Origin of the sequence: Aquibacillus koreensis (genome assembly GCF_025154055.1) — a bacterium.
Classification (GTDB): domain Bacteria; phylum Bacillota; class Bacilli; order Bacillales; family Amphibacillaceae; genus Aquibacillus_C; species Aquibacillus_C koreensis.
The window spans coordinates 1-193,676 of the sequence record NZ_JAOALK010000031.1; the positions used below are offsets into that span (position 1 = coordinate 1).

A 193,676-nucleotide genomic window follows, 5' to 3' on the forward strand; every position below is an offset into this window, starting at 1 on the left:
TTCGGACATCAATAACGCGTGACTGCCATTCAGAGTCAGAATCTCCCACTGATTCGGACATCAATAACGTGCGACTGCCATTCAGAGTCAGAATCAAGCTTGGCCGCATTAAGGTATGCCACCTAAAATTGAGTATTTTAGCGTTACGACGCATTTTACTTCAAGTCCGACGCTATGAAAGCATTACTGCTTACAAAGTAGCCTAGTGGAAAATGTTTTCTAGGTATTTACCTATTTTTATTTTATTCCCTTCCAAAAAGGACTTGAGAACATAGTCTATAAGTGGAATAAATAAAGGAGGTTTTTTCATGAGTGCAGAATATGGAACTGGGTTTGCGTTAATCGTAGTATTATTTATCCTATTGATCATTGTAGGAGCTTCTTTTGTCGGAGGATATGGTGCATATTAATTAATAGTTGTGAAGGATAGAAAGAGATTTGCTTCTTTCTATCCTTTTTAACTCTTTATCCCTGTTTTTTTCCACAAAGCGGATTCATCTATTTAATGTTTCTAAGTCTAACGTGGTATCATAGAAAATATGATAAAATGATGAAAGTAAAAAGCAAGTTACTATTTATGTAACGAATAATAATGTACATATAGTTAGAAAGGGAGTTACTGTAATGATTACGCGAAAAAGTACAAGAGAAATTCAACTAATGCAAAAAGCTGGTGCACTTCTAGCGTCCTGCCATAAAGAAATTGCAAAATTAATAAAGCCAGGTATAACAACGAAGCAAATTGATTCGTTTGTAGAAGAATATTTATCTAAAAATGGGGCGACCCCTGAACAAAAAGGGTATAATGACTATCCCTACGCAACTTGCGCATCTATAAATGATGAGATCTGCCATGGTTTTCCAAGAGATGAAAAACTTGTTGCTGGCGATATTGTTACAATTGATATGGTTGTAAACCTTAATGGTGGATTAGCTGATTCTGCTTGGACGTATGTAGTAGGAGAAGCTGATGAAAAAACAAAACAATTCTTAGATGTAACGAAAACATCTTTGTATAAGGGTATCGAACAAGCGAAGGTGGGAAATCGGATTGGTGATATTGGTCATGCAATCCAACAATATGCGGAAGCAGAGGGATACGCTGTTGTTCGTGACTTTACAGGACATGGAATAGGACCAACTATTCATGAAGCACCACATATCCCTCATTTTGGAGAGGCTGGTAAAGGTGTACGTTTAAAAGAAGGTATGGTAGTTACAATTGAGCCAATGCTTAACGAAGGTGATTGGAAGAGTAAAATGGACGCAAATAATTGGACGGCAAGAACTATAGATGGTAGTCGTTCAGCACAATTTGAACATACAATTGTTATTACTAAAGATGGACCGATTATCCTAACAAATCAAGATGATGTTTAAGCTTATGGGTAGTCACATGTGATTTTATCTGTCTATTTTTTACTATGTTTTGATTCACGGATAAAGATTTGGTTAGGTTATGAAGAAGGGGAATTTTTGAAAGATGACAACAAAGGTTATAGAGGGAACCCCCTCTACTAAAGTAACACAAATTCAACGGGGTATAACGACAGGAATTCCTATTATGCTTGGCTATTTACCAATAGCGATTGCATATGGAGTATTAGCAAAACAAGCAGGATTATCCATTTTTGAATTAACGATGATGAGTGTTTTAGTATATGCAGGTGCAGCCCAATTTATGGGGGCGGGCATGATTGCACTTGGAACAGGTGCGATTGAAATTATCGTGGCAACCTTTGTTTTGAATTTTCGTCACTTTGTTATGAGCTTATCATTTATGAATAGGTTAAGGGGAATAGACTTGAAGTGGAAGGTACCACTCTCATTAGGTTTAACCGATGAATCCTTTTCTGTTGCATCTCTGCATGGAGATAAAGCAAAACAAGAAAATGGTACATATTTTTATGCTGCATTAATGCTTACCGCTTACCTTTCTTGGGTAATTGGTTCTTGTGTCGGTGGGTTGCTTGGAGACATTATCCCAGAGACTTTAAGTCAAAGTATGGGAGTAGCTTTATATGCGATGTTTATTGGGTTATTAGTACCTTCCGTGAAAAAAGAAGTAAGAATGGGGCTTATTGCAATTATTGCTATGTTAATTAATTATATTTTCAGCCAATTTGTTGCACAAGGTTGGGCAATCGTCATTGGAACTGTAATTGGTGGACTAGTTGGGATCTATGTGCTTAAGGAGGAAAAGGTATGATGCTACTTATTATCGTAGGAATGGCATTGGTAACAATGATTCCACGTTTTGTTCCGGCATATATTGTCGACAAAGTTAATTTTCCTAACTGGATGAATAAATGGCTCCAAGCAATTCCTTATGCTGCCTTAGGTGCACTTATCTTCCCAGGTATTTTAACTGTAAAGCCCGATCAACCACATATTGGTTTACTAGGTGGTATAGTAGCAATTTTACTGGCCTTTTTGGGATTGAATATTATTTTAGTAGTGATTGGGGCGATTGCTACAGTATTTTTGTTAACTACTTTGTAGTTATTTCCATTTAAATAGGGGGCGCTATTCATGTATCAAATTAGAAAAGCAAAGTTAGAAGATGCTGAGAAGATTGCTGATATTCACGTAAAAAGCTGGAAGTCTACCTATTCTGAATTGATTAACGAAAAAGATATGTCTAATATTACTTATGAAAATAGAAAAACATTGTGGGAAACCGTATTGAGCATGCCTATGCATGGTCAAGTAGCTTTGGTTGTTCTGGACCAGCATAATCAAATTGTTGGATTTATTTCTGGAGGAAAAGAAAGAACCAAAAGATTTGGATACGATGGGGAGATTTACGCTATCTATTTATTAGATGCTTTTCAACGTAAAGGTCTCGGAGCAATGATGCTTGAAGCATTTGCTAAAGAGATGAATGAACTAGAGTACAAGTCACTTCTTGTATGGGTACTTACGCAAAACCCATCAAGTAAGTTCTACATCGATCATGGTGCAAAACAAATAGAAGAAGAAGAGACTACAATTGGGAAAGGAACTTATCAAGAAACCGCTTTTGGTTGGGAAAGCATAGACGCATTATTGAAGCGATTTGAATGAAAAAAGACGTGCGCATTAATTAGCGCATGTCTTTTTTTTTAGGCTATTTTTTATAAAATGTGGAGAAAAAATGGTAATACGTTATGCGCCTGACCTTGAGATCTAACTCACGACACATATGCGCCCAAACACGGAATAAATGCGCTCTCCCTTCTATACATAAAGCGGAAAAGTCCTTATTGGGATCAATTCGTGCCTATTATTAAAATAGCTATTTCTTATTACCCGCTTCGGGTGTGTATGGTTCAATATGGATGTGTGCATGTGGTACATCATGTTTTTCATCAAGTAACGATTCAATATTTTCTGTTATATCATGGCTTTCTTGAACAGTGAGTTCAGGATCCACATAAATGGTAACCTCTACTAAGGTTTGATTTCCATGTAACCGTCCTTTTACATCTTTTACTTCTTCCACTTCCGGGTGCTTTGCAATACTCGATTTTATCTCTGCTAACTCAGCTTCATCAAATCCATCTGTTAACGTGTGACTTGCGTCTCGAAAGATTTCCCATGCAGTTTTACATATGATAATTCCAACAGCTAAGCCTGCTATAGGATCTAGCCAAAATAAACCGAATTGGGCTCCGGTAATCCCAATAAATGCACCTAAACTTACAAGTGCATCTGAACGATTATCTTGGGCAGCTGCATATAGCGAACTACTTTTTATTTTTTTGGATAGGTTCAAATTGTATCGGTAAACAAATAACATAACAAAAGCCGCACCCAAGGCTGTCCAACCCGTTAGCATATCAGGTTTGATATAGTTATTTGCGATAATAGATTGAATTGTACCGAATATAACCTGCAGGCCAACACTGACCATGATAAATGCAGCTATTAAAGATGCGATCGTTTCAGCGCGAAAATGACCGTAATGGTGATCCTCGTCTGGAGGTTTTCTGGAGATACGCAAGCCGATTAATACAGCAACAGATGCTACGACATCTGTTGTGTTGTTAAGACCGTCTGCACGAAGGGCTTCTGAGCTTCCGATATAAGCCACAAACAGTTTAATGGATGCAAGCGAAAGGTAAGCAAAAATACTAATCCAAGCTCCACGTTCCCCTTTTTTTAAGTTATCATATTGGCTCATCTAAATGCCTCCGCTTCTTCTTCCTAGCATGTTTAGCTTATCAAACAATAATTGGATGGGTCTAGAGAAACATAAATGCTTTAATCAATTTAAATTGCTAGTGCGCAACGAACTTTCCCTAAGCTAAATTTAAATGTAATTACTAATACATTCATTTTGTGCAAGATAACGGAAGCAATACGAAAAACTTTACGATGTTTCGGCAATTTCATTTCAGAAAAATTGAATGAAATTATTTCCTGTTGTTTATACTATCTGTGTTAGAAAGGAGAATATACAATGACTAATATTGCAATATTTTACTACAGTTCAACAGGAACAAATTATCAACTATCGAAATGGGCAGAAGAAGCGTTGCAGGAATCAGGGGCTGAAGTAAAAGTTCGAAAAATCAAGGAATTGGCACCTGAAGAAGCTATTGCTCAAAATCCGGCATGGAAAAAACATTATGAAGAAACGAAAGATGTTCCTGAAGCATCGATGGATGATTTAGAATGGGCTGATGGAATAATTTTTAGCGTTCCTACGCGATTTGGAAATGTGCCAGCACAAGTAAAACAATTTATGGATACTGCGGGTGGACTGTGGGCACAAGGGAAAACTGTAAATAAAGTAGTTAGTGCAATGTCTTCTGCACAGAATCCACACGGTGGACAAGAAGCAACCATCCTTCATTTATATACTTCTATGTTCCACTGGGGGGCAATCATTGCAGCACCAGGATATACGAACCAGGAGCTTTTCGCAGCTGGAGGAAATCCTTATGGTGTAAGTGTTACCGTTGATCAAGATGGCAACATGGTCGAAAATGTTGAAAAAGCTGTCAAACACCAAGCTAGAAGGACTTTGGAAATTACAAAGAAAATCGTTAATGGGTAGGACTAAAAAACTCACCTCATGGTGGGTTTTTATACGTTAAGAATGTTTTTTTTCATAGAAGCTCAATTCAACAGAATATAGTCAAGATAAGATGAAGGAAATAGTAATTTATTTAAATTTGTAGAATGAAATATATAAAATTTAGGACAATATTAGGGACGACTACTTAGAAAGGATTTTATAAATGACTTCTACTCTTGACTCCAAAAACACAGGAAAGCAGCAAGATGAAATACATGAAAAGCGATGGGCTATTGTGTCATTGGCGTCTATTCCATTAATCATGACTTTAGGAAATTCCATGTTAATACCAGTCCTTCCTTTAATGGAAAAGGAGTTAGATATTTCAAAGTTTCAATCTAGCCTTATTATTACTGTTTATTCGATTGTCGCTATCTTTTTAATACCATTGGCGGGATTCTTGTCTGATCGTTATGGAAGAAAAGTTGTTATTATTCCATCGTTACTTTTATCTGGTATCGGCGGACTTATCTCCTGGTATGCAGCATGGAAACTGGATAGTGCTTATCCGATCATATTACTTGGCCGTGTACTGCAAGGTGTAGGGGTGTCCGGTACAGCACCTATTGTATTGCCACTTGTCGGTGATATGTTTAAGCGAGAAAAAGATGTAAGCTCTACTTTAGGATTAGTGGAAACTGCTAATACATTTGGAAAGGTATTAAGTCCGATTCTTGGTGCGTTATTAGCAGGGTTTATCTGGTATTTACCATTCTTATCTATTCCTATATTTTGTTTGTTCTCGGCGATATTAGTCCTATTATTAGTTAAAAAACCAAAGAACGACAAAAAAGGGCCTAAACTTCATGACTTTTGGTTAAATACAAAAAAAGCTTTTCACAAACATGGAAGTTGGTTATTTGCAGTTTTTATAATTGGGGCCATTTTAATGTTCATTTTGTTTGGTGTACTTTTTTATCTTTCCAGTGTTCTTGAGGACACGTATAAGATAGATGGAGTTAAAAAAGGATTTTATTTGGCTGGTCCGTTAGCTGCATTATGCTTGGCGTCGTATATTACTGGAAAAGTGATTAAAGATAATTTAGTGAAAATGAAATGGATCACTTTTTTTGGGATTATGTTGTCTACTGGTGCTGTAATTGCGGTTCAATTCTCTGAACAATTTGTGTATCTTCTAATCGTTTTCTTGATCTGTGGAGTAGGGATTGGGGTAAGTCTTCCTTGTTTGGACGCCTTAATAACAGAAAGTATCAGTAAAGCAGTAAGAGGAACTATTACATGTATTTATAGTTCTGCAAGGTATATGGGTGTGGCTGCAGGCCCACCTGCGACTGCATTGTTTATGAAGACAAATTTAATTTGGATGGTCGTAACTTTTGCGGCACTAGCTTTTATAGCAGGACTATTAGCATTTAGGACAATTAAACCCCAAGGAGGGGGAAGCCAGTCGTCTAGTTCCTTATTTAATAAATTTGAAATAAAAAAACCTGATTAACACCTTTACGGTGGATATTCAGGTTTTTTACATAAATTTAAAAGAGATCATCTGCCTAATGGGGCTCGTCTTATCTAACATAAAGTTAGCAAGAATTTTGTTAATGGTGTTTAACAATTAGATCTATTGGGAATTGTCTTATATAAATATTCAGAAAATTACAGAAAAATCATTGCAAAAAGTTGCAAAATCTAGGATAATAGAAAAAAGGAACAAGGGGGCGTGTTCCATGAAAAAGCATAAGGTAAGTTACAAGTTAAAGGTTTTTAGTGTAAAGAAGGTATCTAGGATCGCAGCAAAGAGAGAAATTTCCTATGAAATTAAGCTTGCATCAAAATTAATACTTGATGAATTATGTTTTAACTGGAATAAGGCACGCTTAGAAGAAGAGATCAATGAAAGTATTGACTCAAACGACAAAGAAAAGTTTTTAAAACTTAGTAAGAAGTATCAATTGTACTCTTGGGAGCATTAATTTTTAAAAATCCTTGTCAATATGGCAAGGATTTTTTCGGTTTTTGAACCTTAAATGAAATATAAGTGAATTGGAAATTATTGAATAATAGATGTTTAATCTACTGAAAAACCTAAAATATGTTATAGTTTTAAAGGGGAACATTCTATAAATAATGCAGAAATGAAGGGATATTATGAGGAGATTTATGCATTTATTAGTCTTTATTTTAATAAGTGTTGTGCTTTTTGGCTGTCAACAGGATGAACAATCAATGAATGAAGTCAAAAACAAACAAGCTAGTGTTGACGATAAAGAAGAAATGGAAGTAAACGAACAGGAACAAGTGGACCAACCGGAAGAGCAACAACAAGAAGAAACAGATAAAGAGGAAGAGACTGAAACAACAAATCAAGAAACGAATGAAAATAACAATGAAACGACAAATAATGGGTTAACAGTCGTTGATAACCCAGATAGTATTGAAGTTTTTGTTAATAAGCAACGCAAATTACCAGATGGTTGGAATCCTAAAAACCTTGTCGTGCCAAATGTGCCATTCTACTTTGATGAGAACCTACCAAAAAAACAAATGAGACAGGAAGCTGCTACTGCACTTGAACAACTATTTCAGGCTGCAGAAGAAGAAGGACTAGCGCTTGTTGCAGCATCTGGCTATCGTTCATATGAACGTCAAAAAACCATTTATGAACATAATGTTAATACGAATGGACAAGCTCATGCAGACCAATTTTCAGCTAAACCAGGAACAAGCGAGCATCAAACTGGCCTTGCGATGGATGTAACGACTGCAGAAGTTGCATTCGCCTTGGAACAATCGTTTAAACAAACGAATGAGGGTAGTTGGTTAGCTGAAAACGCGCACCAATTTGGTTTTATTATTCGTTATCCTGAGGGGAAAAGTGATATAACTGGTTACGCATATGAGCCATGGCATTTGCGATACGTAGGAACAGAAATAGCTCAAGAAATATATGAAAGATCCATTACGCTAGAAGAATATTTTGGTTTCGGTTATTAATCAGAAAGAGGAACACAATACTTCAGGTATAGAAGAATTGTGTTCCTCCTTTATTTTACGTTACGAAGTATAAATTTTAGCTAGTAAGTCTTTCGGCTGAAACAATGTAAGCGAATGCGAGTTTTTCTAAAGTACACACAAAAAAAGACCTCTAATTAGATAGAGATCGAAAACCTACTTCAAGATACATGTGAGAAAGAATAAAATTGTGCTTTATTCTCCTCTCCTTAGAAGGTAACCTTATTATAGCATGTCGTCATGTGATAAATTTGAAATTTTTATAATTACCAAAATTTTTAGTAGTTTCCATTTATATGTTTTTGTGAAAATTTGATACAATAGAAAAGGGATATAAAACTTTAGGGAGGAATCAACATGGACTTTCGTATTGAAAAAGATACGCTAGGGGAAATAAAGGTACAAGCAGATAAATATTGGGGTGCTCAAACGCAAAGAAGTAAACAAAACTTTCCGATTGGTGAAGAATTAATGCCTAAAGAAATTATTGATGGCTTTGCTATATTGAAAAAGAGTGCAGCTATTGTAAATAGTGAATTAGGATTAATGGAAGAAGAAAAAGCAAGAGCGATTACATATGCAGCAGATCAGATTATTGCTGGTGAACTAGTAGATCATTTTCCATTGGTTGTTTGGCAGACCGGAAGTGGAACACAGTCAAATATGAATGTGAATGAGGTCATTGCGTTTGTTGGTAATGCGTGGCTAAAAGAACAAAATAGTTCACTTACACTACATCCAAATGATGATGTTAACAAGTCACAAAGTTCAAATGACACGTATCCAACAGCCATGCATATTGCAGCCGTTATTAAATTAGAGGATACGGTTTTACCTGCACTGGGAACGCTAAAAAATACATTAAAAGAAAAAATGGAAGCGTTTAAAGATATAGTTAAAATAGGAAGAACACACCTACAAGACGCTACGCCACTTACATTAGGTCAAGAAATCAGTGGGTGGCATCGTATGCTTGAAAAGACGGAGCAAATGATTAATCAAAGTCTTTCCTATGTAAGAGAGCTTGCTCTTGGTGGTACGGCAGTAGGAACAGGTTTAAATGCACATCCAGAGTTCTCTGAAAGAGTTGCAAAAAAAATATCTGAAACAACAAATAAAGCGTTTGTTACGGCACCAAATAAATTTCATGCTTTAACAAGTCATGATGAGTTGGTCTATGCACATGGTGCACTAAAAGCACTTGCGGCAGATCTAATGAAGATTGCTAATGATGTGCGTTGGTTAGCGAGTGGACCTCGTTGTGGAATTGGAGAGATTAATATTCCTGCAAATGAACCTGGTAGCTCAATCATGCCTGGAAAAGTAAATCCTACTCAAAGTGAAGCAGTAACAATGGTTGTAGCACAAGTTATGGGTAATGATGCAACGATTGGTTTTGCGGCTAGCCAAGGAAACTTTGAATTAAATGTCTTTAAACCTGTCATTGCATATAACTTTATTCAATCCGCTCAATTATTAGCTGACAGCATGCTTTCCTTTGATGAGCGATGTGTACAAGGCTTAGAACCAAACTACGAGAACATCGAAAAGAATTTAAATGATTCTTTAATGTTGGTTACTGCACTTAATCCACACATTGGTTATGAGAATGCAGCAAAGATAGCTAAAAAAGCTTTTGAAGAGAATTCTACTTTAAAAGAAGCAGCTATTGCAACAGGGCTACTTACGGGTGAACAATTTGATTCCTATATAAATCCAAAAGAAATGACATATCCAAAGTAATTTTTATAAAAGATATATAGCTCGACAACCGTCATAAAAGGTTGTCGAGCTTTTTCTATATTTTCCCACGAAAAAAATACTCATAAAATAAGAATTACCTGCTCACAATACTGAGTACAGGAGGTGATAAGACATGCCAAGCAACAACAATTCAAATCAATTGCTAGTACCTGGTGTAGAACAAGCACTAGACCAAATGAAGTATGAGATTGCACAAGAATTTGGCGTGAATCTTGGAGCTGACACAACTTCTCGTGCTAACGGTTCTGTTGGTGGCGAGATCACTAAACGACTAGTTCAAACTGCTGAACAACAATTTGGTGGTCAAACGAGATAATAGAGCAAGTGTCTTAGTAATTTCACCACTTAGTAAGAAATTACCAGTAAAAAAGACTCATAAGTTCTTGAAAATCTGGTTAACTTAACAAATACAGGAGGTGAAGAAGTCATGGCACAAAGCAACAATTCAAATCAACTAGTAGTACCTGGCGTACAACAAGCATTAGACCAAATGAAGTATGAGATTGCACAAGAGTTTGGTGTTAACTTAGGTGCAGATACAACTTCTCGTGCTAACGGTTCTGTAGGTGGCGAAATCACGAAGCGTCTAGTACAAACTGCTGAACAACAATTTGGCGGTCAAATTAAGTAATAAGTAAGATGTGAATCAGATATTACCAAATAAATTATTATAAAATCTATAGGAGGCGAATTTAATCATGGCACAAAACAACAGTTCAAACCAACTAGTAGTACCTGGCGTACAACAAGCATTGGATCAAATGAAGTATGAGATTGCACAAGAATTTGGTGTTAACTTAGGTGCAGATACAACTTCTCGTGCTAACGGTTCTGTAGGTGGCGAAATTACAAAGCGTCTAGTACAAACTGCTGAACAACAATTCGGCGGTCAACAACAGTAATAACCAAAACTAAATATCTGAATGGCCAGGAGGCACCTGTGAAGGTGTCTCCTTTTTGTAGATTTTCTAAGCATCCTTCTTCATGTGACAAACTTTGTGTTCATTATAAGTATATAATCAACCAAAACTTCCCTTTTATTCGTATATATGAAAAAATTTACAGACGAAAGCCAATTTTTGTTATGGGTAGGTATGAAAAGAAAGAGAAACCTAATAATAAGTATTAGGCTTGGAAGAGAGGTTATACAAATGTACGTATGCCCAGTATGTAATGGACTAACTGCAGTGACACAAACATGTCCAAAGTGCCAACATTCGATGGATCATCAGGGGAGGTTGGTTGACTTTATGGGGGATTATATCGCTTACTTAGAATATGAGGGCACAAAGCTAATAGATGGTGATGAGGAGTCCACAAATCAACATACTTGTGTGCATTTATATGCTTGCCCGTCTTGCGGTGAAGAATTGGATATATCCATAAAAGAAGTTAGAGAGTAACAAGCATGTAAAAAGGCTACAAGTAAATACTTGTAGCCTTCCTTTTTTATTATCTAATTGCTTGTTCTGAATCTTTATCGAAGAAATGAGCTTTATGCATATCAAATGCTAACTCAATTGATTCTCCGCCTTTAATGTCTGTTCTAGAATCAACACGCGCAATGAAATCTTGATCGTTGAACTTAGAATATAGGTATGACTCAGAGCCCATTAATTCTGCTACGTCAATTTCAGCGTTGATTTTTGATCCCGGGTTTGCATCGATAAATACTGGCTCATCGTGCATATCCTCTGGACGTACACCTAGAACAACTTCTTTTCCAACATAACCTTGGTCACGTAACACTTTCATTTTACCTTCTGGAATATCAATAGAAGTTTCCCCACACTGAATTTTACCATCTGTTAATTCACCAGTGAAGAAGTTCATCGATGGTGCACCGATAAATCCAGCAACGAAAATGTTGTTTGGCTTATCATATACTTCTTTAGGAGCACCTACTTGTTGGATTACACCGTCTTTCATAACAACTAGACGAGTTGCCATTGTCATCGCTTCTGTTTGGTCGTGTGTAACGTAAATTGTAGTTGTTTGCAGGCGTTGGTGTAACTTTTGAATTTCCGCACGCATTTGACCACGTAGCTTTGCATCCAAGTTAGATAAAGGTTCATCCATTAAGAATACTTTTGCATCACGTACAATTGCACGTCCTAAAGCAACACGCTGACGTTGACCACCAGAAAGTGCTTTTGGTTTACGATCTAAGTAAGCTTCAAGACCTAGAATCCTTGCAGCGTTATCTACACGCTTTTTGATTTCGTCTTTTTTGAATTTACGTAACTTTAACCCGAATGCCATGTTGTCATAAACGTTCATGTGTGGGTATAGTGCGTAGTTCTGGAATACCATTGCGATGTCACGATCTTTAGGAGCAACATCGTTCATTAAAGTATCGTCAATATAGAATTCACCATCTGTAATTTCTTCAAGACCAGCGATCATACGAAGCGTTGTTGATTTACCACAACCAGATGGACCTACGAATACGATAAACTCTTTATCTTTGATTTCAAGATTAAAGTTATCTACCGCTTTATCTGTACTATTGTCATAAATCTTATCAATATTTTTTAGTGTTATTTCTGCCATTTTAAATTACCTCCCGTTTTTGAAAACGTTTTATTTAACCTGTGTTTAGTTTACCCAATTATGATGGACAGGTAAATGGCAAGAGTGCACAAAATTAACAGTCTAGTTTGTGCACGCTTACATAATGTTGATTTTAGTTTTAAGTTCCATTTAGAAAGAAACAAGAAATATGGCTGAAATAGTCAGGTTTAGTACTTATTCTTAAGCAACAGTGTGAGATACACAGAAAGAGCACCTTCGAATTGCTTCACATCAATCCCTGTTTTTTCAATGAATTTATCAACTCGGTATTGAAGGCTATTGCGATGCATAAATAATTTTTTGGCAGCTAATGTAGCATTAGAATTACATTCTAAAAATATTTGAATCGTTTGTAGAAGTTCTTCTTCCTGAAGCGTTTCCTGAAAAACGGATTCAATTAAATTAGAAACTGCTTGTTCATCTAAGGGTTCTAAAATTAAGTATGGGACTGCTTGCACATAATGAATTACCGCTCTTTTGTCATATCGAATTACTTTGTGATAGCATTGCTTAACCCAGTTATAGTACTTTTGAGCCAATGCTATATTATTGATATATGGTCCGATATAGATATGAACCTTCATGTAAAAGTCACTCATTAAAACATCAATAATATCATGGTAAGAAACCAATTCGTCCCCAGAGTATTTATATTCTTCTATTATGACACCTTCATGTGAATTTTCCCAAATAATCGGTACACGACTAGGAAATAACCCATGTATAGCTTCAGTGAATGAAGTTGGATCCATCATATCATCCGATAAGGAAAAATAGACAAACCGATAATGTAAGCTTTGATCGTTACTGAGATCAATAGATGAATCATTATGAAACAATACTTTTATCCATTGTTCTTCTCGGCTTGTGACTGGCGGTTGATGAAAATTATAAGGAGTTAAAAAACTTTCGAGTAGTATCTTATCCTTTTCATTGGTCTCTTCTTCAAGAATGCCGATAACTTTATTATCGTTTGTACTAAACCATAAATATTGCTGTGGATCGACACTTTTGTCAGGGTTTTCCTCTACAAGTGAGGGGAAAACTTGTCTTAGTTTTTCAATCATGACGTTTCCTCTTTCTTTACATTTTCTCTATTATAACAAAGCCTAAATGAATTAGAGGATATTTGCAATTGCAACCTAAATAAAAAAGACTAACGCACAAATGAAAAAATATGCGTTAGTCTTTATATGTTGGAAAAGAGTAAAGAATTTAACTTTCCTCAGGGAATGGTTCATCCTCTTCAGGTAATTCTCTCGCTTGTTCAATTTGCATGCGGCCATGAATAGAGTAAGTTGTACCCCCAGCCATACCTTCACTAATCATACGATCTACATCTAATTCATGCTCTTTTCGATCTTCATAAGGGTCTTGATCATACTTTTTCTTTTTATCCATAGCGAAGCCTCCCTTCTTCTTTAGTTTTTACAGAAAGAAGGTAAGTCATGCGTTACAGTGCCTTATTTAACCTCATGTTATGAAGGTAAAATGCATATTTGTAGAGGTGAGAAAAGACCTCACTTGCTTTTATTTCTAGCCTTGGGTGATCAAAAATACTGAATCCGGGCTTCGCATTTGCTTCGAACAACCATACTTTTCCTTCCTGATCCATTCCTAAATCAAAGCCTATTTCACCGATGGGATGGAAAATACTTTTCTCAATGGCATTTGCTAGGTGTACTGCGGTTTTGGCAAGCTTTGAAGTCATTCGATCTGCTTGACTTTTAGGAAACAATTCTTCGACGACATGAATGCTTCCACCACGTTGTACATGTGTAGTTAGACTTCCTTTACCGGCAAATTTAGCCCCAATTAAAGTTACTTCCCAACTATTTTTATGATTTTTATTCGTATGCACACGAAAGTCAATAGCGCTTTTGCCCTTCTTGAGTAACGGAATCTCTTCTTGCACAACATAGCCTTTTAGACCATTAGGAAATAGTTGTGTAAACAGACTTTCCTCATCTGTATAACGATTAATTTTTGGTTTATCATTTTGATAAAAATGACATTCTATTTCTCCGGTACTTAATTTCTGACATTTTACAATTCCGTCACCGCGACTACCGTGAATTGGTTTTATATAGATTGGGTGATGTGTTAATAGTTGCATTACTTTTTGTTTGGATGGGTGTAATATTGTATCTGGTAAAAGGTAAGAACAACTAGGGTTTTTCATTAAATTATCATATATTTCCCATTTGTTAAAAAAAGAATCGTTAAAGATTGTGGCTTCAAGACGAATAATCTCCATTACTTGCATTACTTCAGGGTGGTGCTCAATTTTTCTGTTCGGAATTCGATTGTAGACAACAGTTGGAAAATCAAATATGTCTCGCTTCCATTCATTATGTTGAAAGTAGAAACCGTTTATTTTCCTTTTGTTTTGTAAAACATGTTGGTAGCCAAAGAAAATCGTTTGAAAACCCAATTTCTCTCCAGCCTTACTCATCTGTTCAAATAGTTTTGTACGGTTCCCGAGCGGGAATTGATCTTTTTGAAACCCAGCAAGAAAAACACCGAATGTAAGTGGAATAACGCAAGTATTCCCATGAACATAGAGGCTTAGCTGTTTGTTTGATGATAAATTTATTGTTGATTTTAACGGAGAAGATATGTAAATTGTATGGTTATTTTTCTGATGAGCTAAGCATTCAACGGTCGTCTTATATGGTCCATAATCAATGGTGTTAATCGAATGGAAATGTTTATAATACTGTTGTGGGACAATCATTCGTTTCTTTTTTCCAGGATAAAAGGTAACATCAAAAGTAAATGTATTGATTACTTGTCCCTCCTTCTTGTAATTTATAGAATATATATGATACATAATGTAAACTCATGACTAGTCCTTATTGATCGGTAAAATTTATTAGATGTTTGTAACTACTGAACAGAAGAAAGAGAGAGGCGATTGAAAATGTCAGCAATTTTTATTATTAGCATGATGATCGTAATTGGAGCAATTATTGGGGGGGTAACAAACTCCTTGGCGATAAAGATGTTATTTCGGCCATATGAACCAAAATATATAGGGAAATGGAAGGTTCCTTTCACTCCAGGCTTGATTCCGAAAAGAAGAGATGAGCTTGCGAAACAACTAGGCAAAACAGTAGTAGAGCACTTATTGACTGCGGAAGGAATGAAGAAAAGGTTAAATCAAGAAGCTTTTAGACAACAATTAATAACATGGTCAAAAAGTGAAGTAGAACAGATGCTTTCCTCCGAGGCAAGTGTAAAGGAAATGCTCGAAGGTTTTGGGGTGAATCTAGAGGAAGAAAATTTAAGACAAAAGGTCGCAACTTGGTCTGAAAGTTATTATGAAAGAATTATGGAACAGAACAGGCATAAATCAATCCGTTCGCTACTAGATGAAGAATGGATTAGTAAGGCAAATAAAGGAGTAGACAAACTGTCCGGGTATGCGCAAGAGAAACTGATTGACTTTGTTTCAAGTGATGAGGCTAGAAACAAGATGGTGGAGTTAGTCGAAACATACCTAGCTGGAAAAGGGTTCTTTGGCAATATGATCGCATCTTTTATGGGAAATGAAACGCTTGTTGATAATATCCAGCCAATGTTAGTACAATACATCCGAACAGAAGAATCAAGGCAGTTAATCAAGGATGTTTTAGCAAATGAGTTAGAGCAGTTGTTAGATAAACCAGTTTCAGAAATTGAAAATAAATTAGGAGAAGAAGCTACTAAAAAAACGGTTGGGCGTATGATTGCATTAAATCTTCCGTTAGACGTTTGGTTGAACAAACCAATAACTGTATTGTTTGAATCTCTAAAAGTAGTAGTGCTTAACAAAATCACTCCAACCATTATTGAAAAAGTATTGAGCATAGTAATGCAACGAATGGATGTCATTATGTCGAGCATTCAATTAGAGGATATTGTGGAAAAAGAGGTAGCTTCTTTTCCAATTCAACGCGTAGAAGAATTAGTGCTTAATATATCCAAAAAAGAATTTACCTTAATTACTTATTTAGGTGCTCTACTTGGAGGAATTATTGGATTTATACAGGGGATTATTGTCTTAACGTTTGGATAAGTGCTTTACGTTTGTTATAGTTGGTTGGTAGGTCTGAAGTGAACTTAATGAAGGAGGAATATAAAATGGCAAATATTTATGATAGTGCGTATGATTTAGAAAAGGCAGTAAGAGAGAGTCAGGAATTTCAGGATTTAAAAACAGCATATGAAGCTGTAATGGCGGATGAGATAGCGAAAAAAATGTTTGATGATTTCCGTAATACGCAATTAGAGTTGCAACAAAAACAAATGCAAGGTATGGAAATTACAGAGGAAGAAGTAGAAAAAGCCAAAAAAGTGGTGGAATTAGTTCAACAACATGATCAAATCTCAAAGCTAATGGAACAAGAGCAAAAATTAAATGTGTTAATCAACGATGTTAGCCGAATTATCACAAAGCCGCTTGAAGAATTATACGGAGCACAAGAACAACAATAAGGAAAAAACCTTGCTTGACTTTAGGATAGCAAGGTTTTTTAATGCATTTTTATCTCTTCTATCCAAGAACAAGGATGTATTTTAGTGTTGATTAATGGTGATGTTTGATAAACGATTATCGGTGAAATAGCAGAAGTTTACCGTCTGGAGAAACAAACCTATGGGTTTGATTCGAATAGCCAGTTTCTTCTAATCGGTCCTTACAAAGTTCCATTGCTTCCTTTTCGTGATTTGCTTCAAAAGATTCATTCAATAAGATACTTCCATCTTTCTCAAAAACAGTTAATGAAAACCCATCCATAGCTAAATCACCTCCAGTTCTTAATCATCATTAGGTTATATGTTTGTACTATATATATTTATGTAAGCCTCAATTATGTTGACCTAGCTGACAAATACCTTTATAAATATTTCACAACAATTATGCAACTCTCATTACCCTTATTAGTTAACTTCAAAACCATGATATTTGGTACCTTTTTTACAAATGCTATTGACATATAACCATGAATCGCATAATATATCGGTGTGCGATATATTGATGTTCGATATATCGATAGGAGATATAAAGGAGTTAGATATGACAAGCCCCAAAATTATAAATGATTACTTACCATTAACTCATACCACATATTATATATTACTAGCATTACATAACCCACTTCATGGTTACGGTATAATGCAAAAAGTGGAGGAAATGAGTGAAGGAGAAGTTCGATTAGGACCAGGTACTTTGTATGGTGCGTTAAGTAAATTAGAAAAACAAAAGCTAATTGAAAAAACTACTGTAGAGGATCGTAGAAAATGCTATGTCTTAACATCTATTGGAGAACAAGTGGTAATCGGGGAATATACACGATTAAAAAGGTTGCTTGTTAATACCAAACAGGTAATTACGAATCTGGGTGGTGAGGAAACATGAAAAAACGTGTGTGGAAATTTTTTTTCGTCTGGCAAGATGAAAGTGAAGAAGCGTGGTTAAGTCAAATGGCTGAACAAGGGTGGATATTTAAACATTATCGCTTGTTCTACTATGTCTTTGAAAAGCAATACCCCAATCAGCTTCTCTATAAATTAGATTACCAGGTAAATATAAAGGATTTTCCTGGTTATGTGAATTTATATAAAGATGCTGGTTGGGAATATGTTACCTCATATCTTGGATGGCATTATTTTAAAGGACATAAAGATGGAGTATACACAGAAGAGCTTTATTCTGATCAAAACTCGTATATTCAAAAATATCGAAGGATTATCCAAACATTGTTTCTTGCACTTTGGGTTGTTGTGATTCTTAATTTGCCTACTATCATTCATCCACCATTAGAAATGAAGTGGATATTGTTCATTCCAGCTTTTTCAGTGATTTTACTTGTCGTAGCCATTATTTTTGTCCGAAGAAAGATCATGAATCTCACACGTGCTTTATAAATAAACAGAATAGGTTGAAACTTTTACACAAAAGTTATCGTAGATACAGTATAAGGAGGGGAATTAGCAATGACATTAAAGTTAACTAATGTTACGAAGAAATTTGGAAGCTTTACAGCAGTCGACCAATTATCAATAGAAATTCCTGAACAACAAATTTTTGGATTTCTAGGTGCTAACGGTGCTGGGAAAACGACTACTTTTAGAATGATATTAGGTCTGTTAGATGAATCAAGTGGAGATATTTCATGGAATAATGAGCCGGTTGATTACAGTAAAAGTAATTACATCGGTTATTTACCAGAGGAAAGAGGATTATATCCTAAATTAAAAGTTAGTGATCAAATTGTGTACCTCGGAAGGTTACGAGGTATGAAAAAGAATGATATTTTACAAGAGTTAAAAAAATGGTTAGAACGATTTAAAGTAGAGGATTACTTTGATAAAAAAGTAGAAGAGTTATCAAAAGGGAATCAACAAAAGATCCAATTTATTTCAGCAGTCATACATAAGCCAAAGCTTCTGATCTTGGATGAACCTTTTTCTGGCTTAGATCCAGTGAATGTTGAAATGTTAAAACAGGCGGTAGTGGATTTAAAGAATGAGGGCACGTCTATTGTCTTTTCTTCACATAGAATGGAGCATGTCGAAGAGCTATGTGAACATTTGTGTATTATGCAACGCGGAAAGCCTGTTGTGCATGGTGCGTTAAAAGAAATTAAACGTTCCTTTGGTAAAAAGAACTTATTCATACATGCAGATTTTGATTTGAACTTCCTAAAGGATTTACCTGGTGTCGTTGGATTTAAGGATTTTCCAGAAGGATGTAAATTGCAGATTGAAAGTGAAGAAAAATCTCAGGATATTTTGACAGCTATACAAGGTAAAGGATTTATAAGAAGATTTGAATTAGAAGAGCCTTCACTAAATGATATATTTATTGAAAAAGCAGGTGAATCTTATGAACAATAAGTTTTGGATTGTACTTTCTCATACGTATTGGAGTCGTTTTAAAACAAAATCATATATGATCACAACGGCACTTATTCTATTATTCATCATTGGATTAGCAAATGTTCAGAGTATTATGGAATTGTTTGCAGGTGAGGATGAAGCGGATCGCGTAGCCGTGATCGATGACACAGGTACTATTTTCGATTCATTAGTAGCTAATTTGGAGAGTACGGATAGTGATATTGAATTAACTAATTATGAAGGAACAGTTGAAGAAGCAAAGGAAGAAGTATCCGCAGGTACATTTAATGCTGCCCTTCATATTACAATGGAAGATGACATGCCTGCAGCAAGCTATCATTCGAATCAAGTATCTGCTTCAGGGTTGGCTAATCAGTTGGAAAATAGCATGCAACAAATTAAAATAGCGATGGCAACTAACGCAGCCGGAATTGACCAGGCTACAATTGAACAAATTTATGCGCCAATAGCTTTTGAAACAGTAATGATTCAAGGCGAAGGCGATGATGGTCCACAGAAGTCAGAAGAAGACTTAAATAGTGCGCGAGGCCTTGTTTATGTGATCTTGTTCTTATTGTATTTTGCTGTGCTTACCTATGGCAATATGACAGCAATGGATATTGCCAATGAGAAGACATCAAGAGTAATGGAGATCTTAATTTCAAGTTCTTCGCCAGTAAGTCAAATGTTTGCAAAGATTCTAGGTATTGCTTTACTAGGACTTACACAATTTGGTTTGATTGTAATTGTAGGCTACGTATTAATTCAGCAGAAGAAAGATGAAATGGTTGGTGGTTTCTTTGATTACTTTGGACTGGAAGACATACCAGTTTCAACATTCATCTATGCGATTGTATTTTTCATATTAGGATACCTGCTATACGCTACATTATCTGCAATGCTTGGTTCACTAGTAAGCAGAATTGAAGATGTGCAGCAGCTGATGATGCCAGTGATTTTCCTAATTATAATTGCATTTATGATTGCGATGTTTGGCTTAAATGCACCAGAAACTAGCTTTGTGAAAATTACATCCTTTATCCCATTCTTTACACCATTGTTAATGTTCCTTCGAGTAGGGATGTTAGACGTTCCATTTTGGGAAGTTGGATTAAGTATTATCATTATGGTAGTTACTATCTCTATTCTAGCTGTACTAGGTGCTAGAGTCTATAAAGGCGGAGTATTGATGTATGGACGCTCTACTTCACTCAAGGACTTTAAGAAAGCCTTACAGTTATCAAAGAAAGAGTGACAAACAACTGAGGTAATATAAGTGAAACCTGTAGCACGAATCACAACGCTTTGTGATTCGTGCTATTTACGTTTTATATGCTATAAATAATAGCATATAATCGAACGTGCATTCGTTTTTCTAATCTGCTAAACTATAACCAAGTACTAATATAAAAGGAAAGGAATTTTAAAATGAGTAATAAAGTTTCCTTTATTCATTGTGCTGATTTACATATTGATAGTCCTTTTAAAGGATTAAGTAATGTTGATGAGAAGCAATGGAATGATATGAGAGAAAGTACGTTCCAAGTATTAGATAAAATAGTAGATCTTGCAATTCGTAAAGAAGTAGATTTTATTTTAATGGTTGGGGACCTTTTTGATCAAGACCAACAGAGTATAAAAGCGCAATCAAGGCTTACGAAAGCCTTTGAAAAACTTAACCATTATAACATTGCAGTCTACATTTCGTATGGGAATCATGATCATATTAGTGGTCGACTATTCAATTATGAGTATCCTAAAAATGTGCACGTATTTCCTTCCGAGAAAATAAGTACATTTACATATTATAAGCATGGGGCACCTTTAGTTGATATAGCTGGGTTTAGTTATGAACAACGTGCGGTGATCGATAACAAAGCAAATGAATTTAAGGCAACAGGAGATACACCTTACCATATTGCAATGCTACATGGAAGTGTACATACAAATTCTGAACATGACGTGTACGCTCCTTTTCAACTAAGTGATCTCACACATAGTGGCTATGATTATTGGGCGCTTGGACACATTCATAAGCGTGAGGTATTAAAGGAAACACCAATGGTTGTCTATCCCGGAAACACACAAGGTAGATCGATCAAAGAATCAGGAGAAAAGGGCTGTTACTATGTCGAATTAACAAAACAACAAGCGGAGTTAGAATTTTGTCCACTTCAAGCTATTCGATTTGAAGAGATGGATTTGAAATTGGATGACTGTGAGCATCCCCAAGAGATAGAATCGATTCTTGAAAAACAAATGGAAGAATTAAGAAAGCAATATGGGAAATGTGTTGTTCGATTACATGTAACAAGTAATACAGATCAAATGGAACAATGGTTACGTTCCGGATATATCGATGAATTAAAGGATTTTATAAATGAAGAATTTGCAAAGTATAGTCCATGGGTCATTATTCAAGATATTAAAGTGAAACAGGTAATGAAAATAGACAAAAAGGCGTTGAGGGAAAACCAACCATTCTTTGATGAGCTATTGCAATGCTTTGAAGCAGACGAAACACTCTATGAGGACCTAGATTCATTGTTTCATCATAGACAAGCTAGGAAATATATAGAGCCTTTTAGTGAGGAAGAAAAAGCTGAAATTAAGCAATTAGCGGAAGACTTATTAATCTATCAGCTAATAAAGGATTGAAACCTATGAGAATAAAACATGCATATATATATGGGTTTGGCAAATGGAAAGATGCAGAAATACACTTCTCAGATCATCACCCGTTTATATTTGTTTCTGGGAGAAATGAATCTGGTAAAACAACACTTCGTAAATTTTTCTTATTTATGTTATTTGGGTTACAACCGAAGCAACGTTTATATTATATGCCAAAAACAGGTGGCCAGATGGGTGGAAGGTTAACCATTACCCTTCCAGAAGTCGGTGATTGTACAATTGAACGGTTACACGACCGGAATAATGGAGAAGCAACCTGTTATCTGAGAGAGGGACAGGTGTATGATGAGGAATGGTTAAAGACACAATTAAATGGAATGAATAGGCAGACGTTTTCATCCATCTTTTCTTTTGACTCGAATGAATTACATCATATAAGACAAATAAAGTCAGAAGAATTAGGTAATGTGTTATTAGGTGTTGGAATGACGGGAACGGAACAAATATACGAGTCGGAAAAGTGGCTTAATCAGGAAATAAGCCAGATATTTAAACCACAAGGCAAAAAGCCGGTTATGAATAAAATTCTTGTAGAGGTAGAAACGATTCATGAAAAACTAAAAATGTTGGAAGAAAAAGAAAAGACCTTTAACGAAAAGCTTTTAACAATGGAGGAACTTTCCAACCGTATTCAGGAGTTAACGGATAATTGGAATCAAGCAACTGTTCACCGTGATAAGCTGGAGAAACAACTTCACGCATATCCGCAAGTACAAAAGTTATATGACTTGCTGCAACAGGCAAAACAATATCCAAGCGAATTAACCTTTCCAGAAAACGGCTTGCAACGGTATCAACATGTAAAAGATCAAATGTTACCAATAAAAAGTGAAATGACTATTGTAGAGGGAAATAGAACGAATACCAGACAAGAGATAGAAAAGGTTCACGCACAATTGTTATCATCTGATACCATAGATGATCTAAAAACAATGGTAAATAAGCTTCCAGATTATCAGCGGTTAAGAGATGAACAACAATATAAAAGACAGGAGAAACAGCAGCTACATAATGAGTTGTTACATGAGCTAAAGAAGCTAGAAATTAATTTAAGTGTAGACGATGTATCTGATATATTTTTTCCGTTTCATATTGAGGACTTATGGAATGAATTAAAGGATGAATCTATGCAAATACAATCTGAAACAGAAAAGATAAATGCAGATTTAGCTATGATTGATGAACAAATGGCTTTACTAGAAGGAAAAAAGAGTCTGCTTAAGGAGCAGGCCATAGACTCGGAGCGAATAGAGGAACAACGAAATAGACTCAAGCAATTTGCCAAAGCAGAGAGCATACGAGAAGCTGACCAACTTCAACATAATCAATCAAAGAAATTAATGAGTTTATATAAACGTAAGTCAAAAAGTGCGACACGTCTTTTTATTATTGGAATCGCACTTAGTGTAATTGTTTCGATTATTGCTATCTTTTTATCTATTCCCTATGTGCATCTGTTTAGTGTGATTACAATTCTTTTTGTTATTGTACAAAAAATGGTGACGGATCGTTCTGCTCGTTCCATAGAAGCACTTTTACTCCATACCAAACAAGTAGAGGGAACAGCCAATGCTTTTGATGAAAGGGAAATGCGGGAAATAGAAGAAACCATACAAAAACAAGAAAAGCTCTATCAGCAAATAGAGCAGATAGAGCATCAATGGAATCAGTTGCAAATCAGTAGGTTGAAATTAGAAGAAAGAAAAAGCTTTTTTGACCAAAAAGATATACAGTTAGAAAGAAGGATAGACGAGCAAAAGAAACAATACCCTTTTTTAAAAAGCATAACTGTTGATTATTGGTCAATCCTTTATCATCATTTAAAAAAATGTGTATCGTTGTCAGAAAAGATTACTACCTATACAAAAGACATAGAAAGAACGTCTATTGAGATAGAAGCATTTGAAAAAGAAATTGATGTAACGCTAACAGATGGATTAATTTTCGAACCGGATATAGATATCCAAAATAAACTGGATAATATGAAAAACGTCTATGAGCGTCAATTGAACTTGCAAAATAAGTTGCAACAGCATGAAGAATGGTTAGATCAAATTCAATCACAAATAGAGATGTTGCAAAATAAGTTGAAACCTTATCAAGATGAAATGAATCAGTTGTGGCAATTAGCGGATGTAACAGATGAAGAAAGTTATTTGATAAAAGGAAAGAGATATAAAGAAAAGGTTGAGTTAGAGCAAAAAATCCAAGATTACTCCCAGCAATTATCACATATCTTTGATCAATTACTACTACAATTATTGCAAGAGAAAGGACAAATTGATCAATGGGAAATAGAGGCAAACTTCAAACAGGCAAAGGAAGAAGTAGAACAAATCTTCAGTGAATTGGAAGAAAGCCGTCAACAACTTTCGGATGTGAAGTCGTTAATAAATCATATGGAAAATGCAGAGGATTTCTCCATCATGAAACATCATTATCACACCAAACGTGAGGAATTATATAAGATTGCAAAACAATGGGCGGTATATCAAGTAGCTAAGGAAAAATTAATGCATGCAAAGAAGATGTACCAGCAAAACTTTTTGCCGAAGATAATGGACCAGACCACCATGTATTTTGCTATGTTAACTGATCAGGAATATAGGAAGGTTTATCCTCCGGTAGATGGCAATGGATTACAAGTGGAAAATCGTATGGGAATTAGATTTCAAGTTGATGAACTTTCTCAAGGAACAAAGGATCAACTATACATCTCACTTCGAATTGCTTTAAGTGAAATAACCAGTAAGAAAAACAAGATGCCGTTTTTTATGGATGATGCGTTCGTCCATTTTGATAAAGATAGACGTAAGCAAATGCTTGAGGTGTTACTTGAAGTATCAGAAAATCAACAAGTATTATTATTTACATGTGACGATTCACTTCACACTTTAGTAAACAATAAGAAAGTAATGATTGAGAACATATAATCATTCTACCATTCGTTCGCATTATTGTTATAATAATGATAAAATACTTAGGAAATTAATTAACCTAAGAGAGTAACGAATAATTTGGGATAGAACCTATTCTAAAATAGAGTGGTAGTTGGAGGTATTGGCATTGCCTAATAAGGAAAGGACGCAAGAATGGACAGACTATGAAGAAATTATTGAAAAGTTTGTACAAGTTATAGCAAAAAACATGAACCTATATGGAATAACCCCTTCTGTAGGCAGATTATATGGTGCTTTGTATTTTAGTGATGGACCGATGACATTAGATGATATGCGCGATGCTTTAGAAATGAGTAAAACAAGTATGTCTACAGGGGTGCGATCGCTATCAGAAATGAAGATGGTCGAGCCAGCCTATAAAAAAGGTGTAAGAAAAGATCTATATAAATCGGAAGAGGATTGGTATAAGTCTTTTACATCCTTATTTGGTAATAGGTGGAGACATCACACAGAAACAAACATTGAAGAAGCGGAAGAAGCCATCCAGGAACTAGAGTCAATCAAGTGTGATACAAAGGATCAACACCTTTCAGAGCAAATTGACCGCGATATTGAAAGGCTGCGTTATGCGCAAAATTATTATCGCTGGCTCATGCGATTTATTCAAGTGGTGGAATCTGGTGAAATATTTAAGTTTGTTCCAAAACACGATGATCAAAAATAAAGAGTATTGCCCTTACTACATGATTTTTGTGGTAAGGGTTAATTAATAGAAAAATGTATCAGTTCGAGAGGAGGAAAGAATTTGAAAAAAGGTATTGGATTTTATAATGTAGGGGAAATATTTGATTATTTTATGTTAATTAAATCTGCAACTAAAGGGGTTGCAAGTAATGGAAAACCCTTCCTGACACTCATTCTTAAGGATGTTACAGGTGAAATTGAAGCGAAATTATGGGAAGCAACACCTGAGGATGAAGAATTGTTCCAATCAGAGCAACTTGTCAAAATTTCCGGGGAGGTTAATCAATATCGAGGAAGATCCCAGTTGAAAATACATGCAATTAGACCTGCTCAACCAACGGATGGCGTACATGCTAAGGATTTTATCGAAAAAGCTCCTGTTGAAAAAGAAGAATTAATGAGTAGATTGACGGAGATTATTTTTGAAATGAAGAATCCTAATATTCAACGAATAGTACGTTACTTTATTAAGAGATATCAAGAAGATTTGTTGGTTTACCCAGCAGCAGTAAAAAACCACCATGAATATGTATCTGGCTTAGCTTACCACACTGTTTCGATGTTAAATATCGCCAAAGAACTTAAGAGACTGTACCCGGAAATAAATGCTGATTTGTTGTATGCAGGGGTTATTCTTCATGACTTAGGAAAATTAAAAGAACTATCTGGTGTAACAGCCCCCTCTTATACGTTAGCAGGAAAGTTAATCGGACATATTCCAATGATGGTAGAAGAAATTGGACAAGTTGCAAGAGAACTAGAAATAGAAGGGGAAGAAGTAACAATCCTTCAGCATATGGTTCTTTCCCATCACGGAAAAGCGGAATGGGGAAGTCCAAAACCCCCGCTTGTTCGCGAAGCAGAGCTATTACATTTAATCGATCTTATCGATGCAAAGATGAATATGTTGAACCGGGCTTTAGAAAAAACCAAGCCAGGTGATTTTACCGACCGTCTGTTTGCGATGGATAATCGTTCCTTTTATAAACCATTATTTGAAGAATAGGTAGACAACTAGAACGGAGAGAACAACATGAAGTGGAAAGATTGGGATAGGAATTTAAGGATTAGATTATTTGGTGAAGGTACGATGAACTTCTTGTTCTGGTCCTATTTTCCATTTATGACAATTTTTTTTGAACGGTCGTTTGGAAAAGATAAAGCAGGTTGGTTATTAATTGCTTCACAGGCATTTTCGGTTATCGCTAGTTTAGTAGGTGGTTATTGTGCTGACTGATTTGGACGAAAACGAATGATGGTAATTGCAACGACTGGTCAATGCTTAACATTTCTTCTATTCGCTTATGCAAATTCTCCTTGGTACACCTCACCTATTATTACGTTTGTGTCTTTTTCTTTGTTAGGTGTATGGGGAGCCCTATATTGGCCAGCATCACATGCGATGGTTGCAGACGTTGTTAAAGAAAAACATCGTGCATCGGTGTTTGCGGTGTTTTATACGTCTATTAATATAGCAGTCGTCGTTGGTCCAATAATAGGTAGCTTTATATTCTATCAATATCGGTTTGAAATGCTTCTTGCAGGCGCGATTTTGACAGGAGTTCTTACTTTCGTGCTTCAAAAATACTTAGCAGAAACAGTTACCTTGAAAGAAAGAATAGAGGAAGCTGAAAAAACCTGGTATCGTTCTGTATGGAATGAGCTTCGTGTATATCGGGTCATTGCAAAAGATAAAGATTTTCTGCTTTTTATTATTGCTGGGGTTTTAGTTGCTCAGACATTTATGCAATTAGATATATTAATTGCAGTGTACACAAGTGAAGTTATTCATAATCAAACCTTGTTTAAACTAGGTGAATTCCACTTATCAGTAAGTGGAGAAACTGCATTTGCGATTGTATTAGCACAAAACGGATTTTTGGTTGCACTATTTACGGTTTATATCACACGAGTGATGACGAGATTTAAAGAGAGTAAAGTGTTTATAACTTCTAGTATTTTTTATGCTTGTGGAATTTCCTTATATGGCTTCACACAAAATATCTGGATGTTTTTCTTAGCAATGGCTTTATTTACATTAGGTGAATTAATGGTTGTAGGTATTCAGGAGAGTTTTGTGGCTAAATTGGCACCTGAAGATATGCGAGGACAGTACTTCTCTGCAGCTAGCTTGCGATTTACTGTGGGTAAACTAATTGCTCCTTTAAGCCTTGTGTTAACAAACTATTTATCCTATAGTATCGTATTTATGACCTTAGGCATCCTAGCTTTAATCAGTGCTTACGTCTATTATGTGTTATTTAAGAAGATGGAACAAAAGGTGAATACAACAGCGACCTAATTGAACATATTAAACTCTAAACTACGACGCAGTAGATATAAACTCCGTCGTAACTAAAAATGGAATATTGCTCTACCGTTCCGGAAATACACTTCGCTTTCCGTGGGGCGAGCGCCGAGCCGCTTCGTCGCTTTGCTCCTGCAGGGTCTCGCCTGTCTCGCAGATCCCACAGGAGTCTACGCGTATTTCCTCCACTGGCTTTTATGTACAATATAAAGATAGATTTTATTCATGTAGGTGTGTTCATGAACTTTGCTTATATAATAAGGTCACTCATTTTCAAGACGCAGTTACTAGCGAATCAAGTTAAATTAGCGACACTCCTGCGGGAACAGCGCGAGCCGAAGATCCACTCAGGAGCGCTCTTTGCTACTGAGTTAGCTGAGGCCGTGCCCGCAAGAGGAATCTGAACTTAGAAAAATCCGGGTTCTGGGATTTTTCGTGATTCCTCCGCGGAAAGGGAGCCAATTTCACTTGAGTAGCGGGTCAGATAGTTACGACAGAGTTTATGTAAAGTGCGCGATAACTTTTGGTTTTTTTGTGAATGAAGTGAGTTCTAACAAAGAAAGATTAAACAATATAAACATAAACAGCAAAGCTTGTGCATATATTTAAAGCAAACGTGGACAAGGGGGATAAATATGTTGATATTAGGTATCCCATGGTGGGTATTTATGTTTATATTGTTTATATTTATTAGTGGTTACATGGCCTTTCGAGCAATGGTGGCGGAGAGAAGATTGGAAAAACAGTTTATTGAAAGCCAAGGGCAAGTCTATATGGAAAGAATTGAAAAAGAGCGAATTCAGAAGAAGCAACCAAAGAATACTGAACAAATATCAGGATAAAAAAAAGCTTTTCTATCATAATTAATGATAGAAAAGCCTTTTTATTTATTCTTCAGTAGTTGCTGGTTCTTCGGTTGCTTCTTCAAGTTCTTCAAAATTGAAGATATCTTCTAATCCTTCAACATTAACGTCAACATTTGCATCTGTAACAAATTGTTGTAATTTTGCAGTCGCATCAGCATCTTCAACTTTACTATTAGCTATCTCTGTGCGTAGTTCTTCTTTCATATCTTCCAATGATTCTACATCTTCAGCAGAACGCTTGTCTGTAACTTTAATGATATGCCAACCATTTTGTGTTTGGACGGGATCACTTACTTCTCCAACTTCTAGAGCATAAGCAGCATCTTCGAATTCAGGTACCATGGATGGTGTTTCTGGTGAACCAGAGAAATAACCAAGATCTCCACCTTGTTCAGCTGTTCCGTCAGTTCCAAACTCTTTAGCTAAGGCTGCAAAGTCTTCCCCTTCATCTAATCTTTGCTTTAGTTCCTGTGCAGTTTCTTCACTTTCTACAAGAATGTGGCTAGCTTGAACTTCTGTTTCGTAACGTGCATATTTATCTTGTAATTCTTCATCTGACACTTCTACATCATCTGTGATTGCTTTGGTTTGTAATAATTGCATGTATAGTGCTTCGCGGAATGCATCTTCGTCTTTAAAGCCACTTTGTTGTAGCACTAGTTCAAACTGATCGCCGAATTGATCTTTAGATTCTGCGATTTTATCATCTAATTCAGCATCAGAAACCTCAAACTTGTCTTCTAATACTTTTGTCAATACCATTTGTTGCAATACTTGTTCTCCGTTAGAATTCTTTAATTCCTCGTAAAACTCTTCTTTTGTAATATCTCCAGCTTCCGTTTCTACAACTGTTTCAGGGTCTTCAGAGCAAGCAGAAAGTGCTAAAATCCCTGCTGCGATCGATGTTGCGATGACTAGCTTTTTCATTATTTAAAACACTCCTAATCTAAGTTCTTTGGCTACGGCTGTACATGCCCATGAAATAATATAACACACTTTTGTATAAAAATAATAGTATCGTCCGAAATTACTTACTTTTTACATAAATTGAGTCAGGTGCCTATCCAAAACTAAGGCATACTGCATAAGCTATATTAAACAGGGTAAGGAGGTGTTTTCATGGGTGCAGCATACACTGGTGGATTTGCGTTAATCGTTGTGTTGTTTATCTTGCTAATTATTGTAGGTGCAGCATGGCTATAATTATAAAGGAAAAATAAAAAAAGGATGATAAATACAATTTGTATTTATCATCCTTTTTTTGTTATGGAAGAAGCTTATGTACAATTGGTCAGAAAAACTTTGACACTCGTTATTCATTATTGATGCTAAAACAAGCGTCAAAGTTTTTCCAAAAGGACATCCTTTTGAACCAAGATGACTTTATGTGTATAAGACTTCTATATAAGAAGAAATAAGTAATATTGTAATAAGTATATTAATCGTCCGAAAGACATTTGATTGCTTCTCCTTAGCCATCTCGGTTTGTAAACAGAGTCTTAACGTCAATGAGTTGAACAAAAACAAAACCAATAAAGCAAAGGGAACAAATATAATTGTCACATGTATGACCTCCTTATACCTATGAAACTACTTTATCAAAAAAAATTGAAGTTGAACAGTTTAAGATGGAAAAAAATAAGCACCCTATTAAAGAGTGCAGTAATTCTCTAATGTTGCTTATTATCATACCATATTTTATTTCACTTATCATCTTGATATACATGTTAATTTACTAGGATGTCGTACCCATCATCGTCATTTTCAACAATACATTTCTTTGGGGCACGGAGTAACTTTGCGACATAGATATAATCAGTAAACGACAATCCGATATTGATTGCAGTTAAAATAAGAAAATAAGCGAAATAATCAGCAAAAAGATAACTACTTACTAAACCAGGTATCGTAATAAATAAAGTTGGAGCTAACAGTGTTATGATTGATGTTTGTTTAGACATTTTTGTCTTTGTTGAAAGAAAGAATACAGGTAACATACCCATTTTTAGCTGCCATTTTAATTTCACTTTTCTATTTGCAATAATTAGAGGCACAATGTGCATAAGTTTATGCACCAGAGGCAATAATGCTAACCCAAACAATAAAGGGAATAGACCATGGTCCTTAAAGTCATTTGATTGATGAACAATGGAGAATGGAATATAAAGAAAAATAAACGATAACAGTCCTAATAATAAAGAAATAATATATATGCGATTGATGCCAACTTCTCTGTAAACATTTACTGTTTTCCAGCAGTTCATCATCAATTCCCCCTTTAGTACAATGTTAGTAGATTAGTTGCTTTAGGGATTTTATCCTTCAATGACTATAGTATGTTTTACTGGAAAAATCAATAGATATTTTAAATGAAATGCAATAATTCATAACCGTGTATAGTAAATCATATGTTAAAGGGGTCACATTGTATGGGCAAGAGTGCAAAATATGAAGATTTGCAATTTAAGGTTGATCTATTATTACATATTTGTGACATGAAAAAGTATCCATTTTCAAAAATGGTTATCGTAAAAGAATTAACAGAAAAGGAATATAAAGAAGTTATGGTGTTAATTGAGGATTTAGATAGAAGTTTTAAGGAGCAGAAAGAAGAAGGACTTTTAAATTTCGAGTCATTATTGATTCAATTCGTTGGCTTGCTTCCTGAGAAATTACACGTGGAAAAAACGTTACAAGCATTAAAAGAGGAAGGGTATGCCCCTTCCTTAATGAAGATTTTAATGGAACATCATCAACAGTTTACGAAAAACTCATGACTGTTTGATCGGTTTAATTTCTTTAAATGCGTGTTCAATTGATTGATGAAATGTAATCATATCCTTAATACGCGTATATAAAGTATCTATTTCCTTACTTTCTGCTCCGTTACTGTTGGTGTGAAAATCTTCTTTTAACATTAATTCAATTTCTTTTAGGGACTGTTTTTGCCTGGAAGTAGCATCGATCCATTTGTGAATGTAAGTATTCATAAATTTCCTATACAAATGCGCATCAGCCATGTATAAGTCTTTTCTTACCCCTTTTCTCCAAACTCGTTCCACTAGGTTTTGATCTACCAAGTTTCGGATACCAGTACTTACAACTGTCTTACTTTTACCTAAAGCATCGCTCATTTGGTCTAATGTCATTGGAGTCCCTTCGATGTATAAAATAGCAAATAGTCGCGCCTCTGAAGGGGAGATATCAAACATTTCTACCGTTTTTGCAAATTCTGAAACTATTAGGTTATGAATATTTTCTAATTGGTTTTCAGACATATAAACCTCCCTCAAAACCGTTGGTACTCTAAGGTTACAATAAATCGGTAATAAAGGAAAATTGGCTTTTGTAGTCTAAATAGGAGTAAAACACAGTAAATCAAAGGAAAACATGTTTAAACTTTGTACAGTATAAACTGTACGTAAAATACAAACCAAAATAAATGTATTTATCGTTTGAACTTTATATACAAAACAGGCTATAGTATAAAAGGATTGTTCGTTCTGCGTTTTACATTGCAACAAAATATGTATGTAATTCTCGTTTTTTCTATTTATATATGAAAATAGACTATTTGAAATAAGAGAGGTGAATGTAATGCCGGTTATTAGTGTAAAAGACTTATCTAAAGTATTTGGGAAAAATACAAAAGAAGCATTAAAACTATTAGAACAAGGTAAGTCCAAAGAAGAAATATTAAAACAAACTGGCAGTACAGTAGGGGTTAATCGTTCTTCTTTCGATGTAGAAGAAGGGGAGATCTTCGTTATCATGGGTTTATCGGGAAGCGGTAAATCAACGTTGGTACGTTTACTTAATCGATTGATTGAGCCTACTGAAGGCAGTGTTCTAGTAGATGGTGAGAACTTATCTACGATGAATAAAGAAGATTTGAGACGTGTTCGTCGTGAGAAAATGAGCATGGTATTTCAAAAGTTTGCATTATTTCCACACCGTTCGATTATGGAAAATGCAGAATTCGGCTTAGAAATACAAGGGATGGATAAAGAAAAAAGAAGCAAAAAAGCGCGGGAGTCTTTGGAATTAGTTGGATTAGGAGAATATATCCACCAATATCCAAGTCAGCTTTCCGGAGGTATGCAGCAACGTGTAGGTTTAGCACGTGCACTAGCAAATGATCCAGAGGTGCTTTTAATGGATGAAGCATTTTCAGCGTTGGATCCATTAATTAGAAAAGATATGCAAGATGAGTTACTTGATCTTCAGGAAACAATGAAGAAAACGATTATCTTCATTACACATGACTTAGACGAAGCACTCAGAATTGGGGATCGTATTGCCTTAATGAAGGATGGATCTATTGTACAAATTGGTACACCAGAAGAAATACTCGTAAATCCAGCCAATGATTATGTAGAACGTTTCGTAGAAGATGTGGATCGATCTAAAGTATTAACAGCAGAGCACATTATGAAACGTCCAGAAACAATAAACATTGAGAAGCATGGACCGCGTGTTGCGTTAGAACGAATGAAAGAAGAAGGTCTATCTAGTATTTACGTAACAGATGGTAAAAGAAATCTAAAAGGATACGTGACAGCAGATGATGCATCTGATGCACGTAAAAATGAGGTAAGAGATTTAAATCAAATCTTAAAAACAGATGTACCTACCGTTTCCAGAGAAACATCGATGCATGAGATCTTTGAGATTATTCATAATTCACCAGTACCTATAGCAGTAGTGGATGAAGGGAAACTAGTAGGTATTATCGTACGCGGTGCAGTAATCGCCGGTCTTGTTGGCGAGAGTGAGGTGAATGAAGATCATGCTTGATTTTATGGATACTATACCAGTCGGTCCTGCTGTAAAGTCAGCTACGGAATGGATACAAGATACATTTGCATTTTTATTTGATCCAATTAAAAACCAATTTGGTGACTTCATGGATTGGACAGCAGAAAAGCTAGCTGAATTACCACCTATTCTAGTCATTCTACTTGTTGCAGTGTTAGCATTCTTTATTACTGGAAAACGAATAGGCTTACCAATATTTTCAATAGTTGGCTTATGGTTTGTTTATAACCAAGGACTATGGGAACAACTAATGCAAACATTCTCATTGGTTCTAATCTCTAGTTTATTATCTGTTATTATTGGTGTTCCTTTTGGAATATTGATGTCTAAAAGTAAAACGGCAGAAACAATAATTACTCCGATTTTAGACTTTATGCAGACCATGCCGGCATTTGTTTATTTAATTCCAGCGGTTGTGTTTTTTGGAATTGGAATGGTTCCAGGTATATTTGCATCATTAATTTTTGCTACACCACCAACCGTACGTTTTACTAACCTTGGAATAAGGCAAGTGTCAAAAGAATTGGTTGAAGCAGCTGATGCATTCGGTACAACCGGCTCACAAAAGTTATTTAAAGTAGAGCTGCCAATGGCTAAAAGCACAATTATGGCAGGTATTAACCAGACAGTAATGCTTTCACTTTCAATGGTTGTAATTGCTTCTATGATCGGTGCGCCTGGTTTAGGTAGAGAAGTTCTTTCTTCACTGCAAAGGTCACAAATTGGACCAGGTTTTGTTGCCGGGATTGGGATAGTAATTTTAGCGATTATTATTGATAGATTTACACAGAGCCTAAATAAGAAACAAGTTAACTAATTTGTTGGAAACTTTTCAGTAGAAAAGTTAACCATAGATAAAAAATGGAAAAGGGGAGATTTTTAGTTATGTTAAAACTACAATGGAAACATTTCGGTTTAGTAGCCGTACTTATCTTAGCGTTATTCCTAGCCGCTTGTGGTGGCGATGAGGAAGAAACAGAAAATGAAGGCACTACGGACAACACTGGTTCAGAAAATACAGAAGAAAATACAGAAGAAAACACTGGTGTTGCATTAGGCAATGAAGAATTGGAGCTTGTGTACGTGGAATGGGATTCAGAGGTTGCATCTACACACGTTATTGCTAACGTACTTGCATCACAAGGGTATGATGTAGAAGTTACACCAGTAAATAACGCTGCTATGTGGGAAGCTGTAGCAAGTGATGAGGCTGATGGTATGGTTGGTGCTTGGTTACCTGGCACACACGAAGCGCAGTTTAATGAATTTGGTGAAGAAGTAGTACAACTTGGAGCTAACCTAGAAGGTGCTAAAATTGGTTTAGTAGTTCCTGCTTACATGGAAGCAACTACAATTGATGATCTTGCAGACTTTGCTGACGATTTAGATAACAAAATCACTGGTATTGAAGATGGTTCAGGTGTTGTAGCAGCTTCAAGAGATGCGATTGCAGACTATGGACTTGAAGGATGGGAAGTACAAACTTCTTCTAGTGGCGCAATGACTACTGTTCTTGGTGAAGCAATTAGCAACGAAGAACCTATCGTTGTAACAGGTTGGACACCGCACTGGAAATTTGCTGAATATGACTTGAAATATTTAGAAGATCCTGAAGAGTCATTCGGTGGAGCAGAAACGATTGAAACAATGGTACGCCAAGGACTTGAAGAAGATAGCCCAGCAGCATACCAAATTTTAGATAACTTTGAGTGGACTCCAGCTGATATGGAATCTGTTATGTTAGAAGTTATGAATGGAACGTCACCTGAAGATGCTGCAGCAAATTGGGTAGAAAATAACCAAGACACTGTTGACGAGTGGACTGCAGGTTTAGAATAAAACAAAAACTATCTTAGGATCTTATCCTAAGATAGTTTTTTTTATACGTTCATATTCCATTGTTTTTGTGAATAAGGGTTGGCATTAACAAAGGATGCTTTACTCGGAAATTATAGACGAAGGGGAATTAAGGGCCATGTCCTACGGTGCTTAAGAAATGTAGAGATACTCTACAACATGTAGCAACGTCTACATGACCATTGTCTGTGATGAGTTTGCTTTTTATTTCTTTGTTTTTTCCTCGAGTTCTTTTAAACTTTCTTCAATCTGTGCTAAGTGTTTTTGAATATTTTTTTGGTGTGGTTCAATTGTATTTCTCCACGATTCCAGTGATGTTTTTACATCGGCAGAGAGCTCTTTAATTAACGCTGCACCTTCTTTTGAGGTATTCGCAATTTGCTCCGTTAGCAGTTTCCCCTCATCTTTCATTTTATCTACCAACCCAGCAAGTTCTTCGCTCTTAACTTTTAAGTCAGTCCTCAACTGTTTTCCGGACTTTGGAGTACTAAATAATGTTGCAGTAGCGCCGACAGCTCCTCCAACTAAGAAACCAAGTAATAGTGATTTTCCATTCGCCATTGCCTACACTCCTTTCACTCTTATTATACTATTTTCTCGTATTTTGTAGGTATAAAACATATAAAAGATAAAAAAAACTTAATAAAAATGATAACGCTTTCTTTTTGGGTGAGATTGTATAACTGGATTGTGATGGATTGCATATCATATAGTTCCCAACATATCGCAACATAAAACCTTTTTCAATATTAGAATGCCAGATGTATTAGAGAGAAAGCCCCTGTATAGGTAAACAGAGGCAAATCTTTTAATTTTACTTGATTTTTTGATTAATGTCACTTGCAATGTTAGCTAAATCCTCTTGACTGTATTGGTCATTGTTTGTCTTCCATACAGCACCAAATCCGTCACCTTTACCGTATCTTGGAATTAAATGAATATGTACATGAAATACAGATTGACCTGCATCTTCTCCATTATTATTTAATATATTTAATCCTACTGGCTGATACGCTTCTTTAATAGCGTTAGCAATTTTAGGGACACGGCTAAATAAATGTTGTGCCACTTCAGCAGGAGTCTCGTAAATATCTTTTGCATGTTGCTTAGGAATAATTAAAGTATGTCCTTTTGTTACTTGACTAATATCAAGAAATGCATAAACATGTTCATCTTCGTACACCTTTGCTGATGGGATTTCACCTGTAGAGATTTTACAAAATAGACAGTCGTTACTCATGATATCGCTCCTTTATTCATATATTAGTATAATTGTAATGATATTCAAGGTAGTATGTAAAGTGGAAAGAAATTTTAAACTGAAGAAAAAACAAGCGGGTTAGCCCCGATCCAGTTAAGTCTATTGACTCATCTGTATGGGACAACCCGCTGCCTGAAGGAGAAGGTCATTCATCTACACTTGTCTTATTGAACCAGGGGAATGATTCATTCAGAAATCAAGTAAAAACCTGCTGTCAACACCTCATTTGTCTAGAGTTGTTGCTTTACTTCTATTTACAGAAGTGGTTTTTATTTCAGATGTTTGTCTTTCACCGACACCTCATTTCGTGGATTACCACTTGCATGATTGTGACGAAAAAGTAAATCCTTGCTCCTTCACTACGTATTCTGTACAAAATGAAATCATTTTATACGATTAATTTTTGGCAATAATAAGCTTAGATGGTAAAATTTTAACTATAACAGTTGACTTGAGGAGGGGATTACAATCGATCCTTTATTACATATTGAAGATTTAGTCGGAGGATATACGCAAAAAAACGTTCTGCATGGCATTTCTTTCAATGTCCATCCCAATGAGATCGTTGGATTAATCGGACTAAATGGTGCAGGAAAGAGTACGACTATTAAGCATATTATAGGGCTTATGCAACAGAAAAAAGGAAAGGTTGAAATAAAGGGAAAAACGTTTCAACAATCTCCAGAAACATATAGAGGCAATTTCGCTTATATTCCTGAGATGCCGCTTTTGTATGACGAATTAACTTTGTATGAACATTTGCGTTTAACAGCTATGGCTTATAACATTGATGAGCAAACATTTAAAAAACGTTTAGACCCATTATTAAAAGAGTTTCGATTAGAGAAAAAGTTAAAGTGGTTCCCGGTTCATTTTTCAAAAGGTATGAGACAAAAGGTAATGATTATGTGTGCTTTTTTAATAGAACCACCACTTTATATTGTGGACGAGCCATTCGTCGGACTAGACCCGCTTGGAATTCAATCTTATCTTCAATTGATGAACGAGATGAAGGAAAAGGGTTCGGGTGTGCTTATGTCTACCCATATTTTAGCTACAGCAGAAAGGTATTGTGATCGGTTTGTCATCTTACATGACGGAAAAGTAAAAGCACTAGGAACATTAAAAGATTTACAAAATGAGTTCAACATGCCTAGAGCAACATTGGATGATATCTATGTACAATTAACAAAGGAAGAAGATAGCTATGTTTGATGCACGTCAATTTTTCATGGAGCGCTTTTCTACCCATTTAAAAGAAACGAGTCGTTATTTGAAATATATTTTCAATGGCCACATAGCTATTGCTATGTTATTTATAGTATCAGCACTTGCTTTTTACTATCAGCAATGGCTGGCAACAATTCCAGACAATTTTCCAACTGCGATCATTATAGCTATTGGATTTGGTTTTATCGCTAGCTATAGTCCTGTTCGTACCTTACTAAAGGAACCGGACATCATATTCTTATTGCCTGCAGAGCATAAAATGAGTGCTTATTTTCGCTTTACATTACTATATAGTTTTATCATTCAAGTTTATTTGGTATTGTTGTTAGCTGCAGTACTTGGTCCACTTTATTTTGCATCATACCCTAATCAAGCTGGAAGCCAATATTTGCTTATTGTTTTGGTGCTGTTTATTTTAAAGTTTTGGAATTTGTTAGCTAATTGGTGGATGTTGAAAATAAGAGATTATAAAAGTAGATGGACTGATCAAATCATTCGATTTGTACTAAATGCGGTTACCTTTTACTTTTTTGTGAAAGCAGAGTTATTACTAGCAGGGATTACAACAATTCTTTTGTTTTTGTTATTCGTTTACAATTACTACCTGTCCAAACAACAACCCGGTATTGCTTGGGATTTACTCATTGAAAAAGATAACATGCGTATGCGTACGTTTTATCGGATAGCAAATATGTTTACCGATGTTCCTCACCTGAAGATGCAAGTGAAAAAACGTCATGTTCTTGTTTCGTTTTTAACAAGTAGAATTGCTTTTCACCAGGACAAGTCCTTTGATTATTTATATCGAATTACCTTAGTTCGAAGTGGAGACTACTTAGGGATGTATCTTCGTCTGATCTTTATTGGAGGGTTAGCGGTTTATTATGTACCTAATATTTGGTTGAAGGTAATTTTCACATTATTGTTTCTTTATTTAAGTGCCTTTCAATTAATGACATTATGGCAGCATCACCGTACCATTACCTGGTTAGATTTATATCCTGTCTCAACAGAAACGAGGCAGAAGGCTTTGGTAAGTTTACTCATGTCGTTAATGCTCATTCAAGTTGTCGCATTTTTGTTCTTATTTTTGGTGATTGGCCAGATGATAGGATTGATCACTGTGGGTATAACTGGAGTTGTATTTAGTTATTTATTTGTGCATGGGTATGTCAAACCACGGTTAACATGAGGAGGTCACTGGTGTGTATAATTTGACCTATGAACAACAGATGCGTAAAGAAGCGGAGCGTTATTCACGATCGGTGAGAAAAAAGTCATCAGTTATACAACGCACATCAAAAAAGGTTCAAACAAAGGTTAATCATATGATTCCTGATAAAGTCCATTCCGTTGTTACGGAGAGTATAAAGAGGATGATTCAACTAGCCCTTACATCCTCAGAATATATTCGCCCTGTTAAAGTTGATCGTGCTTGGAATTTTGAAGAGCGTGAAAAACAGGTGAAGATCCGTTTAGTGCAAGCCAAAAAGACTGCAATGATCGAAGGTGCAGGTACTGGAGCTGGCGGAATTTGGTTAGGGCTTGCTGACTTTCCCTTATTACTTAGCATCAAAATGAAATTTTTATTTGATGCTGCGCAACTATATGGATTTGATGTAACGAAGTATGAAGAGCGGATGTATTTGCTTCATGTCTTCCTATTGGCTTTTTCTAGTGATGATCATCGAAAAGAAGTGTTACAAGTATTAATGGATTGGGATCAACAAAAAGAGTATTATGCTGAAATTGATTGGAAGACACTCCAATTAGAATATAGGGATTCATTGGATTTTGTGAAAATGTTTCAGTTAATCCCAGGTTTTGGAGCGATCGTTGGGGCAGTTGCAAATAGAAAATTACTGGAACAGCTCGGAGAAGCATCGATGAATATGTATCGTCTACGAATGCTAAAAGAATAATCATAAAAAAAGCAGTTCACTCGAACTGCTTTTTTTACTTTTGGTATAGTTTTACCGTATTAATTAATGTTTTTGCCGCAATTATCATTGCTCTTTCATCGATATCAAACTTTGGATGGTGGTGTGGATACACATGTCCTTCTTTTTGTGCTCCTGTAAAAAAGAAAGCACCAGGCTTCTTCAATAAGTAATAAGAAAAATCTTCACCAGTCATACTCGGAAGAACTTCTTCAGCCTTTTGAACGCCATCCACTTCAGCTGCTGCTCGTAAGACAAGTGCAGCTTGTTCAGGGTGATTAACGACAGGTGGATAGCCTTTTTCATAATCAAATGAGTAGGTAGCATCATAGCTAGTGCATGTACCTTTCGTGATTTTCTCCATCTCATCAATGATTCGATCTTGTAAGTTAGGATCGAATGTCCGAACCGTTCCTGTAATCGTAGCTTTGTCAGCGATGATATTAAATGTTGTTCCTGCTTGAAAAGTACCTATTGTTAGTACTGCTGTGTCTAGTGGATCAACACGTCGACTTATAATGTGTTGCAAATTAGAGACAAGTTGAGAGCCAATCACAATGGCATCGTTTGTTTGTTGTGGCATTGCGCCATGTCCACCTTTTCCTTGAATCGTAATAGAAAAGCGGTCTGCGCCTGCCATAAATTCTTTTGGAGATGTTTGCACCGTTCCATATGGAGTATTGGACCATAGGTGGGTGCCAAATACAGCGTCTAGGTTATCTAACGCGCCTGATTCAACGATTGATTTTGCTCCACCTGGTGCTAATTCCTCTGCATGTTGATGGATAAACACAACGGTTCCTTTCAAATCTGATTGATACGCTTTTAATGCTTTAGCTATGGTTAAGAGTGTTGCGGTATGTGCATCATGACCACAAGCGTGCATCACACCATCTATTTTTGATTTATAGGAAACATTTTTCTCATCTTGAATTGGTAGTGCGTCAAAATCTGCACGCAACCCAACAGTCTTTCCAGGTTTTGCACCTGTTAACGTTGCAATAACACCATTTCCTCCAACATTCGTCTGATATGGGATATCCAGCTTTTCATATTGCTCTGCAATAAACTTTGCTGTTTTTTCTTCTTGAAAGGATAGTTCAGGATATTGGTGTAAATATCTTCTGATTTCAACTGTTTCTTCAAAAAGTGAATCAATGGATTTAAGTATGTCTGCCCACAAAATGATGTTCCTCCCCTACGATATTATTACTCTATTATAACATAGGAAGGTTACGTGCTATTTCATGAAGCATTGTGAGGTAGAGATTTTATTGATTTAAGAGGCTCGTTTCTAAACCATTGTTGCTTATTAAATGTCGGACAGATATAAAATCCGCAGTAGTTCTTGATTATCAAAATGAAGTTATCGCGTTTGAAATAGAGATATTCAAACGCGTCAGAGAGCGAACCTTGAGTTAACACGTTTGAAAGAGATGTATTCGAACGCGTCAGAGAGCGAACCTTGAGTTAACGTGTTTGAAAGAGAAGCATTCGAACGCGTCAGAGGGTGTACCTTAAGTTAACGCGTAAGTTAATAGAGTTTCCGTTGATTTTGGCTGAACTTATTCATACCACTCAAATATGTAGAGATGGATAGTAAAGTTACGTCGCACTTTATAGAAAATTAGTAAAAGCAACAGTCTTTCAAAGAACCAATAAAAAGAGCTTTGTATCAATGATACAAAGCTCTAATGAATTATTTAAAGAAACTGGAGTCTGCTAATAGTCTGTCTGCTTCTTCTTTATGACCAGTTTCATCTGCAATCATGTCCTCTAATTTGACCACTAATTCTGTTAAACCTAATTCTTCAGCTTGTTGCTTTCGCTTTTCATAACGAAGAATAGTGTCTTCTTCTGCTTTTCTTGTATCCTCTAACATATCTTTTGCATCTTTATACTGGTTTACTTTTGCAGGTGTTGTGGTAGGCGTGCCACCTAGTGTCTTAATCTTTTCGGACAGATAAAGCGCATGTCCAATTTCATCATTTATTTCATTCTCAAAGAAAGGTTTTAGTAATGGTCGATATAAACCAGAAACAACAGAAGTATTATACGTATACATAATCGTTGCAGCATACTCATTTGCTAAATCTTCATTTAAGCCATCAATAAGTTCTTCCAATTTACTTTGATCCTTGATTTTTCTTACATTGCTTGCCATGTGAACATCCATCCTTTCTTAATTTTTTGCTTCTAAATATCTACTTCCCTGATGAAAAAAATATAAACGTAATGAAGTAGAGATTCAATTTTCCCTTAGGTATTGCTTGTCTTATTTCTTGTTGTTTTGCATAAACTAATAAGGTGAATATGTAATAGATGAACAGATAGGAGGCAGATCATGAAAACATACTACTATTACGTATCGTTTTTTATACTTGCATTGGTTGTAAATGTTTTACTTCTGATACGTGTAATAGGTGAGGGAATGCCGATGATCGATAGGTGGTCATCTCCTATGGTTGAAGGATTGGATGGTACAACTGTTTTCACTGTTTTTCGGTGGATAACGGAATTAGGTTCGGGAACGTTTCTCATACCATTTAGTATAGTGTTCGCCATTTTTCTTTGGTGGTACGCTCGGGATTGGTTAGCGGCAGTTATGCTACCGTTAGGAACACTTCTCGGTTACCGAGTAAATCATTGGATAAAGATTAGCGTTAATCGGGAACGACCAAGTATATTTGAGGAAGCAGAAGGGGTAGGGTATAGCTTCCCATCTGGACATGCAATGGTAGCTCTAATTGCTTATGGTTTGTGCATTTATTATTTAATTAAATATACCGAATCCAAAAAAATAGCTTTATGGATTAATATCATTGGGATATCGTTAATTCTACTTATTGGTATGAGTCGCTATGTCATTCATGTGCACTATTTATCTGATGTACTAGCTGGGTTTGGGTTTGGCATTATGTTTTTATTTTGTTGGATTGGACTTTATCATCTAATTGGAAACTGGAAAGTTAAATAGTGTACAGAAGATTGAAGATTTCAGTCCTAAGACGGAGACAAAACCATTCCGCCGGTCGTTATAGATCGGCGCTTTTTTATTTATACTACATATAAGTTAGACAATAAATTGTGGAAGCCGTTATAGAATTTTTGTTACTTGTGTCTTACTTTTTAAATTTCAGTAGGTGTTCCTATACCGTATATTATATTATTGTAGGGCCTTTTGGATCAATTATTGTTATAATAAATAGTTGAATCAAGAGAATAATAAATTATTCTATAGATTGATAGTTTGAAAAGAGGACTTTATCCATTTATTACGAATAGAAAATAAGTATAAATAAAGGGTGAATGATAATGAAACACAATTTTGTACGAAATATAATAGCCATCATCATAATTCTCCTGGGAATAGCGTTGGTGCTGACGAATGTCGGTGTCGTAGACTGGGAATTTGCCGAAGCATGGAGTTATATCTATCCAACATTCTTTGTCCTGTTGGGGCTAAAGTGGATGTGGGATGGATTTAAAGGTAAAGGAGGCTTAACTGCGGGATCCTTTCTCACCATTTTTGGTGGACTATTATTACTTGATCGATTTGAGATCATTACATTCACTTTCGGTGATGTGTACAAACTTTGGCCATTATTGATTGTATATATAGGGTTTAGTATTATAGGAACTTCAAGTAAAAAGAAAAAAAAGAAGAAGTTTCAGTTTATATTTGATTCAGATGAGCATGAAAATAGCGAAAAAATGCATGGGAAAAAACAGAAGTTTGCCATCGGTGACCATAAATTTAATACACCTAACTGGAAAGTTGAACCGATGGAACTTTGGAATGCGGTAGGTGACTACCACTTAGATTTTACGAAGGCGTTTATTCCAGATAAAGAAATACCAATAAGAATTCAAGGTTGGGCAGGAGATATACGAATTCTTATGCCTGAAAATCTGGAGTTCTCTTTAGAAGCACATGTGAAAGCCGGTGACATCCATGTGTTTGGTGAGTCTTCGGAGGGAATAAGTCGTGAATTATCTTTTGTAACACCAAATTACGATGAGTCAACGCGTAAGTTGAATATATATTTGAATTTAAAGGCTGGTTCGATCCGAGTAGATAAGGTGTAAGGGGGAATCTATTTGTTAAAACGGTTAAATTCGATCCGATATGCTTATATAAAATCTCATTTTTATGCATTATTTTTAACAACTGTGACGTTACTCGCGATATTACTTTCAATTTTTGTATTATTTGAACCGACTTGGTTAAGTGCGACTGGAATTTTTGTTTTTATTAGTTTATATGTAGTGTTAGCTTTTCTGTTTTCCGTTTATGTTGGATTTAAATCAAGTGGGGATATGAAGGATCGACTAGATTATCTTTCCGTCCTAATAGCCCAGCTAGCTCGAGGGAATTATTCATCGAGGGTTTATGATAACGATGATGATGAAATATCGAGAATTGGTTCTGAGTTAAATGGACTAGGGGAAAAAATGCAAGGCCAAGTAAAGTCATTACAGCGATTAGCTGATGAAAAATCTGAATATGCCAAGTCTGCACATAAAGCTGCTACGATTGAAGAGAGGCAAAGGCTTGCTCGAGATCTACATGATGCCGTTAGCCAGCAGTTGTTTGCATTAACAATGATGTCTCAGGCTTCTTTACGATTATTTGATCGAGATCCAGAACAAGCGCGTGAACAAGTAAAAGAAATGTCAGGAACGGCACTAAAAGCGCAAACAGAGATGCGTGCACTTTTGTTGCATTTGAGGCCTGTAGATCTCTCAGGAGAACCATTACAAATAGGAATACATAATTTAATAGAAGAATTAAAGCAGAAATGTCAGATTGATTTCCATCTGCATTTAGAAGAGGTACAGGGTTTATATGAGACTACAGAGGAACACTTATTTCGCATTGTACAAGAAGCTTTATCGAACATCTTACGGCATGCGAATGCAACTGAGGTTACACTCGATATAGTGAAGCGGAATAATGAGTTATTCGTACATATTGCTGATAATGGTAAAGGATTTGAGTTAGACAATCATCACCAAAAGAAAACATCCTATGGGCTAAAGACAATGAGGGAGCGTACTGAGGAAATCGGAGGTACATTTGCGATAAAGTCCAAAAAAGGCGAAGGAACACATATTGATATTAGAATTCCATTAAGATAGGGGGAGGGATCATAGATGATTAGAGTTGTAGTTGTAGATGATCATGATGTTGTTCGAAAAGGCGTTATTGCTTACTTAATGACAGAACCTGATTTAGAAATAGTTGGGGAAGCATCAAGTGGGAATGAAGGGGCAAAAGTTGTGATCGATAAAAAGCCGGATGTCGTTTTAATGGATTTGATTATGGAAAACGGTACTGGTATAGAAGCAACAGAACAAATCATGAAAGCACATCCAGCCTGTAAGGTTATTATTCTGACAAGCTACTATGATGATGAACAAGTTTTTCCAGCTTTAGAAGCGGGTGCTTTTAGTTATATGCTTAAAACGTCATCTGCAGATGAAATAGCAACGGCAATTAAAAAAGCATTTAAAGGGGAAACAGTAATCGAGTCAAAAGTAGCTAATAAGATGATGACAAGCTTTCGAAATCAAACAAGTAAACCACATGAACAATTGACCGAACGAGAGCTGGAAGTTCTTATGTGTATTGGGGACGGCTTAACGAATCAAGAGATTGGCGATAAGCTATTTATCGGAATTAAAACCGTAAAAACCCACGTAAGTAATGTACTAAGTAAATTAGCTGTTAATGATCGAACACAGGCAGCTGTGTATGCGCATAAGAATGGATTGTTTAAAAAATAATAAATGGATCGAGGAGGCGGTTTGCATTTTGTACCCAAAGTGTAAATCGCTTTTACTTGTTTTATAACTTATGAAAATTAATTATAGTAACTGATAATCTTACTTGGAAGAAATACATAGGAAAAGTGATAGCTTCGAAATGGTAAGGTTTTTCTCTGGACAACTTATTTTTGATAGCATATCTTTAAATAAGTGATAATTAACTATTTCTATTTAAAAGTGTAGAAAGGGAATTGGTATGAAAAAGTCTAAAGAACAAATTTTATTTATTGTTTGGGCGCAGAGTGTGATTGCGACGCTAGGTAGTTTATATTTTTCTGAGATAATGGGCTTTATACCATGTGAATTGTGTTGGTTCCAGCGCATTTTAATGTATCCGTTAGTAATTATATATGGGACAGCATTAGTTAAGAAAGATTGGAATATTGCTTTACCTGGTTTATTTATGAGTGGAATAGGAATTGGTGTATCCTCTTACCATTACCTGGTTCAAAAGCTTCCGAAGCTCAGTGAAGCCGGTGGTTCCTGTGGAATTATTCCTTGTAATACAGAGTATATTAATTACTTTGGGTTTGTTACCATTCCATTTCTTGCATTCGTAGCATTTGTAGTTATTTTTAGTCTTCATATCTCAATTCTTATACAGCAAAGGAGAAAAGATCAATGAAAAAAATGATTATTTTTACGGTAATCGTGGTTCTATTATTCGGAGCCCTCATTTATGTCAATAATTATAAGAATAAAGAAGCTTCAGAGGGAAATCCCTATAATAAATCAACGCTAGACCAAGCAACGATAAAACAATTGGACGACCCAAACTATCAAAATCAAATATTGCCAGATGACCTAGAAGAAAAACTAGTAAATGGTGAAGATGTAACCGTCTATTTTTATAGTCCAACTTGTGAATATTGTTTAGAAACTACTCCGAAAGTTGTGCCGTTAACAGAGGAATTAGGAATTGATTTAAAGAAAGTAAATTTATTAGAATTTAATGCTGCGTGGAATACGTTTGGTATTGAGAGCACACCGACATTGGTTCGATATGAAAACGGAGAAGAAGTAGGGCGTATTGTAGGCGCACATCCCGAGGAGAACTTTGAAGCTTTCTTTAATGATCATGTACTAGATTAACATGTAAAACAAAAAACTAGCCTAATCCATTAGAGATTAAGGCTAGTTTTTGTTTTGTAGAGCACTGCTCCTTAATTGAAAGCTAGCTTTAAAATAAATAATTAGATTCGTCAATTGAATGCAGTAATCGACGCTAAATAAGGAAAATGTCGAAGGGTTTTTGTGTTTTCGTGAATATTCAACCTTTTCAAATAAATATTAACAGAATATAATGATAAATGATAACGTTTTCAAATTGTGTTGCAGATACGGATATTTTACATAATTATTAAACACAAAATTTAGGAGAAAGAAGGGGGAATTAATCTTCTTAAATGATCTGTATATTTTTTTATTCTTTTAGGAAATCGGTTTCTTAATTATAGGGTAATTATACGTATATTATGGTTGTATATAGGATGTATCTCCTAATAAACAAGTGAGTACATTATATATTTTTGATCATTTAGGAAACCGGTTTCCTACAAGTGGATGTCAATTACTCTACATTTTGATAGGAGGAACATATGTTGAGACTAAAGAAAACCAATATTTTAGTTGTCATTGTATTAATCATCGGGTTATTTAGTTATATGCAAGTGCCATCAGCTACTTATGCAGCTGAATCAGATTATGATAATTTAATTGTAAACAAGGCAAAAAAACCTTCAGAAGCTGGGGCTCTGCAAATAATTGATCATAATGGGCAAAAGACATTAGGTGATCAAAATGGTAATCCAGTTCAGTTAAGAGGTATGAGTACCCATGGATTACAATGGTTTCCGGAAATTATAAATGATAATGCTTTTGCAGCACTTGCGAACGATTGGGATGCGAATGTTATTCGTCTGGCGATGTATGTAGGGGAAGATGGTTATGCAACAGACCCTGATGTGAAACAACAAGTTATTGATGGTATTGAGTTCGCAAAAGAAAATGATATGTATGTCATAGTGGACTGGCACGTACACGCTCCTGGCGATCCAAATGCGGAAGTTTACAGTGGAGCGATGGATTTCTTTGAGGAGATTTCTAACTTATACCCTAATGATCCAAGTATCATTTATGAGGTAGCAAATGAGCCTAATAGTAATGAACCTGGGGTCACGAATGATGAGGCTGGTTGGGAAAAAGTTAAATCCTATGCGGAGCCAATCATTACGATGCTACGTGACAATGGTAACGACAACTTAGTCATTGTAGGTAGTCCAAATTGGAGTCAAAGACCCGATTTAGCTGCTGATAATCCGATCGACGATGATAATACAATTTACGCGCTTCATTTCTATTCTGGTACACATATGCCGAATGATGGGGAAAGAGACGAGTCAAATGTGATGAGTAACGCGCGATACGCACTTGAAAATGATGTAGCTATTTTTGTATCGGAGTGGGGAACGAGTGAAGCAAGTGGTAATAATGGTCCTTTCTTAGAGGAAGCAGATGTTTGGATAAATTTCTTAAATGAACATAATATCAGTTGGGTTAACTGGTCATTAACGAACAAAAATGAAACCTCAGGCGCTTTTATGCCGTTTGAGCTTGGTAAGCAAGAAGCGACTAATCTTGATCCAGGAAGTGATCAAGTATGGGAAGCAAAAGAGTTAAGTGTTTCGGGTGAATATGTTCGTTCACGAATCAAAGGAGTTTCTTATGAGCCAATTGATCGCACAATTGAAGAATTTAGCACAGTTATATGGGATTTTAATGATGGAACAACGCAAGGTTTTGGTGTAAATGCGGATAGTCCGTTACAAGATATTACTGTTGAAAATGAAAATAACGGGTTAAAGATTTCTGGACTAGATGATAGTAATGATATTTCAGAAGAGAACTATTGGACGAACGTACGTCTTTCTGCTGACGGTGCAAATCCTAATGTAGATATATTTGGAGCTCAAGCGTTATCTATGGATGTAATTGTGGATGATCCTACTACAGTTTCCATCGGAGCTATTCCACAAAATGGACCGCATGGTTGGGCAAATCCAAATCGTGCTATACAAGTAGTAGCAGACGACTTTGTAGAGCAAGAAGATGGAACGTTTAAAGCAACCTTAACAATGACAAGGGAAGATTCTCCAAACCTTGGAGCAATTGCAACCTCTGAAGATAATACTGTACTAGAAAATATCATTCTATTTGTTGGTACGGAGAATGCAGATACGATTATATTAGATAATATTACGGTATCTGGTGATCGAACAATTGTGGAAGAGCCAGTTGTCCATGATGAGTTGGGTGAACCTACATTACCATCTGACTTTGAAGACGGTACACGTCAAGGGTGGAATTGGGACCAAGGATCCGGCGTGAAAAATGCATTAACCATTTTAGAAGCAAATGGATCTAATGCAATTTCTTGGGATGTTGCTTATCCAGAAGTAAAGCCTTCTGACGATTGGGCATCTGCTCCACGTATTATGCTTGGTGGTATTAATGCGACAAGAGAAGATAACAATTATCTATTATTTGATTTCTATCTAAGTCCTGTTAGAGCTAACTCGGGTGCATTATCTCTGAATCTAGCATTTGCACCACCGAGTCTTGGCTATTGGGCACAAGCTGTGGAGACGTATGATATTGATTTAACTTCTCTTCAAGATCAAGCGAAGACAGAAGATGGGTTGTATCATTTTGAAGTAGCATTCGACTTAAATAAAATTAGGGATGAGAAGGTTATTGATGCCGATACGGTTCTTCGAGATATTACGCTTATCGTAGCAGATGTTGAGAGTGATTTTGCGGGGAAGATGTTCTTTGATAATGTAAGTTTTGCAAAAGAATTGCCATCTGAACCGGATCCGGAACCAAATCCAGAGCCGAATCCAGAGCCGAATCCAGAACCAAATCCAGAACCAAATCCAGAGCCAAATCCAGAACCAAACCCAGAACCAAGCCCAGAACCTGAACCAGGGACAGGTGAAGATGATGAAACGCCTACACCAGGAACAGGTGATGAGGAAGATGAAACACCAGAACCAGAAACGGATGAAGAGGGCAACGAACTACCAGAAACAGCTACAAATTATTATACGCTTATCATGTTAGGATTCATGCTGATGGCTACGGCTATGGTCATATTAGCTGTTAGAAAAAAAGTAACAATTAAGTGATTTAGTAAATGGTAAAAAAATTGCCTGATGTTTATTACAAGCATCAGGCAACTTTTTGATTCATTATGTTTCTTGGTTTTAATAATGATTATTTTACAGATAATCAGTTTTCCTTATCAAAATCTACCATATGATAATTTGTTACATACGATGGTCCTGCTGCATAAGGTGCTTTTTCTTTTTTACCTGATTTAGCATGAGACTTTGCGAAGGAATCTGAGTTCTTCCACTTTTCATAGCTAGCCTGATCACGCCATTGAACCATTACAACATATTTGTTTCCTTGTACAGGTCTTAAAACCCTTAATGCATAAAACCCTGGAGTATTCTCAATCATCCCAGCTCTTTGTTTAAACTGGCTTTCAAAGATCGGTTTCCCTTCATCCGTAACAGGGATATTATTCATGACGACAAAGCCATCCTCTCTCAAATCTCCATTGCTTACAACAACTTCAAATTTCCTAGCAGTTTCAAAAATAGTTGGTTTCATGTCTTCGTAATAGACTACCGTTTGGTCTTCTGCTTGCATGAAAAAAAGGTGAAGATTTGGATGTTTATTAGCAATTTTGACTAAAAAGTCTAACGTACCACTTGTCATATAAGCATTCACTTTAGACCACCCCTATTACAGTATATGTACTTCTTTAAGTTTAGCAATCTAATCTGTTCATTTGCAAGTTTAGCTAATTGCTTTTCTTTATGTTCCACAATTTCTGTCGTATAATGAGAAAATATTGCTTTTTATATAAAAGCACAGTAAGAGGTGATTTAAATAATCAACATAGAACAGATCAAGAGCTGGTCACATAAAAGTAAATGGCTATTCGTCATTTTATTTGCAATTATTTTATTAGGACTTATTGGATACTTATTTATCATTTTTGGTGGGAAATTTGTTGTAGATGAGCGGAATTTAATATTGCCTTCCACAACAACTATAGTTACACAAGATGGCGAAGTAGTAGGGGAAATGTATGAGGAAAACCGTCAACTTGTTACGATTGATCAAATCCCAGATCATGTGGAAGATGCCTTTTTAGCAATCGAAGATAACGGTTTTTATGACCATGCAGGTGTTTCCTTTTCTGCTGTTATGCGTGCGCTATATAGGGATGTTATTGCAATGGCGAAGGTAGAAGGCGGAAGTACGATTACGCAGCAATTAGCTAAAAATTTGTTCTTGGAAAATGACAAAACATGGATGCGTAAAACAAAAGAAGTGATGGCATCGATTTACCTCGAAAGGACATTTAGTAAGAAAAAAATCTTGGAGCTATACTTAAATGAAATTTACTTTGCTCATGGTATTTATGGCGTCGGGACTGCGGCTACGTTTTATTTTAATAAACCAGTAGAAGCGCTAACTGTACCAGAAGGTGCGATGTTAGCTGCAATGGCAAAAGCGCCAAACACGTACTCCCCACTTAACAATCCAGACAAGGCAAAAGCCCGTAGAGATCTCGTTTTGCAACAGATGAATCGGTTTGATATGTTAGCTACAGAAGAAACGATGGAGCTTCAAGGCAAAACGCTTGGTATTAACCAATCAGAACAATTAGAGAAACCATGGTTGGATGATTATCTTGATATTGTGATAAAAGAAGCGAGTGATAAATATCAACTAACAAGAGACGAACTAAAACGGGGCGGCTATCAGATCGAAGTATTTATGGATGAAACGGCACAAGAAATTGCATATGAGACATTACAAGATGATAAGAATTTCTTTGGATCTACGGAAGGAGTTCAAGCATCTTTTGTGTTGATGGAACAAAACACAGGGCAATTACACGCAATATTAGGCGGGAGAGATTTTAGGCTAGGTGATCTGCATCGAGCTAAGGTTCCAAGGCAACCAGGTTCAACGATAAAGCCGATCGCGGTATATGGACCTGCCTTAGAGCTAGAGCAATATAAACCCTATTCCTTGTTAGAAGATAAAAGCCTTAGCTATGACGGTTATACAGTTTCTAATGCAGACGGTTCATTTGATGGAGAGGTTACGATGTATGACGCAATAAAGTCATCCAAAAATACAACGGCTGTATGGTTACTAGATCAAGTAGGAATTGGTTATAGTAAGAGTTACTTAGAAAAAATGAATATTTCATTACCTGATCAAGGTTTGGCAATTGCTTTAGGCGGTTTAGAAGAGGGCTTAACCCCGATTCAATTAGTGGAAAGCTATCGTCCTTTTATCCACGGTGGAGAATGGACGGATGCACATACTATTGGTCGTATTTATAATCGGAATGGTGAGGTAATTGGGGAAGTAAATCCGGAAAAAAATCAGGTGTACACACCACAAGTGGCTTGGGATATGCTTCGCATGTTGGAAGCAGTAGTTGTGTCAGGTACTGCACGTGCTGGAGATATAAGTATCGACTTAGCAGGGAAAACGGGCTCTACGCAACATCCTAATGTACCAAGTGCGATTAAAGACGCATGGTTTGTAGGAATCACACCAGTTTATGTTTCATCCATGTGGATGGGATACGATCAGACAGATGAAACACAGTATCTGTCGAAAGGTAGTGAAGCGCCAACCATTGCTACAAAGGATATTCTAAATGAATTGAGTAAACAACAGCAACTGGACCAACATTTTGAAATACCCGATGGTGTAGTGGATTTACAAAAACCTATTTCACTACCAACAATTAATGATTTAGATGCTACTTATCAAATAGGAGGATTTTCACTTCTAAGAGGAGAGCTAACCTGGACGGAGTCAGCCGATGAAAGAGTAATTTACCATGTTTACAAAAAAGAAAATGGAGATGACGTGAAAGTTGGAGAAGTGAAAGGTAAAGGAAGTTATAAGATAGATTCAGTTAATATTTTTCAATCTGCAACTTATTACATCGTCCCTTATAATACATTAACGGATCAAGAAGGAACCCCGTCAAATGAAGCAAATTTGTCGATTGATTTTTAAAAATGGTTTAAGATACTAAGTGACAACTATTATTTATTTATAATAATTACAATTTAGTGACAATTGAGCGATGAAGCTATACACACAGTTTGATAATCGGTATAGTGATTATTGGAGTGGACTAGAGATGAAGGGTGAAATAAACATGTCGAAAAAATTAAATGACACGATGCTAAAAGCTTTTAGAGGAGAGCCGACGGACTACACACCAGTATGGTACATGCGTCAAGCCGGTAGATCTCAAAAGGAATATCGTGAAATCAAAGAAAAATATTCGTTATTTGAAATTACACATCAACCTGAACTGTGTGCCTATGTCACACGTTTACCAGTTGAGATGTACAATGTGGATGCAGCTGTCTTATATAAAGATATTATGTCTCCTTTGCCTGCAATTGGTGTTGATGTAGAAATAAAGTCTGGAATTGGCCCGGTTATTGATCGTCCAATTCAGTCAATGTCAGATGTAGAAAAGCTCGGTACCATTGATCCAGAATCAGATGTACCATTTGTTCTAGATACAATACGTTTGCTAACAAAAGAGCAATTAAATGTTCCACTTATTGGATTTAGTGGTGCACCTTTTACGCTTGCTAGTTATATGGTAGAAGGTGGACCTTCTAAGAACTATCATAAGACAAAGGCTTTGATGTATAGTGAACCAAAAACATGGTTTGCCTTAATGGATAAACTTGCTGATATGATCATTACTTATGTAAAAGCACAGGTTAACGCTGGAGCGCAAGCCATTCAAATCTTTGACTCATGGGTTGGTACGTTAAATGTACCGGATTATCGCATGTTTATTAAACCTGTTATGGACCGTATTTTTACCGAATTAAAACAGGAAGTAGATGTTCCTTTAATTATGTTTGGTGTTGGAGCTAGACACTTAATTATGGAATGGAATGATCTACCAGTTGATGTATTAGGATTAGACTGGCGTATGTCTATCACAGAAGCTAGAGAACTTGGAATTACAAAAACATTACAAGGTAATTTAGATCCTGCAATTCTATTATCGGATTGGTCAGTAATAGAAGAACGTGCTAAAGCGATCTTAGACGAAGGAATGAACCAACCGGGTCATGTATTTAACTTGGGGCACGGTGTAACGCCAGAGATTAATCCAGAAACATTGAAAAGACTAACAAGCTTTGTGCATTACTATTCTAAAAAATGAGTGTTTAATAAATAGAGAAGGGGTGCTTTAGTGTGGCAAAGAAAAAAGTTGGATTACTAGTAATGGCGTATGGAACGCCATATAAAGAAGAGGATATTGAAAGGTATTATACAGACATTAGACATGGAAGAAAACCAACCCCAGAGATGCTTGCAGATTTAACAGAAAGATATCAGGCAATTGGAGGTATTTCTCCATTAGCAAAAATTACACAGGAGCAAGCAATTGCTTTAGAAGATAAATTAAACAGTGTGCAAGATGAAGTGGAATTTGTTTATTATTTAGGTTTAAAACATATCGAGCCGTTCATTGAGGACGCTGTAGAGCAAATGGCAAACGATGGTATTGAAGAAGCTGTATCGATCGTTTTGGCACCACACTACTCTACGTTCAGTGTTAAATCATATAATGGCCGTGCCCAAAAAGAAGCGGATAAACATGGAAAGCCAGTTATTACTTCAGTGGAAAGCTGGTATGATGCGCCTGGATTTATTCAATATTGGGCAGATGCAATTAAAGATGAGTATGCAAAAATGACGGAAGATGAAAAAGCGAAAGCCGTTTTAGTCGTCTCTGCACATAGTTTGCCAGAAAAAATACTTCAAAATGGTGATCCATATCCGGATCAATTAAAGCAAACAGCCGAGTTAATCTCGGAAGCGACAGGGATAACAGATTATGCGTTAGGATGGCAAAGTGAAGGTAACACTCCTGATCCATGGCTAGGACCAGATGTACAAGACCTTACAAGAGATCTTTATAATGAAAAAGGATATCGTACCTTTGTTTATGCACCTGTTGGGTTCGTTGCAGACCATTTGGAAGTGCTTTACGATAACGATTATGAGTGTAAGGTTGTTTGTGATGAGCTTAATGCAAGCTACTATCGTCCTGAAATGCCTAATTCACATCCAACATTTATTGAAACATTAGCGGATGTTGTAATGAACAAACTAAAGGCTAAGGAAACGGTTAAGTGAAACAAATTGCGATAATAGGTGGCGGTATAACAGGCCTTACTGCTGCTTATTATCTACAAGAACAAATCAAGGAACAACAACTCCCGTATGAAATAAAACTAATAGAAGCTAGTGATCAACTAGGTGGAAAAATAAAGACCGTACAAAAAAACGGCTACACCATTGAACGAGGACCTGATTCTTTCTTAATTCGTAAAGCTTCCGCGGCAAAGCTAGCAAAAGAAGTTGGTTTAGCTGATGCACTTGTTAAGAATGGTAGTGGTGGTTCGTATATCCTTGTTAATGACAAGCTACATAAAATGCCAAGTGGATCATTCATGGGGATTCCAACCGAAGTGCGACCATTCCTTTTCTCTAGTCTTTTTTCGTGGAAAGGGAAGTTCAGGGCCGCCTTTGATTTTATTTTGCCGAAGGGAGAACCTGTTAGTGATCAATCATTAGGGTTATTTTTTAGACGTCGGTTTGGTGACGAATTAGTCGAGAACCTAGTGGAACCACTCCTGTCCGGTATTTATGCAGGGGATATCGATGATTTAAGTTTGATGGCAACCTTCCCTAACTTTTATCAGTTAGAGCAAAAACATCGTAGCCTAGTCAAAGGCTTAAATGTAATGATGCCGAAAAAGAAGCAAGCAAAGGGTGTTAAAAAGCCTAGTATGTTTTATAGCTTAAAAGGTGGATTACAAGCATTAGTTGAGGCAATTGAAGTCCGATTGAATTCAGATGCAGTAATGAAAGGTGTGTCTGTTGATCAAATTGAACGAATGGACGGTCGATACCATCTTTCACTCGATGACGAAAGTGTTTATGAGGCTGATGCTGTGGTAATTGCTTCCCCCTATTTTGCTGCACAAAATATGTTGCGCCAGTACACATTTATGGATGCATTCAATGATATGAGAGCTACCTCGGTCGCAAACGTTGTATTGGCATTTGATCAAGCAGCAATCAAGCAAGATATCGATGGTACAGGTTTTGTTGTGTCTCGTAATAGTAGCTATCGAATAACTGCCTGTACATGGACGCACAAAAAGTGGCCAGAAACAGCAGCGCCAGAAGGCAAAGCTCTATTACGATGTTACCTTGGTAAACCTGGCGATGAAGATGTTGTTAACTTATCAGACGAAGAGTTGGAAGAAATCGTGTTAAACGATCTGAATAAGACCATGCATATTACCGATAAGCCAGAGTTTTCCGTTATCACAAGATGGAAAAATGCAATGCCGCAATACAGTGTCGGTCATAAGGAACGAATACATTCCGTGATGGAGCAAATGAAAGAACATACGCCTGGTGTATTCTTAGCAGGTGGTTCATATCAAGGTATTGGGATTCCTGATTGTATTGACCAAGGAGAAGCTGCCGTAACGAAAGTGTTAGAATATCTAAAATCATAGAAAAAGCATTTCTGTATGTGAGCCTTTCGCGTATAGGAATGCTTTTTTTATGTTTTAGAAATGTAGATAGTACGTTATTTATATAAACTCCGCAGTAACAAGGAGAAATTAGTGATTTCTGTGCAAGCGGCTATACAGTACGCTATACCAATAAATTGCCAACGAAATCATTGAAATCAGGACAAATAAGGGCTCTGGTAGCCGTTAAAATCATATATTCTAAGATTTTAGGCAAATAAGGGATCACATAGCCGCCAAAATCATCTATTGATTTCTTAGCGGGAGAGCAAGTTGCGGCACAGTATTCATCAATTACATAGATACTAAAGCCTAAATTTAAAAGAAGCTATTGCTAAATGATGGAAAATGTTATATAGTACATTACAACAGTAATGCACTATATCTGTGAGTGTGGGAGGTGGGCTATTGATTCTTCATGGTGATGGAACAAAACCAATTTATATTCAAATAGCAGAATGGCTTGAAACACAAATACTAAGTGAGTCGATTAAATCAGATGAAAAAATATATTCGCAATATCAGCTTGCTGACATGTTTACTATAAATCCAGCAACGGCAGCAAAGGGACTAAACATACTTGCAAATGATTCCATTCTATATAAGAAGCGAGGTCTAGGAATGTTTGTAGCGAGCAACGCAAAAACACTCATTGTCTCTAAGCGTAAAAGCCAAACGTTAAAACAGTTAGTGGCTGATCTAGTACAAGAGGCAAATAGACTTGATGTTGGTGAAGAAGAATTGATCGAAATGATTAAAGCGGAAAGTAATAGGAACAAGGGGGAACCAGAATGAGTGTGATTAAGTGTGAAAAACTGACCAAGTCATACGGTGAAAACAAGGCGTTACATGAACTGTCGCTTACGGTTGAGGAAAATAAGATTACTGGATTAATTGGCAGAAATGGTGCCGGTAAAACTACGTTACTAAAAATAATTGCAGGTTATTTACGTAAATCCTCTGGCAATATTGAAGTTTTTTCAGAACAGCCTTTTAATAATTTAAAAGTATCTAGCAATATGATTTTTGTCGATGATCAGATGAATTTTCCAACAGCGTTACATTTAAAAGAGCTATTATATGTTGCGAAAGATTTTTACCCAAATTGGGATATGGATCTGGCGGAAAGGTTATTTGATTATTTTTCTTTCCATCCAAATGAAAGGCATCATAGACTTTCAAAGGGAATGAAGAGTACCTTTAACATGATAGTTGGTTTAGCATCCAGATGCCCTTTAACCATTTTTGATGAACCAACTACTGGAATGGACGCATCAGTAAGAAAAGACTTCTATAGAGCTCTACTTAAAGACTACATTGCCTTCCCAAGAACCATCATTTTATCCAGTCACCTACTAAACGAAATGGAAGACATCCTAGAAGATATTCTATTAATAAGAAAAGGAGAAAAATATCTCCATATGCCAATTTCCGATGTAAAAGCATATGCGTTTGGTATTCGGGGCGAATCTAGCGCCATCAAGGAGTGGTCTTCGGACAAAGAAATACTACATCAAAAACAAATTGGAGACGGAAGTAGTTATATCGTTGTTACAAACACTTCCTACAAACTAGCGAAAAGTGCAAAGTTAGAACAATTTACTATCTCTCCAGTTGCTGCAGAAGATGTATGCATTTACCTTACGCGTAACGAAAAGGGGGATATTGATCATGTATTTAACAGAGGTTAATACCTTACAAATTATTCGAAAACAATATCAGTTTAAGTTGAAGGCATATGTTGGGGCATTCACATCTCTTCTTGTTATGCAAGTAACGGCCATCTTATTTTCACTTGGTGGAACAGGAGGGATGAGTAGTTCGGATGGTTATCTTTATATTTCAGGAACTCAATATAACGGTTCTATTGTCATTGCCTTTACGATGCTGTGGGCATTTATTAGTTCTATTCTAATTACGACAAAAGCATATCGAAATGATGATTTTACGTTCGTAACAAATCGCTTCACAAGTCATGTATCCAACATATATTTTCTGCTAGCAGCAAGCATCTTTGGTGGAATTACTGCCATGTTATCTGGTTATCTGTTAAAATTGATCGCTTATCTTTTTTATAATTATGATGCTATTCTTGTCACGGAACATGCTATATCTAGTATTTTAGTAGGGGCAACATCTACTATTTTCTATATCCTGTTATTTTCAGCACTGGGATATGTAATTGGTGTACTGGTTCAATTGAGCAAGTTATTTATCATTCTTATTCCTGCGTTTGTAATAGGAAATCTATTTCTACAAGCAGGTGAAAGAGTGAGTCCATTAGTCGATTTTAATAAAGTTGTTCACTTTTATATTAGTGAAAGCTCCATCTTGTTATTTATGGTAAAGGTAAGTGTGACAATCCTTGTTTTATTCTCACTATCGATCTTCATTACCAATCGAATGGAGGTTAAATAAATGTCGGATCTATTTGTATTTATACCGCTTATTATTATTGTAATGTTAGCAGGGTTCATCGTTATTGCTATGGGGAAAAATAGTATTCGTTTTGTAAAGGTACCGCACATTAGATGGTTTCTTACCGGCTACTTATCTATCTTAATCATCGTGACAGTCGTGTTCTATTTCTTGCCTGAAGATAAGTTCGCATCTATTGATCCAAGTGAGTTAGGAGCACGAGAGCCCCTACAACAAGAGTTCAGAAGTACCGCGCATGAAGGGAATTTAAGTGAAACAGAACATGTGTATATGAAGGAAAAGTGGGAATTTTCCTCTGAGGGGAAGACTGTACAGGTAGTGTCTGATAGTGAAGCGTTTGACCGAGGGATGGTTTTTGCTGAAACGAAGGATTCAAATGATGGTAAGATTGAGGTAATAAAATACGCGTTAAGACCTACATTTAAAATCGATGAAGACTACGAAGGTTTTCAAGTGGAATTCGTAGATAATAAGTTAAAGGTTATAGCACCAACACAGACTTCATTTGAATACCCTATTTTTCAAAATGAATTTACTATTACACAATTCACCGGCGAGCAAGGTGGGCATGTATCTATTTATGATGTACTTGAAATTGAAGTCATTCATGTAAGGGTGCCAAAAGGTGTGGAGTTAATAGGTGAAGTGTTATATGTAAATGACTGATTTGGCAGCTTTGAATGTTAAAAAACCACAGGGCCACGAGGTCCTGTGGTTTTTTAACAAATTCGTAAAACAAAAGCAAGCTATAAACTGTTATAATACAAAAAAAGCAACGTAAGAAACGTTGCTTTATACCAAATCGAATTATTTTAGATTATAGAGCTGGATGATCGCAATTATCACATAAGTTACCGTAACAATCAGCTTTCTCAACAATATCATTACCACATTTTGTGCACTTTTTTCGTGGAAGATTTCTGAAAAACTCGACGATACTTATCATAAGGATCCCCCCAAATTTTATTGTAACTCCATTGTATTATAACAACTGTAAATTTTCAATAGTCTGTTTTATAACAATTGTGACATTTGTATGACAAAGTTTTGAGAGGATGGTAAATAGTGAAATTAACAGTGATTGGTTATTGGGGAGCATATCCTGAACAAGAGAGTGCTACTTCTTGTTATTTGTTAGAGAGTAATGGCTTTACGTGTATTGTGGATTGCGGAAGTGGTGCACTCTCTCGGCTTCAAAAGTATGTAAATCTTATGGACATTGATGCAGTAGTTTTATCTCACTATCACAACGACCACGTAGCTGATATTGGTGTATTACAGTATAGTTGGCTTGTTCAAAATGCTATCCATCAAACGGAAAAAGTGTTACCTATTTATGGGCATGCAGAAGATCAAGAAAAATTTAATGATCTAACGCACAACTATACGAAAGGCATGGAGTATGACCCTAAAAATGGACTGGAAATTGGTCCGTTCCGGTTTAAATTCCAAAAAACAAGCCACCCAGCACCTTGTTATGCAATGCGAATAACAAATGGGGAGAAAACAATTGTATATACTGCTGATACAAGTTATATGAGTAACTTAGTATCCTTTAGTGAGGGAGCCGACCTAATTCTGGCGGAATGTAGTTTTTATGAACATCAAGATGGAGGTAAAGCAGGACATATGAATAGCAAAGAATGTGGCGAACTAGCAAGAAAAGCAAATGTGCCAGAATTAATCTTAAGTCATCTCCCGCATTTTGGAGAGTTAAACCAACTTGTTGAAGAAGTTGAAAATTATTATTCAGGTGACGTCCAGCTAGCAAAAGAAGGACTCACTTGGGGAGATTAACGTAAGTGTATTGCTTTGCCTTATATATAGGTTTATTTTATACTAAACAAGATAGGACATAAGTTGCAAAATGTAACGAATAAAAGGGAAATAAAGGAGTTTTAAACGATGAAGTTTATTGATAATGAAGGGATTACAGACCCACATATTAACTTGGCAATTGAAGAATATGTGCTTAAGAACTTCGGTGAAGAAGATACATATTTATTATTTTATATTAATGAACCTTCGATTATTATCGGCAAAAATCAGAATTCTGTCGAAGAGATTAATACGAATTATGTAGATGAAAATGGAATTCACGTGGTGAGACGTTTGAGCGGTGGAGGAGCTGTATACCACGATCAAGGTAATTTGAATTTTAGTTTTATTACAAAAGACGATGGAGACAGCTTCCATAATTTTGCTAAGTTTACCCAACCAGTGGTCGAAGCATTGCAAAAATTAGGAGTACCTGCAGAACTAAAAGGCCGTAATGATCTGGTTGCGGATGGTAAGAAAATTTCAGGTAATGCACAATTCACAACCAAAGGAAGAATGTTTAGCCACGGAACATTAATGTTTGATTCTGAAATTGAAAATGTAGTTTCAGCTCTAAATGTGAGTACTGAGAAGATTAAATCTAAAGGAATTAAATCAATCCGAAGTCGTGTAACAAACATTTCTGATTTTATGGAAGAAAAAATCTCCATGGAACAATTTAAGGAACATATTTTAAAATATATCTTTGATGTAGAAGATGTGAAAGATGTTCCTCAATATAAGCTAACAGAAGAAGACTGGAAAAATATCAATGAATTATCAAAAGAACGCTATCAGCAATGGGACTGGAACTACGGGAAATCACCTAAATTCAATGTGAAGCATTCGCATAAGTTTGATGCAGGCCTTGTAGATGTTCGCTTAGATGTTGAAAAAGGTGTCATTAAGAACTTTAAAATTTATGGTGACTTCTTCGGCGTTGGTGATGTGAGTGAGATAGAACAAAAGCTAATCAATACACGTTATGAGCGCCAAGCAATGGAAGAAGCGCTTCGTGATGTAGAGGTTTCTCACTACTTAGGTAGAATTTCAAGAGAAGACTTTATTAACCTCATTTATTAAAAATAATCCCTTGTCATTTGACTGACAAGGGATTATTTTTAAAGTGCTTTCGCTTTTAATCCCATTATCCGAGCATATACTTAGATGATAACAAAATGCTATTGGATATGAGAAAAGTATTGCATCTTTCAAATATGTTTAACCTAGAAATAATATTATGCAGAAGGAGGGTTGGAATGAGAAAGGTGATTAATGGTTATCTTATTTTCTTAATTGGTATATGGTCGTATTTCATTTTCTTTTATCCTTTGGAAACGTTAGGTAATTCAAACTATGCTGCATTAGCTCATGCTGTATTTTTTTCGAAATTACCACTAGAGTGGATACTCCTCTATAGCTTAATAAAGAAAAAGTGGTCCGTAGCATGGGTGGATTTTATTGAAAAGTACACGAAACTAGAAGTTTTTAAGACTGCTTTTTTCTCGTTTCTATTAGTATTGTGTTACGGTCTGATTCAATTGCCGTTTAACTTACTATGGTTTTACATCACGCACCGGGAAGGCACGAGTCACCAACCATTAGGTGATTGGTTTATGGAGATGGGTCTGGATTTAATGCTTTACTGGGTGGCACTGTCGGTCATCATTTACATAGGGCGATTAATTATGCAAAAAGCAAAAAGGTTCTGGTGGTTATTTTTATGGTTAATTTCACTTCCTATTGCAATCTTTGTTGTCTATATTCAACCTGTATGGATTGACCCATTGTACGAGGATTTCTCGGAGATGGAGCAGGGGCCAATTAGAGATGAAATTGAAGGTTTTCTTGTGCATGTAGGAATAGAAGACGCAACCTTATTACAAGTGAATATGAGTGAAAAAGTTACAACGTTTAATGCTTATGTTACAGGGATCATGGGAAATGCAAGAATAGTAATGTGGGATACTACACTAGAGGGAATGGAAATGGCAGAGATTATGTTTATTTTAGCGCATGAAATCGGGCATTACGTGATGCACCATGTATATATTGGTGTGGCAGGTTATCTTGTTTTAAGCTTTTTTCTACTATTTCTTACAGCTTTCATTTATCAAAAAATTTGGTTGCAAATTCGAAATAAACAAGAATATAAAGGCCTACATGATTTACGAGTACTCCCGATCCTTTTACTTATCGTTTCTGTCCTAATGACCATGACACAACCTGTATCGATGTATGTCTCAAGACAAATGGAACGTTCTGCAGATGCGTATGCTATTCAACATACAGAAAATCTAGAACCCGCAATCGAAGGTTATCTTCGGATGGCTAGACAATCTAAAACGGATATTGATCCGGTTTTCTGGGTCAAATGGATGCGATCAAGTCATCCGTCAATACAGGAAAGAATCAATCGAATAGAAAAAGAGATCGAAAAACGTGAAACGAAAGTAAACACCTCTTCGTAAATATAGAAGAGGTGATTTATTTTGGAACAATATCATGAACGTTTAATTACAGAAAAGGAAAAAATGCGTGAGTTAGAACGGTTAAGCAGGCAAGAGGGAAAGCTAAAGCAAGAGTTAGACGAGCTAGAATCGAAGGAATTTCGATTGAAAAAACAACTAGATGAGGAAAAAATAGATGTAGAAAAGCTAGAAGGATTTAGTTTAGAAGGTGTGTTTCTTTCTGTCTTTGGGAGAAAGGAAGAGAAGTTAGAACAAGAAAAACGAGAAGTCCTTGCAGCGCAATTAAAATGGACAGAAGCAAAAGAAGCGAGACAAGATACAGAAGAAGAATTAATCGATCTAAGAAAAAGAATGCAAAGTCTCGGTGACCCAACACAAAGATACAACGAATTGTTAATGGAAAGGCAAAATCAATTAGTAGAGAATAATCATGAGGCAGGGGAGAGGGGGATTGCGTTACTCGAAAAGATTGCTGACCTTCAAGCAGATCAAAAAGAAATCAACGAGGCAATCCATGCTGGAAAACAAGCGCAATCAACATTGTCACGTGCAATCCAAGCACTAGAAAAAGCAAGGAATTGGGGAACGGTGGATATGTTTGGTGGGGGATTGATTAGCACATCGATCAAGCATAGTAATATTGATACCGCTAAAAATCATGTCCATCGTGCACAATCGCTTCTTCGCACGTTTGCTAGGGAGTTAGATGATATTGGACATACGTTCCATGCTGATGTTTCCATTTCTGGTGGATTAACATTCATGGACTACTTTTTTGATGGATTAATCTCAGATTGGCTTGTTCAAGATCAAATTAATAATTCCATGGATCAAGTGCAACAAATGAATCGGAAAACTGGTAGAACACTAGAACAACTCAATCGTTTAGAAAGTGATACTGGGCAAACGATTCAGCAATTGAGAGTGGAATGGGAAAAACTTATGAGTGCTGAAAAGTGATCTATACAATAGGTTAAGATCTCGATAAGGAACAATAACGGAACGAGGATCCGGAAATTTCAACACTTGGATCCTCGTTCCGTTATTTCTACTCAGGAAAGATTATACAACTATAATAGTATAAGTGCTTATTGAGGTTTGTCATACGTAATTAAGAATTCATCATTGGTTATATAAAAATGATGTTTTGGACGATGTTGAAGAAGGTTTAGCGATTCTAACTTATGGAAGCTTACCTTTTTGTAAGGATCCCCTTGGATGACTGGTAATTCATCTGTTTGTCTCATATACTTATCAACAGCTTGTTGTACTGCATCTATTTCAAGTGCCAGCTGATAGTCGTTCTCTTCAAATATCTCGTACGTTTCCTTGGACATGTAATAGGTTTGTTTAGGGATACCCTTTAAAATTGGTGCTAATAATTGATAGTCGATGGTTAGATCTTCGTTGATGATCACGCTAAGCGGAATATCTCCTGGAAGTTGCCTGCTATAGTCTTGGATAGCTTTTTTGAATACATCTAAGGTGATATCGACAATTGGATATTCTTTTTCTTCTTTTGGTTTAGTTTCCTTCTTTTTTTTGAATTTTTCCCACATAGTACATCTCCTTATTTTAATTATAGATGATGAAGCCTTTTAATAAAAAGGCGAAACACTGATAGTAACCTTGCTACCCTTTTCTTTTCATTCTTAATCTAAGTATAACAAATCCATTATAGATTTATAAATTGTGACAAAATTAAGTACAAATCGATATTTTTCTACCAAAAATTGCAATATTATGGTAAATTCTTCTTAGGCCTTTTCTTGCTCACTATTGAACAAAAATTCCAGTAAATATTCCAGTAGAAGGGTGATAGAATGATCAAGGATATTAAATTAAATTATGAAGTAAATCCAGAAACGTTGGCAGTAATAGCTAAAGAAATTAATGGCCAATATATTTCAGAAATAATGGAAAATGGTGAACTTGCAGATTACTATGTGAATCAGTCCCCTCGTAAAGTGATGGACTATGCATGTAAGTATTTTGGTAGTAGTCTAAAAGGTAGACAAGACGGAACGAAGAACGTATGTGGTATTACACATAAAGCGCCGATTTCCATTGATTATTCTAGTGGGATGTACTTTTTCCCAACAACTTCTCCACAGAACCCCAACTGCTCATGGATTTCTCACTCGCATATTGATCAAATTATGAAGGGACCTGAACAAAGCACGAAAATTATATTCAAAAATGGAAGATCAGTAACGTTGAGTGTCTCCCATGGTTCTATTATCAATCAAGTACATAGAACCGCACAGTTTCGTTATTTACTCCAAAATCGTATTCAGTATGTACTAAAAGCCTAAAATAGTTTGAGTAGCCATTATAATATAAGCGCTTACATATAGAGGGGAGTAAAAGGCCTGATGGAAATAAAAACGCTCCTATATGTTTAAAAATACCATATTTGACGAATGCTAACAATATGGAATTTCTAGTAGCCTGGAAGGAGCTTATACATAATGGATGTATTGTCACAACTTGCGACTGACTATCCTATTTGGAGTATTCTATTTGTTGCGATTGCCGTTATGTTTGTGATTAGCATTGTAAGATCATTATTCAAAATGGCAATGGTTGTAGTCGTAATAGGTCTGGTCTTAGTTGTGTTTTTTGACTTTGAACCAACGGAAGTGATGGATAAAGGAAAAGAATTTGTTCATACCGGTAAAGATGTGTTAGAAAATAGCATTAGTAGTGACTTGCTTAAAGCATTGTCTGAAGAAAATTTTTCCATTAAAAAAGAAAATGGTCAAACACTTATTGAAGTTAAATCATTAGGGTTATCCTACAATTTAAATGATTTGTTTGAGCAATTAAATAATGAACAGCAACATGAGTTAGAAAAGCTGTTAGAAAAGTGAGAGAAGTGTGGGATTAAGGACACTTCTCTCTTATTTAATCGAAGAGTGTACTTGACTACTGCCTAGTAAAGCTCTTTGCATCAGTTCTTGTAAAATGTTTTCCACTTTCTTGCGAATGGCTGGGTTAAAATAATTTCTTTTTTCTTCGCGTCCTTTACAGATAAATAAAAAGGAGGAGAAAGAGTCATTTTTACTTAGCGTTACGACTTGCAATTGCATTTTTTCCATGCGAGCTCGTAAATCTCTCCGTTCATGTATCGCTCGGGTCTCCATTTTTCCTATCAATTCAACATAAGGTTCTTTAATTTTAAATGTTGTTCCCTTCTGGATGTTTTGTGCGTCACGTTGCATGACAACAATGGCCATAGAAAGGAATAAAAAGCGTGAAGCTATTGCGTACTCTTCTTCACTTAAATAGCGCAATAAACTCTCCTCCTATAACGAACATATGTTCTAGTATATCCTAAATATATGATTTATAAAAGAAAAATATGTATGGAAAAAGATGGTCGGAAAGTGATACCTAAGGTTAAAAAATTAACAAAATAATGATAAAATCAGATAAAAAATAATTAAAATTGTAATATTAGGCAATTTATCTTGTTTACATTAAAATAAAATGAGGGAAACTGTTAAAGAAAGTTTTGGATAAGATTGAGGAGTTTTGACATGTATGAATTAGGGATGGAAGAAATAGAGATAAAAGAATTGGATATGTCCGAAGTAAGAGATCTAATTGAAAGCGATCAATTTGGTGATTTAATTGTAGAATTATTGAAAAGCTATGAAAATCTTGGGCCCTTACCTGGTATTTTATTACCATTTATCGAAGCTTTTTTCTCTTTCTTACCATTAGTGGTATTTGTCATTACGAATGGGGCAGCCTATGGACTCGTTAAGGGGTTTCTATATTCTTGGATAGGTGCGAGTGCAGGAGCACTTTGTGTATTTATTATTATTCGTAAATTAGGAGAAAAGCGTTTTTTAAAATGGATCAAGAATAACAAGCAGGTACGACGTGTTACGAAGTGGTTAGAAAGACACGGATTCGGTCCTTTGTTTTTACTTATGTGTTTTCCGTTTTCTCCATCGGCAATTATTAATATTGTGGCTGGATTATCGAAAATTAACTTTCAGCAGTTCGCTCTTGCTGTTTTGCTTGGTAAAGCGGTTATGATTCTGTCCATTGCGACAATAGGAGATAGCATTATGTCTTTTGCGAAAGAACCGTTAAAAACGATATTAATTGGGGTTGGAATTGTTTTGTTTTGGATTATTGGTAAATACATAGAAAAGCGCTTACAAAAAAGGGCGGATGCCCATCAAAATATTGGTAAAAAAGGTGATTAAAACGTTTCCAAAAGGGTAAAATATAAGTAGTAGACCCTTGGAGGAAAGCCTATGAAAAAAATAAGGTTTTGGCCGATTTTTAGAACAATATTGATTGCTACTATTTTGGCAGTATTTTTTCGCTCGTATTTATTTGCTAGTTATATAGTTGATGGGAAATCGATGGAGCCAACGTTACATGATGGCAATCTACTGATGGTAAACAGAATGATTTATGATTTCGCAGATATTGATCGATTTGATGTCATTGTGTTTCATGCTAACGAAGAAGAAGATTATGTGAAAAGAGTTATTGGAGAACCAGGAGATTCAATTGAATATATAAATGATACATTGTACGTAAATGGAAAGGCAGTAGATGAAGCTTATTTAAAACCTTTTAGACAAAATGACGGTACAATTTTGACAAAAGATTTCACATTAGAAGAAATAACTGGTAAATCAACAGTACCTGCTGGGAAGTTATTTGTATTAGGAGATAATCGCAGAAAGAGTTTAGATAGTCGTAATTTTGGTTTTATAGATGCAGATTCTGTAGTAGGAAAAGTTGATATTCGATACTGGCCAGTTTCAGAAGTTGGATTTAACTTTACAAAATAATCCCAAATAAAAAAACGTTACGCCGTGTAACGTTTTTTTTATTTGGGATTTTTCTAACCAATGTTGTTTTTTGGGTTGTCGCATTTGATATAAAATGCGACACAATTATTGCTTATTATAATGGAGCTATCGCGTTCGAACGCGTCAGAGGATGAAGCTTGAGCTAACGCGTTCGCAAGAGTTGTATTCGAACGCTTCAGAGAGCGAACCTTGAGCTAACGCGTTCGCAAGAGTTGTATTCGAACGCGTCAGAGAGTGAACCCTGATTTAACGCGTTAGAAAGCAGTGCTTCCGTAATAGCTAAGTTACTACGTCGCACTTTATATAAAATGCGCACTAGCGTTTTGTTATTCTGAAATGAGATGTGTCACGAATACGAGTACTCCAAAAGTAAGTGGGATCATAATAATTACGAACGAAAAAGAAATAAGTGATGCTAGGATGGATCCTATACTAGCCCCAATCAGCAATACAAAAGAATAGACTGCGACTGCAGTAGACTTACGAGCTTTGGCAACGGCACCAACGAGTAACACAACCATTGGAATGGAAAGAGATGTTGAAGCAATCATCATGATCGATGCAATCATCAGACTGGGTACTGTTAAGGAAATGATCGGCGCCATGAATCCAATCATCATAAGAATTAAAGAAAATCGAAGTACACGAATAGCGCTAAAATGCGCTATAAGACTGCTAGCAAAGAAGGCGGGAATAATACCGATTAAACTAATAAGACGAAATAGCTGTAGCGAAAAAGGAAAGTCAGTCCATTGGTTAAATAAATAAATTTCAAATGATCCATAAAATAACATTATCGTTAATAGTAGGAAAAACGTGATACTATAGAGCTTTTGTAAGGATTGATTTTTAAAACATGATAGAATAGTATAGAATAATTCTCTTAGTGGGTAGGATTGTTTCGTTTTTGATGGTTGTAGTGTTATAAACAATCCAATAAAACAACTAAGGTAAAAAAAGAAAAAAGCTGCAAACATTCCATTATAGGTAAATAAATTCGAAAAAAATGCGGAGATCATTTGGCCGAATACACCTGCAAATAAGAAACCGGTGTTAATCATGGCAATAGCGAACGCTTGCATGGGGCCGTTAAAATGACGGAAGCAGTATGAAAATGTAACTGGCGCAAAGCTTGCCGCGAATATACCTTGTAAGATACGAAGGGTAAGCAAGCTATACACAGATTCACTTAATGCTAATAAACCTGTAAACAAGGTTAAAAAAGCCATACCAACAAGTAATATCGAGCGCAGTGAGAATCTGTCAGCAAGCATACCGAATAACAATAACCCTAATGCATAGGGAAATACAAATAAAGTGCTAGATAACGAGATAAAACCTAGAGAAACATTAAACACCTCTGCTAACCTAGGTTGCAGTGGGATCATGACATAAATACTACTAGCAATAAACACAGAACAATAAATAAGTACACTGGCAGTATAAGATTGTTTCATTTAAACACCTCACAGATGTGCAATAATGAATAATTGTTTTTTTAGTAGTCTGTAAGTATTTCATAAAGATGAACGCGTAATTACTTTAAAAGGCTATCCATTTTTACAAACTAGTCTATTGTACTATATGAAAATGGAAACCAGATGTGCAGCTAAAGGAGAGACGATCATGGGGATTCGTTTTTTGATTGGAAAAGCAGGGACCGATAAGAGCGGGCAGTACTTGAAGGAAATACAAGAGAAATTAAAAGAAAATCCACAAGGAGCACCAATCATCTATCTCGTTCCAGATCAGATGACTTTTCAACAAGAATATGCATTACTGAATAATCAGGAAGTAAACGGAAGTATTCGAGCACAAGTGTTTAGTTTTTCGCGTCTTGCGTGGCGTGTGCTACAAGAGACGGGTGGAGGAACTAGAAAGTATATAAGTTCTACTGGTGTGCAAATGATGTTAAGGAAAATTACAGAAGAAAGAAAAACAGAATGGAAAGTGTTTCAGAAAGCAATTGAAAAGCAAGGGTTCATGGAGCAATTAGAAGGTATGATTACTGAGTTTAAAAGATATCGCATCACACCAGAAATGCTCATGGCTCACCTTGTAAATATGGATCAGTTTCAACATAAGTACACCGGTGAAGTAGCGTTGAAAAATAAACTAGAGGATCTTAGTTATATATACGAAAAGTTAGTGTTTGCACTGAAAGATAACTATATAGATAGTGAAGATCAGTTACAACAATTAGCTGATAAGATAGAAGAGGCATATTTTCTAGAAGGAGCAGAAGTTTACATTGATGGATTTCATCGGTTTACGCCTCAAGAGTTGTTAGTAATTGAAGCACTTCTCAAGAAAACTAAACAGGTTTCTGTTGCTTTAACCATTAATAAGACGGAAGAAAGTAATATATCGGAATTAGATCTATTTAGCCAGACAAAGGAAACCTACCAATCTTTAATAGAGATAGCCGATGTAAACAATATAAAATTAGAAGAGAACAAGATATTAAGCGAAGAAGACGGTGTATTTCGAAATCGTCCTTATTTTTCTCATTTAGAAAATTACTTTGATATACGTCCTGCGCCTGCATATGAGGGAGAGGTACCTATTCAAATCGCACAGGCGGTCCATCCACGAGCAGAGGTAGAAGGTGCTGCGCAAGAAATATTACGACTCGTCCGTGAAGAAGGATATCGTTATAAAGATATAGCGATATTGCTTAGACAAACAGATGTTTATCATGATCTAGTGGAAACGGTGTTCTCGGATTATCAGATCCCTGTGTTTATTGATGAGAAACGAACGATGATGAATCATCCACTAGTAGAATTAGTCCGATCTATGTTAGATGTGATCGAAGGAAATTGGCGGTATGATGCTTTATTCCGCGTGTTGAAAACAGGATTTATTCCAATTAGTGATAAACGCTATCCACTAAATGAAGATGCGATGGATGAGCTTGAAAATTATGTCTTAGAATACGGCATACGTGGTAGAGATCGTTGGATGAATGATCGTGAATGGGTATTTCAACGCTTTCGTGGTTTTGATCAAATTACCCAAACAGATGAGGAAAAAGAGACACAAAAGCGAATAAACCGATATCGCGCAAAAGTTGTAAGAGCGCTTAATCAGGTAGATCAAAAATTGAGACAAGCCAAAACAGTTAAAGAAAAAGCAATTGCGATGTTTGAATGGCTTGAGTCTATGGACATACAAGAAAGGTTAGAGACTGTAAGGGATCAACTAGATGAACAAGGGAAAATTGAGCGAGCTAGAGAACAAGAGCAGGTATGGGATGCTGTCATTCAGTTATTGGATGAGATGGTAGAAGTGGTTGGCGATGAACCGATATCTTTACAACTATTTAGAACAACAGTTGAAACAGGATTAGAATCGCTAAAATTCTCGCACGTACCACCTAGTATGGATCACGTTGTGACGGGTACGATTGACCGATCGCGTATGCGAGGGGTTAAATGTGCTTTCCTTCTAGGAGTTAGTGAAGGCGTATGGCCAATGAAACCGTCTGGGGATGGCATGATTTCGGAAGAAGAAAGGGATTTATTAGCAGAGCAAGGAATGAAATTAGCTGATGGTAGTAAAAGGAGACTTCTTGATGATTGGTTCTATGTCTATTTAGCCTTCACGAGCGCAACAGATAAGCTTTGGATTAGTTATCCGTTAAGTGATGAAGCAGGCAAAACCAAAGTGGCATCTCCGTTAATCAAACGGATAGAAGATTTATTCCCGGTTACGAAAAATCAGTTATTGTTGCAAGACCCAGAAGAAATGGTAGACGCAGATCGTTTTGTTACGACACCAATCAAGTCGAGATCTGCCTTAACAGCTCAACTAGCAAGGTATCTTCGAGGTTATCCGATTGACGATATTTGGTGGAGTGTATTGAATTGGTATATGAAACAAGAAAGCCAAGCAAGTGCAACGCGAAAGATATTAAGTAGTTTATTTTATAAAAATAAACCAAAATCGTTAGCACCATCAACAGTAGAAAAAATCTATCCGAAACAAGTGAATGCAAGTGTCTCCCGATTGGAGATGTATCACCGCTGCTCCTATCAACACTTTGTCCGCTATAGTTTAGGGTTAGAGGAAAGAAGAACCTATAAACTCGATGCGCCAGATATAGGACAGCTATTCCATGAAGCATTAAAGAAAATAACGGAATGGATTCAAGATGACGGAAGAGATTTTGCAGACATAAATCAAGAGGATTCAAAGACCTATGCAAGAAAAGCGGTAAATAGCTTAGCTCCAATTTTGCAACACCAAATCTTGCATAGTTCAAATCGATACCAATATATCCAGAGAAAACTTCAAGAAATTATTGCACGAGCTGCATTTGTTCTAAGTGAACAATCTAGGCAAAGTTTGTTTTCCCCTGTAGGGTTAGAGCTAGCGTTTGGAACGGGAGATAGCCAACTATCCCCCATCCATTTAAAGTTGCCAAACGGTTATGAGCTTGTTTTACGTGGACGGATTGACCGTGTGGATCGTGCTATAGATCAAGAACAATTATTTTTAAGAATTATTGATTATAAATCAAGTGCCAAAGGATTAAAACTAGTAGATGTATATTATGGATTAGCATTACAAATGCTTGCATATTTAGATGTTGTGCTAACCAATTCTGAGAAATGGTTAGGAGAGAAAGCAACACCAGCAGGGGTTTTATATTTCCATGTGCATAACCCGATGATTTCTGGTAATACGAAATTAGATGAATCGACAATTGAAAAAGAGATCTTTAAAAAGTTTAAAATGCAAGGTTTACTCGTGGAAAATGAGAACATTGTCAAAATGATGGATACGACTTTAGATAGTGGAACGAGTCAAATCGTACCAGCAGGCCTAAAACAAAATGGAGAGTTTAGAAAAGGATCAAATACAGCGGAACCAGAAACTTTTCAACAATTACAGAATTATATTCATGATTTAATGGTTCATGCTGGAATGGACATTACCAATGGGGCTGTTCATCTAAATCCTTATCAACAAAAACAACAAACAGCTTGTACACATTGCTCGTTTCGATCGGTTTGCCAGTTTGATCCGACTTTGGATGAAAACAATTATCGTAAGCTTCAAGATTTTAAAGATGATGAAATATTACAACGAATAATTAGAAGGGAGGAAGGCTAATGCCTACATGGACGAAAGAGCAAGAACAAGCAATCTATACGAGTGGTACAGACATCCTTGTTGCAGCAGCTGCAGGTTCTGGAAAGACAGCTGTTTTAGTAGAGAGAATTATCCAGAAGCTATTAAACAAACAACAACCTGTAGACATCGATTCTTTATTAGTAGTGACCTTTACCAATGCAGCTGCACAAGAAATGCGTAATCGTGTAGGGGAAGCTTTAGAGGCAGCATTGAAAGCTAATCCTTCCTCTAATCACTTGAAAAAGCAGTTATCTTTACTACAACGGGCATCGATCTCTACGCTTCATTCATTTTGTATGGATTTAGTAAGACGTTATGCTTACCTGCTAGATCTTGATCCTGGATTTCGGATTGCAGATGATGTAGAAGCAGATATGATCCGTCAGGAAGTCTTAGAAGATCTGTTTGAAGAATGGTATGGAAAAGAAGGAGAAGAACAAGAAGCCTTTTTTGCTGTCGTGGACCGTTTTTCTAGTGATCGTAGTGATTTGGACGTTGAAGAGTTGGTTTTGACTTTATTTGACTTTTCCATGCAAAACCCTTGGCCAGATCACTGGCTAGATGCAATGACCAACATGTATCATGTACAGGCAGAGGTTGATGAAACAAACATTCCATGGTTGTCGATTCTAAAACGGGAAGTATCTAGTCAATTAGAAGCCATGCGAGCAGAAGCAAAAGCAGCGATGGATCTAACGAAAGAAAACGATGGTCCTTATCATTATGCGGAAGCGATTGACGCAGACTTTCTAATGATTAACGAAGCAGCCGCGAGCATTCAAACTTCATGGGATCACACACAAGCCACTTTTTCACAAGGGAAATTTAAGGCTCTATCACGGAAAAAAGTAGAATGTGATGAAGATAAGAAAGAGAAAGTAAAAGCACTTCGAAATAGTTATAAAAAAAGATGGAATGATCTTGCGTCAGATTGGTTTTCTAGGAAACTATCTTCCTATATGGCCGATATGGCAGCACTTTATCCAACAATAAAACAATTAACCGTATTGGTGAAAGACTTTAAACAACGATATGCACAACTAAAAAAGGAAAAAGCGATCGTTGATTTCTCTGACTTGGAGCATTATGCATTAAATATTCTCGTAGATGAAGATTCAACAGTGGACGAGGTTAAAGCATCGCAAGTAGCGCTAGAAATGCAAAAAAAGTTTACCGAGTTACTAGTCGATGAGTACCAAGATACAAACCTTGTTCAAGAAACGATTTTAACCCTCCTATCTGATCAAGAAGGAAATGGTAATATGTTTATGGTAGGGGACGTGAAGCAAAGTATTTATCGATTCCGTCATGCAGAACCAAGTTTGTTTTTAGATAAGTACAAGCAATTTGCAGAAGCAACACACCCAGCAAAGCGGATTGATTTAGCAAGAAACTTCAGAAGTAGGGAACAGGTACTATCTGCGACAAATTATATTTTTAGACAATTGCTCAATGAAGAAGTCGGAGAAATGAATTATGAAAAAGAAGCTGAACTCATTTATTCGAACCCGATATATGATGAATTAACATTACCGAATACAGACGCAGAGCTACTCATCATTGACCGTGAAGCACAAGAGGAAGATGCATCTGTTTCTGAAGATGAGTCGTACCAAGATTTAGAGAAAGCTCAAATTGAAGCAAGAGCGTATGCGCGAATGATTAAGGACTGGATTGGTCACGGGGAACATCCACCATTGCAAGTAGTAGACAAAGGTTCTGGAAGACAGCGAGATATTCAGTATCGTGATATTGTAATTTTACTTCGCTCGATGACATGGGCACCAACCATTACAGAGGAACTGAAACAGCAAGGTATCCCTGTATATGCAGAATTATCTACCGGATATTTTGAGGCAATTGAGATTAAAGTAATGCTTAGTTTGCTTAAAGTAATTGATAATCCAAAACAAGATATACCTTTAGCATCCGTATTACGATCACCAATAGTAGGATTGGATGAAGATGATTTAGCAAAAATCCGATTATCTAAAAAAAGAGTTAGTTACTATGACGCATTGCATTCTTTTGTGTTAGAAACAGAGGATGAGTATAAGGAACAACAAGTAAATCAATTCCTAGAACAACTTAGAAGCTGGAGGGAACTTGCAAGACAGGGAGCACTTTCAGATTTGATTTGGCAAATCTACCGTGAAACCGGCTATTATGATTTTGTTGGTGGTATTCCTGGTGGTAGACAACGCCAAGCCAACCTTCGCGCTTTGTATGATCGTGCAAGAGCATATGAATCAACTTCATTTAGAGGGTTGTTTCGCTTTTTACGTTTTATTGAACGGATGGAGGAAAAAGGCGATGATCTAGGGGCAGCACGTGCACTTAGCGCGCAAGAAGATGTTGTTCGTATTATGACTATCCATAAGAGTAAAGGCCTGGAGTTTCCAGTTGTCATTCTTGGGGCAATGGATAAACAATTCAATCAGCAAGATTTACGTCAGAAGTATTTGTTGCACAAAGATTTGGGTTTTGGTAGTAAGTACATTGATCCGGAGAAACGAATCGTGTATCCAACACTTGCTTACCACGCACTAAAGAAAGAGAAACAACGGGAACTTTGGGCGGAGGAAATGCGCGTGCTTTATGTCGCAATGACACGAGCCAAAGAGAAACTTGTGATGGTTGGAAATGTTGCTTCCTTTGAGAAAAAACAAGAAAAGTGGCAAGAGGTAATCGATCATCATGACTGGGTATTACCCGCTCATTATCGCTTAGAGGCAAATTCATACCTTGATTGGGTTGGACCCGCGTTAATCAGGCATGAACAGAATGAAGTGCTACGTCCAAATATAGAGGTAAGTGTACAAGTGCCAGAAGAAATTCGTACCGATAAATCCAGCTGGCTTGTGGAATATAAACATGGTAGTTCATTTGCTAATGTCTCTAATCACGAAAATAAATCAGAAATGTCATTAAAAGAAACGATTCAAAGTTGGAAGCCGATTGAGTCAATCGATGAAAATTTAGATGATATCGTAAATCAACGACTTACGTTTGTTTATCCGCACCAACATGCTTCTACATTCCGTGCAAAGCAGTCTGTTACGGAGATAAAAAGGCAGCGTGAAGTAAAGGATGATTATAGCGACGCATCATTAGTGCGCCCATATAAAGCTCCAATTGCAAAAAGACCTGCTTTTATGCAAAAGGAAAAGCGAATATCGGCCGCGGAAAAAGGTACGATCTTGCACACGGTCATGCAACATTTACCACTAACGAAACAGTGGAAAAAAGCAGAAATAGCAGAATTTATTGAATATATGGTCACAAAGGAGATCTTAACTTCAACAGAAGCCGAAGTCGTTGACTTGTTAGCAATTGAGCGTTTCTTCCAAACAGAGATAGGGAAAAGGCTGATTAGCTCTAGTGAAGTACACCGCGAAGTCCCTTTTAGTTTAACGATTAATGCTAACGATGTGTATCATGCTTGGGTAGAGGAAACGGACGAACGGGTACTAATTCAAGGGGTTATTGATTGTCTAGTTCCAGTGGATGATGGGTTTTTATTATTGGATTATAAAACAGACACGATAAATGGAGATTTATCCCCTGCTCTTACCGAACAGTTGAAAAATAGATACAAGGTGCAATTGGAGCTATATGCAAAAGCTGTAGAAGAGATCTGGAAAATGCCTATAAGGGAAAAATACTTGTATTTCTTTGATCAAGCACTGCTAATTGAAGTGGAGTAATGAAAAAAAAGGTACTGGGTGTGTAAAACATCCCGTACTCTTTTTTGTTTGTTCGTTTCGAAAGCGTATGTACGTGAAAGAATAACGGACAAGGGCAATTACTGTAATTAAAGTACAAATGATTTAGTCGTAACAATATTCGTATGAGAATAGTAAGGCGTGCCAATGGAAAATATGGTGATTGACACACAATTGAACTTTTTTAAAAAGTATGAAAATAAAATACGTACAGAGTAATAACTTTTACTCTGCACGTTACGCATTTCCACCCACAACCTGATCTACTGCATCAGGATCGATTGCATTGGTCGCGTTCATTCCGTTATTCGTATTAATGAAATCACCGGTATTAAAGGCACCAGAACCCGCAGCGGTTTTTGATGCACTTTTTGGGGATAGATAAAAGCTGTCGCCAAAATTAACAACACCACCACCGACACTATTAATTTTAATTGGTCCAACAATGGATGGCATGTTACACACCCTTTACTTAAGTTTTTCCTATGATAGAAGATTAAGCATTACCACTTACAATCTGGTCAACCACATCAGGGTCAATTGCATTCGTTGCGTTCATTCCATTATTCGTATTAATGAAATCACCGGTATTGAAGGCACCAGAACCTGCGGCAGTTTTTGATGCACTTTTTGGAGAAAGGTAAAAACTATCACCAAAATTGATGACGCCTCCATCCACACTATTAATTTTAATTGGTCCAACTACAGACGGCATAAGTAGTACACCTCAATTTATAAAATTTTGATACTGCTAGTATATTCCACATCATTTATTTTGTTCCTTCTTCCGTTATCCGAATATGCTTTATTCTAGATTCAGCTTCAAGATGTCTAAGACTTCCTATTTGTACAAATGATGAAGCAGTAATCCCAGTAACATTTACATTATTGACATAGATATGGCGGTTGTGGTGTATATGCTCTTGTCTAACCGTTTCGTTGTCAGGAAGTGTGTTGGCTTCTCTTGCAAAAATGTCAAATTGACCGAAGTCGAAGCCTGTATCTGATTTTACCCCGCCCTGCCTTTGAACGGCAATGGCATGTGAAATTGGTGTAGCTACTTTGACGTCTCCAATATCAAAAATAGAACTATAAGCAATTGAATTGACTCGAATTCTTTTCACATGTGCAGTACGTTTATTCATCAGTATTTCCCTCTGGCTGCATAGGTCTACTTAAAGGAACCAAAGAGCCAACAATATAGGAGTCTGGAGGTGTATCATAAAACGATGAGAGTTTAATCGTTTCATTGTCTCCGATTAAGAAAACGGAGGAAGCGGTCACCCCTGTAACTTCAATGTTACCAACGTGTACGTCCCAATTATGCACTTCATGTTTCATGTTATCTATTCCCCTTTGGATTGATCTTGCTCAAAGAATTTTTTTAATGAGTAATCAATTTCACGTTTGATTTGATCAAAAATATAGTGACGTGAGTCCTTTTCAGTTGTTACATGACGATTATTGTGGGCCTCTTCTTCATAATATTTTATTCGCTCTGGCAGTTGTTTCCTCACATCATCTAACATTAATGCTTGGAAAGAATCGTTCATTGGGTAATTATAATTGTTAGCATATTGTTGGAGTAAGTGTGGTCCTTGTTCATTTAAGTAAATATCTAAATCAGCAATCAGTTGATGCTTCATTGCAGATTGATTATTTGGAATACTAGTTGGAGGTGATTGCGGAAAAGCTACATCATCAATTTTGGATAGATCATCAGGTGAGATACCTATATGCAATGTTCCATCTAATCTCTCAATCTTTAATTGATCAAAGTTATATTCTAGCTTTTCTATAGTTGTATGATGTTTGTTCGTTTGATCGTTCTCTAATTTGTGTACTCTAGCTTCCAGTTGCTCTAATTTTTTGGTTTGCTGTTCGACATATTGTTGTAATTGAGATAAATATTCCGACCAAGGATCTGTATATCTCATTAGGAAACCTCCTAGGCTATGACCTAATTACTACTTAGCCTATGCAGAAATATAGCGCTTGTTACTAAGAAGGAGGAGCGAGTGGAATAAGTGGTACTTCAGCGCCTTCTGGCTCCACAGGTTCTGCAAGTTCCGTGTATCCACCTGTGTTATATAGGTCTGCGGTTGATTGAATACTTCCGGCACTACCAATCTGTAAAACTGACGAATTTGAGACACTGCCAACCTTTAACATATGAATATTAATGGCTTGATGAACAGTTAAGTGCATGGATATCCCCCTCACAACCCTGTAACTACTTGATCTACATTGTCTTTATCGTAAATGTCTGTATCCGATTGATACAAATCTATTCTAATGCCATCTCCCGTGTTAAATGAACCGCCTCCAGCAAATGTCTTTGCAGATGAATAAGGGCTCATTGCATATACATCACCGATATTAAAAATACTTGATGACCCAATCGAGATAACCTTTACGGCTCCTACAATAGCAGGCATAGCGATTCCTCCTTTACATAATTAGTTTATGTATAAAAATTGTTTCTGTTAAATAATTTGTATGGAAATAGCAAATTAATTGATACAATGGAAATACATAGTTTACGTAAGGTTGGAGGAGAATGACAATGAAAGAAGTAGGATCACCACTAAGGGAAAGTCAAAGGTTACAATGGATTGATGCAGCAAGAGGATTTGCTATCCTAGGAATCTTTATGGTTAATGTGCCAGCGTATAATGCACCGTTTTTCATATATGGAGGAGGAGAGCAGTATTGGAATTCTTCCATGGATCGTGTTGTACAAGCTGGTATTGATATCTTTTTCCAAGCAAGTTTTTATACCTTATTTTCTTTTCTATTTGGGTTTGGGATGCAAATCATTGTAGAAAAATTGAGCGAGAGACAATTGCATGTCAATACGTTTGTATTACGTCGTTTAGGTATATTGATTATTTTTGGATTGATTCATGCGTTTCTCATTTGGCACGGCGATATTTTACTCAGTTACGGCATTATAGGTCTATTATTAGTGTTTTTCTTTAAAAGAAAGAACCTAACATTAGTTATCTGGGCACTATGTTTACTACTTATACCGACGATGCTATTTACAGGTTTATTATTTTTGTCTAGTTTATTTGGGCCGATTGATTTAGTTGATGAAGTGTTAATTAATCAGTCTTTTGAGAATTATGGGAATGGTACGTTGATGGACATTTGGCAACAAAACTTACAGGATTGGTTATATGCGAATGATGTGTTTACCTATTTTCTGTTAGCTTGTAATTTACTTCCTTTATTTTTATTGGGTATGTTTACAGCAAGAAAAAAATGGTTGCATGACGTTAACCAACATAAAAGCATCTTAAAGAGAGTGTGGATTTTTTCCTTCCTTATTTTTATGTTGCTAAAGGCAGGACCTCACTTCTTTGGTAATCCCTATTGGTTTACAATGGTTCAAGACTATATAGGAGGATCAACTTCAGCCATATTTTATCTGACGACAATCACGTTAGCTTTTCAAAAAGAAAGTTTTAAAAAGATACTTTATCCATTAACTTATGTTGGAAAAATGTCGCTTTCTAATTATATTTTTCAATCAATCGTATGTTTTATTGTATTCTATTCTGTAGGGTTTGGCTTATATGGAAAAGTGAGCCCATTGGAAAGTGTGTTATTTGTACTTGTTGTATTTACGATTCAAGTCTTTTTAAGTAAATGGTGGTTAACATACTATCAATTTGGTCCGCTAGAGTGGGTGTGGAGACGTCTTATGTATCTTTCCAAATTAGATAACAAAAGACAAATGGATCGGGAACAGAAGAGAGCTTAACAAAAGAGGCATGAAATATATGAAATTTCAAAAGAAAAATGGTATGATATGCTTGACCTTGGAATAGAAGGAGGAAAAATAATGGCACATTTACATATTACAGCATGGGTGCTAGCATTAATTTTGTTTTTTGTAGCAAGAGCGTTTTATAAAAAAGAAAGCAAAGCAGGAAAGATCCTGCACATGATTCTTCGTTTGGATTATTTGTTAATCTTGTACTCAGGTGGTAGCTTATCTACTGATTATTTTGCAGAAAGCTATATGTTAGGTGAATTAATTGTCAAGATGCTTGCGGGTATATGGGTGATCGCTTCATTAGAAATGATCTTAGTGAAAACAGCAAAAAACAAGCCAACCAAAAGCTTTTGGATTCAACTAGCAATCTCGCTCGTCATTGTATTGGTGTTAGGCTTTGGTCGTCTACCAATGGGTATTTTACCAAATTAATAAATGCGTATAAATCTCTTAACAAAATGTTGTTAAGAGATTTTTATATTATTTATGATCCCGTTTAAAAATGATAACGACGGAATGTATATATAGTGCGACGTAACAAGGAGAAATTAGTGAATTCCATGCAAGCGGCTATACAGTACGTTATTTTATCAAATTGCTAGCCAAATTAATGGAATTTGTGCAAATAAGGGCTCTGGTGACCGCTCAAATCATATATCCTTAAATTCGAGGCAAATAACGGATCTCATAGCCGCTAAAGTTATCCTAGATTTTTGAGCGGCTATGAGATCCGTTATTTAACCTTTTTAGACCGTTTCTTAATCTGAGCGGTTATACAGTACGTTATTTTATCAAATTGCTAGCCAAATTAATGGAATTTGTGCAAATAAGGGCTCTGGTAACCGCTAAAGTCATATATCCTTAAATTCAAGGCAAATAACGGATCTCTTAGCCGCCAAAATCACAAGCGACTGTGATAGTTACGCCGCATTATATATATCCACTCCGAACTAGTAATGGAACAACTTCCTCAATGATTTACATCAAAAATCATCACATCTTTCACATTCTAGGCACATATAACATATGAATATAAAGTGGTGTACTAAGGAAGAAAGGATGTTGGATGAACTTATGTGTGGTATTACAGGATGGATTGATTTTAAGCGAGATTTATCCAAGGAAGTAGATAATGTAAGAAAGATGGCAAATGCAATTCAACATCGAGGTCCTGATGAGCACAATGAATGGATTTCCAATCACGTTGCTTTTGGTCATCAACGACTGATTGTGGTTGACCCTGAAGGCGGAAAGCAGCCCATGGAGTGTCTAACAAATAATAATAACTATGTGCTTGTGTATAACGGTGAACTTTATAATACAGAAGATATTAGACATTCACTACTTAATAAAGGATGGACATTTAACTCCCACTCGGATACGGAAGTATTATTAAAAAGTTATATCGAATGGGGTGAGGACTGTGTTGACCATTTAAATGGTATTTTTGCTTTTAGTATCTGGGATCCTAAAAATGAACAACTATTTTTGGCTAGAGATCGTTTAGGTGTGAAGCCATTATTCTACACTGAACAGGATGGCGGTTTGTTGTTTGCATCTGAATTGAAGGCATTGATTGCACATGAAGATATTGAGCCCATTCTAGATCAAGATGGTTTGTGTGAGGTATTAGCTTTAGGACCATCAAGGACTCCTGGGCATGGTGTATTTAAAGGCATCCATGAATTGCGAGCGGCACATGTTGGTATCTTTGATAAGACTGGATTTCGTACAAGAAGATACTGGAATGTGATGAGCACGGCACATACTGATGATGTAGAAGAAACGGCTGACACAATTCGCTATTTGTTAACGGATGCGGTCGAACGTCAATTAGTTTCGGATGTTCCTTTAGGGACATTTTTATCGGGTGGAGTTGATTCTAGTGCGATTACAGCTATTGCAGCTAATTATATGAAAAAAAATAATAATGCACAGAATCAATTAAAGACGTTTTCCATCGACTATGAAGATAATGACAAATACTTTAAGAAAAGTGACTTTCAACCGAATAGTGATCAAGACTTTATTGGAACTGTTGTAGATGCTCATGACACCGACCATTATAATTTTGTAATAAATAATAAAGAACTAGCAGACTTGTTAAAGGAAGCAGTCGAATTACGTGATTTGCCAGGCATGGCAGATGTTGATTCTTCTTTACTTTGGTTCTGTAGAAAAACGAAAGAAGAGGTAACGGTAGCCTTATCTGGTGAATGTGCAGATGAGATTTTTGGTGGTTATCCATGGTTTTACCGTGAAGACGATTTAAAAAGAGAAGGTTTCCCATGGATTCGTTCCTCTGAGGTGCGAAAGTCACTTCTTACGAAAGAGTGGCAGGGTAAGCTTGATTTACGTGGCTATATGCTCGATAAATACCAAGCAACCATAGATGAAACACCAGAATTTGAAGGAGATAACGAGCTAGAGAGACAGCGAAGACAAATGTTTTACCTCAACATGCATTGGTTCATGCCGACATTGTTAGACCGTAAAGATCGCATGAGTATGGGAGCAAGCTTTGAAGCGCGTGTTCCATTTAGTGACCATCGTCTTGTTGAATATGTATGGAATATTCCTTGGGAGATGAAAACCTACAAAGGACGAGAAAAGGGGATCTTGCGGAAAGCGTTAGAGGGTTTATTACCAGATGAAATTTTATATAGAAAGAAAAGCCCATACCCAAAAACGCATAATCCAGCGTACAAGAATGCTGTCGTTGCTTGGATGAAAGAAATTTTAGATGATAAGCATGCAAGACTTTTCGAAATTTTTGATAAAGAAGCGGTTCGCAAACTAGTCGAAAGTGAAGGGGAAGAAATAGATGCACCGTGGTTTGGTCAGCTGATGACAGGACCACAGTTGTTGGCACACCTTGGACAAATGGACCATTGGCTCAGAAAATATGATATTAAAATTGAACACTAGATAAGTGCGTGTGATTTCCAATTGGAAATCACACGTTTTTTGATTAGAATCCTTAAATATTTGACAATAAAGATAAGACTAGGATAATAATAGAAGTCGAGAAGAAAGCAAACAATGTGGAGGATTAGACATGAAAAAATATACAAGCCTATCGATAATACTTTTGGTCGCATGGATTGCAGTGATGTTACCTAAAGTAGAAGTGCAAGCAGAATCAATGGAAGAAGAGTCCGTTTATTATATAATGGTCGATCGTTTTGTAAATGGGGACGTTAGTAATGACCGTAATGTTGATGTGGAAAACAACGAAGCGTTTAACGGTGGTGATATTCAAGGAATAATCAAAAAACTAGATTACATAAAACAGCTAGGATTTACAACTATTAACATCAGTCCTATCATGAGTAATGATGCTTACCATGGTTTCTATATTAATGATTATCGCTCGATTGACCATCGCTTCGGTACGGTAGACGACTTAAAGGAGTTAGTAGCAGAAGCACATAAAAGAGATATAAAGGTAATTATCGATATGGTACTAACGCATGTAAGTAAAACACACCCCTGGTTAGGTTCACAGCCAAATTGGATCGGGGATAGCATTAGTAATAGTTGGGGGGATGATCTCGCTTCATTAAATACTGATAATCCAGATCTACAAAGTTATCTAATAGAAACAACATTGTACTGGATGGAAGAGACCGATATAGATGGTTACCGCATTTACGTAGATGATACAACACCAATAACATTTATTGAAAGCTTGCAGGAAGAAGTGCATTTAGTTCATCCAAATGCCATTTTATTTGTAGATTCTTTTCACCCAGTGGAAAGCAATCCTACACCTATAATTAATGACAGAGCATATAAAATATCAACAACTGTATTTAGTAAGTCAGGGAATGATTTACAACCTTTAGTAGACCTTTGGGACAGTCAATCGAATAAGGACGGTGTCTATCTAGATAATCAAGAGACAACTCGATTCACTCGGGAGGCTGTAAAGGAAGGAGAAAACCCAACTACTCGTTGGAAGTTGGCTTTAACATATCTCTATACTACTCCTGGCATTCCAGTTATTTACCAAGGAACAGAATCTACAATGGACAATGGGATGGATTTACCAGACCATCGTACCGCACAATTAAATAGCGGTGATGAAGATCTAAGAAATTATATGGAACAACTTGCTGCAATACGTGAGGAATTTCCTGCTATCTCTCATGGGGATATTGAACTCGTAGAACATAATAATGCCATGACATTGTATAAACGAATGTATAAGGACGAGACAGTATATGTAGCAATTAACAATGATACAACAACAAGAGTTATAGGAATAACAGACATACCAGAAGGAATGCAATTGAATGGATTGTTACAAGATAATATTGTCAGAGAGCAAAAAGATGGCGAATATAAAATTGCATTACAACGAGAAACCGCAGATATCTTTGTCATACAAGAAGATCAAGGAATGAATTGGTTGTTTATCTCGTTTGTTGTTCTTGTACTAGGTGGATTTGTTGTTACGGTTATCTTATTAAGTAGAAAGAATAAACAGAACGATGAAGAATGAAAAAGAAAAGCCTCACCGCAAAATGACGCGTTGAGGCTTTTCCGATATGCTTAAGCAGAAGCTTCTTCTTGTTCTTTTTTGACATATGCTTTTCGAACCCATACCTTCGACCTCCATCTCCGAAGCATGAGGATTCCTCTTAACCATTCATCTGCGATAAATGCAATCCAAACCCCAACCAGTCCTAGACCAAGGTAGATCCCAAAGAACCAGGCAAAAGTGACACTAACTCCCCACATGGAAATAACACCAATAAAGACAGGGAATTTCACATCACCTGTCGCACGTAATGCATTAATGACAACAAGGTTGAATGCTCTTCCTGGTTCTAATATAACTGTCAGAAGTAAAAGTAATGCACCCTTTTGTAAGATGGTCGTATCATCAGTAAATATTCCTAACAAGAAATCACTAGAGAAATAAACAATGATTCCACAAATAAGGCTTATGACAATAGCTATTTGCAAGCTCTTAATACATCTTTTATAAGCTTTCTCGATGTCACCTGCTCCAATCATGTGACCAATTAATATTTGTGATCCTTGCCCAATGGCGATGGAAAATAGGAGGATAAACATCATGATATTTTGAACATAGACCTTCGTTGTAATAGCGATCGTACCAAGTTGTGCGATAAAATACGTGATGACCATTTGACTAGCATTAAAGGAGATTTGTTCTCCTGCGGATGGCACGCCGATCCCAAGTAAATCCTTTACATGCTCTTTCTTATATTTAAAGAAGGAAGCAAATGGTAATTGTTTGTTGCTTCTTTTAACTAGAAGAATTAATATAACTATAAATCCTAAGAATCTACTAATCATTGTAGAGTAAGCGACACCTTCTACTCCTAAAACAGGGAATCCAAATGGACCGAAAATAACAAAATAGTTTCCTATTACATTCACAATATTCATACCAATAGTCACATACATCGTGTCTTTGGTAAAACCATAACTTCGTAGAATTGCAGAGACAGTCATGATGAGTGCTTGAACGAAAATAAATCCACCAACAATTTGCATATAAACGTCTGCTTCAGCTAGTAGTTCTGTAGGTAGGTCCATGATTCGTAAAATATGCTTACTATATATAAATAATCCTAAACTTAGTAACAAAGAGAACCATAGGTTTAAACTAATCGAAGTGACAGCGATCTTACCAGCAGTAACCGTTTGATTAGCTCCTAGATTCTGTGCCACTAAAATGGAAGCTCCTGCCGCAACAAATCCAAACATTACAATGACAACTGATATAATCTGATTTGTGACACCTACTGCTGCTACCGCATTATCGGAATATTGACTTAGCATAAGTGTATCAGCATTCCCCATTAGCATGTGAAGTAAAATTTCAATAAAAATAGGCCATGTTAATGCGAACAAACTTAAATTCTGTTTTTTTGTTTCGCTCATTGATGATTACGCTCCTCTGGGTGCACAATGTTTGAAGAAAGGAGACAACCTGATACAATAAAAAGGCGAGGTACAGGTAGAAAAAATCTATCATTAATTGTGCTACCATATCATTTCCATAAATAGTTTAATACTTTAATACTTTACTCCTATACCCATTAAAACGCAACTGGTTTATCGATGCGTTAAAGTATTGACTAAATTGGTAATGATTGTAGAAATTAGGAAAGAGAAGTAATTTAGAATTAAATCACTTCTCCTCACGTTGTTTAATATTTAAAATCATCCATTCACAATACTCCCACCGTTTACATGCATCATTTGACCAGTAACATAACTAGAATCGTTACTTGCTAAATATACATAAGCTGGAGCTAACTCATATGTTTCCCCCGGTCTGCCCATTGGTGTCGTAGATCCGAATTCAGAAACCTGTTGTTCATCGAAGCTTGCGGGAATCAGAGGTGTCCAAATTGGTCCAGGTGCAACGCCATTTACGCGTATTCCTTTCTTTGCTAATGATGAAGAAAGAGATCTTGTGAATGTAGTAATAGCCCCTTTCGTACTTGAATAATCAATAAGCATATCATTCCCTTTATAAGCTGTAATGGAAGACGTATTGATAATGCTACTGCCTTTCTTCATATGTGGAAGGACTGCTTTGGTCATATAAAAGAATGAAAATATGTTTACTTTAAATGTTTTTTCGAGCTGTTCGTCTGTTATGTCCAAAAAGTCTTTTTGAGGATATTGTACGGCAGCATTATTGACTAGTATATCGATGTGATTAAATTCCCCAACAATGGACTGTACAGAAGAATAACAAAAATCAGCATCGCTAACATCGCCGCTAATAAGTTTGCATGTTCGTCCTTCCTTTTCTACTAACTTCTTCGTTTCCTCTGCATCTTGATGCTCATCAAAATAAATGATAATTACATCTGCGCCTTCTTTAGCAAAATAAATACTAACTGCTCTACCAATTCCACTATCTCCACCAGTGATAATAGCTACCTTGTCCAATAATTTATTGCTACCTTGATAGTTGGGATCCTCAAATTTGGGAAGTGGATTCATTTCATATTCAAAACCAGGCTGTCTGTTTTGATGTTGTTTTGGTAAAACTTGTTTTTTGTTATTAGAAGTCATCAAAATCCTCCTTGCATTTTTCACATACTATATAATTAGTCATTCCCAGAACAAGGAGAATAAAACAGAAAAGAATGGAGAAGGTGGAATTAAAAGAGGGAAGGTTTTTGTTACATGAAAAAAGAGAAACAATGTAATGATTGTTCCTCTTTTACAAATCTATTTTATTTATATTCACTATTTAAGAAAAATAAAGCGATCGTTCCTGGCCCTGCATGTGCGCCGACTGCTGAACCAACCATTTCGATATGAAATTCCTCCGTACCAAATTGTTCCTTAATCATAGCGGCTAATTGTTCTGCTCTTTCCAGATCGTCTCCATGACTAATACCAATTGGTTGATTCTTTAGATCAAATCCACGTTCTTCCATTACTTCTAACATACGTTTTAGTACCTTTTTAGAACCACGAATCTTTTCAAGAGGAACTAACTTTCCACCTTCAACATGTAATAATGGTTTAATTTTTAATAAAGAACCTATAAATGCAGCTGTTTTACTAACTCGTCCTCCACGTAGTAAGTATTCTAGGTCATCTACTGTAAATATATGCTCCATATGTTCCGCATGATAATTGCTCAATTCTATTATTTCGTTTAGGCTAGCACCTTCTTTTGCTAATTGTGCTGCACGAATAACAACTAAACCATAACCAGTAGATGCGCATTTGGTATCAATGATTTCCAACTGCCAATTTGGATATTGCTCTTTTACTTCTTGCTCTGCAAGCTTTGCAGATTGATATGTGCCAGAGAGTTCAGATGAAAAAGCAAGGTACACACTAGCTTGCTCATTTTTAGCATGTTGTTCAAATAGCTCTTTAAATGCTTGGGGTGTTACTTGTGAGGTCTTTGGAGACTTACCTTCACGCATTGCTTCATAAACAGTTTTTGCATAAATTGTCTTTCCATCTTCGTAATTATTTCCATCTAATTGAACCGTTAGCGAAACCATATCAATGTCGTACTGGTCAAATTTATCCTTAGACAAATCACAGGCAGAGTCTGCAATGATTTTAACTGTCAACGGATCCACCTCCAAAAATTATATGTTAATGCTTATAGTGAACATAATTCTATCGTATGTATAGAAGAGAAATAGTAAACAATAAGCACGGACTAGCATGCTTATTCCTAAAACGCTTTCTAAATCTAGTTTAATGTTACAGAAGCGGTTAGTCAAAGTTTATTTTTCATACTGATTTACATAACAGTGGATTATACTGTAACATTGGTGGGTATGTGATTAAAAAGCTTTCAGCATGAAAGTAAAGGAGGCATCTTATGTTTTTATTTGAAGCAAAACGAATCATAATTGTATTAATAGGTGCACTGTTAAATGCTATTGCGCTGAACTTCTTCTTAATATCCGCGAATGTCTATGCGAGCGGCTTTACAGGCATGGCTCAAATATTGTCTAGTGTTTTTTCTGATCTGTTACATATTCAAGGATTGAGTACAGGTATTATTTTATTAATATTAAATATACCGGTTGCTATTCTAGGTTGGATAAAAGTAGGAAGAGGCTTCACCATTTATAGTTTTATATCTGTTTTATTTACAACTATTTGCTTAGAAGTATTGCCTATCGTGCAAATCTCTCCAGATATCATGTTAAATGCAGTCTTTGGCGGTGTAATTGCTGGGGTAGGAATTGGGATAACATTAAAATGGGGTGCATCTACAGGAGGTTCTGATATCGTTGCGATGGTATTATCCCGAGTGAAAGATAAACCGATTGGGACTTATATGATGGTCATCAATGGAGTTATTATTTTACTAGCTGGTATTATTTATGAACCTGAAAATGCGCTATACACCTTATTAGCACTGTATGTAACAACACGTGTAATTGATGTCCTGCACACACGTCATGAAAAAGTAACTGCAATGATCGTAACGACCAAAGCAGATGACCTTCAAAAAGAGATTCATAATACGATGGTAAGGGGAATTACCATTCTTCCAGCCCGTGGTGCTTATTCCAAAGTAGATAAGAATATGCTTTTTTTAGTTATTACACGATATGAACTATATGATTTAGAGAGAATTATACAAGAAGTAGATCCTAATGCATTTACAAATATTGTTGAGACGGCAGGAATATTTGGATTCTTTAGGAAAAACGATTAATATTGCCGTAACCTTTTTCTCCTAATAACGACTGATTAAGTAAATAGGAGAAAAAGGAGTAGATCGAATGAAAGCTTTCCTTTATATATTATCCGCTTTGCTTTTTTTAGTATTAATGGCTTGTGGTACGAAAAATGATGAAGAGTATTCTCAGGGGAGTATGGGAGATGGAGATCCAATCGAACAACATGAAATGGATGACTCGATAACGCAAAATATCTCTGCAAATCAAGCAACTAGCCCAGACGTGCAAACACTCATAGAACAATTAGAAATGAAAGTAGATGTAACAACAACAGGAGAAAAAGTTGTTTTTACTATGCAGTTGAAAAATACGGGAGATGAACAAATAGAGTTAAGTTTTTCGTCAGGCCAACAATTTGAAATAGAAATATTAGACGAAACAGACGATGAAATATACGTGTATTCCGAGGGGAAGATGTTCACGGAAGCATTAGTGTATGAACCACTAGCACCAGGTGAACGATTAGAATGGCAAGAAGAAATTGATATAGTTGAAGAAGGGTTAACAGAGGGAGTGTATCAAGGTACTGTTACTTTGTTACCTACTGAAGTTAATAAACAATTATTAGAAGACAATCCTTTCACTGAAACAATTTCAATGACGATAGGAGAAAACCATTCAGAGCCTTTACTTCCTAAAGCGGATGATACGCACCCTGATAGCTTTCGTGATGTAGAAGTAACTGGAACAAACGGAATCTACACCGTAACGGGAGAAGCATATACTAGCAATGATTTTTTCTATCATGTGGAAGATGGGCATATGGTTTTAGTTGAAGAAACAAAGGTTGAAAAAGAGGTTGAAGGCTGGGAGTCATTTCAAATTGACTTATCAATCGATGAGAAAAGACTACCCGAAAACGGAGCTGTTACTATCTTTTTCTATGAGAAAAACCTAGAAGATGGAATGGAAATGAATGGCAAAGCTTATCCATTGGAACAATTTTAATGAAAAGAAGACATCTCACTGTAGATGTCTTTTTTATTGCCTTTTCTTCCTTGAGCTTTGTTGTTATTGTTGCACAGTAGATTCATACTGTACAGTAACTAAAGATGATAATACTGCTTTACCGTTCCGGAAATACACTCCGCTTTCCGTGGGGCGAGCGCCGAACCGCTTCGTCGCTTCGCTCCTGCAGGGGCTCGCCTGTCTCGCAGATCCCACAGGAGTCTACGCGTATTCCCTCCACTAGCATTTATGTACAGTATAAAGATAAAGCTTTCATTTAGGTGTTTATCGATGATCTGCAATACGTTTTTAGTTAATGTAGAAAAGAAAAAAACACTTATGGTTTAGTAACCATAAGTGTTTAAGATGTCCTTTACTTGAGGAGTTAAGTTGTCCCATTCGACATCAGCCTTTTTATTTACAGTAATAAAATTTTGGTATCCAAAAACATTATCAACGCTTTCTATAGCCATTAGATCATTTAAAATTTTATGTTCACTTGTTTGTCCGGGCATAACAGAAATACTGCTATTTCCTTCAAATATTAGTGAATCCGTTGTGAATTTCATTGCATTTGGGTTTGGTGTAGCTTCTACATGAATGCTCATCATTATTTCCTCCTAGATATCTTCCTTATATGTCTATGATAGCAGAAAAGTGCTCAATACAAAAGAAACTTCATTAAATTGTAATTTGAAAAGATAGAGACCATAGGGGTAAAAAAGTTATAATAGAAGTAGTAAAACTTTCACGAAAAGAAAGGACGATCTGATGATAAGACGGGCTATTTGGATGGGAACTGTTGCAGGAGGTGTTTTGGCGTGTTTTCTATGGGTAATGGAGAGTCTAACAGGTATCAAGGTTTTTACTTTGTTATTAAACGTTGACTTTATAATAGAACGTAAACTTCCCGTTTTTCTCGAGTTACTTTTTCACTTTATTATTTCCTGGGGAATATGCTTGGTTTTTGTCGTACTCTTGAATCGAAAAGGATCAACAACGCCTATGTATCGATTGGGAATTGCACTTTTATTGAGTATGATCGCTGCCATTTCTTATTTTCCATTGACTAGCCTAGCAATAAAAGAGACACCTTCCGTTACAGACTGGCAAGGAATTACGTATTGGATAATAGGACATCTGATCTACGCTTTTATCATGCTTATTATGCCATTCCGCTTTAATCAGAAGCACAAGTTTTTATTTTATTAAATAATACCATATTTCGACACACTTCAACTATGATAAAATAAAGTAAGAGATTAGGTATGTGTAGTGAACGTTTGGAACATACAGTTATCGTCAACGGTTTTATAAAAGTGGAAACAAAGTAGGAGTGAAAATCTTGAAGAAGTATCAATCTATGTTTCTAAAACGGTATAAACATATGCTTGACGAGTGGAAGCAGAAGCCATCTGTTTCGAATCAAGAATTATATCGTTTTTTACATTCAATTAAAGGAACTGCATCTTCGATCGAACTTCATCATTTAACAGAGACGTCGAGTGAGTTGTTGGAACAAATTGATAAGGACAAAGAATCCATTTGGAAAATAGACGAGTGGGTAGACTTTATCCAACCACTAGCCTTGTTATTTGATGAGGATATAGAAGATCCAATTCAAGTAAAAGGTGCTGTAGATGACCAAACATCACAAAAAACCATTTTAGTATTAAATAATGACATTGATCTATTGAATTACATAAAAGAAAACCTTGAAGACAATAACTACAAAGTATTTATTGCAACGACTTTAAATCGTGGAACACAGCTTTTTTACGACCGTCATCCAGATCTAGTTATTTGTGACTACCATATTAAGAATAAACGTGGTCTTGATTTTCTGAAAAATATTGAAAAGAATGTACTAAGTACATTTACTCCAGTATTGATAATCAGTGATGATGTAAGTCAAAAGGTGAAGAAAAAAGTATATGATGCTAATGCGTATGATTTCATTGAGAAACCCATTCAGATGGACGTCTTCTTAAGTATCATTCGGAATCGATTAAGGCAAAAAGAAATGTTCAAAAAAAGAGTCATGGTTGATGAGCTAACGAGCGCGTATAATCGTGTATTTCTAAATGATAAATGGAAAGAACTTCATAAAAATTTTAAAGAAAAGGGAACACCGTTTAGTTTTGCGTTATTAGACTTAGATCGATTTAAACAAGTTAATGATAAATATGGACATGCAGTCGGGGATACAGTTCTAGCAGAATTTTCTCAATTTATCTTACGTAATATTCGCTCATCGGATAACCTTGTTCGTTACGGTGGGGAAGAATTTTTATTGATCTTACAAGAAACTAAACAAGATGACGGTATTCGGATTGTTCAACGCCTACTTGAAGAGTTTATGGCAGAAAAACAAATCGTAAATGGGATTAGCTTGTCGTTAAGTTTTACTTCCGGCGTTTCCGAGATGAAAAAGTCTATTCAATCATTGGAACAACTTATTATACAGAGTGACCTTGCCTTGTATTACGGAAAACAAAATGGTCGAAAGTCCGTGCATGGATACCATCCAGAGTTGCAGAAGAATAGTGAATTAGTTAAAAAGCATAACTTATTACGGATAGCGATCGTCGATGATGATCGTGTTATTCAACAATTGCTCCAAGATTATTTGTCCAAGATGACTATTTCAAACTTCCATATTGAAGTAAGGGCCTTCCGAGAAGGTGAATCCTTCTTAGCCACAAGTTGGTATAAACAAGCGGGGAACTATATTATATTACTTGATGGCATCATGCCTGGTATGGATGGGCTAGAAGTATTAAGTGAGCTGCGAAAAACAGAGAATGAAAAAGATATGGGTATCATTATGCTCACCGGACGACAGAAGGATGAAGATATTGTAAAAGCTCTAGAATTAGGTGCAGATGATTATATAACGAAACCTTTTAGTCTACAACAGTTAGAAGCTAGAGTGAAAAGATTAATTAACAGGTTATTTTAATTAACAATCAAAGGGGTTTAGTTATGGCGAAAATTTTAGTAGTAGATGATGAAGAAGTACTTCGTATGCTTCTGATGGATACCTTGGAAGATGAAGGACACGATGTCCTAGAAGCTATAGATGGTAGACATGCCTTAAAACTTCTAGAAGAAAATGGTGATATAGACTTAGTTATACTGGATAATATGATGCCAGGATTAACTGGAATAGAGGTAGCCAAACAACTCGATGAAGAGTGGAAGGAGAAACATCCCATTTTGATGTTAACGGCTAAAACACAACAATCTGACTTAGATGAGTCAAGAGAAGCAGGTATTCCTTATTATATGGCAAAGCCTTTTAGTCCTGCTCAACTTGTATTATTGGTGGAGGATATTTTGAATGCGTAAATTGTTTAAAAATACGATTCGAAGTCGATTCTTTATTTTATTAATGACAATATCGATTACAGCATTAGTAGGAGTTGCGGGTATCTTATTGTTTACACAATCTGTTAAATCAGATTATTTGGAACAACGGGAGGTACTTACGGATAAAGGTAATGTTCTCAGAGACATGGAGCGTAATGTTACCCAGATGGTCGTTCATATGCGTGGTTACGCAGCATTTGGGAATGATAACGAACTAGTGAAATCGGAACAATTTAAACACAAATTGGAATCGGAAATTGTGGCATACAAGCAGTTGGGCTTATCTGAACAGGAAAATATACTTGTTGATGAAATGGAAATATTTGTTGATAAGTATTGGAATGATTTATTGCCACTTATGAAGCCTTTTATACAAACAAATAATTATGAATCACTTAAAGAAGCTAGTAAATATACATCATCCACAATCATTGTAAGTAATCTTTTAGATGAGATTGCTGAAGGAACGGATGACATAGAGCAACAGCTAAGTAATAGTCATGAATCTTTTTTAGAAACAGTTGATAACATGAATTACTTGCTCATTTTATTTCTAGCAATTATTTTTCTTGTTTTAAGTCTGGCATCGAGAAACCTAACAAAGCTGATTGTCACACCAATGTCAGACCTATCAAAGGCATCACAACGATTAGCAAAAGGTGAACCGATTTCGATTGATCGCCTTAATCGAACAGATGAACTTGGAACACTTTCAAATAGCTTTGCAGATATGGCAAGTCAAATTAAGAACAGAGAAGATCATCTTTCCGAACAAAACAAACAATTGACACTCCAGGCGGAACAACTAGTGAACACAAAAAGAACACTGGAAAGGTTCAATCAGATGAACCATGCCTTGTCCATCACGCAAAACGAACAAGAGTTATTAGACCAGGTGATTGGTGATTTGGCCGTAATTTATCGTTTCGATCTAGGTATATTGTTTACGATAGAAAATGGCACGTTTGCAACTGTCGGGATAGATCGTGAAAAGTATAGAAATGATGTTGATACATACTTTTCAACTGCTATCCATCGACTTCAACAAAATGGTCAAGCATTTGTTACGAAAAGACAAGTGGAACAAGGGGAGGCAGGTTATTACTTTGAAGAAAAATCTTATGACCTCCACGCACCGGTCATTAATGCAAATAACGATTTAATTGCAGTATTAGTATGTACAAGAGTAGCCAACCCGTTTTCTTTGTCCGAACAAGAAGAGATCAAAGGAATTTTAAATCGTGTGTCCTTATCATTGGAAAAAATTAATTATTTCGTTCAAACAGAAAATAGTCGACAGCTTAATCAAGATATTATTGACAATATTAACGAGGGAATCCAGTTCATTGATGAAGAGGGATACTTAGTTCAATATAATCAAAAATGGCTAGAATTTTTCTATTTATATAATGGGGAAATGGAAACAGACTTACATCTCGAGCAACGATGTTCTTGGTTAGAAAAAGTAGCAGTACATGTAAAAAGCAGAGATGCCTTTATAGCATATATTGAAAAAGTAATACGGACGGAAGGGCAAGGTGGCACAAATTATCAATTTGAAGTAAAAAATGGGACAAGTAATGTACTTACTGTATATGCTGAGGCTGTTTATCGACAAGAAAAGCGAATAGGGACATTATTTGTGTACAGAGATATAACAGCAGAGTATGAAGTAGATCAAATGAAATCCAACTTGGTAAGTACAGTAAGTCATGAGTTAAGAACGCCGCTTGCAAGTGTATTAGGTTATACGGAATTAATGATTAGCAAAGAGCTTAAGCCAGAGCGCCAAGAACGTTATTTGAAAACAATTCACAAAGAAGCGCTGAGGTTAACCAACCTTATCAATGACTTTTTAGATCTGCAACGGATGGAGTCAGGTTATCAAGAATATAAAATGGAAAATGTAAATATGGTCGAACTAGCAGAAGATGTACTTGACCGTTTCCGTATTAACAACCCGGACCATACACTGCGAGTGATTGATCATAGTAATTTCTCATCCGTACAAGCCGATCCGCAAAGTATTGTCCAGTTGTACACTAATTTGATCAGTAATGCAATTAAATTTTCACCTAATGGAGGAGATGTAGTCATCTCGTTCAATAATAGCAATAACCATCTTTATATTCATGTATCAGATAAAGGAATTGGTATACCTGACAATGAATTGAAAAGACTATTTACAAAGTTCCATCGAATTGATAATTCTAGTCAGAGGAAAATAGGTGGAACAGGGTTAGGATTAGCAATTTGTAAAGAAATAGTAGAAGCACATAATGGAAAGATTGCTGTCCGCTCTGAATTGGATAAGGGGAGTGTATTTACAGTAACATTACCTCTTGACCCAACCATAAGCCGATCAACCGTTAAAGTTGAAAATCAATTATTGCCTGAAATAGTCTTGATTGAAGATGATACAAGTCTATCCCAGTTATTAGAAGATGAATTAAAAGATTCTGGATTCTATGTTAGAAAGTACGCAAATGGTGAGGATGTGTTACGACATTTGGAGCACTTATCACCTGATGGTATAGTTGTTGATCTTATGCTAGGGGATGGAATAGATGGTTGGGAAATTATTAAAGCAGTGAAAAATCACCATCATTTAGAAGAGATCCCTATTTTTATTTCTTCTGCATTGGAACAAAAAGAAAAAGGGGAAAAATTAGGGGTCGATCATTATTTAACAAAACCATATCCACCTAATAAATTATCTACTGTCATCTTACAAACAATGCTTCAGTACGAGAAAAGAGGACAAATTTTATACGCAAATGAAGATGAAGATATAAATAACAATCCCCCTTCCTAGAAGGGGGATTGTTATTAGGGGTTATTTTAATTCATTTTGTTGTTGAAGTTGCTGTTCTAACTGCTGTAACTCCTGTTGTTCTTCAGGAGTAGCATTCGTGTAGGCTGATTGGATCGCGTTTTTTGCTGCTTGCTTGTCATTTTCGTCAAAGCTTTGACCGTTTGCTAAACGGTTCACAGCATCTTTAGCCTGTTGGAATAAGTTATTTGCCATGTTAGCCATTGTTAAAAACCTCCTAAAGATTGTTCATCTGCTTTTTCTTTTGTTTTTTCTGCGTCTGCTAAACGTTCATGATAAGGAAATCGTTGGTCATGTTGCTTTACGGAATCTACACCTTGTTGAGTAAAACGTTTTGATTTACTTTTTTTACTCATGCTACATGCCTCCCAAATGAAAAACTAAAATGAAAAAGCCTGAACGTGTGGATTACGTTCAAGCTTAGTATGGAACACTTATAGCTAATAAATGAAAAGTATTTTTTGGTAAATTATTGTTTTTCTACTTGTAAGCTTAAGTAATTTTCAAGAAATATTCCAATTCCATCCTCTTCATTTGAGCTGGTTACATGTTTTGCCACCGATTTAAGTTGCTCTATTCCGTTTTTCATGGCCACACCAACACCAGCATATTCAATCATTTCAAGGTCATTATCCTCATCACCAAAAGCAATAATGTTTTCTTGCGGAATGTGATAATAGTGCGCAATTCTTTCTAGGCCGACTGCCTTATTCATTCCTTTACGAACAATTTCAATAACATTCCAAGGAGCACCCCATTTTCGATGCTCAATGACTTCTGCGTGCTTATCATTTAAGTGATCCCTTAGCTCTTGGACGTGATCTTTACGCGGGTGAATAAGTATAGAAGTAGGATCTTCACTTAATTCATTTTTTAAACTACCTATTGTTATTTTTTGATTTTGATCTGATCCATGGAAAATCTCTAGCAGTTCTTCATCATATTGATCAAGATATAGGTCATCTTTAATCTCCGCTAGAATATTATGTACTCCTAAATCATAGCATGTTTGAATTATTTTTTTTGCTGTGCGAATCGGCAATGGGCTATGAAGTGCTTCCCATTTTTTATCCACTGGATGGTGAATAAGTGCACCATTAAAATTCACCATAGGTGTATCCAATCCTAATTCGTGATAATAATTAATACTAGCACGATGAGGACGACCTGTTGCTATGATAACGATATGTCCATCTTTCATCGCTTGAAATAAGGTTTGTTTGGTTCTAGCACTAATTGTTTTTTTGTCTGTTAGTAATGTACCATCAAGATCTAAAGCGATTAAATGTCTGTTGTTTGTTTTATTCAAATTTTTCACCTCTTATCAATAATTATAGTGTAAAGAGAAAAAGAAAATATGTAAAGGTTTTGAAATGAATAGCCTATTTTTTGCATGTTTTTTTATGAGATTATATGATAGTAGTAGAACAAACAATAACAATCTTTATATAACAGTAAATAAGAATGAAAGGAACTAACCACCATGATAGGGATTTATAAAGAATATTGGAATGAAATACCTGTATTAGTTGTAGTTCACTCAGAATACAAAGACCAAGCTTTACCGGTTCTTACTTACATACATGGGTTTACGAGTGCGAAGGAACACAATCTACCTTTAGCATACTTGCTTGCAGAAAAAGGTTATCGTGTAGTGTTACCTGATTGTATTTTTCACGGGGAACGACAGGACAATATTACAGATGCTGAAAGACAGTTACAGTTCTTTAAGATTGTTGAACAAAACTTACAAGATTTACTAACGATTAGAACAGTTCTAATGGAAAAGAATTTAATAAAAGACAATCGCTTTGGCTTAGCTGGTACAAGTATGGGGGGGATAACGACTGCCGCCGCTTTAACGCAGTATGATTGGATTAAAGCTGCAGCCATCTTAATGGGATCTCCGAAGATTACACAATTCGCTAACGAGTTAGTAGCAGGGTTAAAAGACCAACACACGCAACTACCTATTACAGAAGATGAACTGTCTGCTATATTTAAATCTTTAGAGCAAATCGATCTCTCCAAACAAAAGAAGAAGCTTGATGGTAGACCGTTGTTTTTTTGGCACGGCGAGAAAGACCAAGTGGTCCCGTTCAATCACTCCTATAGCTTTTATGAAGAGGTCATTTCTCTGTACAAAAACCCTGAGAACATTCGTTTCTTAAGAGAAATCGGACGAGGTCATAAAGTTAGTAGGTTTGCGATCACGGAAACAGTTAATTGGTTAGAATATCAACTTTAAATGAAGTTTATCCTAAAATGATGTCGATTAGTGATGTAGATCATTTAATTTTTTTGTTATTTATGTTTATAATATGAATATGTTGTATGTTATTAAAGGAGGTAAAGGGTATGGATGAAGCATTACAAGAAAATCTAATGGGTGCTCTAGAGAATGTAATTGATCCGGAGCTAGGTATAGATATCGTGAATTTAGGGCTTGTTTATGGTGTAGATCTTAATGATGAAGGACTAGCTACTGTTACAATGACGCTTACAGCGATGGGCTGTCCTTTAGCTGGACACATTGAGTCTGATGTGAAACGAGTATTGGAGGATATTCCTGAAGTACAAGAAACAAAGGTGGATATCGTTTGGAATCCTCCTTGGTCAAAAGACCGTATGTCTCGTTATGCGAAAATTGCACTTGGAATTCCAGATTAATAGTTGATCTTCAGCCGGTTCAGGTGTTTATGAACCGGCTTTTCATTTTTGGAACATACCTTCTGTTTTCCTATAGGTAATTATAATTTATAATAAGTAGAAAAGATAAATAAGAATACATATACATGTAGATGTTTTTAGGAGGGGAATACATGGTTTGGTGGCAAATATTACTTATTATTGTGGTTCTTACGGTAGTAATAGAATCGGTTGTGCAATTTTCCACAAGAAAAATGGATAAAAAAAAGAAGGGGAAAATTGGATCTATTGTTTGGTTAAGCGTAGCGGGTCTTTTTTTACTTGTTTGGCTATTTGTTAGGATGACTTAATGAGTATTTTATTTTCAGTACGCTACACTCACGTGACCATGATGAAAGGTTCACGTGTTTTTTCTGTGTAAAGCTATAAAAGTTACTTTAATATTATAATTCTGTAGTTTCTGCTATAATTTTTACAAGGGTAAGGAGACAAGATAGTTCATCTTAATTCTTTACCTAGCATAGTAATATTTAGTAGTTATATTTATATTTCTGTCAAATTCACATTAAAGAATTGGGGGGCGATACATGATTACGCTTGATAATGTTATGAACAATTCTTTCCTTCTTGTTGCTATATTATTAATTATTGGGGTATTAACAACAAAATTTTCCTCGCGTATAGGTTTACCTTCTCTTGTATTTTACATAATTGTCGGCATGGTTTTATCTAACTTTATTTATTTTGACGATGTGAATTTAACGCAAACCTTTGGAATTCTGGCCTTAGTAGTCATTCTTTTCGAAGGTGGTATGCAAAGTGATTGGAGTCAAATAAAGAAAGTGATCAAGCCCTCTGTTTCCATGGCTACATTTGGTGTACTTATTACTACGATTGTAATTGGTGTATCAGCTAAGTTTATACTTGATATTTCTTGGCTTGAGGGGTTATTATTTGGTGCTATTGTTGGTTCAACTGATGCAGCAGCTGTGTTTGCCGTTATTGGTAATAAAAATATAAAAAATAAACTCGCGTCGACACTAGAAGCAGAATCCGGTACCAATGACCCAATGGCTGTTTTCCTTACAATCACTTTAATTGCATTGATCCAACAACCGGATGCAAATTTATGGATAACCTTGTTTAGTTTTGTATGGCAAATGGGATTAGGATTGGTTGCGGGTCTCTTAATGGGGAAAATAACTGTATGGAGTATTAATAAGATTAACTTAGATTCCTCTGGCTTATACCCAATTTTATCAGTCGGTTTTGCATTGGTAACCTATAGTTTTACAACGATATTAAATGGAAGTGGCTTTTTAGCAGTATATATTATGGCACTCATTGTTGGGAATTCCGAATTAACGTACAGGCATTCTATCTTCAGGTTTAACGAAGGTTTTGCTTGGATGATGCAAATACTAATGTTTATTTTACTGGGATTATTAGTATTTCCTAGTCAACTGAAAGATATTATATGGCAAGGGCTAGCTTTATCCTTACTATTAATGTTAGTAGCAAGACCAATTGGTGTGTTTTTAAGTACAATTAACATGGGATTTGATGTAAAAGATAAAATTTTCATTTCAAGTGCAGGCTTAAAGGGAGCAGTTCCAATTGTACTCGCTACATATCCGATGATTGCGGGTCTGGAAAACAGTCAATTGTTATTTAATGTCGTGTTTTTCGTTGTGCTAACGTCAGCACTTGTTCAAGGAGCGTCAATCACGCCACTTGCAAATAAACTTGGGCTATCAGGTGGTGAAAAAATCACATCTCCTCATACACTTGAACTTGTTTCCATAGGGAAATCTACTTCTGAAATCATCGAAATTCAAGTGGATCAAGATGCAGCAGTAATAAATAAAGCATTATCGGAAATAAAACTACCGAATGAAACGCTCATTACTGCTGTCATTCGAGGTGATCATGTGGTAACACCATCCGGTAATACGAGGCTACAAGAAAAAGACATTATCTATGTATTAACCACAAAGGTAAATAGAAAAAAAGTAACGGATATGTTTACTTCTGAGCAAACAGAACCCGGTACAAATTAGCTGAAAAGGAACTTGTTAATGAAGACAAGTTCCTTTTTTAATGCAACATGTTTAGGTTAGTACAATAATTCTTGCTCTAATGCGTCTTTATCAATAACGATATTACCTTTAGAATTGGTTGTAATTAAATTCTCCTTTTTCAACTGTGTTAAGGTTCTGCTTACTGTTTCTCTGCTTGAACCGATCATGTTAGCAAGTTCACGGTTTGAAAAGTTTGATTTGATAGCATATTTCCCGTCTTTCACTAACTCTCCGTGGTTCCTATTTAATCGAAGCAATAGCATAATAATTTGCTCATATGTATTATGCAATATTTGTTCTTCTAAACGCTTCTGCAAATCTACAATTAAATCACCTAACACCTTGAATAGTTTTACACAAATGGCAGGGTTATTCATAAGAAAATTTTCAAATAGATGAATGGGAATATAAATTAACGTAGCATCTTCAATAACTTCCGCGTGCGCAGGGCATTGATCTTGACGAAAAAAGCCTTGATGGGGAAACATATTTCCGGATTGAAGTACGTTTACAATTTGCTCTTTCCCATTGAAGTCTGTTTTATAAATCTTTATTTTTCCAATGTGAATAAAGTACACATTGGTTAACGGATCACCTTGCATGAATATGTGCGTTCCACGACGGTATGTTCTGGATTGCGCTAAATCTATAATCGGTTGAATCTCATCGTCGGTTAAATCCTTGAAAAGGGGAAATGTCTGAAGTAATTCTTGGATTGATTTTGAATTCAACTTCTTCATCCTTTCTGGTTACTACACTAATGTCTACTTATATCATACCCGGAGCTACATGAAAAGCGTGTGATTAATATCATATGCGGATGTGTTTTTTATCACTAAGTCACAAATAAACCTTTAGTATGCTAATGTTAGTTAGTTGATACAGGGGGGACTTTGGCATGAAAACACAAAACGATAGAATAAAAATATACGCACCTGACATTGAGCCGAGAATGCGGCATAAACGTATATTTGATATATTTGATGGCTTAGAGATAGGCATGTGTCTTGAACTTACAAATGACCATGATCCTAAGCCGCTCTACTATCAGTTTTTATTCGAGCGTGAAGGATTATTTGACTGGAAGTATGAACTTGATGGACCAACAACCTGGCGAGTGACAATTCGAAAACGATAAGACTAGTTTCGGTTCAATATTTCTAAACTAAGATGTGAAAAAAGTCACATATTGTATCCGTTAATTAATATAAAATGGTATTAGCTTATAAGTTGATGGAGGCGTTTAGATGAAACCACGAGATTATAATAAGAACCCTTTTATTGTTATTTGGGAACTTACACGTGCATGTGAGTTGAAATGCTTACATTGTCGAGCGGATGCCCAGTATTTACGTGATCCTAGAGAATTAAGTTTTGAAGAAGGTAAAAAGTTGATTGATCAAATAAAGCAAATGAATAATCCGATGTTAGTGTTTACCGGTGGTGACCCTCTCATGAGACCGGATGTATTTGATATTGCAGCCTATGCTATAGAAAAAGGGGTACGCGTTTCCATGACTCCTTCCGCTACACCTAACGTGACAAAAGAAGCGATGAACCAAGCTAAACAAGTGGGATTGTCAAGGTGGGCATTTAGTTTAGATGGGCATTGTGCAGAAGTTCATGATCACTTCAGAGGGACAAATGGATCATTTGATTTAACCATCAATGCTATAGAACATTTGCATGAGTTAGAAATGCCGCTTCAAATTAACACGGTTATCTCCAAATATAATGTGGATTATTTGGAAGAAATGGCTTCGCTTATGGAAGAATTGAATTGTGTATTGTGGAGTGTGTTTTTCTTGGTTCCGATCGGAAGGGGGCAGGAGAAAGATATGATCTCGGACGTAGAACATGAACGTGTCTTTAGATGGTTATATCAACTATCAAAAAACGTATCATTTGATATAAAGACGACAGCAGGGCAACATTACAGACGCGTTGTTATTCAAAATAAAATGCGAGAAAGTAAACAAATGAATCGGGATACGATCCAGTATCAAGATGCACTTATGAATGGAACGACTGGTAGTATTGATGGATTGGGGAGAGCACCAAAGGGAGTTAATGATGGAAATGGTTTTATTTTCATCTCTCATATTGGTGATGTATATCCGAGCGGTTTGTTACCTGTAAAGGTTGGTAATGTTAGAGAAAAGCCACTGCAAGATATATATCGAAACTCTCCAGTTTTACAAGACCTTCGAAATCCTGATAAATATAAAGGCAAATGTGGCGTTTGTGAGTTTCGCCATGTGTGTGGAGGTTCCAGATCCAGAGCCTATGCGATAACAGGTGATTATATGGAAAGTGAACCGTATTGTGTTTATATTCCAAAAGCAATGCGTCAGAAAAAGAAAGTGACTTAAAGGGTAACTAATTATTGAGGCCTATTGAAGTCAGTGAAGAGCATGATCACTGACAAGAAGTTGATCCGAGTGCCTATTGAAGTCAGTGAAGAGCATGATCACTGACAAGAAGTTGATCCGAGTGCCTATTGAAGTCAGTGAAGAGCATGATCACTGACAAGAAGCAGATCCGAAAGCCTATTGAAGTCAGTGAAGAGTGTGATCACTGACAGGAAGCAGATCCGAGTGCCTATTGAAGTCAGTGAAGAGCCATGATCACTGACAGATAGCTAGTCCGCTGCGAAGTATCAAATATATGTGTTACGTCGCTATTTAAATCAACAATGTATAAAGCATAAAGCAAACAAAAAAATCCAGCAGCCATGCTGGATTTTTTGCATTAGTCAATGCTACATAAAACAAGAGGACAATCCTCACAATTAATCTCATCCTTTAAATGTTGTAAGTCGTGGATGATGATCTTATTTTTTTCCATCGATAAAATATTGTTTCTTTTTAATTCATTCAATAATCGGTTTACGCTTTCTCTAGAAGTTCCGCAAAAGTTGGCAAGTTCCTGGTTGGTTAAAACAATATCAATAAGAATGCCATCTTTTTGTTTAACCCCATAACTATTAGATAATCGGATTAAAGTAGAGTATAACGCACCCTTTTTTCCATGTAGTACCAAGTCACGAAATTTCGTTTGATCTCTTCGATAATTAAAACTCATTATTTTCATGAACTCAATTGCGAGCCAATTATTTGTTAATAACTTTTCCTCAAGCGTATTTTTTTTAATTACTGCTAATTCACAATCTTCCGTAACTTTTGCATTTAATAGGTATTTGACATTTTCATCAAATACGGATAGTTCACCAACAATATCGCCTTTTGAGCAAATTCGAAGTGTTAATTCCCGTCCGTCGGGTGAGATTTTTCCAATCTGTATCCTGCCAGATAAGATGATGTATAGCTCTGACACTTCTTCTCCTTGTTGGAAGAGAAAAGAGTTTTTGGTCACTTTTGTTGTATGGTCAATTGTTGATAAAATATTAGCAAGGTCATCGGACATCCCATGATTTTTTAGTATATCTTTCATATCATGAAGCCTCCTAGTAGCTATAACAATACACTACATTTTAATTTAAGTATCACATTATAACAGTAGATAAGCAAGCGCACCAACGATGAAACAGTAAAAAGCGAAGTATTTCAAATTACCTCTTGCCATAATGTTCATAAACCATCTCAAAGAGTAATAAGTGGCAATAATCGATGTGATAAATGCAAGTGCGTAAGGAATCCACATCGTATTAAAGTCAGGATCAGATACGATATCCCCAACTTTTAAAACTAATGTCCCTAGACTCACTGGAATGAATAATAGGAAAGAAAACCTTAGTGCTGTTTCTTGTTTCATTCCCAACAACATTGCAGCAACAATGGTTGATCCGGATCGACTTATGCCAGGTATAAGAGCGACGGATTGAGCGAGACCAACAATCACGGCATCTTTTAAGGTTAGTGCTCCATCATTTTTACTTCCTCTTAGGTTTCGGATAATCCATAAGGCAATACCAGTAACAATTAGGGTAATCCCGATTATTTTATTTGTATCAAAAATTTCACCTATTTGTTCCTCAAAAAGGACGCCAATAACACCAGCAGGAACAGTTGCAACGATCAAGTAAAAGATAAAATTAAAATCATCTTTTGCTTCTGGTTTTTTCGTTGTTATGTAACTTACTCCGTTTTGAATTAAACGTAATAAATCTTTTCGATAGATAATTAATACAGCAATCAGTGATCCGAAGTTAACTAAGATCTCAAAAGATAAGTTATCCATTTTGAGATCAAATAAATTTTGTACAATAACGAGATGTCCACTAGAAGAAATCGGAATCGGCTCGGTAAAACCTTGTACAAAACCAAAGAAGATATATTTTATAAGCAAACCTAATTCAACTATGTTATCCATTTCTTTTCCCCCGATTTTAATTATTTCTAACTCCGCTCTTGTCACAAATATAGGAAAACCTGAATAGGTTACTAGTGAGAAGGAGGAGTTTGAAAGTGAATCGCGCACATAACTATCATCATATGTATGACGAATGCAAAAAGCATATTCATTCCTATGTATTAGTGAAGCTAAATGATGGTACTAGCTTAGATGGAATTATTACTGGTTTAGATGAGGAAAATGTATATTTAGCAATTCCTAATTTTGGAAATGACCGACGAGAAGATCGTGTCTATCCTTTTGGTTATCCAGGCTATGGTCCGTACCCATACCCACCAATTCCATATGGCCCATCTCGTTTTAGGAGACTCGTTTTGCCTTTAGCGGCTTTAACTGCAATTAGTCTTCTTCCATGGTACTAAGTTAATAAGTTAGCCTTACCATTTTGACTTGAAAGGCTTTGGCGGGTGCTATAATAAAACCCTTGCCATTCCTTGTCGGCAAGGGTTCAACACACCTTTATTTTTTTTCTTCTTTTAATATACCATCGCCAATAATAAAGATAGTAAGGGCGAAAAATAAAGCAATAAAGAAAATAGGTGTAAACGTAAATGTTTCACCAGCCATACTAGTAAGTACATAGGATACCAAGAAACTAATTAATACTGCCCATAATAATGTAAAGAAATATCGCAAATAAATCACCTCGTTTTTTTCACATTCTTTTTATAGTTTACCAAAAGGTTATGAGAAAATAAATAATATTTATCTAGATGATGTCAATGTATTAAATAGTGAGGTGGAATGTATGTATGTTATTGTAGGTTGTAATCATTGGATTGGTTACCATTTGGCAAATAAATTGTTGGATGAAGGTAGCTCTGTCATTGGTTTGGACAGTGATAAGGCACAAGAGCAGCAAGATCTCGTATTATTCTTTGGAAGAAACAGTGCTTTTGAACATGTACAGAGTGTAACAGAATTATATAAACAACATAAGAAAGAAAAGTTTGAGGCGATTTTTCAATTGTTCCAAGTAGATAACAAAAAGCAATTTGAAAAATTTGATGCAAAGAAATGGTTCCAATTACAAATAGAAGATTCTATAGATCAGGCAAAACAAGTGGAACTACCATTATTATATGGAGAATGGATGCCTAGAGAGAAAGATGGTTTTTATAAAAGTGAAACATTCTATTCCTTCTCTTCAAAAGAATTTCAACGTGACGGTGTTTATATAGGAGACTTCGTTGAGGCACTTATTCAATTATCCAAATCAAATCATGCACAAGAAACTATATCTTTTAAACCACTTAGAAAAGATGTGCAGCCAAATCGAGAGGAAAAGAACACGATTTATATACGAGAATCTTTGCCTTTAGAACAAAGATTCAAAAAACTACAACAACACTACAAGCAATTTTCATCTTTATATCCTTAATGTCGAAGCTTCTTATAAGAAACTACTAAAAGATATAGTAATTTATAAACCATGTTATAGAACTTGCATTTATTATCTCCAATCAAGTTAATCATAAGGATTATTCCCTTATTTATATTTTACGTTGATGGAGGAGTATGACCGGATACTTCTTGATGCTCCGGTAGTTTCTTTCTAATTGCACAAAAAAGATTAGAAAGTAACAAAATAAGGGAAGATGTCCATGGACTTAGTGGTATTTGTAAACCTGTTACGTGAGTGGTTAAATAAATTCAAATATTTATCTTTCCACACCAAATGGAATGCCAATGTAATATAACAAAATAAACACTTTTTAACCCTAATTGTTGCAATTGTGAATAAAATTCATGATTGTAATAAACTTGTAATCCTAAAATACATTTACGTGTCCAAGTTTAAACGGTAGAATAGTACTAGACAGATTCCTAGTGAACAGGAGTGCGGGTGTTGAAAAAACATTTTGTTTTCATACATATACTTGTGATGAGTTTTGTAGTATTAACTGGTTGTAATTCCTTTGAAAAAGGGGAAATACAGAAGGTGGGCATGCTAGTTGAAAACTCAGTTAGCGATCAAACATGGGGAAATAAAGGATATAAAGGGTTAGTTGAAATAAAAGAAGAATATAATGTTGATGTTTATTTTAAAGAGGAAATGAAAACACAACAAGATGTCAATCGGGCTGTGGAAGAGTTTTCTGCTAAGGGAATTAATCTAATATTTGGTCATAGTAGTATTTATGGAAAAATGTTTGATAATATTAGTGACTCCTATCCAGATATACACTTTGTTTACTTTAATGGAGGTTATTATAATAATGATAACTTAACTAGTCTTAATTTTAATTCTCATGCAATGGGGTTCTTTGCCGGGATGATTGCAGGGGAGATGACGAAGACAAATAAAGTTGGACTTATAGCAGCATTTGAATGGCAACCCGAAGTAGAAGGTTTCTATGAAGGTGTATATTATCAAAATAGAGAAGCAAGTGTATCAATGGACTTTGTGAATAGTTGGGATAACGAAGAACGTGCGATTCAACTTTTTGATCGAATGAATGCGCAAGAGGTGGATGTTTTTTACCCAGCTGGAGACGCTTTTAGTTTTGCTGTATTAGAAGAAGTGAATAAAAATGATAAGTATGGGATTGGATTTGTTACGGACCAGTCTCATTTAGGAGATCATGTTTTAACAAGTACCATTCAGCAAGTGAATGAATTATATCTGTTAGCAGCAGATAAGTTTAACAACGAAAAGCTTAAAGGAGGTTACTATACATTTGACTTCCAAGAAGGTGTCATTACGCTTGGAGAGTTTAGCCCGGAAGTTCCTAATAGCTTTGAGAGTAAAGTAAATAAAGATTTAGAGAGCTATATCGAAACAGGTTTACTACCAAATGAATTAGGTGACCTACCAAATGATTTATGAGAAGTGAGACGCACAATAATCATCACGATATATAAAAAGGACAGGAGTGCATGCGCATGCTCCTGTCCTTTTTACATAGAATAAACTTTAAGATTTAAATTTCTTGAAAATTCCTGAAGCACCTTTCACATAAGGAGATAGTTGTTTATACGTTTCTGCCATTGTTTGAGCTGTGTTAAAAAGATCAAACGAATTATCTTCATCATTTGTCTTATTTCCCTTCGAAGAATCTTCTGTCTTTGTTTCAGAATCTAGCCTTGTGCGTGGTCCACCAAACATCATTTGATCAAATGGGTGTTTACGATTAACTTTTTCTTCTTTTTTTCCTTCCATCGTGACACACCTCCTTCCTTTTATTCTATTTATAAATACGAAAAACGATAAGGCGCATGTCATGTTCCTCAGTTCTTACTTGATTTAGTTTCTGTTTTGTTTTAAAATTAGTACCAAGTCTTAATAATTGATATTAAAGTTAATACTTCCTTGAGAGGATGATATACATGAACGCAGGTATTATTGGAACTGGCCATTATGTGCCAGAAAAAATTGTGACAAACGCAGATCTTGAAAAAATAGTAGATACAAATGACGAATGGATTCGTACACGTACGGGAATTGAAGAGAGAAGAATTGCTGACGAAACGATGAATACTTCTGATATGGCATATTTTGCATCAGTTCGTGCACTTGAGGATGCAAATATTAATGCGGAAGATTTAGATATGATCCTTGTTGCAACGATTACTCCGGATACATCATTTCCGTCCGTTGCTTGTATGCTACAGGATCGCTTAGGGGCGAGAAAAGTAGCAGCAATGGATCTTAGCGCAGCTTGCTCAGGTTTTATGTATGGTGTAATTACGGCTAAGCAATTTATTGAAACTGGTGCATATAAGAATGTATTGGTTGTTGGAGTAGAAAAACTATCGAAAATTACGGATTGGAACGACAGAAATACTTGTGTTCTATTCGGTGATGGGGCAGGAGCAGCGGTGATTGCTCCAGTAAGTGAAGGAAAAGGAATACTATCTTTTGAGTTAGGTGCAGATGGAAATGGCGGTAAATATCTGCTTCAAGAAAAAGATTATATTAGTATGAATGGTAGAGAGGTATTTAAGTTTGCAGTAAGGCAAATGCCTGAATCATCAGTTAACGTAGTAGAAAAAGCGGGTTACAATAAAGAGGACGTTGACTATTTAATTCCACACCAAGCAAACATCCGTATTATGGAAGCAGCCCGAGAAAGATTAGGAATAGCAGAGGATAAAATGGCCACATCTGTTAGAAAGTATGGCAATACATCCGCAGCTTCTATTCCAATAGCGCTTTCGGAGGATGTAAAGAGTGGTAAAATTAAAGATAATGATTTAGTCGTACTAGTTGGCTTTGGTGGAGGATTAACATGGGGAGCTGTAGCTCTTCGTTGGGGTAAATAAGAAAGTTAGTTAGAATTGATATAACCACACCATAGTTAATAGATTTGATAAGGAGGAAAACCTAATGGACAAAAAACGAGTAGTAGTTACTGGACTTGGAGTAGTTTCGCCACTTGGAAATACAATCGATGAACTTTGGAATAATTTAATTCAAGGTAATTCTGGAATAGATTTTATCACAAAGGTAAATAAAGATGATTTTCCTGCGAAAGTATCAGCAGAAGTAAAAGATTGGGATCCAACCCTTTACATGGATAAAAAAGATGCAAAACGTATGGATTTATTTACACAATATGCAGTAGCATCAGCTAAAATGGCTGTTGAAGATGCGCATTTGGAAATTACAGAAGAGCTTGCACCAAGAGTTGGTGTTTGGATTGGCTCAGGAATTGGTGGTATGGCTACATACGAAGAGCAATTCCACAAGTTTTTGGAAAAAGGCTATCGTCGAGTAAGTCCATTCTTCGTACCAATGCTTATTCCGGATATGGCATCTGGTCAAGTTTCTATTCAGTTAGGAGCAAAAGGTATTAACAATTGCTCTGTTACTGCTTGTGCATCAGGGACGAATTCCATTGGGGATGCCTTTAAAGTCATCCAACGTGGAGATGCCGACATTATGATCACTGGTGGAGCGGAAGCACCGTTAACGAATATGGCATTTGCTGGTTTTTCTTCAGCTAAGGCGTTATCGACTAATGATGATCCAAAGACTGCTAGTCGACCTTTCGATAAAAATCGTGATGGATTTGTTATGGGTGAAGGTGCAGGAACATTAATTATTGAATCGTTAGAATCTGCACAAAAACGCGGTGCAAAAATATATGCTGAAATAGTTGGATATGGTTCAGCAGGTGATGCATTTCATATCACTTCTCCAGCTCCTGAAGGTGAAGGTGCAGTTAGATCAATGAAACAAGCGATTGAGGATGCTGGATTAGAAGCTACTGCGATCGATTATATTAATGCTCATGGTACAAGTACCGAGTTAAATGATTCGTTTGAAACGAAAGCAATAAAACAAGTTTTTGGAGAGTATGCATATAAGCTCTCGGTTTCATCTACGAAATCGATGACAGGACACCTATTAGGTGCAGCGGGTGCAGTAGAGGCAATCGCGAGTATTAAAGCGATTGAAAATAGCATTGTGCCACCAACTATTAATTATGAAACACCAGATCCTGAATGTGATCTAGATTATGTACCAAATGAAGCGAAAGAAAAAGTGGTGAACGTTGCTTTAAGTAATTCTTTAGGCTTTGGTGGCCATAATGCAACGTTAGTTTTTAAGAAATATCAGTAAATATTTATAGCAATAGCTCTAGCTACGGGTATCGTAGTTAGAGCTATTCTTTATGTTTATTAATGATGCATGTAATGGAATTGAAGTATTACAACACATTTTACTTATCTACTCACAATAAGAATGGTGTAGAGATCTCTATAAAAAAATACACATGATCTTTAACACTCTATCATATAACTTAGTATATAGAAGAAGGACAAGCAGGGGTGATAGAGCAATGATCTATTTATTTTTCTTTTTAATAGGATTTGGCCTTACAGTATCAGGAGGGATTTCGATCATTCTATATCTAAACTTCATTCCTGCGGGACTAACATTTATTGACTATCTTATTTATATACAAGGTAGAATAGAATGTTACTCTTTTTTTCTCGGCGTTATAATTATGGCAATCACCATTAATAAAGTGTCAAAGATTACTGTTAAAAAATAGGTTGAATAGAATAAATTTTCCTTTCTATGGTCATAATGTTTATTAAAAGATCCAAATCAAGAAGCGAGGGTTCAACACATGTTATATTTACACGATGTATGGGTGAACTGGTTTGAGGGTGAAGAAAATGGGTACAATGTCTGTCATTTTCATGAATGGCGAAAAGAAGATGGTATCGAACTGTTAGATCAAGTTCCGATATTATACATAGATGATTTGTTGTACCATTATATTGAAAATGACTTGCAGGATTTACCACGACCCTTGTTAGACAGTATTTATAAACGCGCTTATTTAAGAAAAAATCAAGAAAGAATGTCACTGGAATACGCTTGCGTCGTTACAAATGGTAAGTCTATTATTGCTTTTGATACGATGGGATACAATCTACCAATTAGAAAAAGCAGGCTAATTCCAAGACAAGAGCGCCTTGTTTATGAAATGATCGAGGGTACGAAAACCCATGAATTTTCATTTTCTCCCGATGCAAAAGAAGATAAAGAGTACCATATTTTATCTTTACCTCCCGGTTCTATGTTAGGCCTTACTAGGAAAGAAAGACAATTAAAGCAATTATTAATGATGGCGATTGACCAACTTGGAAGTACAAAAAACAGTGAAGAAGTTCGCTATTGGTTAACAGAATGGGATCCAGATCGGTATGCGGAAATTAGAAGTATGAATTTTGACCAAGCGTGGGATGCATTATATCAAGGTGTAGTGGACGGTTGGAGTGTTGCTCATGAGGAGTTGTGTGGAAAGTTAATCAAAGGGCAACCGTTTTTCGAAAAAATGTGGGAACTAGAACAAGATACAAAGGAATATAATACGTATAAACGTATGATGTGAATGATGCTAGGGGAGGACATGAGAAAGTAAATGATCTAAATTAGATGATAAACAAAAGCGTGTGAAAAATCACACGCTTTTTGTTTACTTTTTCTTTTTTACTCGACCTAGTCCCATTGCCTTTTTTGCCTTAGCTAACATTTTATTTGCTGTAAAAGCAGCTTTATCTGCACCATTGTCTAAAATATCATCTAATTCAGTAGAAGTAATTAATTCATGGTACCGTTCTTGAACAGGTCTTAGTGTTTGAATAACAACATTTGCAGTATCCTGTTTGAAATCACCGTACCCTTTTCCTTCATATTTCGCTTCTAATGCTTCAATCGATTCACCTGTACAACTCGCATGAATCGTAAGTAAATTACTAATACCTGGTTTATTTTCTTTATCGAATTTAACAATTCCTTCCGAGTCGGTCACTGCGCTTTTAACCTTTTTCTCGATTGTTTTCTCATCGTCCAACATAAATATAGATGCTTTTAAGTTTTCATCTGACTTACTCATCTTCTTCGTTGGTTCCTGTAACGACATTATTCTTGCCCCAACTTTAGGAATACTTATCTCAGGGATTGTAAAGATGTCATTAAACTTGTTGTTAAAACGTTGCGCTAGGTTACGAGTTAATTCTAGATGTTGCTTTTGATCATCGCCAACTGGTACTATATCAGTTTTATATAGAAGAATGTCGGCTGCCATCAGTGGTGGATAAGTAAGAAGGGAGGAAGAAACACCTTCTTTACCACTAGCTTTATCCTTAAATTGTGTCATTCTTTCTAGCTCACCAATGTAACTGATCGATTGCATCATCCAACCCAATTGGGTATGTGCAGAAACTTCCGATTGAATAAACAAGGTAGATTTATTTGGATCAATACCTGATGCGAGGTATAACGCTGCTAAAGAACGGATGTTATCTCTAAGCTTTAATCGATCTTGGGGAACCGTAATCGCATGTTCGTCTACTATACAAAAATAACAGTTATTTTCATCTTGTAGTTCCACAAAATGCTTCATTGCCCCTAAGTAATTACCAATTGTTAATGTTCCGCTTGGTTGAATTCCTGAAAATATAGTTTTCATGTCCAATCACCTCTACTGATTTAATTTCTATTTGTGCATTTCGTGCATTCATGTTGCAAACACGTCTGTTTACACTTGCTATATCATTAAATGAAAACACAAAAAAGGCCATTCTATTCCCTGTAAAAGGGACGAATGAACCGCGGTGCCACCCTAATTATCTCAAAACTTGAGATCGCTTAATGCCTATTGGCTTCAGTTAACGCCTGAAATACGGTGCTATGTAAAAACACTGCTCCAAAGCCCAATTCCAATATTCCTTGGTATCTGTTTTCACCTACCACAGACTCTCTAAAAACCATTGGGAATATGTACTCATCTTTTTCATTGCATCATTTTAAACTGTTGTTAAGGATTATATATAATTTTTTAGTTTATTGCAAGAAAATACAAGTAATAATCTTAAGCAAGCTAAAATGCGATTTTTTTAAAAATGATTAAATATACAGAATTGTAAGAAATTTATCAAAACATAGCAAAGTTATTATATATAGAAGATAAACAACATTACGATCATTATTAATGTAAGTGAAGCACCTTGAAAAAATAGAAGACTCAAAAAGGATCGACTTACTTTTTCCGAGGGTAAGGGTTCTTCTTCCCATTCATCTAAATAATCTCTATTCTTCGATACTTTATTAATTACTCTGCGAAAACTATAGGTTATACCATCAAAAAAACGCTTGCTTATAATAAATAGAAGAATAGAGATCATAAGGTAACTATAACCAATATAGAAAAAAACATTAATAAGATGCATGAATTGATGGTTTGGGGCGAATAGTAAAAAGAAAAGAAGACAAACAATAATATTAATGGTGAGAAACACCCAGTTACTTTTTCGTTTCAACATGAACTTCATCCTTTCGCTCTAATTTCATTATCGTATAGCTCATTCACTTTTATACATCTTTATACACAGTGGCTTATAAATGAAAACACACATAAAAGAGATTATAGCATGAAAGGTGTAGTGTTTGTCTTTATTTTTGTAAGAAAATATGACAATGTATTATGCAGGCTAATGGGTAATTAGAACTATTTTGTTTATTGAAAATGCATTGTATATGCAGTTTTCCATATTTTTATGAAAAAAAAGTAATGCAAAATTGTGAGAAAACTTGTATAATTCATTTTGTGGATAAAATATCTACAAAAAAATCAGAAAATTTAAGGGGAGGTCATTGCTTCATGAGAAACAAAAATTGGCTATTATTAGTACTAGCTATCATGTTAAGTGCCGTTCTTGTTGCTTGTTCTGATGGTGGAGACACTACAGAAGAAGATCCAGGAACAGACAATGAAGAGACTGAAGGAACAGAAACAGACAACGAGGGTACCGAGGGTGAAGAAGCTGCTGGAGAAGAAAAAATTCTTCGTATCGCTGAAACTGCAGAGATCCCATCTATGGATCCAATCTTAGCGGAGGATTCTTCAAGTATCCAGTATCAAGATACTGTATATGAAGGTCTATATCGTTTAGGTGAAGACGGTGAATTAGTATCTGGTATCGCAATTAAAGAAGAAACACTAGTAGAAGAAGAAGGCCTTAAATGGACTTTCACACTACGTGACGACGCAGTTTGGTCAAACGGTGAGCCTGTAACTGCTAACGATTTCGTTTATGCATGGCAACGTGCGATTGACCCAGAAAATGGTTCATTCTATGCACCATACTTAATGAACGGCGTTATTAAAAACGCACAAGAAATCGCACCTCAAGAAGAGGGCGTAGAAGCTACAATGAAACCTGAAGATTTAGGAGTATCTGCTCCAGATGATCATACATTAGTAGTTGAGCTTGAAAAGCCAACTCCATACTTTGAGTCATTTGCTGCTTTCCCTACATTCTTGCCATTAAACCAAGAATTCGTAGAAGCACAAGGTGATCAATTTGCTCTTGAAGTAGAAAACATGCTATTTAACGGACCATTCGTTATGACTGAATGGGCACACGAAGAGAGCTGGGAACTTGTTAAAAACGACCAATATTGGGATAAAGACAACGTAAGTCTTGATGGAATCTCAATTTCAGTTGTTAAAGAAAATTCTACAGCTGTAAGTATGTATGAAACTGACAAAATTGACCGTGTAGGTCTTAACGCTACAAATATTGATCAATTTGCAACTAGCCCAGAGTTAATCTCAATTCCTGAGAATGTAACTTTCTGGTTGAAAATGAACCAAGATTCAGCTAATTATTCTGAGTACATGCAAAATGAAAACTTCCGTCGTGCAATTGCACAAGCGGTTAATAAGCAAGCGTTTATCGACACAGTTTACGGTAACTCATCTAAACCTGCGAACTATTTAGTTCCAGAAGGATTTGTTTCACACCCTGATTCTAGTGAAGATTTCCGTGCTGCTAACGGAGATTTCTTAGAATTTGACTTAGAAGCTGCTCAAGGATATTGGGAAGCTGCTAAAGAAGAAATCGGTTTTGACGAAGTTACAATCTCATTTATTTCTGGTGACACTGACACAGGAATGCTTATTACAGAGTTCTTCCAAAATGAATTGGAAACAAACCTACCTGGTTTAACTCTTGAACTTAAAAACGTACCATTTAACGAGCGTTTAGAGATTCAAAAACGTGGTGAATTTGAGCTTGTATTCTCTGGTTGGGGTCCTGACTATGCAGATGCGATTTCATTCATTGATATGTTCGTAACTGATGGTCCAAACAACGAAATGGGTTACAGCAACCCTGAGTATGATAAACTTGTTAAGCAAGTTAAAGGTGAATTAGCACTTGATCCTGCTGCACGTTTTGAAGCAATGCAAGAAGCTGAAAGAATTCTTTTAGAAGAAGATGCTGCACTTGCACCGATTTTCCAACGTGAGCGTGCTCTATTATCAAAACCTTATGTTGTAGGTATGGATGAGTTAAACCCATTCGGTCCTGACTATAGCTACAAATATGTAGATATTCAAAAATAAGTTAAAATGATAATAGAATATTAATAAAGAAGAGAGTATATGTCGTGTCATAATAGGACATATACTCTCTTTTCCCTTGAGAAGAAAGATTTTGAATATTGAAGAATTTTCAAACAATGAACTAGGAGGTGTGGAAAATGGGCAGATTTTTACTACAACGTATCGTTTATATGATTATTACGTTATTTATCATTGCAACAGCAACTTTCTTCTTGATGAAACTGTTACCTGGTACCCCTTTTTCTGATATTGCCACGAAAGCTTCTGATGCACAGTTAGAAATATTACAAGAAAGGTATGGACTTAATGACCCTGTACCTGTCCAATATGCAAATTACATTATTGGTATTCTGCAAGGGGATTTAGGGGTGTCATTCCAGTTTGATAATCGAAATGTTACCGACCTAATCATGGACCGTATTGGTCCGTCAGCCCAGTTAGGTCTACAAGCAATGGTGATTGGAACTGTTTTAGGTATTATGCTTGGAATGGTGGCGGCGCTTCGCCACAATTCATTACTTGATTATAGTGCAAACATTGCTGCTGTTATCGGTATTTCAATACCGTCATTTATTTTTGCAGGTTTACTACAGTACTATCTTGGTGTTGAATTAGGTTGGTTACCTGTTGCCCAGTGGGATGGCATTCAGTACACGATCATGCCAACCATTTCATTAATGATTTTCCCAATGGCAATCTGTGCTCGTTTTATGAGAACGGAGATGTTAGAGGTACTTGGATCCGATTATATTGAACTTGCACGAGCAAAAGGTGTTAATTCTGCATCGATCCTATTTAGACATGCTATGCGAAATGCGTTAATTCCTGTTATTACAGTTATTGGACCAATGGCAGTTAGTTTGATGACAGGTACTTTAGTTATTGAACAAATTTTTGCTGTTCCAGGTCTAGGTGAACAGTTTGTTCGTTCTATTAACATGAATGACTACCCAATGATTATGGGTACGACTTTATTTTTCTCAGTATTATTTATAGGTGTCGTATTGCTTGTTGATATTTTATACGGAGTTATTGACCCACGTATCCGTGTTTCGGGAGGGAAAAAATAATGGCGAAAGATGACAAAAAGCTATCAAAAGATTTGTTTGAACCAATTGAATTGTCAGCCGATAAAGGTGAAGAACTAACTCGTCCCGAAATTTCTTTCTGGAAGGATGCATGGCTCCGTCTAAGAAAAAATAAAGCGGCGATCGTTGGATTATTCCTTCTAATCTTTATCGTATTCATGTCACTAATTGGACCAATGATGAATGATTATGATATTGACCAAGCAGATTATGATGCGAAAAATTTAACACCAAAAGTTAAAGGCCTTGAATGGATGTCTATGTTCGATGGAAAGAAAACATGGGAAATTGAAGGAGTAACAGTTGAATCTGCCACGGAAGCTGGTTTAAGAGCGTATGAGGTAGATGAACAATTCGTAGAAATTGAAGTTATTAGTCAAGGTAATCCAGATAACAATGAATATGCAAAGATTGAAATGCATGTGGATGACTACGCTAATAGAGGTTATGATGAAACGTATTTCTGGTTTGGTACCGATCAGTTGGGCCGTGACCTATGGACACGTACATGGAAAGGTACACAAATATCTTTATATATCGGATTATTAGCAGCGATTATTGATATGATTGTTGGTGTTATCTACGGTGGTGTATCAGCTTATTATGGTGGACGAGTGGATAACTATATGCAACGATTCATTGAGATATTAGTTGGTATTCCGAACCTAGTAGTAGTTATTTTGATGATTATTTTATTAAAGCCAGGTTTATTGGCTATCACAATTGCATTAACAATTACGGGGTGGACAGGTATGGCTCGTATTGTCAGGGGTCAGGTATTAAAACTCAAAAATCAAGAGTTTGTGCTTGCTTCAAGGACACTTGGTGCGACCGATCGGCGAATATTGTCGAAGCACTTAATTCCAAACGTTACAGCTATGATCGTTATTAATACGATGTTTACCATACCAAGTGCGATTTTCTTTGAATCATTCTTAAGCTTTATTGGACTAGGTTTACAACCACCAATTGCATCATTAGGTACTTTAATTGATGCTGCTTTTGATTCTTACAGAACATATCCGTACATGTTAGTGTTCCCAGCAATAATTATCTCTGTTCTTATGATTGGATTTAACATCGTTGCCGACGGTATCCGTGATGCATTAGATCCTAAAATGAGAAAATAGAAAGGCAGGTGCAAATGATGGAAAAAATACTTGAAGTTAAAGATTTAAATGTTACCTTTGATACGTATAGTGGTAGTGTCAAAGCGGTTCGTGGTGTTACCTTTGACCTTAAAAAGGGTGAAACATTAGCTATTGTGGGTGAATCAGGTTCTGGGAAATCTGTAACAACAAAAGCATTAATGGGGTTAATACCAAAACCAGCTGGTAAAATACCAAAAGGTGAAATTTTATTTGATGGTAAAGACTTAACGAAGTTATCTGATAAGCAAATGTCCAAAATACGTGGACGTGACATTTCGATGATATTTCAGGATCCGATGACGTCGTTAAACCCAACGATGAAAATAGGAAGACAAATCATGGAAAGCTTAATCAAACACCAAAAAATGAGTAAAGATAAAGCGAAAGAGCGTGCAATTGAGTTACTTGAATTAGTAGGAATTCCAAACCCTAAGGATCGTATTGATCAATACCCTCACCAATTTTCTGGTGGTATGCGTCAAAGGGTTGTTATTGCCATTGCACTTGCTTGTAATCCTAAAATATTGCTTGCTGATGAACCAACAACGGCACTTGATGTAACAATACAAGCTCAGATTTTGGAGTTAATGAAAGATATTCAAAAGAAGACAGATTCTTCAATTGTCTTTATTACACACGATTTAGGTGTAGTAGCAAACGTAGCAGATCGTGTTGCCGTAATGTATGCTGGTAAAATTGTTGAAATCGGAACAGTGGATGATATTTTCTATAATCCAAAACATCCATATACATGGGGTCTTTTAGGTTCTATGCCTACATTAGATAGCGCAGAGGAAGAATTGATTGCAATTCCTGGTTCACCACCAGATCTAACAAACCCACCAACTGGGGATGCATTTGCTCCGCGTAATCCATATGCAATGAAAATAGATACAGAAATGCAACCTCCAATGTTTAAGGTTTCAGATACTCATTATGCAGCAACTTGGTTGCTTCATGAAAATGCACCAGAAGTGGATCCACCTGAAGCAGTTAAGCGTCGAATGAGAGATTTTGCAGAAGGTTCTATGGAGAAGGGTGATAGATCATGAGTGAAGAAAAATTATTAGAAGTTACTAATCTGAAGCAACACTTCCAAACTGGTCGTCACAGTATTGTAAAAGCTGTGGATGGTATTACCTTTGATATTAAGAGAGGTGAAACCTTCGGACTTGTTGGTGAATCTGGTTGTGGTAAATCAACTACTGGTAGAACAATCATTCGTTTATATGATGCGACGGATGGAAGTGTTAAATTTGCCGGTGAAGATGTGCATGGAAAAAAATCAAGAAGTGAGTTAAAAAAGTTTAATCGTAAAATGCAAATGATCTTCCAAGATCCATATGCGTCGTTAAACCCAAGAATGACAGTTAAAGAAATTATATCTGAGGGCTTGGACATTCATGGTCTAGTTGCTAATGATGAAGAACGTACAAAGAGGGTCCAAGATCTTTTAGAAACAGTTGGATTAAACAAAGAGCATGCAACACGATACCCACACGAATTTAGTGGTGGACAACGTCAAAGAATCGGAATTGCTCGTGCTTTAGCTGTGGAACCTGAATTTATTATTGCAGACGAACCGATATCGGCACTTGATGTATCTATTCAAGCACAAGTTGTTAACTTGTTGAAAAAACTACAAAAAGAGCATGATTTAACTTACTTGTTTATCGCGCATGATTTATCTATGGTTAAATATATTAGCGATCGTATTGGCGTTATGTATTTTGGTAAAATGGTAGAATTGGCTGATAGTGAAGAACTATACAAAAATCCGGTTCACCCGTACACGAAGTCATTACTTTCTGCAATTCCTTTACCAGATCCAGATTATGAGCGAAACCGTAAGCGTATTATTTATGATCCAAATAATCATGACACTAGTGAAGAACCAGAGTTCCGTGAAATAAGACCAAACCATTGGGTGCTCTGTACAACCAAAGAATTCGAAGCTTATAAAGAAGAGCTAAACAATTAATGGATTCCTTTATTAGCTATTGAAGCTGAAAACAATTACGATTTTTATAAATGACCCTTACCTTTTTAGGTGAGGGTTTATTTACATATTATTTTGTTATTTACCATGTAATCCAATTTAAATAATCTTCACAAAGCATAAGAAAGAATAAATGTTGCACGCTAAACGAAGTAGAATTAGTTAAAAAAGAAGCAAAATTATAAGGTTAAACAAAAATACACATAACATAATTCGTCAAAAAAATATAGTGATTTCTGTAAAAAATTCACAAAAAAAGTTTGTTGATTTTCATACTATTCTAACGAAATCTTTTATATAATATAGTTAAAATACATCATTGGGAGATTGATCTTATGGAGAAAAAACGACTACATTCAATCATAGCTTTTTTTGCGATTCTCCTTCTTGGACTAGCATTGATTCCAAGTACACTTCAGGCAGAAGAGACAGAAGCGTTAAAGGGGAAGTTACACCAAAAACGAACTGCGTCATTAGCTAAATATGAACTACCTGAGACAATAAAACGATTTGAGGTATTTGATTCGGGTTTAAACTTTGCATATCCTGATGCAGTAAGAGGCATATACCTCACAGGACACTCTGCGGGAGGTAGTCGTTTTGAGAAGCTAGTTAATTTCGTAGACACAACGGAATTAAATGCCATGGTTATTGACATTAAAGACGATCATGGGTACATCACATTTAAATTAGATGAAGGTCATCCATTTGAGGAAATGGGAAGAAATTTCATTAAAGATCCTAGAGAAGTCCTTGAAGTACTAGAGGATAAAGGCATATATCCAATCGCTCGGATTGTTGTTTTTAAAGATACAGAACTAGCGAAAAATCGACCGGATCTTTCCTTTACAGAGAATGGAAAAGTATGGGCGAATGGTAAAGGCGATTCATTTGTAAGTCCATTCCAAAAAGAAGTATGGGAATATAATGTAGAAGTTGCAAAAATTGCTGCTGAGCTTGGATTTAAAGAAATTCAGTTTGACTATGTTCGGTTCCCAGAAGGATTTGAAAAAAGAGATAAAGAACTTCAATATGATCAAGGTGAATATAAAGATTCTGAACTAAATGACGTGAAAAAGCGTGTAGAGGCTGTAACTGACTTTGTTGCGTATGCAAGAGATGAACTAGAAGAATATGGTGTAGATGTTTCTGTTGACATCTTTGGTTACGCTGCAACAATAGAAGAGACTCCTGGTATAGGTCAAAACTTTACGAAGATCTCTGAAAACGTTGATGTTATATCATCGATGATTTATCCAAGTCACTGGACACCTTATTTTGGAATAGATAATCCTGATGAAAAACCATATGAGTTAGTAAATGAATATGCAAAGGTTGAAAATGAAGTGTTAGGAAAATTAGAAACACCGCCGACTTCTAGACCTTGGTTACAAGATTTTGAAGCTCCTTGGTTATATAGTGGTCCTGCGAAGCAATATGGAGTAGCAGAAGTTGAAGCGCAAATAAAAGCCCTAAATGAGAATGGAATAAATGAATTCTTATTATGGAATGCAGGAAACACTTATACAGAAGGTGTAGATTATACACCATAAATTAAATAAAAAGAGTCTTCACTTTGGTGAAGGCTCTTTTTCGGATGTAAAGTGGTTAATCCATCTATGAGTTATTTCATATCGAGTAAAGTAAGATGTAAGTAATCCATGCTAAAATAAGCGTGACGCATTGTTCAATGCCTACACTAGTTAGTATTTGGAAGCATAAGATATCAAATAGAAGTAATATTACCTTAACTACTAAAAAGCTCGGTTAAAATCAGAAATGATGGGTATAAATAAAAAGACATCATAGATTACGGGTTTAACATGAGAGTAGTTTTTCTATATAATTAAGGAGACTACGGTAAAAAAGGGAGTAAACTATGAATTGGTATGAAAAATTAAATGAGTATTTTCCGGTTGAAGAAATGAAATCAAAAGAACACATGGAAATGCTATTAAAAGAAAAAGGGGATGTTTATCACAAAGATGAAGGTCCTCATCATGTATTAATGTATGCGGAATTTAAAACATTCATTTTTATTGATTATGTATATGTCTCGACTGCATCTAGAGGGCAAGGGCTAGGTAATAAGTTGCTTACAAAGCTGAAAGAAAAAAATAAACCAATCATACTCGAAGTAGAACCATTTGATTATGAAGATACAGATTCAGAAAAGCGACTACGCTTCTATCAAAGACAAGGCTTTGTGCATGCTCAATCGATTGGGTACAGCAGAAGATCGTTAGCTACAAATGAGGAGAACACTTTAGAAATATTATATTGGTCTCCTGGAAATGATAATGAGGAAGAAATATATGTACAGATGAAAAAAATGTATGAGGATATTCACACATATAAAGACCAACAACTATATGGTAAAGCATATCAACCAGTTGATGAAGTTTTAACTTATGATAATGATAGAGAAGCTGAAGACATTTTTGAAGCGCTAAATAGTAAAGAAAATGCACAACAATAAACAAATGTATGATGGCAGCGAACATTCCCTGTTACCATTACACGGAGCAGGGAATAATTTTTTAAAAAAAGGTTTTAACGGTGAAGATAAAGGGTATTTGATGCTATGAAACATATAATTTGTAAATTAGCAAAAATCTTTAAAGATGGTCTGTTCTCGAGTTGACAAATGTAGTATACTAATACATATGAAGAGTTATTTAAAGTAATTTTAATCTAATAAATTCTTCAATCTTGTAGATAATGAAAGTCAAATAAATTTGAATTTTGAGGAGTGAAGTTTCCATGGTAACACTTTATACCTCACCGAGTTGTACATCTTGCCGGAAAGCAAAAGCTTGGTTAGAAGAACACAATATTCCATTTCATGAAAGAAATATATTCTCAGATTCTCTTACGTTAGACGAGATTAAGGAGATACTTAGAATGACTGAAGATGGAACTGACGAGATTATATCAACAAGGTCCAAAGTTTTTCAAAAGTTGGATATGAATCTTGATCAATTGCCATTGAAAGAACTTTTTAACCTTATTCAGGAAAATCCCGGCCTGCTTCGTCGTCCAATTATACTCGATGAAAAGCGACTTCAGGTTGGATATAATGAAGACGAAATAAGAAGATTCCTACCAAGAAAAGTTCGTACTTTCCAACTACGAGAAGCACAACGAATGGTTAATTAATCCGTCAAAGCGCAGATCTTTTTATAGACTAAGATCTGCGCTTTTATATATCTCATGAAGAGAACGGATTACGTGACAAAAAGTTATAGTTACGTTACAATATGTATTTAATAAACCCATTTGTGATAGGAACCCTTTTTTCTGATTTCTAGGTTTTTCTATTTTCATTTTATGCTAAGATATCATAGAATAGAAATAGAAAGACTATATGTTCTTTAAAGGATTGAACTATACTCTTTTTGGGTAAGTTGTATTTAGGAGAGTTTATAACTAGGTGAAGTAATCCCTTCCACCTAATTATTTTTTAGAAGGGAGAGTATAAGAATGGAGATAGAAAGAATTAATGAAAACACGGTTAAATTTTATATTTCCTATTTAGATATTGAGGACCGTGGCTTTGATCGAGAGGAAATCTGGTATAATCGCGAAAAAAGTGAACAACTTTTTTGGCAAGTAATGGATGAAGTTAATTATAACGAGGACGACTTTAACATAGATGGACCATTGTGGATACAAGTGCAAGCACTTGATAAGGGCTTAGAGATTGTTGTAACAAAGGCACAAATTTCTAAAGATGGCCACAACTTAGAATTACCAATGGAAAATGGAAAAACGATTGATATGCCAGTAGATGAAAAGATTGAATCCTTATTGGATGAGAAATTTGGCAGTCATGATGATGAAGATTCAGAGGATCACGAGCAAGATGATTTATCTTTCGTTCTGAGTTTTGCAGATTTCGAGCACGTCATTCAACTAAGTCATTATTTTGATACTGTTGAAGGGTTTAGTAATTCCTTATATCACTTCGATAATAAGTACTTCCTTCAATTAGAATTCGATGCTGAAGTGTTAACGGATGAAGAACAGGAAAATATCCTTAGTCAGCTATTAGAATTTGGTCAGGAATCAAGTATCACCATTTATCGCCTTGCAGAGTATGGGAAAGTCATCTTTGAAGAAGATGCAATGACGCAAGTAAAGCAATACTTTTCATTATAGGAACAGGCACTCGTATTGTCGGGTGTCTGTTTTTTTGTACCTGCGAAGTAGGATTTCTTATACAAATTGCGTAGTAGATCGATACTGTGTAGTAAACAATTTCTTTACTTCCTTACGGTCTTTATTTAGTGAGTGCTAATACGCCGCCGCTTCGTCAGAATACTTCGCTTTCCGCGGGCACGGCCTCAGCTAACTCAGTAGCAAAGAGCGCTCCTGAGTGGATCTTCGGCTCGCGCTGTTCCCGCAGGAGTCTCCGTATTCTGACTACGCTAAGTTATAGCCTTCTAATTGAAGTAAGTAGAACATAAGAATTTATTCATTATCTTTCTCTACTTGAAAAGAAAACCGATTAAAGCGAGTGTTTTTCCGCAGCGGCGATATAGCTCTCATCCCCAAAAGACCGTAAGGAAGTTGCTGCGCACTTTATGAAAACTGCGAAAGTAGTTAAATTTTTAATAAAAGTCACAGAAAGTTAATATAGTGATAGAAAACAATAGAGGATTTTGTCGTTCGATGTAGAATTAGATATGGAAATTAAAGGAGGCGATTATTTATGCTGCAAGCCATTAATGACAATGGTGAAAAGGTTACCTTAGCTCTATTATCCAAAGATGATATTCAATACCAAAAAGAGAATCATAACTTTTTTTGCCCAGTTTGTAACGAGGCTCTGATTGTTAAAGCTGGTACCAAAATGATAGCTCACTTCTCACATCAGTCAAATACATCCTGTCCTAGTCACTATGGGGGAGAAGGAGAATATCATGAACGAGGAAAGCTTGATTTATACCAATGGCTAAAAGAACAACGTATAAACGTATCATTAGAACATTACATACCCAAAATAAAGCAAAGACCAGATCTTTTTATCAAGATTGGTAACAAACAAATTGCAATGGAATATCAGTGTGCAAGAATGTCCTCAAAAGAATTTTTAGAACGTAATAGCGGTTATCGCCGACTGGATATAACACCTATTTGGATTCTTGGAGGTAACCGAATGAAACGATCAAAGTCCTCCAGTTTGCTCCTATCATCTAATGACCTTCTGTATGTACATCAATTTTCTTCCGGATTTCCCTTAACCATGTATTTTTACTGTCCAAATTCGCATTATTTTGCTATCTATCAGCATGTTCAAACTACTGGAACTAAACAAACGATAGGAAGTATAGTGTTCCATAAACTAAGGACGTTAAGGATAAGAGACCTTTTTCACCATTTACCGATAAACCCATCCTTCTATTCATTATGGAAAAACAAAATTTTTCATGTAAGAACCAAACCAAGACAACATATATCCAATCAAGAGAAAAGTTGGATCCAATGGCTTTACCTTCAACGCGTACATCCTACATTGCTTCCTTCCATTTGTTTTATACCTGTTTCATCACAATGGATGATGAGGACGGCTATATGGATATGGCAAAGTAAAATTGTAATCGGCTTACTAAGGTATAACAGATCATTCACCCTACAATTATGCAAAAACCTACTATCTGATCAAATGAATTCTTCACATACATTTCCTCTTATTCAAGGTCAAAAAAATCCAATCATGGAATATCTAGATATATTAGAGAATCTAAAAATTATAGTGAGGACGAATGCAGAATCGTACCGTGTAATGAAGCTAATTCAAATACCCAAAAACATTGATTTGGCTAATCAACAAGATGACCAATTGATACAACAATTAAGATACAGTTTATATCCAGATTTGACGCATGATTCTTCTATAGATACGATATAATATAAAGGTATGAAAAAAAAGGATATCTTGGAAAATGTATAGAATCTATGAGTGAAGTTTATTTTTAATAAGCTTTTAGAAGGAGGATATTATTGTGGGACAATCAACAAAAGAGTTAAAAAGCCGTGATCAAGTTTCTGTAGAGAATACTTGGAAGCTAGAAGATATTTTTGCTACAGACGATGTATGGCATAACGAATTAGAGGAATTAAAAAAACAAATACCAACATTTAAAAAGTTTCAAGGTACGTTAGAGACATCAGCACAACAACTATTTGACCTTTTAACTTTACAAGATGAAGTATCTCAACGTCTTGGTAAACTATATACATATGCACATATGAGATATGACCAAGATACGACGAATTCTGTTTATCAAGCGATGAATGCTAAAGCGGAAAATGTTATTACACAGGCTTCCAGTGCAATGAGTTTTATTGTACCTGAGATTCTTTCCATCGATGAACAGAAGTTAAAGAGCTTTTTAGAAGAAAAAGAGGAATTAAGCTTATACAAACACGCTTTGAATGAAATTACTAGAAATCGTCCACATATATTAAGTCAAAAAGAAGAAGAATTGTTAGCAGAAGCTTCCGAGGTGTTAGAAAATTCCGCTCAAACGTTTGGCATGTTAAATAATGCTGATTTAACGTTTCCAGCAGTTAAAGATGAAGAAGGAAACGAAATAGACCTCACGCATGGGCGTTATATTAACTTTTTAGAGTCAGACAACCAAGAAGTAAGAAGAGACGCATTTAAAGCGATGTATGACACGTTTGGAAGCTTTAAGAATACATTCTCTTCCACACTATCAGGTGCAGTGAAAAAGAATAATTTTTATGCGAAAGTTCGAAATTATGATTCAGCTAGGCAGGCAGCCTTAAATAACAATAACATTCCTGAATCAGTATATGATAACTTAGTTGAATCTATAAACGAAAGAATCTCTCTACTTCATCGTTATGTTTCTTTGCGTAAGAAGGTCCTAAAGCTAGAGGAACTTCATATGTATGATCTATACACACCATTAGTAAAGAATGTAAATATGAAGGTAAGCTATGAAGAGGCTAAACAACATGTCTTAAAAGGATTAGCCCCACTTGGTGATCAGTATGTAGAACGACTTAAAGAAGGTTTTGACAACCGATGGATTGATGTTGAAGAAAATAAAGGAAAGCGTAGTGGTGCTTATTCTTCTGGTGCATATGGAACCAATCCTTATATTCTTATGAACTGGCAGGATAATCTAAATAACCTTTTCACCCTTGCACATGAGCTAGGACATTCCTTGCATAGTTACTATACGAGAGAAAATCAACCTTTCCGTTATGGAAACTATTCGATTTTTGTTGCAGAGGTTGCTTCTACTTGTAATGAAGCGCTGTTAAATGAGTATATGATTGAACAAACGACTGATGAAAAAGAAAAGTTATTCCTAATTAACCACTTCCTTGAGGGATTTAGAGGTACGGTGTTTAGACAAACGATGTTCGCCGAATTTGAACATAACATTCATATCCTTGCACAAAATGGAGAAGCGTTAACTGCTGATAAATTAACAGAAGTTTATTATGAATTGAATAAAAAATATTTTGGTGATGAGCTAACTGTAGACGAAGAGATCGGACTAGAATGGGCTAGAATCCCACACTTCTATTATAACTATTACGTGTATCAATATGCGACTGGTTATGCAGCTGCACAATCCTTAGCGTCACAAATTCTCAAAGAAAAAGAACCTGCAGTTGAGCGGTATATGAGTTTCTTAAAAGCAGGAAGTAGTGACTATCCGATTGAAGTGTTAAAGCATGCTGGTGTCGATATGACTGAAAAAACGCCTATATTATCTGCATTAGATGTATTTGAGGAAAAATTAATACAAATGGAGCAGTTATTAGAAAAAATGGAATAAGAGTGGTGTCATACATGACATGCTCACTTCATTAAATAGTACCTCTAGTTGTTGATCTTTATGATCTAACAATTAGAGGTGCTATTTTTACATGCCTTTATTTAAAACCCCGGAAAGCACTTTTATGCGTGAAGGAAAAGATAGTTAAATAAATGGATATAAATAGAAGTGGTAACGTTATAATCATTGGCATAAGACGCATCAATCCAAGGATATTAAAGAAAAAGGCAACAAAGGTCAAGATCAGAAAGAAAAAAGGGAAAAAGCGTTGTACCACAACAGTACCTCCTTGTTTATAAACCAAGCTATTAATATGTATGAGGTTTATGAAGTAAATAGAAGTGTGACATTTTTGTGAAATGATGAACAGTTCTATTGCGAAATAGGTAGTGCCTTGTTATATTATATATGTGAGATGTTTAACAAACAAAAAACCCCTTTGTTTGACCTGAAACTTTCTCCCATCCCCCCTTGTCTAGCGATAGGCATGGAAAAAGGATATGTCTATGGCATATCCTTTTTGTTATTATAGCTAAGGAAAATAAAAAATCCCTTGCTATGAACAAGGGAATAATTACTGTACATATTTCCAAAAGCAACCATACTTTACCGGCACTTTCTCAACTGTTTGTTTTAGCTGTAATTTTTTCATTTCTTTTTCTGTTTTTTCAATTGACCAATCGTAAACGACTGCGATTTCCTTTGTACCAACAAAATCATAATGTAATAAAAAGTCCTCAAGTGGAGGTTTCTTTGCTGGAGAAGGTTCTTTTTGTAACATTTGTTTTAAAACCCTAACATAAATATCATAAGGATAAAGTCCGGAAAGCTTCAAACCTTCTTCTTCTTCCGACTCATTAAAGAAAACAAGTGTTGGAATATATTCAACATCCATCTCTTTAGTTAATTTAAGATCACATTGTAGTGCCTTTTTCGATGAACTTGAGTAAAGATCGTTTTTAAATTCATCTACGTCTAACTTGGCCTCTTCTGCACAAGTAAGTAATACAGCCTCTTTAGAAACGTCCTTCTTCTCTAAAAAAACATATTCTTGCATCTTCCGTAGAAACTTCCTACCTGCTTTCTTGCCTTGAAGCTCTGCAGCCTTTATCGCAAGAGAAGCAATCCAAGGAAAAGAAATTGGATTCTCTATCCATAAATCTCCATCACAGCTCATACCGGTACGACTTGCCGTTTTCTCCCAAATGTCCTTGAGCTGCTTCGGTTTGTCAAATTTATCTTTATTCAGCGTAGTCAACTGACCACTTAAAATCGTACGTATGGTAAAGAATCTACCATATTCAATAAAAAGTTTTTTTAGATATGGTTCTAGAGACCAACATTCGGGACAAAGTGGATCAACAAAAACATAAATCTCAATTGGTTTTTTGAGTAAATCTAAAAAGCCATACTGCGCCGTAGTATTCGTCTCCTGTTTGTTTGATGGCCCAGATGGGTTCCAACTCACATCGATTCTCCTTTCTGTTCTTCAGGTGTATTCATCATATGTCCAGCAGTTAATGTTAGTCGTTCAAACATCGCACTTCGATACGGCTCTTCAATGGCAACTTCTTCTAAAGCGTCTTCCATGCAAGATAGCCATGCATTTTTTCTAGAAGGCGTTATAGGAAAAGGTAAGTGTCTTCTTCTTAACATTGGATGACCATGTTCTTCGATATATAAAGCAGGACCGCCAAAAAACTGTGTTAGAAACTGTTTTTGCTTTCTTGCTGTTTCCGTCAAATCATCTGGAAATATTGGAGTTAATTGTGGATGTTGTGAAACACGCTCATAAAACGCATCTACCAATGCACTGATGGTTTCGTATCCACCAATTGCATCATATATTGTATCTGTCATATATAACAAACCCTTCAAATCGTTGGTGATATAGAACTGTTGCTTATTTGTAATATATTGTAACAGTGCATGGATAGATAGAGCAACTTATCTGATTGAACAACTATTGATCTTCTTGAATTATTCTATAATTATTCTGTTACAGAGTAGAATAAAACCGTTGAATCTTATTTGGTGTTTCTCTCTTTGGGATCTTATGGTCATGTAATAATTCATCAAAAATTTGTTGCCCAGATGCTTTTGTTTTTGCTTCAAGTTCTAATTCGTAATCTAATTCATCATTATACGTACTATAGTCTAACACGACAACGACATCTTTGAAAGCGGTTTCTAAACGATGGGTTATTAGTGATCCACCGTAACGCAGTTGTGCAAAGTCAATTCCTAATTCGTTTAGTTGTTTTGCTACATGAGGTTTGGGAACAATCGTACCATTTATCCATGATTCCGCTTCTGTCATCGTCAAGGTGTCGTGGGTTTCTAGTAAACCTTCTGGATGAGGTTGTTTTAATGTTAGTTGGAATAAATCGTTTTTCTCTCTAATCCTTAAGGCAGATTTTGCTTGTTTTAGTTGAAAGTCATTTGTTTCGAAATAATGATTAGTTTGAACAATAGCCTGACTAGGGCTGAGATTAAAATGGCTCAACAGTTGATCGTATTCTTGTTTTGTTAACAAATTTTTAAATTCAATTTCTATTTCTTGTGGCATTTAGCTTTCCCCCTAAAAGAAGTATTACCTTATATTTTGTTGAATTACTAACGAAAATGCAAAAGTTAACTATTATAATGTTTTTCAAAAGTGATTTATTACGAATTTATCCATACATAAAAACAGTTGAATCATACGAAATAACTACTAATATGATACAATTATGTAGGAACATCGTTTATTTTTATACTTAATTACATAAGATACCCAACCGAATTTTCAGGGTAACTGTATTACATAATAAAGTGTTGAGGTGATGTATGCTGTGAATTGGGAAGTGTTTTTAGCACCATACGTTCAAGTGGTAGAAGAATTAAAAGTTAAGCTTAAAGGAATGCGAGCACAATTTGAGTACGAATCCAAACACTCTCCAATTGAGTTCGTAACCGGAAGAGTAAAACCGGTAACTAGCATATTAGAGAAAGCAAGGACAAAAGATATTCAACTGAATGAGTTAGAAAGTGAAATCCAGGATATAGCTGGTGTAAGAGTTGTTTGCCAGTTTGTTGAAGACATCTATACAATAGTGGATATGCTACGTTCACGTAATGATTTTACCATAATAGAAGAGAGAGATTATATTCAAGAAAAGAAAGATAGTGGTTATCGCTCTTATCATATGATTATAAGATATCCAGTTGCAACAGTTCGAGGAGAAAAACAAATCATAGCAGAAATTCAAATCAGAACGTTAGCGATGAATTTCTGGGCTACAAATGAACATTCCCTTAACTATAAATATGATGGCCAGATCCCAAAAGATATTAAAGCTCGACTTAAGCGCGCAGCTGAAGCTGCCTTTCGATTAGATGAAGAAATGTCAAAAATAAAAGATGAAGTTCAAGAAGCACAACGTATATTCCATCAAAATAAAAAGAAACACAAATAGAAGGGGGCAACATAGAGATTATGAAATTTTCCATCACTTCTAAGGGCGATTCAAAATCAGAACAAATTAAAGAAAGATTGATCCAATATCTAAAAGACTTTGATTTGGAATATAACAAAGATGAACCGGATTTAGCTATTTCCGTTGGTGGTGACGGTACTTTTCTCCAAGCTTTTCATACCTATAGTCACCGTTTAGAACATACTGCTTTTATTGGTATACATACAGGTCATTTGGGTTTCTATGCTGACTGGGTTCCGGAAGAAGTAGAAAAGTTAATTATTGAAATTGCCAAAAATCCTTTTCAGGTTGTAGAATATCCTTTATTAGAAGTAAAGATTCATCCGCAAAATGGAGGGAAAGAAGATCGTTACTTGGCATTGAATGAGTGCTCGGTTAAAACAGCAGAAGGTTCTGTTGTCCTCGATGTGAACATAAAAGGGGAGCATTTTGAAAGGTTTCGTGGAGATGGTTTGTGTATTTCAACGCCTTCAGGTTCAACAGCATATAATAAGGCTCTTGGGGGAGGAATCATTCATCCAGCGTTGGAATCGATCCAGGTTACAGAAATGGCTTCTATTAACAATCGTGTTTTTAGAACAATTGGCTCACCATTAATCTTACCTAAACACCATGTATGTGAGCTGATGCCAATTCACGATAATCGTAGTTTCTTGATTACCATTGATCACCTTACAAAAACATATACAAATGTGAAGTCAATTGAGTGTCGAGTAGCGGATGAAAAAATTCGATTTGCGAGATTTCGTTCTTTCCCTTTCTGGAAAAGGGTGCATGACTCCTTCATTTCTGGCGAAAGATAAATAGAGATTAAATAATGAAACGAAGATGCTTATTAGAAAGGTGACGGCAAGTTGAAATGGATTGTAGCAAAAGAGTATGATGATATTTTATTAAGAGAATATTTATTGCAAATTAGAGGCCTTTCACGACGTATTTTAAAGGTCGTTAAATTTAAAGGTGGAGATTTGCTTGTAAATGGGGAATCATCGTCTGTTCGTCGTAAACTCCATACAGACGATGTTGTAGAGGTGGTGCTTCCTCCAGAAGAACGTGGTGCATCTATGGAACCTGAGGATATACCATTAGATATTGTTTATGAAGATGATGATGTGTTGGTGATTAATAAACCACCTGGAATGGCAACAATCCCATCGCTTAATCATACAACAGGCTCCCTTGCTAATGGGATCTTGGGTTACTATGAGAAGCATAATCTAAACTACACTGTTCATGTAGTAACCCGATTAGATCGAGATACATCAGGTTTATTGCTAGTAGCAAAACATCGCTACAGTCATTCGATTCTTTCTCGTGATCAAAAAGAAGGCACTGTTAATCGAAGATATTATGCTGTTATTCAAGGTGAATTAGAAGAGAAGCAAGCAACGATAGATGCTCCGATCGGTAGGAAGCCTGGATCTATAATAGAAAGAATGGTTACTGATGAGGGACAACGATCTGTTACACATTACAATGTAGTTGAAACATCCCCATATTATTCACTCTTGGATGTAAAACTAGAAACAGGTCGAACACATCAAATACGGGTTCATTTTGCCTATCTTGGATATCCTTTAGTTGGTGATAACCTGTATGGTGGAAATACAGAAAAATTGAAACGACAAGCTTTGCATTGTAAGTCCCTTGCATTCTATCAACCGATTACCCGTGAACGGTTAACCTTCAAGTGTAAGATGCCAGAAGATATGCGTTCACTTTTTACTAAGCAATAGAGCTCATTCTGTTAAAGAGTGAGCTTATTTTATGCTTAATATTAGCTAAGAAAGCAACAGATTAAAGAGCGAGAGAGGTGAATATCTATTGTATTCACAAGTTTTATAAAAGCAATCAAAAAGAAACCTCTAACAAAAAGAAAATGCCTTAATCAAAAGTTTGAAACTTCTCCTCTACCAGCTGTTGTTTGGAGGGTACAGATACTGTTTCTTCCTCAGGAAGTCTAAAAGCGGTTAGCGCATTTCCAAATACGCAACCGGTATCAATGTTAATTGTTTTATTAAGGATTCGTGGTTTTTTTACTGGGGTATGTCCGTAAACGATCCACTGTTCACCTTGATAAGATTGTGCCCAATCTCTTCGTACAGGTCTCCCATCTGGGTGTGTTTCACCAGTAATGTCACCGTAAAGGACAAAAGTTTTTACTTTTTTATTCGTTTTTCCAATCAAATCAGCAGAAATTCCGGCATGAGCTACTACTGCATTTACTTCTGGAAGTACAACATATAAATCAGCTTGCTCATAGAGGGTCATAAAATGGTGTTGTATTACTTTTTGTTGTTTAGCATCTAAAGCCTTCCATTCTGCAACAGTAGTTTCTAAACCGTGTTGCTGCTTTACATTATTACCTAAGAAATAACGATACAGTTTATTGCAGTGGTTACCAGGTACATAAATGGCTCTCTTATGTTCTACTACCATCTCATACACAAGATTAATTACAGCTATGGAATTAGGTCCTCTGTCTGTTAAATCCCCTACAAAAGCAGGTATTCTGCCATCAGGATGAAAAGGTATATTGTCTTCCCATTGATAACCTAGAGCATGAAATAAATCATGGAGTTCTTCTATACAACCATGAATATCACCAATGACATCTATTTTCAAAATAATCTCCTCCCAAATGCAAACGTTCGGTTATTAAATAAAAAAGGTGGATGCTAATTATTAGCATTACCACCTGCAATCATCTTAATCAAACATATATGTCTTCGTTCTAAACTTTATATTTAATACAATTCCAATAGCCATTAAATAGGTTAGTGTTGAACTACCACCATAACTAATGAAAGGTAACGGTAAACCTGTAATTGGCAACAGTTGAACAGACATACCGATATTTTGAAAAATTTGAAATGTAAACATGCCAATAATACCAGTGACTAAAAAGCTACCGAATTGATCATTACTTTGCAAACCTATATGGATTAATCGATAGATAAGCAGGAAAAATAAGGTGATCACGAAACTTGCGCCTAAAAAACCAAATTGTTCTGCGATAGCAGAAAAAATCATATCGGTATGGCGTTCAGGAATATAAACTTCTAAATCGTGCATTCCTTTTCCTGTTAACTGACCAGAACCAATGGATAACATAGCTCGAATCAATTGATAGCCAGAATCACCATAGGCTTCGGGATATAGCCAACCTAAAAACCTACTTTCAACGTGGCCAAATCCTAGGTTATTCACAATCTCTTTGGTTTTGTCAGGATAATTAATATATCCCCAGACTACAATGCCAATACTCACAACCATGGTAAGCATAATGGTAAGTAGTATTCGCCATCGAATGCCAGAGACTAAAGTCATGCACGCAACGATTGCGCATAAAACCAAGAATCCTCCCAAGTCAGGTTGTGTTGCAACCAAGCCCATTGGAGGAAGTGATAGAACTAGGATTTTTAATAATAGCCATAGATCACTCTTAATGGTTCTTATTTTAAACTTTTCGTTATGACTCACCATCACGTGAGCTAACATGTTGATTAAAAAAACTTTCATAAATTCAGCTGGTTGAATCGTACCAATTCCAGGAAATATAAACCAACTTCTAGCTCCGTTCACTTCATGAATAATAGGAGCAGGAACATTGAGAAAAAGCATAAGTAATGTTATCATACCTATTCCGTATAAAATCCAACTAACCTGTCGGTAACGATCATAATCAACAAGCATCATGACTACAATCACCATGGAACCAAGGATATACCATACAATTTGTTGTAGAACAAAGTTAGTCCCTTCATACATCGACGGTAAGAATGGTTGTACAGTGTAAATGGCAAAACAACTTACAATGGCTAATAAAAGTATAATAAACACTAATGTGTAATCGAAATTAGAATTTGGTGTATTTTTTGAACTCATGTTTGTTTCCTTTCTTTCTATAAATTTTTTGTAAATAGAGTTCACTATGATCCCAAATGAATGAAACGTATATTGGTATATTGTTGTTTACAACTGACAAGAAACTAAATTATTATAATAAGGATAAGGAACACAACGTAAATGTTGTCTGTTTTGTAGTTTTTCATTTAGAATAATATTTATCCAATGTCGCGATGATCATGCAGATTAATTGAAACAGTATTAGACTAAGTTTACAACATATTTCTACATTTTTTAAGCATAGTATGTTTATTCTCGTAAAGCAATCCTTTTTATAAATATTCGCTTAATTACCATTAAATAATAACTAGTAAAATTTCTTTTATATAGATAAGGAGGGTGTGTGATGGAACATTTAGATACGAACGAACGACAATTAATATGGGAAAGAATACAAAAAGCCTTAATCAATGAACAGATTGACACGTTCCGAGCAGAGTTTCTAGAAATGCATCCTTATGATCAAGCGAAAATCTTTGAAGAACAACCGGAAGATATTCGCTTAATAATATATACGTATTTGTCTCCCGAAGAGACTGCAGAAGTAATGGAACATGTGGAACGAGATCAAGTAGAAGAATTGGTTGCAGAAATGAATCCATCGTATGCTGCAAATGTCTTAGCTGAAATGTCTACGGATGATGCCGTTGATATATTAAACGAATTAGATAAGAATAAAGTTGCAAGCTTTTTAACAATTATGGATAAAAATTCTTCTGATGAAATTAAAGCATTGCTTCATTATGAAGAAAAAACTGCCGGAAGTATCATGACGAATGAGTTTGTTGTTGTTCAAACAAAACAAACTGTAAAAGAAGCGATGCGTCATCTAAGAAAAGAAGCTCCAGAAGCAGAAACGATTTATTATATTTATGTTGTAGATGTTGAAAAGCGCTTAGTTGGTGTAATTTCATTACGTGATCTGATCATTGCAGAAGGCGACTGGCTTATTTCTGATGTGATGAGTGATCGAATTGTATCGGTACCTGTTGGGGAGGGGCAAGAGGATATCGCACAAATGATGCGTGATTACGACTTTCTTGCTTTACCAGTTGTTGATTTCCAAAATCATCTACTTGGAATAATTACAGTCGATGATATTATGGATGTTATGGAACAAGAAGCAAGTGATGATTACTCCAAGTTAGCTGGGGTTTCTGATATGGATGGTAGGGACGAAAACTCATTTGTCTCTGCTAAAAAACGATTGCCATGGTTGATAATTCTTCTATTTTTAGGTATGTTTACGGCGAGTATTATTGGAAGATTTGAAGCTACATTAGATCAAGTAGCAATCCTAGCTGTATTTATTCCTCTTATAGCTGGAATGGCAGGGAATACTGGTACTCAAGCGTTAGCTGTTGCAGTTCGGGGTATTGCTACTGGTGAAATTAATAACAGTAGTATTTCAAAAATATTAGTAAGAGAAGCAGGGACTGGAATAATAACAGGTATAAGCTGTGGTGTATTAGTAACACTTATCGTTTATGTTTGGAAAGGCGATGTGTTTTTAGGGTTGTTGGTTGGAATTTCTATTATGGCTACATTGGTGGTAGCGACAATTGCTGGTGCACTTGTACCAATCATCATGAACCATTTTAAGATTGATCCTGCTGTTGCTTCAGGGCCTTTTATTACAACAATCAATGATATTATTTCTATATTAATTTATTTTGGAATGGCGACTGCATTTATGCACTTATTAACTAGTTAAAAAAGGGAGGAACTTTTATGGAACACGCAGAGTCGGTTAGCTCACTCGTAATTGTCATATTAGCTGCGTTTTTAACACCGATCCTTATGCATCGGTTTCGTTTAAAAATGATTCCAGTAGTAGTGGCAGAAATTATTGTTGGGCTAATTATTGGTCATAGTGGATTTAATCTGGTGGATGAAAGTACGTGGCTAGAAACATTATCTACATTAGGTTTTATCTTTTTAATGTTCTTAAGTGGTCTGGAAATAGACTTTTCTATATTCGCTAATAAAAAGACAGCTAAAAAGTCTAATAAAAATCGCGGTAACAAACTACCCAATCCGGTTGCCTTAGCTTCTGTGGTATTTGTTGGTATTTTCGCACTATCTCTACTATTATCATATTTGTTTGTACTCGCAGGCTTTATTGATAATGTTTTCTTAATGACTTTAATCATCTCAACTATCTCTTTAGGTGTGGTTGTGCCAACATTAAAGGAAGCGCAAGCGATGAAAACGAATATTGGTCAAACAATATTATTAATTGCTGTAATTGCTGACCTTGTAACGATGATTCTCTTGGCCGTTTTTGTCTCTTTTTATGGAGATGGTTCAGGCAATATGTGGCTATTACTTCTTCTATTTGTTGTTGGTGTATTGCTCTATTTCGTTGGGAAATATTTCAGAAATCAAACGTTTATTGAAACGATGTCGAGAGGTACGATACAAATTGGTACGAGGGCAGTGTTTACCCTCATTATATTCTTAGTTGCCTTGTCTGAAACAGTTGGGGCAGAAAATATTTTAGGAGCGTTCTTAGCCGGCGCATTAGTTTCCTTATTATCACCAAATCAAGAACTTGTGCAGAAGCTAGATAGCTTTGGTTATGGTTTTCTTATACCAATATTCTTTGTAATGGTTGGTGTAGAAATTGATATTTGGTCTCTATTTGGTGACCCAACTGTACTAGTGTTAATCCCATTATTATTTATTGCACTGTTAATCTCAAAGTTATTCCCAGTTGTCTTTTTGAAAAAATGGTACGATTGGAAAACAGTCATTAGTTCAGGTATGATTTTAACTTCTACGTTATCCCTTGTTATAGCTGCTGCTACAATAGGAGAGCGTATGGGGGTTATAGACAGTCAAATGGAGAGCGCGCTAATTCTAGTAGCTGTTCTTACTTGTTTAATAACGCCACCAGTGTTTAAAAAGTTATTTGAGCATAAAGATGAAGGGGCACAGAAACAAGTTATTTCCTTTGTCGGTTCTAACCAAGCAACTCTTCCTGTTGTAAGGGAGTTAGATGCTTCTTCCTTTGAAGCACATTTGTACCATACAAAACAAGATAAGATTGATGAACATATTACAAGATCCGTGTTTGATATCACACAGTTAGAAACGTATGACTTAGAAAAATTAGAACACGAAGGAGTTTTTGATGTCGATATGGTAGTTGTTTCTACCGGAGACGAAGCTCTAAATGCAGAAATTTCTACCTATGCAAAAGAACAGGGTGTTGGTCGCGTTATAGCTAGAGTTGAATCATCTAGAATTGATCAAGAATTAAAGGATAAAGGTATAGAAGTGTTCTCTGTACTTCTTTCAACAAAAACATTGCTTAAAGCATTAATTACTGCACCAAGTGTAGTTGACATTCTTACACAACAAGAGAGTGCATTGTATGAAATTCATATGAACAATCCAATGTATACTGGTATTATGCTTCGGAAGTTTCCGTTCACTGGAGATGTGATCATTGTTCGTATCTTTAGAGGAAAAGATTCCATTGTACCCCATGGTGACACTGAGTTACGCTTAGGGGATAGAATTATTGTTACAGGTTCACATGAATATGTAGACGAATTACAATCTACTTTAGAATACGGTATATAAGCAGCGGACTTGCATTCTATTTAAAATAAACTTGAGCATCGAATTGTTAAAACAATTTGATGCTCTTTTTTAAATTCAAGCGCTCCATGTACATAGCTATTAAAAGATAATCCGATAGGGGGAAATGGCAAGAAATATAGTCATACATAATAAAATAAGAAATAAAATTGAGTTTTATTCTATAATGAGATAAGATAGCACTAGGTACTAATAACAAGTATAAAATTAAAACGATTTACCATAGGAGGATGAGTGATGAATTTTTCACTAGAAGGTCGTACATATGTGGTGATGGGAGTTGCTAATAAGCGTAGCATAGCCTGGGGAATTGCACGTTCCTTGCATGAAGCAGGTGCTCGACTAATATTTACTTATGCAAGTGAGCGATTTGAAAAGCCAGTAAAAGATCTTGTTTCCACTTTAGAAGGACAAGATGCCTTATTTTATGAATGTGATGTAACTAGTGATGAAGCAGTCACTGCAACTTTTGATCAAATTAAACAAGATGTTGGAACAATACATGGCCTAGCTCATTGTATAGCATTTGCTAAGAAAGAAGATTTACAAGGTGAATTCGTAGACACAAGTAGAGATGGTTACCTATTAGCTCATAACATTAGTGCTTATTCTCTTGTATCTGTAAGTCGAGCTGCACAACCGCTAATGTCAGAGGGAGGCGGAATTGTAACTCTTACATATCTTGGCGGAGAGCGAGTTGTCCAAAATTATAATGTAATGGGTGTAGCAAAAGCTAGTCTAGATGCAACGATGAAATATCTAGCTAATGATCTAGGTAAACATGGTGTACGTGTAAATGCAATTTCGGCTGGGCCGATTCGTACATTGTCTGCAAAAGGTGTTGGTGACTTTAACACGATCCTAAAACAAATAGAAGAGAAAGCACCATTACGTCGTACGGTTACGCAAGAAGAAGTAGGTGACACTGCTTATTATTTATTAAGTGATCTATCTAGAGGAGTTACGGGTGAAATTATACACGTGGACTCTGGCTATAGCATTTTAGGCTTATCGTAAAGCTTAAGAAAAAGGGTTTGATTCTTATATAGAATCAAACCCTTTTTATATTGGATTCAGTGCATAGATGATCAGCACATTTCATAGGCTCACACATATAATGTTTTGAAGAGTATTGTGAAAGGGGAGGAAGAATCACTCATGTCTAGAAGAAAAAAACGGTTTGCTCAGAATCCAATGCTATATATTACACAGCCAAATCTAAAAGAGCCTAAGGCATCCATGCAATCTGATTATAGAACACCAAGAAAGAAAAAAGATAAATTAAAACCTGATACAAGCGAAGAAAACAAGAAAAGTATGAAAATCAGGACACCAAAGCCGTTGGCCGGAGAAAAAGAAGTAGAATATGGTAACCAAGATGATGTGATTGAAGCAATAGAAGATAATCATGAACAGCAAAATAAAAATAAAAAGCACGAGAAAGAAGCAGGTGAGGATAAAAGCATCCACCCGAGAACAAGTAGAAAGAGATTTAAGGATATGACGAATGAGGAGAAAGTTGAGTATTTTGTTGGATTACCTTCACAGATTCCTAAAATGAAATGCGAAGTAACCACAGAGACAGAACGGCACCGCGGAGTCATCATTGATTATAAGGATGGTCAAGTGAAAATGGTTACATTTAAATCACCAAGAAACAGGGAAATTCCACTTGATGAAATTGTTCATATAAGGTTATTGAGTTTTTAAACTTTATAGTAAACAGATAGACTTAATGTTCAAATAAGGTCTATCTGTTTTCCTGTTGTTTGTTTTAAATTTAGAATAAAATGAGGATCTGCTCAAAAAGAGCAGATCCTCAAGTGTAAATTAGTCTAATGCATTGATTGCTGGCAGGCAAGTAACGTGGCAGAAGCAGTCTAAATCGACTGTAATGCATACGCCTGTTACTTCTAAATCACTTGTATCTTGATCTACTGGATCGTGTGGATTTGATTCATCTCCAGGTTCACGTAGTAATTCTAGAACAGCACAGTTGTCTTCATCTACAGATTTAACACGGAAATAGAAACTTGAGAATACAAACCCAAGATTTGGTCTTCTAGCACCGTACCCCTTGAATGGTTTACAGTTACCTTTACAATATAGGATTACTGGTACCGTATCAAAATTATCCGCTGGAGAAGCTTCCCCTAATAAATCTGCAATCGATTGTTCACAGCTAGTCGTACAATCACTCACTAGGTCCGTTTGTGCATCTGCAATGTCTCGTAGAATATCCGCTACACAGTTACCTGAATCGTATTTACTTCCACATGTCATTGTATCTAACCCCTTTCAAAGTGTATTGACTTATTTGTCACTATATAGAATATGTCTTTATGTCCTTGTTGTGTGGGCGACCAACACAGATATATAAATTGATGAAAATGTCATATAAAAAAAGAGGTATCCGGGCGAATGTCCATTGCCTTTATTAGACAGTTACATAGAATAGTAGCGATCAAGTTTTATATAAAGGGAGTGGAAATCTGTATGTCTGAAAAGAAAAAAGTCATCTATGTTAAGGACTTAGTGATAAAAGCAGATAATGTGGTTATTGAATCAAAGAAGCCTGAGCCTCGTCGTGTAGATCCGTTTTTCGGACCTGGTCCAAAAAGAGATGAAGTTGTAGCGGATGAAGTGGAAGAGGAAAAGTACGATAAAGATGACGATGATATCGAAGCAGTTGAAGATCATGAAGATGACAAAGATGATAAGAAAAGACCTTTTTCTTGGATATAGTAGGTAGATAGACAAAGGTAGCTCATTAAGAGCTACCTTATTTTTCGATTAGGAGGGATAATGTGAAAAATGGATCAGCGTTTCATCAGAAAATAATCAAAAATCTAGGTGTTTTTGATAAGCACTTAAATAAAAATGAAAAATGGTTACAACGTCCAGAAAGAAAGATGAAAGAGTTAGAGAAAGAGATGACCGAGTGGGAAGGTGAAATGGTGGGGCAAATGAATAATTTAGAACAAATGATGGGTGAACGAAGAAAATCCAAGTGATGAGCATGCTTACGATGCATATTTTATAGAAGAAAAGGGTATAGATTACTATAGGATCATAAAGGGAGTGGTTTTAGGATGGGATATGTTCTGCCGGTTGATAATTATCAATACCAACAATATCAAAATCGTGTAGTTAAAACGAAACAAGATCCTTATCCAATAGAAAAGCCTTTTAAAACGCAACTTAGTATGTCCTACATGGATCAGGAAAAACAATTGGAAAAACATGTAGAACATAAGAAAAAAACAAACGTAACTGGGCATGCTGTAGACTTTGTTTATACTGAAATGACCGGAAAAGGTTATTTTATAAATGAACGTATATAATTTGGTTGGTTTTTGTTATGGTATTCGATATTCTTAAGTTAACCAATTAATTGTAAAGGGGTTCCTATATGGAGTTAATTAGAATCAATGAGTCGTGTTACTATTTCCATGGAGCTGTGAATATCGGATACGTACATAAAGGATCCAAAGGGATGTTAATTGACGCTGGTATTGATAAGTCAACAATGAAGAAAGTTATAAGACAGTTAACGACAGAAGATTTACCGATTACACATCTTTTCATTACACACGCGCATACAGATCATTTTGGCGGAGCATCGTATCTTCAAGATCAAGGGCAAGTAGTGACCATTGCTCCTTATTTAGAAGAAGCTATTATGAGGTATCCAATCTTAGAGCCTACCTATTTATTCACTGGAAACGACCCTTTACCAGAGCTTAGAAATAAGTTTCTAGAAGGAAATCCGATTACAATCGATCATGTTATAAAAGAAGGACACCATCAAATTGATCCATTTCTATTTGAAGCATATTATCTTCCTGGTCACAGTTATTATCAATTAGCAATTAAGATCGATAATATATTATACGCAGCAGACAGTTATTTTGCTGAAGAGCAATTACACAAACATAAGATTCCGTTTTTAACGGATGCGCAGTTAACAATCAACAGCCTACATTTGCTAAAAAATATCTCCTGTGACGGAGCAGTTCCTGGCCACGGGCCGTTTGAAGAAAATTTTTACGATACGGTAGATAAAAATATCGCGTACCATCAAAGCTTACTTAAATGGTTAGAGTCTAGAATTATACAAGAGCCTAGTGGGATAACGCATGAAACCGTAGTCGGGGCAATGTGTGTGCATTTTGGAGTACAACCTAAACAACTATCACAATGGATCTTGTTTCGAACAGCCGTGACTGGATATATTGTTTCATTAATAAAGCAAGACAAAATTAAAAGTGAAATAGTGGGTGGAATTTGGAGGTTATATAGTAAATAGTCGTTGGGATTAGTGCAGTGCAGGGTTGATGAAAAATCTGTCGTAACTAAGGTACGTTAGAGTTTTCCGATTTTCGGGAGGCGAAGCTGGATTGTTATGAAATTAAGGGATCTCATGACCGCTAAAAATCAAAGTAGATCTTGGCGGCCATGAGATCCCTTATTTACCTCATATTTAAGATTTTACGTTTTTAGCGGTCACCAGAGCCGTTATTTGCCCTAATTGCATTGATTTCGATGGCATTTTATTAAAATAGCGTCCTGTATGACCGCTCAGATTCAAAATTGGTCAAAAAACATAAAAATAAGGGATCTCATGACCGCTTGTGTTGTACTTTTGCATTATGTCGCACTTTATAGCAATTCCGTACTAAGAACAACCTTCGAAGAAAACAGCCTTAATAAAAAAAGGAGCCCTAAAATGTTTGCACATATAGAGCTTCTCCTTTTTTATATTCGGCATAAAATACATCTTTGTAAGAATTGATATTTTGTTTTTGTAACTCATTGGTTAACCAGGTGTTATCTTTTCCAACTTCTTTTAAACTGTCTTCAATAATTTCTCCGTCATTGATTAACATAAAAGGTAGTGCAACTTTTTGTTCCATTAAATTCATGTCATGTCTTGTAGGTGACTGGTTTAATGATTTTTTAAGAACAGATAATGAACCGTCTGTTTCTAATATTGCATAGTCCACTTCTTTTACAGAAAAAGCATCTTTTGCTCTTAATAAATGTAGCAATTGGTTCATATCTAATTTACTTTTTCTCATTTCTTCTCTTTGTAGTTTTCCTTTATGTATGATCATATTAGGTTTACCTTCGAATATACTTCTCGTCCTCTTAAATCTTTGCGTTAGGAATTCAGTGACGTACAATAAAGCCCCCCACAAGAAAACAGCAAAAGCTATTTCTTTAATCCCTGCTTTGTCATCGAAGATTGCATTCCCAACTAATTCCCCAAAGATTAAGGCAGAGATAAAGTCAAAAGCCGTTAACTGAGATATCTGTGTTTTCCCTATCACTTTGGTAATAACAAATAATGCTACAAACCCAAAAAAGGTTTCTACTAAAATAGAACCTGTTGTCCCCATTTTGCTTCATCCCCTCGTACAATTATATTTAGTAGCATTGACGTTTTTTTGATAAATCATACAAGATAGAGTAAGCTCTTTATTATCCTGTCCGGTTAAGTTGATTCTATTGGATCATTCGTTTTAACTACTAGATTCTGGCGTGTTAGCATAAGATTAATTAAAGGAGGTGTGAGAAATGAAAGGTATGAACCTACTAAAAAAAGAATTGACCTTAAGCGGCTGGATTGGATTCACGATTAGTTTTTCCTTTCTACAGTTCTATAACTTATATTTTTTTCATGGACACATATTACATCTCTTCGTTTTTACCCTCCTATTACTTTTCTTGATGGGACTAATTTCTAGAATTAGTTCTAAGTTATTAAAACAAAAGGATAAGCGTATTTCTAAAATCAATCTTATCTACTCCATTATTGTTGTGACAATCGTTATTATAGGAATGGATATAGCTATCATACTTTTGTAGAACAATGTAATCTCCCCCAAAAAGGGGGGGCAAGCTTATTGTTCTGTTAGGTGATCTACCGAAACGCTTTGTTTGTTTTCGGGTTGATGTAAAGTATGGACCGTAGCTTTTCCAACTTCTTGATCTACATGTTCAATGTAAACTTTTGCCCCATTAAAAGAGACATTTGCCATTACTGGAGAAGAAGCAATCTCTTGTGCTCGTTGTGCGTCCACGTTATCCACCACCTATCAATATCGTATGATTTTAAACATGTGTACTATTTGTATCCTTGAGAAAAATATACAAATTCTACTTTTTTACTATTTTGTGAAATAGACCTTTGATTTTTGTTATATTTTTTAATATTCATTAAACAGAATGATGAAATATGTCGATATAAGAAGAAATATACAAAAAAGGGTTGATCATGTGGGGAATGATGGAGTTCAATACCAAGCACTTTTACAAAAAAATAAAATAATGTTAATTATGCTTTCTATCTCAGTAGTTTTAGCGACGATCGTAGAATTTTCAATTGATGCAGCATGGAAGAATATAGTAACTATTCTAATTGGAGGTTTAATCCTAATAGCAGTAGTTGCCATTGCTCATTTTAAGAAGGTATTTGTGAAGGTAACCCCTTTTATTGCAATAATTGGTCTGGCAGCTATTCTTGGGACCATTATGCATTTTTCAATCTCTGATCAGAATGTGTTTATCGTGTACTATTTGATCGCATGTTCTGTATTGTATTTGGAGTATAAAATTTATTTTGTTGGGTCTATTTTAGCAATTGGGCTAGTAGGGTCCTATTATTTTATGTATGGTGAACAATTGCAGACAGAAATAACGAATACGTTACTTATTTTAGGTCTTGTATTAATTGTTTTCTTTTTGCAGATGAAGATTACAAAAAAACTAGCTAACAATATAGAAGCACTTACAAAAGAAAATCAGCTTCGTTTCGAAGATGAACAAGCAAATAGACAAGGTTTACAAGCGAAGACAAAACAAATTGCTAATGAGTTGCAAGTAATTAGTGAATCAAGTGAAATGAACCATCATTCTTTTGAGGAGATGAACAAAGCTGTTCAAGAAGTAGCCTCAGGTACCCAAACACAGAGTGATAGTGTAAATGATATTACAAATTCTATTGAGAATTCGACTAAAATGATTAAACAAATGCTTGAGAGTACAGAGGTTATTATTTCTGAAACGGGACGTGCAGGAGAAAGCTCTGAATTAGGTAGATTAAAGATTCAACAATTGCAAAAACAAATACATAGTTTTAAATCACTAGTAACTGAAATGGCTAAAAATATGGATACACTTAGTAAACATGTAGGTGATTCAGTTTCTTCCTTACATTCTATTAAAGAGATCACTTCCCAAACGAATTTGCTCGCATTGAATGCTTCTATTGAGGCTTCAAGAGCGGGTGAAGCGGGAAGAGGATTTGCAGTTGTAGCAGATGAGATTCGAAAATTAGCGGAGTTAACGGAAAAAACTACCGAAGTGATCTCCAATAATCTAGCTGAGATCAGTGAAAGTAATGACAAATCGCAAATACAAATGACTAGTATTGCGAAGGAAATGGATGAGAACATTCGTGAGACGGAAGAGACGACATCTATTTTTGAGAACATCAATCATGCGATCCAGAATCTTGGAGAAGAAATGAAGCAGTTTAAAGTACTCGCAATCAATATAGGAGAAGACACGTCAGCGATTGAAATAGCTATCAATGAGTTTGCGGCTGTCGTCGAAGAGGCAACAGCTACAATCGAGGAAATATCTGCATCCGTTCAGCACCATACGGATCAAAATCAGGATGTGGTAAAGCAAATTGAACATATCAACCTTGCAGTGATAGCATTAACAAAAGAATGATTAAAAGAAAAGAGTAGCTTAGAAGTCTAAGCTATTTTTTCTTTATGTGCGTGAAGAGTAATAAAGTATTCCTAGAAGCCTTTCGACGTAGTAAAAATATTAGTGGGACATATATATTAAAAAGTATAGGGAAGGAAGTTTTGTTTCAACTTATTCTTTTTGTCTCGGAATTTGTTGTATTTAGATACCAAGTCATGGTTTCTTTTAGTGCTTGCTCATGAGGGGGAATATCTAAGGAGAACTTTTTATCAATTTTGTTATGATTAACAATGTCCCAAAACTAACATGTAAAATCTCTTTCCATATACCATCGTCCTTTCGTTATCGATCATTATATATATTACTAATTTGATCGTATGATTTTATATATTGGAAGCCAACATATATTTAATCTGGTAAATAAAAAAGAGGCTAATCAATATCTGCCATAGATTAACCCCTTTTGCTATTATAATAATTTAATCATCGTAACATGCGGAATTCCCGCATCCATAAATTCATCTGAGATCGTTTTATATCCCAATGACAGATAAAACGCTTCTGCATGTGTTTGTGCGTTAAGTTTGGCTTTTGGATATCCTTTTTCTTTGATAACACGTTCCATTTCAGAAATAATTTGCTTGCCAAAAGATAAACCTCTATATGGTTTAAGTACACAAACGCGCTCTAATTTACCATAATCATCTACTAGGCGTAAACGTCCAGCAGCTATTGCTTTTTCTTTGTCGTATCCAACAAAATGAATTGCTTCGTTCTCTAATTCATCTATTTCGATCTCAGGTGGGACGTTTTGTTCTTCAACGAATACTTCTCGTCTTACAGCGAAAGCATCCTTTTGTTGTTCATCCGTTTCTACGATATTGGTTTTCATTCTGCCATGACTCCTTATTTGAATGTAAATGTTTCATACACCGTCCAAGCACCGTTTTCTAATTGATACATGAGTTGGAACCGATCAATTGTTTCTTCCATATCAAAACTTTGCATTTTTAAGCTACCAAAAACATCAGAGAATTCATCATCAGATAGTTTTTGTGCGATTGTAATGTGTGGTACAAAAGCATACGTTTGCTCATTTGGTAAGTTCCCGCTGTGAAGCTTTTCGTTTAATTTAAGTAATTCATCCACAGGCTCTACTTTTAAGTAGATCGTATTCGTTACTGGTGAAAAAGAACTTACCTTTCTCACAGACAGTGGAAAAGGTTCAGTTGACTTCGCTATTTCTCTTAATTCAGAGATGGTAGCTTCAAGTTCCTTATCCTCTAAGACAAACGGTTCTTTCACCGTAATATGTGGTGGAATTAATGCGTAATGTGGATCATACCGTTTACGGTAAGAATTAGCTTCATCTTGCATTTTTTTGGAAGGGAAAATGGCAACACCGTATTTCATTTGAATACCTCCAATCATTTTTGTTGTACATTTCGATCATAAAGTTTTCATTTTTTATTATAACAAAAAGTAATTAAAGTTTTCACATTATCATGTTAATCCCACCTAAACATCGTAGTTAGAGCACGAGGCAAGTCATCTTGCCAAGCTTTCCACGTATGTTTGCCAGGTAATTCATGATAGATATAGGAAGCTTGCTTTTGTTCCATTAGTTTTTTTAGAGCGCGATTTGGAGTTAAGAAATTTTTTGTTTCACCAGATGTAGTGACTACATTTTCTTCATCTGTTCCAATTGTATGATAGATAGTGAGTGTATCTAACGATGTTGATTGATTTATTATTTCCATTATTGTTTCATTTACATATGGAGATTGCATGATAACTTGGCCAATTAAGTTTGGATGACTTACGGCAACTTGTAGGGCCAATGTGCCAGCCAACGAATCTCCCATTAATGTTCGTCCACCTGCTACTTGATGCGTTGGCAAGGTATCTTCTAAGAATGGTAAAACTTCCTGCGTTAGGAATCGGATATATGCAGATTGTTTTTTTCCACTGGGATGATATTTATCCTGCCGATCATACTTGTCGTTATAATGAATACCAACGAATATAGTGTTTTCTATCTCATATTCATCATGCAACCGGTCACTAAGTGTAGCAACTCTTCCCATCTGAAAGTAATCGTCACCATCTTGCATGATGCACAGATGGTATTTATTTAAGGGTGTAAAAGCTTCTGGCTGATACCACTTCAATGTGATTGTTTCGTTAAGGAACTTACTATCAATCTGTTCTTCTACCATTTTTCCCTTTCTTCGCATTTGAACACCTCTTATGTATGGAATAAGCTAAGTGTAGCATAGGGTAAGTAAAAAAATGAAAAAATGCGCTTCCAATTATAAAGTGTGTCGTAGTGAACGATTAGTCTATGTAAAAGTAAAGAATCGCTTTTCATCTGAATTCACTATAAAATATAGTAAAGGAGGGGAAGAAATGAGGCATGTAGCCATTGTGACAGGAGCATCAAGCGGGTTTGGATTACTAACTACACTGGAATTAGCAAAAAGAGGATTTCATGTGTTAGCTACGATGCGCGATATTCAAAAGGCAATTATTTTTAAAGAGCATGTGAAAGAGCTTTCCCTATTGGATCGGATAGAAGTATATCCACTTGATGTGACGAAGCAGGAAGATATTGAAGCATTTCAGAAAAAAGTGGAGGAGTTCGATCATGTTCGTGTGCTTGTAAACAATGCGGGCATAGCAATAGGTGGATTTAGTGAACAGATAGAAATGGAAGATTATCGTAGGCAGTTTGAAACAAATGTGTTTGGTGTTATGGCAACCACACAAGCTATCTTACCGAAAATGAGAGAACAAGGAGAAGGAACCATTATTAATGTAAGCAGTATAAGTGGTTTAGTTGGTTTTCCTGGATTGTCTCCATATGTAGCTTCTAAATACGCTTTGGAGGGTTATTCAGAAAGTCTCCGGTTAGAAATGATGCCCTTTGGCGTACAAGTTGCTCTAGTGGAACCTGGTTCTTTTAGTACGAATATTTGGTCTTCAGGTATGGAGATTGCTGGCGGGGTTAACAATGACCAATCTCCGTATGCTACATACATGGAAAAATTAATGGCAACGATGGAATCTGGTAAGAATAAACATGGAGATCCACAGCTTGTAGCAAAACTAATTTGTGAGATTGCGATGATGAAAGAAGTAAAAAAGCTTCGCTATCCAATTGGCAGAGGGGTAAGAGCGCAATTGATGTTAAAACGTTTATTGCCATGGCACAGGTGGGAAAGAATCATTATTAATACGATCTTGCAAGAAAAGTAGTTTATTTGTTGTGTTTTTGTATTATAATAATGCAGTAAAAGAAATTTGTAGAGGAGACAGTTACATGTCTAGTGAAAAGAAATTAAGTACGCAAGAATTAGTAAGGCAGCAATTAGAAAAGAAGAAACAATCCCAAGCTAATGGAAGTAGTAAAATGAATGGAAACAATGCTGGTCACAAAATGAAAAGCCAGCAAACGAAGAAAACGAGTACTACGCGTAGAAAAATGGGAAGCTAAAGCTTCTTAGAAATAAATAAAGGCGATAACACTTTTGCTGTTATCGCCTTTTTTTTATCTAGTATTAAAAAGTAGTGAACCCCACTGATTATTTTGCGAAGCGGTGATTCCCAATGGTGGTTGTAACTTCTCTAGATAAAATCCACTTACTTTTTGCAGTTTCTGGATTATAGAAGTAGAGAGACCCACTTCCTTGGCCTCGAAAAGCAATAGCTTCATTAACAGCTCGTTTAGCTTCTGCATTTGCCGGCTTATTTATCGCCCCATTTTGTATTGGTGTAAAAGCATAATATCCACCAGCAGAACGTTGATTGATAACACTATTAATCGTGTTTGGAAATTCCTTGTGATCCACACGATTTAGAATAACCGTTGCCACAGCGACTTTTCCAGCATAGGATTCCCCTTTAGCTTCTGCATGTACAAGTCTTGCCATTAGATCTTTCTCCGCATTTGTTACCGTATCAGGAATTATTAGTGTTTCCCCAGCGTATAACATGCTTCCTGTACGATTATTTGTACTTAGTAAACTTGATAAAGGAACACCAAATTTATTGGATATTTTCCAAAAAGAGTCCCCAGATTGAACTTTATAGGATGCAGCGTCTGCCATGTTTGGTAGTGCCAAAACACCAATCGATAATGTAGCAGCGATCATGATCTTTTTAAGTTTTTTCATTTGTGAATTACCTCCTAGTAAACTAGTTGTCTACCTAGAAGGTTAGCAGTTGTAACATTGTTTAGCATTAACCAATAAATAACAAAATCAGTTAACTAGAAACAAACATAGATATTTTAATAACCTTAGGGGGAAGAGGAAATATATTCTATCAATCAAATCCAACCATCTATTTCAAAGAATGGCAGAAAACGGTGCTAGTATGACAGATGTTACGTTCGTGTAACGGAAAAGTGTTAGGGAGATTGGAAGTTAAAATTCGAAGAAGAGGATAAGACATTGCATTTCAACTATTGTTAGCGAAAGACAATGTCTGTGGGAACATCAAAAGAGTAAAAAAGAAATAGCATAAACCCAATCGAAATAGCAATTGCAACCAATGGCTTACTATGATGGATACGTAAAATGACAAGCATTACAAAAGAAAAGAGTACAGACCAGGAGAATGTCCAACCATGATCGTACACTATTCCACCTAGTTGGAGTGTAATCCATTCATTAAAAGCGATAATAAATGTCCAAAGGCAAATGTAGCCGAATTGTTTACCGAATGTTTTGGGAAATTGATATAGATACACAAGCATTATGGCTGGATACTTGATGATCATAATGGATAGTGAAATTTGTGTATGTGTGACACCGATTTCATCATCGATGCCATACGGTTGGAATTTCCACATTGGATAGAAATCAACGAACAACCATTGATACAGTATATCTCCAGTAATAAAAAATAATATAGTAGGATAATATTTTCTCCAATTTCTCCAATCTCCCCAGATGATGACAAGTACCAAATAAAATAATGAATAGAAAACACCCAAAAGACCACTACCTTAAAATAGATAAATATAAATACTTATTTAAGATAATGTACTTAAAAGCTATTTTTCATACCTAATTTCCAAATAAATTCCATTTAATTAGAAAAAACTTGTTGAAGTTGCGGATCTTTATGTAAAAGCTCTATTGCTTTATTTTGATATGTTTCATCGTGTAAATAAGTAAACCGATTTGGTTTAATACTTGGACCGAGCTTAATGGCTTGTTCATACTCATCCTTATTTAAAGGAATTTCTTTTATATAATTAAAAAAACCAGTCCGAGAAAAAACTTTATTCATCCGCTCCACACGATGTTCTTGAACTTTTGCGATAAGATAAGTAGCGATTCCGACTTGAATTCCGTGCATAGCTGGATTTGCAGCAATCTTATCTAGTGCATGTGAGATAAGGTGTTCAGATCCACTAATTGGAGCGCTATTACCGCTAATGACGGTTGCAATACCTCCCATCGTTAAAGAACTCACAAGCTCTTTTAGAAAAATCGGATTTTTGATATCATCCATTGGTGTACGAATAAAGCTATTGACTGCTTTTTTACTTAACATTAGTGCAAAGTGGTTTACATTGCTCACCCCATTTTCCTCTTCAAACTCCCAATCATATAAGGCGGTGATGTTAGACATTAAATCACCGATCCCAGCTAAAATGAAACGGTCAGGCGCTTGCTTGATAATGTCCAAATCAGCAATAATGCCATATGGAACCTTGGCAGGTACAGTCGTTTTCTTTTGGTTAACAATTAGTGAACAATTGCTACTTGCAAAGCCATCGTTGGATGGAGAGGTTGGGACACTGATAAAAGGAATGCGGCGTGAAAAGGCAATATACTTCCCATAATCAATAACAGTACCCCCACCAACAGCTATAACAACATCATGACGCTCGAGGGAAAAAGCTAGTGAAATAAGGTCTTTGATGTCTAAGTTTGGCTCCATTCCAATAGTATTTACTTTGATCGATGATAAAGAATCCTTAATCGAATGTTCAAAGTTATCAAAAGTAAATGCATCAAATAAGATAACAACATTGGAAAAATAATGTTTTCTTAAGATTTTTTCTAATTGATAAACGGCTCCATTATTGATTTCTAGTATTGCAGGGATTGGGATGTTGGTAATTGGTTGTGACATAAATGCAATATCTCCTTTACATAGCTATGTATTGTATCTTTTGTACCTATCATATAGGTGTAGTGTCTGTTAATCAAAAAAATTCATTAAAAAACTTCCACATTAGGGAAAAATATGTTAACCTATTTTTTGTTAGGTTAACATTAAGAGGGGGATTTATTATGAATTATACGAATTCTAAACTTCGAGTTATTATTATTTGTGGAATATTTGCAGCACTAACAGCTATCTTAGCGCAAATTACAATTCCGATTCCAGTTGTTCCAATTAGTGGACAAACATTAGCAGTTGGTTTAACTGCGACTATTATCGGAAGCAGGTACGGAGCAATTGCAATGATCTGTTATGCGTTATTAGGAGCTGCAGGTGTGCCTGTTTTTGCTGGACTTAAAGGCGGGGCGCAAATATTGCTTGGACCTACAGGAGGATACATATTTGGATTTATATTAACTGCGTATGTGACGGGTTTAATATTGGAAAAAACAAAATACACGCTAACGATGGCGATGATTGCAAATACAGTTGGAATGCTCATTACATTGATTTTTGGCGCGATACAGTTGAAATTCGTGTTGGACTACACATGGGCACAAGCAATTGGAACGGGCGTATTCCCATTTATCGTAGTTGGATTAATCAAAGCATTCTTAGCAAGTTGGTTGGGGTTAGCCGTAAGAAAGCGACTGCTACAAGCGAAGCTACTACCACAGTTCCATAAAGCGGCTTAAGGTATTGCTGAAAACACACCTTATCTTCGGTAAGTTGAGATAGGGTGTGTTTGTTGTTTAAATGGTGATATTTGATATTGACAGATTTATGGTGACCGATTATATTAATACTTACTTAGTTTAATATTTTTCATGATTCCGTAGCTCAGTTGGGAGAGCGCTACCTTGACAGGGTAGAGGTCGCTGGTTCGAGACCAGTCGGAATCATTGCAAGAACCTTTGATATTAAAGGGTTCTTTTCTTTTTGTTTCCACCTAGTTTATGGGGTGGAAATGATAGTTGGGGACGATTTGGGGACGAACGAATTATTATCATAACCCACCACTAATTATTTGAACTTTCAGAAAATAAGCCTGAGATATAAAATTTATGATACAATTAGTGTGTAACGAGAGAATACAGGGTAATAATAGATATTATTAGATTTTTCTCTTTTTGAAAAGGGTTTTTCTAAAGTTTGTCGAAATAAATTCGGACAAGCATGATTTGGAGGTAGAATAATGCCACATATAACCACATTCATTTATTCAGAAGAAACAAAAAACACACCTAATAACAAGTTAAATGTTATCAATCCTTTAAATGTTTTTCGACCAGCATTTGTCCCAGGGATGTTTTCATTTTCGGTTACATTCGGTGTTATTGGGATAGACGTCACTGAAAAAGGTCATACTGTCCGCATTAAGTTTAGTTCATCTGATAAAAGGGATGAACCAATAATTGATACAGAAGATCTCTCACTTGAGAACATACCATCAGAAACAGCTACTTTGCCACCAAATTTAAGGGGTATTATGGGAAGTTTAGATTTTAGGAATGTTGTGATGAGAGCCGAAGGTGAGTATTTCACAGAAATTTTTGTTGATGGCGATAAATTGGGTGAGTATCCGATTTATGTATTGGCAGGTGATCAAGGATGACTGTAAGCGAACTTACTATTCAAGATATACCAAACCAGAATAATAACACATCTTTTGAAAAATCTTATGGTGGTATGGGGAATAAGTTAGGATCCTTTGTTTTAGCAGGTAGATTAAATCCATTCCTATCTGCTTCCATTGATGTGCCGAAAGAATCAATAATTAAATTTTTTGACGGTCTAACAAAAGGAACTATTGACTACTTTGAATCAACTAAACCTAATCAGTTTGTTTTATCTGTGATTAAAACAGGAGTTAATGAATACACTAATAGTAGCTCGCAAGTAATGCTAGATGCCCAGGAGGCGATTAGTGTTATGAATAAAAAAGATAGAAGTATTGATATTGATATCGAATATTGTGTTGAAGCAATGGATTCATTTAATAATATCCCAATTATCCCACCTAAAGAAATAAAAAGTATGAAAATCTCCTCAGTTCAAAGAAAAGAGAAAATTATACTACAACCAGATGCAGATGATTTTATTTATAATTCATCTGAGTTTGATGAATTATAACGAGGTATATAATGTCAAACAATTGGTATGAATTGGTTAATGATGATTCTTTGGAACAAGGGGATATTTTTAAAGAAGTGAATGTTGTAATTCCTACAACAGAATTATTAAATGGGGATTCTGATACAATAGATGTAATTGCTTATGATGTTATAATACTGACTCAATCGTGTGATTTAGACAACAGTAAAACACCTTGGGTACAAGTGACGCCTATAACTCCATTAAGTGAGATGCAAAAAATTAGTGAAGTATTTGGTCATAAGAAACCGTTAGAAAGTCTACGAAGAGGACATGAAGCAAAGTATCACTTAATAAATGAGTGTACTATTAGTGGATATGAAGAAGAGATATGTCTAGTTGATTTTAGGAATGTATTTACTGTTCCATTCAATTATATAAAAGACAAAGCTTCTATTGGAAATAATAGATTAAGATTAAAATCACCTTATAAAGAGCATCTTTCACAAGCATATGCCAAATTTTTTATGAGGGTAGGATTACCAAGCGACATACCATCTTTTCGTTAATAAAGCACGCTCCTAATTTAATAGGACGTGCTTTTAGTTTGTATTCGATCAAAAATACTATCCAATTTGTTAGCAGCTTCTTGATCTGCTATCTCTAAAGCATGACCATACGTATCCATTGTAATCCTTATATCTGCATGTCCTAATCTTTCCGAGATAATCTTTGCATGAACCCCTTGGTTAATTAATAGGGTTGCAGATGTATGTCTTAGATCATGTAGACGGATATAACGTACTTTCGCTTTTGTAGTAAATCGTCTCCACCATGTAGTAGGCGTTGTTGGATAAAAGTGTTTTCCGTCAATATTGCAAAAAACAAATTCATGTTCATTTTCTATCCATGAATCTCCAGCATCATCTCTTTCAGTTTCCCAATGCGACTTATATTGTACCAATTCTATCATGACTGAAGCAGGTAATGAGACAGTACGCGCCTTTCCAGACTTGGTACTTTTGATAATTGGTTTATTATCTTTACCTCTTCCTATAGACTGTCGTACATGTACTTTGTTATTTTCAAAATCAATATGTTTCCACTCAAGACCCAATAACTCACCGCGTCTTAATCCAGCTGCTAAAGCTAAAGAGGTAAATACTCGCCAATATAGTGGTTGATTCTGAGCATGTTCAAACAATTCTTCAATTTCTTTGTTAGTGTAAACATTCACTTCTCGCTTATCTTCTTTTGGCTTTTTTACATTTACTAATGAATTACTGCTTATTAACTGCCACTCAGTTGCACGCTCCATGATGTTTCGCATAACACGGTACACATACTTTTTTGTAGAAGAAGATAACTGATTTTCCGTTTTATCTGTGCGCTTCAGATCATCTAACCAGTTTACTATGTGGATCGGTTTAATTTGGTCTAACCTTTTGTGCGAAAATGTGGGCAGTATATGATTCTTTATGTGAGTTTGATAAATTGTTAGAGTTTGTTCCCCTAATTCCTTACTAGCGTACTTTTTTCCCATTCCTTAACAAAATCACCAAATAGTAATTTCTCAGGTTTTATATATTCACCTGCTTCCACTTCAATTTTGAATTTTAGCAGTTCTTCATCTAAGTAGTTTTGCAGTCTTTTCTTTGTTTTTAATAACGCAGCATCTTCAATACGAATAGATTTACTTCGTTTTATTCTTTTGCCGTTAGCATCGTATCCTGCTTCTACTATTAATCTCCACGAATTTTCACCTCTTTTTTCATAACTAGCCATCGTTCGAACCTCCCCAGTCTATGAAACTAAATATCTATCCATATAAATGACTTCCTTTACATCCACCACTCGTATAATAAGTTGATTTATATCCTCACTTATACACCCTTCATCTATTAACCTAGATTTGATGTTTTCTAGATTTACTCCGAAAAAATTCTTCTTATCCTCATTGACAACCAAATCACTAATAAATACAGATACACTAAATTCCATATCGATAAAGTTCTCAATATCATCCTTTTGAGCGTTTTTATCTATTTCCAGATAAAGAGTTTGTTTGCTCCAATCAATATTTTTCACTACAAACCATTGAATCGTTATTGTTAACAGTTCTTCCTAGTAAAGTCATTCATACTATAGGGACTACATCTGGTAACTCTAAACATGATTTGGAAAGCAAAAGGGTAATGGAGATCAAATTCAATAGAGGAGCAGTTCCTTCTATAGATTACGAACTTGTAGATGAAAAAAGGGGAGGAATATTCTGGATCCTATAATCTAGAAGACCACCGTGAAAGTTTTTTATATTTGTTTAAGTTATTTATCTTATGGAATACTGATTCATCTATAAAAATGAAAAGAGAATTACTAAAAGATAGATAATCAAAATATGAAGGATTACAAAAAAAGTAATAGAGTTGAAGAGGGAGAGGGGTTTTAGATCCTCTCGATCTCCTGGATTTCTTGAATTTCTTTATAGCTATTTATAACCCTTTCAAAAACGAGAAGAATAAAAAAATATAATAAAGAGATCCTGACCAAGGTATGGACTGAATCATAGTAATTATGATATGCACAAGTGCTATTAAAGAATAAGATGTCCATAATCCTAATTTTCGTTTTGCCTTAATTAACTTTTGCTGATCAGTATTTTCTGGTATTAGATATACACGGATGAACAAATAGATAGCACTATGAAATACTGCTGCAATAGTAATGTAGTTAATTGCATATTTTGTAAACTCTGCCTGCCAAATAATATTCGCAATAGCTTCTGCGGTGATAGCACTTGCGAATGATATATATAGCAAAAAGAAAAAGAACTCAACTAAAAATTTAAATGAGTCAATCTTAGGAAAAGAGTCACTATAAATAATGAAAACTTTAAGGATGTTCTTTGAGAAATTATACTTCTGGTTAAAAAAGTTTTGCATTAGAACCAGTAAAAAAGGAAGCATAATCACTAAAGGGATTTTAAAAGTACTAGCATCAATATCCACTGATGGAATTAATGTTGATAGGGTTACTGATATCGCAATAAATATAATGTAAGAAACAAATATTACAAAAACTATTGATACCATTCGTGCAAAGAATAAAGTGATTAATCCTTTATTTTCTAGTAAGGATTCTTCCATATTTGAAAATTATTCAAGTAAATGCGTTAATGTATGTCTCATTTTCCACCTCCGATATTATTATCGGATTAATGCACATATTTTTAAATTGTTCTACCGGCACACTGGAGGACACTGATTAAGTAAGTTGCACATGCAGCTGCTTAGTTGGTGTCCTTTTATTTTGAGAAAAGTAGTGGTTTCATGCACGGAGCTATTATTTTTCTTTCTAGCTATAACTTTTATCGCTTGTTTTCGGCCCGTATATGTTGTCGTGATCAAGATTGCTGGGTGGATGATAAGTGAGCGAACAAATGAGGAAAGAACTAACTAAATGGTCTGAAAACAAGCACAAAAAGAAAAATAAGAAGAAGCGAGAGAACCTGTCAAAATCTGATTTAATAGAATTAATGGGTACCGATCGACCAATATACAAACGTGGTAAAGGCGGAGCATTAAAACAAAAATAAGAGGAGTTGGTTGTATATGTCTCAAATAACTTTTTAATTTACCAGAGATCGATAGAGAAGCGACTCGGAATGCAGTTGAGAAACTACTGGAGAGATACAATATGTATTTACTTATGGATCCAATAGATATGCAACCAAAGATCACCACTTCATTTACGATTACACCACCGACATTCACCAATCAATTCCATTCTAAAACTGAAAACTTAGTTGTAAATAAAATTGATAAAGAAAAGGAACGCCATGACTTCATAAGTAAGATTCAAAAAGCAGTAAACCGTCTAGCATACAATGAGCGATCAGTAATCATTAAAAGGTATATGGAGCCTGTTAATATCTATGATTACGAGGTTTATAATGATCTAGGTTTCAGTGAAAGAAAATATTATAGATTAAAAGGCCGAGCGTTCTATAAATTGGCTTTTATCCTAAGAGTAGAAGTTTATTTGTTTGGTGTTCCAACTGTGGAAACAAGAATAGTCAAAACAGTTTATGTGAAGTTTGTGAAGAGGAGGTACTAAGCAATGAATGTAGTGCAACCGATTAGGGACTTTGAAACACTAGAGGGAATGAAGAGAAGTTTAAAAACAAGTAATGAGCGAAACTATATTCTTTTTATGATGGGTTTGTACACGGCACTTCGAATATCCGATATTTTAAGAGTAAAAGTTTCTGATATAAAAATGATTATATAAACATCAAGGAAAAGAAAACATCCAAGTACAGAAGAATATATCTGCATCATGATCTAAAGAAAGCACTTAAGGGTTATGTCGCTAAGAAAGAACCTCATGAGTACCTTATAAAGAGTCGAGAAGGCGTCAACAAACCTATAACAAGAGCAATGGCTTATAACATACTAAATGAAGTTGCTAAAGAGTTTGGATTAGACTCCATTGGTACGCATTCATTGAGAAAGACATTTGGTTACTGGGCATATAAAGATACAAAGGACATAGCAGCACTACAGAAGCTATTCAATCATAGCTATCCAGAAGAAACATTACGATACATTGGTATTGAACAAGATGGTGTGGACCAACTATTGAAGAATGCATATCGAAGAGCAGGAGATTATTAGATGGTTCTGACGACCATCTTTTCTTTATAACCTTATTAATTAGCTTCAAAACAGGGGTGTCAAACTCATTTAATAGCAATTACTAAAACCATTGTCATATCTAGGCTTAAGTGCTATTGTTGAATTTGACAAACCCACTATTATATTAAACTCAATAACTAGTATTAGGGGTGATTTATTTGAAGATCCAGAAGGCTAAAGAATTGAATGTTGAACTACAAGAATATGTAAAAGCATATGAGTCATATCAACCTAAAGATGTGAAGGAGGAAGCAGTAAAGCTTTATGCAGAATTAGAAAATGTAAATATGGTTGCAAAAGAACTGAATGAAAAAGGGTATCGAAAAGATGGGAAGTTAGTAGCTGGTAAGGTGAGACAAATGAAGATAGAAAGTAATGATGTTACAGCTATGTTAGATAGCTCTTCCAATCCCGGAGACAGATTACATGAGATTGTTAAAAAAACATTAAGTAGAAACAGGAAGCGGAAAGGTATAAGTTAGGCAAGAATTAGCGAATGAATATTGTTAGGTTAGGGTAGTTTCTAAGATATGGAGAAATTATTTAAGGAGTGAATATCTTGAATACACAATTTGATACTTTTTTTGAATTAAGTAAAGAGGAGTATAAACAACTCTGGAAGGAATGTATATTTGTATTTGATGCGAATGTCTTATTAAACTTATATAGATATACTGAGTCCACTAGAAATCAGTTCTTAAAGACAATAAAAGAAGTAGAGGATAGAATTTGGATCCCGTTTCAAGTAGGTTTAGAATTCCAAAAAAACAGACTAACTGTAATTCAGGATCAGTTAGATTCATATGGTAAGATAACTAATACAATTCAAAAAAAATCTGCAGCTATGTTGTCAGAACTTGATGAGGAATTAAAAGATTACAAAAAAAGACACCCAAGTCTTGATTTGTCCAATATAAAAGAGCGAATTAATAGTACATTTCAGGACCTAATATCTGATATAAATAAAGCCGAAGAAGATCACCCAAACCTTATGCAAAATGATGTAATTTGGCATAAGATAAACAATTTATTTCAAGGTAAAGTGGGTGAGCCTTTTGATCAAGAAGACTTAGATGAAATATATAAGCATGGAGAAAAAAGGTATAGTTATAAGATACCTCCGGGTTATGAGGATTTGAAAGAAAAGAAAGGGAAAATAAAGTACTTTAATGGATTGTACATAAAAGAAGAATTTGGAGATTTAATACTTTGGAAGGAAATTCTTAAAAAGGCTAAGACTGAAAATAAACAGATCATTTTTGTTACAGATGATGAAAAAGAAGATTGGTGGGAGATAGTAAAGAGGAGAGTAACAATTGGACCTAGATTTGAATTAATTAATGAATTTAAATCGGAGGTTGGAACAACTTTCTATATGTATAAAACACATAGGTTCTTAGATTATGCAAAGGAATACTTGCAATCTGAAGTTGATATAAACGCTATTAAAGAGATAAAGAATTTCAGAGAATCACAATGGGATAAGTATTTAAGTGAATTAGATAGCACGGAAAAAGATGAGCTAATAAAAGAGCTAAAATATAACGATGAATTAAGTGAATATTTAAATGAATATATAAATGAAAATTTTACTCATGAAGAGCAGTTTGATATGTTATCAAATACTAGTAAGCGAATTCTAAAGAAACGCAATAAGTCACACTATAACCATGAATATAAAGTTGGCGATTTTGTAAAGCATAAAAATTGGGAAACAGGTGAAGTATTAGCTACGGCAATAAATCCTAATAATGGTTTACAAGAAATAACTGTTGAGTTTGATACAGTTGGTACAAAAAGACTTTTAGCTAAATATGCACCAATAGAAAAGTTGAACTATAAATGATGGCAGACTTATGGCAGAAAATGTGCAGAATAAATATATCTAGATAAGTTAGTATTTTAATAGGTGAAGAGTATGAAACCATATGCAAAACAATTCTATAAATCTAAAGCGTGGCGACAATGTCGTGACGCTTATTTTATTTGTCAACATGGATTGTGCGAGAGGTGTGGTGATCCAGGCTTGATTGTACACCATAAAGAATACATTACTCCATCCAACATTAACGACCTAGATATTACATTGAACCATGATAACTTAGATTTGCTTTGTCAAACATGTCTCAACCAAGAACATCATGGTGCAAAGCAATCTGTTGTTAGAGATGATGTAATGTTTGATGAACGTGGCAACCTAATTGCAAAGTAATGTGCTATAGTCCCCCCTAAAAATAATAAATTACGTGGTGCCTCGGGACCGAAGGGGACTTAACTTTAACGCACGAGTCGTTCCACATGAGGGGGCAATAAATTATGGCGAAATTGAGTAAGGTAAAACAAGATGAAAAAATTTCCGAAGAGATAGCACGAATTACTCAAATCTTTAAATCTATACCAGAAGATAAAAAGAAGGTAGCTAGTCGATTGATTGAAAGGGTAGCCTTCATGACTATCACTTTAGATACTCAACATATTATACAACGAAATTGAAATATCTAACGAGATCATTATTGGAGAAAATTATAAATTAAGTCCTTTATACAGTGAAATCTCAGTTTTTTGAAGGCGATAGCATATGTCACATATGTCATGGGACAAGTGCTAATGATGGATTAGACGAATGGGCTGGAAGAATAGGCAGAAATAATAATATGGATTGGGTGAACGCTGGAATAAGCGGTGGTACAGTGACTTATGTTGATGATACAAGGCACACAATTTCACGCTCAATAGGTGCTATTAGATCGGATGCAGAGTATATCATCCTTTAGGATTTCTATATTTCGTAGTCGTAGCAAACATAGAACATAAACAAGATTTAAAAAATGGGAATGAACCTAAAACAGAAGAAGAAAAAGATAGAGAGTGGTTAGATGACCAATGGAAGTAGTATTACTGTGCTTGAAGAAAATCCGTAACAAATATAGAGTGAACAGAAGCCGAATAAGAGGCTTATTTTGTTTAAGATGGGGTAAAATAGCGTAATTCTTGATTTTTGCTTAAGAAGGTGAAAACAGATATGAAAGTTTTCCGGATCAAAGCAACTAGTGTTGGTTATGGTGAAGATGAAGCTATGATAGTTGTTGCAGAATCTGAAAAACAAGTCTTAGAAATCGCTAATCAAAATCATTCATGGAAAGAATATGGAAGAAAAAATTTAGCAGGTAGAAAAACAGACTTTGTTACTAATAGAATGTTTTGGAATTTTAAAGATTGGCAGAAATCTTTGATAGTATATGAAATTAATCTTTCTAAGCCAAAGTCTTACAAGTATCTACATTAGGAGACTAAAAGGAGAACAGTTTTTCTTTGTTCTCCTTTTAGTTTATTCATATTCAATACTGCTGCCTTTAACAACACAGAAGTTATCTACATCACGGGAGATTGATACAGCATTTTGTAAATTAACTTGGTTGGTCGGTTTATACTTAACATTTAAGTTGAATTCCCTAATTAGTGAAAAAATCAACTCGTGTGCAATTTGTCTAACTATTGCAAAGTGTAAGTATTTATACGGAATGCCTTTTTGATAAGGATCTTGGTCTATAGGTTTGTTAGTTAAATAAAACATACTTTCAGTAGCCTTAGAAATCTTGTAATATTTTTCAACAACACCTTCATCAACATGGGTGCCACCATCTTGATTGGCCATGAACCATATCATTTCAAATCTTGTAAACGTCAAATGATCACTGACTATAATCTTTTTGTTCCACCATTCATCAAAGCCCATCCATCTGTTGCCTAGGTATTTTTTCGGTTTGAATATTGGTAGAAATATCGGTTCGCTTATAATCTTGTTTGTACTTTTGTCTTTTGTACGAATTACACACATGAAAACCATGCTTAGAAAATATACAGCGTTTTTTGGTAAAAAAGAAGTGTTGTAAAATTTCATTTTATTCTGCATATCCAAATGAGTTAACAAGCTTGTTGAAGCTCTTGTTTGATTAACTAAAGTTCGTATATAAGTAGCTAATTGTTTGGAGGCATTGAACTTTCCATTATCATATTTTTCGCAAGCTTCAACCATAAATTCGACTTGTTCTTTCAATATATCAATATAATCCGATTGTTCGCGTTTAATTCTTTCTTGTTTAGCTATTTTATCCACCTCCAATCTACAAATAATGCCAATTATATCGTATACATGGAGATTTTTGTTCTTTTAGAAGGGAAGTGACTCTGTCGCGATCAAAAATGAAGGACTCTCTCATACTTTGTTGAATTATATTCATAGAAGGAGGGAGTTTTTTGATTGTTAGTTTTATAATTTTAATTATTTTTTTGATTTCTGTGGGTTCAATGCAATATTATTTCTTTGAATTTGATTTGAATTTTTATGAAAGTATAGCTATAAACCTAATTAGTAGCGTTATTATGATATTTCCAACTGTGTTTATTTTAGAAAAGTTGATTAAAAGACATAATAAAAAGGTACTAGAAAAGAATGAAAAGAGTCAATATCTTAATACTTTAAGTACCAGGCATAATATATTAACCTCACAGTTAGAAATGATTTTCATCCATTTTGTTACTAAAAAACCTGCAGATATAAGGGATGAATATAGGGATATAAAATTAACTTTAAATAAATTAGATAATTATGTTGATGAAGATTTTTTAAGGAATGGCTATAAAATACATGTCGTTGATCCGAGTAATACATTTAATTTTCAAGAGATCAATTTATCTTATCAAAAATTTTGTAAATATGAGTTTAAGGACAAAACATTTAATATTATTGCGGACTATACTAGCAGGTATGTGGTATTTATTCCGAAAGCAGTATTGGAATCATTATTTAAAATAGAGGATACAATAAAAAATAATATTTTTACGGTCCCAGAAGATCATGGAAGTGATTTTGATATTAGTAAAGCGAAGTTTAATCCAAATCAATTTATCCAAGAAATAAGAACCATAGGTAATGAAATTGTAAAAATGAAGAAATATGAAGGTTAATGTTTTTAAAAGCTCACTATCCAATAGGCTATTACTTATGTATATTTATCCTGGAATATGTCAGTCATAAAAAAAGAAAACCCTTCGGACTTCGTCAAATCTGGGTTTGGACCCCGTGTAACGATTTGATAGTTTCCTGGCAGGTTATCTTATAGTTATTGCCAAAATTAAAATTAAATATACATACTTTATTAAAACGGATTAAGCTAGTAAAAATTAGGAGCCTTGGTTAAGGCTCCTATAACCAGTCTTTATCAATTATATCGATATTGTCTAGAAAATAAGAGACAATTTCTGAGAAAGAATATTTCGTGTCTCCTAAAACATAACCTATATTGCCACTATCATCTCTGTCATTACCTCTGTTGAAAACTGGTTTAACGTTATTGTTTTGGATTAAGGATTTTGCCAAGTCTATTGCAACTCTTTTATTATCGTCCATAATTAACACCTCCTATTAGAAGATATTTGGACTAGCTTAAATTTATGCGATTTTTATGTACCAAATGAGGTGTGTTTTTATGATAAAAAAGGAGAGGAAGGAATGGAAGAAGCTCTGTCATAAGTGAATGAAGAAATAAAGAGCCCACAGGTGGTTACCCCCAAAAGTTAGAGTTTTTATTATGCTGCAGATTGGCTGAATTGAGTTCGGTATTCTACTGGACTCAATCCAGCCAATTTTTCTTTTGATCGTTCATTGTTGTACCAGTTGATATATTCTTCAATCCGTCTTTTTAATTCTTCAAAGGGCAAACGTTATATGCACACATGCGAAAAGATTCTAGAGGTGTTCGTGTAGGTGACCAGGTAAAACAAAAGCAACAAATTGGTGTGATGGGCGATACAGGACATTCTTCTGGTCAACATTCCTATTGAATCCAGGTATAAATCCTAACAATTTACAAATCGGGCCTTGTCCCTATTTTTATAAGCAGAGGGAGCATCTGGTCCCAATGCCTAATCTTCAAACCCTCTTTCTGTAACATAGCCTTCCACACTCCATATGTTAAGCTGTTGTTCCTTTGCGCGATTCTGTGCCTTCATTAATCTGTCAAAATTCGTATAAGGTGGATCATAGATATAAGCTAATCGTGCGAATCCTTCTTCTAATAGCAGTTCGTTGAATAATTTATCCTCGACCCACAAATAAGCCAAAAGTCGATCATATTTGTCTCTTCTAGGACCATCATATTCGAGACGGACTTTTTGCCCTGTTAATTCATTTTCTGCAAAACTACTCGCTTCAGGACCATATTTTTGGACGGGGCGATCTTGTGCTTTTGTTTCTGGCGTGTCCACTAGTAATAAACGAACAGTTTCTTCCTTACCATCTATATTCACTTTCATTGTATCGCCATCGACTACTCGATTTACCTTTGCATCAACTAGCTCGGATTGCGTTGTTTCATTTTGTGCGGTCGTAGTGTTTTCCTCTTCAGGAACTGGACTCTTTTCGTTTGTTCCAAGTTGATTGGTCATACATCCACTTATAGAAATTCCAAATAGGATAGCGAAAAACAATTTTTTAAACATAATGATTGCCTCCAATTCTTCCTTGTTCATTGTAAGGTAAATGGCTAAGCAAGGGAAGAAAATCATTTAGAAGGAAAATAATTGAAATTATTTTTGAAAAGAAGCATGAATTAATTGTGATGTTACATACAATATGTAGTGATTGTTTAACGATTTTATGTTTGAGGTATGAATAGTCTATGAAAGTAACATACTATCAATAAAAGTGAGAGAAGGAAGTGTATCTATGAATATGGTGATGATAATCTATGGGGTAATTGTCCTAATAGCTTTTTTTGCGAGTTATAAATATGTAACGTATATGATGAACGAATCCGATATAAACCTAAGTACGAATGTATTTGTTTCGAGCATGATCAACTTGGCTGCCTTTACACTCATAGCGTTTAGTTGGTTTATATATCTTGGCACAGAAGGAATTTCTACATTTCTGAATGGACTGGAGATGGGCGCTTGGGTGTACTTAAGTAGCGAAGTAATCTTGATTGCTATTCTGCTATACAAATATAAGAAAGAAGAGATAACTACTGGTGCAACGGTATGCTGGGATTTTATTAGAACAAATAGTTTAAAAGCGTACGAAACAATGAAAACAGTAATGGAAAACCTCGCTCTTTTTATAAGAAAAAGAAAGCATAATAATTAAATGAGATAAGGTGCCTGAATCGTTGCGATCCAGAGCACTTTATCTTTATTGTTGTTCCATTTGGAATCTAATTTTTTTCATTTGTTCTTTGAATTGAGCTTCTTCTTCTTTTGAAATCTGTTTGTTTCCATATCTTACATTTTGATACAAATCGATTCCTTCTAACGGTAGTTGAAGTCGTTTAAACCAATCGGTGAGGCTTTCTCCCCGTTTTCTTCCACATCCTCGTTTGTGACTGAATTTCTCTAAATCAAAGATTTCTTTTCGAATCATATTGTTCGGTTTTTTTACCACGAAAGGAAATTTTGCTTTGTCTTGTGTTTGTAATGCTGGCAATTTAGATATTGTTGCATAGACATTTTTTTCTGTTGCAATTTCTCTGTGCATGATTTTCCGGAAGATGACGAATGAGGCGATTACAACCAAAATGATAAGGAAACTATTTAAGATCCAGTAGCTAATTTCTGTAATGTTCACTTCATTAGCCGTAGCTACTGGATTCATTTCATTTTGTTGAAATCTAGTAAGGTTCCCCTCCATATTGTCCTTAAGCTTACGTTGTTCATCCTCATAGGAAGACATATCAAGATGTATCCATTCGTCTAATAATAGAAAGGACCACGTTGTAATAGTCACAAGTATCTTGCCCAAGAATACATAGACCCATCTGATAAAATCAAAGAGTAACCATAGCAAGGTGCCTACAATAAACGGGCTAGATAAAAGAAACAAGATTGCTTTTTTATTGAATCTATTATTTTGATTCTCAATGAAGTAATTGCTAAATGTAGCCCCACCTACTAGAACAAAGAATTGTAATAAAACAAGAAAAATCACACCTGTATCATTAGAGAAAACTAAAATTCCCATTACGATCATGAATGTTAGGACAAATAGAATAATCTGATGATTATGATTGGCAATTTCTTGGTGTGCAATGTATCTCCAACAAAAAACGATGGCGACTAGTAGACTTATAAATAAAGGGTAATGTAATAGAAAATATGCACAACAGGCTATTAGAAAAGTTGTTATTACAATTGGACCAAACTTATTTGAATGTTTTCCTACTAGAGTGTAAGTCGTAATCGATCCAATCGTTAAACTCAAATAAAGGACCAAAGAGAAAGTCTCGTTTGCTAGAAAAAATAAAAGCAGGAGGATAAAATAAAACACGATCATCTCACTAAGCCATTGATAAATTCTAGTTATCAAAAGGTTTGCTTCCATCAGATTCTCCTCCTATAACCGTTTAATCCAATATAGATCTTCTGTATCTTGAATGGCAAAAACTTGTGTACCTTTTTTCTTCCATGCATGCAGATAGGAAAGATCGTGAACATTTACTTCGCCAATATAAATAATAGTTCTATGTTGGTGTATCTGTTTATTTAATTGATGTAACAATTTACGAAAGGAATAAAGTCTGTCACTCGATTTAACTCTAGCTAAGAGATTTAACAACCTTTTTAGATGGATTTTTCCTTCACCTTTGCTTGTCTTCATGTATCCAACTGAACCAGCTGATTCTATATTTATGTGTAATTCAAACGGTAGTCCTTGCTGGGTGGCTGTATAGCACAATTGTGTAGCAACAGAAAGGTAGTCTTCTAACTTTTTTGAAATATAGGCATTTCCAATTCTGCTAAACTCTTCTGTATTGATCACGATCGTCCAAGACATATCCCATTTACGTTCAAATGTTTTTGTTTGTAATTGCTGCATCTTTGCACTTGCTTTCCAATGAACGCTTTGAAGAGAATCAGACATGACATAATTTCTAGTACCAATGTTTTCGGACAAATCTTCAAAAGGGGAAATTGGTGCCCGATTATTCCCATAGTAATGAGTCATAATTTTTTCCAAACCGTGAACAGACTTCGCCTCAGGATAGACAACAAGTTCTGTGGCAGGCAATGTATGTAGTTGTAACGTAATATTTTCAAAACTGAACATATTAGGAAATGTGTAATATAAATGAGAGATCTTGGTTACCCCTCGTCGTTCGGCTTTAAAAGCACAAGTAACGACAACTTTACTAGTCCCAGGTATGGATAGTGGGAGGGATGTTATCGTTAAGTCATCTACTCCTTTTGTTTGTTTAAAATTCTGTTCCTTCACAGTTGCATTCGTAGCAAAAGTAAACCATCCATTTTGAATCGGAATTTTTGAATGGTTTTCGAACGTTAACGGAATTTCAATTTGATCCCCAGGACGCATTTGGAATACGCCTTTATCAGCATCCATGACTAGCTTCGTACCGACAAATCGATTAAATAAGATAGTCAATAATCCAAAAGCAAGGATAAAAGCGGCAAGCAAATATAATATTGATCGGTCAAACATGATACCGAAAACGATACAAATAATCCCAATATCTATAAGAAGTGCGGTTTGCTTTTTGGTAGAACTTTGCTCTTTCTGAAATAAAATCATTCTTTTACCTCTAGTTCAACAGGAACATCTACGGCTTTCACCAATTCTTGTACGACTTGTTTGGTTGTTTTTCTTAGCGCTGCTTCCATTGTAAGAACGAGGCGATGACCGAAAATATCCATCATTAGATTTTTTGCATCATCAGGAGTGATATACGATCTCCCTTTTATGAAAGCACGTGCCTGGCATGCGCGCATCCAACCAAGCACTGCCCGGGTACTTATTCCTACCTCAATATCAGCATGTTCTCTTGTTAATCTGGCTATGTGTAACATATAGTCCACAACTGTCTCTGTTACTTCTATTTCTTTCACTTTTTGCTTCAAGATTGCAATTGTTTCTAATGACAATTCCGTTTCCAAGTTATCTAATGGCTCCATGATACGATACGTCTCAAGGATGCTTTTTTCTTCTTCAAAAGATGGATAAGCCATTTCTAGTTTGAATAAAAATCGATCGAGTTGTGCTTCAGGTAATGGAAAGGTCCCGTGATTATTGTCAATTGGATTTTGTGTTGCAATCACGAAAAAAGGTTTTGGTAAGGTGATTGTTTCGCCATCAATAGTTGCTTGATGTTCCCCCATTGCTTCTAGCAAACTAGATTGTGTTTTTGGTGTTGCTCTATTTATTTCATCAGCTAGCAGAATGTTAGTAACTACTGGGCCAGTTTTTAATTCGAATTCTTGCTTTTTAGGATTGAACAATTGAATGCCTGTAACATCACTTGGCAATACATCAGGAGTAAATTGTATTCTGCTAAACTTGCCGTTAAGGATTTTAGCAAAACTCGTAGCTAGCTTTGTTTTTCCTGAGCCTGGAACACTTTCTAGTAAAACATGTCCATCTGATAACAAGGCAATAAATAATTTCTCAACGATCTCTTCTTTGCCTATAATCACTTTACCTATTTCTTTTATTGCAACTTCTACAGCCTTTATCGATTCATTCATCATCTTGTTGACTCCCCTAGCTAAAATTATATATTTTACATATTTTATCACAGAAGGGGTGGAGAGTGCCTAGTTTAATCACTGTATTAGAGGGAATTAATATAGGTATATTTTAGTAAAAAAGGAACCAAGATAGGTAATAATTGTTCGCCAAAATGTAAAAAAGGCAGGCGGTCGTAATTAGTCAATCAGAATATAAGTTAAAACCACTATCCATTATCATCATCTTTCTCGTTTTCTTATTTGAAGTTTTAAGCTTCATTTTCGTATTACAATACCTTGATAACCATACTTTTATGGTTGTGGTACACAGTTTATTAATTCTCAGTACACTTTTCTTACTTATCATCTTATATAAAGAATTAATTAAGTCGAAAAAAGAACCTAGTGATCCTGACGATCATTTAAATAACATCTTTGACTCTTTGGATGTAGCGATATGGTCTCATAACTTAAAATCAGATGTTTTATTAATAACACCTGGCATTGAAAAACTTTATGGCTACAAGCAAGAGCAGTTCTATCAGGATACATTACTATGGAGAAGAGTAATACATCCCGATGATTTATACGTACTAAGAGAAAGAGAAAATAGCTTTAAATTAGGCAAGCCTTGGACAAGTGTGTATCGTATTAATCGTCCGGATGGAGAGGTTCGTTGGATTCAAGACAAGGGCTTTCCGACGTTAGATAAGCATGGTGCACTCGTTTACTTTGCAAGTGTGCTATTTGATATAACAGATCGAAAGGAAAGTGAGGACCTTTATCGAGGACTAGTTGAATTATCCCCTGATGTCATTGCTGTTATTTATAATGGTAATTTTGTATATATCAATGAATCAGGTGTTAAGATGTTAGGTGCAAAGAATCAAAAGGAACTTCTAAATAAGTCGGTAACTATGTTTTTATCTAACGATGAATATACTAAGATTCAGAACCAATTGAAGGATTGTGTGAAGAATGAAAAATCAATGTCACTTCGGATCGAATTATCGATAACAAGATTAAATGGAGTGCCCATGGATTTGGAATTATCGATCATGCCGAACTTATACGGGGGGCGGAAGGCATTTCAATTAATTGGTAGAGATATCACTGAGCGCAAAAGATCTGAAAAAGTCATTCATCAAATGGCGTATTACGATAGTTTAACAGGAGTTTCGAATAGGAATGGATTAAAGCAGAAATTGGATGAGCTAATCAACTATCGTTCAAGTGTTACTTTTGGTGTGTTTTTTTTGGATTTGGATCGTTTTAAACTTATTAATGATACGAGAGGACATTCAACAGGAGATTTACTCTTAAAAGCAGTAGCAAGACAATTAACAATGATTGTACAACATGACGGACAAGTTTTTAGACAAGGCGGAGATGAATTTATCATACTTCTTGAAGGAAAAAGTAAAAAAGAAGTACGAGCTTTTGCAAAGCAAATCTTGCATGTATTCTCTATCCCAATAGAGATCGAGAAACAAGAGTTCTATATTACACCGAGTATAGGTATAAGTATGTATCCAGAGGACGGAAAAGAGCAAGAAAGTTTATTAAGAAGAGCAGATGCTGCCATGTATAATGCAAAAGCACAAGGTAAAAACACGTTTCAATTTTACTACGCTGAACTTGATAAAGGTACATCTAGAAAGATGGAACTAGATAACGCTTTAAGAAAAGCGATTGAATTAAATCAACTATTTCTTTGTTACCAACCTAAAATTCACTTAGAGACGGGTGAGGTGTTAGGAGTGGAAGCATTACTTCGTTGGGACCACCCTTCATTAGGATTAATTTATCCAGATGAGTTTATTTCACTCGCAGAGGAAACAGGATTAATTGTGCCAATTGGTCAGTGGGTAATCCAAAGGGCTTTGGAGCAGAGTAAGGATTGGGAAGAAAAAGGCCTAGGTAAGATTAATGTAGCAGTAAATATATCTGTAAGACAGATGCAAGACGATTCCTTTGTTAACACAGTAGAGCAAATTGTTGAAGATGTAGGAATGGAACCCTCTCGACTTGAGCTTGAAATAACCGAGAGTATTATGCAGGACCCAGAGAGGTCTGTAGCTATATTGCACAAATTAAAGGCTCTAAACATCATGTTAGCGATCGATGACTTTGGCACGGGCTACTCATCCTTAAGTAAGCTTCGATATTTACCTATTGATCACATTAAAATAGATAAATCATTTGTCGATGATATACCTGACTTTACGGAAAGAGGATCGATTGTAAAGGCTATAATTGAAATGGGCAAAAGCTTAAACTTTACCATCATTGCAGAAGGTATAGAAAAGGAAGAGCAAATTGCATTTTTAGTTGAAAATTCATGCATTATTGGACAAGGGTATCACCTAAGTGTACCGTTGACTGCAGAGCAAATAGAGCTCTTCTTGAAAAAACAAATGTAGATTCATTGTGAGTGTTGAATAGGAAAAAACTTGTCGTATCTCTTATGAAATGGAGATACGACTTTTCATCGGGACTATAAATTTGTCATATTGTCATGGATAATGATATAAAATGGAGGAAGACTAATGTTTTCATAAGATGTGATTCGGAGGATTGTCATGAGAAAAACACTGCTTATATGTATTTCTTTTTTCTTGATGGTGACTGCTATCTTTAGAAAAGTGTATAAGGATACCAATCGATTTAAAGTGAACAATGTGGAGTTTGTTACGAACAAAATTCCTGTTGGCTCAAACTTTACTATTTTGCAACTAACAGATATACATAATAAAGTATTTGGAGAAAACAATGAAGAACTAATAGCTACCATTAAAAGTAGGGATGCAGATATTATTGTTATCACCGGAGATCTAATAGACAGATTGACGGAAGAATTCGATCATGCTTTTCATTTGATAGAAAAACTCGTGGCGATCAATGAAAAGGTATATTATGTATCTGGTAATCATGAGTGTGATCACCCTCATAAAGAATTGTTCTTTGCTGGTTTAAAAGAACGAAAAGTAACGATTTTGGACAATACGAATGAGCTAGTAAACATTAATGGTGTGACGTTTCAATTAGTAGGAGTAGCTAATGCTTCAACAGGACATCATCAGTTATCCCGCGCTTTAGCAAATATAAAAAATGATTATTACACGGTTTTATTGTCTCATGCCCCAAATATCATTGATGAGTACCACGATGCAAGTGTAGATTTAACTTTATGTGGGCACACACATGGTGGGCAGATAAGGCTTCCATTAGTTGGTGCCATTGTCGGACCAGATAACACATTTTTTCCGAAATTAGACAAAGGCACGTTTGAATTAGATCCTAACCAATATTTATACATTGATAGTGGGTTAGGAACTACGGCAAGACCAATTCGTTTTATGAATCAGAGTCAATTTAGTTTTATAACGGTTAAGCATGAAAGAGAAAAAGGATAGATAAGGGCTTTGACCTCTTATCTATCCTTTTCTTTTATTTGAAAATACCAAATGGTTTTCCAACAGGCAATGTTACTTTTCCGAAGTGTGTATTTAGTACACTTGCAGCAGAACCATAGAAACTAAAAATAGCAATTAAAAGTTCAGAGATAGCTGCTAATAAATGCATTGCTTCCGTTGCGATCCCTAAAGTCGATAGGGAAAGACCTATAAATAGAAAGTCAATAAGCACAAAAATGATAAATAACACTTTACTTGTTTCCATCGCTCCAACAGTCATAAACATACTAAAGATTAAATAACCAATAAATGCAACACCTAGCTGCTTAGTATCGACAGCTGCAGCTGCAGCTTCACCAAATACCCCATATTGAATTAACCAGGATGTACCTACACCTAGCCAAAACAACCCGAATGCACCAAAGGCGGTTGTACCAAAAGTGTTATTGTGTTTAGCGTCTTGAAGACTAGCGATTAATTGTGCAATTCCTCCAAGAAAAATAGCCCATGGTAACACAAATGATACTTCGTTTGTCCATCCTAATTTTGAAGAAGATGCGACAAGTGTAACCATTGCTAAACCAAATAATCCTAAAGCAGAAGGATCTGCTGTGATGATTTGGACACGTTGAATTTGTTGTGATTGATTCATGATGTTACCTCCTATTAAACATACTTGTCTAATTTACAGAAAAAGCACGTGGTTGGCAATAGAAATTTTTAGTGATTGAAGAATTATTTTATTATTTAGGATGTTCGTTCAAAGAAATGTCATACAAGCTACTTGATCGACATGGTACATAAATACAAACCTTTCCGAACATATTAAACATATGTTCGGAGGTGATCGTTTGGATAACAAGGAGTTTGAACGCATTTATGATCAATACAAAAACCAAGGAGAAGAGCAAGGTACTGAACAAGGAAAAGAAGAAATCGTAGCTGTTCGAAAAAATGATGATGGAGATCTCATTGCATTTAAAACAGAATCGGGTAGAGAGTTGGATTATTTGACTGCTCTTGATGAAGCAAAGGCAGGTAAACTTGCACATGTGGATGTGTTTCATAAATACGGTAGAGATATCATTCGTAGTGAGCCAGACGGAATCAAAGATAATAACTTAGATCAATTGAATACGTTTTAATAGCCAACTGTAAGTAAACGGAAATAAATGTAAGAATATCTTACGATAAAGGGTGTGTGCGACATGAATCAAGAAGTAAAAGTAGTGGAAGAACTTCAAAAAATGATGACAACAAACGAGGTACCAGTATCTGTTCAGGAAGATATTAATGAATTATGTCAAAAGTTTTCACAAGGTACTGCTTCTCTTAATGAGTTACAACATGGTGATCCATTTATAGAAGAGGTAGTACAAAAAGCAATTAAACGAATCGAACCCTAATACTAGACAGAAGGGCAGGTGAACTTGTTCTCTGTCCTTTTTTCTGTTTTCTCCGGCTAGAAACTTGGTGTATAATGCTTAAATAGTGCAAGCATTTATTTTACATACAAATGGGACTTGATTGGCTGTCCCAAAGGAGTCAACATGAAAAATCGTACAATTTCTTCTCACAATATTCGTGTTATGTTTTGGATAACTTTTTTTGGAACAATTAACTTTATCGCACCTGTATTGACGCTTTTTTATATGGAACGAGGCTTAGAAGCTTCACATATTCTTATGTTGCAGTTGTTTTGGAGTGGTGCTGTCCTAATCGGAGAGGTTCCGGGAGGTGTTGTAGCCGATCGATTTGGGGCAAAAATATCTTTTGTCATTGGAGTAATTGTAAAAATTGTCAGCATTATTATTCTCATCTTCGCTTATGATCCGTGGCTATTCTTCCTATTTAGTGCCTTAAATGGTTTCTCTGTCACGTTCTTTTCTGGAGCGGATGAAGCATTAGTCTATGAATCACTTAAAGAAGACAATGATCACCATCGAATGGACCGAGCAATGGGAAAAATTCAATCTGCTAGTTTTGTTTCTATGATTCTAGCGGTTCTTTTTGGAGCATACTTTGCCCAGGATTTAAGAGATGAGCAATTTGTTATGTTACTTGGACTTGCGGTAATCTTTCATCTTGTTGAACTCATTCTAATCTTTTTTGTGAAAAGTCCATCTAACATTAGTCTGTATCGGGAAAATCCATTTAAACAAGTATTGACTGGTGTCAAAGCTATTCGAAAAGCACCGACTCTGCTACTATTATTTATCAATTTCACCCTTGTTTTTATTCCCGCAGATTCCGTGTATGAGGCATTTAACCAACCGATTTTTACAAACGCTGGGTTACCCGTAGTTATGATCGGTGTAGTCTACTCGCTAGCAGCTATTTGTGGTTATATAGCTTCACAATCAGTAGGACGCTTAACAAGTAGATTTTCTAGAAAAGGATTAATGTTTGTAACAGGAATTTTATCCTTTATAGGGTTGCTATTATCTGCTTTGTACGGGGAGTCATTGTGGCTTGTATTAGGCGCGTTTTTTGTCTTAAGAATTGGACAAACGATCCGGCGTCCAATCTATTCGCAGTTAAAAAACGATTTAATTCCATCAGAAGTTCGTGCTACTACGATCTCATTGATTGCAGTACTAGATTCTACTTTTGATCTTATTGTTTTCGGGTTTCTGTCATTGATTGCGTTTAATGGGTTAACTAGTATCTTACTAGCAAGTAGTCTAATAGCATTAGTAGGCACACTTACACCTATTCAAATGAAAAAGAAATAAGTCTAAAAACTAAAAGTATAGGCTTCATACCTATCCTAATTAATAGTAGGGACATGTTTGCCTGTCCCTAAGTCCTATTTTCACAAAGTTGATATATATGTCATACTTTTTTCGTACTTGTAGTTAAGATAATACTAATTAGTATGTGTGGGAGTTGAGTTTGTTAAAAACTTAACTCCTTTTTTATTTAGCTAAAAGCTACAAATAGATAAATAGCTGTCCTTCCGCTACAATAAAAGGATAAGATTTTAACTGTGACAATTTTGAGGTGATCAAGGTGACAAATATTTATTCGCATAACTATGCGAAAGAATTAGATGAACAGGATGAACTAAAAGTTTTTAGAAATGAATTCTACATAAATCCAGATAAAATATACTTAGATGGTAACTCATTAGGACTGCTTTCTAAACAGGCTGAAAAAGCGGTTTATACGATTATGGAAGCTTGGAAAAGTGTTGCAATTGATGGGTGGACCCAAGGTAACCAGCCATGGTTCCATCTGTCTGAACATATCGGTGAGAAAATGGCTCCTCTAGTAGGTGCTAATTCAGATGAAGTAATTGCTACAGGTTCTACCACAACAAATCTACATCAATTGGTTGCGTCTTTTTATAAACCAGAAGAAAGTAGGACAAAAATTTTGGCGGATGCATTAAACTTTCCTTCCGATATTTATGCTCTGAAAAGTCAATTGCAATTGAGAGGGTATGATACCAAAAAACACTTAGTCCAAGTAGAAAGTGATAACGGTCATGTATTAAAGGAGGAAGATATCATTGCTGCTATGACCGAAGAAGTAGCACTGATAGTCCTACCGAGTGTCTTATACCGTAGCGGTCAGATTTTGGATATGGAAAAATTAACAGTTGAAGCACATGCAAGAGGCATAATGATTGGTTTTGACTTGTGTCATTCCATTGGAGCGATTCCACATGCTTTACATGACTGGGGAGTTGACTTTGCATTTTGGTGTAATTATAAACATCTAAATGGTGGACCTGGAAGTGTGGGAGGATTGTTTGTACACAAAAAACATTTTGGCGAACAACCAGGTTTAGCAGGTTGGTTTAGTTCTGAGAAAGAAAAGCAGTTTGATATGGACCATGATTTAACACCTGCCCCGCATGCGGGTGCATATCAGATAGGTACGCCACATGTGTTAAGTGCTGCACCGTTACTTGGTTCATTAGATTTATTTGAAGAAGCGGGTATTACAAAAATAAGAGAAAAATCAGTAGCATTAACCAGTTATTTGCTACAACTATTAGATCATGAGCTAAGTGGTTATGGCTTTATCGTTAGAAGTCCTAAATTAGCTAAGAATCGTGGTGCACACGTCTTCATTGAACATCAAGAAGCTGCACGCATTTGTAAAGCATTAAAAGCATCCGGAGTTGTTCCAGATTTTCGAGCTCCAAATGGAATTAGGTTAGCACCTGTTTCTCTATATAATAGCTTCTCAGACGTATGGCATACAGTACAAAATCTAAAGAAAATTATGGATGAAAAAACATATAAAAACTACTCGAATAAGCGTGGTGTAGTAGCATGACCAACTGGATCGATATCTCGCAACCTTTAACAAATGAGATTGCCCACTGGCCGGAGGATACCCCGTTCTCATATCAATTGACATACACCAAGCAACAAACGGGTTCTGTTAATATTGGTCAAATATTAACTAGTGTGCATACGGGGACACATGTAGATGCACCATTTCATTTTGATGATCAAGGGGAGAAAATACTTGATCTTGATGTCAGTATTTATATTGGCAGAGCAAAAGTAATCGATGTTTCAAGTGTGAATGTTATTAATCGGGATGTATTAAACGGTTTTCACCTAAATGGTGTAGAGCGACTGTTACTTCGCACATCATTGTCAAGTAGTCCAAATCAATTTCCGAAGTCTATCCCAATTTTAGATCCAGATGTAGCACCATATTTAGCAGCAATAGGTATCCGACTTCTTGGAGTGAACATGCCATCGGTAGATCCATTAGATAGTAAGGAATTGCCTACACATCATGCGTTGCATCAAAACGGCATTTATATATTGGAGAATGTGATACTAGATGCGATAAAAGAGGGTGACTATTTTTTGAGTGCCCTCCCTCTTGCTTTGGAAGAGAGTGATGGTAGCCCTGTTCGAGCGGTTATTAGAAAGATAGAAGAAGAAAAATAACCAGCCTCAAGTATAGGGGAGGCTGGGCTTATCATGCTAATTTTGTTTTTTGTCACTCTGGTTACTAGGTGTAACGGTAGCGTTATGATAATTTTTTTGATTATCCGGTTGGGCTTGATTTTTGGCCTGTTTGGCTTCTCGAGGAGCTTTATTATTGGTAAGTTTTCCAATTAGCTTATCCGGTTGAGCTCGATTTTTTCCCTGTTTAGCTATTGGAGAAGTTTTATTGTTAGTAAGCTTACTAATTAATTTAGAGGGCTTAATCTGACTATATACACCGCTTGCCGTGACACCAATGATACAAGCCGTCAGAACCTTAGTAAGAATCCATGAAGGTAAAAAAACGAAAACAATGGCGAGCCCAATTGCTATTAGTGATCTATATTTTTTCGGAAGATTAAATGCATCACCGGTTACAGCAACGACTGCTGCAACGATAGCGGATAGTGTTGCAAGACTAGTTGGGTCTAATTGGTCCATGTTAATCATAGAATCCCCTCTCTCATTTTTTATAATTATTTTATGTAGAAAGTAAAGAAGATGGAAGCTAATGGAGGGCCTAACTTTTACGTGCTTTCGAAAGAAGTCTTCCTTTGGTTGTGTTACTCTGGTTAATCATCTACACGAAATGTATAATTAAAGTAGTGAATTCAGTAAAAAATTGAAGAAAAGGGAAATAGATGGAGGAGATGTTATCTATTCCTATCGACTTTTAAAAGGTTATTTGTACATGAGGGAGGGAGAGATATGGGATTGGACCCGTTAGATATAGTTGGCAACCTACATAAAGTAAAACCTGTATATCAGCCAATTGTTAGTGCGATTAGGCACAACATTGCGGGTTATGAAGTGTTAGGACAGTTTCAACATGGGGATGAATGGATAAGTCTAGGCAACTTTTTTCATGATGAGGATGTTCCAGACGAGTTTAAGGTTGAGGTTGACCAACATCTTTTAGAAATAGCAATTACAGAAATGCTAGAGAAAAATCATGATGGCTTTTTGTGTATCAACCGGACAGCGAAGCAATTAATGGTGAATGATGGGGAAGATTTATTACAAACACTAATCCTGTTTGAACAAAAAGGTTTTGCCATGAATAGAACAGTGATAGAAGTAACAGAACACGATTTTGATGAAGATTTTGAAATGTTAAATCATTTGTTATTGTATTATAAAACCTATGGCATTCAAATTGCTGTTGACCGTGTAGGTGCAAAGAGTTCGAATATAGATAGAATTAGACAATTAAGGCCACATATTCTTAAGATCGATACTAGGATTATTCGTAATCAGAAGTCTGATGGATTTCAAGATATTATGTACTCCTTATCGATGCTTGCTCGTCGAATCGGTGCTGCGTTATTATTTGAGTACATTGAAGATGACTTTCAACTGCATTTTGCGTGGAAAAATGGAGGGCGTTACTATCAAGGGTACTATCTGGCAAAGCCAGAGCCATATATAAATGGAAGTCACCTACTTTCCGTTAATTTGAGTGAAAAAGTTGCAGACTATATTCAACGTGAGAAGTCTTTGGTAGAGGAAAGGCTAAAACATGTTCTCAACTGGGAGAGTAAGGTGAGGGGTCTTCTTCCTCAGTGGGAAGGTCCTAAGAAGATTGATGCTTTTATTGAATATGTCACAAGTGAGTTTGACCATGAAAGTTTTCGGATGTATGTTTGTAATAGCGATGGCCAACAGGTTTCTTCTAACTTCCGTAAACGTGAGGGAACTTGGGAAGTAGAAACGGACAAAATAGGTTCCAATTGGGCATTCCGTCCATATTTTCTAGAAAATATGGTGCAAATGAAAACATGGAGTAGAGGTATTTTGTCAGATATCTATTCAGATATTGAAACCAGAGAAATGATTCGTACCTTTAGCTTTCCCTTAACACCGCAACATTTTTTATTTATTGATATTCGTTACTCCTATATTTATGAAAACGAATGTTTACTTATATGATTGAAAAAACACCTCATGACGAGGTGTTTTTTCATTTCCTTATAGAAATAAAGTGAGTAATTGTGATGCGATTGCAACAAAGATCAAAGCAAACGGATACGCTGCTGCATAGGCAATAGCAGGTTCATCTGAATCAAATACTTGGTTAACAGAACCAAGACCTGGTGTACTAGTCATACCTCCGCAAAGAGCACCTAAAGAATGCACAATACTTAGACGGAACATCTTACGAGCAAGAAAGAATCCAAAAAGGATAGGGACAATCGTAATAAACGAACCACCGATGACAAGGCGCAGTCCTTCTTGTTGAACGACGTCCACAAGTCCTTGTCCTGCGGTTGTGCCAGCACCTGCTAAAAAGAGTGCAAGTCCAATATCTCGGATAACCTGATTCGAAGGCTGATAGTACCTGGCTTGTATCGGACCAAGTTTTCCAAAGTGTCCGATGATTAACGCAACGAATAACGGTCCACCCGCTACACCTAATGTAATCGTTCCTAATCCTGGCAGATGTATTGGGACCATACCTAGCATGATACCAATTAATAATACGATGCTCAGAGAAAAGATATCTACATTTGTTATGGTTAATTTTTTTCTTGTGAACAATCTCTCTACATCATTTAATCGGTCTTCACTACTTACAATTGTCAAAATGTCTCCTCGCTCTAACCGAGTCCTTGCATTTTGATTAAATTCAAAACCACCCCGTTCCATACGAGTCACAGTTACACCATAATTTCTTCTTAAACGCAATTCTTTAATATTTTTACCGATTATTTCTTCTGAATCTACAATGACTTTTCGGAGCTTAATATGATCATTGTTCTTCAAATTTGTTTCCACTTCTTTACCCGCATACGCACAAAACTTTTCTAGGTCAGCGCGCATGCCTACGGTTACTAATCGATCACCCAACAAAATAACGGTATCACTTAAAGCAATAATGTTACGGTTATTCCGAATTACTCTACTTATGACAACAGAATTGCTCCTTTGAAAACGAAGTTCTTTTAATGTGTTTTTTTCAATTGCTGGATTAGTCACCTCAATTGTAGTCACTTGAGGAGATTCATCATTTCTTGCCGGATTATTCTTTCGATGTAAATCCTTTTCTAAATCCACTTTTAGCACTCTTGGTAACAATTGGACAAATAGAACAACGGCTAGGACGCCAAAAGGATAAGCAATTCCATATCCCACCGAAGCAAGAGGATCATTTGTTGCTTCTAATGCTGCTGCGAGGCCGGGTGTACTAGTTAAAGCGCCGGTCATAAGGCCGATACTTAATGCCGGTGATAAATGAAATACTTTCGATACGATAATAGTGGTAATAGCAGCGACTAACACAATAAGCAATCCAATAATACCAAACACAATCCCACTGGAACGAATCATACGAAAAAAGCGAGGACCAGCTTGAAGTCCTACTGCCACTATAAATAAACTTAAACCAAAATTTTGTACAATGGAGGAAACTTCATAACCAAAATGACCAAAAATCATAGCTATAAGAAGTATCCCAGCAGAACCTAAGCTAAGTCCTTTTACTTTTGTCTGACCAATCCATGAGCCCAAAAACAAGATCACAAATAATAATAAAAGTGGCTCTTCTAAAAACTGCACGATAAATTCCACTTTTTACTTCCTCCATACTGTGCTTTTACATTTTACATCTATTATAATGCTTTCGATCTGCAAAAGGATGTTGATTAATAAGTTTCACTAGATTGCCACTTTCAAAGCGTTTTCATTTGAATTTTTTATTAATTTTTATATAGTAGTGTAACAATAAAAAATGTTTCTAGTTGGGTATTACAATTGATAAAAAGGCATCGCTTTCCCTTGTTGGATACGATGCCTTTAAACAAAATAATTCTTTATGTGTAAACTATAAAGATAAGCTTATATCCCCTTCTTCATTAATTTCGACAGTAGAATAACTCTCAAAGGTTTCGAAGTTCGTAATTTGATGCTCCCCAGCTTTTGCAAAGCTCTCCATATATTGTTGATACGTACTTTGGTCTTTTATAATGTGATAATAATAAACCTTCTTACCATTAACGATATCACTATTTACTAGTGAGAATCTTTCTTGAAACTGCTCATTAAACCATTGTCTAGCTTGATCGTGATTTTCAAAATCTGGCATTTCATTACTAATAGTCGTTAGATCGAAATTCATACGATCCACTCCTTTCAAATTGTAGTATGTACTAATTTTTATATGTGAATTCTACTTATGCATATACACAATCTCCTTTAAAATGGAAGAAAGTGTTGTTAATTATTTGTTACGTAATATATTTAGAGATAAAATAAAAAAATAAAGTATATAAAGGGGGAAGTTGTTAATGCATACATATCCAAATGTCTCGGAAACAAAAAGTCTAATTCAAGAACTAGTTTCTATTCCAAGTCCATCAGGAAACACTGAAAGCGTTATTCAATACGTAGAAAATCATATAAAAAGCCTAGGTGTTGACACAAAACGCAATCGAAAAGGAGGGTTAATTGCTACCATTGTGGGAGCTAATGACCAGGAGCATCGTATGTTAACGGCTCATGTTGATACACTTGGAGCAATTGTAAAAGAGGTAAAAGATAATGGGCGATTACGAATTGATTTAATTGGAGGCTTTCGATATAACGCAATTGAAGGAGAATATTGTGAAATTGAGACTGCAAAAGGGGATATCTATACTGGCACCATCTTAATGCATCAAACGTCTGTTCACGTGTATAAAGACGCTGGAAAAGCGGAACGCAATCAAGAAAACATGGAAATTCGCATCGATGCAAAAGTAGATAATGCTGCGGAAGTACATGAACTTGGTATTGAAGTAGGAGACTTTGTTAGCTTTGACCCACGTGTTCAATTGACGGACAACGGATTTATTAAATCACGTCATCTAGATGATAAAGCAAGTGTAGCAATTCTTTTGCAACTGATAAGAAGGATAAAGGATGAAGCTATAGCGTTGCCATATACTACACATTTTTTAATTTCAAATAATGAAGAAATTGGCTACGGTGGGAACTCTAATATAACGCCAGAAACGGTGGAATATTTAGCTGTCGATATGGGTGCGATAGGGGATGGACAAACTACGGATGAATACACGGTGTCCATTTGTGCGAAGGATTCAAGCGGTCCGTATCATTATGGCTTGCGAAAACACTTAGTAGCGTTAGCGAAAAATAATGCCATTGGCTATAAAGTAGATATCTATCCCTATTATGGCTCAGATGCATCGGCAGCCATTCGAGCAGGGAATGATATTATTCATGGTTTAATCGGGCCAGGAATTGATTCCTCACACGCGTACGAAAGAACTCATGAGTCATCGCTTAAACATACGGAAGAATTATTGTACCATTACGTACAATCCCAAATCACTAATTATTAATACAGATTAAAAGGCCTCTATGCTAGTACACTAGTGAGGCCCTTTTGTTTATTCTGTTATTGTGAAATCATGTGATACTTCATATTTCTTGCTGCCTGTTGGAGTCATCCAAGCTTTTAGCACATAGTCCCCAGGTTCAAGGTCTAACTCATTTAAGTTGATCTCAAATTCCAAAGATCCTCCTTGTTTGATGGTCTCTTCTCCGAGAGCCTGCATAAAGGAAGCCACACTTGAATATAGGTAAACTTGTTCACCTTCTTTTGTTTCTACAGCGTAGTCAAATCGTTGCGAACTTGTGAACTCTAGCGTAATTTCTTTTTCCGTTTGGTTTGCTACTTCATATGTGTAAAGGAGTGGATTTGTCTCTGTTAAAACAGGAACAACTTTGCCTGCTATAATCCCATTATCCTCTCCATCAGCACTTTCTTCTTCACCTTCACTACCGTTATCAACTTCATGATTCGTTACTTCACCACTACCGTTTGTTTTTCCATCCTGATTTTGCTCATCACTATCATTAGTGGATGATGTACCACAACCAACTAGTAAAATTCCAATCAATAAAAATAAAACGAGTCTTTTCATACTATTGACCTCCTAGTATTATCTAACTTTCTAATTTATTTGTCGTTTGATCACTTAAAAAGGTTACGATCATTGAAAAAAATATTTGGAGAGCAATGTATATCGTGTATAATACATATCTCAAGGATTTTTTTTAAAAAAAGGTATAATAAATAAATAAAACTGCGTTGACAACAAGCTAGTGAAAGGAAGTTATTTTTTTGTTTACACCATTAAATCCTGAACAATACGTCCGGATTGAGGGAGAATATGACACAACTGTCGTATTTTTATCCATATTGCTTGCGTGTTTTGCTTCTTATACTGCACTATCCATGAATGAACGGATGCAACAAAATAGCTTCTTTAACAAGAACATATGGTTGCTTTTGGCATCTGCAGCGATGGGGTTTGGAATATGGTCGATGCATTTTGTCGCAATGAGTGCGTTTCATTTGCCAGTAATGATGAGCTACAATCATGTACTCACGATTTTATCTATTTTACCTGCGTTTCTAGCTTCATTACTTGCTTTTAATTTCCTAAATAGACCAAAGTCGTTTCTAGCTTTTATATCTTCTGGTGTTGTCATGGGAATTGGTATCTCAACAATGCATTATGTTGGGATGGCATCTATGGAGATGGAAGCAGAGTATGTTTACGATGTGAAGGTATTTCTAACATCGGTGTTTATCGCTATCATAGTTTCTATTGTTTCTCTTATCGTCTTTTCTTCTTTACAACGGTTTATGGCTAACCGATTAATTAAAATAGTTACCTCAATCATTATGGGTTCTGCTGTTGCTAGTATGCACTATACGGGTATGGCGGGCACATCTTTTTACCAAAAAATTGATCAGATGGGGAATCATGAAAGTACGCATCAAATGGATATGTCTTTATTAATCGTGAGTGTTTCTGTGGGGGTAGGTTTGTTATTTGTATTACTATTACTATCGAGTGTGTTAGATCGATATATCGATTATCGCGTAAACTATTTTGATTTTCTAACAAAGCTTCCTAATGGTAGGCATTTTCAAAAGGTGTTGAGTTCTTCATCGACTATTCAGTGTTTAGCTGTAATGGAGTTGAAAAACCTTGAAAAAATAAACACTGATTTTGGCTATGAATATGGAGACGAAATCATTGATTATGTAGCAAATCAACTACAACAAAAAAATCTACCGTTCTCAACGATATATAAGATAGACGGTAGTCGATTTGCGATTTCAATGAATCGTTTAGACCAGTTTCCCTTATTGGTTCGATCCATGAAAGCCTTCGCCGAGCACTGCAAGGAAGCTATTTTTATTATAAATCGAAATATAAAGTTAGAAGTTGTCTGTGCATTGTCAACATCGGCGCAAGCAGAGAATGCTAAGTCAATATATGCAAATACGCTTGCAGTGATAAATCACCATTCCATAACGAAACAAAAACAAGTCACAATCTTTGACCCAAAGATTCATATGTATTCTTTTGAAAGAGACATTGTAGAAGGAATAGATCGAGCAATGAAAAATAATGATTTGTTTCTTGTCTATCAACCTAAGATTGGAAGCGAATCGCTTCAAATTGTAGGATTTGAAGCACTAATAAGGTGGAAACATCCAATACACGGTAATTTGTCGCCAGTGCAATTTCTTCCTGTGTTAGAACAAAATGAGCGTATATTCGATGTGACAGACTGGGTAATTGAAGAGGTTTGTAAGCAAATCGTAAAGTGGCATCAAGCAGGTTATCCTATATGGCAAGTGTCCGTTAACATTCCTGGTGATTATGTTAGCTCCCCTCGTTTACTGGATACGCTTAAGGCTATGGTCCAGCGCTACCAGTTGGAACCTAAGTATCTAGAATTGGAAATGACAGAAACGAGCTTTGTTAAATCAATAGAAAGTGCAATGCGCGCTATTTCAACTTTTAAAAAGGAAGGTTTTATGGTGGCATTAGATGATTTCGGAACAGGTGTATCTTCTTTATCCTATTTAAGGCAAATGCCTATTTCTACATTAAAAATAGATAAAGCGTTTGTAGAAAAAATTCCAGAATCGGAAAAAGATGCTTCTATATTAAAAGCAATTTCCGATTTAGGGCGTTCCCTTCAATTAGAGATAGTCATCGAAGGGGTCGAAACAGAAGAACAAGTGGCCTATATTCAACAACTTTGCCCATCAGTGGCATATCAAGGTTATTACTTTTCAAAACCTTTGGCAGTTGATGAAGTAGTTAAATGGATAGAAAACCACCAAGCAAGTTGATCTGTATGGTAAAAAAGCGTCCACCTGACTCTGCGGTGGACGCTTTTTTATTTGCAACTTATTTGTCGTAACAAAACGAATCCTATGTTGAAAAGATTTTGTCTTTCTTCAATAATGAGCTAACAAACCTTTGCGCATTGCAAACCGTTCACAGTAGATGAAAATACCAAGACCAACGATGAAGTAAAAAATAGCGTTAAATCCTAGTATGAGAAAATCTCCAACTGCTATTTGACTCAAAGAAACACCATCAATCATCACGTTGCGAACGAGTTCTACCCCTTTAACAATAGGGAAGAAAACTAGAAAAGGAAGGACATTACTTTGTACAAATACTAAAGCCGCCAATATAAACTGCAAGATTTGTAGGAACGCTTGTATTTGTTTAAAAACAACTGTCATACCAGCTATGATCAAACCTAGTCCAAACATACTGATAAGAGTGAGTACTAATATGGGTAAGAGTGTAATCACATCAATGTTCAGCCACTGACCTGTAGTAGCCATAGATATGTAGAGTAAAGCAACAATGATGAGGAAATTTACAATTGTGGAAGAGATAAGTCGTGCTGTCATAATCCTCCATATCCCCATTGGAGACATGCTGAGTTGCTCAAAAGTCCCCTGGCTCGCCTCATTCGATATTTGCCATCCGATATCATTGACGACGACCATTGCCAAATACCAAAAAATATAATTTACAATAACATATTGAATGTTGGCATCTTGTGAGCTTGGATCACCAATTAACTTTATACCTGCAAACATGGCAAGGAATATGATATAGAACGTGATGATAAATGCCATTGTATTTGGCAAGTATCGCTTCATCTCAATAAAGTGTTTTCGTATATTTGCGTTAAGAAGATTGAGCAAACGCATTACTTTTTTCCCCCTTAATAATTTTCATAAATATTTGTTCGAAATTAACATTTCTCCGATCAATCGCTTCTACAGGTGTTTCATCCATTTTTAATATATCTATAATTTGATAGATTTCTTCGCTTTTAGCTAGATCGATTTCTAAGATAGATTGAAACGTTTCTTTCTTGTAAGTGTGGTGAGGGAATTTGTGTGAGATAAGACTTAGCTGATGATTGCTTAAGAATCCACCAAGCGTAATGGAATAAGAACGAACCTCAAAAAGCTTTAATAGATTCTTCACACTATCATTTATTACAATATTTCCATTGTTAATGATAACGGTTCTTTCACAAATGTCTTGGATTACATCCATGTCGTGGGAACTTATAATTATCGTCCGATTGTATTCTTTCACGATGGATTGCAGAATAGATCTCACTTCGTAACTTGTTTCTACGTCGAGACCAAGAGTAGGTTCATCCAATAGAATGACATCTGTTTCAGCTGACATAGCAATTGCTATAGCAAGCTTTTGTTGCATTCCTCGTGAAAGGCGGTTTACCAACTCATTTTCTTTATGTTTAAGGTTGAATTTATGTAATAAATCCTGAATTAGAAAAGCAGCATCTTTTCGTGAAACACCGCGGTTCCCTGCAAAATACTCTAAATTTTCTTTTACAGTCAAACGCCAATATAGATTACGATTCCCTTCTAAAACAGCGCTAATATGCTTAAGAGCTTTTAGTCGTTGTGTCTTCATGTCATTCCCGTTTATTGTGATAGACCCCTCATCTGGTGTTAATAACCCGCAGATCATCTTAATGGTAGTTGTTTTGCCAGCTCCATTAGGTCCAAGCAAACCAAGGATTTCTCCACGTTTAACGTCAAATGAAACATCATTGATCGCTTGGATAACCTCCTTTGACTTTCTTTTCTTATATGCTTTTTTTACACCTTCTACTTTAATAATAGCCTCCATGCGCGCACCCTTTCTTCATGTATTTGTTAGTAATTGTAAGGTCAAAAACTAAAATAATCTACATGCTTTGGGAGTAAGTTGTGTCAGTCCTTAGACTGAAATGATATTTTTTGAAGAGCCGTTGGCATTTTGAGGAGTGAAGGATTGTGAGGTTAGCCAAACACTATAAAAAAGCGGAACCTTAGAAAGTCCCGCTGGTGTTCCTACATATTAATGGCAGATTCCTAGATTAAACAAAATAACTTTTACTTGTACGCTGACAACGGCGATCCATAACAGGTGATTACTAATATGGGTAAAATAAAAGTACTTTTTTTGATGAAAGAATTGTTTAAATTTAATTTGAAGGAAGAAAAGAAGTAGTGTTACTGCTGTAAAGATACTAGTAAGTCCTAATATTCCCTTAAAAGGAGTAGTCCATATATAATCATTAAGGCTTGGAATAATTAATGTTGTATCATAATATCCTTGTAAGAAATAAAATCCTACGACCCAAGAAACAATCATCAAGCCAATCATGATCATGCTAGATATATTTATATTCAAATATCTCCCCTCCTTTTAATTCCGAGTATTTTAATTGGTTTAAGATAATTTTAGTTTGAATTGTTGTTATTGTCAACCTTCTTAAATCTTATAAAATGTAAATAGGGAATGAGTCTATGGGTTATTACTAATTGCAGAAACTAGGATGATGGTGTACTATTTGGAAGGTAATGTAATAGGAATATGTTATAATTGAGTCTAGTAATAGGTATTCTAATAAGTTACTATTAAGGTTTGAAATTAGCGTTAATGACTTACAAAATAAACCATGAATTCGTGAAAGTTAGGATGATTTTAGTGGCACAAACACATACCTTTTCAAAAGGTGAAGAAATTGCAAACGCAATAACACATGGAATTGGTGCGATGCTAAGTGTTGCAGCATTGGTAATATTAATTGTATTTTCGTCGTTATATGGAAATGCTTGGCATGTGGTTAGTTTTACTTTATTTGGGTCAACGATGTTTCTCTTATACATGTCTTCCACATTGGTTCATGCACTTCCTCAGGGGAAGGCCAAAGACTTGTTTGAAATATTCGATCACTCTTCGATCTATCTTTTTATCGCAGGCACGTACACACCATTCACTTTTATAGTCATTAAAGGTGCATTAGGTTGGACGATGTTCGGAATTATTTGGGGATTAGCGATAGGAGGGACAATCTTCAAATCCTTCTTTGTCAAAAAGTATCTGTTTACATCAACCCTATTATATATCTTAATGGGCTGGATGGTTACGATGGGATGGAATAAGATCGTTGATAATCTTAACGTGAATGGAGTTATTCTACTAGTTGTTGGTGGTGTCTGTTATACGGTTGGAGCTATTTTTTATGTGTGGCGAGGGTTTAAGTACCATCACGCCATATGGCACTTGTTTGTACTAGCAGGTACGGTTACGCATTTCTTCTGTGTTTTATTATATTTGTTACCATAAGTCAAAAAGTGTAGAGCATCCCTAAGGGAATGCTACTGCATTTTTAATTTTATGACATAATTGTCTTTATTTTAAAAGTAGAAAGTAAGGACAATTACGTACAGTAATTAGCCTGTTACTCTTATTCTAGTCAGAAGAGGGTCCAAATGCAGTATATTAGTTTAAAATGCTCACTTTAGTATTGATAAAGTAAAAGAAATTCATTACAATTAATGTGAAAACTTTCACAATTTTAGTTGGATGGATTGGTGTTTTATCCTTAACTAAGGATTTAACTAAAGGAGAAAGGTTAACTATTAAATGGTTTTTTGGAGACCCCTAAAGCTCAAAAAACATTTATTTATGGCGTAGCCTTTCTTCATTACGTATGTGATGGCGTGCTTAATACTCCTTTGTTTTTAGAAAGAAGAACATTGCAATGTATAATAACTATTGCAATGTTCTTTTATATTATCGTTTATCTTCTGGATATACTACCTTAAAGGGACGCATCATGTCGTAATCTTCGTGTTCTAATATATGACAATGCCATACATAATTTCCGGTGTATGGTTCAAATTGTGCAATTACACGAGTTATTTCAGCGGATGGCGCAGCAACCGTATCTTTCCAGCCTCTTTCACTTGGGGCAGGGGCTTTTGGTGGACCGGTAAAGGTAATTTTACCATCCTCATTATAACGATCTAAATCAAAAGGTTGACGATCTAATACTTGAAATTGAATTAAATGAATGTGCATTGGATGTGTAAAACCTGTAACATTCATAAATGACCAAATTTCAGTTGAACCGAGTTCAGGCTTTTCTGTTATTGGACTATCCCAACGCTTATCATTTAATAATAGTAATGGACGGTTATACTCATCACTAGAACCAACTAGTTTTAGGTTTCTGATTGTACTAACTTTATTCTGTGTTAAGGATGGGATCGTGGACAACTTGCGGGGAATAATACTATCATCTTTGCTTGAAAGAGGTTTGTTTACTCTGAATTGCATAATTTCATCTGTCTCATCGTCAGGATTTGCATTTGGACCAAGGTCATTTCTTAGTACAATTTGTTCTCCATGTTGCTTAGAAAAATCTACAATAATATCAACGCGTTCGGATGGTTCCATTTTAATCTTCTTCATTTGTACTGGTTTTTCTAGAAGACCTCCGTCAGACCCAATCTGATAAAATGGTTGACCGGAATTTAATTCTAGTGTATAACCTCGTGTGTTTGAAGCATTTAATACACGAAAACGATATTTTCTGGGCTCAATTTCTAAAAAAGGCCAAACCTTTCCATTAACAAGGATAGTATCTCCTAAAAAAGCGGGTACAATGGACGGACTAGGTAGATCATCGGATGCGTCATCTGGTTGTGTTGGATAATTAAGAGATCCATCACGGTTAAACGAACGATCCTGGATAATAAGCGGAATCTCGTACTCATCAGTTGGTAGATTCAAGTTCTTTTCATGCTCATCTCTTATAATATAGGCGCCAGAAAGTCCTGCGTAATTATTTAATCTTGTAATTCCCATAGCGTGGTCGTGATACCAGAGCATTGTTGCACGTTGATGATTTAGGTATTCATATACTTTTTTCTTAAAGAAAGGTCCTACTTCGCGAAATGATCTAGTAAACCAGGCCTCTGGATAGCCGTCACTCTCGTCTGGTGTATGACCACCGTGCAAGTGAGTGACAGTTCTTACTTCAGGTAATTTAGAATTTAAAAAAGAATGATCTACTGGTAAAAAGTGTTTAGTTGGAAGATTATTTATCCACTTAACTTTAATCGCCTCATCGCGATTAACCTCAATAGTAGGTCCTGGAACCTGCCGATTATATCCCCATAGACGTGTTGGTCTAAGATCTCTGTGTAGTTTTTGCCTAAATTCCTCCATTCTAACTTCATAATAAGCCCCGTTTTTTGTTGTTTGAGGTTTCAACGTATCCATGATCGGAAGCCTATCAACAAATTTTTCAAGTTTAGGACTCAAGATTATCAACTCCCGTCTTAAAGTATTTAATATAGTAGATGTTTGTATTGCAACTTGTGGTAGGGCAGATGCAACAGATTTTTATAGAAGATTAATAAATTTACCTAGAGAGGATATATATAAGGAAGAAACAATTTTTAGAGAAGTTTCTTAGGCCGTTAATATTTGGTTGTTATTATATTCATAATCCCTTGAGACCTTAAGAAAAGAATTGGGTAATTTATCAATTTGCAATCAACATTGTAGTCATGTTATATTATGAGTCCTCATCTGAGGAACCTATCATTTTTAAACGCATCATTATCTTTTATTAATAAAGTGTTGACGTTGAACTATTATATGTGTTATATTATTCGAGTCGCTCCTGAGTGATGGATATTTCAAGTTGTTGCTTGAAGGGGAAAGTTATTGACAATGTTCAGTAAACCTGTTATCATACAGAAGTTGTCAAAAAACAACAACGCAAATTGATCTTTGAAAACTGAACAAAACAATCATTTATGTCAAGCAAGAAAAAAGCTAGTTTTTTGAATGAGTTAACACTCAAACACTTTATGGAG

At 35.6% G+C, this 193,676-nt stretch carries 205 protein-coding genes, 1 tRNA gene, 4 pseudogenes and 1 other annotated feature; of the genes and pseudogenes, 136 read left to right on the forward strand and 74 right to left on the reverse strand.

What is annotated here, in order from left to right; all coding sequences use genetic code 11:
• The first annotated feature begins 308 nt into the window (after positions 1 to 308).
• The 5 genes from NYQ66_RS07075 (at position 309) to NYQ66_RS07095 (ending at position 3,066) form a co-directional block, all read left to right on the forward strand.
• Positions 309 to 410 (forward strand): YjcZ family sporulation protein, encoded by a 102-nt coding sequence (locus NYQ66_RS07075; RefSeq protein WP_259868296.1) that lies wholly within the window; start codon positions 309 to 311, stop codon positions 408 to 410.
• Between the two features lie 214 nt (positions 411 to 624).
• Complete coding sequence (map, locus tag NYQ66_RS07080; RefSeq protein ID WP_259868297.1) at positions 625 to 1,380, forward strand: type I methionyl aminopeptidase; 756 nt, start codon at positions 625 to 627, stop codon at positions 1,378 to 1,380.
• Positions 1,381 to 1,483: 103 nt separating this feature from the next.
• Positions 1,484 to 2,209, forward strand: coding sequence for an AzlC family ABC transporter permease (locus tag NYQ66_RS07085; RefSeq protein ID WP_259868298.1), 726 nt, complete (start codon positions 1,484 to 1,486; stop codon positions 2,207 to 2,209).
• Entirely contained in the window at positions 2,206 to 2,502 is a 297-nt protein-coding gene (locus NYQ66_RS07090) for an AzlD domain-containing protein (protein ID WP_259868299.1), read from the forward strand. Before NYQ66_RS07085 ends, NYQ66_RS07090 begins: the two co-directional genes overlap by 4 nt.
• A gap of 30 nt (positions 2,503 to 2,532) precedes the next feature.
• Entirely contained in the window at positions 2,533 to 3,066 is a 534-nt protein-coding gene (locus NYQ66_RS07095; protein ID WP_259868301.1) for a GNAT family N-acetyltransferase, read from the forward strand.
• A 211-nt stretch (positions 3,067 to 3,277) separates the two neighbouring features.
• Here the strand turns inward: NYQ66_RS07095 and NYQ66_RS07100 are convergent, their stop codons facing one another.
• Positions 3,278 to 4,165 carry a cation diffusion facilitator family transporter gene (locus NYQ66_RS07100; protein ID WP_259868303.1) on the reverse strand — a complete coding sequence of 296 codons (888 nt, stop codon included), beginning with the start codon at positions 4,163 to 4,165 and terminating at the stop codon, positions 3,278 to 3,280.
• A gap of 279 nt (positions 4,166 to 4,444) precedes the next feature.
• Here NYQ66_RS07100 and wrbA point away from each other — a divergent pair, with 279 nt between their 5' ends.
• The 9 genes from wrbA (at position 4,445) to NYQ66_RS07145 (ending at position 11,202) form a co-directional block, all read left to right on the forward strand.
• Positions 4,445 to 5,044, forward strand: a complete 600-nt coding sequence (wrbA, locus tag NYQ66_RS07105) for an NAD(P)H:quinone oxidoreductase (protein ID WP_259868305.1) — start codon at positions 4,445 to 4,447, stop codon at positions 5,042 to 5,044.
• 184 nt (positions 5,045 to 5,228) lie between these two features.
• Positions 5,229 to 6,521, forward strand: coding sequence for an MFS transporter (locus NYQ66_RS07110; protein WP_259868307.1), 1,293 nt, complete (start codon positions 5,229 to 5,231; stop codon positions 6,519 to 6,521).
• A 229-nt stretch (positions 6,522 to 6,750) separates the two neighbouring features.
• Positions 6,751 to 6,996 (forward strand): IDEAL domain-containing protein, encoded by a 246-nt coding sequence (locus tag NYQ66_RS07115; protein WP_259868310.1) that lies wholly within the window; start codon positions 6,751 to 6,753, stop codon positions 6,994 to 6,996.
• A 187-nt stretch (positions 6,997 to 7,183) separates the two neighbouring features.
• The gene (locus NYQ66_RS07120) at positions 7,184 to 8,017 is read left to right on the forward strand and encodes a M15 family metallopeptidase (RefSeq protein WP_259868311.1); all 834 of its coding nucleotides are present in this window, start codon (positions 7,184 to 7,186) and stop codon (positions 8,015 to 8,017) included.
• Positions 8,018 to 8,392: 375 nt separating this feature from the next.
• Positions 8,393 to 9,778 (forward strand): class II fumarate hydratase, encoded by a 1,386-nt coding sequence (fumC, locus tag NYQ66_RS07125; RefSeq protein WP_259868312.1) that lies wholly within the window; start codon positions 8,393 to 8,395, stop codon positions 9,776 to 9,778.
• 133 nt (positions 9,779 to 9,911) lie between these two features.
• The gene (locus NYQ66_RS07130; protein ID WP_259868314.1) at positions 9,912 to 10,115 is read left to right on the forward strand and encodes an alpha/beta-type small acid-soluble spore protein; all 204 of its coding nucleotides are present in this window, start codon (positions 9,912 to 9,914) and stop codon (positions 10,113 to 10,115) included.
• A 111-nt stretch (positions 10,116 to 10,226) separates the two neighbouring features.
• A complete protein-coding gene (locus tag NYQ66_RS07135) occupies positions 10,227 to 10,430 on the forward strand; it encodes an alpha/beta-type small acid-soluble spore protein (RefSeq protein ID WP_259868315.1) in 204 nt (67 codons plus the stop codon).
• A gap of 67 nt (positions 10,431 to 10,497) precedes the next feature.
• A complete protein-coding gene (locus NYQ66_RS07140; protein ID WP_259868317.1) occupies positions 10,498 to 10,701 on the forward strand; it encodes an alpha/beta-type small acid-soluble spore protein in 204 nt (67 codons plus the stop codon).
• 249 nt (positions 10,702 to 10,950) lie between these two features.
• Positions 10,951 to 11,202, forward strand: a complete 252-nt coding sequence (locus NYQ66_RS07145; protein WP_259868318.1) for a hypothetical protein — start codon at positions 10,951 to 10,953, stop codon at positions 11,200 to 11,202.
• A gap of 49 nt (positions 11,203 to 11,251) precedes the next feature.
• On the opposite strand, the gene NYQ66_RS07150 is transcribed toward NYQ66_RS07145, so the two are convergent.
• The 4 genes from NYQ66_RS07150 to NYQ66_RS07165 all read right to left on the reverse strand — a co-directional run bounded on the left by NYQ66_RS07150 (position 11,252) and on the right by NYQ66_RS07165 (position 15,206).
• The gene (locus tag NYQ66_RS07150; RefSeq protein ID WP_259868320.1) at positions 11,252 to 12,352 is read right to left on the reverse strand and encodes an ABC transporter ATP-binding protein; all 1,101 of its coding nucleotides are present in this window, start codon (positions 12,350 to 12,352) and stop codon (positions 11,252 to 11,254) included.
• A gap of 188 nt (positions 12,353 to 12,540) precedes the next feature.
• Positions 12,541 to 13,440, reverse strand: a complete 900-nt coding sequence (locus NYQ66_RS07155) for a PucR family transcriptional regulator (RefSeq protein WP_259868322.1) — start codon at positions 13,438 to 13,440, stop codon at positions 12,541 to 12,543.
• A 148-nt stretch (positions 13,441 to 13,588) separates the two neighbouring features.
• The gene (locus NYQ66_RS07160; RefSeq protein WP_259868324.1) at positions 13,589 to 13,774 is read right to left on the reverse strand and encodes a hypothetical protein; all 186 of its coding nucleotides are present in this window, start codon (positions 13,772 to 13,774) and stop codon (positions 13,589 to 13,591) included.
• 52 nt (positions 13,775 to 13,826) lie between these two features.
• Positions 13,827 to 15,206: a YheC/YheD family endospore coat-associated protein gene (locus NYQ66_RS07165; RefSeq protein ID WP_259868325.1), complete on the reverse strand. Its 1,380-nt coding sequence runs from the start codon at positions 15,204 to 15,206 to the stop codon at positions 13,827 to 13,829.
• A 90-nt stretch (positions 15,207 to 15,296) separates the two neighbouring features.
• Here NYQ66_RS07165 and NYQ66_RS07170 point away from each other — a divergent pair, with 90 nt between their 5' ends.
• Positions 15,297 to 16,433 carry a DUF445 domain-containing protein gene (locus tag NYQ66_RS07170; protein WP_259868326.1) on the forward strand — a complete coding sequence of 379 codons (1,137 nt, stop codon included), beginning with the start codon at positions 15,297 to 15,299 and terminating at the stop codon, positions 16,431 to 16,433.
• Positions 16,434 to 16,498: 65 nt separating this feature from the next.
• Entirely contained in the window at positions 16,499 to 16,852 is a 354-nt protein-coding gene (locus NYQ66_RS07175; RefSeq protein WP_259868327.1) for a YlbF family regulator, read from the forward strand.
• A gap of 115 nt (positions 16,853 to 16,967) precedes the next feature.
• Here NYQ66_RS07175 and NYQ66_RS07180 read toward each other — a convergent pair whose 3' ends face one another.
• On the reverse strand, positions 16,968 to 17,153 hold the full coding sequence (locus tag NYQ66_RS07180; RefSeq protein WP_259868328.1) for a YhzD family protein: 186 nt from the start codon (positions 17,151 to 17,153) through the stop codon (positions 16,968 to 16,970).
• 279 nt (positions 17,154 to 17,432) lie between these two features.
• On the opposite strand from NYQ66_RS07180, the gene NYQ66_RS07185 reads away from it, so the two are divergent.
• The 12 genes and pseudogenes from NYQ66_RS07185 (at position 17,433) to NYQ66_RS07230 (ending at position 28,746) form a co-directional block, all read left to right on the forward strand.
• The gene (locus NYQ66_RS07185; RefSeq protein ID WP_259868331.1) at positions 17,433 to 17,774 is read left to right on the forward strand and encodes a PadR family transcriptional regulator; all 342 of its coding nucleotides are present in this window, start codon (positions 17,433 to 17,435) and stop codon (positions 17,772 to 17,774) included.
• A complete protein-coding gene (locus NYQ66_RS07190) occupies positions 17,771 to 18,283 on the forward strand; it encodes a DUF2812 domain-containing protein (protein WP_259868334.1) in 513 nt (170 codons plus the stop codon). Before NYQ66_RS07185 ends, NYQ66_RS07190 begins: the two co-directional genes overlap by 4 nt.
• 69 nt (positions 18,284 to 18,352) lie before the next feature.
• A complete protein-coding gene (locus NYQ66_RS07195; RefSeq protein ID WP_259868335.1) occupies positions 18,353 to 19,255 on the forward strand; it encodes an ABC transporter ATP-binding protein in 903 nt (300 codons plus the stop codon).
• Positions 19,245 to 20,513: an ABC transporter permease gene (locus NYQ66_RS07200; RefSeq protein WP_259868338.1), complete on the forward strand. Its 1,269-nt coding sequence runs from the start codon at positions 19,245 to 19,247 to the stop codon at positions 20,511 to 20,513. The genes NYQ66_RS07195 and NYQ66_RS07200 overlap by 11 nt, the downstream gene beginning before the upstream one ends.
• Positions 20,514 to 20,686: 173 nt before the next feature.
• A complete protein-coding gene (locus NYQ66_RS07205) occupies positions 20,687 to 21,916 on the forward strand; it encodes a metallophosphoesterase family protein (RefSeq protein ID WP_259868340.1) in 1,230 nt (409 codons plus the stop codon).
• A gap of 5 nt (positions 21,917 to 21,921) precedes the next feature.
• Positions 21,922 to 24,885, forward strand: coding sequence for an ATP-binding protein (locus NYQ66_RS07210; RefSeq protein ID WP_259868342.1), 2,964 nt, complete (start codon positions 21,922 to 21,924; stop codon positions 24,883 to 24,885).
• A gap of 133 nt (positions 24,886 to 25,018) precedes the next feature.
• On the forward strand, positions 25,019 to 25,576 hold the full coding sequence (locus tag NYQ66_RS07215; RefSeq protein ID WP_259868344.1) for a GbsR/MarR family transcriptional regulator: 558 nt from the start codon (positions 25,019 to 25,021) through the stop codon (positions 25,574 to 25,576).
• Between the two features lie 81 nt (positions 25,577 to 25,657).
• Complete coding sequence (gene yhaM, locus NYQ66_RS07220; protein WP_259868347.1) at positions 25,658 to 26,602, forward strand: 3'-5' exoribonuclease YhaM; 945 nt, start codon at positions 25,658 to 25,660, stop codon at positions 26,600 to 26,602.
• A gap of 27 nt (positions 26,603 to 26,629) precedes the next feature.
• The gene (locus NYQ66_RS21420) at positions 26,630 to 26,833 is read left to right on the forward strand and encodes a hypothetical protein (RefSeq protein ID WP_311202007.1); all 204 of its coding nucleotides are present in this window, start codon (positions 26,630 to 26,632) and stop codon (positions 26,831 to 26,833) included.
• Between the two features lie 12 nt (positions 26,834 to 26,845).
• Positions 26,846 to 27,376 (forward strand): annotated as a pseudogene (locus NYQ66_RS21425) (MFS transporter); the annotation flags it as partial.
• Positions 27,365 to 27,898 (forward strand): MFS transporter, encoded by a 534-nt coding sequence (locus tag NYQ66_RS21430; protein WP_311202011.1) that lies wholly within the window; start codon positions 27,365 to 27,367, stop codon positions 27,896 to 27,898. The pseudogene NYQ66_RS21425 and the gene NYQ66_RS21430, both read left to right, overlap by 12 nt.
• Before the next feature lie 641 nt (positions 27,899 to 28,539).
• Positions 28,540 to 28,746 carry a sporulation YhaL family protein gene (locus NYQ66_RS07230; RefSeq protein WP_311202008.1) on the forward strand — a complete coding sequence of 69 codons (207 nt, stop codon included), beginning with the start codon at positions 28,540 to 28,542 and terminating at the stop codon, positions 28,744 to 28,746.
• A gap of 45 nt (positions 28,747 to 28,791) precedes the next feature.
• On the opposite strand, the gene NYQ66_RS07235 is transcribed toward NYQ66_RS07230, so the two are convergent.
• On the reverse strand, positions 28,792 to 29,697 hold the full coding sequence (locus NYQ66_RS07235) for a peptidylprolyl isomerase (RefSeq protein ID WP_259868349.1): 906 nt from the start codon (positions 29,695 to 29,697) through the stop codon (positions 28,792 to 28,794).
• Positions 29,698 to 29,889: 192 nt separating this feature from the next.
• Here NYQ66_RS07235 and NYQ66_RS07240 point away from each other — a divergent pair, with 192 nt between their 5' ends.
• A complete protein-coding gene (locus NYQ66_RS07240) occupies positions 29,890 to 29,973 on the forward strand; it encodes a YjcZ family sporulation protein (RefSeq protein ID WP_259868645.1) in 84 nt (27 codons plus the stop codon).
• A gap of 180 nt (positions 29,974 to 30,153) precedes the next feature.
• Here the strand turns inward: NYQ66_RS07240 and NYQ66_RS07245 are convergent, their stop codons facing one another.
• Both NYQ66_RS07245 and NYQ66_RS07250 read right to left on the reverse strand, forming a co-directional pair.
• The gene (locus NYQ66_RS07245; RefSeq protein WP_259868351.1) at positions 30,154 to 30,333 is read right to left on the reverse strand and encodes a hypothetical protein; all 180 of its coding nucleotides are present in this window, start codon (positions 30,331 to 30,333) and stop codon (positions 30,154 to 30,156) included.
• Between the two features lie 164 nt (positions 30,334 to 30,497).
• Positions 30,498 to 31,034: a DUF3267 domain-containing protein gene (locus tag NYQ66_RS07250; protein ID WP_259868353.1), complete on the reverse strand. Its 537-nt coding sequence runs from the start codon at positions 31,032 to 31,034 to the stop codon at positions 30,498 to 30,500.
• Positions 31,035 to 31,199: 165 nt separating this feature from the next.
• Here NYQ66_RS07250 and NYQ66_RS07255 point away from each other — a divergent pair, with 165 nt between their 5' ends.
• Positions 31,200 to 31,547 carry a YhaI family protein gene (locus tag NYQ66_RS07255; RefSeq protein ID WP_259868355.1) on the forward strand — a complete coding sequence of 116 codons (348 nt, stop codon included), beginning with the start codon at positions 31,200 to 31,202 and terminating at the stop codon, positions 31,545 to 31,547.
• Here the strand turns inward: NYQ66_RS07255 and NYQ66_RS07260 are convergent.
• On the reverse strand, positions 31,542 to 32,048 hold the full coding sequence (locus tag NYQ66_RS07260) for a GbsR/MarR family transcriptional regulator (RefSeq protein WP_259868359.1): 507 nt from the start codon (positions 32,046 to 32,048) through the stop codon (positions 31,542 to 31,544). The genes NYQ66_RS07255 and NYQ66_RS07260 overlap by 6 nt on opposite strands.
• Positions 32,049 to 32,367: 319 nt before the next feature.
• Here NYQ66_RS07260 and NYQ66_RS07265 point away from each other — a divergent pair, with 319 nt between their 5' ends.
• The 3 genes from NYQ66_RS07265 to NYQ66_RS07275 all read left to right on the forward strand — a co-directional run bounded on the left by NYQ66_RS07265 (position 32,368) and on the right by NYQ66_RS07275 (position 35,427).
• Positions 32,368 to 33,567 carry a quaternary amine ABC transporter ATP-binding protein gene (locus NYQ66_RS07265; RefSeq protein WP_259868361.1) on the forward strand — a complete coding sequence of 400 codons (1,200 nt, stop codon included), beginning with the start codon at positions 32,368 to 32,370 and terminating at the stop codon, positions 33,565 to 33,567.
• Positions 33,560 to 34,405, forward strand: a complete 846-nt coding sequence (locus NYQ66_RS07270) for an ABC transporter permease (RefSeq protein ID WP_259868363.1) — start codon at positions 33,560 to 33,562, stop codon at positions 34,403 to 34,405. The genes NYQ66_RS07265 and NYQ66_RS07270 overlap by 8 nt, the downstream gene beginning before the upstream one ends.
• 68 nt (positions 34,406 to 34,473) lie before the next feature.
• Positions 34,474 to 35,427, forward strand: a complete 954-nt coding sequence (locus tag NYQ66_RS07275) for a glycine betaine ABC transporter substrate-binding protein (RefSeq protein WP_259868365.1) — start codon at positions 34,474 to 34,476, stop codon at positions 35,425 to 35,427.
• A 222-nt stretch (positions 35,428 to 35,649) separates the two neighbouring features.
• Here the strand turns inward: NYQ66_RS07275 and NYQ66_RS07280 are convergent, their stop codons facing one another.
• The gene (locus tag NYQ66_RS07280) at positions 35,650 to 36,006 is read right to left on the reverse strand and encodes a YtxH domain-containing protein (protein WP_259868367.1); all 357 of its coding nucleotides are present in this window, start codon (positions 36,004 to 36,006) and stop codon (positions 35,650 to 35,652) included.
• Positions 36,007 to 36,259: 253 nt separating this feature from the next.
• Complete coding sequence (locus NYQ66_RS07285) at positions 36,260 to 36,685, reverse strand: HIT family protein (protein WP_259868370.1); 426 nt, start codon at positions 36,683 to 36,685, stop codon at positions 36,260 to 36,262.
• Positions 36,686 to 37,174: 489 nt separating this feature from the next.
• Here NYQ66_RS07285 and NYQ66_RS07290 point away from each other — a divergent pair, with 489 nt between their 5' ends.
• Genes NYQ66_RS07290 through NYQ66_RS07300 form a run of 3 tightly spaced genes read left to right on the forward strand, consistent with a single transcriptional unit; the run spans position 37,175 to position 39,858 of the window.
• Complete coding sequence (locus tag NYQ66_RS07290; protein ID WP_259868646.1) at positions 37,175 to 37,921, forward strand: ABC transporter ATP-binding protein; 747 nt, start codon at positions 37,175 to 37,177, stop codon at positions 37,919 to 37,921.
• Positions 37,914 to 39,128: an ABC transporter permease gene (locus NYQ66_RS07295; RefSeq protein WP_259868372.1), complete on the forward strand. Its 1,215-nt coding sequence runs from the start codon at positions 37,914 to 37,916 to the stop codon at positions 39,126 to 39,128. The genes NYQ66_RS07290 and NYQ66_RS07295 overlap by 8 nt, the downstream gene beginning before the upstream one ends.
• 40 nt (positions 39,129 to 39,168) lie before the next feature.
• A complete protein-coding gene (locus NYQ66_RS07300) occupies positions 39,169 to 39,858 on the forward strand; it encodes an EcsC family protein (protein ID WP_259868647.1) in 690 nt (229 codons plus the stop codon).
• Positions 39,859 to 39,892: 34 nt separating this feature from the next.
• Here NYQ66_RS07300 and NYQ66_RS07305 read toward each other — a convergent pair whose 3' ends face one another.
• Positions 39,893 to 41,059 carry a M20 family metallopeptidase gene (locus tag NYQ66_RS07305; protein WP_259868373.1) on the reverse strand — a complete coding sequence of 389 codons (1,167 nt, stop codon included), beginning with the start codon at positions 41,057 to 41,059 and terminating at the stop codon, positions 39,893 to 39,895.
• 516 nt (positions 41,060 to 41,575) lie between these two features.
• Positions 41,576 to 42,040, reverse strand: coding sequence for a ferritin-like domain-containing protein (locus NYQ66_RS07310; protein WP_259868374.1), 465 nt, complete (start codon positions 42,038 to 42,040; stop codon positions 41,576 to 41,578).
• A gap of 180 nt (positions 42,041 to 42,220) precedes the next feature.
• Between NYQ66_RS07310 and NYQ66_RS07315 the strand changes: the two genes are divergently transcribed.
• The 7 genes from NYQ66_RS07315 (at position 42,221) to NYQ66_RS07345 (ending at position 49,895) form a co-directional block, all read left to right on the forward strand.
• On the forward strand, positions 42,221 to 42,853 hold the full coding sequence (locus NYQ66_RS07315; protein ID WP_259868376.1) for a phosphatase PAP2 family protein: 633 nt from the start codon (positions 42,221 to 42,223) through the stop codon (positions 42,851 to 42,853).
• 338 nt (positions 42,854 to 43,191) lie between these two features.
• On the forward strand, positions 43,192 to 43,965 hold the full coding sequence (liaF, locus tag NYQ66_RS07320) for a cell wall-active antibiotics response protein LiaF (protein ID WP_259868378.1): 774 nt from the start codon (positions 43,192 to 43,194) through the stop codon (positions 43,963 to 43,965).
• 12 nt (positions 43,966 to 43,977) lie between these two features.
• Positions 43,978 to 45,018: a sensor histidine kinase gene (locus NYQ66_RS07325; RefSeq protein ID WP_259868380.1), complete on the forward strand. Its 1,041-nt coding sequence runs from the start codon at positions 43,978 to 43,980 to the stop codon at positions 45,016 to 45,018.
• Positions 45,019 to 45,033: 15 nt separating this feature from the next.
• Positions 45,034 to 45,666, forward strand: a complete 633-nt coding sequence (locus tag NYQ66_RS07330) for a response regulator (RefSeq protein ID WP_259868381.1) — start codon at positions 45,034 to 45,036, stop codon at positions 45,664 to 45,666.
• Between the two features lie 238 nt (positions 45,667 to 45,904).
• Positions 45,905 to 46,333, forward strand: coding sequence for a disulfide oxidoreductase (locus NYQ66_RS07335; protein WP_259868385.1), 429 nt, complete (start codon positions 45,905 to 45,907; stop codon positions 46,331 to 46,333).
• The gene (locus tag NYQ66_RS07340) at positions 46,330 to 46,800 is read left to right on the forward strand and encodes a thioredoxin family protein (RefSeq protein WP_259868386.1); all 471 of its coding nucleotides are present in this window, start codon (positions 46,330 to 46,332) and stop codon (positions 46,798 to 46,800) included. Before NYQ66_RS07335 ends, NYQ66_RS07340 begins: the two co-directional genes overlap by 4 nt.
• A gap of 509 nt (positions 46,801 to 47,309) precedes the next feature.
• On the forward strand, positions 47,310 to 49,895 hold the full coding sequence (locus NYQ66_RS07345) for a carbohydrate-binding domain-containing protein (RefSeq protein WP_259868388.1): 2,586 nt from the start codon (positions 47,310 to 47,312) through the stop codon (positions 49,893 to 49,895).
• A gap of 103 nt (positions 49,896 to 49,998) precedes the next feature.
• Here the strand turns inward: NYQ66_RS07345 and NYQ66_RS07350 are convergent, their stop codons facing one another.
• Positions 49,999 to 50,505 carry an antibiotic biosynthesis monooxygenase family protein gene (locus tag NYQ66_RS07350; RefSeq protein ID WP_259868389.1) on the reverse strand — a complete coding sequence of 169 codons (507 nt, stop codon included), beginning with the start codon at positions 50,503 to 50,505 and terminating at the stop codon, positions 49,999 to 50,001.
• A gap of 309 nt (positions 50,506 to 50,814) precedes the next feature.
• Between NYQ66_RS07350 and NYQ66_RS07355 the strand changes: the two genes are divergently transcribed.
• From NYQ66_RS07355 to NYQ66_RS07390, 8 genes are all read left to right on the forward strand, one after another.
• Positions 50,815 to 52,833, forward strand: a complete 2,019-nt coding sequence (locus tag NYQ66_RS07355) for a transglycosylase domain-containing protein (protein WP_259868390.1) — start codon at positions 50,815 to 50,817, stop codon at positions 52,831 to 52,833.
• Between the two features lie 145 nt (positions 52,834 to 52,978).
• Positions 52,979 to 54,016, forward strand: a complete 1,038-nt coding sequence (hemE, locus tag NYQ66_RS07360) for a uroporphyrinogen decarboxylase (protein WP_259868391.1) — start codon at positions 52,979 to 52,981, stop codon at positions 54,014 to 54,016.
• Between the two features lie 32 nt (positions 54,017 to 54,048).
• Positions 54,049 to 54,996, forward strand: a complete 948-nt coding sequence (gene hemH / locus NYQ66_RS07365; protein WP_259868393.1) for a ferrochelatase — start codon at positions 54,049 to 54,051, stop codon at positions 54,994 to 54,996.
• Complete coding sequence (gene hemY / locus NYQ66_RS07370) at positions 54,993 to 56,393, forward strand: protoporphyrinogen oxidase (RefSeq protein WP_259868394.1); 1,401 nt, start codon at positions 54,993 to 54,995, stop codon at positions 56,391 to 56,393. The genes hemH and hemY overlap by 4 nt, the downstream gene beginning before the upstream one ends.
• Before the next feature lie 426 nt (positions 56,394 to 56,819).
• Entirely contained in the window at positions 56,820 to 57,206 is a 387-nt protein-coding gene (locus NYQ66_RS07375; RefSeq protein WP_259868395.1) for a GntR family transcriptional regulator, read from the forward strand.
• On the forward strand, positions 57,203 to 58,102 hold the full coding sequence (locus NYQ66_RS07380; protein ID WP_259868397.1) for an ABC transporter ATP-binding protein: 900 nt from the start codon (positions 57,203 to 57,205) through the stop codon (positions 58,100 to 58,102). Before NYQ66_RS07375 ends, NYQ66_RS07380 begins: the two co-directional genes overlap by 4 nt.
• Complete coding sequence (locus tag NYQ66_RS07385; RefSeq protein WP_259868398.1) at positions 58,083 to 58,829, forward strand: hypothetical protein; 747 nt, start codon at positions 58,083 to 58,085, stop codon at positions 58,827 to 58,829. Before NYQ66_RS07380 ends, NYQ66_RS07385 begins: the two co-directional genes overlap by 20 nt.
• On the forward strand, positions 58,830 to 59,516 hold the full coding sequence (locus NYQ66_RS07390; RefSeq protein ID WP_259868402.1) for a hypothetical protein: 687 nt from the start codon (positions 58,830 to 58,832) through the stop codon (positions 59,514 to 59,516).
• A gap of 151 nt (positions 59,517 to 59,667) precedes the next feature.
• On the opposite strand, the gene yhfH is transcribed toward NYQ66_RS07390, so the two are convergent.
• Positions 59,668 to 59,796: a protein YhfH gene (gene yhfH, locus NYQ66_RS07395; protein WP_259868404.1), complete on the reverse strand. Its 129-nt coding sequence runs from the start codon at positions 59,794 to 59,796 to the stop codon at positions 59,668 to 59,670.
• 119 nt (positions 59,797 to 59,915) lie between these two features.
• Between yhfH and NYQ66_RS07400 the strand changes: the two genes are divergently transcribed.
• The 4 genes from NYQ66_RS07400 to NYQ66_RS07415 all read left to right on the forward strand — a co-directional run bounded on the left by NYQ66_RS07400 (position 59,916) and on the right by NYQ66_RS07415 (position 64,099).
• Complete coding sequence (locus NYQ66_RS07400; protein ID WP_259868405.1) at positions 59,916 to 60,647, forward strand: MBL fold metallo-hydrolase; 732 nt, start codon at positions 59,916 to 59,918, stop codon at positions 60,645 to 60,647.
• Between the two features lie 108 nt (positions 60,648 to 60,755).
• Positions 60,756 to 61,751 (forward strand): lipoate--protein ligase, encoded by a 996-nt coding sequence (locus tag NYQ66_RS07405; protein WP_259868407.1) that lies wholly within the window; start codon positions 60,756 to 60,758, stop codon positions 61,749 to 61,751.
• Between the two features lie 176 nt (positions 61,752 to 61,927).
• The gene (locus NYQ66_RS07410; protein WP_259868408.1) at positions 61,928 to 63,139 is read left to right on the forward strand and encodes a M48 family metalloprotease; all 1,212 of its coding nucleotides are present in this window, start codon (positions 61,928 to 61,930) and stop codon (positions 63,137 to 63,139) included.
• Positions 63,140 to 63,160: 21 nt separating this feature from the next.
• Positions 63,161 to 64,099, forward strand: coding sequence for a hypothetical protein (locus tag NYQ66_RS07415; protein ID WP_259868410.1), 939 nt, complete (start codon positions 63,161 to 63,163; stop codon positions 64,097 to 64,099).
• A gap of 128 nt (positions 64,100 to 64,227) precedes the next feature.
• Here the strand turns inward: NYQ66_RS07415 and NYQ66_RS07420 are convergent, their stop codons facing one another.
• Positions 64,228 to 64,698, reverse strand: a complete 471-nt coding sequence (locus NYQ66_RS07420; RefSeq protein WP_259868414.1) for a DUF3939 domain-containing protein — start codon at positions 64,696 to 64,698, stop codon at positions 64,228 to 64,230.
• Between the two features lie 264 nt (positions 64,699 to 64,962).
• On the opposite strand from NYQ66_RS07420, the gene NYQ66_RS07425 reads away from it, so the two are divergent.
• Positions 64,963 to 65,454: a competence protein ComK gene (locus NYQ66_RS07425; RefSeq protein WP_259868418.1), complete on the forward strand. Its 492-nt coding sequence runs from the start codon at positions 64,963 to 64,965 to the stop codon at positions 65,452 to 65,454.
• 156 nt (positions 65,455 to 65,610) lie between these two features.
• Positions 65,611 to 66,012, forward strand: a complete 402-nt coding sequence (locus tag NYQ66_RS07430; protein ID WP_259868420.1) for a hypothetical protein — start codon at positions 65,611 to 65,613, stop codon at positions 66,010 to 66,012.
• Between the two features lie 30 nt (positions 66,013 to 66,042).
• On the opposite strand, the gene NYQ66_RS07435 is transcribed toward NYQ66_RS07430, so the two are convergent.
• Positions 66,043 to 66,435, reverse strand: a complete 393-nt coding sequence (locus NYQ66_RS07435) for a hypothetical protein (protein ID WP_259868423.1) — start codon at positions 66,433 to 66,435, stop codon at positions 66,043 to 66,045.
• Between the two features lie 246 nt (positions 66,436 to 66,681).
• On the opposite strand from NYQ66_RS07435, the gene NYQ66_RS07440 reads away from it, so the two are divergent.
• Both NYQ66_RS07440 and lepB read left to right on the forward strand, forming a co-directional pair.
• On the forward strand, positions 66,682 to 67,362 hold the full coding sequence (locus tag NYQ66_RS07440) for a TVP38/TMEM64 family protein (protein ID WP_259868425.1): 681 nt from the start codon (positions 66,682 to 66,684) through the stop codon (positions 67,360 to 67,362).
• A 51-nt stretch (positions 67,363 to 67,413) separates the two neighbouring features.
• Positions 67,414 to 67,962, forward strand: a complete 549-nt coding sequence (gene lepB / locus NYQ66_RS07445) for a signal peptidase I (protein ID WP_259868428.1) — start codon at positions 67,414 to 67,416, stop codon at positions 67,960 to 67,962.
• 347 nt (positions 67,963 to 68,309) lie between these two features.
• Here the strand turns inward: lepB and NYQ66_RS07450 are convergent, their stop codons facing one another.
• Positions 68,310 to 69,440, reverse strand: a complete 1,131-nt coding sequence (locus NYQ66_RS07450) for an MFS transporter (RefSeq protein ID WP_259868432.1) — start codon at positions 69,438 to 69,440, stop codon at positions 68,310 to 68,312.
• 169 nt (positions 69,441 to 69,609) lie between these two features.
• On the opposite strand from NYQ66_RS07450, the gene addB reads away from it, so the two are divergent.
• Both addB and addA read left to right on the forward strand, forming a co-directional pair.
• Positions 69,610 to 73,104: a helicase-exonuclease AddAB subunit AddB gene (gene addB, locus NYQ66_RS07455; RefSeq protein WP_259868433.1), complete on the forward strand. Its 3,495-nt coding sequence runs from the start codon at positions 69,610 to 69,612 to the stop codon at positions 73,102 to 73,104.
• Entirely contained in the window at positions 73,104 to 76,832 is a 3,729-nt protein-coding gene (gene addA, locus NYQ66_RS07460) for a helicase-exonuclease AddAB subunit AddA (protein ID WP_259868434.1), read from the forward strand. Before addB ends, addA begins: the two co-directional genes overlap by 1 nt.
• 255 nt (positions 76,833 to 77,087) lie before the next feature.
• On the opposite strand, the gene NYQ66_RS07465 is transcribed toward addA, so the two are convergent.
• The 7 genes from NYQ66_RS07465 to NYQ66_RS07495 form a co-directional block, all read right to left on the reverse strand.
• Positions 77,088 to 77,306 carry a spore germination protein gene (locus NYQ66_RS07465; protein ID WP_259868435.1) on the reverse strand — a complete coding sequence of 73 codons (219 nt, stop codon included), beginning with the start codon at positions 77,304 to 77,306 and terminating at the stop codon, positions 77,088 to 77,090.
• 40 nt (positions 77,307 to 77,346) lie between these two features.
• Entirely contained in the window at positions 77,347 to 77,565 is a 219-nt protein-coding gene (locus tag NYQ66_RS07470; protein ID WP_259868436.1) for a spore germination protein, read from the reverse strand.
• Between the two features lie 55 nt (positions 77,566 to 77,620).
• Positions 77,621 to 77,995 (reverse strand): spore germination protein GerPE, encoded by a 375-nt coding sequence (locus tag NYQ66_RS07475; protein WP_259868438.1) that lies wholly within the window; start codon positions 77,993 to 77,995, stop codon positions 77,621 to 77,623.
• Complete coding sequence (locus NYQ66_RS07480; RefSeq protein ID WP_259868439.1) at positions 77,988 to 78,191, reverse strand: spore gernimation protein GerPD; 204 nt, start codon at positions 78,189 to 78,191, stop codon at positions 77,988 to 77,990. Before NYQ66_RS07480 ends, NYQ66_RS07475 begins: the two co-directional genes overlap by 8 nt.
• A 5-nt stretch (positions 78,192 to 78,196) precedes the next feature.
• Positions 78,197 to 78,787: a spore germination protein GerPC gene (gerPC, locus tag NYQ66_RS07485; RefSeq protein ID WP_259868441.1), complete on the reverse strand. Its 591-nt coding sequence runs from the start codon at positions 78,785 to 78,787 to the stop codon at positions 78,197 to 78,199.
• A 64-nt stretch (positions 78,788 to 78,851) separates the two neighbouring features.
• The gene (locus NYQ66_RS07490) at positions 78,852 to 79,058 is read right to left on the reverse strand and encodes a spore germination protein GerPB (protein WP_259868443.1); all 207 of its coding nucleotides are present in this window, start codon (positions 79,056 to 79,058) and stop codon (positions 78,852 to 78,854) included.
• 11 nt (positions 79,059 to 79,069) lie between these two features.
• The gene (locus NYQ66_RS07495; RefSeq protein ID WP_259868445.1) at positions 79,070 to 79,288 is read right to left on the reverse strand and encodes a spore germination protein; all 219 of its coding nucleotides are present in this window, start codon (positions 79,286 to 79,288) and stop codon (positions 79,070 to 79,072) included.
• Positions 79,289 to 79,416: 128 nt separating this feature from the next.
• Here NYQ66_RS07495 and NYQ66_RS07500 point away from each other — a divergent pair, with 128 nt between their 5' ends.
• The 4 genes from NYQ66_RS07500 to NYQ66_RS07515 all read left to right on the forward strand — a co-directional run bounded on the left by NYQ66_RS07500 (position 79,417) and on the right by NYQ66_RS07515 (position 85,141).
• On the forward strand, positions 79,417 to 80,619 hold the full coding sequence (locus NYQ66_RS07500) for a DUF418 domain-containing protein (RefSeq protein WP_259868447.1): 1,203 nt from the start codon (positions 79,417 to 79,419) through the stop codon (positions 80,617 to 80,619).
• An 81-nt stretch (positions 80,620 to 80,700) separates the two neighbouring features.
• A complete protein-coding gene (locus NYQ66_RS07505) occupies positions 80,701 to 81,066 on the forward strand; it encodes a YisL family protein (RefSeq protein WP_259868449.1) in 366 nt (121 codons plus the stop codon).
• Positions 81,067 to 81,708: 642 nt separating this feature from the next.
• Positions 81,709 to 83,562 (forward strand): asparagine synthase (glutamine-hydrolyzing), encoded by a 1,854-nt coding sequence (gene asnB, locus NYQ66_RS07510; protein WP_259868649.1) that lies wholly within the window; start codon positions 81,709 to 81,711, stop codon positions 83,560 to 83,562.
• A gap of 130 nt (positions 83,563 to 83,692) precedes the next feature.
• Positions 83,693 to 85,141, forward strand: coding sequence for an alpha-amylase family glycosyl hydrolase (locus tag NYQ66_RS07515; RefSeq protein WP_259868450.1), 1,449 nt, complete (start codon positions 83,693 to 83,695; stop codon positions 85,139 to 85,141).
• A 50-nt stretch (positions 85,142 to 85,191) separates the two neighbouring features.
• On the opposite strand, the gene NYQ66_RS07520 is transcribed toward NYQ66_RS07515, so the two are convergent.
• The 3 genes from NYQ66_RS07520 to NYQ66_RS07530 all read right to left on the reverse strand — a co-directional run bounded on the left by NYQ66_RS07520 (position 85,192) and on the right by NYQ66_RS07530 (position 88,730).
• Complete coding sequence (locus NYQ66_RS07520; protein WP_259868451.1) at positions 85,192 to 86,556, reverse strand: MATE family efflux transporter; 1,365 nt, start codon at positions 86,554 to 86,556, stop codon at positions 85,192 to 85,194.
• 282 nt (positions 86,557 to 86,838) lie between these two features.
• Positions 86,839 to 87,705, reverse strand: coding sequence for an SDR family oxidoreductase (locus NYQ66_RS07525; protein WP_259868453.1), 867 nt, complete (start codon positions 87,703 to 87,705; stop codon positions 86,839 to 86,841).
• Positions 87,706 to 87,869: 164 nt separating this feature from the next.
• Positions 87,870 to 88,730, reverse strand: a complete 861-nt coding sequence (locus tag NYQ66_RS07530; protein ID WP_259868454.1) for a DegV family protein — start codon at positions 88,728 to 88,730, stop codon at positions 87,870 to 87,872.
• A gap of 257 nt (positions 88,731 to 88,987) precedes the next feature.
• Between NYQ66_RS07530 and NYQ66_RS07535 the strand changes: the two genes are divergently transcribed.
• Positions 88,988 to 89,836 carry a YitT family protein gene (locus tag NYQ66_RS07535; protein WP_259868455.1) on the forward strand — a complete coding sequence of 283 codons (849 nt, stop codon included), beginning with the start codon at positions 88,988 to 88,990 and terminating at the stop codon, positions 89,834 to 89,836.
• A gap of 67 nt (positions 89,837 to 89,903) precedes the next feature.
• Positions 89,904 to 90,809 carry a BsuPI-related putative proteinase inhibitor gene (locus NYQ66_RS07540; RefSeq protein WP_259868456.1) on the forward strand — a complete coding sequence of 302 codons (906 nt, stop codon included), beginning with the start codon at positions 89,904 to 89,906 and terminating at the stop codon, positions 90,807 to 90,809.
• 344 nt (positions 90,810 to 91,153) lie between these two features.
• On the opposite strand, the gene NYQ66_RS07545 is transcribed toward NYQ66_RS07540, so the two are convergent.
• Positions 91,154 to 91,417: a NifU N-terminal domain-containing protein gene (locus NYQ66_RS07545; RefSeq protein WP_259868459.1), complete on the reverse strand. Its 264-nt coding sequence runs from the start codon at positions 91,415 to 91,417 to the stop codon at positions 91,154 to 91,156.
• Positions 91,418 to 91,769: 352 nt separating this feature from the next.
• On the opposite strand from NYQ66_RS07545, the gene NYQ66_RS07550 reads away from it, so the two are divergent.
• The 4 genes from NYQ66_RS07550 (at position 91,770) to NYQ66_RS07565 (ending at position 96,996) form a co-directional block, all read left to right on the forward strand.
• A complete protein-coding gene (locus tag NYQ66_RS07550) occupies positions 91,770 to 92,021 on the forward strand; it encodes a hypothetical protein (RefSeq protein WP_259868461.1) in 252 nt (83 codons plus the stop codon).
• 133 nt (positions 92,022 to 92,154) lie between these two features.
• Positions 92,155 to 93,771 carry a GGDEF domain-containing response regulator gene (locus tag NYQ66_RS07555; RefSeq protein WP_259868464.1) on the forward strand — a complete coding sequence of 539 codons (1,617 nt, stop codon included), beginning with the start codon at positions 92,155 to 92,157 and terminating at the stop codon, positions 93,769 to 93,771.
• A 23-nt stretch (positions 93,772 to 93,794) separates the two neighbouring features.
• Positions 93,795 to 94,160, forward strand: a complete 366-nt coding sequence (locus NYQ66_RS07560) for a response regulator transcription factor (RefSeq protein ID WP_259868466.1) — start codon at positions 93,795 to 93,797, stop codon at positions 94,158 to 94,160.
• Positions 94,153 to 96,996 (forward strand): ATP-binding protein, encoded by a 2,844-nt coding sequence (locus tag NYQ66_RS07565; protein WP_259868468.1) that lies wholly within the window; start codon positions 94,153 to 94,155, stop codon positions 96,994 to 96,996. Before NYQ66_RS07560 ends, NYQ66_RS07565 begins: the two co-directional genes overlap by 8 nt.
• A 21-nt stretch (positions 96,997 to 97,017) precedes the next feature.
• On the opposite strand, the gene NYQ66_RS07570 is transcribed toward NYQ66_RS07565, so the two are convergent.
• The 3 genes from NYQ66_RS07570 to NYQ66_RS07580 form a co-directional block, all read right to left on the reverse strand.
• Entirely contained in the window at positions 97,018 to 97,209 is a 192-nt protein-coding gene (locus NYQ66_RS07570) for a DUF3813 domain-containing protein (protein WP_259868651.1), read from the reverse strand.
• Between the two features lie 11 nt (positions 97,210 to 97,220).
• Positions 97,221 to 97,370, reverse strand: a complete 150-nt coding sequence (locus tag NYQ66_RS07575) for a competence protein (RefSeq protein WP_259868471.1) — start codon at positions 97,368 to 97,370, stop codon at positions 97,221 to 97,223.
• Between the two features lie 113 nt (positions 97,371 to 97,483).
• Positions 97,484 to 98,323: a Cof-type HAD-IIB family hydrolase gene (locus tag NYQ66_RS07580; RefSeq protein WP_259868473.1), complete on the reverse strand. Its 840-nt coding sequence runs from the start codon at positions 98,321 to 98,323 to the stop codon at positions 97,484 to 97,486.
• A 174-nt stretch (positions 98,324 to 98,497) separates the two neighbouring features.
• Here NYQ66_RS07580 and NYQ66_RS07585 point away from each other — a divergent pair, with 174 nt between their 5' ends.
• From NYQ66_RS07585 to NYQ66_RS07600, 4 genes are all read left to right on the forward strand, one after another.
• Positions 98,498 to 99,262, forward strand: coding sequence for an alpha/beta fold hydrolase (locus tag NYQ66_RS07585; RefSeq protein WP_259868475.1), 765 nt, complete (start codon positions 98,498 to 98,500; stop codon positions 99,260 to 99,262).
• A 110-nt stretch (positions 99,263 to 99,372) separates the two neighbouring features.
• Positions 99,373 to 99,684 (forward strand): metal-sulfur cluster assembly factor, encoded by a 312-nt coding sequence (locus NYQ66_RS07590; RefSeq protein ID WP_259868477.1) that lies wholly within the window; start codon positions 99,373 to 99,375, stop codon positions 99,682 to 99,684.
• Between the two features lie 152 nt (positions 99,685 to 99,836).
• On the forward strand, positions 99,837 to 100,013 hold the full coding sequence (locus NYQ66_RS07595) for a hypothetical protein (protein WP_259868479.1): 177 nt from the start codon (positions 99,837 to 99,839) through the stop codon (positions 100,011 to 100,013).
• A gap of 237 nt (positions 100,014 to 100,250) precedes the next feature.
• A complete protein-coding gene (locus NYQ66_RS07600; protein WP_259868481.1) occupies positions 100,251 to 101,723 on the forward strand; it encodes a potassium/proton antiporter in 1,473 nt (490 codons plus the stop codon).
• A 56-nt stretch (positions 101,724 to 101,779) separates the two neighbouring features.
• On the opposite strand, the gene NYQ66_RS07605 is transcribed toward NYQ66_RS07600, so the two are convergent.
• Positions 101,780 to 102,475, reverse strand: coding sequence for a Crp/Fnr family transcriptional regulator (locus NYQ66_RS07605; RefSeq protein WP_259868483.1), 696 nt, complete (start codon positions 102,473 to 102,475; stop codon positions 101,780 to 101,782).
• A 167-nt stretch (positions 102,476 to 102,642) separates the two neighbouring features.
• Here NYQ66_RS07605 and NYQ66_RS07610 point away from each other — a divergent pair, with 167 nt between their 5' ends.
• Together NYQ66_RS07610 and NYQ66_RS07615 are read left to right on the forward strand one after the other, a co-directional pair.
• Entirely contained in the window at positions 102,643 to 102,882 is a 240-nt protein-coding gene (locus NYQ66_RS07610; RefSeq protein WP_259868485.1) for a DUF2249 domain-containing protein, read from the forward strand.
• A gap of 109 nt (positions 102,883 to 102,991) precedes the next feature.
• Positions 102,992 to 104,116 (forward strand): TIGR04053 family radical SAM/SPASM domain-containing protein, encoded by a 1,125-nt coding sequence (locus NYQ66_RS07615; protein ID WP_259868487.1) that lies wholly within the window; start codon positions 102,992 to 102,994, stop codon positions 104,114 to 104,116.
• 379 nt (positions 104,117 to 104,495) lie between these two features.
• On the opposite strand, the gene NYQ66_RS07620 is transcribed toward NYQ66_RS07615, so the two are convergent.
• Positions 104,496 to 105,188 (reverse strand): Crp/Fnr family transcriptional regulator, encoded by a 693-nt coding sequence (locus tag NYQ66_RS07620; RefSeq protein WP_407652059.1) that lies wholly within the window; start codon positions 105,186 to 105,188, stop codon positions 104,496 to 104,498.
• Between the two features lie 66 nt (positions 105,189 to 105,254).
• Positions 105,255 to 106,076, reverse strand: a complete 822-nt coding sequence (locus NYQ66_RS07625; RefSeq protein ID WP_259868490.1) for an undecaprenyl-diphosphate phosphatase — start codon at positions 106,074 to 106,076, stop codon at positions 105,255 to 105,257.
• Between the two features lie 95 nt (positions 106,077 to 106,171).
• On the opposite strand from NYQ66_RS07625, the gene NYQ66_RS07630 reads away from it, so the two are divergent.
• Complete coding sequence (locus tag NYQ66_RS07630) at positions 106,172 to 106,480, forward strand: hypothetical protein (protein ID WP_311202009.1); 309 nt, start codon at positions 106,172 to 106,174, stop codon at positions 106,478 to 106,480.
• Between the two features lie 97 nt (positions 106,481 to 106,577).
• Here the strand turns inward: NYQ66_RS07630 and NYQ66_RS07635 are convergent, their stop codons facing one another.
• Complete coding sequence (locus NYQ66_RS07635; protein WP_259868495.1) at positions 106,578 to 106,763, reverse strand: YjzD family protein; 186 nt, start codon at positions 106,761 to 106,763, stop codon at positions 106,578 to 106,580.
• A 103-nt stretch (positions 106,764 to 106,866) separates the two neighbouring features.
• On the opposite strand from NYQ66_RS07635, the gene NYQ66_RS07640 reads away from it, so the two are divergent.
• Together NYQ66_RS07640 and NYQ66_RS07645 are read left to right on the forward strand one after the other, a co-directional pair.
• Positions 106,867 to 107,499 carry a Rossmann-fold NAD(P)-binding domain-containing protein gene (locus tag NYQ66_RS07640; RefSeq protein WP_259868496.1) on the forward strand — a complete coding sequence of 211 codons (633 nt, stop codon included), beginning with the start codon at positions 106,867 to 106,869 and terminating at the stop codon, positions 107,497 to 107,499.
• A 465-nt stretch (positions 107,500 to 107,964) separates the two neighbouring features.
• Positions 107,965 to 108,948 carry a BMP family ABC transporter substrate-binding protein gene (locus NYQ66_RS07645; protein ID WP_311202010.1) on the forward strand — a complete coding sequence of 328 codons (984 nt, stop codon included), beginning with the start codon at positions 107,965 to 107,967 and terminating at the stop codon, positions 108,946 to 108,948.
• Positions 108,949 to 109,035: 87 nt separating this feature from the next.
• Here the strand turns inward: NYQ66_RS07645 and NYQ66_RS07650 are convergent, their stop codons facing one another.
• Positions 109,036 to 109,281 (reverse strand): YppG family protein, encoded by a 246-nt coding sequence (locus NYQ66_RS07650; RefSeq protein WP_259868501.1) that lies wholly within the window; start codon positions 109,279 to 109,281, stop codon positions 109,036 to 109,038.
• A 167-nt stretch (positions 109,282 to 109,448) separates the two neighbouring features.
• Here NYQ66_RS07650 and NYQ66_RS07655 point away from each other — a divergent pair, with 167 nt between their 5' ends.
• The 3 genes from NYQ66_RS07655 to NYQ66_RS07670 all read left to right on the forward strand — a co-directional run bounded on the left by NYQ66_RS07655 (position 109,449) and on the right by NYQ66_RS07670 (position 112,972).
• Positions 109,449 to 110,384, forward strand: coding sequence for a beta-ketoacyl-ACP synthase III (locus tag NYQ66_RS07655; RefSeq protein WP_259868502.1), 936 nt, complete (start codon positions 109,449 to 109,451; stop codon positions 110,382 to 110,384).
• A 64-nt stretch (positions 110,385 to 110,448) separates the two neighbouring features.
• A complete protein-coding gene (gene fabF / locus NYQ66_RS07660) occupies positions 110,449 to 111,687 on the forward strand; it encodes a beta-ketoacyl-ACP synthase II (protein WP_259868504.1) in 1,239 nt (412 codons plus the stop codon).
• Between the two features lie 514 nt (positions 111,688 to 112,201).
• Positions 112,202 to 112,972: a YjbA family protein gene (locus NYQ66_RS07670; protein ID WP_259868508.1), complete on the forward strand. Its 771-nt coding sequence runs from the start codon at positions 112,202 to 112,204 to the stop codon at positions 112,970 to 112,972.
• An 84-nt stretch (positions 112,973 to 113,056) separates the two neighbouring features.
• On the opposite strand, the gene trpS is transcribed toward NYQ66_RS07670, so the two are convergent.
• Positions 113,057 to 114,052 (reverse strand): tryptophan--tRNA ligase, encoded by a 996-nt coding sequence (gene trpS / locus NYQ66_RS07675; protein WP_259868510.1) that lies wholly within the window; start codon positions 114,050 to 114,052, stop codon positions 113,057 to 113,059.
• Between the two features lie 124 nt (positions 114,053 to 114,176).
• Positions 114,177 to 114,389: a binding site (T-box leader), on the reverse strand.
• Between the two features lie 147 nt (positions 114,390 to 114,536).
• On the reverse strand, positions 114,537 to 114,905 hold the full coding sequence (locus tag NYQ66_RS07680; RefSeq protein WP_259868511.1) for a DUF3899 domain-containing protein: 369 nt from the start codon (positions 114,903 to 114,905) through the stop codon (positions 114,537 to 114,539).
• A gap of 338 nt (positions 114,906 to 115,243) precedes the next feature.
• On the opposite strand from NYQ66_RS07680, the gene NYQ66_RS07685 reads away from it, so the two are divergent.
• From NYQ66_RS07685 to pepF, 11 genes are all read left to right on the forward strand, one after another.
• On the forward strand, positions 115,244 to 116,992 hold the full coding sequence (locus NYQ66_RS07685; protein ID WP_259868512.1) for a peptide ABC transporter substrate-binding protein: 1,749 nt from the start codon (positions 115,244 to 115,246) through the stop codon (positions 116,990 to 116,992).
• A gap of 137 nt (positions 116,993 to 117,129) precedes the next feature.
• Entirely contained in the window at positions 117,130 to 118,062 is a 933-nt protein-coding gene (gene opp3b, locus NYQ66_RS07690; RefSeq protein ID WP_272479948.1) for an oligopeptide ABC transporter permease, read from the forward strand.
• Positions 118,062 to 119,210, forward strand: coding sequence for an oligopeptide ABC transporter permease (opp3C, locus tag NYQ66_RS07695; protein ID WP_259868514.1), 1,149 nt, complete (start codon positions 118,062 to 118,064; stop codon positions 119,208 to 119,210). The genes opp3b and opp3C overlap by 1 nt, the downstream gene beginning before the upstream one ends.
• 17 nt (positions 119,211 to 119,227) lie before the next feature.
• Positions 119,228 to 120,283: an ABC transporter ATP-binding protein gene (locus NYQ66_RS07700; protein ID WP_259868515.1), complete on the forward strand. Its 1,056-nt coding sequence runs from the start codon at positions 119,228 to 119,230 to the stop codon at positions 120,281 to 120,283.
• A complete protein-coding gene (locus NYQ66_RS07705) occupies positions 120,280 to 121,212 on the forward strand; it encodes an ABC transporter ATP-binding protein (RefSeq protein ID WP_259868516.1) in 933 nt (310 codons plus the stop codon). The genes NYQ66_RS07700 and NYQ66_RS07705 overlap by 4 nt, the downstream gene beginning before the upstream one ends.
• Positions 121,213 to 121,565: 353 nt before the next feature.
• Complete coding sequence (locus tag NYQ66_RS07710) at positions 121,566 to 122,783, forward strand: putative glycoside hydrolase (RefSeq protein ID WP_259868518.1); 1,218 nt, start codon at positions 121,566 to 121,568, stop codon at positions 122,781 to 122,783.
• Positions 122,784 to 123,109: 326 nt separating this feature from the next.
• On the forward strand, positions 123,110 to 123,709 hold the full coding sequence (locus NYQ66_RS07715; protein ID WP_259868520.1) for a GNAT family N-acetyltransferase: 600 nt from the start codon (positions 123,110 to 123,112) through the stop codon (positions 123,707 to 123,709).
• 284 nt (positions 123,710 to 123,993) lie between these two features.
• On the forward strand, positions 123,994 to 124,389 hold the full coding sequence (gene spxA, locus NYQ66_RS07720) for a transcriptional regulator SpxA (RefSeq protein ID WP_259868522.1): 396 nt from the start codon (positions 123,994 to 123,996) through the stop codon (positions 124,387 to 124,389).
• A gap of 324 nt (positions 124,390 to 124,713) precedes the next feature.
• Positions 124,714 to 125,391 (forward strand): adaptor protein MecA, encoded by a 678-nt coding sequence (gene mecA, locus NYQ66_RS07725; protein ID WP_259868525.1) that lies wholly within the window; start codon positions 124,714 to 124,716, stop codon positions 125,389 to 125,391.
• 553 nt (positions 125,392 to 125,944) lie between these two features.
• Complete coding sequence (locus NYQ66_RS07730; RefSeq protein ID WP_259868527.1) at positions 125,945 to 127,144, forward strand: competence protein CoiA; 1,200 nt, start codon at positions 125,945 to 125,947, stop codon at positions 127,142 to 127,144.
• Positions 127,145 to 127,238: 94 nt separating this feature from the next.
• Positions 127,239 to 129,056: an oligoendopeptidase F gene (gene pepF, locus NYQ66_RS07735; protein WP_259868529.1), complete on the forward strand. Its 1,818-nt coding sequence runs from the start codon at positions 127,239 to 127,241 to the stop codon at positions 129,054 to 129,056.
• Positions 129,057 to 129,630: 574 nt separating this feature from the next.
• Here the strand turns inward: pepF and NYQ66_RS07740 are convergent.
• The 3 genes from NYQ66_RS07740 to NYQ66_RS07750 all read right to left on the reverse strand — a co-directional run bounded on the left by NYQ66_RS07740 (position 129,631) and on the right by NYQ66_RS07750 (position 131,625).
• Positions 129,631 to 130,524: a ClpXP adapter SpxH family protein gene (locus tag NYQ66_RS07740; RefSeq protein ID WP_272479947.1), complete on the reverse strand. Its 894-nt coding sequence runs from the start codon at positions 130,522 to 130,524 to the stop codon at positions 129,631 to 129,633.
• Positions 130,521 to 130,916: a globin domain-containing protein gene (locus tag NYQ66_RS07745; protein WP_259868531.1), complete on the reverse strand. Its 396-nt coding sequence runs from the start codon at positions 130,914 to 130,916 to the stop codon at positions 130,521 to 130,523. Before NYQ66_RS07745 ends, NYQ66_RS07740 begins: the two co-directional genes overlap by 4 nt.
• A gap of 139 nt (positions 130,917 to 131,055) precedes the next feature.
• On the reverse strand, positions 131,056 to 131,625 hold the full coding sequence (locus NYQ66_RS07750; RefSeq protein WP_259868533.1) for a CYTH domain-containing protein: 570 nt from the start codon (positions 131,623 to 131,625) through the stop codon (positions 131,056 to 131,058).
• A gap of 265 nt (positions 131,626 to 131,890) precedes the next feature.
• On the opposite strand from NYQ66_RS07750, the gene NYQ66_RS07755 reads away from it, so the two are divergent.
• Genes NYQ66_RS07755 through NYQ66_RS07765 form a run of 3 tightly spaced genes read left to right on the forward strand, consistent with a single transcriptional unit; the run spans position 131,891 to position 134,271 of the window.
• Entirely contained in the window at positions 131,891 to 132,514 is a 624-nt protein-coding gene (locus NYQ66_RS07755; RefSeq protein WP_259868536.1) for a GTP pyrophosphokinase, read from the forward strand.
• Positions 132,515 to 132,534: 20 nt separating this feature from the next.
• A complete protein-coding gene (locus tag NYQ66_RS07760; protein WP_259868537.1) occupies positions 132,535 to 133,338 on the forward strand; it encodes an NAD kinase in 804 nt (267 codons plus the stop codon).
• Positions 133,339 to 133,389: 51 nt separating this feature from the next.
• Positions 133,390 to 134,271: an RluA family pseudouridine synthase gene (locus NYQ66_RS07765; RefSeq protein WP_259868539.1), complete on the forward strand. Its 882-nt coding sequence runs from the start codon at positions 133,390 to 133,392 to the stop codon at positions 134,269 to 134,271.
• Positions 134,272 to 134,419: 148 nt separating this feature from the next.
• Here the strand turns inward: NYQ66_RS07765 and prpE are convergent, their stop codons facing one another.
• Entirely contained in the window at positions 134,420 to 135,160 is a 741-nt protein-coding gene (prpE, locus tag NYQ66_RS07770) for a bis(5'-nucleosyl)-tetraphosphatase PrpE (RefSeq protein WP_259868541.1), read from the reverse strand.
• An 84-nt stretch (positions 135,161 to 135,244) separates the two neighbouring features.
• Positions 135,245 to 136,423, reverse strand: coding sequence for an FtsW/RodA/SpoVE family cell cycle protein (locus tag NYQ66_RS07775; protein ID WP_259868542.1), 1,179 nt, complete (start codon positions 136,421 to 136,423; stop codon positions 135,245 to 135,247).
• 367 nt (positions 136,424 to 136,790) lie between these two features.
• On the opposite strand from NYQ66_RS07775, the gene mgtE reads away from it, so the two are divergent.
• The 4 genes from mgtE to NYQ66_RS07795 all read left to right on the forward strand — a co-directional run bounded on the left by mgtE (position 136,791) and on the right by NYQ66_RS07795 (position 141,763).
• Complete coding sequence (gene mgtE, locus NYQ66_RS07780) at positions 136,791 to 138,158, forward strand: magnesium transporter (protein WP_259868543.1); 1,368 nt, start codon at positions 136,791 to 136,793, stop codon at positions 138,156 to 138,158.
• A gap of 17 nt (positions 138,159 to 138,175) precedes the next feature.
• Complete coding sequence (locus tag NYQ66_RS07785; protein ID WP_259868544.1) at positions 138,176 to 140,035, forward strand: monovalent cation:proton antiporter family protein; 1,860 nt, start codon at positions 138,176 to 138,178, stop codon at positions 140,033 to 140,035.
• Positions 140,036 to 140,290: 255 nt separating this feature from the next.
• Complete coding sequence (gene fabI, locus NYQ66_RS07790; RefSeq protein WP_259868546.1) at positions 140,291 to 141,070, forward strand: enoyl-ACP reductase FabI; 780 nt, start codon at positions 140,291 to 140,293, stop codon at positions 141,068 to 141,070.
• Between the two features lie 141 nt (positions 141,071 to 141,211).
• Entirely contained in the window at positions 141,212 to 141,763 is a 552-nt protein-coding gene (locus NYQ66_RS07795; RefSeq protein ID WP_259868549.1) for a spore coat CotO family protein, read from the forward strand.
• 120 nt (positions 141,764 to 141,883) lie between these two features.
• On the opposite strand, the gene NYQ66_RS07800 is transcribed toward NYQ66_RS07795, so the two are convergent.
• On the reverse strand, positions 141,884 to 142,336 hold the full coding sequence (locus tag NYQ66_RS07800) for a CotY/CotZ family spore coat protein (protein ID WP_259868552.1): 453 nt from the start codon (positions 142,334 to 142,336) through the stop codon (positions 141,884 to 141,886).
• A 213-nt stretch (positions 142,337 to 142,549) separates the two neighbouring features.
• Between NYQ66_RS07800 and NYQ66_RS07805 the strand changes: the two genes are divergently transcribed.
• The 4 genes from NYQ66_RS07805 to NYQ66_RS07820 all read left to right on the forward strand — a co-directional run bounded on the left by NYQ66_RS07805 (position 142,550) and on the right by NYQ66_RS07820 (position 144,362).
• Positions 142,550 to 142,798 carry a hypothetical protein gene (locus tag NYQ66_RS07805; protein WP_259868554.1) on the forward strand — a complete coding sequence of 83 codons (249 nt, stop codon included), beginning with the start codon at positions 142,550 to 142,552 and terminating at the stop codon, positions 142,796 to 142,798.
• Positions 142,799 to 142,860: 62 nt separating this feature from the next.
• Positions 142,861 to 143,067 (forward strand): hypothetical protein, encoded by a 207-nt coding sequence (locus NYQ66_RS07810; protein ID WP_259868556.1) that lies wholly within the window; start codon positions 142,861 to 142,863, stop codon positions 143,065 to 143,067.
• A 78-nt stretch (positions 143,068 to 143,145) separates the two neighbouring features.
• Positions 143,146 to 143,397, forward strand: a complete 252-nt coding sequence (locus tag NYQ66_RS07815; RefSeq protein ID WP_259868557.1) for a hypothetical protein — start codon at positions 143,146 to 143,148, stop codon at positions 143,395 to 143,397.
• Positions 143,398 to 143,465: 68 nt separating this feature from the next.
• Entirely contained in the window at positions 143,466 to 144,362 is an 897-nt protein-coding gene (locus tag NYQ66_RS07820) for an MBL fold metallo-hydrolase (RefSeq protein ID WP_259868559.1), read from the forward strand.
• A 415-nt stretch (positions 144,363 to 144,777) separates the two neighbouring features.
• Here NYQ66_RS07820 and NYQ66_RS07825 read toward each other — a convergent pair whose 3' ends face one another.
• On the reverse strand, positions 144,778 to 145,455 hold the full coding sequence (locus tag NYQ66_RS07825; RefSeq protein WP_259868560.1) for a DUF421 domain-containing protein: 678 nt from the start codon (positions 145,453 to 145,455) through the stop codon (positions 144,778 to 144,780).
• 178 nt (positions 145,456 to 145,633) lie between these two features.
• On the opposite strand from NYQ66_RS07825, the gene NYQ66_RS07830 reads away from it, so the two are divergent.
• Positions 145,634 to 145,924, forward strand: coding sequence for a hypothetical protein (locus NYQ66_RS07830; RefSeq protein ID WP_259868562.1), 291 nt, complete (start codon positions 145,634 to 145,636; stop codon positions 145,922 to 145,924).
• Positions 145,925 to 145,959: 35 nt separating this feature from the next.
• Here NYQ66_RS07830 and NYQ66_RS07835 read toward each other — a convergent pair whose 3' ends face one another.
• Positions 145,960 to 146,139, reverse strand: coding sequence for an H-type small acid-soluble spore protein (locus NYQ66_RS07835; protein ID WP_259868565.1), 180 nt, complete (start codon positions 146,137 to 146,139; stop codon positions 145,960 to 145,962).
• Between the two features lie 196 nt (positions 146,140 to 146,335).
• On the opposite strand from NYQ66_RS07835, the gene NYQ66_RS07840 reads away from it, so the two are divergent.
• A complete protein-coding gene (locus NYQ66_RS07840; RefSeq protein WP_259868568.1) occupies positions 146,336 to 147,796 on the forward strand; it encodes a methyl-accepting chemotaxis protein in 1,461 nt (486 codons plus the stop codon).
• A 448-nt stretch (positions 147,797 to 148,244) separates the two neighbouring features.
• On the opposite strand, the gene NYQ66_RS07845 is transcribed toward NYQ66_RS07840, so the two are convergent.
• The 3 genes from NYQ66_RS07845 to NYQ66_RS07855 form a co-directional block, all read right to left on the reverse strand.
• On the reverse strand, positions 148,245 to 148,667 hold the full coding sequence (locus tag NYQ66_RS07845; protein ID WP_259868571.1) for a GNAT family N-acetyltransferase: 423 nt from the start codon (positions 148,665 to 148,667) through the stop codon (positions 148,245 to 148,247).
• 14 nt (positions 148,668 to 148,681) lie between these two features.
• Positions 148,682 to 149,188, reverse strand: coding sequence for a YjcG family protein (locus NYQ66_RS07850; RefSeq protein WP_259868574.1), 507 nt, complete (start codon positions 149,186 to 149,188; stop codon positions 148,682 to 148,684).
• Positions 149,189 to 149,283: 95 nt separating this feature from the next.
• Positions 149,284 to 150,012, reverse strand: a complete 729-nt coding sequence (locus tag NYQ66_RS07855) for an alpha/beta hydrolase (protein WP_259868576.1) — start codon at positions 150,010 to 150,012, stop codon at positions 149,284 to 149,286.
• A gap of 172 nt (positions 150,013 to 150,184) precedes the next feature.
• Here NYQ66_RS07855 and NYQ66_RS07860 point away from each other — a divergent pair, with 172 nt between their 5' ends.
• Both NYQ66_RS07860 and NYQ66_RS07865 read left to right on the forward strand, forming a co-directional pair.
• Complete coding sequence (locus NYQ66_RS07860; RefSeq protein WP_259868579.1) at positions 150,185 to 151,033, forward strand: SDR family oxidoreductase; 849 nt, start codon at positions 150,185 to 150,187, stop codon at positions 151,031 to 151,033.
• A gap of 64 nt (positions 151,034 to 151,097) precedes the next feature.
• Positions 151,098 to 151,271: a hypothetical protein gene (locus tag NYQ66_RS07865; protein ID WP_259868583.1), complete on the forward strand. Its 174-nt coding sequence runs from the start codon at positions 151,098 to 151,100 to the stop codon at positions 151,269 to 151,271.
• A gap of 88 nt (positions 151,272 to 151,359) precedes the next feature.
• On the opposite strand, the gene NYQ66_RS07870 is transcribed toward NYQ66_RS07865, so the two are convergent.
• The 3 genes from NYQ66_RS07870 to NYQ66_RS07880 all read right to left on the reverse strand — a co-directional run bounded on the left by NYQ66_RS07870 (position 151,360) and on the right by NYQ66_RS07880 (position 153,925).
• Positions 151,360 to 151,950 (reverse strand): cell wall hydrolase, encoded by a 591-nt coding sequence (locus NYQ66_RS07870; protein WP_407652058.1) that lies wholly within the window; start codon positions 151,948 to 151,950, stop codon positions 151,360 to 151,362.
• A 296-nt stretch (positions 151,951 to 152,246) separates the two neighbouring features.
• Entirely contained in the window at positions 152,247 to 152,774 is a 528-nt protein-coding gene (locus NYQ66_RS07875) for a CBO0543 family protein (RefSeq protein WP_259868586.1), read from the reverse strand.
• Between the two features lie 95 nt (positions 152,775 to 152,869).
• Positions 152,870 to 153,925: an iron-containing alcohol dehydrogenase family protein gene (locus tag NYQ66_RS07880; RefSeq protein ID WP_259868587.1), complete on the reverse strand. Its 1,056-nt coding sequence runs from the start codon at positions 153,923 to 153,925 to the stop codon at positions 152,870 to 152,872.
• Between the two features lie 161 nt (positions 153,926 to 154,086).
• Here NYQ66_RS07880 and NYQ66_RS07885 point away from each other — a divergent pair, with 161 nt between their 5' ends.
• The 5 genes from NYQ66_RS07885 to NYQ66_RS07905 all read left to right on the forward strand — a co-directional run bounded on the left by NYQ66_RS07885 (position 154,087) and on the right by NYQ66_RS07905 (position 156,621).
• Positions 154,087 to 154,653, forward strand: a complete 567-nt coding sequence (locus NYQ66_RS07885; protein WP_259868588.1) for a biotin transporter BioY — start codon at positions 154,087 to 154,089, stop codon at positions 154,651 to 154,653.
• A gap of 134 nt (positions 154,654 to 154,787) precedes the next feature.
• Positions 154,788 to 154,860: transfer RNA gene (locus NYQ66_RS07890), tRNA-Val, on the forward strand.
• A 293-nt stretch (positions 154,861 to 155,153) separates the two neighbouring features.
• Positions 155,154 to 155,573, forward strand: a complete 420-nt coding sequence (locus NYQ66_RS07895; protein ID WP_259868589.1) for a DUF6941 family protein — start codon at positions 155,154 to 155,156, stop codon at positions 155,571 to 155,573.
• Positions 155,570 to 156,091 (forward strand): hypothetical protein, encoded by a 522-nt coding sequence (locus tag NYQ66_RS07900; protein WP_259868590.1) that lies wholly within the window; start codon positions 155,570 to 155,572, stop codon positions 156,089 to 156,091. Before NYQ66_RS07895 ends, NYQ66_RS07900 begins: the two co-directional genes overlap by 4 nt.
• Before the next feature lie 11 nt (positions 156,092 to 156,102).
• On the forward strand, positions 156,103 to 156,621 hold the full coding sequence (locus NYQ66_RS07905) for a hypothetical protein (RefSeq protein WP_259868591.1): 519 nt from the start codon (positions 156,103 to 156,105) through the stop codon (positions 156,619 to 156,621).
• Between the two features lie 17 nt (positions 156,622 to 156,638).
• Here the strand turns inward: NYQ66_RS07905 and NYQ66_RS07910 are convergent, their stop codons facing one another.
• The 4 genes from NYQ66_RS07910 to NYQ66_RS07925 all read right to left on the reverse strand — a co-directional run bounded on the left by NYQ66_RS07910 (position 156,639) and on the right by NYQ66_RS07925 (position 159,198).
• Positions 156,639 to 157,595, reverse strand: coding sequence for a tyrosine-type recombinase/integrase (locus NYQ66_RS07910; protein WP_259868592.1), 957 nt, complete (start codon positions 157,593 to 157,595; stop codon positions 156,639 to 156,641).
• The gene (locus tag NYQ66_RS07915; protein WP_259868594.1) at positions 157,565 to 157,837 is read right to left on the reverse strand and encodes a hypothetical protein; all 273 of its coding nucleotides are present in this window, start codon (positions 157,835 to 157,837) and stop codon (positions 157,565 to 157,567) included. The genes NYQ66_RS07910 and NYQ66_RS07915 overlap by 31 nt, the downstream gene beginning before the upstream one ends.
• Positions 157,838 to 157,855: 18 nt before the next feature.
• Positions 157,856 to 158,140, reverse strand: coding sequence for a hypothetical protein (locus tag NYQ66_RS07920; RefSeq protein WP_259868597.1), 285 nt, complete (start codon positions 158,138 to 158,140; stop codon positions 157,856 to 157,858).
• A gap of 404 nt (positions 158,141 to 158,544) precedes the next feature.
• The gene (locus tag NYQ66_RS07925) at positions 158,545 to 159,198 is read right to left on the reverse strand and encodes a hypothetical protein (RefSeq protein WP_259868599.1); all 654 of its coding nucleotides are present in this window, start codon (positions 159,196 to 159,198) and stop codon (positions 158,545 to 158,547) included.
• A 281-nt stretch (positions 159,199 to 159,479) separates the two neighbouring features.
• Here NYQ66_RS07925 and NYQ66_RS07930 point away from each other — a divergent pair, with 281 nt between their 5' ends.
• The 8 genes and pseudogenes from NYQ66_RS07930 (at position 159,480) to NYQ66_RS07965 (ending at position 164,035) form a co-directional block, all read left to right on the forward strand.
• Entirely contained in the window at positions 159,480 to 159,647 is a 168-nt protein-coding gene (locus NYQ66_RS07930; protein WP_259868663.1) for a hypothetical protein, read from the forward strand.
• 47 nt (positions 159,648 to 159,694) lie between these two features.
• Entirely contained in the window at positions 159,695 to 160,168 is a 474-nt protein-coding gene (locus NYQ66_RS07935; protein ID WP_259868657.1) for an ArpU family phage packaging/lysis transcriptional regulator, read from the forward strand.
• Between the two features lie 3 nt (positions 160,169 to 160,171).
• Positions 160,172 to 160,728, forward strand: a pseudogene (locus tag NYQ66_RS07940) (site-specific integrase).
• Between the two features lie 179 nt (positions 160,729 to 160,907).
• Positions 160,908 to 161,231, forward strand: coding sequence for a magnesium transporter CorA family protein (locus tag NYQ66_RS07945; protein ID WP_259868601.1), 324 nt, complete (start codon positions 160,908 to 160,910; stop codon positions 161,229 to 161,231).
• A gap of 77 nt (positions 161,232 to 161,308) precedes the next feature.
• Positions 161,309 to 162,595, forward strand: a complete 1,287-nt coding sequence (locus tag NYQ66_RS07950) for a PIN-like domain-containing protein (RefSeq protein ID WP_259868603.1) — start codon at positions 161,309 to 161,311, stop codon at positions 162,593 to 162,595.
• Positions 162,596 to 162,667: 72 nt separating this feature from the next.
• Positions 162,668 to 162,961 carry an HNH endonuclease gene (locus NYQ66_RS07955; protein ID WP_259868605.1) on the forward strand — a complete coding sequence of 98 codons (294 nt, stop codon included), beginning with the start codon at positions 162,668 to 162,670 and terminating at the stop codon, positions 162,959 to 162,961.
• 104 nt (positions 162,962 to 163,065) lie between these two features.
• Complete coding sequence (locus NYQ66_RS07960) at positions 163,066 to 163,242, forward strand: hypothetical protein (RefSeq protein WP_259868607.1); 177 nt, start codon at positions 163,066 to 163,068, stop codon at positions 163,240 to 163,242.
• Positions 163,243 to 163,771: 529 nt separating this feature from the next.
• Positions 163,772 to 164,035 (forward strand): hypothetical protein, encoded by a 264-nt coding sequence (locus NYQ66_RS07965; RefSeq protein WP_259868610.1) that lies wholly within the window; start codon positions 163,772 to 163,774, stop codon positions 164,033 to 164,035.
• Between the two features lie 42 nt (positions 164,036 to 164,077).
• On the opposite strand, the gene NYQ66_RS07970 is transcribed toward NYQ66_RS07965, so the two are convergent.
• Entirely contained in the window at positions 164,078 to 164,866 is a 789-nt protein-coding gene (locus NYQ66_RS07970; RefSeq protein WP_259868611.1) for a hypothetical protein, read from the reverse strand.
• A gap of 140 nt (positions 164,867 to 165,006) precedes the next feature.
• Between NYQ66_RS07970 and NYQ66_RS07975 the strand changes: the two genes are divergently transcribed.
• The gene (locus NYQ66_RS07975) at positions 165,007 to 165,717 is read left to right on the forward strand and encodes a hypothetical protein (protein ID WP_259868613.1); all 711 of its coding nucleotides are present in this window, start codon (positions 165,007 to 165,009) and stop codon (positions 165,715 to 165,717) included.
• A 238-nt stretch (positions 165,718 to 165,955) separates the two neighbouring features.
• Here the strand turns inward: NYQ66_RS07975 and NYQ66_RS07980 are convergent, their stop codons facing one another.
• Positions 165,956 to 166,159, reverse strand: a complete 204-nt coding sequence (locus NYQ66_RS07980; RefSeq protein ID WP_259868615.1) for a hypothetical protein — start codon at positions 166,157 to 166,159, stop codon at positions 165,956 to 165,958.
• Between the two features lie 179 nt (positions 166,160 to 166,338).
• A pseudogene (locus tag NYQ66_RS07985) lies at positions 166,339 to 166,461 on the reverse strand (IS3 family transposase); the annotation flags it as partial.
• A gap of 6 nt (positions 166,462 to 166,467) precedes the next feature.
• Here NYQ66_RS07985 and NYQ66_RS07990 point away from each other — a divergent pair.
• Positions 166,468 to 166,584, forward strand: a pseudogene (locus tag NYQ66_RS07990) (M23 family metallopeptidase); the annotation flags it as partial.
• A 90-nt stretch (positions 166,585 to 166,674) separates the two neighbouring features.
• Here the strand turns inward: NYQ66_RS07990 and NYQ66_RS07995 are convergent.
• Positions 166,675 to 167,250, reverse strand: a complete 576-nt coding sequence (locus NYQ66_RS07995; RefSeq protein ID WP_259868616.1) for a thermonuclease family protein — start codon at positions 167,248 to 167,250, stop codon at positions 166,675 to 166,677.
• 226 nt (positions 167,251 to 167,476) lie between these two features.
• On the opposite strand from NYQ66_RS07995, the gene NYQ66_RS08000 reads away from it, so the two are divergent.
• Positions 167,477 to 167,896, forward strand: coding sequence for a hypothetical protein (locus NYQ66_RS08000; RefSeq protein ID WP_259868617.1), 420 nt, complete (start codon positions 167,477 to 167,479; stop codon positions 167,894 to 167,896).
• A gap of 45 nt (positions 167,897 to 167,941) precedes the next feature.
• Here the strand turns inward: NYQ66_RS08000 and NYQ66_RS08005 are convergent, their stop codons facing one another.
• The 3 genes from NYQ66_RS08005 to NYQ66_RS08015 are packed head-to-tail and all read right to left on the reverse strand — an operon-like array spanning position 167,942 to position 171,282.
• On the reverse strand, positions 167,942 to 169,126 hold the full coding sequence (locus NYQ66_RS08005; RefSeq protein ID WP_259868618.1) for a hypothetical protein: 1,185 nt from the start codon (positions 169,124 to 169,126) through the stop codon (positions 167,942 to 167,944).
• 12 nt (positions 169,127 to 169,138) lie between these two features.
• Positions 169,139 to 170,332, reverse strand: coding sequence for a DUF58 domain-containing protein (locus NYQ66_RS08010; RefSeq protein ID WP_259868619.1), 1,194 nt, complete (start codon positions 170,330 to 170,332; stop codon positions 169,139 to 169,141).
• Entirely contained in the window at positions 170,329 to 171,282 is a 954-nt protein-coding gene (locus NYQ66_RS08015) for an AAA family ATPase (protein WP_259868659.1), read from the reverse strand. The genes NYQ66_RS08010 and NYQ66_RS08015 overlap by 4 nt, the downstream gene beginning before the upstream one ends.
• Before the next feature lie 296 nt (positions 171,283 to 171,578).
• Between NYQ66_RS08015 and NYQ66_RS08020 the strand changes: the two genes are divergently transcribed.
• On the forward strand, positions 171,579 to 173,687 hold the full coding sequence (locus NYQ66_RS08020; protein WP_259868620.1) for a sensor domain-containing protein: 2,109 nt from the start codon (positions 171,579 to 171,581) through the stop codon (positions 173,685 to 173,687).
• A gap of 159 nt (positions 173,688 to 173,846) precedes the next feature.
• Positions 173,847 to 174,680, forward strand: a complete 834-nt coding sequence (locus NYQ66_RS08025; RefSeq protein WP_259868621.1) for a metallophosphoesterase — start codon at positions 173,847 to 173,849, stop codon at positions 174,678 to 174,680.
• Positions 174,681 to 174,714: 34 nt separating this feature from the next.
• Here NYQ66_RS08025 and NYQ66_RS08030 read toward each other — a convergent pair whose 3' ends face one another.
• The gene (locus NYQ66_RS08030) at positions 174,715 to 175,332 is read right to left on the reverse strand and encodes an acetate uptake transporter (RefSeq protein WP_259868623.1); all 618 of its coding nucleotides are present in this window, start codon (positions 175,330 to 175,332) and stop codon (positions 174,715 to 174,717) included.
• 199 nt (positions 175,333 to 175,531) lie between these two features.
• On the opposite strand from NYQ66_RS08030, the gene NYQ66_RS08035 reads away from it, so the two are divergent.
• From NYQ66_RS08035 to kynB, 5 genes are all read left to right on the forward strand, one after another.
• The gene (locus tag NYQ66_RS08035; protein ID WP_259868625.1) at positions 175,532 to 175,825 is read left to right on the forward strand and encodes a DUF3892 domain-containing protein; all 294 of its coding nucleotides are present in this window, start codon (positions 175,532 to 175,534) and stop codon (positions 175,823 to 175,825) included.
• 63 nt (positions 175,826 to 175,888) lie between these two features.
• Positions 175,889 to 176,086: a hypothetical protein gene (locus tag NYQ66_RS08040; protein WP_259868626.1), complete on the forward strand. Its 198-nt coding sequence runs from the start codon at positions 175,889 to 175,891 to the stop codon at positions 176,084 to 176,086.
• 144 nt (positions 176,087 to 176,230) lie between these two features.
• Positions 176,231 to 177,415 (forward strand): MFS transporter, encoded by a 1,185-nt coding sequence (locus NYQ66_RS08045; protein ID WP_259868627.1) that lies wholly within the window; start codon positions 176,231 to 176,233, stop codon positions 177,413 to 177,415.
• Positions 177,416 to 177,692: 277 nt separating this feature from the next.
• Complete coding sequence (gene kynU / locus NYQ66_RS08050; RefSeq protein WP_259868629.1) at positions 177,693 to 178,970, forward strand: kynureninase; 1,278 nt, start codon at positions 177,693 to 177,695, stop codon at positions 178,968 to 178,970.
• A complete protein-coding gene (kynB, locus tag NYQ66_RS08055) occupies positions 178,967 to 179,602 on the forward strand; it encodes an arylformamidase (RefSeq protein WP_259868630.1) in 636 nt (211 codons plus the stop codon). Before kynU ends, kynB begins: the two co-directional genes overlap by 4 nt.
• Positions 179,603 to 179,638: 36 nt before the next feature.
• Here the strand turns inward: kynB and NYQ66_RS08060 are convergent, their stop codons facing one another.
• Positions 179,639 to 180,091: a hypothetical protein gene (locus NYQ66_RS08060; RefSeq protein WP_259868631.1), complete on the reverse strand. Its 453-nt coding sequence runs from the start codon at positions 180,089 to 180,091 to the stop codon at positions 179,639 to 179,641.
• 258 nt (positions 180,092 to 180,349) lie between these two features.
• Here NYQ66_RS08060 and NYQ66_RS08065 point away from each other — a divergent pair, with 258 nt between their 5' ends.
• A complete protein-coding gene (locus NYQ66_RS08065; RefSeq protein WP_259868632.1) occupies positions 180,350 to 181,570 on the forward strand; it encodes an EAL domain-containing protein in 1,221 nt (406 codons plus the stop codon).
• 39 nt (positions 181,571 to 181,609) lie between these two features.
• On the opposite strand, the gene NYQ66_RS08070 is transcribed toward NYQ66_RS08065, so the two are convergent.
• Both NYQ66_RS08070 and NYQ66_RS08075 read right to left on the reverse strand, forming a co-directional pair.
• Positions 181,610 to 183,208 carry an aspartate:alanine exchanger family transporter gene (locus NYQ66_RS08070; RefSeq protein ID WP_259868633.1) on the reverse strand — a complete coding sequence of 533 codons (1,599 nt, stop codon included), beginning with the start codon at positions 183,206 to 183,208 and terminating at the stop codon, positions 181,610 to 181,612.
• 253 nt (positions 183,209 to 183,461) lie between these two features.
• Entirely contained in the window at positions 183,462 to 183,755 is a 294-nt protein-coding gene (locus NYQ66_RS08075) for a hypothetical protein (protein ID WP_259868634.1), read from the reverse strand.
• A gap of 169 nt (positions 183,756 to 183,924) precedes the next feature.
• On the opposite strand from NYQ66_RS08075, the gene NYQ66_RS08080 reads away from it, so the two are divergent.
• Positions 183,925 to 184,980 carry a M42 family metallopeptidase gene (locus tag NYQ66_RS08080; protein ID WP_259868635.1) on the forward strand — a complete coding sequence of 352 codons (1,056 nt, stop codon included), beginning with the start codon at positions 183,925 to 183,927 and terminating at the stop codon, positions 184,978 to 184,980.
• 48 nt (positions 184,981 to 185,028) lie between these two features.
• On the opposite strand, the gene NYQ66_RS08085 is transcribed toward NYQ66_RS08080, so the two are convergent.
• Positions 185,029 to 185,565: a BsuPI-related putative proteinase inhibitor gene (locus tag NYQ66_RS08085; protein ID WP_259868636.1), complete on the reverse strand. Its 537-nt coding sequence runs from the start codon at positions 185,563 to 185,565 to the stop codon at positions 185,029 to 185,031.
• A 200-nt stretch (positions 185,566 to 185,765) separates the two neighbouring features.
• Here NYQ66_RS08085 and NYQ66_RS08090 point away from each other — a divergent pair, with 200 nt between their 5' ends.
• Positions 185,766 to 187,802 carry a bifunctional diguanylate cyclase/phosphodiesterase gene (locus tag NYQ66_RS08090; protein ID WP_259868637.1) on the forward strand — a complete coding sequence of 679 codons (2,037 nt, stop codon included), beginning with the start codon at positions 185,766 to 185,768 and terminating at the stop codon, positions 187,800 to 187,802.
• A gap of 108 nt (positions 187,803 to 187,910) precedes the next feature.
• On the opposite strand, the gene NYQ66_RS08095 is transcribed toward NYQ66_RS08090, so the two are convergent.
• From NYQ66_RS08095 to NYQ66_RS08105, 3 genes are all read right to left on the reverse strand, one after another.
• On the reverse strand, positions 187,911 to 188,684 hold the full coding sequence (locus tag NYQ66_RS08095) for an ABC transporter permease (protein WP_259868639.1): 774 nt from the start codon (positions 188,682 to 188,684) through the stop codon (positions 187,911 to 187,913).
• Positions 188,662 to 189,645, reverse strand: a complete 984-nt coding sequence (locus NYQ66_RS08100) for an ABC transporter ATP-binding protein (protein ID WP_259868641.1) — start codon at positions 189,643 to 189,645, stop codon at positions 188,662 to 188,664. The genes NYQ66_RS08095 and NYQ66_RS08100 overlap by 23 nt, the downstream gene beginning before the upstream one ends.
• A gap of 210 nt (positions 189,646 to 189,855) precedes the next feature.
• A complete protein-coding gene (locus NYQ66_RS08105; RefSeq protein WP_259868642.1) occupies positions 189,856 to 190,191 on the reverse strand; it encodes a hypothetical protein in 336 nt (111 codons plus the stop codon).
• A 297-nt stretch (positions 190,192 to 190,488) separates the two neighbouring features.
• Here NYQ66_RS08105 and trhA point away from each other — a divergent pair, with 297 nt between their 5' ends.
• On the forward strand, positions 190,489 to 191,130 hold the full coding sequence (trhA, locus tag NYQ66_RS08110) for a PAQR family membrane homeostasis protein TrhA (protein WP_259868643.1): 642 nt from the start codon (positions 190,489 to 190,491) through the stop codon (positions 191,128 to 191,130).
• Positions 191,131 to 191,580: 450 nt separating this feature from the next.
• Here the strand turns inward: trhA and NYQ66_RS08115 are convergent, their stop codons facing one another.
• Positions 191,581 to 193,116, reverse strand: a complete 1,536-nt coding sequence (locus tag NYQ66_RS08115; protein WP_272479943.1) for a multicopper oxidase family protein — start codon at positions 193,114 to 193,116, stop codon at positions 191,581 to 191,583.
• Positions 193,117 to 193,676: the final 560 nt, after the last annotated feature.

Coding starts and splice junctions, on each gene's coding strand:
- NYQ66_RS07520 (WP_259868451.1), bottom strand. CDS start 86,556: ATGAGCGAAACAAAAAAACAGAATTTAAGTTTGTTCGCATTAACATGG.
- NYQ66_RS07475 (WP_259868438.1), bottom strand. CDS start 77,995: ATGAATAAACGTACTGCACATGTGAAAAGAATTCGAGTCAATTCAATT.
- NYQ66_RS07625 (WP_259868490.1), bottom strand. CDS start 106,076: ATGGATAACATAGTTGAATTAGGTTTGCTTATAAAATATATCTTCTTT.
- NYQ66_RS07745 (WP_259868531.1), bottom strand. CDS start 130,916: ATGACAGATACAATATATGATGCAATTGGTGGATACGAAACCATCAGT.
- NYQ66_RS07710 (WP_259868518.1), top strand. CDS start 121,566: ATGGAGAAAAAACGACTACATTCAATCATAGCTTTTTTTGCGATTCTC.
- opp3b (WP_272479948.1), top strand. CDS start 117,130: ATGGGCAGATTTTTACTACAACGTATCGTTTATATGATTATTACGTTA.
- NYQ66_RS07075 (WP_259868296.1), top strand. CDS start 309: ATGAGTGCAGAATATGGAACTGGGTTTGCGTTAATCGTAGTATTATTT.
- NYQ66_RS07195 (WP_259868335.1), top strand. CDS start 18,353: ATGACATTAAAGTTAACTAATGTTACGAAGAAATTTGGAAGCTTTACA.
- NYQ66_RS07495 (WP_259868445.1), bottom strand. CDS start 79,288: ATGCCTGCTATTGTAGGAGCCGTAAAGGTTATCTCGATTGGGTCATCA.
- NYQ66_RS07650 (WP_259868501.1), bottom strand. CDS start 109,281: ATGGAAGGAAAAAAAGAAGAAAAAGTTAATCGTAAACACCCATTTGAT.
- addB (WP_259868433.1), top strand. CDS start 69,610: ATGGGGATTCGTTTTTTGATTGGAAAAGCAGGGACCGATAAGAGCGGG.
- NYQ66_RS07955 (WP_259868605.1), top strand. CDS start 162,668: ATGAAACCATATGCAAAACAATTCTATAAATCTAAAGCGTGGCGACAA.
- NYQ66_RS07120 (WP_259868311.1), top strand. CDS start 7,184: ATGCATTTATTAGTCTTTATTTTAATAAGTGTTGTGCTTTTTGGCTGT.
- NYQ66_RS07330 (WP_259868381.1), top strand. CDS start 45,034: ATGATTAGAGTTGTAGTTGTAGATGATCATGATGTTGTTCGAAAAGGC.
- NYQ66_RS07500 (WP_259868447.1), top strand. CDS start 79,417: ATGAAAGAAGTAGGATCACCACTAAGGGAAAGTCAAAGGTTACAATGG.
- NYQ66_RS07760 (WP_259868537.1), top strand. CDS start 132,535: ATGAAATTTTCCATCACTTCTAAGGGCGATTCAAAATCAGAACAAATT.
- NYQ66_RS07965 (WP_259868610.1), top strand. CDS start 163,772: ATGAAAGTTTTCCGGATCAAAGCAACTAGTGTTGGTTATGGTGAAGAT.
- fabF (WP_259868504.1), top strand. CDS start 110,449: ATGGACAAAAAACGAGTAGTAGTTACTGGACTTGGAGTAGTTTCGCCA.
- NYQ66_RS07830 (WP_259868562.1), top strand. CDS start 145,634: ATGAAAGGTATGAACCTACTAAAAAAAGAATTGACCTTAAGCGGCTGG.
- NYQ66_RS07385 (WP_259868398.1), top strand. CDS start 58,083: ATGTATTTAACAGAGGTTAATACCTTACAAATTATTCGAAAACAATAT.
- NYQ66_RS07655 (WP_259868502.1), top strand. CDS start 109,449: ATGAACGCAGGTATTATTGGAACTGGCCATTATGTGCCAGAAAAAATT.
- NYQ66_RS07410 (WP_259868408.1), top strand. CDS start 61,928: ATGAGAAAGGTGATTAATGGTTATCTTATTTTCTTAATTGGTATATGG.
- NYQ66_RS07905 (WP_259868591.1), top strand. CDS start 156,103: ATGTCAAACAATTGGTATGAATTGGTTAATGATGATTCTTTGGAACAA.
- hemE (WP_259868391.1), top strand. CDS start 52,979: ATGTCGAAAAAATTAAATGACACGATGCTAAAAGCTTTTAGAGGAGAG.
- NYQ66_RS07440 (WP_259868425.1), top strand. CDS start 66,682: ATGTATGAATTAGGGATGGAAGAAATAGAGATAAAAGAATTGGATATG.
- NYQ66_RS08075 (WP_259868634.1), bottom strand. CDS start 183,755: ATGAATTTCGATCTAACGACTATTAGTAATGAAATGCCAGATTTTGAA.
- NYQ66_RS07285 (WP_259868370.1), bottom strand. CDS start 36,685: ATGAGTAACGACTGTCTATTTTGTAAAATCTCTACAGGTGAAATCCCA.
- fumC (WP_259868312.1), top strand. CDS start 8,393: ATGGACTTTCGTATTGAAAAAGATACGCTAGGGGAAATAAAGGTACAA.
- NYQ66_RS07465 (WP_259868435.1), bottom strand. CDS start 77,306: ATGCCATCCATTGTTGGACCAATTAAAATTAATAGTGTCGGTGGTGGT.
- NYQ66_RS07915 (WP_259868594.1), bottom strand. CDS start 157,837: ATGGCTAGTTATGAAAAAAGAGGTGAAAATTCGTGGAGATTAATAGTA.
- NYQ66_RS07430 (WP_259868420.1), top strand. CDS start 65,611: ATGGATGTATTGTCACAACTTGCGACTGACTATCCTATTTGGAGTATT.
- NYQ66_RS07295 (WP_259868372.1), top strand. CDS start 37,914: ATGTTTGATGCACGTCAATTTTTCATGGAGCGCTTTTCTACCCATTTA.
- NYQ66_RS07150 (WP_259868320.1), bottom strand. CDS start 12,352: ATGGCAGAAATAACACTAAAAAATATTGATAAGATTTATGACAATAGT.
- NYQ66_RS07670 (WP_259868508.1), top strand. CDS start 112,202: ATGTTATATTTACACGATGTATGGGTGAACTGGTTTGAGGGTGAAGAA.
- NYQ66_RS07775 (WP_259868542.1), bottom strand. CDS start 136,423: ATGAGTTCAAAAAATACACCAAATTCTAATTTCGATTACACATTAGTG.
- NYQ66_RS07525 (WP_259868453.1), bottom strand. CDS start 87,705: ATGACTTCTAATAACAAAAAACAAGTTTTACCAAAACAACATCAAAAC.
- NYQ66_RS07110 (WP_259868307.1), top strand. CDS start 5,229: ATGACTTCTACTCTTGACTCCAAAAACACAGGAAAGCAGCAAGATGAA.
- NYQ66_RS07700 (WP_259868515.1), top strand. CDS start 119,228: ATGGAAAAAATACTTGAAGTTAAAGATTTAAATGTTACCTTTGATACG.
- NYQ66_RS07610 (WP_259868485.1), top strand. CDS start 102,643: ATGAAAACACAAAACGATAGAATAAAAATATACGCACCTGACATTGAG.
- mecA (WP_259868525.1), top strand. CDS start 124,714: ATGGAGATAGAAAGAATTAATGAAAACACGGTTAAATTTTATATTTCC.
- NYQ66_RS07995 (WP_259868616.1), bottom strand. CDS start 167,250: ATGTTTAAAAAATTGTTTTTCGCTATCCTATTTGGAATTTCTATAAGT.
- NYQ66_RS07860 (WP_259868579.1), top strand. CDS start 150,185: ATGAGGCATGTAGCCATTGTGACAGGAGCATCAAGCGGGTTTGGATTA.
- NYQ66_RS08045 (WP_259868627.1), top strand. CDS start 176,231: ATGAAAAATCGTACAATTTCTTCTCACAATATTCGTGTTATGTTTTGG.
- NYQ66_RS07855 (WP_259868576.1), bottom strand. CDS start 150,012: ATGCGAAGAAAGGGAAAAATGGTAGAAGAACAGATTGATAGTAAGTTC.
- NYQ66_RS07715 (WP_259868520.1), top strand. CDS start 123,110: ATGAATTGGTATGAAAAATTAAATGAGTATTTTCCGGTTGAAGAAATG.
- NYQ66_RS07270 (WP_259868363.1), top strand. CDS start 33,560: ATGCTTGATTTTATGGATACTATACCAGTCGGTCCTGCTGTAAAGTCA.
- NYQ66_RS07175 (WP_259868327.1), top strand. CDS start 16,499: ATGGCAAATATTTATGATAGTGCGTATGATTTAGAAAAGGCAGTAAGA.
- NYQ66_RS07210 (WP_259868342.1), top strand. CDS start 21,922: ATGAGAATAAAACATGCATATATATATGGGTTTGGCAAATGGAAAGAT.
- NYQ66_RS07795 (WP_259868549.1), top strand. CDS start 141,212: ATGTCTAGAAGAAAAAAACGGTTTGCTCAGAATCCAATGCTATATATT.
- NYQ66_RS08005 (WP_259868618.1), bottom strand. CDS start 169,126: ATGGAAGCAAACCTTTTGATAACTAGAATTTATCAATGGCTTAGTGAG.
- NYQ66_RS07850 (WP_259868574.1), bottom strand. CDS start 149,188: ATGAAATACGGTGTTGCCATTTTCCCTTCCAAAAAAATGCAAGATGAA.
- NYQ66_RS07135 (WP_259868315.1), top strand. CDS start 10,227: ATGGCACAAAGCAACAATTCAAATCAACTAGTAGTACCTGGCGTACAA.
- NYQ66_RS07170 (WP_259868326.1), top strand. CDS start 15,297: ATGTCAGCAATTTTTATTATTAGCATGATGATCGTAATTGGAGCAATT.
- NYQ66_RS07090 (WP_259868299.1), top strand. CDS start 2,206: ATGATGCTACTTATTATCGTAGGAATGGCATTGGTAACAATGATTCCA.
- NYQ66_RS07535 (WP_259868455.1), top strand. CDS start 88,988: ATGTTTTTATTTGAAGCAAAACGAATCATAATTGTATTAATAGGTGCA.
- NYQ66_RS07515 (WP_259868450.1), top strand. CDS start 83,693: ATGAAAAAATATACAAGCCTATCGATAATACTTTTGGTCGCATGGATT.
- NYQ66_RS07615 (WP_259868487.1), top strand. CDS start 102,992: ATGAAACCACGAGATTATAATAAGAACCCTTTTATTGTTATTTGGGAA.
- NYQ66_RS08020 (WP_259868620.1), top strand. CDS start 171,579: ATGGTTGTGGTACACAGTTTATTAATTCTCAGTACACTTTTCTTACTT.
- trpS (WP_259868510.1), bottom strand. CDS start 114,052: ATGAAAACTATATTTTCAGGAATTCAACCAAGCGGAACATTAACAATT.
- fabI (WP_259868546.1), top strand. CDS start 140,291: ATGAATTTTTCACTAGAAGGTCGTACATATGTGGTGATGGGAGTTGCT.
- NYQ66_RS07600 (WP_259868481.1), top strand. CDS start 100,251: ATGATTACGCTTGATAATGTTATGAACAATTCTTTCCTTCTTGTTGCT.
- asnB (WP_259868649.1), top strand. CDS start 81,709: ATGTGTGGTATTACAGGATGGATTGATTTTAAGCGAGATTTATCCAAG.
- NYQ66_RS07575 (WP_259868471.1), bottom strand. CDS start 97,370: ATGAGTAAAAAAAGTAAATCAAAACGTTTTACTCAACAAGGTGTAGAT.
- NYQ66_RS08040 (WP_259868626.1), top strand. CDS start 175,889: ATGAATCAAGAAGTAAAAGTAGTGGAAGAACTTCAAAAAATGATGACA.
- yhfH (WP_259868404.1), bottom strand. CDS start 59,796: ATGATAAGTATCGTCGAGTTTTTCAGAAATCTTCCACGAAAAAAGTGC.
- NYQ66_RS08010 (WP_259868619.1), bottom strand. CDS start 170,332: ATGATTTTATTTCAGAAAGAGCAAAGTTCTACCAAAAAGCAAACCGCA.
- NYQ66_RS07900 (WP_259868590.1), top strand. CDS start 155,570: ATGACTGTAAGCGAACTTACTATTCAAGATATACCAAACCAGAATAAT.
- NYQ66_RS07280 (WP_259868367.1), bottom strand. CDS start 36,006: ATGGCGAATGGAAAATCACTATTACTTGGTTTCTTAGTTGGAGGAGCT.
- lepB (WP_259868428.1), top strand. CDS start 67,414: ATGAAAAAAATAAGGTTTTGGCCGATTTTTAGAACAATATTGATTGCT.
- NYQ66_RS07820 (WP_259868559.1), top strand. CDS start 143,466: ATGGAGTTAATTAGAATCAATGAGTCGTGTTACTATTTCCATGGAGCT.
- NYQ66_RS07380 (WP_259868397.1), top strand. CDS start 57,203: ATGAGTGTGATTAAGTGTGAAAAACTGACCAAGTCATACGGTGAAAAC.
- NYQ66_RS08095 (WP_259868639.1), bottom strand. CDS start 188,684: ATGCGTTTGCTCAATCTTCTTAACGCAAATATACGAAAACACTTTATT.
- NYQ66_RS07300 (WP_259868647.1), top strand. CDS start 39,169: ATGCGTAAAGAAGCGGAGCGTTATTCACGATCGGTGAGAAAAAAGTCA.
- NYQ66_RS07565 (WP_259868468.1), top strand. CDS start 94,153: ATGCGTAAATTGTTTAAAAATACGATTCGAAGTCGATTCTTTATTTTA.
- NYQ66_RS07570 (WP_259868651.1), bottom strand. CDS start 97,209: ATGGCAAATAACTTATTCCAACAGGCTAAAGATGCTGTGAACCGTTTA.
- NYQ66_RS07095 (WP_259868301.1), top strand. CDS start 2,533: ATGTATCAAATTAGAAAAGCAAAGTTAGAAGATGCTGAGAAGATTGCT.
- NYQ66_RS07880 (WP_259868587.1), bottom strand. CDS start 153,925: ATGTCACAACCAATTACCAACATCCCAATCCCTGCAATACTAGAAATC.
- NYQ66_RS07190 (WP_259868334.1), top strand. CDS start 17,771: ATGAAAAAACGTGTGTGGAAATTTTTTTTCGTCTGGCAAGATGAAAGT.
- NYQ66_RS07235 (WP_259868349.1), bottom strand. CDS start 29,697: ATGAAAAAGCTAGTCATCGCAACATCGATCGCAGCAGGGATTTTAGCA.
- kynB (WP_259868630.1), top strand. CDS start 178,967: ATGACCAACTGGATCGATATCTCGCAACCTTTAACAAATGAGATTGCC.
- NYQ66_RS08085 (WP_259868636.1), bottom strand. CDS start 185,565: ATGAAAAGACTCGTTTTATTTTTATTGATTGGAATTTTACTAGTTGGT.
- NYQ66_RS07865 (WP_259868583.1), top strand. CDS start 151,098: ATGTCTAGTGAAAAGAAATTAAGTACGCAAGAATTAGTAAGGCAGCAA.
- NYQ66_RS07155 (WP_259868322.1), bottom strand. CDS start 13,440: ATGATTGAAAAACTAAGACAAGTTTTCCCCTCACTTGTAGAGGAAAAC.
- NYQ66_RS08100 (WP_259868641.1), bottom strand. CDS start 189,645: ATGGAGGCTATTATTAAAGTAGAAGGTGTAAAAAAAGCATATAAGAAA.
- NYQ66_RS07275 (WP_259868365.1), top strand. CDS start 34,474: ATGTTAAAACTACAATGGAAACATTTCGGTTTAGTAGCCGTACTTATC.
- spxA (WP_259868522.1), top strand. CDS start 123,994: ATGGTAACACTTTATACCTCACCGAGTTGTACATCTTGCCGGAAAGCA.
- NYQ66_RS07425 (WP_259868418.1), top strand. CDS start 64,963: ATGATCAAGGATATTAAATTAAATTATGAAGTAAATCCAGAAACGTTG.
- NYQ66_RS07595 (WP_259868479.1), top strand. CDS start 99,837: ATGGTTTGGTGGCAAATATTACTTATTATTGTGGTTCTTACGGTAGTA.
- NYQ66_RS07265 (WP_259868361.1), top strand. CDS start 32,368: ATGCCGGTTATTAGTGTAAAAGACTTATCTAAAGTATTTGGGAAAAAT.
- NYQ66_RS07845 (WP_259868571.1), bottom strand. CDS start 148,667: ATGAAAACCAATATCGTAGAAACGGATGAACAACAAAAGGATGCTTTC.
- NYQ66_RS08015 (WP_259868659.1), bottom strand. CDS start 171,282: ATGAATGAATCGATAAAGGCTGTAGAAGTTGCAATAAAAGAAATAGGT.
- NYQ66_RS08065 (WP_259868632.1), top strand. CDS start 180,350: ATGGGATTGGACCCGTTAGATATAGTTGGCAACCTACATAAAGTAAAA.
- NYQ66_RS07405 (WP_259868407.1), top strand. CDS start 60,756: ATGAAGTTTATTGATAATGAAGGGATTACAGACCCACATATTAACTTG.
- addA (WP_259868434.1), top strand. CDS start 73,104: ATGCCTACATGGACGAAAGAGCAAGAACAAGCAATCTATACGAGTGGT.
- NYQ66_RS08030 (WP_259868623.1), bottom strand. CDS start 175,332: ATGAATCAATCACAACAAATTCAACGTGTCCAAATCATCACAGCAGAT.
- NYQ66_RS07140 (WP_259868317.1), top strand. CDS start 10,498: ATGGCACAAAACAACAGTTCAAACCAACTAGTAGTACCTGGCGTACAA.
- NYQ66_RS07390 (WP_259868402.1), top strand. CDS start 58,830: ATGTCGGATCTATTTGTATTTATACCGCTTATTATTATTGTAATGTTA.
- NYQ66_RS07335 (WP_259868385.1), top strand. CDS start 45,905: ATGAAAAAGTCTAAAGAACAAATTTTATTTATTGTTTGGGCGCAGAGT.
- NYQ66_RS07825 (WP_259868560.1), bottom strand. CDS start 145,455: ATGGGGACAACAGGTTCTATTTTAGTAGAAACCTTTTTTGGGTTTGTA.
- NYQ66_RS07705 (WP_259868516.1), top strand. CDS start 120,280: ATGAGTGAAGAAAAATTATTAGAAGTTACTAATCTGAAGCAACACTTC.
- gerPC (WP_259868441.1), bottom strand. CDS start 78,787: ATGAGATATACAGATCCTTGGTCGGAATATTTATCTCAATTACAACAA.
- NYQ66_RS07165 (WP_259868325.1), bottom strand. CDS start 15,206: ATGTATCATATATATTCTATAAATTACAAGAAGGAGGGACAAGTAATC.
- NYQ66_RS07785 (WP_259868544.1), top strand. CDS start 138,176: ATGGAACACGCAGAGTCGGTTAGCTCACTCGTAATTGTCATATTAGCT.
- NYQ66_RS07925 (WP_259868599.1), bottom strand. CDS start 159,198: ATGGAAGAATCCTTACTAGAAAATAAAGGATTAATCACTTTATTCTTT.
- NYQ66_RS07895 (WP_259868589.1), top strand. CDS start 155,154: ATGCCACATATAACCACATTCATTTATTCAGAAGAAACAAAAAACACA.
- NYQ66_RS07640 (WP_259868496.1), top strand. CDS start 106,867: ATGTATGTTATTGTAGGTTGTAATCATTGGATTGGTTACCATTTGGCA.
- NYQ66_RS07205 (WP_259868340.1), top strand. CDS start 20,687: ATGAGTAATAAAGTTTCCTTTATTCATTGTGCTGATTTACATATTGAT.
- NYQ66_RS07260 (WP_259868359.1), bottom strand. CDS start 32,048: ATGTCTGAAAACCAATTAGAAAATATTCATAACCTAATAGTTTCAGAA.
- liaF (WP_259868378.1), top strand. CDS start 43,192: ATGAAACACAATTTTGTACGAAATATAATAGCCATCATCATAATTCTC.
- NYQ66_RS07960 (WP_259868607.1), top strand. CDS start 163,066: ATGGCGAAATTGAGTAAGGTAAAACAAGATGAAAAAATTTCCGAAGAG.
- NYQ66_RS07250 (WP_259868353.1), bottom strand. CDS start 31,034: ATGAACTGCTGGAAAACAGTAAATGTTTACAGAGAAGTTGGCATCAAT.
- NYQ66_RS07885 (WP_259868588.1), top strand. CDS start 154,087: ATGAATTATACGAATTCTAAACTTCGAGTTATTATTATTTGTGGAATA.
- opp3C (WP_259868514.1), top strand. CDS start 118,062: ATGGCGAAAGATGACAAAAAGCTATCAAAAGATTTGTTTGAACCAATT.
- NYQ66_RS07585 (WP_259868475.1), top strand. CDS start 98,498: ATGATAGGGATTTATAAAGAATATTGGAATGAAATACCTGTATTAGTT.
- mgtE (WP_259868543.1), top strand. CDS start 136,791: ATGGAACATTTAGATACGAACGAACGACAATTAATATGGGAAAGAATA.
- NYQ66_RS07680 (WP_259868511.1), bottom strand. CDS start 114,905: ATGTTGAAACGAAAAAGTAACTGGGTGTTTCTCACCATTAATATTATT.
- NYQ66_RS07130 (WP_259868314.1), top strand. CDS start 9,912: ATGCCAAGCAACAACAATTCAAATCAATTGCTAGTACCTGGTGTAGAA.
- NYQ66_RS07315 (WP_259868376.1), top strand. CDS start 42,221: ATGAAAACATACTACTATTACGTATCGTTTTTTATACTTGCATTGGTT.
- NYQ66_RS07800 (WP_259868552.1), bottom strand. CDS start 142,336: ATGACATGTGGAAGTAAATACGATTCAGGTAACTGTGTAGCGGATATT.
- NYQ66_RS08025 (WP_259868621.1), top strand. CDS start 173,847: ATGAGAAAAACACTGCTTATATGTATTTCTTTTTTCTTGATGGTGACT.
- NYQ66_RS07750 (WP_259868533.1), bottom strand. CDS start 131,625: ATGCCACAAGAAATAGAAATTGAATTTAAAAATTTGTTAACAAAACAA.
- NYQ66_RS07490 (WP_259868443.1), bottom strand. CDS start 79,058: ATGCACTTAACTGTTCATCAAGCCATTAATATTCATATGTTAAAGGTT.
- NYQ66_RS07980 (WP_259868615.1), bottom strand. CDS start 166,159: ATGGACGATAATAAAAGAGTTGCAATAGACTTGGCAAAATCCTTAATC.
- NYQ66_RS07310 (WP_259868374.1), bottom strand. CDS start 42,040: ATGGCAAGCAATGTAAGAAAAATCAAGGATCAAAGTAAATTGGAAGAA.
- NYQ66_RS07340 (WP_259868386.1), top strand. CDS start 46,330: ATGAAAAAAATGATTATTTTTACGGTAATCGTGGTTCTATTATTCGGA.
- NYQ66_RS21420 (WP_311202007.1), top strand. CDS start 26,630: ATGAAGTGGAAAGATTGGGATAGGAATTTAAGGATTAGATTATTTGGT.
- NYQ66_RS07255 (WP_259868355.1), top strand. CDS start 31,200: ATGGGCAAGAGTGCAAAATATGAAGATTTGCAATTTAAGGTTGATCTA.
- NYQ66_RS07185 (WP_259868331.1), top strand. CDS start 17,433: ATGACAAGCCCCAAAATTATAAATGATTACTTACCATTAACTCATACC.
- NYQ66_RS07100 (WP_259868303.1), bottom strand. CDS start 4,165: ATGAGCCAATATGATAACTTAAAAAAAGGGGAACGTGGAGCTTGGATT.
- NYQ66_RS07160 (WP_259868324.1), bottom strand. CDS start 13,774: ATGGATAAAAAGAAAAAGTATGATCAAGACCCTTATGAAGATCGAAAA.
- NYQ66_RS07560 (WP_259868466.1), top strand. CDS start 93,795: ATGGCGAAAATTTTAGTAGTAGATGATGAAGAAGTACTTCGTATGCTT.
- NYQ66_RS07420 (WP_259868414.1), bottom strand. CDS start 64,698: ATGTGGGAAAAATTCAAAAAAAAGAAGGAAACTAAACCAAAAGAAGAA.
- NYQ66_RS07805 (WP_259868554.1), top strand. CDS start 142,550: ATGTCTGAAAAGAAAAAAGTCATCTATGTTAAGGACTTAGTGATAAAA.
- NYQ66_RS07505 (WP_259868449.1), top strand. CDS start 80,701: ATGGCACATTTACATATTACAGCATGGGTGCTAGCATTAATTTTGTTT.
- NYQ66_RS07910 (WP_259868592.1), bottom strand. CDS start 157,595: ATGGGAAAAAAGTACGCTAGTAAGGAATTAGGGGAACAAACTCTAACA.
- NYQ66_RS07200 (WP_259868338.1), top strand. CDS start 19,245: ATGAACAATAAGTTTTGGATTGTACTTTCTCATACGTATTGGAGTCGT.
- wrbA (WP_259868305.1), top strand. CDS start 4,445: ATGACTAATATTGCAATATTTTACTACAGTTCAACAGGAACAAATTAT.
- NYQ66_RS08000 (WP_259868617.1), top strand. CDS start 167,477: ATGAATATGGTGATGATAATCTATGGGGTAATTGTCCTAATAGCTTTT.
- NYQ66_RS07685 (WP_259868512.1), top strand. CDS start 115,244: ATGAGAAACAAAAATTGGCTATTATTAGTACTAGCTATCATGTTAAGT.
- map (WP_259868297.1), top strand. CDS start 625: ATGATTACGCGAAAAAGTACAAGAGAAATTCAACTAATGCAAAAAGCT.
- NYQ66_RS08060 (WP_259868631.1), bottom strand. CDS start 180,091: ATGATTAACATGGACCAATTAGACCCAACTAGTCTTGCAACACTATCC.
- NYQ66_RS07590 (WP_259868477.1), top strand. CDS start 99,373: ATGGATGAAGCATTACAAGAAAATCTAATGGGTGCTCTAGAGAATGTA.
- NYQ66_RS07540 (WP_259868456.1), top strand. CDS start 89,904: ATGAAAGCTTTCCTTTATATATTATCCGCTTTGCTTTTTTTAGTATTA.
- NYQ66_RS07145 (WP_259868318.1), top strand. CDS start 10,951: ATGTACGTATGCCCAGTATGTAATGGACTAACTGCAGTGACACAAACA.
- NYQ66_RS07470 (WP_259868436.1), bottom strand. CDS start 77,565: ATGCCGTCTGTAGTTGGACCAATTAAAATTAATAGTGTGGATGGAGGC.
- NYQ66_RS07870 (WP_407652058.1), bottom strand. CDS start 151,950: ATGAAAAAACTTAAAAAGATCATGATCGCTGCTACATTATCGATTGGT.
- NYQ66_RS07240 (WP_259868645.1), top strand. CDS start 29,890: ATGGGTGCAGCATACACTGGTGGATTTGCGTTAATCGTTGTGTTGTTT.
- NYQ66_RS07450 (WP_259868432.1), bottom strand. CDS start 69,440: ATGAAACAATCTTATACTGCCAGTGTACTTATTTATTGTTCTGTGTTT.
- NYQ66_RS07230 (WP_311202008.1), top strand. CDS start 28,540: ATGTTGATATTAGGTATCCCATGGTGGGTATTTATGTTTATATTGTTT.
- NYQ66_RS07085 (WP_259868298.1), top strand. CDS start 1,484: ATGACAACAAAGGTTATAGAGGGAACCCCCTCTACTAAAGTAACACAA.
- NYQ66_RS07545 (WP_259868459.1), bottom strand. CDS start 91,417: ATGAGCATTCATGTAGAAGCTACACCAAACCCAAATGCAATGAAATTC.
- NYQ66_RS07115 (WP_259868310.1), top strand. CDS start 6,751: ATGAAAAAGCATAAGGTAAGTTACAAGTTAAAGGTTTTTAGTGTAAAG.
- NYQ66_RS07180 (WP_259868328.1), bottom strand. CDS start 17,153: ATGGATGGGTTTTCATTAACTGTTTTTGAGAAAGATGGAAGTATCTTA.
- NYQ66_RS07480 (WP_259868439.1), bottom strand. CDS start 78,191: ATGAAACATGAAGTGCATAATTGGGACGTACACGTTGGTAACATTGAA.
- NYQ66_RS08080 (WP_259868635.1), top strand. CDS start 183,925: ATGCATACATATCCAAATGTCTCGGAAACAAAAAGTCTAATTCAAGAA.
- NYQ66_RS07815 (WP_259868557.1), top strand. CDS start 143,146: ATGGGATATGTTCTGCCGGTTGATAATTATCAATACCAACAATATCAA.
- NYQ66_RS07730 (WP_259868527.1), top strand. CDS start 125,945: ATGCTGCAAGCCATTAATGACAATGGTGAAAAGGTTACCTTAGCTCTA.